The 223163-nt window shown below is 66.0% G+C and carries 228 protein-coding genes, 1 tRNA gene and 1 riboswitch (1 of these 230 running past the window's edge); of the genes, 102 read left to right on the plus strand and 127 right to left on the minus strand.

The window, feature by feature from the left end:
- Nucleotides 1-311: 311 nt before the first annotated feature.
- Nucleotides 312-488 carry a DUF2934 domain-containing protein gene (locus tag IEX88_RS17265; protein WP_188853064.1) on the minus strand — a complete coding sequence of 59 codons (177 nt, stop codon included), beginning with the start codon at nucleotides 486-488 and terminating at the stop codon, nucleotides 312-314.
- Between the two features lie 89 nt (nucleotides 489-577).
- Here IEX88_RS17265 and IEX88_RS17270 point away from each other — a divergent pair, with 89 nt between their 5' ends.
- Nucleotides 578-772 (plus strand): hypothetical protein, encoded by a 195-nt coding sequence (locus IEX88_RS17270; protein WP_188853066.1) that lies wholly within the window; start codon nucleotides 578-580, stop codon nucleotides 770-772.
- A 53-nt stretch (nucleotides 773-825) separates the two neighbouring features.
- On the opposite strand, the gene IEX88_RS17275 is transcribed toward IEX88_RS17270, so the two are convergent.
- On the minus strand, nucleotides 826-1368 hold the full coding sequence (locus IEX88_RS17275; RefSeq protein WP_188853068.1) for a DUF1003 domain-containing protein: 543 nt from the start codon (nucleotides 1366-1368) through the stop codon (nucleotides 826-828).
- 291 nt (nucleotides 1369-1659) lie between these two features.
- Between IEX88_RS17275 and IEX88_RS17280 the strand changes: the two genes are divergently transcribed.
- Nucleotides 1660-2409, plus strand: coding sequence for an ATP-dependent Clp protease proteolytic subunit (locus IEX88_RS17280; protein WP_188853070.1), 750 nt, complete (start codon nucleotides 1660-1662; stop codon nucleotides 2407-2409).
- A gap of 155 nt (nucleotides 2410-2564) precedes the next feature.
- Here IEX88_RS17280 and IEX88_RS17285 read toward each other — a convergent pair whose 3' ends face one another.
- Nucleotides 2565-3056 (minus strand): YciE/YciF ferroxidase family protein, encoded by a 492-nt coding sequence (locus IEX88_RS17285; RefSeq protein ID WP_188853072.1) that lies wholly within the window; start codon nucleotides 3054-3056, stop codon nucleotides 2565-2567.
- A gap of 272 nt (nucleotides 3057-3328) precedes the next feature.
- Nucleotides 3329-4165, minus strand: a complete 837-nt coding sequence (locus IEX88_RS17290; RefSeq protein WP_188853074.1) for an EAL domain-containing protein — start codon at nucleotides 4163-4165, stop codon at nucleotides 3329-3331.
- A gap of 434 nt (nucleotides 4166-4599) precedes the next feature.
- Here IEX88_RS17290 and IEX88_RS17295 point away from each other — a divergent pair, with 434 nt between their 5' ends.
- From IEX88_RS17295 to IEX88_RS17320, 6 genes are all read left to right on the plus strand, one after another.
- The gene (locus IEX88_RS17295) at nucleotides 4600-6585 is read left to right on the plus strand and encodes a TonB-dependent receptor domain-containing protein (RefSeq protein WP_244640287.1); all 1986 of its coding nucleotides are present in this window, start codon (nucleotides 4600-4602) and stop codon (nucleotides 6583-6585) included.
- 54 nt (nucleotides 6586-6639) lie between these two features.
- Nucleotides 6640-7575, plus strand: a complete 936-nt coding sequence (locus IEX88_RS17300) for a siderophore ABC transporter substrate-binding protein (RefSeq protein WP_188853076.1) — start codon at nucleotides 6640-6642, stop codon at nucleotides 7573-7575.
- Complete coding sequence (locus IEX88_RS17305; RefSeq protein ID WP_188853078.1) at nucleotides 7575-8636, plus strand: ABC transporter permease; 1062 nt, start codon at nucleotides 7575-7577, stop codon at nucleotides 8634-8636. The genes IEX88_RS17300 and IEX88_RS17305 overlap by 1 nt, the downstream gene beginning before the upstream one ends.
- Nucleotides 8626-9588, plus strand: a complete 963-nt coding sequence (locus tag IEX88_RS17310; protein WP_244640288.1) for an iron chelate uptake ABC transporter family permease subunit — start codon at nucleotides 8626-8628, stop codon at nucleotides 9586-9588. The genes IEX88_RS17305 and IEX88_RS17310 overlap by 11 nt, the downstream gene beginning before the upstream one ends.
- Nucleotides 9585-10349 carry an iron ABC transporter ATP-binding protein gene (locus IEX88_RS17315; protein WP_188853080.1) on the plus strand — a complete coding sequence of 255 codons (765 nt, stop codon included), beginning with the start codon at nucleotides 9585-9587 and terminating at the stop codon, nucleotides 10347-10349. Before IEX88_RS17310 ends, IEX88_RS17315 begins: the two co-directional genes overlap by 4 nt.
- Nucleotides 10350-11996: 1647 nt before the next feature.
- Nucleotides 11997-12200 carry a hypothetical protein gene (locus IEX88_RS17320; RefSeq protein WP_188853082.1) on the plus strand — a complete coding sequence of 68 codons (204 nt, stop codon included), beginning with the start codon at nucleotides 11997-11999 and terminating at the stop codon, nucleotides 12198-12200.
- A gap of 177 nt (nucleotides 12201-12377) precedes the next feature.
- Here the strand turns inward: IEX88_RS17320 and IEX88_RS17325 are convergent, their stop codons facing one another.
- On the minus strand, nucleotides 12378-13115 hold the full coding sequence (locus tag IEX88_RS17325) for a hypothetical protein (protein ID WP_188853084.1): 738 nt from the start codon (nucleotides 13113-13115) through the stop codon (nucleotides 12378-12380).
- A gap of 99 nt (nucleotides 13116-13214) precedes the next feature.
- On the opposite strand from IEX88_RS17325, the gene IEX88_RS17330 reads away from it, so the two are divergent.
- From IEX88_RS17330 to IEX88_RS17355, 6 genes are all read left to right on the plus strand, one after another.
- A complete protein-coding gene (locus tag IEX88_RS17330; RefSeq protein ID WP_188853086.1) occupies nucleotides 13215-13688 on the plus strand; it encodes a hypothetical protein in 474 nt (157 codons plus the stop codon).
- A gap of 71 nt (nucleotides 13689-13759) precedes the next feature.
- Nucleotides 13760-13906, plus strand: coding sequence for a hypothetical protein (locus IEX88_RS17335; protein WP_188853088.1), 147 nt, complete (start codon nucleotides 13760-13762; stop codon nucleotides 13904-13906).
- A 90-nt stretch (nucleotides 13907-13996) separates the two neighbouring features.
- Complete coding sequence (locus IEX88_RS17340; protein WP_188853089.1) at nucleotides 13997-14173, plus strand: hypothetical protein; 177 nt, start codon at nucleotides 13997-13999, stop codon at nucleotides 14171-14173.
- 117 nt (nucleotides 14174-14290) lie between these two features.
- On the plus strand, nucleotides 14291-14611 hold the full coding sequence (locus tag IEX88_RS17345) for a hypothetical protein (RefSeq protein WP_188853090.1): 321 nt from the start codon (nucleotides 14291-14293) through the stop codon (nucleotides 14609-14611).
- Entirely contained in the window at nucleotides 14608-14919 is a 312-nt protein-coding gene (locus tag IEX88_RS17350) for a hypothetical protein (protein WP_188853091.1), read from the plus strand. The genes IEX88_RS17345 and IEX88_RS17350 overlap by 4 nt, the downstream gene beginning before the upstream one ends.
- A 198-nt stretch (nucleotides 14920-15117) precedes the next feature.
- Nucleotides 15118-15312 carry a hypothetical protein gene (locus IEX88_RS17355; protein ID WP_188853092.1) on the plus strand — a complete coding sequence of 65 codons (195 nt, stop codon included), beginning with the start codon at nucleotides 15118-15120 and terminating at the stop codon, nucleotides 15310-15312.
- An 853-nt stretch (nucleotides 15313-16165) separates the two neighbouring features.
- Here the strand turns inward: IEX88_RS17355 and IEX88_RS17360 are convergent.
- From IEX88_RS17360 to IEX88_RS17370, 3 genes are all read right to left on the minus strand, one after another.
- Entirely contained in the window at nucleotides 16166-16642 is a 477-nt protein-coding gene (locus IEX88_RS17360; protein WP_188853093.1) for a MarR family winged helix-turn-helix transcriptional regulator, read from the minus strand.
- Between the two features lie 410 nt (nucleotides 16643-17052).
- Nucleotides 17053-17349 (minus strand): DUF6894 family protein, encoded by a 297-nt coding sequence (locus IEX88_RS17365; protein WP_188853094.1) that lies wholly within the window; start codon nucleotides 17347-17349, stop codon nucleotides 17053-17055.
- A gap of 134 nt (nucleotides 17350-17483) precedes the next feature.
- Nucleotides 17484-17765: an integration host factor subunit beta gene (locus IEX88_RS17370; protein WP_188853095.1), complete on the minus strand. Its 282-nt coding sequence runs from the start codon at nucleotides 17763-17765 to the stop codon at nucleotides 17484-17486.
- A 440-nt stretch (nucleotides 17766-18205) separates the two neighbouring features.
- On the opposite strand from IEX88_RS17370, the gene IEX88_RS17375 reads away from it, so the two are divergent.
- Both IEX88_RS17375 and IEX88_RS17380 read left to right on the plus strand, forming a co-directional pair.
- The gene (locus IEX88_RS17375) at nucleotides 18206-18532 is read left to right on the plus strand and encodes a BLUF domain-containing protein (RefSeq protein ID WP_188853096.1); all 327 of its coding nucleotides are present in this window, start codon (nucleotides 18206-18208) and stop codon (nucleotides 18530-18532) included.
- 819 nt (nucleotides 18533-19351) lie between these two features.
- On the plus strand, nucleotides 19352-19543 hold the full coding sequence (locus IEX88_RS17380; RefSeq protein WP_188853097.1) for a hypothetical protein: 192 nt from the start codon (nucleotides 19352-19354) through the stop codon (nucleotides 19541-19543).
- A gap of 332 nt (nucleotides 19544-19875) precedes the next feature.
- On the opposite strand, the gene IEX88_RS17385 is transcribed toward IEX88_RS17380, so the two are convergent.
- Entirely contained in the window at nucleotides 19876-22212 is a 2337-nt protein-coding gene (locus IEX88_RS17385) for a putative bifunctional diguanylate cyclase/phosphodiesterase (RefSeq protein WP_188853098.1), read from the minus strand.
- A gap of 24 nt (nucleotides 22213-22236) precedes the next feature.
- Nucleotides 22237-22764, minus strand: coding sequence for a putative pterin-binding protein (locus tag IEX88_RS17390; RefSeq protein ID WP_244640290.1), 528 nt, complete (start codon nucleotides 22762-22764; stop codon nucleotides 22237-22239).
- Between the two features lie 280 nt (nucleotides 22765-23044).
- On the opposite strand from IEX88_RS17390, the gene IEX88_RS17395 reads away from it, so the two are divergent.
- Nucleotides 23045-23230 carry a hypothetical protein gene (locus IEX88_RS17395; protein ID WP_188853099.1) on the plus strand — a complete coding sequence of 62 codons (186 nt, stop codon included), beginning with the start codon at nucleotides 23045-23047 and terminating at the stop codon, nucleotides 23228-23230.
- 42 nt (nucleotides 23231-23272) lie between these two features.
- On the opposite strand, the gene IEX88_RS17400 is transcribed toward IEX88_RS17395, so the two are convergent.
- From IEX88_RS17400 to IEX88_RS17410, 3 genes are read right to left on the minus strand one after another with little or no spacing between them, the layout of a single operon-like run.
- On the minus strand, nucleotides 23273-23503 hold the full coding sequence (locus tag IEX88_RS17400) for a helix-turn-helix domain-containing protein (RefSeq protein WP_188853100.1): 231 nt from the start codon (nucleotides 23501-23503) through the stop codon (nucleotides 23273-23275).
- On the minus strand, nucleotides 23500-23703 hold the full coding sequence (locus IEX88_RS17405) for a hypothetical protein (RefSeq protein ID WP_188853101.1): 204 nt from the start codon (nucleotides 23701-23703) through the stop codon (nucleotides 23500-23502). Before IEX88_RS17405 ends, IEX88_RS17400 begins: the two co-directional genes overlap by 4 nt.
- Nucleotides 23704-23721: 18 nt before the next feature.
- Complete coding sequence (locus IEX88_RS17410) at nucleotides 23722-24096, minus strand: response regulator (protein ID WP_188853102.1); 375 nt, start codon at nucleotides 24094-24096, stop codon at nucleotides 23722-23724.
- 288 nt (nucleotides 24097-24384) lie between these two features.
- On the opposite strand from IEX88_RS17410, the gene IEX88_RS17415 reads away from it, so the two are divergent.
- On the plus strand, nucleotides 24385-25113 hold the full coding sequence (locus tag IEX88_RS17415) for a Crp/Fnr family transcriptional regulator (protein WP_188853103.1): 729 nt from the start codon (nucleotides 24385-24387) through the stop codon (nucleotides 25111-25113).
- A 6-nt stretch (nucleotides 25114-25119) separates the two neighbouring features.
- Here IEX88_RS17415 and IEX88_RS17420 read toward each other — a convergent pair whose 3' ends face one another.
- Entirely contained in the window at nucleotides 25120-25350 is a 231-nt protein-coding gene (locus IEX88_RS17420; RefSeq protein WP_188853105.1) for a DUF6894 family protein, read from the minus strand.
- 235 nt (nucleotides 25351-25585) lie between these two features.
- Here IEX88_RS17420 and IEX88_RS17425 point away from each other — a divergent pair, with 235 nt between their 5' ends.
- Nucleotides 25586-25912, plus strand: coding sequence for a BLUF domain-containing protein (locus IEX88_RS17425; protein ID WP_188853107.1), 327 nt, complete (start codon nucleotides 25586-25588; stop codon nucleotides 25910-25912).
- A gap of 42 nt (nucleotides 25913-25954) precedes the next feature.
- Here the strand turns inward: IEX88_RS17425 and IEX88_RS17430 are convergent, their stop codons facing one another.
- The 3 genes from IEX88_RS17430 to IEX88_RS17440 form a co-directional block, all read right to left on the minus strand.
- Nucleotides 25955-26302: a hypothetical protein gene (locus IEX88_RS17430; RefSeq protein WP_188853109.1), complete on the minus strand. Its 348-nt coding sequence runs from the start codon at nucleotides 26300-26302 to the stop codon at nucleotides 25955-25957.
- A gap of 144 nt (nucleotides 26303-26446) precedes the next feature.
- Nucleotides 26447-26614, minus strand: a complete 168-nt coding sequence (locus IEX88_RS17435; RefSeq protein ID WP_188853111.1) for a hypothetical protein — start codon at nucleotides 26612-26614, stop codon at nucleotides 26447-26449.
- Between the two features lie 114 nt (nucleotides 26615-26728).
- Nucleotides 26729-26962 carry a hypothetical protein gene (locus tag IEX88_RS17440; protein ID WP_188853113.1) on the minus strand — a complete coding sequence of 78 codons (234 nt, stop codon included), beginning with the start codon at nucleotides 26960-26962 and terminating at the stop codon, nucleotides 26729-26731.
- A 408-nt stretch (nucleotides 26963-27370) separates the two neighbouring features.
- On the opposite strand from IEX88_RS17440, the gene IEX88_RS17445 reads away from it, so the two are divergent.
- The 11 genes from IEX88_RS17445 to IEX88_RS17495 all read left to right on the plus strand — a co-directional run bounded on the left by IEX88_RS17445 (nucleotide 27371) and on the right by IEX88_RS17495 (nucleotide 32350).
- Nucleotides 27371-27700, plus strand: a complete 330-nt coding sequence (locus IEX88_RS17445) for a hypothetical protein (RefSeq protein WP_188853115.1) — start codon at nucleotides 27371-27373, stop codon at nucleotides 27698-27700.
- A gap of 101 nt (nucleotides 27701-27801) precedes the next feature.
- The gene (locus tag IEX88_RS17450; protein WP_188853117.1) at nucleotides 27802-28008 is read left to right on the plus strand and encodes a hypothetical protein; all 207 of its coding nucleotides are present in this window, start codon (nucleotides 27802-27804) and stop codon (nucleotides 28006-28008) included.
- Nucleotides 28009-28082: 74 nt separating this feature from the next.
- A complete protein-coding gene (locus IEX88_RS17455; protein ID WP_188853119.1) occupies nucleotides 28083-28415 on the plus strand; it encodes a hypothetical protein in 333 nt (110 codons plus the stop codon).
- 2 nt (nucleotides 28416-28417) lie between these two features.
- A complete protein-coding gene (locus IEX88_RS17460; protein ID WP_188853121.1) occupies nucleotides 28418-28912 on the plus strand; it encodes a hypothetical protein in 495 nt (164 codons plus the stop codon).
- Nucleotides 28913-28943: 31 nt separating this feature from the next.
- On the plus strand, nucleotides 28944-29300 hold the full coding sequence (locus IEX88_RS17465) for a hypothetical protein (protein WP_188853123.1): 357 nt from the start codon (nucleotides 28944-28946) through the stop codon (nucleotides 29298-29300).
- Nucleotides 29297-29509, plus strand: a complete 213-nt coding sequence (locus tag IEX88_RS17470) for a hypothetical protein (protein WP_188853125.1) — start codon at nucleotides 29297-29299, stop codon at nucleotides 29507-29509. Before IEX88_RS17465 ends, IEX88_RS17470 begins: the two co-directional genes overlap by 4 nt.
- The gene (locus IEX88_RS17475; protein ID WP_188853126.1) at nucleotides 29506-29898 is read left to right on the plus strand and encodes a hypothetical protein; all 393 of its coding nucleotides are present in this window, start codon (nucleotides 29506-29508) and stop codon (nucleotides 29896-29898) included. Before IEX88_RS17470 ends, IEX88_RS17475 begins: the two co-directional genes overlap by 4 nt.
- A gap of 128 nt (nucleotides 29899-30026) precedes the next feature.
- Entirely contained in the window at nucleotides 30027-31334 is a 1308-nt protein-coding gene (locus tag IEX88_RS17480; RefSeq protein WP_188853127.1) for a hypothetical protein, read from the plus strand.
- On the plus strand, nucleotides 31331-31510 hold the full coding sequence (locus IEX88_RS17485; protein WP_188853128.1) for a hypothetical protein: 180 nt from the start codon (nucleotides 31331-31333) through the stop codon (nucleotides 31508-31510). The genes IEX88_RS17480 and IEX88_RS17485 overlap by 4 nt, the downstream gene beginning before the upstream one ends.
- Nucleotides 31507-32106, plus strand: a complete 600-nt coding sequence (locus IEX88_RS17490) for a DNA adenine methylase (protein ID WP_188853129.1) — start codon at nucleotides 31507-31509, stop codon at nucleotides 32104-32106. Before IEX88_RS17485 ends, IEX88_RS17490 begins: the two co-directional genes overlap by 4 nt.
- On the plus strand, nucleotides 32084-32350 hold the full coding sequence (locus IEX88_RS17495) for a DNA adenine methylase (protein ID WP_373289616.1): 267 nt from the start codon (nucleotides 32084-32086) through the stop codon (nucleotides 32348-32350). Before IEX88_RS17490 ends, IEX88_RS17495 begins: the two co-directional genes overlap by 23 nt.
- Here the strand turns inward: IEX88_RS17495 and IEX88_RS17500 are convergent, their stop codons facing one another.
- The 6 genes from IEX88_RS17500 to IEX88_RS17525 all read right to left on the minus strand — a co-directional run bounded on the left by IEX88_RS17500 (nucleotide 32351) and on the right by IEX88_RS17525 (nucleotide 38280).
- Entirely contained in the window at nucleotides 32351-32767 is a 417-nt protein-coding gene (locus IEX88_RS17500) for a hypothetical protein (protein WP_188853131.1), read from the minus strand. It lies immediately after the preceding gene.
- A gap of 84 nt (nucleotides 32768-32851) precedes the next feature.
- Nucleotides 32852-33247, minus strand: coding sequence for a hypothetical protein (locus IEX88_RS17505; RefSeq protein WP_188853132.1), 396 nt, complete (start codon nucleotides 33245-33247; stop codon nucleotides 32852-32854).
- 31 nt (nucleotides 33248-33278) lie between these two features.
- Complete coding sequence (locus tag IEX88_RS17510) at nucleotides 33279-34295, minus strand: metallophosphoesterase (RefSeq protein ID WP_188853134.1); 1017 nt, start codon at nucleotides 34293-34295, stop codon at nucleotides 33279-33281.
- A gap of 87 nt (nucleotides 34296-34382) precedes the next feature.
- A complete protein-coding gene (locus IEX88_RS17515) occupies nucleotides 34383-34574 on the minus strand; it encodes a hypothetical protein (protein WP_188853136.1) in 192 nt (63 codons plus the stop codon).
- On the minus strand, nucleotides 34571-36673 hold the full coding sequence (locus IEX88_RS17520) for an AAA family ATPase (RefSeq protein WP_188853138.1): 2103 nt from the start codon (nucleotides 36671-36673) through the stop codon (nucleotides 34571-34573). The genes IEX88_RS17515 and IEX88_RS17520 overlap by 4 nt, the downstream gene beginning before the upstream one ends.
- Nucleotides 36674-36840: 167 nt before the next feature.
- Nucleotides 36841-38280 carry a tyrosine-type recombinase/integrase gene (locus IEX88_RS17525; protein WP_188853140.1) on the minus strand — a complete coding sequence of 480 codons (1440 nt, stop codon included), beginning with the start codon at nucleotides 38278-38280 and terminating at the stop codon, nucleotides 36841-36843.
- Between the two features lie 340 nt (nucleotides 38281-38620).
- On the opposite strand from IEX88_RS17525, the gene IEX88_RS27305 reads away from it, so the two are divergent.
- Complete coding sequence (locus IEX88_RS27305) at nucleotides 38621-38824, plus strand: Lar family restriction alleviation protein (RefSeq protein WP_188853142.1); 204 nt, start codon at nucleotides 38621-38623, stop codon at nucleotides 38822-38824.
- Nucleotides 38825-38828: 4 nt separating this feature from the next.
- Nucleotides 38829-39050 carry a hypothetical protein gene (locus IEX88_RS17535; RefSeq protein ID WP_188853144.1) on the plus strand — a complete coding sequence of 74 codons (222 nt, stop codon included), beginning with the start codon at nucleotides 38829-38831 and terminating at the stop codon, nucleotides 39048-39050.
- Between the two features lie 140 nt (nucleotides 39051-39190).
- Here IEX88_RS17535 and IEX88_RS17540 read toward each other — a convergent pair whose 3' ends face one another.
- Nucleotides 39191-39553, minus strand: coding sequence for a hypothetical protein (locus IEX88_RS17540; protein ID WP_188853146.1), 363 nt, complete (start codon nucleotides 39551-39553; stop codon nucleotides 39191-39193).
- A gap of 949 nt (nucleotides 39554-40502) precedes the next feature.
- On the opposite strand from IEX88_RS17540, the gene IEX88_RS17545 reads away from it, so the two are divergent.
- The 3 genes from IEX88_RS17545 (at nucleotide 40503) to IEX88_RS17555 (ending at nucleotide 42313) form a co-directional block, all read left to right on the plus strand.
- Nucleotides 40503-40955 (plus strand): hypothetical protein, encoded by a 453-nt coding sequence (locus tag IEX88_RS17545; RefSeq protein WP_188853149.1) that lies wholly within the window; start codon nucleotides 40503-40505, stop codon nucleotides 40953-40955.
- Nucleotides 40956-41320: 365 nt separating this feature from the next.
- Nucleotides 41321-41584: a hypothetical protein gene (locus IEX88_RS17550; protein ID WP_188853151.1), complete on the plus strand. Its 264-nt coding sequence runs from the start codon at nucleotides 41321-41323 to the stop codon at nucleotides 41582-41584.
- A gap of 3 nt (nucleotides 41585-41587) precedes the next feature.
- A complete protein-coding gene (locus IEX88_RS17555) occupies nucleotides 41588-42313 on the plus strand; it encodes a DUF3800 domain-containing protein (RefSeq protein ID WP_188853154.1) in 726 nt (241 codons plus the stop codon).
- A gap of 209 nt (nucleotides 42314-42522) precedes the next feature.
- Here IEX88_RS17555 and IEX88_RS17560 read toward each other — a convergent pair whose 3' ends face one another.
- The 3 genes from IEX88_RS17560 to IEX88_RS17565 form a co-directional block, all read right to left on the minus strand.
- Nucleotides 42523-43077 carry a DUF4142 domain-containing protein gene (locus IEX88_RS17560; RefSeq protein WP_188853156.1) on the minus strand — a complete coding sequence of 185 codons (555 nt, stop codon included), beginning with the start codon at nucleotides 43075-43077 and terminating at the stop codon, nucleotides 42523-42525.
- Between the two features lie 193 nt (nucleotides 43078-43270).
- Entirely contained in the window at nucleotides 43271-43402 is a 132-nt protein-coding gene (locus IEX88_RS27075; RefSeq protein WP_274604625.1) for a hypothetical protein, read from the minus strand.
- 9 nt (nucleotides 43403-43411) lie between these two features.
- On the minus strand, nucleotides 43412-43603 hold the full coding sequence (locus tag IEX88_RS17565; RefSeq protein WP_188853158.1) for a DUF3606 domain-containing protein: 192 nt from the start codon (nucleotides 43601-43603) through the stop codon (nucleotides 43412-43414).
- A 263-nt stretch (nucleotides 43604-43866) separates the two neighbouring features.
- Here IEX88_RS17565 and IEX88_RS17570 point away from each other — a divergent pair, with 263 nt between their 5' ends.
- Entirely contained in the window at nucleotides 43867-45804 is a 1938-nt protein-coding gene (locus tag IEX88_RS17570; RefSeq protein ID WP_188853160.1) for a hybrid sensor histidine kinase/response regulator, read from the plus strand.
- Nucleotides 45805-47191: 1387 nt separating this feature from the next.
- Nucleotides 47192-47383: a hypothetical protein gene (locus tag IEX88_RS17575; protein WP_188853162.1), complete on the plus strand. Its 192-nt coding sequence runs from the start codon at nucleotides 47192-47194 to the stop codon at nucleotides 47381-47383.
- Nucleotides 47384-47663: 280 nt separating this feature from the next.
- Here the strand turns inward: IEX88_RS17575 and IEX88_RS17580 are convergent, their stop codons facing one another.
- A complete protein-coding gene (locus IEX88_RS17580; RefSeq protein WP_188853165.1) occupies nucleotides 47664-47858 on the minus strand; it encodes a hypothetical protein in 195 nt (64 codons plus the stop codon).
- A gap of 245 nt (nucleotides 47859-48103) precedes the next feature.
- On the opposite strand from IEX88_RS17580, the gene IEX88_RS17585 reads away from it, so the two are divergent.
- From IEX88_RS17585 to IEX88_RS17595, 3 genes are all read left to right on the plus strand, one after another.
- On the plus strand, nucleotides 48104-48388 hold the full coding sequence (locus IEX88_RS17585; RefSeq protein ID WP_188853167.1) for a DUF6894 family protein: 285 nt from the start codon (nucleotides 48104-48106) through the stop codon (nucleotides 48386-48388).
- A 383-nt stretch (nucleotides 48389-48771) separates the two neighbouring features.
- Nucleotides 48772-49032, plus strand: a complete 261-nt coding sequence (locus IEX88_RS17590; protein ID WP_188853169.1) for a DUF6894 family protein — start codon at nucleotides 48772-48774, stop codon at nucleotides 49030-49032.
- Between the two features lie 26 nt (nucleotides 49033-49058).
- On the plus strand, nucleotides 49059-49238 hold the full coding sequence (locus tag IEX88_RS17595; protein ID WP_188853171.1) for a hypothetical protein: 180 nt from the start codon (nucleotides 49059-49061) through the stop codon (nucleotides 49236-49238).
- Nucleotides 49239-49387: 149 nt separating this feature from the next.
- On the opposite strand, the gene IEX88_RS17600 is transcribed toward IEX88_RS17595, so the two are convergent.
- The 16 genes from IEX88_RS17600 to IEX88_RS17675 form a co-directional block, all read right to left on the minus strand.
- A complete protein-coding gene (locus tag IEX88_RS17600; RefSeq protein WP_188853173.1) occupies nucleotides 49388-49672 on the minus strand; it encodes an integration host factor subunit beta in 285 nt (94 codons plus the stop codon).
- Nucleotides 49673-49911: 239 nt separating this feature from the next.
- Complete coding sequence (locus IEX88_RS17605) at nucleotides 49912-50265, minus strand: hypothetical protein (protein WP_188853175.1); 354 nt, start codon at nucleotides 50263-50265, stop codon at nucleotides 49912-49914.
- Nucleotides 50266-50574: 309 nt separating this feature from the next.
- Nucleotides 50575-50856 carry a PepSY domain-containing protein gene (locus IEX88_RS17610; RefSeq protein WP_188853177.1) on the minus strand — a complete coding sequence of 94 codons (282 nt, stop codon included), beginning with the start codon at nucleotides 50854-50856 and terminating at the stop codon, nucleotides 50575-50577.
- 129 nt (nucleotides 50857-50985) lie between these two features.
- A complete protein-coding gene (locus tag IEX88_RS17615) occupies nucleotides 50986-51432 on the minus strand; it encodes a hypothetical protein (RefSeq protein WP_188853179.1) in 447 nt (148 codons plus the stop codon).
- Between the two features lie 8 nt (nucleotides 51433-51440).
- On the minus strand, nucleotides 51441-51929 hold the full coding sequence (locus IEX88_RS17620; protein ID WP_188853181.1) for a hypothetical protein: 489 nt from the start codon (nucleotides 51927-51929) through the stop codon (nucleotides 51441-51443).
- Nucleotide 51930: 1 nt separating this feature from the next.
- Entirely contained in the window at nucleotides 51931-52284 is a 354-nt protein-coding gene (locus IEX88_RS17625; RefSeq protein WP_188853183.1) for a hypothetical protein, read from the minus strand.
- Nucleotide 52285: 1 nt separating this feature from the next.
- Nucleotides 52286-53338: an N-acetylmuramidase domain-containing protein gene (locus IEX88_RS17630; RefSeq protein ID WP_188853185.1), complete on the minus strand. Its 1053-nt coding sequence runs from the start codon at nucleotides 53336-53338 to the stop codon at nucleotides 52286-52288.
- A 384-nt stretch (nucleotides 53339-53722) separates the two neighbouring features.
- Nucleotides 53723-54094 carry a hypothetical protein gene (locus IEX88_RS17635; RefSeq protein ID WP_188853187.1) on the minus strand — a complete coding sequence of 124 codons (372 nt, stop codon included), beginning with the start codon at nucleotides 54092-54094 and terminating at the stop codon, nucleotides 53723-53725.
- A complete protein-coding gene (locus IEX88_RS17640; protein WP_188853189.1) occupies nucleotides 54094-55197 on the minus strand; it encodes a hypothetical protein in 1104 nt (367 codons plus the stop codon). Before IEX88_RS17640 ends, IEX88_RS17635 begins: the two co-directional genes overlap by 1 nt.
- Nucleotides 55197-55562 carry a hypothetical protein gene (locus IEX88_RS17645; RefSeq protein ID WP_188853192.1) on the minus strand — a complete coding sequence of 122 codons (366 nt, stop codon included), beginning with the start codon at nucleotides 55560-55562 and terminating at the stop codon, nucleotides 55197-55199. The genes IEX88_RS17640 and IEX88_RS17645 overlap by 1 nt, the downstream gene beginning before the upstream one ends.
- On the minus strand, nucleotides 55559-55927 hold the full coding sequence (locus IEX88_RS17650; protein WP_188853194.1) for a hypothetical protein: 369 nt from the start codon (nucleotides 55925-55927) through the stop codon (nucleotides 55559-55561). Before IEX88_RS17650 ends, IEX88_RS17645 begins: the two co-directional genes overlap by 4 nt.
- Before the next feature lie 41 nt (nucleotides 55928-55968).
- Complete coding sequence (locus tag IEX88_RS17655; RefSeq protein WP_188853196.1) at nucleotides 55969-56328, minus strand: hypothetical protein; 360 nt, start codon at nucleotides 56326-56328, stop codon at nucleotides 55969-55971.
- Complete coding sequence (locus tag IEX88_RS17660; RefSeq protein WP_188853198.1) at nucleotides 56328-56735, minus strand: hypothetical protein; 408 nt, start codon at nucleotides 56733-56735, stop codon at nucleotides 56328-56330. The genes IEX88_RS17655 and IEX88_RS17660 overlap by 1 nt, the downstream gene beginning before the upstream one ends.
- A gap of 59 nt (nucleotides 56736-56794) precedes the next feature.
- On the minus strand, nucleotides 56795-57259 hold the full coding sequence (locus IEX88_RS17665) for a hypothetical protein (RefSeq protein ID WP_188853200.1): 465 nt from the start codon (nucleotides 57257-57259) through the stop codon (nucleotides 56795-56797).
- The gene (locus IEX88_RS17670) at nucleotides 57259-57957 is read right to left on the minus strand and encodes a hypothetical protein (protein ID WP_188853201.1); all 699 of its coding nucleotides are present in this window, start codon (nucleotides 57955-57957) and stop codon (nucleotides 57259-57261) included. Before IEX88_RS17670 ends, IEX88_RS17665 begins: the two co-directional genes overlap by 1 nt.
- A 126-nt stretch (nucleotides 57958-58083) precedes the next feature.
- Nucleotides 58084-58911, minus strand: coding sequence for an alpha/beta fold hydrolase (locus tag IEX88_RS17675; protein ID WP_244640342.1), 828 nt, complete (start codon nucleotides 58909-58911; stop codon nucleotides 58084-58086).
- Between the two features lie 399 nt (nucleotides 58912-59310).
- Here IEX88_RS17675 and IEX88_RS17680 point away from each other — a divergent pair, with 399 nt between their 5' ends.
- Nucleotides 59311-60297 (plus strand): GlxA family transcriptional regulator, encoded by a 987-nt coding sequence (locus IEX88_RS17680; protein WP_244640293.1) that lies wholly within the window; start codon nucleotides 59311-59313, stop codon nucleotides 60295-60297.
- A 106-nt stretch (nucleotides 60298-60403) separates the two neighbouring features.
- Here the strand turns inward: IEX88_RS17680 and IEX88_RS17685 are convergent, their stop codons facing one another.
- The 4 genes from IEX88_RS17685 to IEX88_RS17700 all read right to left on the minus strand — a co-directional run bounded on the left by IEX88_RS17685 (nucleotide 60404) and on the right by IEX88_RS17700 (nucleotide 64642).
- Nucleotides 60404-61210 (minus strand): GNAT family N-acetyltransferase, encoded by an 807-nt coding sequence (locus IEX88_RS17685; RefSeq protein WP_188853205.1) that lies wholly within the window; start codon nucleotides 61208-61210, stop codon nucleotides 60404-60406.
- Between the two features lie 136 nt (nucleotides 61211-61346).
- Complete coding sequence (locus IEX88_RS17690) at nucleotides 61347-62549, minus strand: acyl-CoA dehydrogenase family protein (RefSeq protein ID WP_188853207.1); 1203 nt, start codon at nucleotides 62547-62549, stop codon at nucleotides 61347-61349.
- Between the two features lie 226 nt (nucleotides 62550-62775).
- Nucleotides 62776-63561, minus strand: a complete 786-nt coding sequence (locus tag IEX88_RS17695) for a winged helix-turn-helix domain-containing protein (protein ID WP_244640295.1) — start codon at nucleotides 63559-63561, stop codon at nucleotides 62776-62778.
- 343 nt (nucleotides 63562-63904) lie between these two features.
- Nucleotides 63905-64642, minus strand: coding sequence for an AraC family transcriptional regulator (locus IEX88_RS17700; RefSeq protein ID WP_244640296.1), 738 nt, complete (start codon nucleotides 64640-64642; stop codon nucleotides 63905-63907).
- Nucleotides 64643-64789: 147 nt separating this feature from the next.
- On the opposite strand from IEX88_RS17700, the gene IEX88_RS17705 reads away from it, so the two are divergent.
- A complete protein-coding gene (locus IEX88_RS17705) occupies nucleotides 64790-65008 on the plus strand; it encodes a DUF1127 domain-containing protein (protein WP_188853210.1) in 219 nt (72 codons plus the stop codon).
- A gap of 1103 nt (nucleotides 65009-66111) precedes the next feature.
- Here IEX88_RS17705 and IEX88_RS17710 read toward each other — a convergent pair.
- Nucleotides 66112-67179, minus strand: a complete 1068-nt coding sequence (locus tag IEX88_RS17710; RefSeq protein WP_188853213.1) for an aldo/keto reductase — start codon at nucleotides 67177-67179, stop codon at nucleotides 66112-66114.
- 457 nt (nucleotides 67180-67636) lie between these two features.
- On the opposite strand from IEX88_RS17710, the gene IEX88_RS17715 reads away from it, so the two are divergent.
- On the plus strand, nucleotides 67637-68239 hold the full coding sequence (locus IEX88_RS17715) for a hypothetical protein (RefSeq protein ID WP_244640298.1): 603 nt from the start codon (nucleotides 67637-67639) through the stop codon (nucleotides 68237-68239).
- A gap of 980 nt (nucleotides 68240-69219) precedes the next feature.
- On the plus strand, nucleotides 69220-69609 hold the full coding sequence (locus IEX88_RS17720; protein ID WP_244640299.1) for a septal ring lytic transglycosylase RlpA family protein: 390 nt from the start codon (nucleotides 69220-69222) through the stop codon (nucleotides 69607-69609).
- Between the two features lie 469 nt (nucleotides 69610-70078).
- On the opposite strand, the gene IEX88_RS27080 is transcribed toward IEX88_RS17720, so the two are convergent.
- The 3 genes from IEX88_RS27080 to IEX88_RS17735 form a co-directional block, all read right to left on the minus strand.
- Nucleotides 70079-70939 carry a sensor domain-containing diguanylate cyclase gene (locus IEX88_RS27080; protein WP_188853222.1) on the minus strand — a complete coding sequence of 287 codons (861 nt, stop codon included), beginning with the start codon at nucleotides 70937-70939 and terminating at the stop codon, nucleotides 70079-70081.
- A 121-nt stretch (nucleotides 70940-71060) separates the two neighbouring features.
- Nucleotides 71061-71675, minus strand: a complete 615-nt coding sequence (locus IEX88_RS17730; RefSeq protein WP_188853224.1) for a hypothetical protein — start codon at nucleotides 71673-71675, stop codon at nucleotides 71061-71063.
- Between the two features lie 267 nt (nucleotides 71676-71942).
- Complete coding sequence (locus IEX88_RS17735; RefSeq protein ID WP_188853226.1) at nucleotides 71943-72668, minus strand: phosphatase PAP2 family protein; 726 nt, start codon at nucleotides 72666-72668, stop codon at nucleotides 71943-71945.
- A gap of 506 nt (nucleotides 72669-73174) precedes the next feature.
- On the opposite strand from IEX88_RS17735, the gene IEX88_RS17740 reads away from it, so the two are divergent.
- The 4 genes from IEX88_RS17740 to IEX88_RS17755 all read left to right on the plus strand — a co-directional run bounded on the left by IEX88_RS17740 (nucleotide 73175) and on the right by IEX88_RS17755 (nucleotide 77696).
- Nucleotides 73175-73852, plus strand: coding sequence for a response regulator transcription factor (locus IEX88_RS17740; RefSeq protein ID WP_188853228.1), 678 nt, complete (start codon nucleotides 73175-73177; stop codon nucleotides 73850-73852).
- Nucleotides 73849-75231 (plus strand): sensor histidine kinase, encoded by a 1383-nt coding sequence (locus tag IEX88_RS17745; RefSeq protein ID WP_188853230.1) that lies wholly within the window; start codon nucleotides 73849-73851, stop codon nucleotides 75229-75231. The genes IEX88_RS17740 and IEX88_RS17745 overlap by 4 nt, the downstream gene beginning before the upstream one ends.
- Before the next feature lie 354 nt (nucleotides 75232-75585).
- Nucleotides 75586-76602 carry a 4-hydroxythreonine-4-phosphate dehydrogenase PdxA gene (gene pdxA / locus IEX88_RS17750; protein ID WP_188853232.1) on the plus strand — a complete coding sequence of 339 codons (1017 nt, stop codon included), beginning with the start codon at nucleotides 75586-75588 and terminating at the stop codon, nucleotides 76600-76602.
- Entirely contained in the window at nucleotides 76599-77696 is a 1098-nt protein-coding gene (locus IEX88_RS17755) for a four-carbon acid sugar kinase family protein (protein ID WP_188853234.1), read from the plus strand. The genes pdxA and IEX88_RS17755 overlap by 4 nt, the downstream gene beginning before the upstream one ends.
- Before the next feature lie 184 nt (nucleotides 77697-77880).
- Here IEX88_RS17755 and IEX88_RS17760 read toward each other — a convergent pair whose 3' ends face one another.
- On the minus strand, nucleotides 77881-78546 hold the full coding sequence (locus IEX88_RS17760) for a GntR family transcriptional regulator (RefSeq protein ID WP_188853236.1): 666 nt from the start codon (nucleotides 78544-78546) through the stop codon (nucleotides 77881-77883).
- Between the two features lie 213 nt (nucleotides 78547-78759).
- Here IEX88_RS17760 and IEX88_RS17765 point away from each other — a divergent pair, with 213 nt between their 5' ends.
- Both IEX88_RS17765 and IEX88_RS17770 read left to right on the plus strand, forming a co-directional pair.
- Nucleotides 78760-79797: a phosphotransferase gene (locus tag IEX88_RS17765; RefSeq protein ID WP_188853238.1), complete on the plus strand. Its 1038-nt coding sequence runs from the start codon at nucleotides 78760-78762 to the stop codon at nucleotides 79795-79797.
- Between the two features lie 4 nt (nucleotides 79798-79801).
- Nucleotides 79802-81118, plus strand: a complete 1317-nt coding sequence (locus IEX88_RS17770; RefSeq protein ID WP_188853240.1) for an aspartate aminotransferase family protein — start codon at nucleotides 79802-79804, stop codon at nucleotides 81116-81118.
- A gap of 65 nt (nucleotides 81119-81183) precedes the next feature.
- Here IEX88_RS17770 and IEX88_RS17775 read toward each other — a convergent pair whose 3' ends face one another.
- The 12 genes from IEX88_RS17775 to IEX88_RS17830 all read right to left on the minus strand — a co-directional run bounded on the left by IEX88_RS17775 (nucleotide 81184) and on the right by IEX88_RS17830 (nucleotide 96877).
- On the minus strand, nucleotides 81184-83550 hold the full coding sequence (locus IEX88_RS17775) for a xanthine dehydrogenase family protein molybdopterin-binding subunit (RefSeq protein WP_188853242.1): 2367 nt from the start codon (nucleotides 83548-83550) through the stop codon (nucleotides 81184-81186).
- A gap of 10 nt (nucleotides 83551-83560) precedes the next feature.
- Entirely contained in the window at nucleotides 83561-84019 is a 459-nt protein-coding gene (locus IEX88_RS17780; protein WP_188853244.1) for a (2Fe-2S)-binding protein, read from the minus strand.
- A 14-nt stretch (nucleotides 84020-84033) separates the two neighbouring features.
- Complete coding sequence (locus tag IEX88_RS17785; protein WP_188853247.1) at nucleotides 84034-84885, minus strand: FAD binding domain-containing protein; 852 nt, start codon at nucleotides 84883-84885, stop codon at nucleotides 84034-84036.
- A gap of 71 nt (nucleotides 84886-84956) precedes the next feature.
- Nucleotides 84957-85964, minus strand: coding sequence for an ABC transporter permease (locus tag IEX88_RS17790; RefSeq protein ID WP_244640303.1), 1008 nt, complete (start codon nucleotides 85962-85964; stop codon nucleotides 84957-84959).
- Complete coding sequence (locus IEX88_RS17795; RefSeq protein WP_188853251.1) at nucleotides 85957-86970, minus strand: ABC transporter permease; 1014 nt, start codon at nucleotides 86968-86970, stop codon at nucleotides 85957-85959. Before IEX88_RS17795 ends, IEX88_RS17790 begins: the two co-directional genes overlap by 8 nt.
- A complete protein-coding gene (locus tag IEX88_RS17800; protein ID WP_188853253.1) occupies nucleotides 86967-88517 on the minus strand; it encodes a sugar ABC transporter ATP-binding protein in 1551 nt (516 codons plus the stop codon). The genes IEX88_RS17795 and IEX88_RS17800 overlap by 4 nt, the downstream gene beginning before the upstream one ends.
- A 32-nt stretch (nucleotides 88518-88549) precedes the next feature.
- Entirely contained in the window at nucleotides 88550-89632 is a 1083-nt protein-coding gene (torT, locus tag IEX88_RS17805) for a TMAO reductase system periplasmic protein TorT (RefSeq protein ID WP_188853255.1), read from the minus strand.
- A 70-nt stretch (nucleotides 89633-89702) separates the two neighbouring features.
- Nucleotides 89703-91664 carry a hydantoinase B/oxoprolinase family protein gene (locus IEX88_RS17810; RefSeq protein WP_188853257.1) on the minus strand — a complete coding sequence of 654 codons (1962 nt, stop codon included), beginning with the start codon at nucleotides 91662-91664 and terminating at the stop codon, nucleotides 89703-89705.
- 5 nt (nucleotides 91665-91669) lie between these two features.
- Nucleotides 91670-93694: a hydantoinase/oxoprolinase family protein gene (locus tag IEX88_RS17815; RefSeq protein ID WP_188853259.1), complete on the minus strand. Its 2025-nt coding sequence runs from the start codon at nucleotides 93692-93694 to the stop codon at nucleotides 91670-91672.
- A gap of 288 nt (nucleotides 93695-93982) precedes the next feature.
- A complete protein-coding gene (locus tag IEX88_RS17820; RefSeq protein WP_244640305.1) occupies nucleotides 93983-94954 on the minus strand; it encodes an AraC-like ligand-binding domain-containing protein in 972 nt (323 codons plus the stop codon).
- Between the two features lie 125 nt (nucleotides 94955-95079).
- Entirely contained in the window at nucleotides 95080-95802 is a 723-nt protein-coding gene (gene pxpA, locus IEX88_RS17825; RefSeq protein ID WP_188853261.1) for a 5-oxoprolinase subunit PxpA, read from the minus strand.
- A 91-nt stretch (nucleotides 95803-95893) separates the two neighbouring features.
- Complete coding sequence (locus IEX88_RS17830; RefSeq protein WP_188853263.1) at nucleotides 95894-96877, minus strand: LysR family transcriptional regulator; 984 nt, start codon at nucleotides 96875-96877, stop codon at nucleotides 95894-95896.
- 137 nt (nucleotides 96878-97014) lie between these two features.
- On the opposite strand from IEX88_RS17830, the gene IEX88_RS17835 reads away from it, so the two are divergent.
- The 8 genes from IEX88_RS17835 (at nucleotide 97015) to IEX88_RS17870 (ending at nucleotide 106309) form a co-directional block, all read left to right on the plus strand.
- Nucleotides 97015-97257 carry an acetyl-CoA carboxylase gene (locus IEX88_RS17835; protein ID WP_188853265.1) on the plus strand — a complete coding sequence of 81 codons (243 nt, stop codon included), beginning with the start codon at nucleotides 97015-97017 and terminating at the stop codon, nucleotides 97255-97257.
- Nucleotides 97257-98648 carry an acetyl-CoA carboxylase biotin carboxylase subunit gene (locus IEX88_RS17840; RefSeq protein ID WP_188853267.1) on the plus strand — a complete coding sequence of 464 codons (1392 nt, stop codon included), beginning with the start codon at nucleotides 97257-97259 and terminating at the stop codon, nucleotides 98646-98648. Before IEX88_RS17835 ends, IEX88_RS17840 begins: the two co-directional genes overlap by 1 nt.
- Entirely contained in the window at nucleotides 98645-99514 is an 870-nt protein-coding gene (locus IEX88_RS17845) for a 5-oxoprolinase subunit B family protein (RefSeq protein WP_188853269.1), read from the plus strand. The genes IEX88_RS17840 and IEX88_RS17845 overlap by 4 nt, the downstream gene beginning before the upstream one ends.
- Nucleotides 99507-100499 carry a 5-oxoprolinase subunit C family protein gene (locus IEX88_RS17850; RefSeq protein WP_188853271.1) on the plus strand — a complete coding sequence of 331 codons (993 nt, stop codon included), beginning with the start codon at nucleotides 99507-99509 and terminating at the stop codon, nucleotides 100497-100499. Before IEX88_RS17845 ends, IEX88_RS17850 begins: the two co-directional genes overlap by 8 nt.
- An 18-nt stretch (nucleotides 100500-100517) precedes the next feature.
- Nucleotides 100518-101243 carry a 5-oxoprolinase subunit PxpA gene (pxpA, locus tag IEX88_RS17855; RefSeq protein WP_188853273.1) on the plus strand — a complete coding sequence of 242 codons (726 nt, stop codon included), beginning with the start codon at nucleotides 100518-100520 and terminating at the stop codon, nucleotides 101241-101243.
- A 227-nt stretch (nucleotides 101244-101470) separates the two neighbouring features.
- Entirely contained in the window at nucleotides 101471-103987 is a 2517-nt protein-coding gene (locus IEX88_RS17860; RefSeq protein ID WP_188853275.1) for a hypothetical protein, read from the plus strand.
- Between the two features lie 254 nt (nucleotides 103988-104241).
- Nucleotides 104242-105000, plus strand: a complete 759-nt coding sequence (locus IEX88_RS17865; RefSeq protein WP_188853277.1) for an ABC transporter substrate-binding protein — start codon at nucleotides 104242-104244, stop codon at nucleotides 104998-105000.
- A 58-nt stretch (nucleotides 105001-105058) separates the two neighbouring features.
- Nucleotides 105059-106309 carry an NAD(P)/FAD-dependent oxidoreductase gene (locus tag IEX88_RS17870; RefSeq protein ID WP_244640307.1) on the plus strand — a complete coding sequence of 417 codons (1251 nt, stop codon included), beginning with the start codon at nucleotides 105059-105061 and terminating at the stop codon, nucleotides 106307-106309.
- 88 nt (nucleotides 106310-106397) lie between these two features.
- Here IEX88_RS17870 and IEX88_RS17875 read toward each other — a convergent pair whose 3' ends face one another.
- Nucleotides 106398-107744, minus strand: a complete 1347-nt coding sequence (locus tag IEX88_RS17875; RefSeq protein WP_188853282.1) for a UDP-glucose dehydrogenase family protein — start codon at nucleotides 107742-107744, stop codon at nucleotides 106398-106400.
- A gap of 420 nt (nucleotides 107745-108164) precedes the next feature.
- Here IEX88_RS17875 and IEX88_RS17880 point away from each other — a divergent pair, with 420 nt between their 5' ends.
- Nucleotides 108165-108674 (plus strand): YciE/YciF ferroxidase family protein, encoded by a 510-nt coding sequence (locus IEX88_RS17880; RefSeq protein ID WP_188853284.1) that lies wholly within the window; start codon nucleotides 108165-108167, stop codon nucleotides 108672-108674.
- Between the two features lie 86 nt (nucleotides 108675-108760).
- Here IEX88_RS17880 and IEX88_RS17885 read toward each other — a convergent pair whose 3' ends face one another.
- Nucleotides 108761-109201, minus strand: a complete 441-nt coding sequence (locus IEX88_RS17885) for a ferritin-like domain-containing protein (RefSeq protein WP_188853286.1) — start codon at nucleotides 109199-109201, stop codon at nucleotides 108761-108763.
- Between the two features lie 366 nt (nucleotides 109202-109567).
- Here IEX88_RS17885 and pcaF point away from each other — a divergent pair, with 366 nt between their 5' ends.
- Nucleotides 109568-110770 (plus strand): 3-oxoadipyl-CoA thiolase, encoded by a 1203-nt coding sequence (gene pcaF, locus IEX88_RS17890; RefSeq protein ID WP_188853289.1) that lies wholly within the window; start codon nucleotides 109568-109570, stop codon nucleotides 110768-110770.
- Between the two features lie 118 nt (nucleotides 110771-110888).
- Here pcaF and efp (IEX88_RS17895) read toward each other — a convergent pair whose 3' ends face one another.
- Nucleotides 110889-111455 carry an elongation factor P gene (efp, locus tag IEX88_RS17895; protein ID WP_188853291.1) on the minus strand — a complete coding sequence of 189 codons (567 nt, stop codon included), beginning with the start codon at nucleotides 111453-111455 and terminating at the stop codon, nucleotides 110889-110891.
- A gap of 118 nt (nucleotides 111456-111573) precedes the next feature.
- Here efp (IEX88_RS17895) and epmA point away from each other — a divergent pair, with 118 nt between their 5' ends.
- The 3 genes from epmA to IEX88_RS17910 all read left to right on the plus strand — a co-directional run bounded on the left by epmA (nucleotide 111574) and on the right by IEX88_RS17910 (nucleotide 115957).
- On the plus strand, nucleotides 111574-112653 hold the full coding sequence (gene epmA, locus IEX88_RS17900; protein WP_188853293.1) for an EF-P lysine aminoacylase EpmA: 1080 nt from the start codon (nucleotides 111574-111576) through the stop codon (nucleotides 112651-112653).
- Nucleotides 112650-113693: a lysine-2,3-aminomutase-like protein gene (locus tag IEX88_RS17905; RefSeq protein ID WP_188853296.1), complete on the plus strand. Its 1044-nt coding sequence runs from the start codon at nucleotides 112650-112652 to the stop codon at nucleotides 113691-113693. The genes epmA and IEX88_RS17905 overlap by 4 nt, the downstream gene beginning before the upstream one ends.
- Nucleotides 113694-113920: 227 nt before the next feature.
- On the plus strand, nucleotides 113921-115957 hold the full coding sequence (locus IEX88_RS17910; RefSeq protein WP_188853298.1) for a putative bifunctional diguanylate cyclase/phosphodiesterase: 2037 nt from the start codon (nucleotides 113921-113923) through the stop codon (nucleotides 115955-115957).
- 36 nt (nucleotides 115958-115993) lie between these two features.
- On the opposite strand, the gene IEX88_RS17915 is transcribed toward IEX88_RS17910, so the two are convergent.
- The 3 genes from IEX88_RS17915 to arsK all read right to left on the minus strand — a co-directional run bounded on the left by IEX88_RS17915 (nucleotide 115994) and on the right by arsK (nucleotide 119434).
- Nucleotides 115994-117292, minus strand: a complete 1299-nt coding sequence (locus tag IEX88_RS17915) for an arsenic transporter (protein ID WP_188853300.1) — start codon at nucleotides 117290-117292, stop codon at nucleotides 115994-115996.
- A gap of 318 nt (nucleotides 117293-117610) precedes the next feature.
- Complete coding sequence (gene arsC / locus IEX88_RS17920; RefSeq protein ID WP_188853302.1) at nucleotides 117611-118027, minus strand: arsenate reductase (glutaredoxin); 417 nt, start codon at nucleotides 118025-118027, stop codon at nucleotides 117611-117613.
- 174 nt (nucleotides 118028-118201) lie between these two features.
- Complete coding sequence (gene arsK, locus IEX88_RS17925) at nucleotides 118202-119434, minus strand: arsenite efflux MFS transporter ArsK (protein ID WP_188853304.1); 1233 nt, start codon at nucleotides 119432-119434, stop codon at nucleotides 118202-118204.
- Nucleotides 119435-119774: 340 nt separating this feature from the next.
- On the opposite strand from arsK, the gene IEX88_RS17930 reads away from it, so the two are divergent.
- The 6 genes from IEX88_RS17930 to IEX88_RS17955 all read left to right on the plus strand — a co-directional run bounded on the left by IEX88_RS17930 (nucleotide 119775) and on the right by IEX88_RS17955 (nucleotide 127421).
- Nucleotides 119775-120320, plus strand: a complete 546-nt coding sequence (locus IEX88_RS17930; RefSeq protein ID WP_188853307.1) for a sigma-70 family RNA polymerase sigma factor — start codon at nucleotides 119775-119777, stop codon at nucleotides 120318-120320.
- Nucleotides 120310-121077 (plus strand): anti-sigma factor, encoded by a 768-nt coding sequence (locus tag IEX88_RS17935; protein WP_308423855.1) that lies wholly within the window; start codon nucleotides 120310-120312, stop codon nucleotides 121075-121077. Before IEX88_RS17930 ends, IEX88_RS17935 begins: the two co-directional genes overlap by 11 nt.
- Nucleotides 121078-121143: 66 nt before the next feature.
- Nucleotides 121144-121866 (plus strand): Bax inhibitor-1/YccA family protein, encoded by a 723-nt coding sequence (locus IEX88_RS17940; RefSeq protein ID WP_188853311.1) that lies wholly within the window; start codon nucleotides 121144-121146, stop codon nucleotides 121864-121866.
- Between the two features lie 358 nt (nucleotides 121867-122224).
- The gene (locus IEX88_RS17945) at nucleotides 122225-124129 is read left to right on the plus strand and encodes a potassium transporter Kup (protein WP_188853313.1); all 1905 of its coding nucleotides are present in this window, start codon (nucleotides 122225-122227) and stop codon (nucleotides 124127-124129) included.
- Nucleotides 124126-124464 (plus strand): hypothetical protein, encoded by a 339-nt coding sequence (locus IEX88_RS17950; protein ID WP_188853315.1) that lies wholly within the window; start codon nucleotides 124126-124128, stop codon nucleotides 124462-124464. The genes IEX88_RS17945 and IEX88_RS17950 overlap by 4 nt, the downstream gene beginning before the upstream one ends.
- Before the next feature lie 341 nt (nucleotides 124465-124805).
- Nucleotides 124806-127421 (plus strand): HAD-IC family P-type ATPase, encoded by a 2616-nt coding sequence (locus tag IEX88_RS17955; RefSeq protein WP_188853317.1) that lies wholly within the window; start codon nucleotides 124806-124808, stop codon nucleotides 127419-127421.
- A gap of 75 nt (nucleotides 127422-127496) precedes the next feature.
- On the opposite strand, the gene IEX88_RS26885 is transcribed toward IEX88_RS17955, so the two are convergent.
- Nucleotides 127497-127826 (minus strand): Atu4866 domain-containing protein, encoded by a 330-nt coding sequence (locus IEX88_RS26885; protein WP_188853319.1) that lies wholly within the window; start codon nucleotides 127824-127826, stop codon nucleotides 127497-127499.
- A complete protein-coding gene (locus IEX88_RS17965; protein WP_188853320.1) occupies nucleotides 127826-128554 on the minus strand; it encodes an SDR family oxidoreductase in 729 nt (242 codons plus the stop codon). Before IEX88_RS17965 ends, IEX88_RS26885 begins: the two co-directional genes overlap by 1 nt.
- Before the next feature lie 139 nt (nucleotides 128555-128693).
- On the opposite strand from IEX88_RS17965, the gene IEX88_RS17970 reads away from it, so the two are divergent.
- On the plus strand, nucleotides 128694-129599 hold the full coding sequence (locus tag IEX88_RS17970) for a LysR family transcriptional regulator (RefSeq protein WP_188853322.1): 906 nt from the start codon (nucleotides 128694-128696) through the stop codon (nucleotides 129597-129599).
- Nucleotides 129600-129702: 103 nt separating this feature from the next.
- On the opposite strand, the gene IEX88_RS17975 is transcribed toward IEX88_RS17970, so the two are convergent.
- From IEX88_RS17975 to IEX88_RS17985, 3 genes are all read right to left on the minus strand, one after another.
- A tRNA-Gly gene (locus IEX88_RS17975) sits at nucleotides 129703-129777 on the minus strand.
- A 297-nt stretch (nucleotides 129778-130074) separates the two neighbouring features.
- Nucleotides 130075-130620: a GAF domain-containing protein gene (locus tag IEX88_RS17980; protein ID WP_188853324.1), complete on the minus strand. Its 546-nt coding sequence runs from the start codon at nucleotides 130618-130620 to the stop codon at nucleotides 130075-130077.
- A 525-nt stretch (nucleotides 130621-131145) separates the two neighbouring features.
- A complete protein-coding gene (locus tag IEX88_RS17985; protein WP_188853327.1) occupies nucleotides 131146-132237 on the minus strand; it encodes a 2'-deoxycytidine 5'-triphosphate deaminase in 1092 nt (363 codons plus the stop codon).
- 136 nt (nucleotides 132238-132373) lie between these two features.
- A riboswitch (SAM riboswitch) is annotated at nucleotides 132374-132451 on the plus strand.
- A gap of 89 nt (nucleotides 132452-132540) precedes the next feature.
- Here IEX88_RS17985 and IEX88_RS17990 point away from each other — a divergent pair.
- A complete protein-coding gene (locus IEX88_RS17990) occupies nucleotides 132541-133731 on the plus strand; it encodes an O-succinylhomoserine sulfhydrylase (RefSeq protein WP_188853329.1) in 1191 nt (396 codons plus the stop codon).
- Here IEX88_RS17990 and IEX88_RS17995 read toward each other — a convergent pair.
- Complete coding sequence (locus tag IEX88_RS17995) at nucleotides 133724-134329, minus strand: CDP-alcohol phosphatidyltransferase family protein (RefSeq protein ID WP_188853331.1); 606 nt, start codon at nucleotides 134327-134329, stop codon at nucleotides 133724-133726. The genes IEX88_RS17990 and IEX88_RS17995 overlap by 8 nt on opposite strands.
- Before the next feature lie 84 nt (nucleotides 134330-134413).
- Between IEX88_RS17995 and apaG the strand changes: the two genes are divergently transcribed.
- On the plus strand, nucleotides 134414-134842 hold the full coding sequence (gene apaG, locus IEX88_RS18000; protein ID WP_188853333.1) for a Co2+/Mg2+ efflux facilitator ApaG/CorD: 429 nt from the start codon (nucleotides 134414-134416) through the stop codon (nucleotides 134840-134842).
- A 9-nt stretch (nucleotides 134843-134851) separates the two neighbouring features.
- On the opposite strand, the gene IEX88_RS18005 is transcribed toward apaG, so the two are convergent.
- The 3 genes from IEX88_RS18005 to IEX88_RS18015 are packed head-to-tail and all read right to left on the minus strand — an operon-like array spanning nucleotide 134852 to nucleotide 138007.
- The gene (locus IEX88_RS18005; RefSeq protein ID WP_188853335.1) at nucleotides 134852-135880 is read right to left on the minus strand and encodes an Hsp33 family molecular chaperone; all 1029 of its coding nucleotides are present in this window, start codon (nucleotides 135878-135880) and stop codon (nucleotides 134852-134854) included.
- Nucleotides 135873-136802, minus strand: a complete 930-nt coding sequence (gene argF, locus IEX88_RS18010) for an ornithine carbamoyltransferase (RefSeq protein WP_188853337.1) — start codon at nucleotides 136800-136802, stop codon at nucleotides 135873-135875. Before argF ends, IEX88_RS18005 begins: the two co-directional genes overlap by 8 nt.
- Nucleotides 136799-138007: an aspartate aminotransferase family protein gene (locus tag IEX88_RS18015; RefSeq protein WP_188853339.1), complete on the minus strand. Its 1209-nt coding sequence runs from the start codon at nucleotides 138005-138007 to the stop codon at nucleotides 136799-136801. The genes argF and IEX88_RS18015 overlap by 4 nt, the downstream gene beginning before the upstream one ends.
- 468 nt (nucleotides 138008-138475) lie before the next feature.
- On the opposite strand from IEX88_RS18015, the gene IEX88_RS18020 reads away from it, so the two are divergent.
- Nucleotides 138476-139042, plus strand: coding sequence for a GcrA family cell cycle regulator (locus tag IEX88_RS18020; protein ID WP_188853341.1), 567 nt, complete (start codon nucleotides 138476-138478; stop codon nucleotides 139040-139042).
- A 131-nt stretch (nucleotides 139043-139173) separates the two neighbouring features.
- Here IEX88_RS18020 and IEX88_RS18025 read toward each other — a convergent pair whose 3' ends face one another.
- The 9 genes from IEX88_RS18025 to IEX88_RS18065 all read right to left on the minus strand — a co-directional run bounded on the left by IEX88_RS18025 (nucleotide 139174) and on the right by IEX88_RS18065 (nucleotide 148441).
- The gene (locus IEX88_RS18025; RefSeq protein ID WP_188853343.1) at nucleotides 139174-139416 is read right to left on the minus strand and encodes a hypothetical protein; all 243 of its coding nucleotides are present in this window, start codon (nucleotides 139414-139416) and stop codon (nucleotides 139174-139176) included.
- Between the two features lie 128 nt (nucleotides 139417-139544).
- A complete protein-coding gene (gene phoB / locus IEX88_RS18030) occupies nucleotides 139545-140303 on the minus strand; it encodes a phosphate regulon transcriptional regulator PhoB (protein WP_188853346.1) in 759 nt (252 codons plus the stop codon).
- Nucleotides 140304-140305: 2 nt separating this feature from the next.
- The gene (gene phoU, locus IEX88_RS18035) at nucleotides 140306-141049 is read right to left on the minus strand and encodes a phosphate signaling complex protein PhoU (protein WP_188853348.1); all 744 of its coding nucleotides are present in this window, start codon (nucleotides 141047-141049) and stop codon (nucleotides 140306-140308) included.
- A 97-nt stretch (nucleotides 141050-141146) separates the two neighbouring features.
- Nucleotides 141147-141956 (minus strand): phosphate ABC transporter ATP-binding protein PstB, encoded by an 810-nt coding sequence (gene pstB / locus IEX88_RS18040; RefSeq protein WP_188853350.1) that lies wholly within the window; start codon nucleotides 141954-141956, stop codon nucleotides 141147-141149.
- A 17-nt stretch (nucleotides 141957-141973) separates the two neighbouring features.
- Nucleotides 141974-143272: a phosphate ABC transporter permease PstA gene (gene pstA, locus IEX88_RS18045; RefSeq protein WP_188853352.1), complete on the minus strand. Its 1299-nt coding sequence runs from the start codon at nucleotides 143270-143272 to the stop codon at nucleotides 141974-141976.
- A complete protein-coding gene (pstC, locus tag IEX88_RS18050) occupies nucleotides 143265-144647 on the minus strand; it encodes a phosphate ABC transporter permease subunit PstC (protein WP_244640309.1) in 1383 nt (460 codons plus the stop codon). The genes pstA and pstC overlap by 8 nt, the downstream gene beginning before the upstream one ends.
- Nucleotides 144648-144719: 72 nt before the next feature.
- Nucleotides 144720-145757, minus strand: a complete 1038-nt coding sequence (locus IEX88_RS18055; protein WP_244640311.1) for a substrate-binding domain-containing protein — start codon at nucleotides 145755-145757, stop codon at nucleotides 144720-144722.
- A 173-nt stretch (nucleotides 145758-145930) separates the two neighbouring features.
- Complete coding sequence (locus IEX88_RS18060) at nucleotides 145931-147220, minus strand: ATP-binding protein (RefSeq protein WP_244640313.1); 1290 nt, start codon at nucleotides 147218-147220, stop codon at nucleotides 145931-145933.
- Nucleotides 147221-147334: 114 nt separating this feature from the next.
- Nucleotides 147335-148441, minus strand: coding sequence for a hypothetical protein (locus IEX88_RS18065; RefSeq protein WP_188853354.1), 1107 nt, complete (start codon nucleotides 148439-148441; stop codon nucleotides 147335-147337).
- 231 nt (nucleotides 148442-148672) lie between these two features.
- Between IEX88_RS18065 and IEX88_RS18070 the strand changes: the two genes are divergently transcribed.
- Genes IEX88_RS18070 through IEX88_RS18080 form a run of 3 tightly spaced genes read left to right on the plus strand, consistent with a single transcriptional unit; the run spans nucleotide 148673 to nucleotide 152149 of the window.
- On the plus strand, nucleotides 148673-150508 hold the full coding sequence (locus tag IEX88_RS18070) for a glycoside hydrolase family 15 protein (RefSeq protein WP_244640315.1): 1836 nt from the start codon (nucleotides 148673-148675) through the stop codon (nucleotides 150506-150508).
- A complete protein-coding gene (locus IEX88_RS18075; RefSeq protein ID WP_188853355.1) occupies nucleotides 150495-151304 on the plus strand; it encodes an SDR family oxidoreductase in 810 nt (269 codons plus the stop codon). The genes IEX88_RS18070 and IEX88_RS18075 overlap by 14 nt, the downstream gene beginning before the upstream one ends.
- Before the next feature lie 59 nt (nucleotides 151305-151363).
- Nucleotides 151364-152149 (plus strand): SDR family NAD(P)-dependent oxidoreductase, encoded by a 786-nt coding sequence (locus tag IEX88_RS18080; protein ID WP_188853357.1) that lies wholly within the window; start codon nucleotides 151364-151366, stop codon nucleotides 152147-152149.
- A gap of 94 nt (nucleotides 152150-152243) precedes the next feature.
- Here the strand turns inward: IEX88_RS18080 and IEX88_RS18085 are convergent, their stop codons facing one another.
- Together IEX88_RS18085 and IEX88_RS18090 are read right to left on the minus strand one after the other, a co-directional pair.
- Complete coding sequence (locus tag IEX88_RS18085; RefSeq protein ID WP_188853360.1) at nucleotides 152244-152948, minus strand: DUF1013 domain-containing protein; 705 nt, start codon at nucleotides 152946-152948, stop codon at nucleotides 152244-152246.
- A 235-nt stretch (nucleotides 152949-153183) separates the two neighbouring features.
- Nucleotides 153184-154191 (minus strand): NAD(P)H-quinone oxidoreductase, encoded by a 1008-nt coding sequence (locus IEX88_RS18090; protein ID WP_188853362.1) that lies wholly within the window; start codon nucleotides 154189-154191, stop codon nucleotides 153184-153186.
- A gap of 362 nt (nucleotides 154192-154553) precedes the next feature.
- On the opposite strand from IEX88_RS18090, the gene rcdA reads away from it, so the two are divergent.
- Complete coding sequence (rcdA, locus tag IEX88_RS18095) at nucleotides 154554-155078, plus strand: protease adaptor protein RcdA (RefSeq protein WP_188853363.1); 525 nt, start codon at nucleotides 154554-154556, stop codon at nucleotides 155076-155078.
- 86 nt (nucleotides 155079-155164) lie between these two features.
- On the opposite strand, the gene IEX88_RS18100 is transcribed toward rcdA, so the two are convergent.
- Nucleotides 155165-157111, minus strand: a complete 1947-nt coding sequence (locus IEX88_RS18100; protein WP_188853365.1) for an acetoacetate--CoA ligase — start codon at nucleotides 157109-157111, stop codon at nucleotides 155165-155167.
- A gap of 277 nt (nucleotides 157112-157388) precedes the next feature.
- Here IEX88_RS18100 and IEX88_RS18105 point away from each other — a divergent pair, with 277 nt between their 5' ends.
- Both IEX88_RS18105 and IEX88_RS18110 read left to right on the plus strand, forming a co-directional pair.
- On the plus strand, nucleotides 157389-159335 hold the full coding sequence (locus tag IEX88_RS18105; protein ID WP_188853367.1) for an AsmA family protein: 1947 nt from the start codon (nucleotides 157389-157391) through the stop codon (nucleotides 159333-159335).
- A gap of 70 nt (nucleotides 159336-159405) precedes the next feature.
- A complete protein-coding gene (locus IEX88_RS18110) occupies nucleotides 159406-160596 on the plus strand; it encodes a hypothetical protein (RefSeq protein WP_188853370.1) in 1191 nt (396 codons plus the stop codon).
- Nucleotides 160597-160639: 43 nt separating this feature from the next.
- Here the strand turns inward: IEX88_RS18110 and IEX88_RS18115 are convergent, their stop codons facing one another.
- The 8 genes from IEX88_RS18115 to IEX88_RS18150 form a co-directional block, all read right to left on the minus strand.
- Nucleotides 160640-161458, minus strand: coding sequence for an ABC transporter permease (locus IEX88_RS18115; RefSeq protein WP_188853372.1), 819 nt, complete (start codon nucleotides 161456-161458; stop codon nucleotides 160640-160642).
- The gene (locus IEX88_RS18120) at nucleotides 161455-162369 is read right to left on the minus strand and encodes an ABC transporter permease subunit (RefSeq protein ID WP_188853373.1); all 915 of its coding nucleotides are present in this window, start codon (nucleotides 162367-162369) and stop codon (nucleotides 161455-161457) included. Before IEX88_RS18120 ends, IEX88_RS18115 begins: the two co-directional genes overlap by 4 nt.
- Nucleotides 162370-162376: 7 nt before the next feature.
- Nucleotides 162377-163528, minus strand: a complete 1152-nt coding sequence (locus tag IEX88_RS18125) for an ABC transporter ATP-binding protein (protein WP_188853375.1) — start codon at nucleotides 163526-163528, stop codon at nucleotides 162377-162379.
- Between the two features lie 76 nt (nucleotides 163529-163604).
- Nucleotides 163605-164699, minus strand: coding sequence for a polyamine ABC transporter substrate-binding protein (locus IEX88_RS18130; RefSeq protein WP_188853377.1), 1095 nt, complete (start codon nucleotides 164697-164699; stop codon nucleotides 163605-163607).
- A gap of 134 nt (nucleotides 164700-164833) precedes the next feature.
- Entirely contained in the window at nucleotides 164834-165355 is a 522-nt protein-coding gene (locus tag IEX88_RS18135; protein ID WP_188853380.1) for a GNAT family N-acetyltransferase, read from the minus strand.
- Nucleotides 165356-165363: 8 nt separating this feature from the next.
- Complete coding sequence (locus IEX88_RS18140) at nucleotides 165364-166155, minus strand: aspartyl/asparaginyl beta-hydroxylase domain-containing protein (RefSeq protein WP_188853382.1); 792 nt, start codon at nucleotides 166153-166155, stop codon at nucleotides 165364-165366.
- A gap of 109 nt (nucleotides 166156-166264) precedes the next feature.
- Nucleotides 166265-167686 (minus strand): helix-turn-helix domain-containing protein, encoded by a 1422-nt coding sequence (locus tag IEX88_RS18145; protein ID WP_188853384.1) that lies wholly within the window; start codon nucleotides 167684-167686, stop codon nucleotides 166265-166267.
- Between the two features lie 34 nt (nucleotides 167687-167720).
- Nucleotides 167721-167861: a hypothetical protein gene (locus IEX88_RS18150; RefSeq protein ID WP_188853386.1), complete on the minus strand. Its 141-nt coding sequence runs from the start codon at nucleotides 167859-167861 to the stop codon at nucleotides 167721-167723.
- A gap of 363 nt (nucleotides 167862-168224) precedes the next feature.
- Between IEX88_RS18150 and aceA the strand changes: the two genes are divergently transcribed.
- The gene (aceA, locus tag IEX88_RS18155; RefSeq protein WP_188853388.1) at nucleotides 168225-169526 is read left to right on the plus strand and encodes an isocitrate lyase; all 1302 of its coding nucleotides are present in this window, start codon (nucleotides 168225-168227) and stop codon (nucleotides 169524-169526) included.
- 47 nt (nucleotides 169527-169573) lie between these two features.
- The gene (locus IEX88_RS18160; protein ID WP_188853390.1) at nucleotides 169574-169834 is read left to right on the plus strand and encodes an SMc00767 family acetate metabolism repressor; all 261 of its coding nucleotides are present in this window, start codon (nucleotides 169574-169576) and stop codon (nucleotides 169832-169834) included.
- Nucleotides 169835-170087: 253 nt separating this feature from the next.
- On the opposite strand, the gene IEX88_RS18165 is transcribed toward IEX88_RS18160, so the two are convergent.
- Both IEX88_RS18165 and IEX88_RS18170 read right to left on the minus strand, forming a co-directional pair.
- The gene (locus tag IEX88_RS18165; RefSeq protein WP_244640317.1) at nucleotides 170088-170288 is read right to left on the minus strand and encodes a BrnA antitoxin family protein; all 201 of its coding nucleotides are present in this window, start codon (nucleotides 170286-170288) and stop codon (nucleotides 170088-170090) included.
- Nucleotides 170285-170581, minus strand: coding sequence for a BrnT family toxin (locus tag IEX88_RS18170; protein WP_244640319.1), 297 nt, complete (start codon nucleotides 170579-170581; stop codon nucleotides 170285-170287). The genes IEX88_RS18165 and IEX88_RS18170 overlap by 4 nt, the downstream gene beginning before the upstream one ends.
- Nucleotides 170582-170847: 266 nt before the next feature.
- Between IEX88_RS18170 and IEX88_RS18175 the strand changes: the two genes are divergently transcribed.
- The 6 genes from IEX88_RS18175 (at nucleotide 170848) to IEX88_RS18200 (ending at nucleotide 180072) form a co-directional block, all read left to right on the plus strand.
- Complete coding sequence (locus IEX88_RS18175; protein ID WP_373289617.1) at nucleotides 170848-172260, plus strand: glutamine synthetase family protein; 1413 nt, start codon at nucleotides 170848-170850, stop codon at nucleotides 172258-172260.
- A complete protein-coding gene (locus IEX88_RS18180) occupies nucleotides 172260-173543 on the plus strand; it encodes an NAD(P)/FAD-dependent oxidoreductase (RefSeq protein ID WP_188853396.1) in 1284 nt (427 codons plus the stop codon). Before IEX88_RS18175 ends, IEX88_RS18180 begins: the two co-directional genes overlap by 1 nt.
- A gap of 152 nt (nucleotides 173544-173695) precedes the next feature.
- Nucleotides 173696-175174, plus strand: a complete 1479-nt coding sequence (gene zwf, locus IEX88_RS18185; protein WP_188853398.1) for a glucose-6-phosphate dehydrogenase — start codon at nucleotides 173696-173698, stop codon at nucleotides 175172-175174.
- 83 nt (nucleotides 175175-175257) lie between these two features.
- A complete protein-coding gene (pgl, locus tag IEX88_RS18190) occupies nucleotides 175258-175992 on the plus strand; it encodes a 6-phosphogluconolactonase (protein ID WP_188853400.1) in 735 nt (244 codons plus the stop codon).
- 69 nt (nucleotides 175993-176061) lie between these two features.
- Nucleotides 176062-177882 (plus strand): phosphogluconate dehydratase, encoded by a 1821-nt coding sequence (edd, locus tag IEX88_RS18195; protein WP_188853402.1) that lies wholly within the window; start codon nucleotides 176062-176064, stop codon nucleotides 177880-177882.
- A 219-nt stretch (nucleotides 177883-178101) separates the two neighbouring features.
- Nucleotides 178102-180072, plus strand: a complete 1971-nt coding sequence (locus IEX88_RS18200; protein ID WP_188853404.1) for a polysaccharide biosynthesis protein — start codon at nucleotides 178102-178104, stop codon at nucleotides 180070-180072.
- A gap of 125 nt (nucleotides 180073-180197) precedes the next feature.
- On the opposite strand, the gene rpmE is transcribed toward IEX88_RS18200, so the two are convergent.
- A complete protein-coding gene (rpmE, locus tag IEX88_RS18205; protein ID WP_188853406.1) occupies nucleotides 180198-180419 on the minus strand; it encodes a 50S ribosomal protein L31 in 222 nt (73 codons plus the stop codon).
- A gap of 241 nt (nucleotides 180420-180660) precedes the next feature.
- Here rpmE and IEX88_RS18210 point away from each other — a divergent pair, with 241 nt between their 5' ends.
- The gene (locus IEX88_RS18210) at nucleotides 180661-182463 is read left to right on the plus strand and encodes an ABC transporter transmembrane domain-containing protein (protein WP_244640321.1); all 1803 of its coding nucleotides are present in this window, start codon (nucleotides 180661-180663) and stop codon (nucleotides 182461-182463) included.
- A 34-nt stretch (nucleotides 182464-182497) separates the two neighbouring features.
- On the opposite strand, the gene IEX88_RS18215 is transcribed toward IEX88_RS18210, so the two are convergent.
- The 9 genes from IEX88_RS18215 to IEX88_RS18255 form a co-directional block, all read right to left on the minus strand.
- A complete protein-coding gene (locus IEX88_RS18215) occupies nucleotides 182498-182893 on the minus strand; it encodes a c-type cytochrome (protein ID WP_244640323.1) in 396 nt (131 codons plus the stop codon).
- Nucleotides 182890-184128, minus strand: coding sequence for a PQQ-dependent sugar dehydrogenase (locus tag IEX88_RS18220; protein ID WP_373289618.1), 1239 nt, complete (start codon nucleotides 184126-184128; stop codon nucleotides 182890-182892). Before IEX88_RS18220 ends, IEX88_RS18215 begins: the two co-directional genes overlap by 4 nt.
- Nucleotides 184129-184368: 240 nt before the next feature.
- Entirely contained in the window at nucleotides 184369-185400 is a 1032-nt protein-coding gene (locus IEX88_RS18225) for a peptidoglycan -binding protein (RefSeq protein ID WP_188853417.1), read from the minus strand.
- Between the two features lie 2 nt (nucleotides 185401-185402).
- A complete protein-coding gene (locus IEX88_RS18230) occupies nucleotides 185403-186449 on the minus strand; it encodes a MotA/TolQ/ExbB proton channel family protein (protein ID WP_188853419.1) in 1047 nt (348 codons plus the stop codon).
- A 151-nt stretch (nucleotides 186450-186600) separates the two neighbouring features.
- Complete coding sequence (locus tag IEX88_RS18235; protein ID WP_188853421.1) at nucleotides 186601-187245, minus strand: LysE family translocator; 645 nt, start codon at nucleotides 187243-187245, stop codon at nucleotides 186601-186603.
- A gap of 119 nt (nucleotides 187246-187364) precedes the next feature.
- Nucleotides 187365-188204 (minus strand): inositol monophosphatase family protein, encoded by an 840-nt coding sequence (locus tag IEX88_RS18240; protein ID WP_188853423.1) that lies wholly within the window; start codon nucleotides 188202-188204, stop codon nucleotides 187365-187367.
- A 141-nt stretch (nucleotides 188205-188345) separates the two neighbouring features.
- Nucleotides 188346-188909 carry an elongation factor P gene (efp, locus tag IEX88_RS18245; protein ID WP_188853425.1) on the minus strand — a complete coding sequence of 188 codons (564 nt, stop codon included), beginning with the start codon at nucleotides 188907-188909 and terminating at the stop codon, nucleotides 188346-188348.
- 96 nt (nucleotides 188910-189005) lie between these two features.
- The gene (locus tag IEX88_RS18250; protein ID WP_188853427.1) at nucleotides 189006-189995 is read right to left on the minus strand and encodes a tetratricopeptide repeat protein; all 990 of its coding nucleotides are present in this window, start codon (nucleotides 189993-189995) and stop codon (nucleotides 189006-189008) included.
- A complete protein-coding gene (locus tag IEX88_RS18255) occupies nucleotides 189992-190648 on the minus strand; it encodes a thiamine phosphate synthase (RefSeq protein ID WP_188853429.1) in 657 nt (218 codons plus the stop codon). The genes IEX88_RS18250 and IEX88_RS18255 overlap by 4 nt, the downstream gene beginning before the upstream one ends.
- Before the next feature lie 248 nt (nucleotides 190649-190896).
- Here IEX88_RS18255 and IEX88_RS18260 point away from each other — a divergent pair, with 248 nt between their 5' ends.
- Entirely contained in the window at nucleotides 190897-191655 is a 759-nt protein-coding gene (locus IEX88_RS18260) for a sulfite exporter TauE/SafE family protein (RefSeq protein ID WP_188853431.1), read from the plus strand.
- Between the two features lie 333 nt (nucleotides 191656-191988).
- Here IEX88_RS18260 and IEX88_RS18265 read toward each other — a convergent pair whose 3' ends face one another.
- A complete protein-coding gene (locus tag IEX88_RS18265; RefSeq protein ID WP_188853433.1) occupies nucleotides 191989-192156 on the minus strand; it encodes a YdcH family protein in 168 nt (55 codons plus the stop codon).
- Between the two features lie 213 nt (nucleotides 192157-192369).
- Between IEX88_RS18265 and IEX88_RS18270 the strand changes: the two genes are divergently transcribed.
- The 5 genes from IEX88_RS18270 (at nucleotide 192370) to IEX88_RS18290 (ending at nucleotide 195280) form a co-directional block, all read left to right on the plus strand.
- Nucleotides 192370-192573, plus strand: a complete 204-nt coding sequence (locus IEX88_RS18270; protein WP_188853434.1) for a YdcH family protein — start codon at nucleotides 192370-192372, stop codon at nucleotides 192571-192573.
- A 29-nt stretch (nucleotides 192574-192602) separates the two neighbouring features.
- Nucleotides 192603-193061: a 5-(carboxyamino)imidazole ribonucleotide mutase gene (gene purE, locus IEX88_RS18275; protein ID WP_188853620.1), complete on the plus strand. Its 459-nt coding sequence runs from the start codon at nucleotides 192603-192605 to the stop codon at nucleotides 193059-193061.
- A gap of 2 nt (nucleotides 193062-193063) precedes the next feature.
- Nucleotides 193064-194161, plus strand: a complete 1098-nt coding sequence (locus tag IEX88_RS18280) for a 5-(carboxyamino)imidazole ribonucleotide synthase (protein ID WP_188853435.1) — start codon at nucleotides 193064-193066, stop codon at nucleotides 194159-194161.
- A gap of 154 nt (nucleotides 194162-194315) precedes the next feature.
- Nucleotides 194316-194441: a type B 50S ribosomal protein L36 gene (ykgO, locus tag IEX88_RS18285; protein WP_183198925.1), complete on the plus strand. Its 126-nt coding sequence runs from the start codon at nucleotides 194316-194318 to the stop codon at nucleotides 194439-194441.
- Nucleotides 194442-194530: 89 nt separating this feature from the next.
- Entirely contained in the window at nucleotides 194531-195280 is a 750-nt protein-coding gene (locus IEX88_RS18290) for a tetratricopeptide repeat protein (protein ID WP_244640328.1), read from the plus strand.
- A 296-nt stretch (nucleotides 195281-195576) separates the two neighbouring features.
- Here IEX88_RS18290 and pyk read toward each other — a convergent pair whose 3' ends face one another.
- From pyk to IEX88_RS18325, 7 genes are all read right to left on the minus strand, one after another.
- On the minus strand, nucleotides 195577-197016 hold the full coding sequence (pyk, locus tag IEX88_RS18295) for a pyruvate kinase (protein ID WP_188853436.1): 1440 nt from the start codon (nucleotides 197014-197016) through the stop codon (nucleotides 195577-195579).
- Nucleotides 197013-197483, minus strand: coding sequence for a DUF1036 domain-containing protein (locus IEX88_RS18300; RefSeq protein WP_188853438.1), 471 nt, complete (start codon nucleotides 197481-197483; stop codon nucleotides 197013-197015). Before IEX88_RS18300 ends, pyk begins: the two co-directional genes overlap by 4 nt.
- 125 nt (nucleotides 197484-197608) lie before the next feature.
- On the minus strand, nucleotides 197609-198667 hold the full coding sequence (gene hemH, locus IEX88_RS18305; RefSeq protein WP_188853440.1) for a ferrochelatase: 1059 nt from the start codon (nucleotides 198665-198667) through the stop codon (nucleotides 197609-197611).
- 176 nt (nucleotides 198668-198843) lie between these two features.
- Entirely contained in the window at nucleotides 198844-199224 is a 381-nt protein-coding gene (locus IEX88_RS18310) for an Omp10 family outer membrane lipoprotein (protein ID WP_188853442.1), read from the minus strand.
- A gap of 193 nt (nucleotides 199225-199417) precedes the next feature.
- Nucleotides 199418-199876 carry a nuclear transport factor 2 family protein gene (locus IEX88_RS18315; protein WP_188853444.1) on the minus strand — a complete coding sequence of 153 codons (459 nt, stop codon included), beginning with the start codon at nucleotides 199874-199876 and terminating at the stop codon, nucleotides 199418-199420.
- A 115-nt stretch (nucleotides 199877-199991) separates the two neighbouring features.
- Nucleotides 199992-201437: a homospermidine synthase gene (locus IEX88_RS18320; RefSeq protein WP_188853446.1), complete on the minus strand. Its 1446-nt coding sequence runs from the start codon at nucleotides 201435-201437 to the stop codon at nucleotides 199992-199994.
- Between the two features lie 244 nt (nucleotides 201438-201681).
- Nucleotides 201682-203553, minus strand: a complete 1872-nt coding sequence (locus tag IEX88_RS18325; protein ID WP_188853448.1) for a M3 family oligoendopeptidase — start codon at nucleotides 203551-203553, stop codon at nucleotides 201682-201684.
- Nucleotides 203554-204167: 614 nt separating this feature from the next.
- Between IEX88_RS18325 and IEX88_RS18330 the strand changes: the two genes are divergently transcribed.
- Both IEX88_RS18330 and IEX88_RS18335 read left to right on the plus strand, forming a co-directional pair.
- Nucleotides 204168-205979: a peptidoglycan L,D-endopeptidase MepK gene (locus IEX88_RS18330; protein ID WP_188853450.1), complete on the plus strand. Its 1812-nt coding sequence runs from the start codon at nucleotides 204168-204170 to the stop codon at nucleotides 205977-205979.
- A 725-nt stretch (nucleotides 205980-206704) separates the two neighbouring features.
- Nucleotides 206705-207145 carry a Ros/MucR family transcriptional regulator gene (locus IEX88_RS18335; RefSeq protein WP_188853451.1) on the plus strand — a complete coding sequence of 147 codons (441 nt, stop codon included), beginning with the start codon at nucleotides 206705-206707 and terminating at the stop codon, nucleotides 207143-207145.
- A 461-nt stretch (nucleotides 207146-207606) separates the two neighbouring features.
- Here IEX88_RS18335 and IEX88_RS18340 read toward each other — a convergent pair whose 3' ends face one another.
- Nucleotides 207607-207867: a DUF2312 domain-containing protein gene (locus IEX88_RS18340; protein ID WP_188853453.1), complete on the minus strand. Its 261-nt coding sequence runs from the start codon at nucleotides 207865-207867 to the stop codon at nucleotides 207607-207609.
- Between the two features lie 222 nt (nucleotides 207868-208089).
- Nucleotides 208090-208392, minus strand: a complete 303-nt coding sequence (locus IEX88_RS18345; RefSeq protein WP_188853455.1) for a DUF1244 domain-containing protein — start codon at nucleotides 208390-208392, stop codon at nucleotides 208090-208092.
- A gap of 187 nt (nucleotides 208393-208579) precedes the next feature.
- Here IEX88_RS18345 and IEX88_RS18350 point away from each other — a divergent pair, with 187 nt between their 5' ends.
- The 4 genes from IEX88_RS18350 to IEX88_RS18365 all read left to right on the plus strand — a co-directional run bounded on the left by IEX88_RS18350 (nucleotide 208580) and on the right by IEX88_RS18365 (nucleotide 212981).
- A complete protein-coding gene (locus tag IEX88_RS18350; protein WP_188853458.1) occupies nucleotides 208580-209497 on the plus strand; it encodes a DMT family transporter in 918 nt (305 codons plus the stop codon).
- Between the two features lie 117 nt (nucleotides 209498-209614).
- The gene (locus IEX88_RS18355) at nucleotides 209615-210634 is read left to right on the plus strand and encodes an SPFH domain-containing protein (protein ID WP_188853460.1); all 1020 of its coding nucleotides are present in this window, start codon (nucleotides 209615-209617) and stop codon (nucleotides 210632-210634) included.
- Complete coding sequence (locus IEX88_RS18360) at nucleotides 210631-211104, plus strand: NfeD family protein (RefSeq protein ID WP_188853461.1); 474 nt, start codon at nucleotides 210631-210633, stop codon at nucleotides 211102-211104. Before IEX88_RS18355 ends, IEX88_RS18360 begins: the two co-directional genes overlap by 4 nt.
- A gap of 110 nt (nucleotides 211105-211214) precedes the next feature.
- Nucleotides 211215-212981, plus strand: a complete 1767-nt coding sequence (locus tag IEX88_RS18365; protein WP_188853463.1) for an outer membrane beta-barrel protein — start codon at nucleotides 211215-211217, stop codon at nucleotides 212979-212981.
- Between the two features lie 32 nt (nucleotides 212982-213013).
- On the opposite strand, the gene galU is transcribed toward IEX88_RS18365, so the two are convergent.
- Nucleotides 213014-213919 (minus strand): UTP--glucose-1-phosphate uridylyltransferase GalU, encoded by a 906-nt coding sequence (galU, locus tag IEX88_RS18370; RefSeq protein ID WP_188853465.1) that lies wholly within the window; start codon nucleotides 213917-213919, stop codon nucleotides 213014-213016.
- Nucleotides 213920-214271: 352 nt separating this feature from the next.
- Here galU and IEX88_RS18375 point away from each other — a divergent pair, with 352 nt between their 5' ends.
- Both IEX88_RS18375 and IEX88_RS18380 read left to right on the plus strand, forming a co-directional pair.
- On the plus strand, nucleotides 214272-215495 hold the full coding sequence (locus IEX88_RS18375) for a lytic murein transglycosylase (protein WP_188853467.1): 1224 nt from the start codon (nucleotides 214272-214274) through the stop codon (nucleotides 215493-215495).
- 5 nt (nucleotides 215496-215500) lie between these two features.
- Nucleotides 215501-217027 carry an SGNH/GDSL hydrolase family protein gene (locus tag IEX88_RS18380; protein WP_244640330.1) on the plus strand — a complete coding sequence of 509 codons (1527 nt, stop codon included), beginning with the start codon at nucleotides 215501-215503 and terminating at the stop codon, nucleotides 217025-217027.
- A gap of 118 nt (nucleotides 217028-217145) precedes the next feature.
- Here the strand turns inward: IEX88_RS18380 and IEX88_RS18385 are convergent, their stop codons facing one another.
- The 4 genes from IEX88_RS18385 to gltB all read right to left on the minus strand — a co-directional run.
- Complete coding sequence (locus IEX88_RS18385) at nucleotides 217146-218600, minus strand: glutamate synthase subunit beta (protein WP_188853626.1); 1455 nt, start codon at nucleotides 218598-218600, stop codon at nucleotides 217146-217148.
- Nucleotides 218601-218726: 126 nt separating this feature from the next.
- Complete coding sequence (locus IEX88_RS18390) at nucleotides 218727-219131, minus strand: type II toxin-antitoxin system VapC family toxin (RefSeq protein ID WP_188853469.1); 405 nt, start codon at nucleotides 219129-219131, stop codon at nucleotides 218727-218729.
- Nucleotides 219128-219382 (minus strand): antitoxin, encoded by a 255-nt coding sequence (locus IEX88_RS18395; RefSeq protein WP_188853471.1) that lies wholly within the window; start codon nucleotides 219380-219382, stop codon nucleotides 219128-219130. The genes IEX88_RS18390 and IEX88_RS18395 overlap by 4 nt, the downstream gene beginning before the upstream one ends.
- 80 nt (nucleotides 219383-219462) lie before the next feature.
- On the minus strand, nucleotides 219463-223163 hold the 3' portion of the coding sequence (gene gltB, locus IEX88_RS18400; protein WP_244640333.1) for a glutamate synthase large subunit. 1123 nt of this gene lie beyond the right edge of the window; 3701 of the gene's 4824 nt are visible here — the last part of the coding sequence; its start codon lies off the right edge, out of view; it ends in the stop codon at nucleotides 219463-219465.

Raw genomic sequence — 223163 nt, forward strand, 5'->3', positions numbered from 1 at the left:
GCCCTCTGCAAAAGAGAACAGCCTAACCACTGGCCGGATTTTACTCCGCCGCACTCGGCGTTATGCCGGCGCTCCTGTGGCCTGGTTTGTCACCGCCGTGCACAGACGGCATAGATCGGGTGGCTCAGCGGCCTGCCCACTACGAGCAGTCCGTAGGAGGCAGTATGCCGGACAACGACAATTACAGCGGGGAAGAACCCGGTGCGACGCGGATGGTAGGCGTCATAATCTGGGTTACGCTGATAGCTGTCTTGGTACCGTCTTCGCGCTCGAGATTTGGCCGTAACGGTGCAAGCAAACTTGTTCCGCCCTTATCGGCCCCCGCCCGCTGGCCTTCCGTCAGACGTGCGATGCTGCAGCTCCCGCTCGCCTTCAATTTCCTGAGAGGCCTGCGCCCAGAATTCGTGCTCTCGGCCTTGCGGGCGACCCGTCTGCTCCCACGGGTGGTATGCGCGGTCGCGAACTTTAGGCGTGTTATCAATCGTCATCGCCCACGCCCCAATTTTGCTGCAGTGCAGCGAGCTTTCCTAAGCTCCTAATGTTAAACATTGAATTAGCGCACCAAGGACGAGCCGCAATGTCGACTGTAAGCTGGAAAGACGTGACCTTCACCGAGACCGCGGGCCCCATCTGCCGCGGGGATGTGACTCTCGATATCACCGAGGACCATATCGCCCGGTGGAAAGAGGACCCGGATGGTCGCTACGCCGTGATGGCAGTGTCGGACTATGTTTCGCCCGTCGAGCTCGGCAAGTTCTACCCGAGCCTGTAACAGCCTGAGCTAGATGGCGGACAGGCATCAGGGATACGCGCCGGACATTACGCTTAGGCCGAACGCTGTTGCTCGGCCTCGCTCAGGACATCGAGAACAGCCTCGGGCGCCACATCGTTCATGGTTTCCTCCACTTCCTCATCCACGTCCGTGGTGATGCCGAGATGGTCTCGGATGGCGGCGACCATCTCGGTCAGCTTTGTCAGCTCATGTTCGGAAAGAAGGCTGATCTGAAGGTCGAGATCGGCTCGCTTATCCTGCGCCGCCGCCGTCTGGTTCTGGCTGATGAGAACGAAGGTCGACAGGAAGATAGCCTCTACGGACGCCGCCATCGCCAAGATGACGAAAGACGGGTCGAAAGGCGGAAGGATCGGCAGAATGCCGAGATTGATCAAAATCCAGGAGCCGTAGAGCACAAGGTGGAGGTACACGAAGCGCATGCTGCCGGTGAAGGAGGTAATTGCCCCCGCCACCTTCTCCTCCCGGCTTGCGGAAGCAGCTTCGTCCTCACGTCTTTTCTTCAGAACCGTAATGTTGCGCTGCAGAGACGCTGACAAGCCCTCTGGACCGGGCGGAGGAACAGTAGGTTCGGGCAAGGATCGCACTCCTCAGGCACGGGTCGCGGACCGGGTGTGATCTCGCTTACGCTAAAGCCGGAAGCATAGATAAAGTTTCACCGACTGATTTTGCTCATGTTGAACATTGGACGATCTCGTACCTTTCGCTGCACCATCTCCGATTTCAGGAACAGCAGCGACGCCGTTGTATTCAGTGCTGTACGAGCAACATAGAATGCAGTACGAAGCAATGCCCGAAATTGAAATCGACCTTCCTTCAACGGAAGCAGCAGCCAACGCTGTTCGCCAGTTGAATGGATCGGATGTTTGATGGACGATCACCTGGCGCCCGGAACTTTTGGCGAGGCGGCGTTGCCGAGCCACCAGTCGATGCTGGTCGAGCCGAACATCCGCATCTACGGCTCTATCAGCGACGCTACCGTCTGGTATGTCCTCGAGCGCATCGAGGAAATTCGTAAAAGCGATGCTCGCATTGTCCTGGAACTGACGACGCAGGGCGGCGACGCTGACGCGGCTTTGCGGATCGCTCTGGAGATCAAGCTCTTCCGACAGCTGTACCGGCGCGAGACGCACTTTATCGGGAAGACGAACGTCATGTCCGCCGGCATTACGATCATGGCCGCCTTCCCGCGATCGTGCCGCTCCATGACGGACGACACCCTCCTTCTCATCCATGAGCATCGAATGACTAAGACGATCCAGCTGGATGGGCCGATGGGCTCTAATCGCCAGATCCTGCAGGAGCAGCTCGCTCTCGTGGAGACTGCCATGCGGGTCGAGAAAAAGACGTTCGCGGAGCTTGCAGAGGGAAGCACGCTCTCTGCCGATGAGATCTTCGAGCGTGCAGTGGCCAATTTCTACCTGACTGCAGCCGAAGCCAAGGAACTCGGGCTGATCGCCTCGGTCATTCCATCTGTGCCGTCATCTGGTCAGGAGGTTTCCGTGAGTAGACAGCGCCAAGACCACTGGCAATTCCCCGAGGATTCCGGCGAGGACGAGGTCACTTACCTCGGCAACGTGAGATCGGTGCCGAGAACGGAAGGGCGGCCTCCGCTGTGAGGCAACCTCCGTCGCACTTCCCCGAGCACCTGACGGTTTTCGAGATCCACGAGTTCCGGCGGATGAGGACTGGCTTCCGCAGACGACAAGTCCTGATTGAGAGACGGCTCGTAGAGGCCTGGGCGCGGGCTCTGCCGCCCCCAGGCCTTCGTTTTTCAGTTGGTAGCTTCTGCGTTCACCGACGTCTCGGCGAGATCGGAGAGGATGTCGTCGGTATTCTCCTCCTCGATCAGCGTCTCCTTCAGGAGACCTGCTACATCCTCAAGGCCGAGTTGGACGGCCCAGGTGTAGAGCGTGCCGTATCTCGTGATCTCGTAGTGCTCCACCGCCTGGGCCGCCGCGATGATGCCAGCGTCGAGCGCAGCGGAGCCAGCGAACTCCTCCATAACTTCATCGCCCTCGCCGATGATGCCGAGGATCGCCTTGCACTCCACGCCTTCGGGCTTCGCATCGACGAGGCCAAAGACCTGCTCGAGGCGCTGGATCTGCCCGCTCGTCTCATCAAGATGTATGCCGAGGGCAGCCTTGAGGTCCGTCGATGTCGCGGCTTCCATCATCTTCGGCAACGCCTTCAGGATAGCTTTCTCCGCGAAGTACGTGTCCTTGAGCTGATGCAGGAAGAGGTCGCTGAGGGTCTTGTCTACCATGGTCGTTCCGTTCCGGTGCTGAGAGAGAGACTAAAATGGCGGGAGCGAGAGCATCTACGGGTTGATCTAGCTGCCATTCGCTGGTCGTCGAACACTGGAGACGTCCCGCAACGGGAAATGTTCCTGAAGGACCGTCAGGTTGCCATGGCCTCGTCTATCTGGGCCCAGTGCTTGTCGAACACCACCCGTGGGCAGGACCTCCCTGCACCGGAGCGACGGGTGCAGAAACGTCTTCGGACGAACCCTGAACTCCCTTTGGCCTGCCGCAAGATTTAGCCGGTCGCCGCCGCTACCGACAGGTAACTGAGTGACCCCAAACCGCCGCCGCGCCCGCACAGATCCGGCAACTGGCCTGCCCCGGACGGTCGTCCGAAGAGGAAGCCCTGCCCGATGTCGCAGCCCCGGGCGCGCAGATACTCGGCCTGCTGAAGCGTCTCCACGCCTTCCGCCACCGTGGTGATGCCAAGGCTGCGCGCCATCTGAAGCACGGCGTCCACGACTGCGGATCCCGAGCAGGCATCGCTTCCGATCGGGGACACGAAGGACCGGTCGATCTTCAAAACGTCGACGGGAAACTGCTGGAGGTGGGTGAGAGAGGCGTAGCCCGTGCCGAAGTCGTCCAGGGCGATCGTCACGCCTTCCCGAAGGGTCCCGAGCATGCGTACGATCCTCTCCGCATTGTGGCCGATGAAGACCGACTCTGTGACCTCGAGTTCGAAACGGCTCGGCAGGAGATCGGCCGCCGAAATGTAGCCCAGCATACGCTCGGCAAAGTCGCCCTGCCGAAAGTCGGGCGCCGAGGCATTGAAGGCAATCCGGCCGTAGGCCACTCCTTTGCTCTTCCAACGCGAGCAGTCGCGCATGATGCTCTCGAGCATACGATTGGTTATGCGTGTCGAGAGCTCAACATCCTCGAATGCTGCGGCGATGCTGCCGGGTGACTGAATCTCGCCCTCCGGCGAGCGCCAGCGCAGGAGCGCTTCGAAGCCGCCGACCTTCCCGGTCTTCAGGCAGAGTTTGGGCTGGTAGAAGGGAAGCACCCGGTCACCGTTGAGCGCCTGCCTCGCGTTAGAGAGCATCGCTCCCCGGATCACCGATGCCTGCCGCATGTCGGTTAACGCCGTGGGGACGCGGTCCGAGGTTTCAACGGGGCACCAGCGTCGACTTGAAGACGAGCTTAGCCCTGCACGAGCGGGTCTAGCCAATCGTAAGTCGTGTTGGACGTCGGGGATTTTCGCGGCGGCACTCACGCCAATGTGAAGTTGACACGCTTTGTCATGTTTCCTACGGCCGGGAGGCGGGGTTGTCGTGCAAGCGGAATCTCCTTTTCATTCCAGCGTTCTGAGGGGATCGTATGTCATCCAGACGAAGTGCATTAGACGCATCGCGAGCCCGCGTGGCTTTGGCAGCGGTTTCGATGATGGCCTTGATGGGTGGAAGCGCCATCGCTCAATCCGCAGCAACTGACGCGCCCCCCGTAGATGAGACCACTGCGGCAGGCTCCCCCTTCGACGAGACCGACGCCATCGTTCTTGATGAGGTCGTGTTGACCGCCGCTGGCTTCGAGCAAAGCGTCGCCGATGCTCCCGCGAGCGTTTCCGTCATCACCCGGGAGGATCTCGACCGGGGTCAGTTCCGCGACCTCACGGACGCGCTGCGCAATGTGCAGGGCGTTTCGGTGACGGGCGTCGCGCAGGAGAAGGACATCTCCATCCGCGGCCTGCCCGGTCAGTACACGCTGATCCTGGTCGACGGCGTGCGGCAGACCACGCGGGATTCCCGGCCGAACGGCTCCGCCGGATTCGAGCAGAGCTTCATCCCGCCGCTCAACGCCATCGAGCGCATCGAGGTGCTGCGCGGTCCGGCCTCGACGCTGTACGGCTCCGACGCCGTCGGCGGCGTCATCAACATCATCACCCGCGCCGTCGCAGCCTCGCCGACCGGATCGCTGACGCTGGAAGGCACCGCACAGGGTGACAGCCGCTTCGGCAATTCCGCGCAGGCGCAGTTCTACGCCGGCACGCCGCTGATATCCGACATGCTCGGCCTCCAGGTCTGGGGCCGGACCTACAAGCGGAGCGAGGACGAGATCGCATCGGGCAATGCCGCGGCAAAAGATGGCGACTTCACCGCTCGCCTGACCTTCGCTCCGTCCACTGACCACCGCTTCTTCCTAGAGGGCGGCATCAGCCGGCTGGAAAAGACGGTGAGTTCCGAGCACACCCAGGCGGAGGGCACGCTGGATCGTGTTACCGACAACGACCGGGACCATGTCCGGGCGAACTACGACGGGACGTTCGATTGGGGCACCGTGAACGCTTCGGTGCAGCGCGAATGGGGCGAGCGCACGAACTACAACGAAGACGCGCTCCGGGACCGCTTCATCGAGGATCTCCGTTCGCCCGAAGTCATCAACACCGTGGCCGACTTCAAGACGGTGGTGCCTTTCGACCTATGGGGCGGGCATACGCTCTCCACTGGCGCGCAGTATCTCGGTTCCAAGCTGATCGACCAGAACCCCGGTCGGCGCACCGGTGAGGACGAAGAGTTCGGCGTCGACCAGTACGCGCTGTTCGCCGAGGATGCCTGGGCGATCACCGAGACTTTCACGCTCACCGGCGGCGTCCGGATGGACTACCACGAGATCTACGAGCTGAACCTGTCGCCGCGGCTGTACGGCGTTTATCGGCCGACCGAGAACTGGACGGTGAAGGGCGGCGTCTCGACCGGCTTCCGTGCCCCGGACATCCGCTCCATTGCGCCCGACTACGCTTACACGACGGGTGGCGGGGGCTGCTATTACGGCCCTGCGTCGCAGCTCGGCAGTCGCAGCCCATGCGGCGTGATCGTCTCGAACGAGGAACTCGATCCGGAAACGTCGACCAATTTCGAGGCTGCCGTTCTTTACGACGACCTCGCCGGCTTCAAGGCAGGCGCCACGCTGTTCTACACCGACTTCCAGGACAAGATCGACAACGACCGCGTCCTCAACGCCGACGGCTCCTTCGCCCGCTGGGACCTCGATCCGAACTACACCCTGTTTCGCGTATTCAATATCGACTCGGCCGTCATTCGCGGCGCCGAACTGACCCTTGGTTTCGACCCGCTCGACAGCGTCTCACTGCTGGCCAGCTACACCTATACCGACTCCGAGCAGCAGAGCGGCGACTACGAAGGCTTCCCGCTGACGCGGACCCCGGAGCATGCCGCCAACGTTCGCGTGGACTGGCGCACCCCGGTCGAGGGACTCACCGCCTTCGCCGCGGGCTTCTACGAAGGCGAGCAGACCAATGCCGGCCTGCGGGTCGGCACGTCCGGATCTCCCGTCTACAACGATGCCGGTGCGGTCGTGGCCCGGCGCTACGACGGCTATTTCACCGCCGATCTCGGGGCAAGCTACGAGATCAGCGAGAACCTCAAGCTGAACGGTGCGGTCTACAACCTCTTCGACAAGGAGGTCATGCCGGACGACTACAACACCGTAGTGGAAGGCCGCCGCTTCTGGGCGAGCCTCAACGCCAGCTTCTAACCGTCCTGATCGTCCCGGGCATGTGAGCCCACGACAAATCCCCGAAGGATCCCCATGTCGACCCACCGCAACATACGAAACACGCTGTTTGCAGCGATCGCAGCCGTCTTCGCCGCCACCCCACTGCCCGCTTGGGCGCAGGCGGATGGCCCGATGTCCATTGCCCACGCCAAGGGCGACACGGACCTCGCGGCAAGGCCGGAGAAGGTGATCGTGTTCGATCTCGCTTCGCTGGATACGCTGTCGACGCTCGGTGTCGCCGTCGCCGGCGTACCCGCCGGACCAAAACCGCCGGTCCTGGCCAGGTATGCGGGCTCGGACTATGCCAAAGTGGGCTCCTTGTTCGAGCCCGACTATGAGGCTTTGAACGCCGCCGAACCCGACCTCGTCATCGTCGGTGGGCGCTCCGGCTCGAAATACGCCGAGGTCGCCAAGATGGCGCCGACGATCGACCTGACGGTCGATCCGAAGAACTATCTCGCCAGCATGAAACGCAATGCCGAGACACTGGGCCGGATTTTCGGGAAGCAGACCGAGGTCTCTGAACGGCTCGCCAAGCTCGATGCCTCGATCGCCGAGCTCAAAGGAAAATCGGCCAGTGCCGGGACCGGGTTGATCGTTCTGACCACCGGTGGCAAGATGAGTGCCTATGGACCGGGTTCCCGCTTCGGCATGTTGCATGACGAGTTCGGCGTGACGCCGGCGGTCGCCGATCTCACGCCGGGCAATCACGGCCAGTCCATCTCCTTCGAGTTTATCCAGAAGACCGATCCCGACTGGTTGTTCGTGCTCGACCGCGATGCTGCGATCGGACGCGAGGGCGAGGCAGCTTCGAAGTTGCTGGACAATGACCTGGTCGGGCAGACCAAGGCCTGGAAGAGCGGGCAGGTCGTGTATCTCGATGCTGCAAGCTGGTATCTCGTCGGCGGCGGTCTGACGACCATGCAGATGATCGTGGACCAGATCAGTGAAGCGCTGACCAAGGCCTGATGCCACTGCGCAAGACACAGCTCGCCCCTGTCATCGACCCGGAAAGGCCCGAGCCCCGTCCCGCCGGCCTTTCCGGGTCGAGCCGTTCTGCAACGCGCCGTTTTTGGCTTGGCGGCGGCTTTCTCTGCGTTCTCCTGCTGGGATTGGTCAGCCTTCTCATCGGCGTCTCCGACTTTTCGCCCGCGGCGCTCCTGTCCGGCGGTGACGCCGCGGCGTCGCTGCATCTCCTGCTCGTCAGCCGGTTGCCACGCACGCTCGCGCTGGTGCTGGCCGGAAGCGGCATGGCGATCGCCGGCCTCCTGATGCAGATGCTCGCCCGCAACCGCTTCGTCGAGCCATCCACCGCCGGCACGGTGGAGTCGGCAACGCTCGGCATCCTCGTGGTCAGCCTGCTCGCACCCGGCCTGCCGGTCATCGCCAAGATGCTGGTCGCCGCCCTTTTCGCGCTTGCCGGAACCGGGCTGTTCCTTGCCATCCTCCGACGGCTTCCGCACCGCTCGTCCCTCGTCGTGCCGCTGGTCGGTCTGATGCTGGGTGGCGTCATCAGTGCCGTGGTGAGTTTCTTCGCCTATCACTTCGACATGATGCAGTCGCTCGGCGCCTGGACGACGGGCGACTTCTCCGGCGTGCTCCGCGGCCGCTACGAGCTGTTGTGGATCGCCTTCGCGCTGACCGGCCTCGCCTATGTCGCCGCCGACCGCTTCACCGTCGCCGGCCTTGGCGAGGACTTTGCCACCAGTCTCGGCCTAAACTATCGCAAGGTGCTGGCGCTGGGTCTCGTCATCGTCGCCATGGTCACGGCCGTCGTGGTCGTCAGCGTCGGCAGCATTCCGTTCCTCGGGCTGATCGTGCCGAACGTCGTCAGCCTTATCATGGGCGACAATGTCAGGCGGTCGCTTCCCTTCGTCGCCCTTCTCGGCGCCGGCTTCGTTCTCGCCTGCGACATCCTCGGGCGGCTGGTGCGCTATCCCTACGAGATCCCGATCGGCACGGTGATGGGCATCATCGGCAGCGGCCTGTTCCTTTACCTCCTCCTGCGGAAACAGGCCCGTGCCGCCTAGGTCGCTGTCGCCGTCCCTGCGCATAACCCTGCTGGCCCTAGCCGGCCTCGTCGTCGTCGCCCTATTCATGACGATCGGCGCCAACGGGAGTTGGAGCTTCGTGCTGCCCTTTCGAGGCACCAAGGTGGCGGCCATGATCCTCGTCGGCACCGCCATCGCGGTCTCGACGCTCCTGTTCCAGACGGTGACCGCGAACCGCATCCTCACCCCGTCGATCATGGGGCTCGACCAGCTCTACGTCCTGATCCAGACCTGCCTCGTCTTTCTTGCCGGGGCGGCGGGCCTCACTCTCCTCGGACCGCGCTGGCTGTTCGTGCTCGAAATTGCGGCGATGGTCGGCTTCTCCCTCCTGCTCTTCCGCGCCCTGTTCTCGGGAAGCGTCCGCGACCTGCATCTTCTCGTCCTGGTCGGCATCGTCTTCGGCCTCCTGTTTCGCAGCCTGTCGGGTTTCCTGGCGCGGATCATCGATCCCAACGACTTCGTCGTCCTCCAGGACGCGCTCTTCGCCAATTTCAACAGCGTCGACCAGGAACTGCTGGCGATATCGGCCATCGCCGTCGGCCTCGTGCTCGTCCTGGTCTGGCGGATGCGGCACGTGCTCGACGTGCTGGCGCTCGGACGAGAGGCGACCATCAACCTCGGCGTCGAGCACCGCCGCATGGTGGCGCTCGTCCTCGTTCTCGTGGCGATCCTCGTATCGGTCTCGACGGCGCTGGTCGGACCGGTCACCTTCTTCGGCCTGCTGGTGGTCAGCATCGCCTACCAGATCACGGGGTCGGAGAAGCACCGTCACCTCTTGCCGGTGGCTTCGCTTCTGGGCGCCGTCACTCTCCTGGCCGGGCAACTTGTGCTGGAGCGGGTGTTCGCGCTCGGCACGGCGCTGGGCATCGTCATCGAGTTCGCCGGCGGGCTGATGTTCATCTGGCTGCTCTTGAAGGGGAAGGTCCGATGATCGCCATCGACAACGTCAGCAAGTACTACGGCGGCGCGCTGGTGGTGGATGGCGTCTCGCTGTCCCTGCCCGCGGGCGGCATCACGGCAATCATCGGACCGAACGGCGCTGGCAAGTCGACACTTCTGTCGATGGTGAGCCGCCTCCTGCCGATGGATGCCGGTCGCGTCCACGTCGACGGGCTCGACATCGCCACGACGCCGAACGGTGTATTGGCCAAGCGGCTGGCGATCCTGCGACAGGAGAACCACATCGCGGCGCGCCTGACGGTCCGCGATCTCGTCAGCTTCGGACGCTACCCGCACAGCAAGGGCCGGCCGACGCTGGAGGACAAGCGCCACATCGACGAGGCGATCTCCTATCTCAACCTTGGCACCCTCGAGCACCGCTTCCTCGACCAGTTGTCGGGCGGCCAGCGTCAACGGGCGCATGTCGCCATGGTTCTCGCCCAGGACACCGACTACGTGCTGCTCGACGAGCCCCTGGCGAGCCTCGACATGAAACATGCCGTGGAGATGATGCGCCTTCTCGAGCGGGCTGCCCGTGACTTCGGCAAGACCATTGTTCTCGTCCTGCACGACATCAATTTCGCGTCCTGCTATGCCACCCACATCGTCGCCATGCGGGCCGGTAAGGTTTGCAAGCAAGGCGACCCTGCCGAGATCATGCAGACGTCGGTTCTCTCGGAGATCTACGATCTGCCGATCGTGATCCACGAGATCGACAGCCGCCGCATCGCCGTGTTCTACCGTGTGCCGTAGGATGTGGAGAGGACAATGTGTTCTTCAGCCCGGCGTATCGGGCGACAGTACCGTGATCGAAGGAACCTCCGACGGTCTGGTCTGCTCGACGACCTGGAAGCCCGCGGCTTCGGCATCGTCGGCAGAGCTTTCCGGAGATCGGCAGCATGTGCCCATAGCTCGCCTGAAAGCCGACAGACCGCAATCCTGAAGAGTTTCGGGCGCCGCGAGGCGTACGAAAGTCGCGGAAGAACGAACCCGCGGGATGCCGGTCGGTGGTCTATGGGGTTTTCACCTGACGGCGATGCAGGAGCAAGGTGCGGTCTCCGCCGGCTGGCGCGCAATGCCGATCATGCCCGTGCCATTGGGAAGGCGGCGACGTCGTTGAGACGGGCGAGGACGCGGCGGGAGAACGCCGTCGGACGCATTCTCCCGTCACGGGGCCGCACGGGATTGCGCCCCGGAGCATATGGTCTCGGGCGGATGGGAGTGCCGTGCCATGCCGGGTCATGGCGAGCCCTCCCGGTTGGGCGATGATCGCGGCGGCGGTCCTCGCGGTTGCCGCCAGCGCAGGAAGATGCCGACGACGTTGTGGAGAAATGCTTCAGGCTGCGGCTCGCACGGATATCCGTTCATTTGTCGCTTTCGCGCAATACATCAGCTTGTCCGCGGCTACCATCAGTCGGTGCGGGATCGTGAGACCTGCGAACGTGGCAACGCCAATAGCAGCGCCAACGTATAGATCCAGATCGTCGATGCATACGCGCACGCAAACCTCGTCAGCCAATAATTGAAAACGTCAGACCGCATCTTCAGCGCGCTCCAGCGAGAAATCAAAGATGATCCCGAACTCGTCGCCGCCGGTTAAGTGGCATACGACAATTTGAAAAGACGAGAAAAGATGAAGGCCCACTTCCGTTGCGGGAAGTGAGCCTTCGAAACCACCCATTCGGCGGCGACACTGAACTCCGAGCCAAAGCTCATCGTCCGAGAAGCTAGACACGGGACAAGCCCAACCGTCTTCTCTCTCTTAGCCACCCGTGCGGCGGCGAACAAAGCGACTACTAGATCCCATCCCTGGATGTCAAAGCCTGATAGTAATTATAGTAAACGGGAAATAAAGACTGATCGACGCTTTCAGGTGATTACCCCCCCCGCATTGCGCAAAATTGCAGGCGCCTACCGTCTTAGGATTGTGTTGGGGACGCTGCCCCTTCTCACGACCGGACGGTATAGACGTTGGTGCGGATGTCCGCGTCGCCTTCACGTGTGCCATCTTCAGCTGGTGATGCATCACTTCGAGAGGATCTTGTCAGCATGCTCCGCGAGGCCATCAGAGGCGTCTTCCTCCAGCTACCTCTATCTTGCAGCCGATCGGTCCGCTGACGACGTGGAGGCAGCCCATGCCGAGTATCTCGTCACTTGGCACCTCGATTCCTTTCTATTACCGTCACGCCTTGGACTTTGGGATCCACGTCCCCGCGAGTGTGGTGCGGCCGAGCCGTAGCCGGAAGCTCTCAGCCCCAACCGGGGCACGAACTTAGTCATCGTCCTCATCGTTTCCCTCCCTCTGGTCCTGCGTCTCGGTGTCATCTCGATCATCGTCGTCACCACAGGCAGCAAGGCCAACGCTCGCTGCGCCGAGCGGACTACGCGACCGGGCTGACGATGCTGGCCGGTGAGGCCGAGAGGGTGCTGGCCGGCTGGGACGTGCTGCCGATTGACGATGTCCGGCTCTATTCCGGCAGCGGCGTTCAGGACGTCGACGACGAGTCCGAGGACGGCATTCACGTGGGCTTGGCGCTGGATTTCGAGATCCGTTTTTGCACCATCGAGGGCGACGCGACCGCCTTAATCGAACCCAATCACTGATCCAGTAGCAATTGGTGGAGTTCTGGATGTCGGCCTGACGGGCGACAGCGAAGTCGGGCTGGGTGCGAACTTGTCCGATCGGGCCACGGTGACGGTCAACGAGAAAGTCTATGCCGTCGCGAACAAGCCGTCCGCGTTCGCGTATGGCCAAGCGACGGACATCCCTGCCATCGCCGCCTAGTAGGAACGGAGCCAGGCCGCGAGCTTCTTCAGTCTCGCGGCCTCGGCTCTGCACCTCTCCGACGATAGCAGCCTTCCGGCGAATTCCTCCGCCAACACCTCGTCGACGTCCCTGCCCGTCTCGGCGCCGATCTTGCCGTAGTCCCGAGGATCGAGCAGAGGCTCCCCGGCCTTCTTGGCCGACTGCTCCGTACTTTCGATGCGCTCGTCGATCGACGTGAGCGTCGTGGCCGAAGCCGCGAAGGGGGCAGCTTCCGCCAGAATCTTCTCGAAATTCGGCGAGCCGCACAGCTCGAACAGGAACATCGGCGTTTCGATGCCGTCCCTGGAGCTTTCCTCTTCCTCGACCATTCCCGACAGCCAGCGTCGCCAGATGGTCTCGGCCCGATCGCTCTCGCCGGACGCATCGAGCAACATCGCGATGGCGCCCCAGCCATAGTGGCAGCCGGCTAGGATTGCTCCCTTGAACAGCCCGAGAGCTTGGGACTTGTCGCGATCGTCCGGAACTTCGGCGTCCTCGTCGATGCCGCTCGGCGGCGACCAGGTGTCGAACCCCATGACCAGAAGCGCCTCTCCAGAACCGAGCTCCGCGGCCTTCTCCAAAAACATCTTTCGTGCGGACGAACCGGAATCCTTCTCCAGCGCCCGCCGCACCAATTCTTCCGCACGTGTCTGAGGACCGGCATCGCTGATCTTCAGGCTCGCCAGAAGCGTTCTGTCGCTCTCGGAATCCATTTTTTCGGAAGCTTTCGGTCGAATGACGCCCGGGTGCCTCCTTTTCGGCGCCCGAGCTGAGGCAGCGTAACCGGAATTCCACTACTCCGGAAAGCCCCCATGTCCGACGACACCGCAAAGACCGCCCTCGACGCCTTGGTCGCATCCGCCGTCAACCCGAGCGAGCCCGTGACAATTGCCGGCGGCGAGATCCTGATCCGCGGAATCTCGATGATGCACTTCATCGCCGTCCTTCAGAAATTTCCGAACATCCGCAGCGTTCTGCTCTCCCTCATCGGCGCCGGCGACGACATCGACGAGGCGTCCACGGCCAGGCAGCTGATCGAAGCCCTGCTCGACACCGGCCCCGAAGCGATCTCTACCGTCGTTGCCGCCGGCATGGGCAAGGCCGGCGACAAGAACGTCGTGGCCGCCGTTCTTGAGTTGTCGGACGACGACCTGGTGCTGCTCCTGACGTCGGTCGTCGAGCTCACCATGCCGAGGGGCGTAGTCGATTTTTTCGACCGGTTCCGCGTTCTCGCGGAGAAGCTGGGGTTGAAGCCGGCAGCGGCGAAGACGGCCGAATCGGCCTGACCTGGGCGTCGTTCCAGGTCCTCTTCGTCAAGATCGCGGCCCGGCTCGTCGGCAAGGGACACGCCGGCGCGATGGAGATGACGCCGGGCCAGCTCGTCTTCCACGCGAAGCTCGTCGCGGAAGACGGGAACGCAGATTTCGCCGAGGCGGCCCTGGCTACGCGGTTCGGGCAACACGGGACGGACGCGGCGTGGCGCGATGTTCTGAAAGGGCAATGACTTCATTGGCACCATTGCGACCATCGACACGAAATTCGTGGTCAGCGGCATCGTCGAGGCGGATATCGCGATCAACGAGGAAAAAAACCCATGAGCGACGAGAACTGCAAGATCGCGACTCTCGAGGGCGAGGTCGCCCAGCTCCGCCGGATGATCGACGCCTCGTTGCGAAAAGAAGGGGTGACCAAGGAGCTGCTGGGTCGCCTCGTCGGCATCGTCGAGGTGCTCGAAATCAGGACCGCGGCGCTCGAAGGCGATGCATCCTGAAACGCCATTTCCGACCGCATCGGCGATCGGTGAGAGGAACACCATGGAAGCGTCTCTCACCGAGATCATTATTGCAATTACTGCGTTGGGGGGCTGTTCGGAGCGGCGCTCCGATACATGCTCGACCGCGTCTCCGGGAAGCAGGCCAACCTTGAGCGCAGGCAGGAGGACGACCGCACGCGTCTGGAAGCCGAGCGAGTCCGCCACGAACTGAAAGTCGATACCGAGCGGATCAGATGGGAACGCGTCATGCAGGACCAGCTGAGTGCGCTCCGGACCGAGGTGCGGAATCAGGATCAGCAGCTCGAGTACCTGAGGACGATCTCGGGGTACATGCGCCACATCGCCGCCCTCGAAGGCCTGATACGGGCGGCCGGCATCCAGATACCCGCGCTCGTCATCCCGACGCCGCCACCGCAGATCGGTCCGGCGTCGTGAGCCCGGTCACCGAGCACGCCCTCTACCGCTACCTCGAGCGGGTCCGCGGCGTGGACTTCACCGCTTGCCCCGAGTCCTGGAACGAGGCCCGATGCATCGGTTGGGCATGCGCGATGCTTCGCACGTCCGATGTCGAGGTTCGGCGGGAGATGCTGCCCGTGCGGTTGGAACGGTGGCTGGCGAGCGGGATCACGGCGATCAGGTCGGCGGATCGGACGCTGGTGGTCGAGCAGGGAGCGGTCGTGACAGTGCTGGGACGCGGGATGAAGAAGTCGGCGAGGGCGTTCGTGGCGGACGGAGGATGGTAGTACAGTGACCCGATAAAGCGATATCTCCCGCCTGCATTCCAAGCTGGACGAACTTCGCGACTGAGCGCACTATCTGGAATTGAGCGACGCCGAGATCGAGGCGCTGAACGACCTGGGCACGTGACGAAGCTACCGTGTCTAGCAAGTGCGCCTTTAAGATTTACCGGCGCCCGTTCATTAGGCGATCGAGGATCTGCCATGAGCATCACAGCACCAACGACTAAAAAGGTCTATCTCGATCGGGCAATCGAATGCCAAGTCGCGTTGGAGCCTGCGTTTGAGGATCTTGCCGAGCGCGCCGAGGTAGCCGGTTGGGGGCGCAGCGACGTTGCCTTTGCCTTGACCAATCTTGGCAGGCTCCATCTCCGGAAAGTTGTCGCGGCCATTCGATAGACTGGGCCGGCCATGCCCCGTGATCTCGTCACCGGCCACCTATCCATCAGCACCCTCGGCGATCTGCAGGATCTCGGCGACAAGTTGACGTTCTTCTGCACCCGCTGCGGCGGACCACTCGCTCTGAACCTGAACCGGGCGATCGAGCTCTGGGGTCGGGGTCGATGTTGTATCGACCAGCGATGGGAACTGAAATGCGCCGGGTGCAACAGCCGGGATATCGGCCTCGTCGTTAGCCCAGGGGACAAGGATCAGAAATGGACGTCCCATCTCCCAGAATAGCCGCCGGCCACCCCGGCCGCGCCCTGGAGTGCCAGCTCGTGCTCAGGCCTGCGTTTCAGGATTTCGTCCGCCAGGTAGAGGCAGGTGGGTGGACCGAGGGCGACATCGCAGACGCGTTGCTCAACCTCGCGCACGACCATCTGTTAGGCATCATCTCAGATCGGCGGACGTAGACGGTTTCCGATGCTGCGTGGGAAGTTTAGGTTGGTCACGATACGCCTAGCGGGCCACCATCTGGAATGTGGGCATGCCTCTTCGCTACCTCGACATCCAGCGACTGGATCAGGTCTACGAAAATGAGCGAGACATGATCGAATTTCATGCCGCTCTGGCCGCTTGGTGGAAGATATCCCCATCGAGATAGCGAGGGACCGGGTTCGAGCCGAAGCCGAGGCTGCCATTGCTACCGCGTTAGCGCAGGGAGAGGCTTGAAGCCAAGGCGACGAGAGCCGCCGTCGCCCGGCAAGGCGTCGATTGACCGCTCGCCTTTATGAGGCCAAACCGACGATCTGCCGACCGCCGCCGTATCGAGGAGCGATTTCCGCACCAGCGAATTGACGGAGATAACCCGTTATCGGCTGCGGAGAAGGTGCGCGTGCACGGCCTCGTTCAGGCGTTTGATCTGGATCATCATGATCGCAGCTTCCTCTTGCTGCTTCGGAGCTAGACGACGACCGACCTCGGCCCAGACCGTCCGGATCCTCGCCTGTGCGCGGACCCCTTCGGCGGTGATCCTCAGGAGGGTCTTCCGGTTATCCTTCGCGTCGGGAAGACGGACGACCAGACCTCTCTCCGCCAGACGGTCGACCATTTTCGAGACTGTCGACGGTCGAACATCCAATTCCATTGCCAGCTCCGAAACTGGGATGTCGGTTCCCGGAACGAGAACCATCATCATGTGATCCTGCCCGGCGTGGAAATCCGTTTCGACCAGCGCGATTCCGAACACGGCTCGGATGCGCTTCGACAAGATGACGAGATCTTCCGCAAGCTCCCCGAAATCGATGTCCGTCGCGGCCGGAGGATGAGCATCGAGCGACTTGGTCATCCGGCAATTCCAATGCTGGCGGCGACGAATAGATAGCCTGGAAATGTTAGCGACTGATCTCTTACGGCGATAGTGCGGCAGGGCACCACCGGAAGCCGTACCTAACCGGCGCCCTCGGCTGAGTTTCGTTGACGCTTTGCGATCTCCCTCTCTATCCGCCCGCCGGAAGCAGCTATGAGCATCACCTCCGCGAGGATCAGGACTTTCCAGAGCGTGATGGCGACCGGCGTGACCAGCGATCCCGGAAGTGTTCCGAGTTCCTACAGGAGCGGCGGCATTCCACCAGCATCGACGCCAGTTCGTCGTCGCGCACGTCCCTCAACGGGTCCGCGTCGGGAAAATCAACGGCAGGAGGAAGGTGCGGATGCGAGGTCATGGGACGGCTTTCGGAAAGCCACGAGAAAAATGGGCTAGCGGTTCGTTTCCGCTGCAACCTCTCGATCGGCATCTGGCGACGGTGATGACGCTGCCCGTTCGGCGGGTCTGAGCGTCGAGGAAAACGGCAGCCGGTCCAGTATGACGCCATGCTCGTCGGCGATCTCGATGGCCCAGTCGCTGATGTCCCATCCGCCCCGGACGGCGCCGGACATCATCTGTCGCGCCGCATCCACAGCCTCGCCGCGAGCATCTGCCAGGTTGGGATGCACGCTGCCCTCCGGATCCCGGACGGTCTCGTATGTTTGAATCAGATGAAGGAAGTAGCGCATCCACGATGACTACAGCGTCTGTTTGCCGCAGGCACCGTCAGGACCGTACGCTTCTGAGGGAAAACGTGCGTTCGGCTAATGATGATGCTTCGACGTCGTGATCCCTGTGCCAGGCGTAGGGTCGGGACCGCGTGTCATTCGCCGTTCAACCGGTCCCGCAGCCCTTTGCCCGCCCTGAAGGCCGGCACCCACTTTTCCTCGACATCGACCGTTTCGCCCGTCCGCGGGTTCCGGGCGGAATGCGCCGGGCGGTGCTTCACCGTGAATGCTCCGAAGCCGCGCAGCTCCACGCGGCCCCCCTCACTCAGCCCACCCACGATCTCGCCGAAGATCGCATCGACGATGATCTCGACGTCCCTCGCGTAGAGATGCAGGTTCCGGCTGGCGATGATCTGGACGAGTTCGGACTTGATCACAATTGGTCTCCGGTACCGGTGCCGCCTGTCGTCCGTCATCGTCCAGGTCGAACATGAAGACGATTTCCTCATCGGAGAAGCCGGCGTCCAACGCGACGAGGAGGTCGTCCGGACAGAAGCCTGGAAAACATGACCCGTAGTGATTGGCCGGAGGCATGCGACCTCCCAGGATGGAGCCGACATTCTGTCAGCAGCCAGCCTAGCTGCTAGCCGGCTACCCGTCCAGACCGCTCCTGCCCTCCCGTCCGCATCCTTGTTCGCGGGCCTATCAACGGCACGGGGCGCATTTCGTGGGGCGCCGGCACCGCGTCCTTGAAAAGGCTTCCGCCGTCGTGAACATGCATTAAGACTCGGGTATTGCGGTTTTCCGGAAATACCGAATTCGTGAGTCGTAGATGCGTTGCGCCCGCTGGCGACCGCCGACGCCAAGGAAGGAACCCGTGCCGATACGCATCGTCTATGCCTCGCAGGTATGCCCGTACGTCGGTCGGCAGGAAATGCATGCCATCGTGTCTTTGGCGGACGAAAGCAATCGTCGCGACGGCATCACCGGCGTTGTCGCATTCGACGAATTTCAAGTCATCCAGGTCCTGGAAGGACCGCGGGATGTCGTCGAGGCGCTCTACGATCGGATCCTGAAGGATGATCGCGACGAAGGTATCCTCACGCTGCAGAAACACGAGATCGAGACGGCGAGGTTTCCGGACTGGACCATGATCGAGCGCCCTATCGCCGACGTCCTGATGCTCATCAACGATTTGATCTAGTCGCGGCCAGACGTCGAGCATCCTGCCCTTCATCGCCGCAATCAGATCTGCGCGTTTACTTCGCCCTCGGCAGCCACTGGGCCATCCAGGTGCCGCAAGCCCTCTCCAGGAGCCGGCACCGCGTCCTCCGCAGCATTCCGAAGACGGTCAGCGATCTCGCTCTCGATGCGTAGGCCCGATGCCGCGACTAGCAGCACATCCGAGTGAAGCAGGGCCTTCCAGAGCGTAAGCGCGACGGGCGTGACGAGAGAGGCCCGAAAACCCTCGAGGTGCCGGCACCAGCTTCTGCACTCGTCGACCATGTCGGCGAGTTAGTCGTCGCGCACGGCCTTCAGTGCATTCGCATCCTGGAAGTCGACGGCAGCAGGAAGGTGCGGATGCAATGTCATTGAAGCGGCTTTCGGCTGTGCCGACATAGAATACAGCGGTGCGTTTTAATGTTCCGTTTCCGCTGCGACAATTCACGCCGCAGTCACCGACCGCCCGTCTGGCGGCGTGAACAGCAATCGCACCCGCCGCGACCCGCACCGCGGACACCGCATCCTCTCTGGCAGCATCGCGAGCGGCATCTGGCGCCCGCGTGTCCACACGTCGGCAGGTCGAGATCGTGCCGTTGGCGGCACTCGCGAGCGCTTTTGAGGCCCTCTCTCCGTCCCCATGCGCAGTGCACCGTCACCGCCCAACCAGCATCGAGCGCGGCTCCTATCGTCTCGACAGACATCTGTGAATCATCTCCTATTTTTCAGAACAAAATAGGAACAAAAGCTTCACGGCAAGACGCGGTCGTGAGACGACGAGGAAGGAATCGGGAGACGGACGATGGCACTCGCTAAAATGAAATCGACGGTGCAGGACGACGATCTGGACGGAGTGGTCGACGCCGCGATCCGTGCCGCCAGCGGGGACATGAGAGCTGCGATCCTCGGGCTGATCCGCGGACAGCACGAGATGCAAGCCGAGGCTGTTGCAGCGACGTCGGCGGGATACGTGCGGAGGCGGCTGCGGTCGTGACGGTCGAACTTCGGGTCGGGTTCGTCACCGATATCGACGAGCTGATGCGGCGGGCGCGGCGGCAGCGGATGACGGTCCGGAAGAAGGCCAGGTCAACTGGTCCGATCGAATCAATGACCGCTGCGTCTCCAGCGGGCCTTTTCGTAATTTGTCGGTGCCGGCTATCTGTTTCGTAGCGCGATCGTGAAAACTGCCACTGTCCGGAGCACCGCCATCGAATGCCTGTCGCTCTCCGCCGTCGCAACAAAGCTGCGGTCAACCTTGATGCGGTCGAGTGGGAAATCCCTCCGGGGAGGACGGCTAACCGTCCGTAGTAGAAATGGCTCGGCCGATCAGGCTGCCGCCTTGCCATTATCGGGGCGCGGCAGCTCAAAGACGAGGTCGGCGGCTGGTAGCGGGCGGGCGAAGTAGTAGCCCTGCACCTCGGTGCAACCCGCGGCCCGCAGATGCAGGAACTGCTCCTCGGTCTCCACGCCTTCTGCCGTCGTCGACATCGACAGGCTGGTGGCGAGACCGGTAATCAGCTGGATGATCGCCAGGCTGTCGAACCGGGTTGCCAGGTCGCGGACGAACGACTGGTCGATCTTGATCCTGTCGAAGGGAAAATTGCGGAGATAACTGAGCGAGGAATAGCCGGTGCCGAAGTCGTCCATGGCGATCCGCACGCCCAGGGCTCTCAACTCATGCAATGCCGCCAGGGTGCCCTCGTCGTCTTCCATCAGTACCGACTCGGTGATTTCGAGTTCGAGACGCACCGCCGGCAGCCCGGTGCTCTCCAGAACCTCGGTCACCGTCTGAACCAGCGTGCCGCTACGCAGCTGAACGGCGGAGAGGTTGACCGCAACCAGGATATTAGACGGCCATATCGTTGCCTGCGTGCATGCCCGCCGCAGGACCCACTCGCCAAGCGGCACGATTAGTCCGGTATCCTCGGCGATGGGAATGAACTCCGCCGGCGAGACCATGCCGCATTCCGGATGACGCCAGCGCATCAGCGCCTCGAAACCCACGATACGGCAGTGCTCGGCGTTCACCAGCGGCTGATAGAAGACGTCCATCTCGTCGTTCGCCAGCGCCTTGCGAAGATCGGCTTCGAGGGCTCGGCGCGCCTTCAACTGCTCGTCCATCTCCGGCTCGAAGAAACGGAAGGTGCCCTTTCCGTCTGCCTTGGCCTTGTAAAGCGCGAGGTCTGCCTGCTTTAGCAACTCGCCTGGGCTTGAAGCCCCGGTGACGGAATCGGCAATGCCGATGCTGAGGCCGACGACGATTTCCTGGCCGTCGATCACGAACGGACGGCTGATGGCCTCGATCAGAAGCGTGCAGAGTTCTCCGCAGTCTCGGACCGGAGCCGTGATCTGAACCAGGATGGCGAATTCGTCTCCGCCAATTCGCGCCAGCAAATCTTCATCGCCGACATGACGGTGAAGCCGTTCGGCGACTGCCTTCAGAAGCTCATCCCCGGTGTGATGACCGAGGCTGTCGTTGACGTCCTTGAAGCGGTCAAGATCGAGACACAACACCGCGACTGACCGCCCGTGCTGCCTACCGCGTCCCAACGCCTGCTCGAGGCGCTCGTGGAAGAGGGCGCGGTTGGCGAGATCGGTGAGCGAATCGAAATGCGCCATGTGCGCGATCTGGGATTCCGCCCTTTGCCGTTCGGTGACGTCTTCGTAAGTCGCGAGCCACCCGCCGTCGAGAAGTGCCACGTGCGTGATGGAGATAGACCTACCGTCGTTCTGTTCCAGCACGAAGCTGCCGTTGCGCTGCTCGCGTATCAACCGTTCCTGCTGCGAATAGACCTGCTTGAGGCCTGAGAGGCGGCGCCCCTCGCCCATTTCGAAGACAAACTCCGCCAAGGTGCGCCCGATCTGCGTCGATGCGTCCGGCAGGAAGAACAGCTCGCCGAAACGATGATTGCAGACGGTCAAATGGCCGGCGGCGTCGAACATGCACAGGCCCTGAGACATGTTGCTCAATGCCGCATCGAAGCTACGATTCTGCGCCTCCAGCGTACCGGAAGCCTGTTTCAGATCTTGCGCCATCCCACACAAGCTCGACTGAGCGCGACGAAGCAGGCGGTTCTGCAGTGCCAGCAGCGCGATCAGGGCGATGCCGCAGACGATCAGTCCCGCGGCGAGGCCGGAGAAGATGAAGTGTAGCCGCAGCAGTTCCTTCTGATCCTCAGCGACCCGCATTGCGCTCGACCGGTTCGCCCTCGATGCCAGAGCGGCGAGGTCGGAGTCCAGCGGCTCCAGGATCTCGATCATACGGATGACGGCGGCAGGGGTCTCAAGCTTGGCGATCAGAGGCTCGATGCCGGCGAGCGCGTCGCCGAGCTTGCGGATCGTTTCCCCGTTTCTGGGCTCCTCACGGATAAAAGCCGCGGCCTCGCCGGTCTTGAGCAGTTCCATACGGCTGTACAGGATGTCGAAGCGGAGCTGGACCTCCTCCTCGTCGGGTGGGCCCTCTTCGATGGCCGCACTTGCAATTCGCTGCTCCAGCCGCGTGTATTCCACGAGGGCCTGGCCGACCGACCAGCTCACGTCGTATCTCGCGACCTGCTGAAGCGATTTCTGTCTCTCGAAGGTTAGGACGGACAGATAGGCGGTCGCGAAGACGAAGCACCCGACGGTGATTCCAAGCAGGATCCGCAAGACTCTCAGAGACATGACCCGACGTCTCCGACCGCGGTTTTATTCGACGACGAGCTTGGCGAGCTGCCAGGCCGAACGATTGTAGTACGTCTGGCTCTGGAGTTGGCGGTCGCTGTCATAAGGGTAGACGATGAACAGCGGGCCCTTGTCGCGAACCGTCATGTATTCGCCGTCCCGCTTCAGCGCCAGAACGGCACCGTGTTCCGCGAAGTCGCTGAGCGGGATTTCGGTACTGTAGTCGTTCAGCGCCACCGCGGTCACCTTCTCACCATCGGCACCGACGCGTTTCATCAGCGCATCGAGCGAAATGCCTTCGAACGTCACGGGCGCATCATACCAGGGGGTTATCGTGGTGATCGCCACCGCCCCGAGAGACTCCAGCATAGCCCGGTCGAATTCCGCGGACCCGTCCTTGTTCGTCGCCGTGATAGCACCGGAGATCACCAGGATCGTCTTTCCAGCGGGAAGCGGGAGATCGTCCGCCAAAGCCGCCGTGCCGACGAAGATAAGGCAGGCGCCCACCAGCAGCGATGCAAGGGTCGTCGTCCTGTTAAGAAGGTGCAGCATGTGAACAGCCAGATTGAGTGGAGGCCATCCTTGCAAAGACAACTTAAAGCTTCGTTCTCACGCTAGGCGAAAATCTCGTGAATAATCAATGTCATTGAAGATCAGCATTCGCTACTAGCGCCGAAATAATGCCTGTGACATATGATCTGGATCCGTGCGAACACCCGCCTCAGGCGTGGCCGTCCTCCGCCGCTACGTTGGCCTTCCCGCCCAAGGCCGAGGTTTACGATTCCTATTCCGACTGTTCAACCTCGCCAACGCTGCTCGGATTCTGCAGGAGATGCTGTTTTATCAGGGCGGCGTCCTGGTGCCGAAGAAAACATATCGCGACGCCGGCATCTTCGACGTGAAGACGCGTGTGGTCGACGACACGGCGCGTATCCTGACCTACGCGACTGCCCACGGTACCAAGGAATTCACGAAGAAGCTTGGCAAGGCGCCCGAATTATTCGGTCGCCTGCACTGATACTTCAAGCCGCCGCGACCTGCGTTGCGGCGGCATTCAATCCTAGCCAGCAGTCACCACCCGTGGAAGCTCAAGCGCCGTCGCGATCGCCGATATCTCGTCGTCAGACGCGCTGCTTCCGCTTTCGATGACGATCAGCAGTGCAACCCCGATGCCGGTGCGCGCCGCCACGTACTGTATCGGCAGGCCGGAATGGTGACGGAAGGCCTTAGCTGCCGTGAAGCCGTCCGTGATCATCGCGACGACGGCTTCAAGGATCGATGCCGACTTCATGATGCGGACATCGATGCGGAACCGAGCCGCGCTCTGCGCAGACGCTCCGTCTTCTGAATACAGGTCTGCCGTTCGGACGTGACGATCTGCATGCCCGTACCGGGCGGATGGCGCTCGCCGTTATCCTGGAAGTATCCTTCAGCCGCCGGAAGCGTGGCGAGGTCGTAAAGCTTCGTCCATGTGCCTTTAGCTTTCATCATGTTTCACCAGCAGGTCGTTTAGGCGTCCCATCCCACGGACGACGCCACGGCATGGGCCAGGCGATCGGGATCGCAAGGCTTGTGGACGCATCGTCCCTTCGAAAAGGCATTGGCGATCTCCACATCGCGGCGACAGATCGACGAATGGACGACGAAAGGTATGCCGCGGGCATGAAGCGCGATGGCCAGTCCTTCGCATGATCCGTCACGAAGACGGACGTCCATGATGACGGCATCCGGCGTGTTGCTGGACAGCCATTCCAGCGCTTCGGAGCAGCGCGAGAATACCCCGGCGACGACCAGACCCGACCGGACCAGGTTGAATTCGAGGTCCATCGCGACAAGCGCCTCTTCCTCGAGGAGAAGGACGGCGACTGCCGGTACGTGATCCATCGGGCTCCTCCATGCCGCAATCCGACGACGCACTGAGGGTCCGAAAAGTGCTACCCCGCCATTACATATGTAAGTCTTGATGTCCTTTATGTTTCGCGGATAAAGTTCCTTTCGAGCCTTGCGGAGTTCAGTCGGATCTTTAAATGGCGATCTGCTGAAAGTTCAGTCGCCTCCTTACGGGAAATTGTCGTAGCGGGACTACGAGAGAGCCGAGAGCAATTCGTCCCTGGTCGTGAAGCGCTGCACCGACCGCTTTCGATGATTTCGACGCCGGAAGGAGTGCCTGCCATGGCCAATCCGTTCATTCGCAAGCTAGACGGGTTCGAAAAGATTCATGACGAGGACCGTGACTGGCTGATATCGATGACCCGGAACGTGGTCGAGGTGGAGGCCAACCGCGACCTGATCCGCGAGGGCGACAATCCAGAGATCGTGCATCTGGTGCTGGAGGGTCTTGCCGTGCGTTACAAGTCGACCTTGGAAGGACGACGGCACATATTCGCCTACATGATCCCGGGAGACTTCTGCGACCTGCACGTCGCGCTACTCCGCAGGATGGACCACAGCATCGCGACGGTCACGCCGTGCCGCGTGGTGAAGCTGCCTCCGGCAGTGATAATCGAGATGACCGAGCGGCGACCTTCCCTCGCCCGGGCGCTTTGGATGTGCTCCCTCGTCGACGAGGCGACGCTGCGCGAATGGCTGGTGAACATCGGGCAGCGATCGGCTTCCCAGCGCATCGCCCATCTTTTCTGCGAGCTTCACGTGCGGATGAAGGCGGTGGGGCTGACCACGGACGGGGGCTTCGAACTCCCGCTGACGCAGGAGGAAATCGCGGACACGATGGGCCTGTCGAACGTCCACGTGAACCGCAGTCTCAAGGAGTTGCGGTACGCGAATCTGGTCACGCTGAAGAACGAGATGATCGCGATACCGAACGTCGACGTCCTGAAGAGATACTCGAGCTTCGACCCGTCTTATCTTCATATCGAGCGGACAAGATCCGTCCGCATCTGAACGCGGCTACAGGCCGTGCCGATCGACGGAGAAATTAACGCTGAAGACGACGGTCCTTTCTTCGTCGCAGACGGTCATCCGCCATGCCTCGCCGTTCCACGACTGGCGCCCGGTGCTCAGCATCTGCCCGGCGGACCTGATCGCCTCCTCGCGGACGGCGTCCAGATCGGCGCACTCGATACCGTCCTCGTCGATATCCGCCTTGCCGTTCATGACGTGAAAGAAATATCGGGCCATCTAGGGCTTCCCCCTGAATATCGGCGGGAGCGCTGTCGGTCTCTCTGTCACGACTGGCCTGGAAGGTGCCGGTGATGGGCTCATAGACACGCAATATCGCGGGAGCGCCATAACATATCTCATAGGCCCGCTTAGTTATGTTTGGCCTGGCCGAAAATAATCATCGAGTTGACGGCCGTCAGAACCCGAGATGCGTTGTGCCCGCAGGCGACCGCTGACGCCAAGGAACGAACCCGTGCCTATTCGCATCGCCTATGCCTCACACGTCTGCCCGCACGTCGGTCGCCAGGAAATGGACGACGTCGTGACTTTTGCCGAGGAATTCAATCGTCGTAACGGCATTACCGGCGTTCTCGCGTTCGACGGATTTCAGGTCGTCCAGATCCTCGAAGGTCCGCGTGATGTCGTCGAGGCGCTATACGATCGGATCCTGAAAGATGATCGGCACGAAGGTATCGTCACGCTGCAGAACCATGAGATCGAGGTGGCCAGATTTCCCGACTGGAGCATGATCCAGCGCCCCATCGCCGACGTCCTTATGCTGGTCGAGGACCTGAAGTAGGAGCGGGTCAGCCGCCGAGCATCCTGCCCTTCATCGGCGCGATCATATCTGCGTGGTTACTTCACCCTCTGTAGCCCCCTGGCCATCCAGGTGCCGCGAGTCTTCGCCTGGAGCAGGCACCGCGTCCTCGGCAGCGTCCCGAAGACGGGCGGCGATCTCGGTCTCGATGCGCAGGCTCGCCGCCGCGACGAGCAGCACTTCGGTGTGTAGTAGGACTTTCCAGAGTGTAAGCGCGACAGGGGTGACGAGCGAAGCCCGGAACCGTTCCAGGTGCTGGCACCAACGTCGGCATTCCTCGAGCATCTCCGCAAGTTCGTCGTCGCGCACGTCCCTCAACGAATCCGCGTCAATGAAGTCGACGGCGGGAGGAAGGTGCGGATGCAGCGTCATCGAGAGGGCTTTCGGCTATGCCGACCCACAATGGCGCACTGAGCTTAACATTCCGTCTCCGCTGCGACGCTCGTCGCCCATTCTGCGACAGTTCACGCCGCCGCGACGAGTGTCCTCGGCTGAACTTCGGCGACGAACATGCCCCTATTCGCCGATCGACGGGTCCACCGGGAGTTCCAGCACCTCCGAAATGGTCCGGATCTCCCGGTCGCTCGGCGTCGAATCGCCCGCATCTTTCGGGATCCACGTCGCCAGTGCGAGCAGCTCGATGTCGTGTGTGACGTCTTCGGGGGTCTTGTGAGCGTCGCTCATTTCGTCGTCCTCCAGATCGATTGGTTTGGATGACGAATCCGTTTAGCTGGCGATTGTTCCTGGACGAATGGTCGCATCGCGCCAAGCTCGAGGAACTCGCGAGCGGATCGGCGTTCAGGCCTTGCGCGCCCGTTTCTTCTTCGGCGGCGCGTTCCGCAGAGCCTCGGCATCAACGGCGGCCTGAACGGCGTCACGCTCTTCCCGGGCAGCCCGTAGGCGCGCCGTCTTCGCTGCCGTCGCCTCTGCCTGGCTCGCGACGATAGCGGCGCTGGTGCCTTTCGCGGTGCGCTCAGCGACCGTGGCGGGGCTGTAGCGTGTCGGCTCCCCCGAGTTCTCGTCGTCCGTCATCGTGTCGATCCTGTAGTGGCGGATCTCGGGGATTCCCCCCGCAGATGCGACGTGTGCCCACCCGGCTGCAGCTGATCGATGATGTCTTGCCAAGCTTCAGCTGCGTCGAGGTGGCGTCGCCTCGCGTTCTCGAGCGAGCATGCCGCCGCGGCGAGCAGGCATTCTTCCCGCCTGTCGGCATAATGGCTCAAGGGAAGCTTCTGCATCGGACCGTCCTCCTGAATCCGATCTAGGGCGTCCTGACCGCATGTCGATCAGGCTGCGTCCGGTAGTCCCCGAAGCGGCTGCATTCCCGCCGCGTCCGCTGCACCCCAGAGCAAATATATTTATTGCCAATACATTTCTGATATGTATATTCAGGTCGTCGGGACCGCAATCTTGCGCTCCCAGCAGACCAGGATGCCACCCATGACCCGCTTCATCGTCGTCCAGACCTCTCGCGTCGCCCTCTTCGGCGCCTTCACCTGCTCCAGCGCCGCCAACATCGAAGCCGCCGCCATCGGCTCGCTCGACAATTCCGTCATCGAAGAGGGTGGCGCGCTCGAACTCGAAACCAGCGTCGGCAAGTCCGACATCGGCGACGCGCTCGTTGTCTACGAAGTCCCCGCTCACTTCCCGGAATACGACGAGACCGAAATCTGCGGCGACGACACCGGCAACGGCGGCATCTTCTCCGATTTCAAGGATTTTCGGCTCGTCGGCGTGCTCTCCGCCGCCGAGGACGCCGTCGCGGCCTGACGCCCTGCGGTTTCCCCTGCTCTTCACGGGCAGGGTTTTCCGGAGCGCATCTGCTGCCATCTTTCCCCGCCGCGGGCCCACCCGAAACAAGGATTCTCGAGATGACCTACCGCATCGACAAGCTGCTCATCGGCTCTGGCCCGAACCCCGAGCACCGCCATGTCTGCGTCGCGTCCTGGCACGACACCGAGGCCGAGGCGGTCGCGGCCTACAATGCCCTGGAGCACGCGGAGCTGTACGCACGTGTCGGCGACGGGGACTACGCGGAAGGCGCCTACCGCTTCAGCTACGAAATCGAAGAGGCCTGACGCACTGCGGTTTCCCCTGCCTCGTCGGCAGGGGTTTCCGGAGCGCATCGACGCCGGAACGGAGACGACCCCTTATGATCGACAGACCCCACCACCCAGCAGCCGACATCCAGCAGATGCTGGGCATGACCCAGCTCGAACTCGTCGACTACCTCACCGCTCGCGGCGTCAAGACTTCGCTCGGCGCGGTCCGGAGCTGGTCCCGCGGTTTCTACACCCCGCCCGAAGCCGTCTACGAAGAGCTTTGGTCGCTGTGGATCGCCGTCGAAGAGAACAATCGACTTCCGCCGGAGACGCCGGAAAGCGTTCGCGAAAGGCAGCGGTCGATCGAGGGAATGAGGATCTGGTACGCGGCGAGGCATCCCGAGCTGGACGAGATCCCCGACGATGCCGGCGAGGAGATCTAACGATGACACACATCCGCGTCACACGGACACCGAATGGTCGGACACTCATCGTCGGCTTCCACTACGACTCCCGTGCCGTCGATGCCATACGCGGGATCCCCGGCGCCCGCTGGTACAACAACGCCTGGCGCGTCTCCGCCCTCCACGCGGAGGCCGTCGAGGCGTGGCGCGCCGAGCACGAAGCACGGCTCGTCGAGACCGCGGCGAGGAATCTGGCCGTAAGACAGTCGGAGTCGGAGGCGCGACGGCTGGAGGACGAAGCGCGGCAAGTCGCGTCTGATGCCGTCTTGGACGTCAAGATCGCGCAGACGAAGGCCGACCGCATCCTGCGGACGCACGGCTTCGGCGCGGTCGGCACACGTGATGACATCGACCGCTACGTCGCCGAGCAGTTGAAGGACTTTCCTCTGGGTGGGTACGGAACGACGTTCGAGTTCGTCGATCTCGGCGACGGCATCATCCGCGCCACCGGCTCCCGCTATTCCCATTGCGACTGAACCAATGGGATCCCAGATGAGATACGATGGTATGACCGCCCTCACCCCCGCCGACTTCGACCGCATCTTCCACGACTTCACCACTCGCCCCAGGCACTCCCGCTCCCTCGACCGCGTCGCCGCCGACATCGCCGAGCTGACGGACTTCATCGCCGACCACGGTCGCGACCCCGTCTTCGCCTACGACGGCAAGATCGGCGAAAACGTCCTCGCCCTGCGGCTGCACGCCTACCTCTGCCGCCTTGCGGACCTCGACAATTTGCCCTCGCCGCCGAATCCGCTGGACACGCCATTCCGCCGGCGTCGGCGGGTCAAGATGGCCGCGCCGAAGATGGTCGAGCAGTGGGAAGCGTCGCAGGAATTCTGGTCTGAAGGAGCATCCTTATGACCCGCGTTTTCCCTCGCCTGACTCGCGAGCAACTGTCGAGCGTGAAGCTGCAGTGTCGCGTTGTCGACCTGCAAGACGAGATCGTCCGTTTGGAAGCGGAGAACGCGTGGCTCCGCTCGCAGTCGTCGTCCGGATACGCCCGCGGCACGATCAAACAGCCGCCGAGGGACTCTTGGACGGTAAAGCCAGAGACGGAGGACATGCTGTGATCCGCCTCGTCGTCAGCAACCCTGACCTCGTCCCGCCGCCGCCGATCTCGTCCGACACGCTCCGCAAGATGGCCCGGCTCCGGATCGAAAACGCCTACGTCCGCAAGCACATGTTCGACCGCACGATCGCGATCGAACCCGACAACTACGCGAACCTCACGATCTATCCGGAGAGTTCGACCAGCGGCCTCTGGATGATGTCGCAGTCGATCACCATCGACGGCTATCGCGATGCCGCTGACCACGCCAACGTCTACTCGAGCAAGCTGGCGGCGTTCGATCACGGCGTCGCTCGGATCCGCCGCGCATGTGCCGCCGCCGCACCCGAACATGCCGAAATCGCCGCCGAGATCCGGAAATGGGCCGAGACCCTGGAGATGCCGCTATGAGCCAATAAGCATCGAAGACGCAGCAGAGCACGACCGCTAGATCTGATCCCTGGCCATACGACGGCCCGATCGAGCGCTCCGACGGCACCCGTCCCTACAACGGGCATCTGTGGCCCAGCGACAAGTGGGTGGCCTACAACAGCGAGGATCGCAGGCATCGCAACGTGAATTACGACTACCGGATCGAGTTCGTCCATCTCGCAGACGGCAGATACAGCACCAGTGGAGCCCTTTACGACATCGAGGGGATGTTCCCGAATTCCAGCCGCAAGTGCTTGTTCGCGACCCGCGAAGAAGCCATCCGCGCCTCGGCCGGACGTGTCATGCGACACTTGCGGTATGCGCGGAAACAGACGGGCTGGCCCCACCGCATCTCGTCCGAGCAGGCCGAAGGCGTCCTCGCCTGGATCCGCCAGACGGTCGCACGCGAAGCCCCTCGGGTCCGCGCTGTTCCACCAGCCGTCGAGGAGCCCGTCGTGGTCGACATCCACGCCAAGATCTCGATCATGGAAGACCGCATCCTCCGGTGCCGGAAGGCTGTCGCCCGCGAGGAGAAGAAGGCGACGCCGGACGGGGGCTTCTGCGAACGCGGCAGGGCGGCGATCGCCGAGCTGTCTAAAGTCCTCGATATGAGGAAGGCATCGGCCGGGATCGTCGACGTCGTCCAGAAGAAAGCGCCTCGCAAGAAGAAGCCCTCGATCGGCTCCCTTCTCGCCGCCGCCGGTCTCGCTCTCGTCGACCGCTACACTGGCGATCACTACCTGGTCGAATGGGACGGCGAGATTCCGAACCCGTCGTCCGTCAACCGCAATCCGATGTCGTACGTTCCCGCCAGCGAGTGCGATGACGGCCGGGAACAGCTCTGGCTCGTCCACGAGTCCCTTGCCGAGCACCCCCAGGTCACGCTTGCCGAGGCAGCGCTCGGAAAGCGGCTCGAGGTGTGGACGCGGGGTTCGCTGGGCCGGCACCGGGCCACGAAGGCGAGCTGGCGCCACGCGATGGATCTCGCGGACGACGACCACTTCCAGGATCTGATCGACACGGCGCACCTGACGACACCGGCCGACATCGACAGCGCGGTCACGCTCCATCTGGACGGCTGGGATCATCGGAAGGGTCGCAAGCCGGCACTGTCGATCAAGAATGCGCGGCGGATCCTCGACGAGATCGGCGCCGGCTGCGAGATCCATTCTCGCTCGCGGGAGCTGATCTACGGAGATGGCCTGCAGGTCAGCCCGGGCATCGAATATTATCCCCGCAACAGGATCGGCGTCGCATGGATGGTCATCCACGGGCTCGAGGACGGGCTTCTTATCCGAGAGAGGGATGGCTTCATCGTGCTGTCTGCGGCTCTGGCGGAGGCAAGGGCGCCGATGTGGGACAGCAAGGGTAGGAAACCCGCTGAGATTCCAGTCCAGCCGGAGTCCTCACCATGACCCCGACCGAACTCGACCTGCAGCGCCGCCTCGACCGCGCCTACCTCGCTCTCTCCGCCGGCACCCGCGCATTCGCGTTCGGCACCGGCGCCGAGATGCAGGCATGGATCGCGACGTACGGAGACGTGCTCGACGATGCGGTCCGGCGGAAATCGGAAAGTAGAGCGGCGTCGTGACCCGTCTCGCCCCCCTCCACCGGCCGGCGGTCCGCTACTTCGGGGGCAAATGGCACCTGGCTCCGTGGATCGTCTCGGCGTTCCCCGCTCATCATACCTACGTCGAGGCCTTCGGTGGCGGCGCCAGCGTCCTGCTCCGGAAACCTCGTTCCGCTGTTGAGGTTCTCAACGATCTCGACAGCAACGTCGTCTCTCTTTACCGCGTCCTCGCCGATCCCGCCCTCTCGAAAGAGCTGGGTTTCCAGGCATGGCTGACGCCATACAGGAAGTCGGTCTTCAAGGATCTCAAACGGTTTCCCGACCCGCAAGACGACCTCGGCCGTGCTCTGCGCCTTGTCGTCCGCGGTGCGATGTCGATGTCGTCTTCGACAAGGTCCGGATACCGCGTTTCTCGATCGAGGGAACAACGCGTCAAGACACCGGCAGAGGACTGGTACAGCTATCGCCACTCGGTCCCCGGCTTCCATGCGCGCATGCGGGCAGTGACGATCACTAGCGAACCGGCTGTCGAAGTCATGCTACGACACGCTGCACTACGCAGATCCGCCGTATGTCCCGGCAACGCGGAAAGCGATCAGCCACGGCTACTCGCATGAGATGTCCGTTGCGGACCACATCCGGCTGCTCGAGGTCCTCAGGTCGCTCGTCGGGTACGTCGTCCTGTCCGGCTACGACTGCCCGCTCTACGACGACGCGCTCAAGGGAAGGACGCGATTGGACCGGGTATCGATTGACAACGGCGGCAATCGTCGTGTCGAGAGCATCTGGCTGAACCCGGCGGCAACGGAGGCGAGCATGTCTCCCGATATCCGCCAGTATGAGCTTTTCGGCGCCACCTGATTAATCGAAAGAAGCCACCCGCTTCCCGTCCTTGATGCATGCGACGGATCTACTTTCGACACAGGGAGCCGACGGCGGCTGCGCAGTCTGCCCCGCCGCGATTTCCTCCGCAGACAGCGTCGAAGCGATGGCCGGCCGACACGGCTTCAGACTGCTGCATTCGCCGGCTTGTGTCGTCCCTTCGAGATTCTGCGAGCCGCCGCTCCCGAGCATGATGATGGGCGATCCCCGCGATCCGCCGCCCGACCGGGAACTACTGCTCTTGGGCCGATAGGCTCGCGATTTGTAGGGCTTTGGGGAGTAAGTCGACGAATAAGACTTCGAGGGCTTGGATCCTCCGCCCCTGCGGCGTGCTTCCGCGTCCGGCACGGCCATCAGGAACACAAGGGTGGCCATCAGAGCGGTCTTAACGATCATCGACAATCTCCCAGAGTCCCGGAAGTCTATCTGAGATAGCCTCACGACCCGTTCATGGACCCGAGACGATTTTAGCCATTCGTGCTACTCGTCCCCGAAAGCCTCATAAATGGCTTTCGGCGCCACCCCCTCGCACGCCTGCCACGACGACGACCACGACACCCGCCCCGGCGCGAGGTCGAACAGTCCGAACGGCCGCCCCCGCACCTGACCGACAGCGATCCCCGACACGACGCCGGCCGGCCCCATCGCCGCCGATCCCAGCTCCGCAGTCGTCTTAAACGAACACACCGGCACCGCATCAAGCCTCGTCGGATCGCTCGCCGTCCACCGCACAGACCACCCCTTCCCCGCCGGCCGGATGTCCAGCTCGCAGACGAGCTGTCCGCACCCTGCACTGTAGTGGCCGGAATACCGGTCCTCTGCATGCGACGGCAGGGAAATGCAGGCGAGCAGAAGCGTGGCGAGGGCGATGCGCATGGCGGTTCTCCAGTTTGGCAGGCGGGTGCGGCTAGGCTTCGGCGTCCGGTGACTGCCCGAACGGCCACTGAAACGACGACGGTCTGTCGATGGCGACGTCGATGTCGGCGCCCGTGACGAGCGGACGCGTGTCGTCCGTGTCGATGATCAGGCGCGGGTCGAAATTTTTGACTTCGATCTCGGCACGCTGGCGACCCTTCTCGGCCAAACGATAGCCACGCGGATTACAAAGGATTCGCGTGTCGCCGACGGCGTAGTCCTGACGCTGGTGAATGTGGCCGTGGATCCAGAAATCCGGCGCGTGACGGCGGATCAGTGGCTCCAGATCGCTCGCGTAGCTGGCGTCGAGCGGCTCTGTCGCACGGCCACCGAGAAGCGATCGGCCGCTCGGCGCGTGATGCGTGATGACGACCGTTGGGCCGTCGAACGGCGTCGCCAGGAGGCTGTCGATGGTGTCGCGATGGCGGCGGTGCTCCTCGGCGAGCATCCATGGCAGCAGGCGGCGGCGGTAAGAGTCGGTGCGGATCATCTTCAGATCGTTCATGAAGCGCAGCGCCGTCGCATGGGCGGTGTAGGCGTCCGTGTAGATTTCGTAGTCCGTCCACAGCGTCGCGCCGATGAAGCGAGTGCCGGCGAGAATCAGCTCGTCGCCGTCAAGCAAATGGATGCCCTCCGGAAACGACAGACGATCGCGGAAACGACCAATCTCGGCGTCGAGCGACGATCGCCAGAAATCGTGGTTGCCGGCGACGAGAATGATCGGCAAGCCCGTGCGGAGATGTTGGCGGATCAGCCAGTGGGAGCCCATCCGTGAGAGGCGGCCGGCGATGTCGCCAGCGATGACGATCGCATCGGCGGCGAGATCCTCGGGGATCTCATACGTGCCGGAGGAGCCGCGGCTATAGTCGTCGTGAATGTCTGAAAGGATGTGAATGCGCATCAGGGGAGCTTTCCTCGCTCGCGACCCGCGGTTCGGCTTGTGCCAAGAGCGGGTGTGCCTTCTGTATAGCATGCGGATGTTGAGCAGACGGTGACGAAAATCCGTCAAATGCCTGCTGTCTCGGCGATTTCCGCGACCGCTCGTCGAGCCTTCTCAGCAGCCGAGCGGCGGCGGCGGCGATGTCCTCGCGCTCCGTCATGACGGCACCCCGCGATGACGCTCGACGACCATGCCGATCGCGGCGATGCCAAGGCGACGGCGTTCGTCGCCGTTCAAATACGACCAGACGGATATCGCCTGGTTCGCGATTTCGGCGGCGGAAATGCCCTCGTCGGCTTCGATAGCGTCGAGCCGAGCGCGGACGTCTGGGAGGAGAGCGATCATCATCGCCCTCCTCCCAAACCATGCTCGACCGCGAATGCCGCCAGCGCTGAACGACCGAGAACCCGTCGTTCGAGCGCGAGATCGGCGAGCTTCTCGACGATTGCACGGTGCTCTCCGATCAGACGAAGCGATCGCGAATACAGATCACGCAGTCGGCTCTCGACGGCTGCGCCATCGACTTGCTCGCTGTAGTAAAGACGCCCCCCGAGGCCCCACATGCCCGCAATATGGGTTGCCAGGTCGGTGGCTTGCTGCAGGTCGCCCATCGCGCCAGCCGATGGCTGGCCGAGAATGACCTCCTCCGCCGCCCTACCAGCCAGCCGAACCACGATATCGTCTTCGAGGTCTGCGAGGCGCCCCATCCCCGCTGGCGACTCCGATCGTACTCCGCCATGAGAACCGCCGGCGGATACGATCGACAGCATGTCGGGAATCCGGCCTTGAGACATCATAGCGACGGCATGGCCGGACTCATGCACTGCGACAAGGCGGCGATCGCGCTCCGGTCGCGTGTCCGGAGGGATCGCAATGGCGAGGAGATCGCCAGCGGTGACCGGGCGCTTCTCACGGCGCGCCCCTCGTCTAGCTTCGCGAGCGATCCGAGCGATATCCGCACCCGAAGCGGACCCAGCGAGCGCAGTCGCCGCCGGAGCCAGATCAGCCGAGGCGGCGTCTGGAAGATGGTGCAACATGATTCCGAGCAGCGCCTTTTCGTCCGGCAACCCGATCTCGAAACGCCGGTCTAGGCGTCCCGAACGGACCAGCGCCGGATCCAGCATATCTGGACTGTTGCATGCGGCAATGATGATGATGCCCTCGCGCCGACTTGTGCCGTCGACACACTCCAGAGCGGCGTTCGTGATCGCGGTCCACCAGCCATCGCCATCGCCCGAACCACCTCGGCGACGGATCGTGTCTGCTTCGTCGATGAAGATGATCGATGGGGCATTGACCGTCGCGCTTTCGAATACGGCACGCATGGCTTTGATGACGTAGCCGAGATGACCGTCTCCCGAAGATTGCCACTGAGCGTAACTCGTCGCAATGAACGGCAAGCCGCACGTTGCCGCCAAGGCGGAAGCGAACAGGGTCTTGCCGGTGCCGGGCGGACCGTGCAGGAGGCAGCCGCCATCGACATCCGACCATGGCAGATTGCCTGCCTGGTAATCTCGGACGTCCTCGGCGAGCTGATGACCCCAGGCCGCCGCAGCTCCGTAACCGTGCAGATTGGCAAGGGTCGGCGTCGTCGGGCGCAGGATCGCCGGCGTGTAGATGGACTTCGAGGTCGTCTTGGCCGCCTCGGCTTGCTTCTCGTTCGCCGCATCCCGCTTCGCAGCCTTCGCACGTGCAGCCGTCACCGCCGCGATCGTCCGCACGACATCGGAAGGGGCGCCCGCCCGGCCGCATACAGCGTCGAGAAGGTCGGGGTCAACATCCGACATCTTGATGCCGGCCGGCCATGCGGCGACGCCAGGCTCGTCGAACTCCCGTTCAATCGCGACGTCGAAGTGGCTGCGATCAATGCGCTTGATCTCGAGGAAAACGTCGCAGAAGGGCAGCAGCTCCTCTTCGAGTTGCTCCGGCTCCGAGTATATTGCGATGACGTGGCTCGACTTCGCGGCGCGCAGGACGCGGTCGATCGGCAACGTTGTTCGTCCGAGCTGGCGGTCGTGTTCCGGGACGATCGCGTCGCACTTCACGCCGAGACGGACGCAGTCGGCGACGATGCCGGCGACGATCGCCGAGAACGCCTTGGGCGCCTTTTCGGTCCAGCGCTTCGGCAGCTGCAGGACGACGACAAGGCTCGGCGGATCGCCGGCCAGGCGCTTCTCGATTGCGGTCAGATGCGGCTCAAGGGCGACCTCGAGCGACTGGTAGAGCGCGTATTCGGACGGTGTGAGACCAGTGACGAGGAATTCGGCGTCTGCACGACGCTGCGAGACGAGTTCCAGGATCGCGGCGGCGTCGTCGGCGGCGATGTCGCGGGACTCCTCTGCGATCATCTGGCCGTCGTCGTCGAATACGACTGAGACGTTTGGATCTGCTGCATCGGACTCGCGAAAAGCTCGCCGGCCGATGACTCGGATAGTGCGGTGGGACAAGGGATGGCTCCGGGCCACTACGCCCCCTGTGCGGCTATCGCCGGCGCGGGGGCTGTCGAAATCGTCGCCGAATGGCGGTTCGATCTCGATGACAGGAGGCTACGACGCCCGCAGTTGCTAAGTCGAGAATGTCCTATCGAAAATTGTCTAGATCTTACGGATTTTCCTCAGGCCTTCGTCGTCTTCTTGATCCGCTTCTGGCCAGTGTGTTCATACCAGACCTCGTCCGACATCGCTTTCGACCCGGTCAGATACTCCCGCCAGACGTCCAGCATTTCCCTCTTCCTCGGCAGGTCTCGATAGGAGTCGTAGTGCGCATCCATCGTCGATCGCGGCCCTTCGTTGTGGTCGAGGACCAGCGCCGGATCCGCCGCAAAGCCGAGGATACGCATGGTCGTAGTGAACGACCTACGGATGTCGTGAGGCGAGAAGCCGACGCCCGCGTCACGGAGCGCATGCGTCAGCGTCGAGGCAGCCATATGGGGCAAGGGATCGCCGGCTTTTCGCGGGCGGTCGGCGGGAAAGACGAAGCTGTCGTGGTTTCCGACCGCGACCTCGGGCGGCCACGGCAAGGCGTGGATCCTGGTGTCGCCCCGCTTCTCGGCCGTCTTCCGATGAACCGGGGGGATATGCCAAACTCCGTCACGAACGTCGGTCGGACTGGCGGAGACGACCGTGGCGCGGCGTTGAGCCGTCAGGCAGAGGAGGACGACGGCACGGCTCGCGTAGCCGAGTTCTCCCTCGATAGCCTTGGCGAACAATGCCGCGACGTCGGCCGGGTGCGGCCACCGAACGTTGGTTTTCGCGGTCGATCGATGCGCGGGCAGGTCGATCTGGAGCCTCCGGGTGACGCCCGACTTCCGGCGGATGTCCATGCGCTGGAGGTACGTCCAGAACGGACGCACCCGCCGACGCAAGCCTTCGGCCGCCTTCCCCTTCTGCTCGCGCTGGTAGCCGGCGAGAGCTTCCGACAGGTCCTCGTCCGTCAAGTCGCAGACGAACCGTCGCTCGAAACGCTTGAAGGCGCGGTGGTAGAGGGCTTTGCGATAGTCATCGACGGTCGCCGCCTTCAGCCCGTTCGGCCCGCCGATCTCCAGGAGATAGGCTTCCCTCGCCTCCGTCCACGTCCACGTCACCCGCTTCACCGGCGCCACTGCTTGCGGCGTCCTCGTCTGCCGCAGCCACTCGTCGTCCGGATCGAAGCCCTGCCGCACCAGATCGGCCGCCTTGTGCGCGATCGCCCGGGCATCGGCCAGCGGCAGTCCGTCGACCGTGCCGAGCACCAGGCGGCGCTTCTCGCGCTGGTCGGTCCACCGGAACACGAAGGTCGAGGACGAGACGTTCGAGCGCAGGACCAGACCGGGCGCCGACGTGTCCGCGATCTCGGCGCGACGGCCGCTACGGGCGTGCTTCTCGATTGACGAGACTGTCAGCTTCTCCGGCAATAACGTAATCCTTGGACGGGGGCAGCGCGGGGGCAACAGCCTCCGTACACGACAGGATAGGCAACGGGAATGAATATCTGCCCAGAGTCCTTGTTTTTCCAGGCCTTCCAGCGGGTTATGGTTAAGGATTTGATCGGATTTATTAAGAATTGAATGGTACAAGCAGCGGAATCATAATCCGCGTGTCGGGGGTTCAAGTCCCTCTCCCGCTACCACTTATTCCTCAATGATTTCAATTCCCTGTCCGATGCTGACGCTGTCAGAATCAGCTTTTTATGTCGCTTCATGTTGCGACTCAGTTCCTTTGATTTGCAGGGGTTTCGCGATACCCTCGGCTGGTCCACGCAACATGGATTGCAACATGAAGATTCAGCGATGCCGCCTTCAATTGGCTGGATTCGCAGGGGAGCCAGTAGCGTCAAAGGGGAACAACGAGGAGCAGACGCTGTTTAAGCACCGACAGCCCGTTGCCACTTCGCTCTCGCTGCCCAGGAGAAGCAAGATGGCCGAAAAGCCCGAAGCACTGCTGCCGTGCCCCTTCTGTGGCGGGGAGGCAAAGCACCGTAGCCGGCAAGCATGGCCGAAAACCCACTGGGTGCAGTGCCGATCCTGCAGGGCACGCGGACCTGACGGCTTGCTCGCGGCAAATGACGCAGAGCTAGGCTGGAACGCCCGCGCCTTCGTCCTTTCAAATTTGGAGGACTGAAGCCTTGAAGATCATCATCCAGAACATCAGCGAGTACGACGGCCTCGGAAGCCTGAGCAACTACGTCTTGCGTATCGACGATACGACGATCGCCTATTTTCAGCATGACCGGACAGCGGGGCTCGGCCAGTGCCTGCGCAGGGCAGCCGATGCCGCTGATGCCGCTGATGCCGCTGACGAGCATCAGGCATGGACCTTGAGGAAGATGCTCGAGAAGGGCGGCTGAGAGGACGGCGGGCGATTCGCTCGTGCCGATAGTCAAAGACGCAGGACGTGGAGCTTCGGAGTTGGTAGGCCGACCTGAGATGCCGCACGAGATTGCCGCATCAGATAAACCCAGCCACTTCTTGAGAAGCTAGCGTCCCCTCAATCCTCCACTTCGGGCCATCTGGCAATAACCCGCCCGCCCAAAGCCCGAATGCCTTTATTTGCTCGAGCCATGATCTGGAGGCGCCGCTTCTCGCCGAGCTTGCCTGACAGCCACGCATACTTCTCGAAAAAGGTGCCCGTTCCGGCGAGCCGGTCAAGTTCGCGCATGGTGATATGCTTCTCGCGGCATCGAGACAGCAAGAGATCCAGAATCCTTATGCCGGTACGCTTCAGTGGCGATCTTGTCCGCACAATGCCAATGCGGTTTGCCTTTGCTTTGATCTTCGAGAGGGGCTGACCGATCAACCCTTCTAGAGCCTGCAGTGGTGCGGACGGGTAATGTTCACGCAGAAGAGCCACGTTCCGATTGGTCCAAACATGTCGCTTCGACCTAATCCCCAGGCATAGGCATCGATGCCCTATTGCCCTCAGGCTTCGCCCAGGAAGCGTGAGAAGGAGTGCCTTGTAATTGGGGTAGAGTTCACGAAGGACGTTATCCTCGTCCTCCCGCCAAGGCTCACCCCTCATCCCAAACCACGTCTAGCGTACCGCCTATGACATGGATGCCTTTGGCGATCCGAGTGAAGGAAAAATACTGCTTCAACCGCCCCTGCTTCGTGCCAGGGCTATTCCAACCGCAATCTTTGAAATATGTACCGGAAACTACCATTTCGTCTAGGTCTACCATGGTGTAGCAAAGCTCTCGACACCGCCCCCGCAGAGAATCTAGCAATGCATTCCCAGTTGGTGTGTAAGTCTGCTGGGGGCGGCGAAGACCAAGCTTATCGGCTTTCGCGCGTATGCTATTCAGGGGCCTTCCGACAAGACTCTCTAGCTCTCTAAGATGCGCTACGGCGAAGTGCTTTCGTAGACGGGATACTTCTTCTCGCGTCCACATGCGCCTGCGCGCCTGTATCTTTAGTATCCTGGCCCGCCACCAAAGCGTTTTCCTGGATCTGTGAGGAAGGGCTAACTGAATTAGGTCATAATCGGGGAAATGTGCCTTGAGCAGCTCATCCTCTTCAGGCCTCCAGATCGCTCCGTTGGGCCCAAAACCTTCGCGCAACATTTTGCGCCGGGCAGCCTCCCCGCCGCGGATGCTGCCTATCTGTCGACGCGAGAATATCGGTTGCGACATCACCACCGCCCATGTTCGTGACCATCAGATGCAGTAGGATGCACGAGGTATGACCATGATGGCCATACCCGCTTGAATCGATGTAAGGTGGTGCGGGCTCGAAGCGCGACATCGTATCGAGAACCGGTTTTGGGGGATGCCCCACTGCCTCAGGCAACCAAAGGCTCTCTGATGGCTGACGCCACCTCTCGCAAGCCGTATGACTTCCAGTGGGGGGATCGCATTGACCACCCGAATTTTGGAATGGGTACCGTGATCGGCGAGCCTATCGCAGTTGCCGGAGCAGAGCCTTCTCCTCGATTTGGATCTGAGGACCGCGGTTGGCGGGTACCTGTGGAATGGGATGATCAGGGCCGAACCGCTGGCTCTGTCAGCAGTGACTCGATCAAGATGGTTGAGCGTCCCGACGCCAAGGGCGGCGCGTATTGGAACCACGAATTTCAACGGCTTCTTTCGCAGGCGATTTCCGCCCGGTCCCTGACCGACGTCTCTCTAAGGGCGGCGTTCCGGCATCTCCATGGTTCCCAGGTCGGAGATATAAGGGCGCTAATCGAAGCCGAGCAGCAGATACTTAATAAGGTGCTGCAGTTTTTGAACGTGGACGAGACCGGCAGTCATACCTAAGCGGTAACTGCTACATCTGCGCGAAGTAGCTCCCGGAGCAGCGGGCCACTCCAGCCAACGCTATAGAGGCAGGCTGTTGACGGCCGGTTGCATGAAGTGGTTCGATCTGGCCGCTGAAGCACCAGCGGGAGGCTCGTACCGATGACCGTCACGGCAACAAGTTTGGACTACCAGGCTCGGGCCGATGCAGCAGCCGCTGAGGCACGGATCGCAGCAACAAGCGGGGCACGAGAGCGTCAGGAGGTCGCGCGCGAAAATTGGCAGCGGCTGGCCGACCAAGCCCGTTGCCTTGAAGAAGGAAGGGCTCGCCGGAAACCGGAAGGTTCTCCCGACGGAGTCCGATCCGGTAGCGCCAGTTCTTCTCCATGAGCAAGCGGCGGCGGATGACTCCGGCCCCGCCCCTCTTCCGCCTCACGCCTGCGCAGATCCACGTCCTGATGCTCCTCGATGACGGGCCGGCAGAGGACTCGGTCGGGATGGAGCTCGATCAGTTCCGGGGCTGCCAGGTCGACGTTGCAGAGCGGCTCAAGGACAAAGGCCTGGTCGAGACGCAGTTCGGCTGGCGGTTTACGCTCTGGTTCAGACTGACGGCGAAAGGGCGGAACTTGCTGAGGACGGGTGTGCGGTGACGGATGTTTTCTGACTATATCGTCTATGCGGACGAAAGCGGCGACCACGGACTCGTAAATATCGATCCGGCTTTTCCAGTTTTCGCGTTGGCATTCTGTCTAGTGAAAATATCCGACTACGTTGATGACATAGTTCCCGAATTCCAGCGTTTCAAATTCGACGTGTTCGGGCACGACGCTATCGTCTTGCATGAGAATGATATTCGACGAAGCAAGGGACCGTTCGCAATTCTGCTGACGGACCCTGTTTTTAGAGCGGGATTTTACGAGAGATTAAACCGACTCATCATTGCCGCGCCGATTAAAATATTTGCGTCAGTGACCCATAAGGACCGGCTGGTGCAGCGATATACGCGCCCGTGGAGCCCCTACGAAATTAGCCTGTATTTTTGCATGGAGAAGCTCCTCGACAAGCTTTTGAATCTTGGACAACGCGGGAAGCGGATACATATTCTCTTTGAAAGTCGAGGCCCCAGAGAGGATGCCGAGCTTGAACTCGAATTTCGGCGGATCGCAGCTAACGCGACGCGGTGGGGCTACCGCACGCCAGACTTCTCACAGGTGGAATTCGAGCCGAAATTCGTCTCCAAAGCCGCAAATTCGACTGGCCTCCAGCTGGCTGATCTGACCGCCCGCCCGCTGGCACTCAGGTGCTTACGGCCATTGCAGGAAAATCGAACTTTTGAGATTTTGCGTCCGAAGCTCGGCCTTCTGAAGAGTTTCCCGTAGACAACAAAAAGGCCCCAGATCGCTCCAGAGCCCGTTTGTCGACCAGGTAATTCCCAATCCTTAACCCCAATTTGGGGATCACGGACGAAATGTCCAATCACGTTGCATGTCACGCATCATCTGGCCTCGCTTCGGCGGGGCCTTTTCGTTTCAGGCAAACGAAAGAGGGCGCCCTACGACGGCCTCTAATCGCTTTCAGGTCGCGAAGCTTAGTTGGCTGGCGCGGTCGTCGAATTACCGGTGCTGGTCGTGCTGGTGGCGCCGGTTGACCCGGTTGCCGCGTTGCCCCCACCGGTCAGCATCTGAACATGCTCCAGGTGCATCTTCAGCGTCGGCGTCGTCGCGACAGCATAGGCCTGCAGGTTCTCGTCGGTCCCAGCGGAGCTGTAGCCTTCGTGCAGCGCGACGGCCTCCTCATGGGCAGCAAGCTGCTGCTTCAGGTAGACCGCCACCTTATCGGAAGCTCCACTCAATTCGGTGATCATCGCCTGGTGCTTCGCGTCGACCGCCGTCGGAACCGTGAGGTTCGACTTCGAAGCTGCAGCCTTGAGATCTTCAGCAGCCTTGGTGTGGTCTGCGATCATCTGCTTGGCGAATGCCTGAACATCGGCGGGCGCGGCCGCGTCAGCAGCCACCATTTCGCTAGACTGGATCTCGTACATTCCACCCGCAGCCGCCTTGGCGACGAATTCCTGTGGCGCCGTCTGAGCCATCGCGGAACTCGCCATCAGAGAAAAGCCGGCAACCATCAATAGATTTCTCATAACCTGTCTCCCATGTGCCGCCCGTGCGGCTGTGGTGAGAGAAGGCCTGACGGTACGCGCCTGTTCCGAAAATGCTTCGGGTTCCGCCTAGCCGTTCGAACACAGCTTCGTCATTGCGCTGGCCCACCGCGACCAAGCGGTCACCTGCTTCGGCGGGACCTCTTAGGATCACGCTAAGCCGGCCAGCCCCATCTTAGTCGTCATCGCCCCCTTCTCTACTGTCCTCGATTTCGACGTCATCGCGATCATCGTTGTCACCGCATGCGGTGAGACCGACGCTCGCCGCGAAGGCGAGCGCAATCAGTGCGGAAAGGCGAAAAGTCATCTGGCTCTCCTAACCCTGGCTCTGCTTTGACGACGGACCGGTGCCCAGCTTGAAGTCCTGAGCGGCAGCGTCGACTGAGCCCCTATCGGTGCCGGCCTTCTCGATAATATGCTTGGCATCCTCAACAGAGATGTTGTGTTTCGCGGCCAGCTCCTGGACATCAAAGTCCTGAGTCTGCGGTATCTCATTATTGTCGCTCACGGCTGTCTCTCCAATCGTCGGTGATGGGGAACGCGCGACACCGCCAAAGGTGCCGGAAGTCGCAGCTTGCGCCAGGGGTCACGCGCACTTCAAAGGCGGCCATGAGTCGGCGGTATGCGGGCGCTGCGATCCGAGCGCCACGCCAACGTAGGTAGGAGACGTGTGACGGCAAGTCCTCAGAATATCCGATATGCCGAAGCAGCAGTGCGCATCAGGCCGTAAGCTCCCCTTCTCAACTAGTCTGGCTTCTGGCAAAAAGGGCTATGAGCGAAACAGAACATTCCGCCGGCAGTGGCAGCCGATTTGAGCTGTTGGTCCAGAGCGTCACCGACTACGCCATCTACATGCTCGATCCCACGGGAGTGGTCACGAGCTGGAATCCAGGGGCGCGGCGCTTCAAGGGATATGAGGCCGAAGAAATCATCGGCGAGCACTTCTCCCGCTTTTATACGCCGGAGGAACGTGATCATGTTCCGAAACTCGCGCTGGAAACTGCCGAACGTGAGGGGCGATTTGAGGCTGAGGGCTGGCGAGTTCGCAAAGACGGAACGCACTTCTGGGCCAATGTCGTCATCGATCCCATCCGGGACCACACGGGTCAGCTCGTGGGCTTTGCCAAGGTCACTCGTGACCTTACCGAGCGTAAAGCCGCAGACGAGGAGCTTCGCCGCAGCGAGGAACGGTTCAGGCTCCTTGTCCACAGTGTGACCGACTACGCGATCTACATGCTCGACCTTGAGGGTCGGGTCAGCAGCTGGAACGCCGGAGCAGAGCGCTTCAAAGGGTATACGGCCGACGAGATAACCGGCGAGCACTTTTCGCGCTTTTACTCGGACGAAGATCGGGCAGCGGGCATCCCGGCGATCGCCTTGCAGACAGCAGAACGTGAGGGGCGCTTTGAAGCCGAAGGTTGGAGGGTGCGCAAGAATGGCACTCGCTTCTGGGCCAATGTCGTCATCGATCCCATCAGAGCGCCTGACGGCAGACTTCTTGGCTTTGCGAAGATCACGCGCGATCTGACTGAGCGAAAGCAGTCACAGGAGGAGCTTGAAAGGACCAGGGAGGCGTTCTTTCAGGCGCAGAAGATGGAGGCGGTTGGCAAGCTCACCGGCGGCGTCGCCCACGACTTCAACAACCTTCTTGCGGTGGTGCTTGGTAGCCTGCACATAGCGCAGCGCCGAATGAAACAGGGTGTGGATGTCTCCGGCCTCATCGGTAGTGCAATCATGGCGGCGGAGCGAGGAGCCTCTCTAACACAGCGCATGCTCGCGTTTGCGCGCAAACAGGAGTTGGCGCTCGAAGCGGTGGATCTTTCCAATTTAGTGCGGGGTATGGCCGATCTCCTACAGCGCACGATCGGCGTCGGCGTGACGATCGACACGCGGTTTCCTCTTATTCTCCCGCCGGTGTACGCCGATGCCCGGCAGCTTGAGCTGGCTCTAGTGAATCTCGCCGTCAATGCGCGTGACGCGATGCCGAACGGGGGAACCATCACCATAGCGGCACAGGTGGACCACCTTGTCGTCGCACAGGATGGTCTGGAGCCAGGCACTTACGTCCGGCTTTCTGTGATCGATCAGGGCGAAGGGATGGACGAGCAGACCCTTGCTCAGGCGACCGAGCCCTTCTTCACCACGAAGGGTGTTGGCAAGGGAACAGGCTTGGGGCTTCCCATGGTTCAGGGCCTTGCGCATCAGTCGGGAGGCAAGTTCGTTTTGAAGAGCGTGAAGGGATCAGGCACGACGGCCGAGATCTGGATGCGTGTCTCGGGGAAAAGATCTGGCAATGTAGAAACTGACCCTATAGCCGCCGAACCGGATTCAGCGCCTGTAGCAACAGACCCTCTCGTAGTGCTGGCTGTTGATGACGACCCACTGGTCCTCGACAACACGGCAGCGATGCTGATGGAGCTTGGGCACGAAGTGCTCCAGGCGCATTCAGGCGCAGAGGCGCTCCTTATGCTAAGCCAGCACAGAGTCGACCTCATCATCACCGACTATGCCATGCCAGGAATGACCGGCGAACAACTAATCCAGCGTGTTCGAACTGATCAGCCATCGCTCCCGATCCTGATGGTGTCAGGTTACGCGAGCCTCCCTGAGGGTAGTGGTACTTCTGTGCCGAAGCTGGCCAAGCCCTTTATGGAGCGGGAGCTATCGCGGGCTATCGCGGAGGCGCTTGCCCTTAACAAAGCAGCATAGCAACCTAGCGCTTTTTACTGCGTATTCCTATGTTCCGCTCGTACGGTTGTCGTGAGAAAAGACCCGACTGGACTTTTCTGTAGTGTTTCAGACGCCACCTATCGGCTACAACGCGGCTCTTATTGGGCTGGCCGACCTGCATCAGCAACAAGCGGATTTAACTCGCTCGCGGCGGCTAGAGTGACGAGCATCAGCTTTCGGTGCGCTGTACGCAGCGCGAAATCAGGTGTTTTTCGCTCTGCTCTTCATCTGCGCTGCAGCCAGATCCAGCTGAACTAGCTTTTCCTTCAGAAAACCAGGCAGACTATGGACAGGGTGATATCCAGGGCGTGGAGTGGGAGTCACGAGGCGCCCCTCGCTCGGATCTTTGACCATGTCCGAAAGCTGGACGGTCCTATCGGTCATTGAAGCACCTTGCAGAACGAGTACCTAAAATTCCCCGCTTCAGTGCATAAGGGCCGATAAACAACATGGTTCCAATACTTAAAATCTTTGTGCCTAAGTGAGAGATGCCGGTTATCCGCGTGATGGCTGTGGAGCATCGTCCTCTTCCGCGTGCTTTCGCCAACATCCTTGGACGCAGCCACGGGTCGAGAAAGCGCGTGGAACCCTCAGCATTAGACATCGCTGTGTAAGCATGGAAGATCGCTGGCGGGTCCGCCGCGCTCTGTCCGTCATCAGAGCAAGGAAGCGTCAGCTCGCCTTCGCCAGCTGCATCGCGTTACGCTCGTGCTCGAGCCTCTTCTCGAACTCGGCCTTCTGATGCTTCCATCCCTCGACCCACTCCTTGAACGGAGCGGAACCTGGCGAATGCGGACAGCGATCCCGTTGGATTCCGCGGTTGAATGCCCGAACGCCTTCGATTTTCCGACTGCCGTCCATGATCCGAGCCCTCCAATGGTTGCTCGCTGATGGTGAGGGGGTGAACATGTGCGAACCTATCCACATGATACGGAACGAAAAAGTCGGCTATCAGGCTCGCCGATGGATAGCACAACGCTCAGTTCAGTCACAGAATTCTCGGGGCTAGCGCGATAGACGTCTTCTACCTCTCATGCTTCATCGCCGGCATGTCTAGCTTCCTGATACCGCTCATTTTCCTAGCCGTCCCCATCGGCATATCGTCGATCGCGTTCTTCTGCGCCTGGTTTATGGCGATCAGGGACACCCGTCGCTGGATCAATAAGGGAGTCCTGACCGGCCGGTGGCCGAGAGCCTACCAGCTACAACAGCGTCAACACGGGGACGGTGACGCCGAGTTATGATCGCGACGCCGACCGGCGAGAGAAGCGCGCACCGGAAGCCTTGCGACATTAAGTAGTTACGGGCAAAGTCTGCGTCGGTAAACTAACGCATTGCCGATGACTCGCCAGGATCAGCCCAACCTATGAAGGCCACACACATCACCCCAACCGATCTTCTCGCGGCGCTGGAAGCATTTTCAACGGACCGCGATTTGCAGACCCAAGGCAAGGCTATTCGTGTGCTGGTGACGGACATGCTGATCCAGCTGGGCTACCTTCCCCCGGCTCACGCCGAAGACCTCCCCCCGGGTGATGACGGCCTCGGGAACCGATGACATTGGGGCGGAAGCCCTGCGGCTTGGCGAGCTTCCGCACGGACCCGGATGGCCAGTGCTGGGCCACTTTGGTTCTTCGCCAGCAGGGACAGGGAAACGCCAAAACTGTGGAGGTGCCTTGCCCGAAAGGCGTTCTGAAAATGATGCCCCACATGCAGGAGGAGTGGGCACGCATGGAGGCGGAGAAGCGCGACCGCAGGGGCTGAGCCCTCGCCGACTTCCCCAGGGCGGCGGGCGGCGTCTTGGCCTGCGCCGGTTTCGTTCGTGTCCGGTAAATTGGCTAGGCGCCAACTCTCGTCAGAACCAGGTCGTCGCCCGGAGCCGTGAACACGATGCCATCGTCGGACGCCAGCGCCACCCCGGTTGAAAGAAACCACTCCGTTCGCTTCGGACCATCGACCTGATGAACGTCATAGCCCTTGCCGTCTGAGCCCTTGGCGAGAAACCGATTGGCTTCGTTGGTGTCGATTTCCATATCTTGATTTCCCGGTCGATTATGCTGACGATGACGGAGCTATAGCCGCAAGAACGTGGCATCGCTGCGACGGCACCGCATTGATGGACGTCTTTAGTCGATCTGCCAACGCATCCATCAGGTCAAGACGGCTACCGTGACGTTGCCCGCCCACTTACTTCGCTGCGGGACTGTTCGGTTCTGACGTTGTGCACTAGCCGCCGCGAGTGCAGCTTTCAGCTGGGACGCCTGCTGAAAGCCTCATCATGAGATACTTCTTCCACATCCGATATCACGACGCCGTCGTAGAAGATCCAGAGGGCAGTGAGCTCGATGGCATTGAGTCGGCTCGTCGAGAGGCTAAAGAAGCCGCTCACGAAATCATCGCAGACCGGATCAGAAAGGGCACGCGGCTGCACATCGACACGACTTTCGAGGTCCGGGACGAGAACGACAAAGTGGTTCTGATGCTGCCGTTCGCGTCGGTGCTTCTCGCGGCCTTACACTCACCGGCGCCGCGTGGGTTCAGCGAGACGAGCGAAAGAGCCTGAAACGCAGAAAGCCACCGGCTGGGTTTTGTACGGAAGCCGCCATTGGAAGCATCGCGGGGTGAGGACATGCCTCTTCGCTATCTTGAAGTTGCGCTACTGAGCCGCGTCTACGAGGACGAGCGCGAGATGGTTGAATTTCACGTTGCTCTGGCCGCTTGGGTTGAGGGTATTTCGATCGAGGCAGCAAGGGTCCGAGTTCGGGCTGAGGCTGAGGAGGCATATTTCGTGGCGCTAGCCGGCTCGGACGCGCAGAGCTTACCACAAAGAAGCCGCCGTCACCCGGTGAAGGGTGACGGCGGCTCAATTTCGCACACTTGATCATTGCCAGCTGGCTTCTCGGTGCCATTATCTCCAGGCTCGCTAACACGCCATATGGAGAGAAAATGGCGATCTACTTTTTCAATCTTCGGAATGGAAACTCACTGCTCACGGCCAGTGAGGGCCAGGAGTTCGAAAGCACTGCGGACGCGCAGCAGGGCGCCGAGGAGTATGCTCGCGAGATTTTTGCCGAGTTGGTGAGGGCGGGCAAGCAGGTTAACGGCCAGGTAATCGATATTCTCGACCCGCTAGGAACGACCGTTGGAATGGTACGCTTGATCGATCAGCCACACCTGCAGCCGGATGCCCCGCTCAAAGATGGGTGACTCACCTGACGCTAGGAGGAACTAGAATGTCGGATACGAAAGAGACCATCGGGGGACGCAGGCGCGTCGGGCCCGAAGACGAGGCTCGCGAAGACCAGATGGATAATCACAAACCTGGCCCTGCTGAGAAGGATGAAGACGAGCTGGGCATGTTTAACGAGGATGCTCACGGCATCGAGGAATCGAACGATCTCAGGACGCCGTAGATTATATCAATGCCGCGACGAAAGCCGCCACCCGGTGAAGAGCATCGCCATGATTGGCCGTGCGCTTCTGTCCAAGATGCGTGAGCTTGGCTTCGAACGATTCGTGGCGACGGCCTGTCCCGCGTTCGGCATCGTTTCGCGACCGCATGTCAGGCAGGCTTGTTCAGCCGGTCCCGGAGCCCCTTGCCGGGCCTGAAAAACGGCACCCACTTCTCCGCGATATTGATCGTTTCACCGGTCCGTGGATCTCGAGCTAAATGCGCCGGGCGGTGCTTCACCGAAAACGCACCGAAACCACGCAGCTCCGCCCGGCCGCCGTCACTCAGCACTCCAGTGATCTCATCAAAGATGGCATCGACGATGATTTCGACGTCCCTGGCAAAGAGATGCGCGTTGCGGCTGGCGATGATCTGGATAAGCTCGGACTTGATCACGGGTCGTCTCCAATAGCGGCGCTTGCTGCCCTCCGTTGTCGCTGTCCAAGGCGAACATGTAAATCACGTCTTCGTCCGAGAATCCGGCATCGAGCGCGACGAGGAGGTCGTCCGGATCGAAGCCGGGAAAACGGAAGTCGTCGTAGCCGATCCGAGACATGCGACCTCAGGAGCGCGAGAAACGGGATGTTCGTTTCCAGCCTAACCGATGGTCCCTTAAGTCGTCCAGATCCCAGCCGCTAGCCCGCCTCCGTCGTCTTGTCAGTCGCGAGAGAAACGAGCGGCTCCTTGAGAGCCGGCAGGGTTTCCCCGAGCGCCGGAACAGCATCCGCCGCCGCATTCCGAAGACGCTCAGCTATCTCGTTCTCAATGCGAAAAATGGACGCGGCGACGAGGAGGACTTCTTCGCACAGCATGACTTTCCAGAGCGTTTGGGCGACCGGAGTGACGAGCGAAGCTCGGAATATCTCGATGTGTTGGGACCAGCGACGGCATTCGTCGAGCATCTTGGTGAGGTCGCCGTCGCGCACGTCCAGTAAAGAGGCCGCGTCGGGAAAATCGACGGCGCAAGGAAGGTGCGGATGCTGGGTCATTGACGGCTTTCGACTATGCCGACCCAAAATGGTGCATTGAGCTTAACGTTCCGTCTCCGCTGCGACTCCCTTCTCAATTCATGCGACACTCAAGACGCCGCGATCGTCCTCTTGTCTGGCGCCAAAACAGCAACCGCACCGCAGCAACCCTAATCGCAGACACCGCATTCTCTCCGGCAATATAGGATCGGAAGACGCAGGCGGATATCGACGCCGCGCGCAAGGCCTGAAAACGAAGAAGGCCGCCGCCACCCGGTGATGGGCGGCGGCGGCTCAGGGTGATTGCTCAGCCCAGCCGAGCTTGGACTATTATTGTGCCGGCTTCGTCGACTCCACTTTGGGAACGATCGGCTCGCCAGTCCTCACGTCGTACTCGATGCGGACTTCAGCGCCATCTTTCATGTAAAAGACCACCTGGTACACCCCGTCAGAATAGTCGATCTGGTCGATGAACGCGAATTCCGGGCGCGCCTCTACCTTTCCGACGACTTCTGAAAGCCTGATGGCATCAACCGGCGGCGCTTCCGGCGCAACGGCAAGGGCGCTGGTTGTAAAAAGAAGGGACACAGCGAAAAGTATGGGCGTACGCATAGCGGGAAACTCCAATGCAGGGTGCCAGCAGAACAGTGCCTAAGCCTTTTCGTTCCGCCTGTGAAAGGTGCCGGATGCCGCACCGTTGTTAGTCGTAACGGTGGAAGAGGATTTGGTCCGACGGCGTAATCAGTCCTTGCGCATCGGGTCCATCTTCAGGCGCCGATTGAGCTCCTCGTTCTCCCGGCGCAGGCGCTCAGCGTCGAGCTCAGCAATCTCGGCTCGCCGCTCGAGCCGGCGCTCTTCGGCCTCCTCCTGATCCTCGATCCACTTCGCAGCGAGATCGCACAGCCGGTTCATCGCTTGCGTCTGCGCCTTGATCGCGTCCGTCTGATCCTTCTTGGCGACCGTGATCCCCGTGGCTGCCACCGCGGCGCCGGTCACCTCGCGGGTGAGCGAGCCGATCGCCTCCGCGTCAAAGAAGTCGGTCGCAACTTCCATAGTGGGGGGCGGCGCCCGTGGCCCTGGTTCCTGCGCCGGCTTCTTCAGGCCCAAGAACACGGCGATTGCGGCGAGCAGGGCAATGATGGCGTTGGCGACCTTGTCTACTTCCTGCGTCGAAATCCATTCCCACATCACCGATCTCAATCATGCTCGCGTCGCACATCGGACCATGCGCGGTAGGTGTTGACCAGTTCGATGATGACCGGGAGGGACCAAGCGACGACGCCGGACCAGGCACCCTCCGAGTTCACCGCAGCCATGAAAATGCCGAGGCTGAAGCGAGACCAGATCAGCACCCCGATCAGCGACGTCGCCGCGCGGATGTGCGGGGAGAATGCGAACCCCTCGAATGTGCCGTTGACCGTCAGCGCGAACAGACGAAGGACGCCGAGGAAGCCAAGGACGGTCGCCCACGTCGATTCCGACGCGTACTGCGCGAGGTAGACGAAGGAGGCGGACTTCGAGAACATTGCCGTGTCGACCTGGAGGACGATCCACATCCCAAAGGCCGGCCAGAGCATCAGCCACTCCGTCCAACGAAACGGCAGATGGTGGATGACCCCTCGGTAGATCCGGAGAATGACGACCTCGTCCGTGTCGCGCTTCACTCCATACTGGCCGCGGGTCATGTCACGGCCCTCCAGAGATCCGCGCCATCAGCGCGTCGAAGTCTGGCGAAGCCGGCGCCAGCTTCTCCTCGACCACGGCTTTCACCGCCGCGGCGCCGACGGACGGGCTCACCTGGGATTCGGACGAGTGTCCGGCAGCCGCGACAATGTCGTTGTCGATCTTGGCGATCAGCTCCTTCGCCGGCTGCGGCACCAGGTACTCGACCGCCTTGCCGATTGCGAAGGCCAGCCCGGCGGTGATCTCGATCGGGATGTCGGCGCCGGCATAGACGTTAAGAGCCTGGACGATCAGCCAGGCGATCACCATGGTCAGGCCGCCGGCCCATACCTTGCGGTCAGGAACCCACTTCGACATGTCAGGCCGCCTTTCTGCGAAGCAGCTCGGCCGCGCCGGCTGCGATCATGGTGAGGATCTGGTCTTCCGTGAATGCCGGCGCGGTGACTGGCGCGGCCGGCTTGTCGACCGGCACGGGCACTGGGGCGGGCTCAGACACCACAACCGCTTCCGGAACGGCGACCACGACGACAGGCGCCGTCTGCAGCGCGGCCGATAGGGCCGCCACCGTCTTGATCCCGGCCCAGCCATCGACCGCCAGGCCGCGCGACTTCTGAAACGCCCGCACCGCAGCCTCTGTCGCCGCGCCGAAGTCGCCGTCGAGCCTGCTGGCGTAGAACCCGACGTCACGCAGCTGCACCTGCAGTCCCTTCACCGCGTCGCCCTTGTCGCCGCGGCTGAGCGCCACCGGCGAGGCGTCGATCGCCGCGTTGTCGTTTGCGGCCGCCACCGCGTCCGCCGGCGACCAGGGCGTGTCCTTGATCTTCGACCACTTGGCGAAAGCCGTGGCGAGCTTCAGGTGATAGCGGTTCTTGGCGTAGCCGGGCCCGTTGTAGCCGCGGGCGAAGCCAGACCAGTCGTGCCGGCGGATGTCGTCGTCGAGCCCGGCCGCGATGATGAAGGCGACCATCGCCTCGAGGTGCGCCTCGGCATCGTCGAGGAAGGCAAGGACCATCGCCTGCGGTGAAGCGAAGCCGGCCATGGCGAAGTTCTCGCCGAGGATCTGGCCGAGCCCCCAAGACGACGCCTTCAGTGCCGCCGTCTCGTCGATCGCCATGGCCTGCAGTAGCCGCGGGTAGCTGTCGGCCGGGTATGGTTTCTCGCCCCACTTCGGATAGGCGAGCCCTGCCAAGACCGCCTTGTCTCGCGCGGCGACGGAGAGGTTACGGTAGAATACGTGCGGCTCAAACAGCATCTTCGGCCGCCCCTGGCGATCCCAAGCGCCACCGGACGCCTCGACATCGATGACGGCATGGATCTCGTCCTCGCCGACGCTGATACGCGCGCCGAGCTTCGGCAGGTCAATGTCGTCGAGTGGCTTCGCGGCTCCCTTGAAGCCTCGGAAGTCTGTCATGGGGGTGCCTCCTGTGGCAGACATGAAAAAGCCCGCTCAGAGCGGGCTGGACGAGAAAAGCGCAGCGAGCCCCGATGATCTCGGGAGGCTCACGCAAGCAGAGACGCGGATAAGGGCCGACCAGTGTGACGGCGTGCCCGCCTACAGCGCCCTGAAGCAGGTCCAAGGCGGCGGTATCCCGGACTACGCGGCTATCGCCGCCTCAGGCCTGCGACATCCGGAGAATACGCATGGTCAAGCCCGCCCCCGTAGCCCTCTGGCTCCGGTCCCTCGAAGGACAGACGGTGTTGGTGGTCGTTCTCTTCGGCACTCTGTGCGTCGGGTCGTTGGCTCTATTGGACCCGCGTTCTCTCCCCCTGTGACGGGGGCTGAGCACGGCCGCGGCTACAGCGTCGCGGCGAATGTCCAGAATTCGTCCAGCGCCGCATCGTCCCAGCCGTAGAGCGAGCCGATCAGCCCGGCGAGGTCATTGCCCCGCTCGTAGATCGTCGCCCCGCGGATCAGCATCTTGGCGCCGAACTGCGCCTCGCCCGGAAGCTGCTCGATCAGCGCCAGCATGGCGGCCGGGATGATGCCGGGGCCGACAGCGTCGAGCGCCTCGTCTTCGGTGATGTGACCGCGGATCGCCAGCGCCTGAAAGAACTGACGGTCAGAGACAGGGGGGAGCGGCGTTATGACGATCGGGTTTGGGACTTCCGGTCCTAGAAAATCGTCCGGCACTTCTTGCTCAATTCCATCCATATACACTGTAATCATCAGAAGCACTCCGCCATGATATTGGTTGAAGGCGTGAACGATGCACCTTCTGAAAGCTGCAGAATTGCATGAGTTGGAGCGCCGCCAGTTCTAGACCAGCCGTTGTACAACTCATACGATGATGCGCCACTTGTTGCGAAGCCCGCACTCCATGCCATCATCTTGGCGAGGCCCGACGAGAAAAAGTCTACCCGCGCATCGAAAGTAGAAAAAAGAACGGCATCGTTCGCCGCGACAAGGCATTTGAAGTAACTCTGAATTAGGTCTCCAGAGCCAGCTACTGCGCTCCCGACATGATAAAAACTTGCAGCACTGTAGTCTGTAGCGGCAGCTTTATACGTAGCACCGCCATCGTAACTCAGACGCATGAACCCGAATGCTGACAATACGGACGGCTTGGCAACGCCAGTAACACGAAGGCTTTTCGAACCTGCTGGGATAGGGATGATGACGCCGGAGACATTCGACGCCGGACTATACGGGAACCCAGAGCAAGGCTTCCATCCGAGGTTTTCCTGCGCGACCAGCGTAGCCCGAGCTTGGGCGGCGTTCGCTGCATTGAGGGCCAACTGCTCCATGAATGTGCTGACATTGACGCCGCCTACCAGCATCTTCCCCAGGAGGGTGTTATCGATAGCAAGGGTCAGTGCGGAACCAGTCCAGCCGATATTGGTCTTGTTCGCGAACTGCCCCGGCCCTCCGCCCTGCTGAATTGGAGTAAAGCCGATCGGAGCCGCGGCACCGAGCGTGTTGCGTGCGGCGGCTTGATCCGCATCATCGAGCAGCGACTGGATGAACGGGCTGACGCCTTGCAACTGCGCCACGAGCTGCGCCAGACGAGCATTCGCGGTTGTCGCGTCCGCAGCGCCGGATCGTCCGATCGAGATCGCGTAGGCGCCGGTCCCCGTGGCGCCGGCCCATGGGTAGGCGAGCGTCAACTGGGTCGCGCTGTCGACCGAGAGGATGGGGATCATCAGGCCAAGGCGCGAGAAATCACCGCCGTTTACGATGCCGATGTTCCATGCGGTACCAGTACCGGTGACGACGGCGCTTCCGGCCGTCACCGTCGCCGTGCCGTTGGTATAGGGAGGCTGCGCTGCCATTATAAAATCCTCTCGATGATGGCGTTGATGGCGAGCGGGGATGCCGCGGCGTCGATGTCGGCTTGTGCCGCCTGGCGCTGTGCCTCGATCGAGGCGATCTCGGCGGCGGCCTCGCTCGCCTTGGCCAACACCATCGCGGCGAGGTCGCTTTCAGCCAGTCCTCGCTGCTTGGCCTCGGCAGACAGAAGCGGCGATGTCGCAATCGCGCCAGCCAGCAGCCGCCCCGCCTCGGCCGCCTTGAGCGCGCGCACCGACGCGGCAGGCGACATCAAGGCCGCGATCCTTGGCAGGAGGAACGCATCCACCGCCGCCCTGCCCCGCGCCCGCTCAGCAGTCATGTCACGGCGCAGCGTGACGACGGTCATCGGGCCGACACCGTGGCTGACCATGGCAGGTAGGGCCATTGGTCGATGCGGATCTCGTAGTCCGCCGGCATGTCGCTGACGAGGTCGAGGCGGCCGTCGACGATGGTTTGCAGCGCGCCCTCGATCAGCACATCACAGGGCCGCGGCAGGCCAGTGATCGTCGCCAGCCGCTTGCCGTCAGCCTTGATTTCGGTGCGGGAAAGATGGATTTGCAGCGCCGGACGGAGCGCTATCTCGCCCGTCGCCGGCTCGACCCAGATGTCGGCGGCCGTCTTATCGGCCATCCAGGCGTCCGGCACCCGCGTGACGTTGAAGCCAAAGGACCGGACGCGATCGACATAGCTGTCGTCGACCGGCTCGTGCATCATGTTCTGCACGAAGCCCGTTTCGCTGTAGACGAGAAACATCAGAACTGCCTGTTCTTGAAGATGACATAGCGGATGCGGTTCATGAGCGCCGGCATGAACAGGAACAGGATGGTCTTCTCCTGATTCACGTAGGAGGTGATCGATGCCGCATCCTCGGCGGAGTACTCCGGCGACGTCGCATTGCGCATATAGATGAGCGGCATGTAGCCGGGCTCCGGCAGGGGTATCTGCGCCGTGTACGATGTCGACCCCGGCCGCGTGACGATGCCGGACACAGCCGGGATCAGCCCACCCGCCGCCTCGGAGAAGATCAGGTCGAACTCGCCGGCACTGAGGACATTGATGCCCGGCTTTGAGACACGGAACATGCCAGGAGCGATGCGGATTCGTTCGGCCATCAGCGGTCCGCCGGGATGTTGAGCACCGACACCCGGATGGCGACGCGCGAGAACGCCGGGTCGCTGTCTCGGACATAGGTGTAGAACAGCTCGACGCTGTCGCCGGCGGGCGCATACTGGACCGTGGCGAAGCGATAGGTGGTGACGCCCCCTTCGACGCCCACCACCGTCATCATGCAGATCGGCGGGAACGGCAGCGCCCGGGGAAAGACGAAGCGGGCGTAGCCTTCGGTGAAGTAGCGGGTCACGCCGGAATTGGCCGGAACGCCGGGATAGTTCGGCGGCGCGGTGGTCTGCCCGAACGTCCGGGTCTGCATCTCGACCGTCGCCTCGAACAGGATCTGCGCCAGCCTCACGTCCGTGGAAAACAGCAGCCGCGCGGCGGGGCTGGTGACATCCTGCCCCACGACCGATATCGACGCCCCGAAGCCCAGGCGTGATCTCGCGCCCATCTCGAGCCGGCGGGTCATACCGCATAGACCTGATAGGACCAGGCGCCGGGATAGCGGACGTACCGATCGGGCCCGGTCTCGGCGAGCGAGCGCACCCGCGTCAGGGCATTCAGCGCCGTGTCGACAACCCAATGGCGCGCGTCAAACAGCGGCCCGTGGACGAATTGGCTACGCGATCCCCAGCCGCCATTGTAGTAGGCGACACTGCGCGTGACGGCGTAGGTGGTCTGGACCAAATAGTCCCGCACCGCAAAGAAGGCGGGCAGGACAATGACGTGCTGCCCCGATGACAGGGTGCGGTCGGGATTGCCATCGTGGGGCGGCGCCGGGTCGAGGTAGTACCCGCTCGCCAGCAGTGTTCCCGTGAAGCCCCAGTCGCTATCGAAGATCTTGCCCTCGTCGGGCATGGAGGGGCTGGCATTGTTCCCCGCCTTCGACACCAGGACGCGGCCGGGCGTGATGAGCGTGCGAACGGCCATCAGCTGTTATCGCTCATGGAGATGTAGCCGCCGCCGTTGCCGTTGATGACCAGCTGGCCATTGGTCGACTGCAGGACGTTGAAGTAGGCGACGTTCAAGCGCACCACTCCGCCCGAAACGATCAGAGGCGCGACTGACGTGACCCCGTCAGTGACGATGAACCGGCTGGCGAGGTTGACGATCCGCCCTGTCCCGTCCTGCATCGCGTCCCAATAGGTCCCGGTTTCGACGAAGCCGGTGCCGGTCGAGGCGCGTGCGAGGATGGCAATGCGCGAACTCACCCCGCCGGGCGCAGCAACTGCCTGAAACCGGATCAGACCGGAAGCGAAGGCCCCGGCGACCTCTGCGCTCACGCCAAGGATGGCCTCGGCATTGGCCGAGGTCTGGCCATTGAGAGTGCTCACCTGACCGCTCAGCGACGAGATGGAAGTGGCCTGCCCTGCATTGACGCCTTCGACCCCATCGATCCGGGCGTTGGCTGTCGTGACCGCGGAGGAAGTGGACGACAGGCCGGACTCTGTCGCTGCTACGCGCGTCGTCAGCGCCTGCGTCGCTAAGGCATTGCCGGCGACCCCTGCCTCGACGCTCGCCAGCCTTGCCTCCGCCCCGCTGATCCGAGACGCCGCCGCCTCGTCTCGCGACACGGATGCGACATCGATCTGAAAGGTGCGAGCGTTGGCCAGGCGGATGGAGTTCATTGCGCCGGCGGTCCCGGCCGCAATGTCAGCCGCCAGCAGATCGAGGGAGGCGTGACCTCCAGCTTGTCGAGAGCGAAGCCAGCGCTCGACCTCTCTCCGGAACGGGGAGAGGTCGAGACATCGAGATCAGCTCCTGAAGAAAGCCAGCAGATCGGCGTTGATGGCGTCCGGATTGGTCGCAAACATGCCGTGCGGGAAGCCGGGATACGTCTTCAGGATGCCCTTTCTCAGCAGCTTGGACGACAGCAGCGCGGTATCGGCGATCGGGACGATCTGATCGTCCTCGCCATGCATCACCAGGACGGGGATCTCGATCTGCTTGAGATCCTCGGTAAAATCGGTTTCCGAGAACGTCTTGACGCAGTCATAGTGCGCCTTGAGGTCGCCCATCATCGCCTGACGCCACCAGTTGTCGACGATGCCCTGCGAGGTCTTCGCGCCCGGACGGTTGAAGCCGTAGAACGGGCCGGCGGCGAAATCGCGATAGAACTGCGCGTGGTTGGCGGCCAGACCGGCGCGGATGCCGTCGAACACCTCGATCGGCAAGCCGCCGGGGTTCTTCGCCGACTTCACCATCACCGGCGGGATCGCGCTCATCAGCACCGCTTTTGATACCAGGCCGTTTCCGCCATGCTTGGCCACGTAGCGCGTCACTTCGCCGCCGCCGGTGGAGTGGCCGACATGGATCGCATCCTTCAGGCCGAGATGCTTGACCAAGGCCGCGCAATCGTCGGCATAGGTGTCCATGTCGTTGTTGACAGGCGACGGGCTTGAACGACCGTGGCCGCGACGATCGTAAGCGATGACGCGAAAACCCTGCGACAGGAAGTACAGCATGGTACCGTCCCAGTCGTCGGCGCTCAGCGGCCAACCGTGGTGGAAGACGATCGGTTGACCTGTACCCCAGTCCTTGAAGAAGATTTCGGTGCCGTCCTTCACGGTGATCGTGTTCATGCCGCTCACTCCTTGCTTTTCTGTTGTTTTGGGTGCCGCCTTGGAATCCCTGGCCAAGCCCGGAAGGGCTATGGCCAGCCCGGCAGCAGCCGCCGAGCCGATGAGGATGTCCCGGCGCGTTGTGCCGCTCTGTTGCCGCTGGTTCTGAGTCATGTCCGTAGCTCCGAGACGAGGCCGATGCCTCTTGGATTAGGCGCGTGCTGCATCGCCGCAAACAGCCTTTTCAGACATAATTCGAGCCGAAACCGACAAAGACCGCTTATTGTCGACAACAGAAAGTATGCTGTATAAATAGCCATTTTTATTGATACCGATACGAAGATGACTAAGTTATATTTTCTATTTACAAATTTCATGCCGGCTGTATAGGTAGTATGTGCTGCTTATTACTTCAGGAAAGTGCGCAAGAAGATGTTGAAGCTCGAAAAGCCGCATGAAATCGGCCTCCTGATATATCCCGGCGTGCAGATGTCGGCGGTACACGGGCTGACGGACATGTTCCACTTTGCCGACAGGCTCGCCCGCGAACGTCTCGGCGCGACGGAGGCCGTTATCAGGCTCAGTCATCTCAGCCCCCGTGACAGCATCGAAGCGAGCCGGGTCTACGACACGGTGCCCGACGCCGGGGGATCCCCCAGCTTCATCATCATGGCCCCATCCATCAAGCGCCCCGGTGACGAAGGCTACGAGCCGAGCCTGGTCGACTGGTTGCGCGAACAGTATGCGCAGGGCACCAAACTCGCGTCTGTCTGTGGGGGCGCCTTCCTGATGGCGCAGACCGGCGTCCTGAAGGGCCGCGCCGTGACCACGCATTACACGCTCGTCAGCGATCTCGTGCGTCGCTTTCCCGGCATCTCGGTCGATCCGGATCGACTTTTCATCAACCACGGCGACGTCATGACGGCGGGCGGATTGATGTCCTGGACGGATCTCGGACTGCATATCATCGAGCGAACGCTCGGCCCCGTGGCGATGGCAGAGACGGCGCGGTTCATGGTGCTTGACCCGCCGGGGCGTGAGCAGGTGTTCTACAGCGTCTTTGCGCCCAGGCTTGCGCATGGGGACGACGCCATCCTCAAGGTTCAGGACCGACTGGCGAAGAATGGCCCGCGTGACGTTACCGTATCGGCGATGGCGTCGTGGTCTGGTCTTGAAGAGCGGACGTTCATGCGCCGCTTCATCAAGGCAACGGGCTTGAGGCCGAATGATTATTTCCAGCGATTCCGCATCGGAAGGGCGCGGGAGATGCTGTCGCTCAATCGCATTCCCGTCGAAAGGGTGGCATGGGCTGTTGGCTATGATGATCCGGCGTCGTTTCGCAAAGTCTTCCTCAAGCTGACGGGACTGACTCCCAGTGGATACCGCAAGCGCTTCGGGGTTGGTTAGCCCTCGGTCGCTCCGCGATAGACCCCACGGAATGGCGGGCAAACCCCCATGACCGCAAATCGTGATGGCTCTCATCAAATTGCCTCCCCCCAACCACACCTGGGGATTACTTGGTGATTTGGGCGTCGCCGAAAAGCTTGCGGTCGAGCGCCGCGATGACGACAAGCCCGTGATCGCCGAGGCCAAGCTTTCGGCAGAGACCCATGGAGACGAGATTGTCGCGCCGAACGCCGGTGTAGAAGCGATGGACCCCGAAACGCTCGGCGATCGACGTGAGCGCCAGCGCTCCAAGATGCACAGAGAAGCCACGTCCGCGCATGTCCTCCCGTGTCGCCAGCATGCCCCACCAGGCACTGTCACCGAAGGGGCTCTCTGGATGATGCCTGGCCACGGCTCCCGAGCACGAGATGCCGCGGCCCTGCGGATCCAGAAGCAGATACGCGACGCTGTTGCGCGTCAGACCGCGCAGAGCCATCCCTGCAGGCGGGAGAACGCCGCAGGACAGGGCGAGGTCGACGAACTGCCGGACTTCCTCGGCGGACGATTCCGGGCCGATCTCGCAGATGCGATACCCGTCTGGCAGCCGCGCCTTGGCAAGAATGTCGCGGCTGATGCCAACCGACGTCTCGGCCCCCATCAGGTGTTCCCAGCGATCGGTGCTGAAGCCTTCAGCGTTTAGAGCGGCGGTCACCTTGTCTTCGTCGGATGCCTTCACGAAGAAGGAAGCCGATCCGCCCTGTGCGACCACCAGCGCCTTGGAGAGGTCCACGACGGCAGGGCTTGCCCCGTCCAATGCCACACAGCGCCCCTCATACGCGAACCGGGAATCGTCCGAGACAAGCTGCCAGAGAGCGGCCGCTCTTCGCTGCATCTCTTGCTGCGCCTCGGATCCGAAAAAGATGTCGGTTGTCATTTCCAATCCCCACAATTGAGACCAGTTGCTGAGGAGCCGACGTGCTCGACAAGAACTGGAATTACAGATTTTCCGCGCGTCGCTTGAAACGAAAACCCGCGCAAAATGCCAGCAGGCGGCAGACGGCGGCTACCTGTCAAAGCTCCAGATAGGTCTGGCCGATGACGTCGTGCGTGGCGTCCGTGCTCGGCGGATGGAAGGGGCCGGAGCGAACGTCGCGATACAGCCGCTCCAGCTCGAATTTCTTCTGCAGCGAGGACGCGCCAACGATCTTCATGGCGAGATCGACGACATTCCGGGCACCATCGACAGCGTGCTGCTTGGCCGCCAGAAGCTTTGCCGGCCAGGCTGGGCCGTGATCGACACCCGCATCCCACTCCACCGCCACCCGCTCCAGCAGGGCCCAGATCGAGTCGAGCTGAATGGCGGCCTGAGCCACGGCCAACTGCGTGTGGGTGCTGTGGGCGTAGGTCTTGCCGCCGAGCGCGGGCGATACCCGATGTCGGGCATTGGCCACAGCAAGGTCGAAAGCGCGCTTGGCCATCCCGTAGTAAACGGCCGCGATCGGCGGGATTGCCGATGCGAAGATTGCGTCGGTGAACGGATCGGAGGGTAGCCCGGCAGGCAGGACGCGGACGATAAAGGGTGCCTTTGCCGTAACGCCCTCGAGGATGGTGTCGTCGCTGCGCGTCGCTCGCACGCCGAGCGTGTCCCACGTCTCGTTGATATGGAAGCCGGGGTCCTGCCTCGAGATGAAGGCGTGGACGATCTTCGGCCGCGCCGGATCGGAATCGTCCTGCGCGTGAAAGCCGAGCCAGTCCCAGGCCGGCGACAGCGATGTGAAGATCTTGCGTCCCGTGAAACGGTAGGATCCGTCCCCGAGCGGCTCGGCCTTCACGAGCGAGCCGGCAAGTCCGAGGTCGTTTCCGGGCTCTCCGTGACCGGCTGCGAACACCTTGCCGCGGCGAGCCTCCTCCAGAATCCAATCGGTGCTGTGATCGCCCCGCCGCCAGAGATGGGTAGCGGCGCCGATCCAGTAGAGGTGCATGTTGATCCCCAACGCGGTGGCCGGGGCGTGATAGGCGAGTGTCGCCTGCTCCCGAAGGATCTGCGGCAGGGACAGGCCCCGCCCGCCGAACTCGGTCGGCAGGTTGGCCATGAGATAGCCGGCGGCTTTCAGCTCCTTCAGATCCTCATGGAAAAAGGCGTTCTCCCGATCGTAGCCCGCGGCACGGCCCGCGATGCGGCCCAGCACAGCCGGCCCAAGGAGGGTGCCTTGCAGGACCTGCCCCGCAGAGGTGGAGGTCGGTGCCTTGATGGTGGCGGTCGCTTGATGCATCTGCATGCTCCTGGACGATGGACGCTGATGGCGGGAGGACTGCTCGTCGGCACGTCGCTGCTGAAGATCGTCCTGGGTGGGCTTTCGAATTCCAGACTTTGGAGGCGCTGGTCGCTTTTCCCGATGAGGCGGGGAAAGCTTGCCCGCATTGCTGGCGGGCTTCGCCGACCCTGCGGCTCGCGCTCGCCAAGCGACGCGGGCTCGAGGTGGCAGGTCGTGGAGCGGCCTAGATCAGGTGCACCTGCAGTGTGAACAGGTAGCCGACGCCGCGCTCGGTGGCGATCAGCACGGCGCCGGGCATATGAACGGCAAGCTTCCGGCGCAGGCGCATGACCACAACGTCGATGCTCCGGTCGAACACTTCCTCATCATGTATCCGGCTTGCGTGGATCAGCCGTTCGCGGCTTAGCACCTGTTGCGGAGCCTGCAGAAAAGCGGTGAGAAGATTGAACTCGCCGGTCGTAACCCTGACCGAGAGGCCGCTGGGGGCCAGCAGTCGGCGGCTTCGCATGTGCAGCTCCCAGCCGCCGAATTCGTAACGCAGAGAGTCGGGCCTCGGCCCTAAGGTCGCAGGCCGTTCGGCGCGGCGGATGTTGGCGCGGATTCGGGCCAGCAGTTCCCGCAGGCCGAAGGGTTTGGCGAGATAGTCGTCGGCGCCCAGTTCCAACAGCAAAACAGTGTCAGCCTCTTCGTCCAGATCGCCGGTAACGATGATGGGCGCCGCCGACCGGATACGGAGGTCCCGCAGCAGCCGGAGCGCAGGATCACCATCACGCTGGAGGCCGACGATGAAGAGATCGACATGGCGGGACGCAAGGAGGCGGTCCAGAGTGGCGGCATCGCTGGCGGGACTGACGTCGAACGCATGACTTGAGAGGTAGTCGCGCAGGAACTCGCGGCTGTGGCGGTCCTCGTCCACTAAAATGACATGCTTGCGCCGCGGCTCGACAAGCGCGCTGGGGACGGACCCTGTTCGCAATGGAATGCGAAAGACTTCATGGGACATCTGCATCGCAAATCATTCCGTTCCTGGGGCGACCGATCGTGCAGGCTCTTCGTCTGCAGCCGGTGTCCGATCGTCCATCAACCGTGGAGCATTTGTACGCGCTCACCTGCGGCGGGGCTTTTCCCTGGCTGCGGAGCTTTTGTCCTTCATTGCTGAACGCGTTCAACGACAAGTATGGGGCTGACAGCTTTGCCCGAGGCCTTTGAAAAGCGCGGCATTAGGTAGCAAAAGCCACCAAATGGACTTGGCGGAGGCCGCTCGGATATGGCTGACCTGGGATTGCGGACGGTCCTCTCATGGACAATTAGTCTGCAATAGCCGCCGACAGGATATGACTGCTGAGCTCGATCTATCGTTGCACGCGGTAGTCTGTTGGCGCGGCACCCAGGAGTCGCTTGAACATCGATGTGAACGAAGCCGGGTTCTCGTAGCCGAGATTGAGGGCGATGCTGGTCACGCTGTGGCCCTCGGCAAGTTGCGGAAGCGCCGACATGAGGCATGCCTTCTGCCGCCATTCGACGAAGCTGCATGCGGTTTCCTGCTTGAACAATCGCGTGAATGTCCGACGGCTCATCCCCAGTTCGTCGCTCCAAGCGCTAATCGTATCGTGGGGTGACGGTCTCTCGAGAAAGTCCCGGCACTTTCGGGCGAGGCGCGGGTGTCTTGGAAGCGGCAGCGAGAGAGGCAGAGGCGAAAGCTCCCGCAACTCATGAAGCAGCAGGTTCATCAGAGCGCCATCGCGGCCATCGCGGTCATACTCCGCGGGGATGCTGGGCGCCGCTATCAGAAGGCTGCGAAGCAGGTCCGAAACGCCCACGACTTCGCAGCGGTGGAACTGGCCGGGTAAAACCGCCTCGTCGATATACAGACTGCACATCGCGACCGGACCCAGCATTGTCACGGCATGCTCCGTACCCGCCGGAATCCATAAACCGCGCTGGGGTGGCATCATCCAGGAGCCATCGGGTGTGGAAACCAGGACGACGCCGGATGAGCCGTACAGGAATTGCGCGCGTCGATGGCGGTGTGGCGTAGCCTCATACCCATCGGGATAATCGATCCCAAGCACGAGAACGGGGCGATCCACGTCCCGATCTGAGGGGGAAATATCCGGATCGTGCCTTTGGCCCACTTGCATAATAATTCAGCCTACCAGCGGTGGCAGGCCACAGGCAATGGGCAGAGATCATGGTGCAGGGACGCCTCGACGTTCGTTGAACCGGCTGGGATCGCCATGACCCATACCACCCTCCGCGATAGCACCTCTCTTCCCTCGCAACGATCCTCTTTCCGTCGTGGGGCCGCGCACTCGTTCGTGCAACGGATGCTGCTCTGGATCGAGCGCTCGCGGCAGCGCGTCGTGCTTGCCGAGCTGGATGACGAGCGCCTCCGCGATCTGGGCCTCTGCCGAGGGGATGTCGCGCGCGAATGCGCGAAAAGGTTCTGGCAGTAGGTGGGCCACTGATTGTCAGTTGTCGATGAGCCGGATGTCTGCTGGCGATCGTTGGGGCAGTAGGCGGGCGGAGGCAGAGTTGGGTCGAGGCCTGCCGTTCGTTGGTGGCATTTGCTGCCTAAGCTACCTCGGAATTCTATGCTCGCTGCCGCTTTTGACTGGCTCAATCGATAATAGGCCGTATAGTGGGCGACAGTTCAATCGTATAATATAGCTATGTGACGGTCTTCGGCCGTTGGTTGATAGTCGCACTGATCAGCGTAGAGATCGAGCCACTTACCGGCCGTCCCACCGTTCGGAAAGCGATGTCGCTTGGCATTCTGCCACCGGATTGCCAAAAGGGTGCAGTCGGAAACTTCGAAGAGCTTGTTGGATATGATCCATGTCATGGCACTTAGCGCGAATACACCGAGAATTACACTAAATGCGAATTTGGCAGAATGGGTCATTCGTTTGCCGCCGCGCCTCGCTCCTCCTTGAGGACAGACTACCCGCTAGATAATCTTGTGCAAATCCGCGCGTGATTGGCTTGGCCGGTCAAGAGAACGCACTTGCACGCTTGGATGCCGCCAAGCGCTGACAGACCCTAGTCCTCGACGACAAATTTCACGCAGTCGCTCGGAGTCGCCAGCCGGAATCACAATCCGCGTGTCGGGGGTTCAAGTCCCTCTCCCGCTACCATTTAACTTTTCGAAATTATTCGAGAATAACGCCGCCATCACGATGCGCATGGTGGCGATTGTGCCCGATGCGTCCACTCGTGCCAGGTTCGTGTGCCACTGACCTTTTTGCGGGTATGCGCACAAGTGGCTTCGTTCGAGTCAGTAGGGGCGCGATTCGCCGCCTCACAACCCGCGTTCCGGCTTTGCCAAGTCAGTGAGGATAAAGACGCGATCGGGCCGAAAGCTGCCTCTCCACTTCCGGCGCTCCGACGAAGATAGCTGTCATTCCGCTCACGCCCTTCTGGACAATCCGAGAGCTACAACTCGAACCCTTGGCTGGGATGGGCGCGATGTTAACCCGGCGCTTACTTCCGGAGCGGCGCTCACCGCCCCGGATGCCAGCGTGCGATCAATCTCGACGGAACGAAGGCGCCATTGCCTTCACCTCAGCCCCATCGTCTCCCGATACCCCTCCAGATACTCCCGCTCGGCCTCGCTCACCCGGTCCATGCCGTTCATCGCCCGGTGCCAGAGCGGCACGATCGCCGGTGGCCTGCCGGCCTTCTCGATGCGCTTGGCCTGATCCTGCGAAAGCGTCAGCTCGATCGAGCCGAGATTGTCGCGCAGATGCGCTTCGCTGCGCGCGCCGAGGGCGATCGAGTGGACGCCAGGGCGCTCGCGCAGCCAGGCGAGCACCACCTGCGGTACGCTGCGGCCGACCTCGGCGGAGACCTCCTTGAGCACGTCGATCACCCGGTAGAGCCGCTCGGTGTCGACGATGTGCGGCTCCGGCCAGTCGTTGCCCTGGCGGGTGCCCGGCTGCGGGCCGTTCTTGCGGTCGATCTTGCCGGTGAGGAGCCCCTCGCCGAGCGGGCTCCAGACCTGCGTCGCGACGCCGAGATCACGGCCGGCCGGGATGATCTCGTATTCGGCCTCGCGGGCCTCGGGCGTGTAGTTGAGCTGGTGGGCGACCGGCGGCGTCGCGCCGAGCATCTTCGCCGTCAGCACGGTCTTGGCCACCTGCCAGCCGCCATAGTTGGAGACGCCCCAGGAGCGGATCTTGCCGGCGCGGATCAGGTCGTCCATCACCGCGACGGTCTCTTCCACCGGGGTGACGCCGTCCCACTGGTGGATCCAGTAGTGGTCGATCCAGTCGGTCTGAAGCCGCTTCAGGCTCTCGTCGATCTGGCCCAGGATGTGGGCGCGGGATGCGCCGGCCATGTTCGGCCCCTCGCCCATGGTGGTGCGAACTTTCGAGAAGATCAAAAGGTCGTTCCGCCGCCCCTTTACCGCCTCGCCGACGACCTTTTCGGAGTCGCCCTTCGAATAGATGTTGGCGGTGTCGATGGCGTTGACGCCGGCGTCGCGGGCGATGTCGATGAAGCGCTTGGCCTCCTCGACGCCGACATTGCCGGTCTTTTCGAAGCCGTGGGTGCCGCCGAAGGTGACGGTGCCGAGCACGAGGGGCGAGACCATCATGCCGGAATTGCCGAAGGGGGCGTATTTCATGTCGGACTCTTTCGCTGGATGTCGGTTCGGGTTGCGGATGCTTCGCTGCAGCTTTGCGGGCAACGCGAACGGCCGCCGCGGGTTCGATCCTTTCATCGCCTCAGTCCTGCCGCTCGCCCCGTGCCAGGACCGCGCGAGGTCCGGGAGGACAGGACCTGTGCGCCATCTGGACAGAAACGGGAACCGCAAGCAACGGGAGGTCGCCGGCTTCAGCTTGGCCTCCTTGGGGCACTTCCCGCCGACGCAATGTCTGCTGCATTCGGCCTTGGACAAGCGCTTTGCCGCACGAACTGAACCGGGCCATTTGAGGATGGCTCTTCACGGACATTCCACGTCTGGAACCCTCCGGCAGCGGATGTGTAGTCCTCCTGTAGAAAACGAGTTCCTCCAGGAGCGATGAGTGGCAAGACCCGGAAAGGCCAGGGATAGCGGTCCTCTGATTCCCGAGGGGACCAGCGTGCGCGAAGCGCAATGGCCTTTCCCTGTGGCCGCTGCGATGGGGTCGTCCGTTCGGTTCAAGGGCATCGACCGCGAGGTGCGGTTGCGCCTGCCGTTTCCGGTGCGAGCCTACCTGGCCTCCGATGCCGCGGTTTTCACGCTGCGCATGCCCGACGATCAGGAGGGTGCTTTCCAAGCTGCCTGCGAAACGATCGAGACCGTCCTCTCTGGCATCGACACCCTCCCGGTCTTACCCAGCGAGGCCGAGGAGATTCTGACGATCCTGCCACGCGAGCGGCTGAAGTGGACGAAGGACGGGCGCCTGCTCAGCGCCGGCACGAAGACCGTCAAGATGCGGGGCCGCGCAAAAGCGGTGACCTTCCACGTCCACGACCCGCGCCACATCGAGGACGTGCTCGATCGGGACATGCCCACCGCGTGGCGAGAAGCAGACGCCGCCGAGACGGCGGAGAACAGGCGCAAGGGTGCGGGAAAAGCAGCTCTGACAAGATCGGGGAAGAGCGGGCCGAAGCTGCCGACAGCCCGGCGATCAAAGCGGGATCCAGAGGCCGTGGACCTGGCGGGTTGGCGGGAGTTCGACGCAGAAGGATTTCTTCGGTGAGCTCCCAGCCTGCAAATTGGATTTGCGTCCACCTCCGCGTGTCTTGTGGCTATCCAACCTGGACTTCACCTCGCGCTCACTTGCGGCCGATCACGGTACTGGCCATGGCGTTCCTGTGCGATCGGCCATCTCCGCCATGTTTCTCCGCGATCAGCAGCCAGTAGCGGCCTATGCCTCTGATGGTTCTATCGAGTTTCTGTGATGAGAAAGTCCGGAACATCGACTTATCCGGTGTCCAAGAACTCGTGATGGACTGGCGGACGACGCCATTGGAACGCCCATGCAATAACGCGCTGGTGGAATGCCAGGGTTTTCATCGCGACGGCAGTCCCGTTGAGCAAACCTGGCGCACGTCCATCGACGGCTTTTCATGGCTGCCGCCGGGCGAAAGCACTGGGCCGCGAGATCTGTTCGAGCGCACCTATGATGCAGAGCGATATGATCTGAGCCGAACGCGCTGCCGCCGCGCGCATGCGGCCCTTCGCGAGGCACCGGAGGCAGTCTCCTCTTTTACCGACAGCGTGCGGCCCGATACCGGTCCCGTGCGGTTCCGCGTTAACAATGGTACCGCGCTCACGCTCACGGCCGTGCTCTTCTCCTGCAGGCAGGACGACACTATTCGCGTGACCTTCCTGACCAGCCGATGTCGCATTGAACTTCAAGCTGGAGCCCGACGGCACGATCGAGCTGATCAGCGAGCGCATGTGCACCGAAATCCGCAACTGCCTCGTCTGCTCGGTCGATGCTCACTGAAATTTCGCGCCTGGCGCAACGCAGGCGGCCTGTGTTCCGCACGGACATTAAGGCAGCGCGATCTGCGGCTGACACTCCCAGAACCCGGGCCCTTCACGCACGTTGTGCGGCGTTGAATTTGGTTCCGCGATCCAGAAATGACCTTATTCCGACCAGCTGCCATCCACATTGAGAACACGCGTCACGGTGATGAACGGCCTCCCTCAACAATGGAAGTGCCCCACCCGATGAAGCTACTGCCGATGTCCGCTGCCGCTCTTGCCCTCTGTCTCTCCACCTTTTCCGGCAGTGCCGTGACATCGGCTAACGCAGAACCCGCGACCGTCAGGACAATTTCCGGCCCCGCTTCCTGGTATGGCCCAGGCTTCCATGGCCGCAAGACGGCCAACGGGGAGCGGTTCAATCAGAACGCGCTGACCGCTGCGCACCGCACATTGCCCTTCGGCACCAAAGTGCGCGTGACGTGCAAAACATCCGGCAAGTCGGTGACCGTGCGCATCAACGATCGAGGACCGTTCCACGGCAACCGCGTGCTCGATCTCTCCCGCGGGGCGGCGAGTAAGATCGGGATCATCGGCTCGGGGGTCGGCAGGGTAAAAATCGAGGTCCTCGCCTGACGCGAGCCTTCGGCTTTCCGCGAGGCAATGCGGACTGCGGCGCAGGTAACGGCCTGCCGCCAGCGACCGCGCCAAAATCGCAAGGGTAGTGACTGTGTCAGGCCCCCTTTATCCGCAGACGCCGGACGGCAGATACTGTGTGGTTCGGGGGCGTCTGTGGCGGAAATCCAACCCCAGCCTCAGTGCCGAGACTCAAGGCACTCTCGTCAGCGAACTGATGGCGGCCCGTCGTGCAGTCCGCGATGGAAAAGGTGATCCGGCTGCGATCGCAGCGGCGCGCCGCCGCGTTGACGATGCAAAGGTGGCATTGGGGGAGCGCGGGCCGGTTTGGTGGCAAGACGGTGCACCGGACTACAATCGGCGCATGGCTTTGAACACGCCTTACGCGGACTGGTTTTCACGTCTGCCGTGAAGCGTCCGCCCTTTGCGTATCGAGCACCCTCCACCGTCGCGCCGTGACTGACCGTCATCACGCGGCCAAGGACTTTCTCACGGCTTTCCGTCGGTACATGTCCGCGTCGGCGATGTCGAAGAGTTCGCCAAACGAGATACCGCCGGTCCACATCGCTGACCCGATGCTGGCCCCGACCTGCACCCCGATGTCCGACATGCTGAGGGCGCGATCCACAAATCGTCTCAAGGCCTCCACCTTGCCGTTTAACTCGGTCTCGGTGGCGGCGGTGACGCGCATGGCAAATTCGTCTCCGCCAATACGAGCGACAGTCTCATTCTCGCGCGCCGTCAGTTTCAACAGAGAGGCGACATGCCGAAGAACGTCGTCGCCGCGGCGGTGTCCATATCGATCGTTGATCGGCTTGAAGCCATCCAGGTCGATAACGGCGATCCCAAACCCGCGCCTCGTGTAAACGGCCTCCGCCATGCAGTCCTCGATATCGAGCTCGAAGCGGGCGCGATTGGCCAGGCTGGTCAACGGGTCCTGGAACGCCTTCACAAGGAGATCGTCCTCGGTCTTTTTGCGTTCCGTAATTTCGACGGCAATACCAACCAGCTGCGTAACATCGCCAGATTGGGGATCGATTACCGGGGTGAGCGTGGTGCGCCACCATTGTGCTTTGCCAGGAATATCGAGCATTTCGTCATACGAATGCACCGCCCTCTTCCCGACGCACTCTGAGAAGCGCGCGGTCACATGAGCCACGACGGTTTTTGGAAGGCACTCCGTTAGCGGACGACCAACCACTTCGGCAGCGGTTTTGCCGATTGCCAGTTCCTCTGCGTGGTTGATCGCTGCAAGCCGAAACTCCCCCCGTGCGCTGACGTTGACGACAAAGGCCGGTACTCCGATCAGATTTATTTCAACACTGAGCATTTACGGCCTCCAAGGGGATTTACGGTGAGCGACACACCCTCAAGAGCTGGTTAACATTGCGTCTGCGACGGACAGGATTACGTAGCTGGGCAAGGATATCGACATCCATTGCGGCTGGATCTCACACCGACTGTTCGCCTGGAACAATGACGGCGGAGAACGTGCTTCGCCGGATTTGCTCCCCTTTGGACAGGACCAGGTCGACAGCCTCGGCAATGCTGATCTTCCGGTTGTTGAACCGGCGTTCCAAAGGCGTCTCTTTCGCAGCACCGAGTGACACCAACCTGACATGCCGCACGTTCGCCTCCTCGTAGCGCCTCAACGCGTGGAGCTGAGCCGCCCGGGCGGCGGTCAGCTCGACCAGGTCCTCGAGGCGACCCCGTGCGGCAGCGAGGTCTTTCACGACGAGCCCATCGTGGAAATCCCGGCCGACCACATATTTGGAGGGAAAGCCGAGCGCCCTGACTTGCTCCAGGGGGAGTGGCTCTCCCGATCGCACGAGGGCCTCGACGACCTGGTTGTAGCTCAGGCCATTTCGAAGGAACTGCGCCGCTCCTAAAGCGAAGCGCTCGATCAGGTCCTCCCGAAACATGCCGGAGCGACGAAACCGCTCTTCCAGATCCTCCACGGTCGGAAATGCGTCAGGAAGAGCTTGGACATCCTCTTTCGCGCGCATGCCTGTCATCGATCCGCGATTTTCAGGCGCTTGACCGAAGATCCACGAAAAGAGGCCCATGTCGTATCCACGATTGTCTGCGGCTGGCGTGCGCCCACTCTCGTCGGAAATTACACCAGTTGTGCGCGAGACGAAAAGATCGGGCGGATCTCGATCGTCCGCCTCCGAACCGGGGATCAGCGAAACCCGCCCTCCGCCTTCGGGCCCTTCGCAGGCGTCTCGAAACGATGCGCGTTCAGCATGCGAGACGCGCCCGCTGAGCGAGCGGTATGGTCGTGGTGCGTCGACGGGGATCGGCAGATCGGCCCGAACCCGCACGCGGCTTTGCTAGAGAGCGTTGCCGCCCGAGCGAAAAGAATAATCAGCGTCCGGCAGCAGACGATAGAGGATGGCAAAGACGAGCCCGCAGATCAGCCAGGCGAGGACGACGTCGGATAGGAAATGTCCGCCGAAGGCGATCCGGTTCAGCGACAACGCTCCGGCGTAGACGACAGTCGCGGCTGTTGCCGCCAGCCTGATGGGCGGAGGGGTGACGAGGGCTGCGGCGACGAGCCAGGCCGACGAGGAAGCCTCTCCGCTCACGAACGAACAGTTGCGATCGCACCCATCGCTGATGACCCAGACCAGTTGGTGGACGGCGTCCCCTCCAAAGACGTCCACATGGACGGGGCGGGGTCGGCCCCAGTGCGCCTTCAACAGGCCGTTCACGATCAGGCCGGGACCGAGCGCCAGTCCGGCCAGCAGCCAGACCGGCGTCCGCATCCGTGACCAGGCCAGGCCGCCATGGAGGGCATCCCAGAGCGTTCGGCCGAAGATCATCAAAATAACCCCGGCCAGGGCCCAGGGAGAACTTCCGCGAAGCCATTGCAGGTTCGAATCGCTGGACGAGACGAAGCCGTCGCCGGGGCTGAAGAACCAGCCGCTCACGATCAAATCGATCTCTGGAGCGAACCAGAAAACCATGCTGGTGAGCCAAATGGCGATGAGGAACGCGATAATCAGACGGTCCGATTTCGCGCTGGATGAAACGGCGTGGGATAGGGATGCGCTCATGGCCCGGCGCATGCGCTGGCCAGCTTGCAGAAAACTTGCAGATTTCGAACCCTGCCAAGGGTTCGACGAAGCCGTCGGAGTTGACCCGCGTCGGTGCTCGTCAGCTTGGCTCGCGCGTGGCGACCCCTCGCCGCCATCACGCCGGAGGGCTCATATTGCGACTGCTTTGAGAATTCCGGGTGGCGTCACCCGCCAGATCCGGCCCGCGGTCATCGGCATACTGCCGACGCCTGCTCGGTCGCCGCGTCCCTCCGCCGACCGCGCCGAGATCTCCGACGACAGCAGGCCGCGAACGCGCCTTGGACCGGAATCGAGAGATTGACCGCGCCAGCGCTGGGTGACAGGAAATTCGGAGGCCGGCGGCGCTCGAAAGGGCAAGCGACATCATTGCCTCCGGGCGACTTGATCTCGGAGCGCCCGGGCGACCTCGTCGGGATACGCACAGCCCCGTCGGCGGAGCGAGAGCTTCCTGTTGACCAGCCGACGTCAGTGTATGGAGAGGCGCGATGCGAATTCTGCTCGTCGAGAATGACCGCCTGCTTTCCGAGGCCCTGGGGCGACGGCTGAGCGAGGCGGGTCATGCGGTCGATGTGTTCGCGACCGTCGCGGACGGCGAGGCGGCTTGGAGACTGGCGCCCTACGACCTCTGCATCGTGGACGTCATGCTCGACGATGGCGATGGGCGGGCACTCGTCAGGTCCGCCCGTGCCGCCGGTCTTCGGACGCCGACCTTGATGCTCACCGCGCGGGACGAGATCGGGGACCGGGTCGCGGGATTGGACGCGGGGGCCGACGACTATCTCGTCAAGCCGTTTGCCACCGAAGAGCTTCTGGCACGGTTGAGGGCGCTGCGACGACGTTCCGCGGAAATCACGGCGGCCGAGTTGCGTCTCGGAAATCTTCTCTACGATCCTCACAGCACGAGCCTGACGGTGGCCGATCGAGACGTCAGGCTGACGGCTCAGGAATACGCCGCCCTCGACAAGCTGATCCGTGCCGGCGACCGCGTGACGCCGAAGCGGATGCTGGGCGAGCATCTCTATGCGCTGCACGAGGACTGGTCGGACAACGCGGTCGAGACCCTGATCCACCGGCTTCGCAAGAAGCTCTCGGATGCGGGGGCAACGGTCGAGCTCAAGGCGCTGCGGGGCCTCGGCTACATCCTGTGCGAGACCCGATCATGAGACGGGCCTATCGCCTCGATGTGAGGCTCGCGGTCGTCGTGACCCTGATGTCCGCGTTGACCCTCGTCGGTGCCGGGACGATCCTGTCCATGGAGTTCACGCGCGGCCAATTCGGGATAGAAGAGCGCGGGCTCTCCACTCAGGTCGAGGAATGGGCGGGATTGCTTCGGCGCGATCCTGGCGGCACGGTCGTGTTCGACCGCCCGGCCGAGCCAACACTAGAGGTTGACCCCCCTTATACCGGACTCCTGTCAGGCGCACGACCGGTCTACGGCTACACCGTCACGGATGCGACAGGGGCGGTGCTGGATCGCTCCGACGCCAATGCGCCCGCCGGACGCCCTGGACCAGCAGGCCCGGAACCCGTTATTTTGATCGGACCGACGCTCGAGGGTACCGGACCCGTCCTCATTGCCGAACTTTTCGTGCCGGAGTTCGGGGCATGGCTGCGGCTGGCCCGATCGCGTTCAGATGTCACCGCTTTGACCAACACTTTCTTTGCCCAGTCTCTCGAAGAGCTGGGCTGGGCGGCGCTGGCCATGCTGTTCGTCATGGTGATCACGGCCGTGAGCATCGTTCGCTTCAGTCTGCGAGGACTGCGGCGCGTGGCCGCGCAGGCCGAAAGGATCACCTTCGACAATCTGGGGCAGCAGCGACTTTCCGGCTCGTCGGCCCCTGCGGAGGTTCAGCCGTTGATTGCCGCCGTCAACCATGCCCTGGACAGCATCCGGACCGGTGCCGTCGCCCAACGCGACTTCTCCATCCATGCCGCCCACGAACTGAGGACGCCGCTGGCCGACCTCAAGCTGCGGCTGGAAAGCCTTGCCTCCGATCCCGACCGGGATGCGGCCATGCAGGACATCGATGCCATGGCCCGCCTCATCGAGCAGCTGCTGCACATCGCCCGGCTGGACGGCAGTACGGTCTTCTCCCTGCAATCGCTTTCCCTCGGCGAGACCGTGGCCCAAATCCTGAATGAGGCGGCCCCGCGGCTCGTGTCCGCCGGATGGTCGCTGGAGGCAGAGGGCCTGGACTTGCCTGTCCAAATCATCGGCGACGCGACGCTGATCGCCCTGATCCTGCGCAATCTCCTGGACAATGTCCGCAAGCACACCCCTGCCGGCAGCAGTGTTAAGGTCTCCCTTGCCGACGACGGAACGCTGCTGTTCACCGATACGGGTCCAGGACTGCCCGGCTTTCCCCGTTCGAGCTTTGCACGCTTCGTCCGGGGCAATGACGATGCGCGTTCCGGAAGCGGGCTCGGACTGTCGATCTGTGAAACGGCCATGCGGCGCATGAATGGCACCTTCAACCTGCAACCCGCAGGGAGCGGCGCAGCCTTTCGCATGACCTTCAGGTTGGACCAAGGTCCTGATTGAGGACGAACAGATCGAGCCGTCGGTCGCAAGGCCGCGAACGCCCAGACAACCTTCCGGCGCTATGAGTTTTTCCCAGCTCTTGCCGACAGCCGAATGCCCGATCGTCCAAGGCGTCATTCGAGTTGAGCGCGCGATTGTCGACGATTTCATAGACAACGAGGATTTTCTGACGCAATCAGGCTAGGGGCCTATTGTCGGAAAGGTCGACGGCGCGCCCTGACTGATGGCACCTCCGCTTCCGTCGAGGCCGGTCTGCCGCTGCCTTTCTGATCGTCACGGCGGGATCGGTGATCCCCGTCGGCGGCTCGCCGCTCGCGCGGGCCGCGCCACCATCCAGCTCTCGAGGACACGCCGATGACGCCGACCCTTGCCATCACCATCGGCGACCCCGCCGGCATCGGGCCGGAGATTGCCCTGAAGGCCGTCCGCGCCCTGCAGCCGCGCCTCGACGCCGGCGAATTCCGCCTGCGGCTGGTCGCCTGCCCCGCCATTCTGCAGCGCATCGGCGGCATGCTGGGGCTCGCCGTGCCCGAGCTGACGCCGGAGGACGACCCGCAGCCCGCCGTCGGCATCTGGGCGATCGGCGGCGACCCCGGTGCCGTGACCATCGGCGAGGTCTCCGCCGAAGGCGGCCGGCAGGCCTATGACGCCATCGCCGAGGCCGTGCGGCTGGCCATGGCCGGCAAGGCCGCGGCGATCGTCACCGCGCCGCTCGCCAAGGAATCGCTGCACATTGCCGGGCATCATTTCGCCGGCCACACCGAGCTCCTGGCCAAGCTGACCGGCGCGCGCGACAGCGTGATGATGCTGGCGCACGGCGATTTCCGCGTCAGCCACGTCACCACCCACATCGCGCTCGAAGACGTGCCGAAGCGCGCCACGCCCGAGCGCATGCGCCGGGTCCTCGACCTCACGCTGGCGGCGCTGCGCGATCTCGGCCTTGCCGATCCGCGGGTCGCCTTCGCCGCGCTCAACCCGCATGCCGGCGAGGGCGGCATTTTCGGCCGGCACGACATCGACCTCACCGCCCCCGTCGTCGCCGACTATGTTTCGCGCGGCGAAAAGGTCTACGGGCCGATCCCGGGCGATACCGTCTTCGTCAAGATGAAGGCCGGCAATTACGACTGCGTCATCGCCATGTACCACGACCAGGGGCACATTCCGGTCAAGCTGCTCGGCTTCCAGGTCGATCCGGCGACCGGCGCGTGGCTGGCGCTGAGCGGCGTCAACATCACGCTCGGCCTGCCGATCATCCGCACCTCGGTCGATCACGGCACCGCCTTCGACATCGCCGGCCAGGGCATCGCGCACGAGAGCAGCCTGATCGAGGCGATCGACTATGCCCTCACTCTGGCCCTGACGCGCCGGTGACGGCCGGCTCGGTCTTTGCGGCGACAGACGGGTTCTGCATCGTCGCCGACGATCTGACCGGCGCGCTCGATACGGCCGGCAGCCTCGCCTCGCCGTCGCAGCCGTTCGAGGTTCCGCTCGGCGACGCGCCGCCCCGTGGGACGCGCATCGCCCTCGACACCGACAGCCGCGACCTCGGCGAAGACGAAGCCGGGCAGCGCGTCGCCCGCGCGATCGAGGCTTTTGCCGGACGGGACGGCGCGCTCGTCTTCAAGAAGATCGACAGCGTCATGCGCGGCCACCCGGTCGCCGAAACCGTCGCGGCCCTTCGCGCCGGCCGGTTCGACCGGGTGCTCGTCGCGCCGGCGTTTCCGGCGCTCGGCCGGGTCACCCGCAACGGTCGCCAGTTCGTCCTCGGCACTGAGGGCGCGTGGGCGGTCGGGCCGTCCCTGCCGGAAGCGTTCGGCGCGCACGGACTGTCGGCGATCCGGCTCGGCGACGCCGATCGGCCTGGCGCCGTCTACGTCGTCGATGCCGAGGACGATGCCGAGCTGCACCGCGCCGCCCGGTCCATCGGCGCGCTGGGCGGGCGGACGCTCTATGTCGGCAGCGCCGGGCTCGCCCAGGCTCTCGCCGCGGGTGCCGCCGCGCCGATCGACGTGCCGCGCCTCGATCTGGCGATCTGCGGCACCGCCCACCCCGTGACCCTCGCGCAGGTGGAAAGCCTCGCGCGCCTCGCGATCGCCGTCGAGCCGATGACGGGCGGGCCCTTGCGACACGCCGGCTTTCCCCGTGTGCATATCGCGCCCGGTGGGGTGTTCGACGAAGGTGCGGCACGCCGCTTGATCGCGCAGTCACTGGCAGCGTTGACGCGCGAGGGTCCTGCGCCGCGGACGGCGCTCGTCACCGGCGGCTGGACCCTGCGCGCCCTCCTCCAAGCGGCCGACGCCGGCAGTCTCGTCTGCCTCGGCCTGTACCGGCCGGGAATTCCCGTCTCCCGGGTCGTCGGCGGCCGGTGGCATGACACGATGATCGTCTCGAAGTCCGGCGGGTTCGGCGAGGCCGGTCTTCTGCACGCGCTGTTTCAGCCGGCGCCGGAAGCGGGCGCCGCGTAGAGAGCGACGCGGAACCCCGGTTTCGAACGCAGGCGTCGCCCCGGCAATGACGGCCCGCGGGCGCATTGGGCACGGGCATCGGGCTCACCGTCGGCGCCAGGCGCCCCGAGACCACGTCGTGCCGCCTCATCGCCGAGGCGGTCTGCCTTGCCGCGGCCGCCGGTTCGCCGACCGCCGAGGCGGGCTAAGGGGTCTCCGCCAGAACGCCCGACGCGCCGAAGAAATGCGCAGCGGCGTTGATGTCGGCCTGGATCGCGGCATCGGCGGCGTCGCCATCGCCCGCCTCGATCGCCCTGACGATGTCGTAGTGATGCCGGATCATCGTCTCGCCGCCGAGTTCATAGACCGAGGCGATCAGCGGGCCCATTCTCAGCCACAGGCTCTGGATCATGCCCTGCAGCACCGGCATGCCCGCGGCCTCGGAAATCTGGAAGTGGAACTGACGGTTGAGGCGCACGGCCGCCGCGACGTCGCCGGCCGACCGCGCCGCCTCGTTCTCCGCCATGATCCGCTCCAGGACGAGAAGGCCCGGCCGGTCGCCGGCCTCGGCCGCCCGTCGCGCTGCCAGCCCCTCCAGCCGCAGCCGGATCAGCCGGACCTCGTCCAGCTGCCGGGCCGTCATGCGGGGAACGCGGATGTCCTTCGGGCCCCGCCATTCCAGCGCATGCGCCTCGACCAGGCGCAGGATGGCGTCGCGTACCGGCGTGACGCTGACGCCGAGCTGCTCGGACAACGTGCGGATGCGCAGCTTGTCGTCCGGCTTCAGCGTCCCCTCGCTTAAGGCCCGGGCGATCTGGGCATAGACGCCTTCGTAGAGGCTGCTGCGATCCATCGGCTGAAAGTCGTTCATCGCCCTCCGGCTCCTTTTTGGCGCGTCTTTGGCAGCCGGGCGCCCCATCCTCGCCGTCCGGCGCCGGATGGCGTGAGACGACGCCGGCATCCCCCCCAAACGTGGCCTGATCTTCGCATCTGGCCGATCTTGACGCATGATGCATCAGAAAGCTAGGTTGGTGCAGCGGCGTCGCTGGGCGTCGCTCCGATCTCCGACGTTCCGGGATTCTCGATGCCCCCAACCGCCACCGCCCCGGATATCCTCAACGCGCAGTGGGAGCCGTGCCCGATCCCCGAGGTCGAGGCGCTCGCTTTGGCGGTCTTCGGCAAGGCCGGCACCGCCAAGCGGCTGACGAGCGAGCGCGACGAGACCTTTCGTCTGTCGACGGCGGCGGGAAGCTTCACCCTGAAGATCGCCAATCCGGTGGAGGACGTGCGCGCTTTGGCCTTCCAGAGCGCTGTTTTCCTGCACCTGGCGAAGACGCAGCTGGCGGTTCCCGTGCCGCGCCTGGTGCCGACCCTCGGCGGCGAGGCCAGCCATGCCCTGGAAGTGCCGGGCGGCAGCCGCGTGGTGCGGCTCCTGACCTATCTCGACGGCGACTTGCTGGGCGCCACGCCGGCCGGCCCCAAGCTCTGCCACGATCTCGGCCAGGCGCTCGGAAGCCTGTCGGCAGGGCTTGCCGGCGCCACGGCGCGGCCGCCGGCGGGCAAGCTGCTCTGGGACCTTTCGCACTTCCACGAGCTCGCCGACCGGCTCGACTTCGTCGCCGCCGAGCGGCGGCCGCGGGTCCAGGCGGTGCTCGACGCCTTTTCGAGCCGCGTCCTGCCCATCCTTGCCGATCTCCCGGCGCAGGTGATCCACAACGATTTCAATCCCTACAACATCCTCATCGATCCGGATGTCCCCGACGCCGTCGTCGGCATCATCGACTTCGGCGACATGGTGTTCGGCCCGCGGGTGAACGACCTCGCGATCGCGGCGGCCTATCATGTCTGGAGCGAGGACTGGGCGGAAAAGCTGTCCGCCCTCTTGCGCGGCTTCGGTGCCGTCGTCCGGCTGACGCCGGCCGAGATCGAGGTCCTGCCGACGCTCGTCACCGCGCGGCTGGCGATGACCGTGATCATCACCGAATGGCGCGCCGCGCTGCGACCGGACGAGGCCCCCTACATCCTGCGCAATCACCGCTCCGCCTGGCTCGGGCTCGCGCGCCTTGCCGAGGCGTCCGACGCCGATCTCCGCCAGCTCATCCACGACAGTTGCAAGGTCTAGCCTCATGACCATGGTCAATGCTTTCGGCGCGGACGATTTTGCCCGCCTCAGCCCCGCCGAGCAGGCGCTCATCGCGCGGCGCGAGAAGGTGATGGGCCCGGCCTACCGGCTGTTCTACGAGCGGCCGATCCATTTCGTCCGGGGCGAAGGCGTGTTTCTGTTCGATCCGGACGGCAACGCTTTTCTCGACGCCTACAACAACGTCGCCTCGCTGGGTCACGGCCATCCCGCCGTCGTCGAGGCGATCACCCGGCAGACCGCCATCCTCAACACCCACACCCGCTATCTCCACGAGAACGTCATCGACTATGCCGAGCAGCTGACGGCGACCTTTCCGGCCTATCTCAGCCAGGCGATGCTGACCTGCACCGGCAGCGAGGCGAACGACCTCGCGGTCCGGGTGGCGCGCTCGGTCACCGGCGGCACCGGCATCATCGTCAGCAGCCTCGCCTATCACGGCGTGACCGCGACAGTGGCCGAGTTCTCCCCCTCGCTCGGCGAATCGGTCAATCTCGGGCCGCATGTGCGCACGGTCGCACCGCCCGATCCCTACCGCGAGACACCGGAAGAGGCGCGCGATCGTTTCGGTCGCGACGTCCAGACGGCGATCGACGATCTCCGGCGGCACGGCATCAAGCCGGCGCTGCTGATCGTCGACACGATCTTTTCCAGCGACGGCGTCGTTCCCGAGCCCAAAGGCTTTCTCCAACCGGCGGTCGAGGCGATCCGCCGGACCGGCGGGCTGTTCGTGGCCGACGAGGTACAGCCGGGCTTCGGCCGCACCGGCGACACGATGTGGGGTTTCGAGCGTCACGGCGTCGAGCCGGATATGGTCACGCTCGGCAAGCCGATGGGCAACGGCTATCCCATGGCCGGCCTCGTGGTGAAGCCGGAGGTGACGGCCGAGTTCGGCCGCCGCAGCCGCTACTTCAACACCTTTGGCGGCAACCCGATCGCCGCGGCGGCGGGGCTCGCCGTGCTGAAGGTCCTGGCTGAGGAGCGGCTGCAGGACAATGCCCAGGATGTCGGCGCCTATCTCCGCGCCGGGATTTCCACGCTCGCCGGAGAGTTTTCCTGCATCGGCGACGTCCGCGGCGCCGGCCTGTTCATCGGCGTCGAAATGGTGAGCGACACCCAGGCGAAGACGCCGGACGCCGCGATCACGACGCGCCTCGTCAACGGCCTGCGCGAACGGCGGGTGCTGATCAGCGCCTCCGGCCCGCACGCCAACGTCCTGAAGATCCGCCCGCCCATGGTGTTTTCGCGCGGAAATGTCGACACGCTGATCGAGGCGATGCGGGACACGCTTCAGTCACTGTGAGCGACGGGCACCGCGGCGCGAGTCCCATGCCCTCCCCGCTTCGGCAGCCCCTCCGCCCTCCCGCCTCAGTCCGGCCGCCCGTGCGGGCGCAGCAGATTGTCCGCCCAGCGCGGTGCGATGTGGGGGAAAGCGAGCGCCGGCTTGCGGCCGAGGAGCATCGCCAGGACGCGCGGCGGCGTCAGCGGCAGTTCCTCGACGCGCTGGCCGGTGGCGTTCGCCACGGCGCAGGCGATCGTCGCCCCGACATTGAGGATTGGCACCTCCCCTGCCCCCTTGGTGCCGAGCGGCCCCATCGAGGGCGCGCCCTCGTAGAGATCGATCGCGACCCTCACCACGTCCTCGGCGAGCGGCAGGCGGTAGGTCTCGAAGCCCGACTGGCAGATCCGGCCGCCGGCATCGATCGAGGCCTCCTCGTGCAGGGCGTAGCCGAGGCCCTGCACCACGCCGCCCTGGATCTGGCCATGGATGGCGCTCGGATTCAGCGCCCGGCCGACATCCTGGACGACCCGGTAGGCCAGCACCTCGACATGGCCGGTCTCGGGATCGACGGCGACGTCGACGTCGTGCACGGCGAAGACCGGAATATCGAGCGCCTCGATGAAATGCCCGGCGGCGCAACCGGCCATGGCCGGCGTGCCGCGCCCGGTGAAGGCGCCGGTGCCGGCGACGGGTCCATACTTGGCCTGCGCCCGCGCCGCGACCTCGGCGATCGGGTAGCCGAACCCGTTCTCCCCGGCGATCTCGATGCGGCCGTCCGCCATCACGAGATCCTCCGGGTCGGCCTCCAGCATCTCGCCCGCCACTTTCAGAAGCTTCTCCCGCACCTCTCCCGCCGCCGAAAGGCTGGCGGCGCCGAGCGAGACCGTCGTGCGGCCGCCGCCGACGCCGACGTCGAAGCCGGCGGCATCGGTATCGGCGGTGCGCACGATCACCTGGTCGGGCCGAAGGCCCAGCGCGCCGGCGACGATCTGCGGCAACGCCTGCATCATCGAGCCCGAGCCGATCTCGACGCCGGAGGTGACCAGCGTCGCGCTGCCGTCGGCATTCATGTTGACGGTAGCGGCGGACGGGCCGGTGAAGACGAACCAGGTGCCGACGGTCGTCGCATGGCCGTGGAGACGCCCGTCGTCCGGCACCGCGACCGGAGTGTCGCCACGCAGAACCTGCATCCGCTCCAGCATCGGGCGCAGCACCTCGGCCTCGAAGACCTGACCGGTGGCGCCGAGGTCGCCGTCGCCCAAAACGTTGCGGCGGCGGAATTCCAGCGGGTCCATGCCGATCGCGGCCGAGATCTCGTCCGTGTGCCGCTCCAGCGCAAACGTGTTGTAGACGCCGTTGCAGGCGCGGAAGGCGCCGTTCGGCGGCGAATGCGTGTAGACGGCGCGCGAAACGAGCCGGGCCGCGCCGAGCCGATAATTTCCGCCGAGCGTATGGGCGGTCATGGTGGTGAGAAAAATCTGCTCGCCGCCATAAGCGCCGCAGTCCATCAGCACCACCGCCTCCCGCCCGGCGATCTCGCCGTCCGCCGTCACCGCCGAGCGGATGAGGATGTCGGCGTTCTCGCGAAACAGGCAGGTCAGCATCTCCTCCTGCCGCGTGTTGACGAGGCGCACCGGCCGCCGCGCCTTGCGGGCAAGGAGAGCAGCGAAGGGCTCCATCGCCCAGTCGAACTTCAGGCCGAAGGCACCGCCGACGGCGGGAACGGTCACCCGCACGTCCGAGGCCGGAACGCCGAGGAGCCGCGCCGTGGTGTTGCGGACCGTCCAGGGCACCTGGGTCGACGTCTCGATGTGGAAGCGCCCGTCCTCGAAGCTCGCGAGCACCGCCCGCGGCTCAAAGGAGACATGGTTCTGCCGCCCGACGCGAAACGCGCTCTCGACCACGGTGACGTCGTCGCGCGCGAAGGCTGCATCGACGTCACCGCGCACCGAGCTCGCCTCCCAGGCGATATTGCCGCCATGCGCGCCGCCCTCGAAAAGCACGTCGTAGTCCGCCCAGTCCGGGTGGACGAGCGGCGCGCCCGGGGCCAGCGCCGCTTCCATGTCGACGACGGCGGGGAGCGGCGCGATCTTGACCGTGATCGCCGCCATCGCAGCCTCGGCCTCGGCCAGCGTCTCGGCGGCAATGGCGGCGAGCGGTTCGCCGTCGTAGCGCACCAGGACTCGTGCAAACAGCGGGTGGTCGGCGATGCCGATGCCCGCCTGTCCCGGCGCATCCGCAGCCGTGACGATCGCCCGGACGCCCGGCATCGCCCCGGCCTTCGCGGTATCGAGGCTGAGGATGCGGCCGGAGGGAACCGCGGCGCGCAGCACGACGGCGTGCAGCATGCCGGCGCTCTTGCGGTCGATGGTGTAGCGCGTGAGGCCCATCAGCTTGTCCCGGGCATCGCGCCGGCGGAAATCCATGACGGTGGCGTCGGGCGAGGCGTCCATCGCGTGCTCCTTATCGACCGGCGGCGACGGACAGGGCGGCATCGACGATGCGCTCATAGCCCGTGCAGCGACAGATGTTGCCGGCGAGTGCCGCGCGCACCGCCGCGCGGCTCGGCTGCTCGGTCCGTGCGAGAAAATCCGTCAGCGCAACGACCATGCCGGGAAAGCACATGCCGCACTGGACCGCGTCGTGCGCCGCAAAGGCGGCCTGCAGCGGCGAGGGAACGCCGCCGGCGGACAGGCCCTCGACGGTGACGATGGTCGTTCCCTCGGCGAGCCCGGCGGGCGTCAGGCAGGAGAGGGTCGGCGCGCCGTCGACAAGCACCAGGCAGGCGCCGCAGAAACCCTCGCGGCAGACGGGCTTGGCGCCGGTGAGGTGGAACTCGTCGCGCAGCACGTCGACGAGCGGCACCATCGCCGCGGCGGTGGAAATGCGCTTCTCGCCGTTGATCGTCATCTTGATCGGCATGCGAACTCCTCCGGTCAGGCGGCGGCGGTGGAAAGCGACGCGGCGGCGCGCCGCACCAGCGCCGGCAGGACGCTGACGCGGTACCAGCCGGGCGCCTCGACGCCGTCGCGGCCGGTGAAGTCAGCACCGTGCGTCTCGGCGAGCCGCGCCAGGGTGCCCGGGTCGAGCGCCTGGCCGACCAGCGCGGTCTCGAGCGAGGTCCAGCGGCGGGCGACCGTTTCGACCGAGCCGACGGCGACGCGGGCGATCGTGATCCGCCCCGCCGCATCGAGCGTGATGGCGAGGCTCACAATGGCGACGGGATAGTCGCCGGCCTTGCGCAGCGGCAGGCGGGCATGCGCCGAGCGCACCCCGGAGCGCTTCAGGAGGATCTTGGTCAGCAGCCGCCCCGGGCCGAGATCGGCGCGACGGCTGAGGAAGGCCTCGATCCCCATCCGCTCCTCGCCGCCGCGGCCGGCGATCTCCACCACGGCGTCCAGCGCCAGCAGCGCGGGGACGAGGTCGGCCGCGGCAAAGTCATGCGCCGAAAGATTGCCGCCGACCGTCGCCATGCCGCGCACCGCCGGGTTGGCGGTTGAGCCGGCAGCCGTCGCCAGCGCTTCGAGGCCGGGCACGCCGGCAAGAGCCTGCGCCAGCGCCGCGTGGGTGGCGCCGGCGCCGATCGCGACGCTCGTGTCGCCGACCGCGATCGTCTTCAGCGCCGATATCTCCGACAGGGCGACATAGGCGGGCTTGAACGCCGCGCTGCGCAAGGGCGCGCGCATGATCCAGGTGCCGCCCGCCAGCGGCGCGCCGTCAGGTCCACGCTCGGCCAGCGCGTCGACGGCGGCGGCGAGCGTCGGGGCGCGGTAGATCTCGGGCGTCATGGCGGCAACCTCCGGTCTGTCTGGCGCGGCCTCCGGGATGTCCGCCGCGCCTTGCGGGTGGTTCAGGCTCTTCAGCGCGTCTTCAGGCGGGCCCGGTCGAGGACGACGCCGACGATGACGATGGCGCCGAGCACGACCATCTGCACGTAGCCGTCGATGCGCGTCAGGTTCATGCCGTTGGACAGGACGGTGATGAACAGCGCGCCGAGCACCGCCGTGCCGACGCCGCCGCGCCCGCCGGCCAGGCTGGTACCGCCGACGACGGCCGCGGCGATCGCCTGCAGCGACAGCGAGCCGCCGAGATTGGGCTCGCCCGAACCGGTGCGGGCCGTCAGCATCAGGGCGCCCAGCGCGGCGAGCGAGGAGCAGAGGACATAGGCGGAGACGAGGACGCGCTTTACCGGGATGCCGGCCACCGCCGCCGCGCGCGGATTGGTGCCGACGATGTAGAGCGATCGGCCGAATACCGTGCGTGTCAGGGTGAAATGCAGGATCAGGCCGGCGACGACGGCGATGACGATCGCCGCCGGGACGCCGAAAACCTCGCCGCGGTAGAGCAGCGTCGAGAACAGGTCCGGCATGCCCTGCACGGGCTTGCCGGCCGACAGCGTCGTCGCGATGCCGATGGCGATGTTGTAGCTGCCGAGCGTGGCGACGAAGGGGCTGACGCCGAGCAGCGCGATCACCACGCCGTTGAACAGGCCCGTGGCGGCACCGAGGCCAATGCCCGCGACGAGGCCGATGAGCAGCACGGTGACGGGATCACTGCCACCGCCGACGGCCGCCGTCATCGCCACCGCCGCGCCGACGCTGACCATCGACACGGCGGGGCCGAGCGAAAGGTCGAAGCCGCGGGTGATGATCACCACCGCCTGCGCCATGGCGAAGAGCGCGATGTAGCTCGTCTGCTGGGCGATGTTGAGAAGGTTGGCGGCGGAGAGGACGCGGCTGTCGGCCAAAGCGAAAGCGAGGAACAGGACGACGAGGGCGATCGGCAGGGCCCATTGCCAGAGCTGTTCGCGGACGGAGGCGTCGGCGCCGGTTTCGGCGAGCGCCACGGGGGGAGCCAGATCAGACACGCGCCTTCCTCCTACGGCTGAGTTCCTCGGCCGCCACCGCCGCCACCATGATGACGCCGAGGAAGACCGGCTGCAGCCGCGAGTCGATCTGCAGAAGGTTGAGGGCATTGCTCAGTATGGTCAGGAACAGCGCGCTGACCGTGACGATCTCGATCCGGCCGATGCCGCCGCGCAGGCTGACGCCACCGATCACCGCTGCCGCGATAGACTGCAGCATCATCCGGTCGCCGCCGAAACTCGCCTGGCCGGAGCCGACCTGGGCGGTGAGAAGGATGCCGGTCGCCGCCGCCAGCACGCCGGACAGGACATAGGTGCCGACGAGGTGGCGGTTGACCGACACGCCGGAAATCGTCGCCGCCTCGGCATTGCCGCCGATGGCGAAGACGTAGCGCCCGAACAGCGTCCGCCGCTGCACGAAGATCATCACCAGCACGACCGCGATGGCGACGTAGATCGCCGTCGGCAGGCCGAGGAACTGGGCGCGGCCGAATTGCTTCACGAAGCTTTCCGGCATGCCGTAGACCGGGATGCCGCTGGTGATCATCAGGCCGACGCCGGCCGCCGCCGACATGGTGCCGAGCGTCACCACGAAGCCGGAAACCTTCAGCTTGGCGACGCAGATGCCGTTCACCAGCCCGACCGCTAGGCCCGAGCCGAGGCCGGCGAGCACGCCGCAGGCGATGATCGCCGCGTCGTTGCCGGGAAAGACGAGCGCGGCCATGCCCATCACCTTGGCGGTGACGACGCTCGCCAGCGCGATCACCGCGCCGACCGAGAGGTCGAAGCCGCCGGCGATGATGACGATCGCCTGGCCGCAGGCGACGATGGTGAGCAGGGACGCGTTGCGCAGGATGTTGATGATGTTGATCGGGCCGTAGAACTGCGGCGAGACGAGCGACATCCCGATGACGACGGCGATGAGGAGGACGGGCAGGAAGCCGAGCCGGATCGGAAAACCGGATCGCGCCGGGGCGCCCGGGTGGCGGGTGGCGTCGGCGGCGCTCATGCGGCGGCCTCGGCCAGATGGTCCTTGAAGAAGCTCGACAAGACGTTCTGCTCGGTCTTGGCCTCCCCCTCAAGCTCGGCGGCGATACGGCCGTGATGCATGACATAGAGGCGGTTCGACAAGGCCAGCACCTCCGGGAGTTCGGACGAGACGACGATCACCGCTGCGCCCGCCTCGACCAGCCGCTTCATGAATTCGTAGACCTCGACCTTGGCGCCGACGTCGATGCCGACGCTCGGCTCGTCGAACAGGAAGATCGTGAGGTCGCGCGTCAGCGCCCTTCCCAGCATCACCTTCTGCCGGTTGCCGCCGGACAGGTTGCCGACGGCCCGCTCGATGTTGGGCGGGCGGAGATTCAGCTGTTCCATGATCGGGTTGATCAACAGTCTCTCGGCGCCCTGGCGCAGCACGCCGAAGGTGACGAAGCGCTTGAGGTCGAGCGCCGTCATCGAGGCGTTCTCGCGGATCGGTCGCGACAGCGCGAGCCCTTCGGCGACGCGGTTGGCCGGGAAATAGGCGACGCCCTGGCGCAGGCTGGCGCGCGGCTCGGCTGCCTCGTAGGGCAGGCCATTCAGGCGGACGGTGCCGCCGGTCACCTTTTCGAGCCCGTAGATGGCGCGCACCAGTTCCGACTTGCCGCAACCGACCAGCCCGGCGATCCCGGTGATCTCGCCGGCGCGGGCGTAGAAATTCACATCCGAGACGATCCCGCCGGCGACCGAGAGGTTCTCGACATCCACGGCCACCTTGCCGGGCGCGTGAGGGATCGTCGGAAAGAGCACGTCGATCTTGCGGCCGGTCATCAGCTCGACCAGTTCCCCGTCGGTGACGGTGGCGGCGTCCAACGTGCGGATATGGCGGCCGTCGCGCAGCACGGTGACGCGGTCGGCCAGCGCCCGGATCTCGCGCATGCGATGCGAGACGTAGATGATGCCGACCCCTTGTGCCTTCAGCTTGGCGATCAGCTCGAACAGCCGGCCGGTCTCGCGCTCGGTCAGCGAGGCGGTGGGCTCGTCGAGGATCAGAAGGCGGGCTTTGCCGAGCAGGGCCTTGGCGATTTCGGCCATCTGCTGGTGCGCCCGCGACAGGTCGTCGACGCGGGCGGCGGGATCGAGGTCGAAGCCGAGCTCGTCGATCAGCGCCCGCGCCCGCTTGCGCATGTCGCCGGCGCGCAGCACGCTGCCGGTGGAGAGTTCTCGGCCGAGGAAGAGGTTCTGCTCGACGGTCATGGTCGGCACCAGCGAGAATTCCTGGAAGACCGGGCTGATGCCGATGGCGCGGGCGCGCTGCGGCGTCAGGTGGCGGATCTCCTCGTCGCCGAAGCGGAACGTGCCGCCATCGGGCGGGAAGGTGCCGGCGATGACGTTGATCAGCGTCGACTTTCCCGCCCCGTTCTCGCCGAAGAGGACATGGAGCTCGCCGGCACGCACGTCGAGATCGACCCGGTCGAGGGCGAGGACGCCCGTGAACCGCTTCGAGATGCCCGCCAGGTGGAGCAGCGGCTCCGTCTCCTGGCGGGGCGTTCCGACTTCGCCGGTCTGCCCCATGTCGTCTCCTTCGCTTGTGGTTGCGTCGGGGCCTACTTGGCCTTGACGGTATAGACCGGCGTCCAGTCGCCGGGTGCCAGGATCAGGTCCATCTTCAGGTTCGGCACCGTGGTCTTGTCGACCACCGCCGCGACCGGCTGGACGAGGCTCATCACCGGCTTCTTCTCGAGCAGCCGCACCGCCTGATCGATGGCGATGGCGCCCTCGCCGACCGGATATTGCGTGGCGAAAGCCAGGATGTCACCGCGGTTCAGCGCGTCGAGCATGGCCTGGTTCTCGTAGGACGACATGATCTTGATATCGGTGCGGCCGGCTTCCGCCACGGCGCCGATCGCCGCTTCCGCCGTCGGGGCCGAACCCCAGATCACGTTCATGTCCGGATGCGCCTGCAGCGCGTCCTGGATGAGCTGCAGCTGCACGGCGACGCCGCTGTCGCCGAACTTCTCGTCGAGGATGGTGACGTCCGGATTCTTGGAGACGGCCGTCTTGAAGCCCTCGTTGAAGGATTCCGCCCAGCCCGAGCCGGCCGGGCCGGGAAAGGTCACGACATTGGCCTTCTCGCCGGCCGGCAGCTGCGCCAAAAGGCCCTCGCCCGTCACCGCGCCCATGGCGACGAAGTCGACGGCGTTGGCGGCCGGCGTCGCATTGGCCGGGATCGGGTTGGTGACGCCGACGACCGGAATGTTCTTGGCCGCCGCTTCCTTGAACTTCTGTTCGAGGCCGGCGCCGGAGATCGCGCCGACGATGATGGCGTCCGATCCGCTGGCGAGGCAGTCGTCGAACTGCGACAGCTGCTTGGGCAGGTTCTCGTAACCGCCGGCCTCGTAGAGCGTCATGTTGACGTTCATCGCCTCGGCCTGCTTGACGACGCCATAGGCGACCGCGACCCAGAAGCTGTCCTTCATGTGCGGGAAAAGGACGCAGAGATTGTACGGCTTCTCCGCCTTTTCCAGCGGCGTGTACTCGGCGTCGACGGGCGTGCCCGAGGACGAGTCGTAGATCTTCATCGGCCACCAGGCAGCGTCGGCGGCAAGGCTCGGCGACACGGCGCCGGCGACGAGGCCGAGGCAGGTGGCGGCGCCGAGGCTGTGGCGGAGGCGAGAGCGAAGAGACATGGCTTCAATCCTTCTTGCTTGAGGGGGAAAGCGGACGAGGGCCCCGTCCGACGGCACTGCTTCGCGCTGCCTAGACGGCAGCCCAGTTGGCGACGGATCGCCGCTCGAAGGTCTCGCGGAACTGCCGCGTGGATTCAGGCAGGAGCTCGCCCGTCCCCCAGTCGAGGATCACCGCGTGCTGGCGGATCGCATCGAGGGCATCGATCTCGCCGCTGCGGAACTTTGCCGCGACGCCTTCCGGATCGGTGCGGGCCCAGTCGACGCGTTTTCGGCGGACCTCGGCGCGCAGGGTCTCGGTCGCCGCGGCGTCGAGCGCATAATCGCAGAGCTCGGCGTCGATGGCGCGGATGACGACGCCATAATCCTTGGCGGCGCGCTCGACCGAGACGTAGTCGTCGATCACGTCTTCGAGGACATGCGAGGGGTCGCGGTCGAGCGGATCGCCAAAACCGCCGCCGCCGGCCGTCGGCCGGGAGAACACGTCGCCCTCGCCGATCCTGACGTCGGAGAAGATGGTGCCGAGCCTTTCGGTGTGATCGGCGCCGGCCCGCTTCAGCGTCAGGCCGTGCGGGCTGGAGGGCAGCCCGCCCTCGATCCCCCAGACGATCGCGCATTCGCGGTCGCAGATGTAGGAGATCACCGTGTCCTCGGCGGCCAGCATCAGCGAGGTCTTGCGCACGCCGACGCCGCCGCGCCATTTGCCGGGGCCGGCCGAGTCCTGCAGGATCTCGCATTCGGTGGTGAGGATCGGGTTGGCCCGCTCCTGCCCCTCTACCGGCTGCGCCATCATGCCGGTGCCGAAGCAGGCGGTGGTGACGTTGGCGCCGTCCTTGCCGTTGCGCCCACCCCAGCCGCCAGGCAGCCAGTCGTAGAACATGAAGATCGGCTTGTCGTCGGAGCGTGCATCGCGGCCGCCGGTCAGGAGATATTCGAGGTTGAAGGCGCAGGCGAGCGCCCGCTCCGGCATCAGCTGCGACCACATCTCGTAGATCGAGTTCATGATCTTCTCGAACGGCATCAGGAAACCGGTCACCGCCACCGGCCATTTCGCGTCGACGATCGAGCCTTCCGGCGCGATGATCTCGAAGGCGCGGTAGAAGCCGGAATTCAGCGGCAGGTCGGGGAAGAAGGTCTTCATGCCCGCGGCGACGGCCGAGAAGGTGGTGCCGAAGGCGGAGTTGTAGATCGTGCCGATCACCGGATGGCTGCCGGTGAAATCGTAGATCGCCTTGTCGCCCTTGATCGTCATCTTGATGCGGATCGGGATCATGCCCTCGCCGCCCGACGGGTCGCGGTCGATGAAGTCGACCGTCTCCCACTCGCCGTCCGGCAGCGCCTGGATGCGCTGGCGCACGGCGCGCTCGACATAGTCCTGCACCTCGGAAAGGCCGGTCTCGACCGTGTTGCGGCCATACTTGCCGACGAGGCGCAGGATCTCGCGCTCGCAGACGGCCGTCGCCTCGGCCTGGGACTGGATGTCGCCGATGATCGAGGCGGGATCGCGGGTGTTGGAGGCGATGAGGTTGGCGACGTCCTTGCGGAAGACGCCCTTGTCGAAGAGGCGCACCGGCGTGATGCGCAGGCCCTCGCGGAACATGTCCTTGGCCGAGACGTCGAAGGAGCCGGGCACGCTGCCGCCGACATCCGACCAGTGGCCGTTCGACTGGGAAAAGGCGATGATCTTGCCTTCCGAGAAGATCGGCCGGACGAGGCGCACGTCGGAGAAATGCGTGCCGCCGGCATAGGGATCGTTGATGGCGAAGACGTCGCCCTCGTGCATGTCGCCCTCGAAGGCGCGCATCACGTCCTTGCAGGTGAAGTGCAGCGTGCCGACGTGGACGGCGATGTCCTGGTTGCCCTGGGCGGCGCATTCGCCGTTGGCGTCGTGCAGGCCGCTGGAGAAGTCGTGGTTGTAGATCACGAAGGAATAGCAGGTCCGCAGGATCTGCTCGCCCATCTGGTCGACGCTGGTGATGAAGGAATTCTTCAGGACCTCGAAGGTCACGGGATCGAGAGTCTGTTCGCTCGCCATCGCTGTCAGCCCTTCACGCGGATGAGGATGTTCAGATATTGGTCGACCTCGGCGGTGGCGCCGGGCGGAACGACCACGGTGCTGTCGACCTGTTCGACGATCGCGGGTCCCGGAAAGACGAAGCCGCAGCGCAGGTCGTCGCGCTGGTAGACCGGGGTGTCGTGCGACTGGTTGTCGAACCAGACGGCGCGTCGCGAGACCGGATCGGGGCTGACGCCCGTCGGCGCGTGCACCGCGAGCTCCGCCTTCGGCACCACGCCGATCGCCTTGACGTTGACGCGGAAGAAGCTGACCGGCGCGTCGTCACGGCGGAAATTGTATTCGCGATGGTGCTCGCGGTGGAAGTCGGCGACGAGGCCGGCGATCGAGGTGATCGGGCTCGGCGTCGACACGGCGAGCGAGCGCCACTGGCCGCGATACATCATGTCGATGGTGCGCTGCAGCACGATGTCGCCCTCGGCCACGCCCTCGTGGATCAGCCGGTCCAGCGCCTCGCGCTCGATGCGGGCGAACTGCGCCTCGATGGCGACCGGGTCCGCGGCCTCGGCATCGACCATGCAGTTCTCGGAAAAGTCGTGCTGCATGTCGACGAGCAGGCAGCCGAGCGCCGAGGTGACGCCGGGGTTCGGCGGCACGATCACCACCGGGATCGCCAGCTCGCGGGCGACGTCGACGCCGTGCAGGGCTCCGGCCCCGCCGAAGGCGACGAGGGCGAAATCGCGCGGGTCGTAGCCGCGGCTGATCGAGATCAGCCGCACCGCGTCGGACATGTTGGCATTGGCGACGCGCAGGATGGCGTCGGCGGCGTCCTCGGCGGAGAGGTCGAAGGGTTTCGCCACGCCCTCCTCCACCGCGGTGCGCGCCAGGACCGGGTCGAGCGTGACCTTACCGCCGGCCAGACTCGTGCCGAGACGGCCGAGCGTGACATTGGCGTCGGTGTTGGTCGGCTGCGGGTTGCCGTTGCCGTAGCAGGCGGGACCGGGAAAGGCGCCGGCCGATTGCGGGCCGTTGCGCAGCGAGCCGGCATCGTCCGTCCAGGCCAGCGAGCCGCCGCCGGCGCCGATGGTCAGCACCTCGATCGAGGAGAAACGGATGGGGTAGCCGAACTCGATGTACCAGTCCTTGGTCACCCGTGACTGGCCCTCATAGGCGAGCGAGACGTCGGTCGACGTACCGCCCATGTCGAGGCCGATCGAGTTGGGATAGCCGCAGAGGCCCGCAATGTGGCGGCTGGCGATGGCGCCGGCGGCGATGCCCGAGCCCGCGAGCCGCGCGGCGAAATCCTTGACGCTCGCCGGCGTCATCACGCCGCCGCCGGTGTGGAGCAGCAGGAGGTCGCGGCTGTAGCCCTCGGCGGCGAGACGGTCGCCGAGCCGCGTGGTGTAGCTGACGACCACCGGGCTCAGGGCGGCGTTGACGACGGTGGTCGAGAAGCGCTCGTGCTCGAAAATCTCGGGCAGCACCTGCGAGGAGATCGAGACCGGCACGTCCGGCATCGCTTCCAGCAGGATTTCGCGCATGCGGCGCTCGTTCTCGCCGTTGAGATAGGCGTTCATGAAGCAGACGGCGATCGCCGCGACGCCGCGCTTCTTCAGGATGCGGGCGACGTCGCGCGCCTTGTCCTCGTCGAGCGCCTCGACGACCCGGCCCGCGCTGTCGATGCGTTCGGGCACGGTCAGCCGGTCGCGGCGCGGGATGTAGGGTTTGACGACGTCCTTGTAGACGTCCCAGAGGTCTTCCTTGTTGGCGCGGCGGATCTCGATCACGTCGCGAAAGCCTTCCGTCGACACCATGGCGGTGCGCGGCAGGCGGCGGGTGATCAGCGCATTCGTCGCCACCGTGGTGCCGTGCGAAAACAGCGCGACCTTGGAGAGGTCGATGCCGGCCTTGGCGACGCCGCCCATGATCCCGTCGATCGGATCGGGCGTGGAGGAGGTCTTCTCGATCCGGATGAGACCGGTGTCCTCGTCCATGATGCAGATGTCGGTGAAAGTGCCGCCGACATCGACGGCTACGCGGAGATTCTGCATGGCTGAGCGTTTTTCCCTTTCCGGTGGTCCGGAGCGCGGGGTCCGCCACCGACCTCGGCACGGCGGACATTCCGTCCGGTGCCTGGCGGCGGCGGGCCGATGCCCGCGCTGTCGGGATGGATTAAACGGGCTTTTCCGCCACTTCTCTTGATCCTCAGCGCATCAATCTTTGTTCGAGACTGCAAACTGGCACAAATTTTGGGCCGCGGCGCGATCTGCCCGTTTCCCGACCATGCACTGCAACATGGGGGCGGCACCGTCTTGTGCAGTGCGCGCCCGACGTCCCGTTCAGGTGCGGGCGAGGCTCGCCGCACGCGCGGCGGCGCGGACCTCGCTCGGCGTGCAGCCGAAGCGCGCGCGGTAGCTGCGGCTGAACTGCGCCTGATCGCCGAATCCCCAGTCATAGGCGATTTCGGCGATCGCCTTGCGGCAATGCGGGTCCTTCAGCGCCGCGTCGCACATCAGGAGTCGCCGGTTGCGGACATGCGCCGAGACCGTCGTGCCCTCCGCCTCGAACAGCTGGTGGAGATAGCGCAGCGAAATGCCGCAGTCGTCGGCGATGGTCTGGGGCGCCAGATGCGGATCGTGCAGACGCGTGCCGATGAAGTGCTCGGCCCGGTGCAGATGGGCGTTGCGCACCGAGGACGAGCGGCCGGCCAAAACCCTCTGGTCGGCCTCGATCGCCATGGCCAGGAGGTCGACGAGATGGCGCCCCATCTGCGCGCGCTCCGCCTCCTCCATCTCGTCGAGCCGCGGCGCCGTCAGGCGCAGCATGTCGACGAACAGCGCCCCGACGGAGCGGCTGGCGTCGAACTGCAGCGTCGCCAGGCGCTCCGGCCGGGCGATGCGGGCGCGCAGCACGTCGCTCGGGATCTTCAGCACCCAGAGCGCGGCGCGCTCGCGGTGGCTGAACTCATAGGGCAGATGGCTGCGCTCGATCAGGAACTGGCCGGGACGACACAGCACCTCCTGGCCATCCTGGGCGAAGCGGATTTCCGCCACCTCCGGCACGGTGATCAGAAAGCTCTCCTCCCGCTCGTTCAGGAGGTGGCGTTCGTGGCGCCGGTAGAGCAGGCCGTCGCAGCGGTTGCGCGAGACCGCGATCGAGCCGAGCGTCCAGGCGTCGAGCGTGCCGTCGAACTCGTCGACCGACTGGAAGCGCAGGTCGAGCGGGAAATAGGTCTGCGAGACGGCCTCCTGCCAAAACGCCTTGCTGCCGCCCTTGGGACTGCTGCCGGTCGAGAAGGTGGCTCGCATCATCCGCAACTCCTATCCCCGTGAACGGCCCTGCGGGCGGGACACCCTCAGGCGACCTTTTTATACGAGGGTCGGGCCCTCGCCTCCCTCCGCGCGACGCATCAGCCAAACGCTTCCCACGGCTTGGGTCAACCAAACCACGGGCGCAGGGCCGAGTGGACGGCGCGCGCCAGTTGATCGGCCCCCGGCGTATCGGAATGGATGCAGACCGTGTCGGCGCGCATCGGCAGGTCGCCGCCCTCGATATTGGTCGCCAGGCCCTCGTTCATCACCCGGACGGCCCGGCGCGCCGCTTCCGCCGCGTCCTTGGCCTCGTGCTCGCGGGTGATGATCAGCCGCCCCTCGGCGTCATAGTCGAGGTCGGCATAGTACTCGGCGACGAAGGGAATGGCGCGCCGGGTGTAGACCGTTTCCTGCAGCGTGCCGGCCATGCCGAGCAGCGGCACGCCAAAAATCTCCGCGGCATCGGCGATGGCCTCCGCCACGTCCTCGTGGCGGGTGGCGGCGCCGTAGAGCGCGCCATGCGGCTTGATGTGGTTCAGCTTCATGCCGGCCTCATCGAGAAAGGCCTTCAGCGCGCCGACCTGGTAGACGATGCAGGCCGAGAGCTCGTCCCGGCCCATCTTCATCTCGCGCCGGCCGAAACCCTGCAGGTCGGGGAAGGACGGATGCGCCCCGACGGCGACGCCGTGCTCGCCGGCGAGCTTCACCGTGGCGCGCATGATCGACGGGTCGGAGGCATGGAAGCCGCAGGCGACGTTGGCGATGTGGATATGCGGCATGATGCCGGCATCGTCGCCGCAGCGATAGAGGCTGAACCCCTCGCCCATGTCGCAGTTGATGGTGACCATGCCGCACTCCCTTCGCCGGTCGCGGCCTCGCTGGGCCGACCCGCTGTTCGGACCAAACGTGGATAACGGCGGGGTCTCCCGTCAAATCGTATTAAACGGACGGCGACATCTGAAAAACCGATGGCTTGCGAGCCGGTCCTGCGCCCTCGCCCGCGGCACCCGCGCGACCGGCGCCGACGCCCGTGACGGCAAAGCGCAGGAAGTTGCGGAAGGCCTCGGTGGCGCTGCCGAGCTCCGCCTCCCGACTCCAGGCGAGGCCGACATCCATGCTCGGCACCTCGTCCTCGATGATGCGGGTCTCGATGCGCTGGCCCTCCAGCGACCACGGCCGGTAGATCAGCTCCGACAGCACGGTGATCCCCATTCCGCCGGCCACCATCGAGCGCACGGCCTCTACCGAGGAGGTGCGGAAGATGGTGCGCGGCTCGAGATCGGCGGCGCTCCAATAGCGCATCGCCGTGTGCTTGGCCTCGTCGACCGTCAGCATCACATACGGATGCTGCGCGATGTCGGCGAGCCGCACGCGCTCGGCCGAGGTCAGGGGATGGCCGGGCGCGAGCCAGAGGCGGCGCGGCGACCGCGTGAGAATTTCGCTGGCGATCCGGGCCTCGTCGCGCAGATTGGAGACCAGCAGCACCGCAATGTCGAGCACGCCGTCGGCGAGCGCCTGCTCCAGCACGTCGCGCGGCGCCTCGAACAGCTCGATGGTGACGCCCGGAAAATTCGCCTGGAAGCGCATCTGGTGGCGCGGCAGGAAATAGCCGGCGACGGTGTAGGTGACGCCGACGCGGACCTTGCCGGTGATGGCGTCGCCCGAGACATGCGGACTGTGCACCGCCTCGGCGACCGCCGCCAGGATGTGCCGCCCCTGCGACAGGAAGCGGCTGCCTTCCAGCGTGACGGTGACGCCGGACGGCGTGCGCTCGAGCAGACGGGTGCCGAGCAGCGCCTCCAGCTGCTGGATGGCGGCGGTGACCGCCGACTGCGAAACGTTCAGCGCCACCGCCGCCTGCCCGATCCGCCCGGCTTCCGCGGCGGCGACAAAATAGCGGATCTGCTTGAGCGAAACGGACATGGCGCGTCTCCGAGGCAAGGGTCTGACCCCAACCATATCGGATTTTCCGATGGCCCCAATTTTAAATTGCGATTTTACCGCCTGCCCGAGTTTTGCAAGTCTCTCAGAAATTCCGACGCAATCAGGATCTGGCCAGCATGACCGTCAAGACCATCCAGGCCCCGCTTCCGGGCACCTTCTACCGCTCGGCCTCGCCCGGCGAGCCCGTGTTCAAGGCCGAGGGCGACGCCGTCGCGGTCGGCGACACGATCGGGCTGATCGAGGTGATGAAGTCCTTCACCCCGGTCGTGGCCGAGGAGGCCGGGACGCTCACGGCCTTCCATGTCGACAATGAAGACGCGGTGATGGCCGGCCAGCCGCTCTACGACCTCGACGCCTGATGGCGATCTCCAAGGTCTTCGTCGCCAATCGCGGCGAGATCGCCGTCCGCATCATCCGCGCCGCCCGCGAGCTCGGCCTTGCTACCGTCCAGGCGGTGAGCGCGGCGGACGGGGCGATGCTGGCGGCGCGGCTCGCCGACGAGACCATGCCGGTCGGCCCGGCGCATGCGACGAAATCCTATCTGAACAAGGCCGTGATGGTGCAGGCCGCGATCGACAGCGGCTGCGACGCAGTGCATCCCGGCTACGGCTTCCTGTCGGAGAATGCCGAGTTTGCCGAGATGGTCGAGGCCGCCGGCCTCGTCTTCATCGGCCCGCGGCCGGAGACCATCCGCAAGATGGGCGACAAGGCCCGCGCCCGGCAGGAGGCGATGGAGGCCGGCGTGCCGACGGTGCCGGGCAGCGACGGCGTGGTCGAGAGCGTCGAGGCGGCGGTCCTTGCCGCCCGCGACATCGGCTATCCTCTCATGATCAAGGCCTCGGCCGGCGGTGGCGGGCGCGGCATCCGCGTCGCCCGCGACGAGACCGAGCTGGCCGTGCTGATCCCGCAGGCGAGCGGCGAGGCGAAGGCCGCCTTCGGCGACGGCGGCCTCTATCTCGAGCGCTTCATCGCCAAAGCGCGGCATGTCGAGGTGCAGATCCTCGGCGACGGCACAAACGCCATCCACCTGTTCGAGCGCGAATGCTCGCTGCAGCGCCGCCGCCAGAAGGTCTGGGAGGAGGCGCCCGCCGCGTGCCTGCGCCCCGACCAGCGCGAGGCGCTGTGCACCTCGGCCGTGCGCCTTGCCGAACGGGTGGGCTATCGCGGTGCCGGAACGCTCGAATATCTCTTCGACGAGACCACCGGCGAGTTCTTCTTCATCGAAATGAACACCCGCATCCAGGTCGAGCATCCCGTCACCGAGATGATCACCGGCATCGATCTCGTGCGCTGGATGATCCGCATCGCGGGTGGCGAGGCGCTGACGATCCGGCAGGAGGACGTCGAGTTGCGGGGCCATGCCGTGGAGGCGCGTATCTGCGCCGAGGATCCGGCGCTGGATTTCCGCCCGGCCCCCGGCACCGTCACGGCGCTGGAAATTCCCGGCGGCATGGGCGTGCGCTTCGATACGATGCTCTATGCCGGCTACGCTGTGCCGCCCTTCTACGATTCCCTCCTCGGCAAGCTCGTCGTCCATGACGAGACGCGCGATGCCGCCATCACCCGCATGGCGCGGGCCCTCGGCGAACTGACGGTCGAGGGCCTGCCGACCACGACGCCGCTGCATCTGGCGCTGGCGGCCGACCCGGACGTGCGGGCCGGGAATTTCCACACCCGCTGGCTGGAGGAGTGGCTCACCGCCCATCCTCTCGGCTCCCCGACACCCTCCGAAGCGGAAACCAGCCGATGACGACACGCTATTCCTACGGCGGCGACGAGCACATCTTCGTCGAGGTGGACGAGGAAATGTCGCTCGAGGCCTTCTTCAAGAGCCTCTCGATGACCAATGCCGTGCGCGACAGCGGCATTGCCGGCATCACCGAGATCTGCCCGGCCAACGCCTCGTTCCAGATCAAGTTCGATCCCGACGTGATCGCGCCGGACGCGCTGATGGAGAAGCTCAAGGGCTTCGAGGCGGCGGCGGAGAGCTCGGACAAGACGATCGAGACGCGGATCATCGAGATCCCCGTCCTCTACAACGATCCCTGGACGCACGAGACCCTGATGCGCTTTCGCGAGCGACACCAGGACCCGGACTCGACCGACCTCGAATACGGCGCGCGGATCAACGGCTATGACAGCGTCGAGGCCTTCATATCAGCCCATGCCGGCGCGCCCTGGTTCGTCTCCATGGTCGGCTTCGTCGCCGGCCTGCCCTTCATCTACCAGCTGGTCGAGCGCGCAAAGCAGATCGAGGTGCCAAAGTACCTGCGTCCCCGCACCGACACGCCCAAGCTCACGGTTGGCCATGGCGGCTGCTTCGGCTGCATCTATTCGGTGCGCGGTGCTGGCGGTTACCAGATGTTCGGGGTGACGCCGATGCCGATCTACGATCCGAAAGGCGAGATCAGCTATCTCAGGGAACTGATGATCTTTCGCCCCGGCGACATCATCAAGTTCAAGCCGATCGACCGCGCCGCCTACGACGCGGCCGTGGAAGCCGTAGAGGCCGGTCGCTTCGAGCCGAGGATCGTCCCCGTCAGCTTCTCCCTCGACGCCTTCACCGCCGATCCCGAAGGCACCAACGCCAAGCTTCTGGAGGCCCTCGATGGCTGAGGTTCGCCTGTTCGACGTCGTCAAGCCGGGCCTGGCCACCACGGTGCAGGACCTCGGCCGCCCCGGCTACTACCATCTCGGCCTGCCGATCTCCGGCGCGATGGACCGTTTTGCGCTGATCGCCGCCAACCGGCTGGTCGGCAACGAAGACGGCGCCGCCGGGCTGGAGGCGGTGTTCCTCGGCCCGGAGCTGCGCTTTTCCTGCGACGCGCTCGTCTCCGTCACAGGCGCCGACATGCCGCCGAAGGTCGACGGCGTCGAGCAGCCCGGCTGGACGGCGTTCAAGGTCGCGGCGGGCCAGGTTCTGTCCTTCGGCTTCCTCAAGAGCGGCGCGCGCGCGACCATCGCCATCGCCGGCGGCATCGACGTGCCGGCGGTGCTGGGATCACGCTCGACCTATGCGCTCGGCACGCTCGGCGGCTTCGAGGGCCGCGCCTTGAAGGCGGGCGACCAGGTGAAGATCGGCGAATCGACGGGACAGGGTCGCGAAGGCACGAGCGTTGCCGCCGACATCCGCCGCCCGGTCAGCGCCACCGGCACCAGTGTGCGCGTCCTGCCCGGCCTCTACTGGCACCGCCTCACCGAGGGGGCGCAGGCGACCTTCTTCGAGGACAGCTGGAAGGTTGCGCCCGAGGCCGACCGCATCGGCTATCGTTTTCGCGGCGGGCAGAAGCTCGACTTCGTGCCGCGCGAGCAGCCTTTCGGGGCGGGCTCGGATCCCTCCAACATCGTCGACAGCTGCTATCCCTACGGCTCCATCCAGGTGCCGGGCGGCACCGAGCCGATCATCCTCCACCGCGACGCCGTCTCCGGCGGCGGCTATTTCATGCTGGGCACGGTGATCTCGGCCGACATGGACCTGATCGGCCAGCTGCAGCCGCACCAGAGCGTGCGCTTCGAGAAGGTCACGATGGAACAGGCGCTGGCCGCCCGACGGGCCGAGAAGGAACGGCTCGGCCGTCTCGGCGCGGCGCTGGCAACCTGAGCGGGAGGCAAGCGCGCCATGGCCGGGGTGACGATCAACTGCGACATGGGCGAGGGTTTCGGCCTCTACGGTTTCGGCGACGACGAGACGGTGATGCCCTACGTCACCCATGCCAACATCGCCTGCGGCTTCCACGCGGGCGATCCCGCCGTGATGCGGGCGACGGTCCGGGCCGCGAAGCGCCAGGGCATCGCCATCGGCGCGCATCCCGGCCTGCCCGACCGCCAGGGTTTCGGCCGGCGCGCGATGACCCTTTCGCGCGAGGAGGTTTCCGCCCTCGTCCTCTACCAGACCGGCGCGCTGAAGGGCTTTGCCGCGGCGGAAGGCGTTCTGCTGTCGCACATCAAGCCGCATGGCGCGCTGTTCGGCATGGCGCAGCGCGAGGAGCCGGTGGCCGAGGGCATCGCCGATGCCGCTGAGACGCTCGGCCTGCCGGTCATCGCTTTTTCCGACTGCGCGATGTCCGAGGTGTTCACGCGGCGCGGCATCGCCTTTTCCTGCGAGTTCTACGCCGACCTCGACTATGACGACGAGGGCCGGCAGATCATCAGCCGCGCGCATGCGGCGGTGGCGCCCGAGGAAGCGGCGGCCAAGGTCCGGCGGGTCGTCACCGAAGGCCTCACCGCCTCGGTCAACGGCCGCGACGTCGCCGTCAGCGCCCAGTCGATCTGCGTCCACAGCGACACGCCCGGCGCCCTCGGCGTCGCCCGTGCCGTGCACGAAGCGCTTCGCGACTTCCTCTGACCGGCGGCGCTCGACGGCACCGCGCCGCGTCGGGAGCCGGTTCAGACGGGCGCTCATCCTGCGCGCCTTCCATCTGTGCGCACGGCTCCAGACCCAGATTTTAGTCAAATAAGACGACAATACAATTATACGCTAATATTAGCATATTACTTTAGACGACCGTGAGAAGATTGCTCCATCCCCTGTACTGAGGGCGCCCCCGGGCGTCGGCGTGCACAGAGCCTGGGATGTCCATAACAGCCTTGCCCGGCAACGGGTCGTCCGTGTTCCTTTCGCTGCGGGAGATCGACCGGCAGATCGCGGCGTCCCGGACGCAGCTGGCGACTGGGTTGCGCCTGGAGTCGCTGTCCGACAATCCGGCGGTCCGGCGGCTGGCGGCCGAGCAGGCCTCGCAAGCGGCTGCGCTCGCCGTCCTCAGGGCCGATCTCGATCGCGCCCAGGCGCTGACCGCCATCGGCGCTTCCGCCCTCGGCGGGACGAGCGCCCTCCTGCAGTCGGTCCGCTCCCTCCTCGCTGCGGCCAAGGCGCCGGGCGCCGATCTCAGTGCCGTCCAGCTCGTGCTCGGCGCCCGGCTCGAGGCCTTGCGCAGCACGGCGCAATCCGCCCAGCTCTTCGGCCGCAACCTTCTGACGGGGGCGGACGGCCGGCTCGCCTTCACGGCGTCGAGCACGCTCGACATCCACCGCTACGCGATCGAATTCGACAAGAGCCAAACCGTCCTTTTCGGCGATGGCATCACGCGCGGGATCCTGGAGGCCCCCCTCGACCTTTCGGCGCTCTTCGCTCCGCCGGTTAACGCGACGGACGGACTGGCCGGGCCGGCGATCGGCACGCCGGGCGTCGATGCCATTGCCGTCCCGGTGACGGGCCTCTTTGGCGCGAACACCGATGTCGTCCTCGGCATCGCGGCAAAGGCGGCGCAGGCAGCCACCTTCCGCCTCGGCCAGATCGATCCCGCCGCCTTCGGCAGCGGCGACCGGCTTCAGTTGCAGGTGACCGTCGACGGAATAGCGAGGGGCGTCACCCTGCAGCTTCCCTCGGTGGCCGATCAGGCCACGCTTCCCACCGCCCTGCAGGCGGCCCTCGACACGCAGTTCGGCGCGAACAGGGTCGTGGTGTCGGCCGCCTCGGACGGCGCGATCACGCTGCAGACCGTGAGCGTCGGATCGGACGCCTCCCTGTCGGTCGGCAGCGTCGCCGTGCTGGACGGCAACGGCACGGTGACCGGCACCGGCGGGCTGGCGTCCCAGGCCGCCTACAGCACGGCCCAGGCCACGATCGGCGGGCAGCTGCGGACCTATGACGGACTCGGGAGCTTCAGCGCGCTCAATGTCGACCGCACCGACCGGCTGCGGCTGCGGATCGACGCGCTCGTCGGCGGCCAGACGGGCACGGTGACGATCGACGTCGCGCTGGCGACCGTCACCGATGCGGCCTCCCTCGCGGCCGCCATCAACACGGTCATCGCCGCCGATCCCTTCTACAGCGCCTATGCCGGCGCCGCCGTCGTCGCGGGCGAAGTCGCGGTCTATCTCAAGACGAACGGCAGCATCCGGGTGTCCTCCCTCTCCGGTCTCGACGGCAATGGCGTCGCCCTCGCGGATCCCAAGCTGCAGACCGGCTCTGCCAGCGGGATCGCGGCCGTCAGCGCCCGGGCTGCGGCGATCTCGACGGGATCCGACTTCGCGGGGCCCGTAACGTTGGCACCCGGGATGTCTCTCGAGTTCGATCTCGCCCGCAACGGTGCCGTGACGACGGTCAGCGTCACGCAGGCGGACGTCGACGCCGCCCTGGCCTCCGATCCCGGCTACACGATGGCCAGCGGCACGATCGGCGATGTCGACGCCTTTGCCCGCGTCATCTCCGAGGCGCTTCGGCGCACGGGCATCAGCGACGTCGCGGTGGCGGCGACGGGACAGAGGCTGAGACTGACCGCGACGGGGACGCCCGGCGATGGCGACAGCCTGGGCCTCGGCAATGTCGCCTCGACGGGCGCCCCGGTCAGCGCCGCCACGCTGATCACCGGCACCGACTTCGCCGCGCCGCTGATACTCCAGGCGACGCAGTCCCTCTCCTTCGACCTCACGGTCGACGGGACGACGACACGGGTGACCCTGGACCGCGATACGATCGACAGCGTTCTCGGCGGCGATCCCGGGCATGTCGCAGGGACGATCGGGGATGCCGAGGCCTTTGCCCGCGTCGTCCAGCAGGCCCTGACCGATGCCGGGATTCTCGACGTCGATGTTGGCGCCCTCGGCAACCGGCTGCAGTTCACGCAGCGCACGCCCGGCGCCGGCGCCTTGATGATCTCGGGCGTGGCGTTTCGTTCCGATCCCGTCAGCGTCACTCTTCTTACGCTGGATCTCGGCAGTCCCGCCTTTGCCGCCGCCGATCGCAGCCACCTCCTCGCCCAGCTCGATTCCATCATGGCAAGCCTCGACGCGATGGCCGGCGACGTTTCCGCGGCGCAGGACTACGTCGCCTTCGTGGGCTCCCAGCTGGCCATCCACGCAGACTTCACCACCACGATCGAGACGATCTATCGCGCGACCCGTGGCGCGCTGGTTTCCGTCGACATGGACGACGAGACGGCGCGCCTGAAGGCCCTGGAGCTCCGACGCGGCCTGCTCCAGCAGTCCATCGCGATGGTCAACCAGTCGAGACAGAACGTCCTTCTTCTGTTCGAAGGGCTGCCCACGTCGGCCATCACCGACATTCTGATGAACCACGGCGATCCATAGCGCCTGCCTGTCGCGAATGTCTTTCGCGACAGGCCCCCCTTCGTCACCGCTCGTCCGCCCGGCATGCCGCATCCGGCCGCCTTTCTCGCCGGCGCGGCAGACCGGGCAGCGTCCGGCGGCTTGCCAATCCGCGGCAGATGCCGCAGCTTCCCTGCACCCGCGCCCGCCTCATTCGCTGTGGGGGCGGTTCACTCGGCACGGCACCGCGACGGCCCTCGTCACGCCCGGCATGCAACTTCCCGGAGACTCAACCCATGAAGCCATTCCTGGTCGCTACCGTCGTCGCGCTCCTCGGTCTTTCGCCCCTGGCCTCCGCCCAGGAGTCCGTCATCCGGATCGCCACCGAGGGCGCCTATCCCCCCTTCAACTACATGCAGCCCGACGGCTCCATTGCCGGCCTCGACGTCGACATCGCGAACGCCCTTTGCGCAGAGATGAAGGCCGAGTGCACCATCGTGGCGCAGGACTGGGACGGCATGATCCCGGCGCTGATGGCCAACAAGTTCGACGCCGTGATCGCCTCGATGAGCATCACCGAGGAGCGCAAGCTGCAGGTCGACTTCTCCGACAAGTACTACACGACGCCGCTCGCCGTCGTCGTGCCGAAGGACAGCGCGCTCAAGGGCGTCGGCGTCGAGGATATGAAGGGCAAGACCGTCGGGGCGCAGGCCGCGACCACCCAGGCGAACTATGCCGACGACGTCTATGCCAAGGGCGGCGCCGAAGTGAAGATGTATCCGACCCAGGACGAGGCGGCGGCCGACCTGCAGAACGGCCGCGTCGACGCGCTGATTTCCGACAAGTTCGTCGTCGTCGACTGGCTGAACAAGGCCGGCAAGGACTGCTGCCGCCTGCTCGGCGACGTGCCGGGGACGGAGACCGAGGCCGGCATCGCCATCCGCAAGGGCGACGATGCCCTGCGCGAGCGCTTCAACGGGGCAATCAAGGCGATCGTCGCAGACGGCACCTATGGCAAGATCGTCGCCAAATACTTCCCGTTCGACATCTACTGATGGCCGCCCGCCGGCCGGATACGGCACAGGGACGCCTTCCGGCGGCAGGGAACAGCGCGTGAAGGCCGATGTCATCGTGCTCGGCGCCGGCATTGTCGGCGTCTCCACCGCGCTGCACCTGCAGGCGCTGGGGCGCAGCGTCGCGCTCGTCGACCGCGGCCCGCCCGGCGGCGGGACGAGCTATGGCAATGCCGGCCTGATCGAACGCTCGAGCGTGGTCCCCTATGCCTTTCCCCGCAGCCTGGCGACGGTCCTGCGCTATGCGCTGAACCGGTCGTCGGACGTGCGCTACGACCTGCGCGATCTGCTGCATGTCGCGCCCTTTCTCTTCCGCTACTGGCGCCAGTCCTCGCCGGGCAATCTCGCTATCGCCACCCGGGCGATGCTGCCGCTGATCGAAGCGAGCGTCGCCGAGCACGACGCGTTGATCGCGGCGGCCGGCGCCGACGACCTCGTGCGCGCCGACGGCTGGATCGCCGCCTTCAAGTCGCCGCACCGGTTCGACGCGGCCGTCGCCGAGGCGGCGGGGCTTTCGCCCTACGGCCTCAGGACGGCAATTCTCGATCCCGCCGCCTTCGCCGCTCTCGAACCCTCCGTGCGGACGGGAAGCGGCGGCGTCTGCGGCGCCATCCACTGGCTCGACCCGAAGACGGTCACCGACCCCGGCGAACTGACCCGGCGCTACGTCCGGCTTTTCGAACAGCGCGGCGGGAGGGTCCTCCTCGGCGACGCGGCCAGCCTCTCCGGTGCGGCACCGCGCTGGTCGGTGACGACCGAGACGGGCGAGATCGCGGCTCCCGACGTCGTCGTCGCACTCGGACCGCAATCGGCGCTCCTCTTTCGACGGTTCGGTTACCCGATCCCGCTCGGCATCAAGCGCGGCTATCACCGGCACTACGCGCTGCCCGGAGGCGTATCGCTCCGCCATGCCATGGTCGACGAGGAGGCCGGCTATGTCCTGGCGCCGATGCGGCAGGGCGTGCGGTTGACCACGGGGATCGAATTCGCCCATCCCGACCGTCCCGCCGATACAAGGCAGCTCGCCCGGGCCGAGCGCCTGGCGCGGCGTCTCCTGCCGCTCGGCGAGCCGGTCGAGGCGACGCCCTGGCTCGGCCGCCGGCCCTGCCTGCCGGACATGCGCCCGGTGATCGGCGCCGCGCACCGCCATGCCGGGCTGTGGTTCAACTTCGGCCACGCCCATCACGGTCTGACGATCGGCCCGGCCAGCGGCCGCCTGCTGGCCGAACTCGTCACCGGCCAAGCGCCCTTCGTCGACCCGGCGCCCTATCGGAGCGACCGCTTCCGATAGCGGAATCGGCGCTCCCCGGCCCTTTTCACCGGCGCCGTGCACGCGGAGAGCTCGGCACCAGCCGGCACTCCGGGGAGGACGAACCGCGTCAGGCTTGGCGCGCGCCGGCGACCTGCCGGCCGATCGACACATATTCGATCCCGTAACGCGCCACGACGGCCGGATCATAGAGATTGCGGCCGTCGAAGATCAGCGGCGAGGTCAGCGTCTCGCGGATCGTGTCGAAGGACGGGGCGCGGAAATTCTTCCACTCGGTGGCGATCAGCAGCGCATCGGCGCCCCGCAGCGCTGCCTCCTTGGTACCGCACAACAGAAGGTCGTCGCGCTGGCCGTAGATCTCCTGGCACTGGCTCATCGCCTCGGGATCGAAGGCCTGCACGCTGGCGCCGGCGGCCCAGAGCGCCTCCATGATGACCCGCGAGGAGGCCTCGCGCATGTCGTCGGTATTGGCCTTGAAGGCGAGGCCCCACAGGGCGAAGCGCTTGCCGGCGAGATTGCCGCCGAAGTGGCGCTGCACCTTGTCGAACAGGACCGACTTCTGCGCCCGGTTGCGCGCGTCGACGGCATGCAGCATCAGCGGGGTGTAGCCGACGGTCTCGGCCGCATGGATCATCGCCGAGACGTCCTTCGGGAAGCAGGAGCCGCCGTAGCCGATGCCGGGGTAGATGAAGTGGTAGCCGATGCGCGGATCGCTGCCGATGCCCTGGCGCACCTGCTCGATGTCGGCATCCATCAGCTCGGCGAGATTGGCCATCTCGTTCATGAAGCTGATGCGCGAGGCGAGCATGCAGTTGGCGGCGTATTTGGTGAACTCGGCGCTGCGCAGCGCCATCACGATCATCTTCTCGTGGTTGCGGTTGAACGGCGCGTAGAGCTCGCGCATCAGCGCGATCGCCTCGGGGTCGCTGGAGCCGACGATGATGCGGTCGGGCTTCAGGCAGTCCGCAACTGCCGAGCCCTCCTTCAGGAATTCCGGATTGGACACGATCCGCACGACGAGGTCCGACTGGCCACGGGCCTCCAGAACCTCTGCGATGGCCTCGGCGATCCTGTCGCCGGTGCCGACCGGCACCGTGCTCTTCGTCACCACCGTCTTCGGCTCGTCCATCAGGCGTCCGATCGTCTCGGCCACCGCGACGACGTATTTCATATCAGCCGAACCGTCCTCGCCGGGCGGCGTGCCGACGGCGATGATCTGGATCGCGGCGAAGGCGACCGCCTCCTCGGCATTGGTCGTGAAGGTCAGCCGGCCCTCGGCATGGTTTTCGCGCACCAGCGCCTCCAGCCCCGGCTCGAAGATCGGCACGATCCCTTGGCGGAGGTTTTCCACCTTTGCCGCATCGACATCGACGCAGAGAACATCATGGCCGGCCTCGGCCAGGGCTGCTGCCTGCACCAGGCCGACATAGCCAATTCCAAAGACGGTTACGCGCAAAACACAACACCCACTCGATCCGGGACGACGACGTCCGTGATGGCATAAGACGAAAGGACAGGCGGCCGTCCCAGGCGGCAGTCTATCAGACGCTTGCCGCGGGTCCCTTAGTTTTCTGTTGGGCCCCCAGCGATCCCTTGCGCGGGAGCCGGTCGGCGTGGCGCGGCTTGGGCGGCCGCGACGGACAGGTCTCCAGCGGCCGGCGCCACCGAGCGTGAGCCAGTCGGCCGGGTGGGTGACGAACGCTGCGGCTGCGAATGGCAGAGCCCTGCCCGGTGAGGACGGCAAGGGCTCTGCTCCGCCCGAAATGCATAGGAAGGCAAGGGAAGTCGCCCTCCGCGGGGCGGAACCGGGAGCCCGGCCGGAGGCTTCTGCGAGTCTACCGGCCGCGTCCTGCGGCAACGGACAACGGAGATTTCCATGGCCAAGGAAAAGACCCTCGAAGACGCCTTCCACGAGACCCTGAAAGACGTCTACTACGCCGAGAAAGCCTCGGTGAAGGCGCTGAAGAAGTCGGCCAAGGCGGCCAAGGCCCCGGCCCTGAAGGAGGCCTTCACGGCCCACGCCGAGGAGTCGGCCAACCAGGTGGAGCGCCTCACCCAGGTGTTCGAACTGATCGGCAAGCCTCCGCGTGGCAAGACCTGCGAGGCCATGGTCGGCCTTACGAACGAGATGGAAGAGGATCTCGAGGATTTTGGCGAGACCGAGGCGGCCGACGACGTCCTCATCGGCTGCGCCCAGGCCATCGAGCACTACGAGATCGCCCGCTACGGCCTCCTGAAGTCCTGGGCGACCAAGCTCGGCTACGACGAGGCGGTGAGCCTCCTCGACGCTACGCTGCAGGAGGAGAAGAAGACCGACGAGCTGCTGACGCAGATCGCCGACCAGTCCATGGCGAAGGGCAAGGGCGGCAAGTCGAAGGCGGCTTGATCGTCTGTAACTAAGTCAGAAAGGCCCGCCGCGACACTCGCGGCGGGCCTTTTTCATGCGACCGGAACATTCAGCGCCCGGAGGCGTCAGGCGTTCGCGTCCATCCAGGCCTTGTGGCGGCTCTCGTCCTCATAGGCCTTGCGGAAGTAGGCCTGCGCGTCGGCCGGAGCCGCTGCGTTCTTCGCCGCGTGATCATAGGCCATCTTGGTCTCGATCTCGTTGGTCGACATGGCCTTCAGGATGGCGCCGTCGCCGATGATCGAGGCCAAGGCGACCTTGCCCGTGGTGAGATATTCCTTGAGGTCGCCCTCCGTAGGCGCCTGCACGCCGAGCTGTCCCGCCATCCGGGTCAGTTCGACCACGTGGCGATCGTGGTCGCTCTTGAACTCGGCGATCTTCGCCTTCGAAGTCTCGTTCTCGAGCTTGGCGATCGTGCTCTCATAGGCCGCGATGGCGTCATGTTCGAGGATGAGCAGGTTCTGGACCAGCTTCTCGAAAGTGGTTTCAGTTCCGACTGTCGTGACCATGAAAATCTCCTGTTGGTTGAAACCGATGAATGTTCGGTGGGAGGATCGGTTTCAGGAAACTTCCTTAGGCCCCTCATCCCGGATCGCCCGTCGATGCCTGCGGCGCCGTCTGTCGGTCGCGGAGCCCGGCCAGAGAGCGACCTTGCCGTGAGGGGCTTTGCCCTCGGCGCCGCTCCGCCGGACCTCGCCAGGCGGAGACTGGTTCGCCAGCCCGCACCATCCTTTTTTCCAATTGCCAGCCGCCGGCGGCGTTTTGTGCTAGGCGAAACCTGCCGGGCAGGAGCCCGGTGTGCATGGCAGGCGGCAACCGGCGCGAAGCCGGCGCCGCGGGCGGCATCATCGGTCTCGTCGCCGCGGAGGATTGAGTTGAGCGAAGCCTTCATCTGCGCCTATCGGCGCACTCCCATCGGCCGCTTCGGCGGTGTCCTGTCCTCGGTGCGTCCGGACGATCTCGGTGCGGTGCCCCTGATGGCGCTGGTCGCCGAACAGATCGGCGTCGACTGGGAAGCCGTCGACGACGTGATCTTCGGCAATGCCAACCAGGCCGGCGAGGACAACCGCAACGTGGCACGGATGAGCCTGCTCCTGGCCGGGCTGCCGGTCAGCGTGCCCGGCACCACCATCAACCGGCTCTGCGGCTCGGGCATGGACGCGGTGATATCAGCGGCGCGGGCGATCAAGGCCGGCGAGGCGGAGCTCCTGATCGCCGGCGGCACCGAATCGATGAGCCGGGCCCCCTTCGTCATGCCCAAGGCCGAGACGGCCTTCTCCCGCCATGCCGAGATCCACGACACCACCATCGGCTGGCGCTTCGTCAATCCGCTGCTGAAGGCGCAATACGGCATCGATTCCATGCCGGAGACCGGCGAGAACGTGGCGCAGGAATTCGGCATCGACCGCGCCGCGCAGGACGCCTTCGCCGTCCGCAGCCAGGAACGGGCCGTCGCGGCGCAACAGAACGGACGCCTCGGCCGCGAGATCGTCGCCGTCACCGTCGCGCAGAAGAAGGGCGACCCCCTCGTCGTCGACCGCGACGAGCACCCGCGCGCCGGCACCACGCTCGACTCCCTCGCCCGCCTGAAACCGCTGAGCGCCAACGGCACCGTCACCGCCGGCAATGCCTCGGGCATCAACGACGGCGCCGCGGCGCTGCTGATCGCCTCGGAAGCGGCGATGCGCAGATACGGCCTGACGCCGCTGGCGCGCATTCTCGGCGGCGCGACCGCGGGCGTGCCGCCGCGGATCATGGGCATGGGCCCGGCCCCGGCGACGCGCAAGCTCTGCGCCCGGCTGGGCCTCGCACCGCGGGATTTCGGCGTGATCGAGCTGAACGAGGCCTTTGCCAGCCAGGGCATCGCCGTCCTGCGCGATCTCGGCATCGCGGAGGACGCGGCGCATGTGAACCCGAATGGCGGCGCCATCGCGCTCGGCCATCCGCTCGGCATGTCGGGGGCGCGCATCGTCGGCACCGCGGCGCTCGAGCTCAGCCTCACCGGCCGGCAACGCGCTTTGGCCACCATGTGCATCGGCGTCGGCCAGGGCATCGCCATCGCGCTGGAGCGCGTCTGACCCAGCCGGGTTCGCCGAAAACACGGAACCGGCGTAGTGCCGGACATGAAAACGGGGAGCCCTGCCCCCCGTTTCCGATCAGTGTCTGAAGCCCGCCCGCCCGAAGCGGACGCGGCTCTCAGTCCTTGGCGCGCTCGACATAGGAGCCGTCGGCCGTCAGCACGACGATGCGCGTGCCCACCGCGATGTGCGGCGGAACCTGGGTGCGCAGGCCGTTGGAGAGCACCGCCGGCTTGTAGGAGGCGGAGGCCGTCTGGCCCTTGGTTACCGGCTCGGTCTCCATCACCTCGAAGGTGGCGCGCTGCGGCAGTTCCAGCGAGATCGCGACGCCGTCGTAGATCGACACGGCGACGGTCATGTTCTCGATGAGATAGGGCGCGGCGTCGCCGACGACGCTTTCCGGCACCAGCACCTGGTCGAAGGTCTCGGGGTTCATGAAGTGAAAACCCTCGCCGTCGGCGTAGAGAAACGTGTGGTCGCTCTCGTCGACGAAGGCGCGCTCGACCGTCTCGGTCGTGCGGTAGCGCTCGGACACCTTCACGCCGTCGGAGATGCGGCGCATGTCCAGCTGCGTGACGGAATTGCCCTTGCCAGGATGGATGTTCTCGGCAATGAGGATGACGTAGAGCTTGCCATCCTGGTCGACGACATTGCCTTTGCGGAGCGAACTGGCGATCACCTTCAAGGGTGTTTTCCTCATCTGAGCGGTTGGTTGGGCTGGCCCCGAAAGAGCCTTGCGCTAGCGCCTAGCGCATCTCGGCCGCAATCGCCAGTCGCCTTTCCCCTTTTCGAACAGGGCCGCCATGCCTGACGCCTCCCCCTGGTGGACCCCCGACGTCCACGCCGACCGCCGGCCGCGCCTCATGATGCGCAACGCGATTGCCGCCGAAACACGCGCCTGGTTCGGCGCCCGCGATTTCGTCGAGGTGACCACCGGCGCGCTGCAGGTCTCGCCCGGCAACGAGGCGCATCTCATGGCTTTTTCGACGGAACTCGTCGGGGAAGATGGTTCTCGCTCGACGCTCTACCTCCACACCTCGCCGGAATTCGCCTGCAAGAAGCTCCTCGCCGCCGGCGAGAGAAAACTGTTCAGCCTTGGCCCCGTCTACCGCAATGGCGAGCGCAGCCGGCTGCACCATCCCGAATTCACCATGCTGGAATGGTACCGCGTCGGCGAGACCTATGAGGCGCTGATGGAAGACGCCGCCGCCCTCATCGCGCTCGCCGCCGAGCGGGCCGGCGCAAAACGCTTCCGGTTTCGTGGGCGCGAGGCCGATCCGTTTGCCGAACCCGAGCGCATCACCGTCGCCGAAGCCTTTTCGCGCCATGCCGGCATCGACCTCCTCGCCACCGTGGAAGCCTCCGGCGCGACCGACCGCGACGGCCTCGCCGCCGCCATGACGGCGTCCGGCCTGCGCGTCGACGCCGGCGACAGCTGGGGCGATCTCGTCAGCCGGGCGCTGGTGGAAAGGGTCGAGCCGCAGCTCGGCGACGGCCGCCCGACCATTTTGATGGAATATCCCATCCCCGAGGCGGCGCTGGCCCGCCCGAGCCCCGGAAATCCGAAAGTCGCCGAGCGCTTCGAGATCTACTGCTGCGGCGTCGAGCTCGCCAATGCTTTTGGCGAACTCACCGACGCCGCCGTGCAGCGCCGCCGTTTCGAGGCCGAGATGGACGAGCGGGCGCGGATCTATGGCGAGCGCTACCCGCTCGACGAGGATTTTCTGGCGGCCCTGGCCGTGATGCCGGAAGCCTCTGGCATCGCGCTCGGCTTCGACCGGCTGGCCATGCTCGCCGTCGGCGCGGAGAAGATCGACGACGTGATCTGGGCGCCGATGCCCGCGCCCGCCCGGCCGGCGGCGCCGCCGGCCGCAAAGCCATGACCCGTCCCCTGCGCACCTCCGCCGCCCTCGTCGAGGCCGGCCTCGTGCCGCCGGAAAAACTGGCGGCGCTGGAGCGCGTCGCCGAGCGCTATGCCCTCTCGATCACGCCGGATATGGCCGCGCTGATCGAGGCCGAGGACGACGGCATCGGCCGCCAGTTCCTGCCGCGCGAGGAGGAACTCGTGTCCGCCCCCGGCGACCTCGCCGACCCGATCGGCGACGACGCGCATGCGCCGGTGCCGGGCATCGTCCACCGCTATCCCGACCGCGTGCTGCTGAAGCCGCTGCATGTCTGCCCGGTCTACTGCCGCTTCTGCTTTCGCCGCGAAGTGGTCGGGCCGGACGGCCTCGGCACCCTCTCCGACGCCGAGCTGGAACAGGCGCTCGCCTACATCGCCGCACATGAGGAGATCTGGGAAGTGGTCGTCACCGGCGGCGATCCCTTCGTCCTCTCCCCTCGCCGCCTCGCCGCCATCGCCGGGGCCCTCGCCGCTATTCCTCATGTGAAGGTGCTGCGCCTCCACACCCGCGTCCCCGTCGTCGAGCCCGCCCGCGTCGACGCCGCCCTCGTCGACGCGCTGAAAACCTTCGGCGGCGCCGTCTTCGTCGCCCTCCATGCCAACCACCCGCGCGAGTTCACGCCGGACGCTTGCGCTGCCATCGCCCGCCTCGTCGACGCCGGCATCCCGCTCGTCAGCCAGACCGTCCTCCTCAAAGGCGTCAACGACGACGCGGACACCCTCACCGCCCTGATGCGCGCCTTCGTCGAGAACCGCATCAAGCCCTACTATCTCCACCACGGCGACCTCGCGCCGGGCACCGCGCATTTCCGCACCACGATTGGCGAGGGCCAGGCGCTGATGCGGAACCTGCGCGGGACGATTTCGGGCCTGTGCCAGCCGACCTATGTGCTGGATATCCCGGGCGGACACGGCAAGGTGCCGGTGGGACCGGGGTATTTGCAGGAAACGGACGAGTCATGGGTGGTGACGGATCCGCAGGGCGCAGCACACGACTACCCTCCGGCCACGCAGGACTGACGCCGCGCCGCCACCGGTTCGCAGACAATCCCGCCCGCCCCTCTCGCGGCGAGACATGGCCCCACGCCAGTCAGCAGGCACGCCACCTCGCCCTTCACTTTTACGCGATGAAGCGGCAAACTTTGCTGTCGTATTTCAAGTTGTTGAAATTATAGGACCTCCTCGTCTGCGGATTTTTAAGGATCGTTGAGTAGTAGAGTCGATGGCTCAACGGAACCGTCCTGCAAATGCGCGTCTTTACCTGCCTCGCCTTCGAGCACAATCTCTGGTTCGTCCTACTGGCAGCTTTGATGTGTACGCTGGGATCGGTCGTCACCATCAACTTGGTTCGCCGCGCTGCGTCGACGACAGGACTGCCGCGCAACGGATGGTTGTTCCTGACGGCCGTCTCGGCCGGCTCGTCGATCTGGTCGACGCACTTCATCGCGATGCTGGGCTACGAAATTCCGGTCAGCGTTTCCATCAACCCGGTGCTGACCCTCGCCTCGGCCCTGATCGCCATCTTCGGGGCCGGGATCGGCTTTGCCGTGGCGTCGATCGGCAGGTCGCGGACCACCAACATCGTCGGCGGCGGGATCATCGGCCTGTCGGTGTCGGCCATGCACTATACCGGCATGTTCGGCTACCGCGTGCTGGGCATCGTCACCTGGGATTCCGGCTATATCGTCGCCTCGCTGGCGCTGGCCTGCCTGTTCTCGATCGCCGCCATGGACGCGATCCATCGCTGGTCGGCCGGCCTGTGGGCGCAGGCGTCGACCGGCTTGCTGATCCTGGCCATCGTCAGCCTGCATTTCACCGGCATGGCCGCGTTCCAGGTCGAGCCCATCCTGATCCATGAGTCCGGCCTCTCTTCCGATGCGCTCTACGCGCTCGCCATGGCGGTGCTGATCGTCGGGCTGATCATCCTGGGAACGGGCATTTCGAGCTATCTGATCGACGACCGCAACCGCGCGGACTCGACCGAAAAACTGCGTCTGATGGCTTTCCAGGATCCCCTGACCGGTCTGGCCAATCGCCGCGCCCTGCAGGACCGGATGAACACGCTTCTGTCGACCAGCAAGCCGTTTTCGATGCTCCTCCTCGACCTCGACCACTTCAAGAGCGTCAACGATTCCTACGGCCATGCCGCCGGCGACCAACTTCTCGTCCAGGCGACCCGCCGCCTGTGCGGTCTTCTCGGCGAGGATAGCTATGCCGCCCGCATCGGCGGGGACGAACTGGCGGTCCTCGTCACCGGCACGAAAGACAAGGGCTGGAACATCGCGCAGGCGGCCGTGCAGATCCTCATCCAGCCCTATCTGATCGATGGGCTGAGCGTCGAGGTCGGCTGCAGCATCGGTCTCAGCGCCTTTCCGGAGGCGGGCAACCATGAGGAGATCATGCGCCAGGCCGATATCGCGCTCTATGAGGCCAAGCGCCTCGGCCGCGGCCGGGCCTTTCCCTACGAGCCGGGCATGCTGGAAGCCGTCGAGGCCCGTTATGCGCTCGAGAGCGATCTCAAGGCGGCCATCCTGCACAGCCAGTTCTATCTGGCCTACCAGCCCCTGGTCGACCTGGCCTCCAAGCAGCCGATCGGCTTCGAGGCGCTCATCCGCTGGGAGCATCCGACGCGCGGACTCGTCTCGCCCGCGGATTTCATTCCCCTGGCGGAGGAGTGCGGCTGCATCGTCGAGATCGGCCAGTGGGTCCTCCTGGAGGCCTGCCGCGAGGCGATGACGTGGGAGGATCACCTGCATGTCGCCGTGAACGTCTCGGCCGTCCAGTTCAAGACGGCCGCCTTCCTCAGCCATGTCACGCAGGCGCTGGCGGAGAGCGGCCTGCCGGCTCACCGTCTGGAGATCGAGCTCACCGAGACGGCCATGGTCACCGACGGGCCCCGCGTCGCCCTGGCGCTGTCGGCGCTTCGGATGCTCGGCGTCAAAATCTCGATGGACGATTTCGGCACCGGCTACTCCTCCCTCGCGCATCTGCGCGACCTGCCGCTCGACCGGATCAAGATCGACCGGTCCTTCGTGTCCGCCGCCGCCTCGGACCCCAACTCCATGGCGGTCCTCGAGGCCATCACGCAGCTCGGGCGGACGATGAACATCCCGACGCTGGCGGAAGGCGTGGAAACCGACGAGCAGGTGGCGATGCTGCAAGCGCTGGGCTGCGACGCGGTCCAGGGGTTTCTCTTCGGCCGCCCCGCCCGGTCGGAGCACGCTCATGGCATCGACAAGAAATGGCGCGGCGAGGCCGGGAAACAGCACCGTTTCCGAGCTTAGGAACGGCGAGAGGGTCCGCCGCTGACCGCGCCCCCCTCAAATCATCGGCAGCCACACCGCCAGCGCCACCAGCGTCGCGAGCAGAACCGGCGGCGTGATCACCAAGCCGACCTTCATGTACTGCCCCCAGGTGATCGTCTGGCCCTTGCCGGCCAGGACGTGCAGCCAGAGGAGCGTGGCGAGGCTGCCGATGGGGGTGAATTTGGGGCCGAGGTCGTTGCCGATGACGTTGGCGTAGACCATCAGTTCCTGCGTCAGCGGCGCGAGGTCGGCCCGGTCGATGGCCAGCGCCCCGACGAGGGTGGCGGGCAGGTTGTTCATCACCGAGGCGAGGACGGCGATGACGAAGCCGGTGCCGACGGTGGCGACCATGTTGCCTTGGCGCGCGAGCCAGGTGAGGACGCCGGCGGCGATGTCGGTGAGGCCGGCATTTCCGAGGCCGTAGACGACGAGATACATGCCGATCGAGAACAGCACGATCTGCCATGGCGCGGCGCGCAGGACCTTTACTACGGGGATGACCGGCGTTCCCCCGCCGAACCAGCGGCCGGCGATGGCGACGAGGACGAGCGCGGCGGCGCCCGTGACGAAGGCGATGGGCACGGCGAACTGCGCGGTCACGAAATAGGCGACGAGGAGCACCGCCAGGAGCGGAAAGGCGGCGCGGAAGACGGAGGTGTCGCGGATCGCGGCGCGCGGTTCCTCCAGATCGTCGACCCGGTAGGCCTCGGGAATGTCGCGGCGGTAGTAGAGCCAGAGGACGAGGAGCGTCGCCAGGAGCGAAACGACATTCACCGGCACCATCACGGCGGCATAGCGGTCGAAGGAAATGGCGAAGTAGTTCGCGGTGACGATGTTGACGAGGTTGGAGATCACCAGCGGCAGGCTGGTGGAATCGGCGACGAAGCCGCAGGCAACGATGAAGGCGAGCGCCGCGCGCGGCGGGAAGTCGAGGCGGAGGAGGATGGCGAGGACGATCGGCGTCAAGAGCAGCGCCGCGCCGTCATTGGCGAACAGCGCCGAGATCGCGGCGCCGAGGAGGATGATCAGCGGAAACAGGCGATGTCCCCTTCCCCCGCCCCAGCGCGCCACGTGCAGCGCCGCCCAGGCAAAGAAGCCGGCCTCGTCGAGGATCAGCGAGATGACGATCAGCCCGACGAAGGTGAAGGTCGCGTCCCAGACGATGTGCCAGACGATCCCGACATCGGCCGGCTGCACCACGCCGAGGACGAGCGCGACGGCCGCGCCGCCGAGGGCCGACCAGCCGATGCCGAGCCCCCGAGGCTGCCAGATGACGAGAACGAGGGTGGCGCAAAAGATCGCGAAGGCGAGCATCGGCAGTCCGGAATTTTGGAGGAAGGGCGGGCGGGCCCTGCCTTAGCCGTTTCCTTCGCAGCGCAACAGCCATCGGCGGCGCGGCGGCCAGGTCACCCAGGCATCCCAAGGCTCGGCAGCCGAACGTTCGGCACCTTCTTCTAGCTGCCACAGGGCAACCCCTCGCCCGCTACTGGCCCGGAAGCCAGCCCCTCAGCGGTCGCCGCCGGATGCCGAATGCGCGAGCCGGCCGGCACGGCCGCCCGCGCTGCTGTCGTCGACCGCTGCTCGGGACAGGGGGGCTCGACGATCACGAGACCGCGGCCGCCGGGCCGCGGCTCAGGCGGTCGCGCCGCTGGCCGCGACGACCTCGCCGTCCTCCTTGGTGAAGGCACCGATGGCGGGATTGTCGAGGATCTCCAGCACCTTCTCCGAGGGGCGGCAGAGGCGCACGCCCTTCTCCGTGATGACGATCGGCCGGTCGATGAGGATGGGGTGGCGGATCATCTCGTCGAGCAGTTCCTCGTCGCCGATCGCCGGGTCGTCGAGACCGAGTTCGGCATAGGGCGTGCCCTTCTTGCGCAGGATGTCGCGCGGCGTGAGGCCCATCACGTCGAGAAGCTCGATCAGCGTCTCGCGCGAGGGCGGCGTCTTCAGATATTCGATGATCTCCGGCTCCTCGCCGGACTGGCGGATCATCGCCAACGTGTTGCGCGAGGTGCCGCATTCCGGGTTGTGGTAGATCGTGACGGTCATGGGTGTTCCTGTTGGCGACGGTAAGGGCCGCTTTCATGTGGCGCCGCAGCACGGCCGATCAAGCGGCGCCGACCGCATCGCACCGGCGGATGACAGGCGCATGTCCGTGCCGCCCCCTCGCGGGCGAAGACGCTCAGGAAATGCGCCGTGTCCGAAAGCCGCGCGCAGCGATGCTCAGGACGGGCGGCCCTTCGCCCGGTGCCACAGCCGGGCGACGGCGAGGAAGACGAAGAAACCGCTGGCGCCGATGCCTGCCATGACGACCAGGGCCGATCCCGGGCCGAAGACGGCGATCAGCGTCGACAGGACGACGGGCGCGGCGGCCGAACTCACCAGCTGCACCTGCGAGATCCGGCCGAGCCGCGCGCCGTAGCCGGCCGTGCCGAACAGCGCCAGCGGCAGCGTGCCGCGCACGACGCTGGTGAGGCCCGAGCCGAAGCCGAGAAGGACGGCGAAGGCGGCGGCGCCTGAGAAGGCCGGCGCCGTCGCGGCCAGCACCAGCGTGGCGACCGGCAGCAGCGCGCAGGCGACCAGCGTCGCCTCGATCGGATGGCGGCCGGAGCCACCAGCGAGGTTGGCGAAGCGGACGAGCACCTGCGCCGGCCCGAACAGCGCCGCCACGGTGACGCTGGCCGCCCCGATCCCGAGCGAGACCAGGATCGGGACCATCTGCGTCGAGATCGCCGAAAACAGGAATCCGCTCAGCGCGAAGCCGATGACGACGAGCCAGAGCGCAGCCTTCTGGAGATCGGGCGGCAGCACCCGGTCGTCGAAGCGCACCCGCGCCGCCACGTCCGGCACGGCATCGGCTTTGGGCACCCGCGCCAGCCGGCGCAGGACGAGATGGATCGGCATGGCGACGAAGAGATTGAGCCCGGCATAGAGGACCAGGATCCATCGCCAGTCCATCCGCTGCAAGAGGCCATCGGTCAAAGGCCAGAACAGGGTGGAGGCGAAGCCGGCGATCAGCGTCAGGTGGACGATGCGGCGCGGCGCCTCCCGGCCCTGATTCTGGGCGAGATAGGCGAAGGCGGCATTGTATTCGACGAAGGGCGAGCAGAGCCCGAGCGCCACGACGCCCGCGACGAAGAAGAGCCCCGTCGGCGCCCAGGCCACCAGGAGCAGCGCGGCGGCGGCGGCGACCGATCCGACGGCCATCACGCCGCTGGCGCCGCGGCGGTCGACGCAGCGGCCGGCGAAGGGCGCGACGAGACCGCCGGCCAACAGCGAGGCGGACAGCGCCGCGAAGATCCAAGGCAGCGGCCAGTCGAACGCCCGCGCCATTTCCGGCGCGAGGATGGCATAGGCATAGTACAGCGTGCCGTAGCCGACGATCTGGCTGAGCCCGAGCAGCCACACGGCGGCGGGCCCGAAGGTCAGCGCCCGGAGGGCGATCGGTGATCTCATCCCTGTCACGTCCAGATCAGCGGAGAATCGCGGCGAAGCTGCCGGCAGGGCCCCGGCAGGGGCGGCCCGGCCCTTGCAGCATTCGGCGAGGGGAAAGGCAATGCGTCCGCGCCCGGAAAGGCAGTCTCCCTGACGAATCCGCGCCGTCGACGGCCGCAGAGGCACGGGGCCGCGGCAAGGCGGCATTCGGTGCCGCACGAAGACGTTCCGGGCACCAGCACGGGATCGCCGAATCGCCCGGCGATATCGGCCCGCTCGCCGCGCCGGGCGGGGTCGCCCTGGGCGCGAAAAAATTCCGGCACCGGGTGGATGGAAAGCGCGCGGGCTCCGTATATGCGGCATGAAGGATCGACGCCCCGACATCGACGTGCTCGCCGAACTGCCCGGCATGCGGCGATACGCGCTGGCGCTGACGCGCAATCCGGCGGATGCCGAGGATCTCGTCCACGACACGCTGGTGCGGGCGCTCGAGCGCAACGGGCAGTATCGGTCGGGCAGCAGTCTTCGCGCATGGCTCCTCGCCATCCTGCACAACCGCTTCGTCGACGGCTTGCGCTCGCGACGGTCCGAGAAGGTGCGCGATACCGAGTTTGGGCAGGCGATCGCGCCCGCCGTGCCGCCCGCCCAGGAAGCGGCGCTGATGCTGGACGACACGCGGCGGGCTTTCGCCGCCCTGCCCGACGACCAGCGCGCGGCGCTGCATCTCGTGGCGGTCGAGGGACTGCCCTACGAGGAGGCCGCGGCCGCGCTCGGCATTCCCGTCGGCACCCTCGTCTCGCGGATCTCGCGGGCCCGGGCCCGGCTTCGGGCCGCCGAGGAGCCGCAGGCGGGCTCGAACGTCATCCCTCTCAAGACGGTCAAAGGAGTCGATGGCCATGGTTCGTGAGCCGATTTCCGAGACGGATCTCGTCGTCTATGTCGACGGCCAGTTGGCGCCCGAGCGGCGCATCGCGATCGAGACCGCGCTGGCGCTCGACCCGGCTGCAGCCGCGCGCGTGATGGCGGATCTGCGCGATCGCGACATCCTGCGGCTCGCGGCCGGCGCGGAGACGCTGCACCGGCCAGAGACGGGGGAAGCCGCGCGCCGCCTGCAAAGCACGCTCCGGCTCCGGCGGTTGGGCACGTCGCTGAGGCGGGTGGCGGCCGTCGGTCTCCTCCTGTCCTTCGGCTGGGCGGCGAACGAGGTGGCGGGACCGATCGGCGTGCGCGAGAGCGTCGCCTCCTCCCTGCCCCCGGCCTTCGTCGGCGATGCGCTGATGGCGCACCGGACGAGCGAGATCCGCGCCGGCATGGCGTCGCAGCCCGGCGTCAAGCGGCTCGACCCGGCCGAGATCCTGGCCGCGACGGCGATCACCATGCCGGTGCTGCCGGCGCGCTGGACGATCGACGACGTGCAGGTCTTCCCCTCGCCTTTCGGCCCGAGCGTCGAGACGGCGATCCAGACCACGGAATTCGGGCGGCTGTCGCTGTTTGCGGTTCGCCCCGGCACCTTCGACGTGATCGCGCCGACGATCACGGGCGAAACCGATGTCGTCGCCGCCTACTGGCAGATCGGCGACGTCGCCTACGCGCTGGTCACCCAATCGGCGGAGCGCGGCGCCCTCGCTGAGGCCGCCGACCGGCTGGCCGCGACGCTTCACTGAGACCGGCAAACCCGTCGGCCTCAGCCCTGCCTCACCCCACCACCCCACCCCCAAGGAGTTGAGTTCATGAACATTCCCGCTTCCGGCTGGCGCACCGGCGCCGACCGCAACGCCCAGGCCGGCGCCCTCTTCGACGAGGGCCTGCGCCAGCACATGCTGCGCGTCTACAACTACATGGGCCTCGGCCTCGTGCTCACCGGCCTTGTCGCCTACATCGTCGGCAACACGCCGGCGCTCTACGTGCCGATCTTCTCCTCGCCGCTGAAGTGGGTGGTGATGCTGGCGCCGCTCGCCTTCGTGCTGGTGTTCTCGTTCAAGATCCAGACCATGTCGGCCGCCACCGCCCAGGCCGCCTTCTGGGGCTTCTGCGCGGTGATGGGCCTGTCGATGGCCTCCATCTTTCTCGTCTTCACCGGCGCCAGCATCGCCAACACCTTCTTCATCGCCGCCTCGATGTTCGGCGCGACCAGCCTCTACGGCTACACGACGAAGCGTGACCTGACCCAGATGGGGTCCTTCCTCATCATGGGCCTCATCGGCGTCGTCATCGCCTCGGTCGCCAACATCTTCATCGGCTCCTCGGCGCTGCAGTTCGCCGTCTCGGTCATCGGCATCATCGTCTTCGTCGGCCTGACCGCCTGGGACACCCAGAACATCAAGGAACAGTATGCCGAGCACTTCTCGGACGAGTCGCGCCAGAAGATGGCCGTGTTCGGGGCCTTCTCGCTGTTCCTGAACTTCGTCAACATCTTCCAGCTGCTGCTCAACTTCACCGGCGAGCGCGAATAGCAGCCACGGGAGACCGTCGTCGCCGGTGGCGTGCCCCCTGGGCACGGCCATCGGCGACCCGTTCGCCGACAGGCGAGACCGCTGCGGCGGAACCTGCGGCCGATGGGCCACAGGTGGAGGCCGCCGATTGTGACGGTCGCGGCTTTGACGACTTCGGCGACGAGGTCTGCTAGATCCGCGCCTGACAAGGCACGGGCAGCCAGTGTACATTGCCCGTGCCTGTCCCCTGACGCGCCCGTGCCGTCGATCCAGAGACCAACCCGATGGCAGAAATTTTCCCGTCGATCCCGGCCGCAGCGCTCGGTCCCATCGGATCGTCGCGGGTGGGGCATGTTCCTGCTCCTCTTGGCCTGGCGGCATGAACAGCGTCGAGGCGACCGACGCCGCGGCGGGAGGCGACGACGACTCGCAGCATCCGCCGCGAAGCCTTCCCGTTCTGATCCTCGGCAGCGTCGGCATCGTCTATGGCGACATCGGCACCAGCCCGCTCTACGCGATGAAGGAATCGCTCCTGCACGCAGGCGCCTCGCCGAGCGCGCCGGAGATCATCGGCATCGTCTCGCTGCTGGTCTGGTCGCTGATCGTGGTCGTGACGCTGAAATACGTCGTCCTGATCCTGCGCGCCGACAACCAGGGCGAAGGCGGCGCGCTGGCGCTGATGGCGCTGACGCAGCGCGCGCTGGCGCGGCGCAGCACGCTCGTCCTTGTGCTCGGCACGCTCGGCGCCGCCCTCTTCTACGGCGATGCGATCCTGACGCCGGCCATTTCCGTCCTCTCGGCCGTCGAAGGCCTGAAGGTCACCTCGCCCGGGCTCGAGGCCTATGTCGTCCCGATCTCGCTCGCTCTGATCGTCGGGCTCTACGCCGTGCAGTCCTTCGGCACGTCGAAGGTGGCGGGCTTCTTCGGCCCGATCATGTCGACCTGGTTTCTCGTCCTCGGCCTCATCGGCCTCGTCCACCTCGTTGCCAATCCAGCCATCCTGACGGCCCTCAATCCGATCAACGGCCTCTGGTTCATGACCAGCCACGGCATCGTCGGCTTCACCGTGCTCGGCTCCGTATTCCTGGCGGTCACCGGGGCGGAGGCGCTCTATGCCGATCTCGGGCATTTCGGCAAGAAGCCGATCCGCTTCGCCTGGCTCTTCATCGTCGCGCCCTGCCTCATCCTCAACTATCTCGGCCAAGGCGCCTTCGCGCTTTCCGATCCCGCCGCGATCGAGAACCTGTTCTTCCTCTCGGCGCCCGAATGGGCCCGGCTGCCGCTCGTCTTCCTGGCCACCGCGGCGACGATCATCGCCGGCCAGGCGGTGATCACGGGGGCCTTCTCGCTGACCCAGCAGGCGATCCAGCTCGGCCTTCTGCCGCGCCTCGAAATCGAGCACACCTCGGCCACCGAGCGCGGGCAGATCTACCTGCCGACGATCAACTGGCTGATGCTCGCCGGCGTCGTCGCCCTCGTTTTGTCCTTCGGCAGCTCCTCGGCGCTGGCTGCCGCCTACGGCATCGCCGTGACGGGAACCATGGTGGTGACCAGCCTGATGGCGATCGTCGTCTTCGCCTATGGCTGGAAATGGGGAATCGGCCTCGCCCTCCTCGTCGTCCTGCCGTTCCTCGCCATCGACATGGCCTTCCTCGCCGCCAACGCGCTGAAGATCGTCGACGGCGGCTGGCTGCCGCTGGTGATCGCGGCCATCATCATGGGCCTCATGGGCATCTGGATGCGCGGAACGCGCCTCGCCACCCGCAAGGCGACGGAGAGCAGCGAGAAGCTGACCGACTTCACGCGGATGATGGAGCGCTCGTCGGTGACGCGGGTGCCGGGCACGGCGATCTTCCTGACCTCGACGCCGGAGATCGTGCCGGACGCGCTGCGCCACAACCTCAAGCACAACCATGTCCTGCACGAGAGCAATGTCGTCCTGACCGTGCGCACCACGACCGCGCCCTTCGTGCCCGAGGCGCGCCGCGCGTCGCTCGAGCGGATCGACAAGAACTTCTGGTCGCTGGAACTGCGCTACGGCTTCCTCGAGGAGCCCAATATCCTGAAAGCCCTCATCCAGGTGCGCGGCGGGCTGAAATTCGACATCATGTCGACGACCTTCTTCGTCGGACGCCGGTCGATCAAGGCCGGGCGCACGCGGCTGATGCCGCGCTGGCAGCGGAGCCTATTCATCAAGATGGCGCGGCATTCCTACGACGCGATCGACTATTTTCAGATTCCGGCGAACCGCGTCGTGGAGCTGGGGACACGGGTCAACCTGTGACGGTGCAGCCCGCCCCCGAAAAGCGCTTCCCGAGCCGCTGGATCCGGCATGCGCGGGACGCCTGGCACGGACGGGTCCCGCTCGCCCGACTGTGCCTCGTCGACATGCTCATCTGGGGCACGATCGTCAATCTGACGACGTCCGGCGTCTCGCTCGCGTTGCTGGCGACCGGCGCACCGGTCCCTCTGGTGCTTCTCGTCTGGGTCGCCTGCTGGCCGCTGAACGCCTTCCTCTGCCTCAGCGTCTGGCGCACGGCAGCAGTGCGGCCGGGGCCGTTTTCGAGCCTTGCTGGCCCTTTCGCCACGCTGTGGGCCCTGGCGATCTCCGCCGTCTGAGGCAAGGCGCGCGCCCCGCACGGCCCGCCGGACATCCGCTCGCCCTCTTCACCCGTTCGCGCGGCGAGCCTTCCCACGAAAGCCGAGAAGAGACCTTTGCACGGCGCCGGTTTGACCGAGGTCAAACCCGGCGAAGCCTATTCCGCTAGGCTGCCGCCACCTGCCGAGCCGCCACGACACCCTTTTCACGCGATCCCCGCCCTTCCGTCTCCGCGCCGCCGATCGTCCGACGTCTCCCGCGAACCGGGATCCGTGCAAGATGCGCGGGAAGCGGACACCGCGCCGCCAGCGCGCCCTCCGACCACCGCGACCCGGCTCCCGCCAGAACCAAGGACCGATCGATGCCCCCTGCGCACAGCCAATCCGTCGAGACCTGTCTCGCCGCCCTCGGCACCGGGCCCGACGGGCTGACCGCCGGCGAGGCGGCGCGCCGGCTGGCCCAGCATGGCGCCAACCGCTTGCCGGAGGCCCGGCGGCGCGGACCGGTCCGCCGCTTCCTGGCTCAGTTCCAGAACGTGCTGATCTTCGTCCTCATCGGCGCCGCACTCGTCACCGGCGCGCTCCAGCACTGGGTCGACACCGGCGTCATCGTCGCGGTCGTCCTCGCCAACGCCATCATCGGCTTCATCCAGGAGGGCAAAGCCGAGGCGGCGCTGGCCGCGATCCGCGGGATGCTCGCGCCGCACGCGGCAGTGCTGCGCGATGGCCATCGCGTTTCGGTCGATGGCGCCGAGCTCGTGCCGGGCGACATCGTCCTGCTGGAGGCCGGCGACAAGGTTCCGGCGGATCTGCGGGTGGTGCAAGCGCATGGGCTGGCGGCCGAGGAAGCCATGCTGACGGGCGAATCCGTCCCGGTCGACAAGACGGCCGATCCGGTCGCGGAAGACGCCGCCCTCGGCGACCGGCGCTCCATGCTCTGGTCGGGCACGCTCCTGACCCAGGGCACCGCGCGCGGCCTGGTGGTCGCGACCGGCGCCGCGACCGAGATCGGCCGCATCGGCACGCTGCTGGCGGGAGTGGAGCAGCTCCAGACGCCGCTGCTGGCGCAGATGGATCATTTTGCGCGCTGGCTGTCCTTCCTGATCCTCCTGGCGGCCGCGCTCCTCCTCGCCTACGGCACTTACGTCGCGCACTACGACTTCGCCGACCTGTTCATGGTCGTCGTCGGCGTCGCCGTGGCGGCGATCCCCGAGGGCCTGCCAGCGGTCATGACCATTTCGCTCGCCATCGGCGTCAAGGCCATGGCGCGCCGCAACGCCATCGTCCGGCGCCTGCCGGCCATCGAGGCGATCGGCTCGGTCTCGGTGATCTGCACCGACAAGACCGGGACGCTGACCCGTAACGAAATGGTCGTCGCCGTGGCCGAGACACCGGAGGGCGTGTTCGAGATCGCCGGCGAGGGCTACGCCCCCGAAGGCCGGATCACGCCGCCGGGAAACCTCGACGCCCTCGCCCGCGCGGCGGCGCTGTGCAACGACGCGCAACTGCGGCAGACCGGCGGTCACTGGACCGTCGAGGGCGACCCGATGGAGGGCGCCCTGCTCGCTTTCGCCGGCAAGGCACGCCCGCAAGCGAGGCCGGACACACGCCGGCTGGACGCCATCCCCTTCGACAGCCGCCACCGCTACATGGCCGTCCTGACCGAGGGGCCGGAGGGCCGCATGATCGCAGTCAAGGGCGCGCCCGAAAGGGTCTTGCGCATGTGCTGCGACATTGATCTGAAACGCTGGCACGACAGGGCCGAGGCCCTGGCGCGCCGGGGCCTGCGCGTGCTGGCGCTGGCGGAGCGAGCGCAGGCCGGCGACCGGATCGATGCCGCGACCCTCGAAGGCGGGCTTGTCCTCCTCGGCCTCGTCGGCCTGTTCGACCCGCCGCGCCCCGAGGCGATCGCGGCGGTGGCCGAGTGCCGGGCGGCCGGCATCAGAGTGAAGATGATCACCGGCGACCATGCCGGCACGGCCGCGGCCATCGCCGCGAAGGTGGGCCTTGCCCATCCGGACCGGGTGCTGACCGGCGCCGACCTCGACAGGCTCGACGACGCGCAGCTGGCGCTGGAGGTCGGCAGCGTCGACGTCTTCGCCCGCACCAGCCCGGAGCACAAGCTGCGGCTGGTGACGGCGCTTCAGGCGAACGGGCTGACGGTGGCGATGACCGGCGACGGGGTGAACGACGCCCCCTCGCTGAAGCGCGCCGATGTCGGCATCGCGATGGGGCGGAAGGGCTCGGAGGCCGCCAAGGAGGCCGCTGATCTCGTGCTCGCCGACGACAATTTTGCCTCCATCGCCGCGGCCGTGCGCGAGGGGCGAACGGTCTTCGACAATCTGAAGAAGGTCATCAGTTGGACCCTGCCGACGAATGCCGGCGAATCCCTGGTCGTGGTGCTGGCGCTGCTGGCCGGCCATGCTCTGCCGATCACCGCCGTCCAGATCCTGTGGATCAACCTGATCACCGCCATCACCCTCGGGCTTGCCCTCGCCTTCGAGCCGACCGAGGCGGGAACCATGGCGCGCCCTCCCCGGCCACGCGGCGCGCCGATCCTGACGGGCTCACTGGTCTGGCACGTCGCGCTGGTGGCGATCCTGTTCCTGGCGGCGGTATCGGGCATCTTCTCCTACGCGACCGACAGGGGCTACCCGATCGAACTGGCCCGGACCATGGCGATGAATACCCTGGTGGTGCTGGAGATCTTCCACCTCTTCTTCGTGCGCAACATCCACGGGACATCGCTGACCTTCGCCGCCGTGCGCGGCACGCGGGTCGTCTGGATCGTGGTCGTCACCATCACCACGGCGCAGCTCGCGGTGACTTACCTCGCCCCCTTGCAGGCGATCTTCGGCACAAGGGCCGTGCCGCTCCTCGACGGGCTTCTGATCCTCGGCGTGGGCGTCGCCTTCTTCGCCGTGATCGAGATCGAGAAGCAGATCAGGCTGGGCCTCGTCGGACAGGATCGATCCTGAGCCTTCGCGGCTCCGGGCCAGGGCGTTTGCCCGGAGCCGCCGCCTGCTTGGCCTTTCCCGGTCCTGGCGCGACGCTCAGCGCCGGCGGCGCAGGATCATGCCGCCGTGATGCAGGGTGTCGGCATCGACGAAGTCGCCGTCCGCGGTGAAGCCGGTATCGTCCCAGTACTCGATATGGCTGCCGGTCACCGCGTAGCGCCCGCGATAGGCGCTTTCGCGGCTGCCGCGCGCCTCGTCGTAACGCCCGTTCGGCAGGAGTTCGTGGCGCACTTGCCCGTCCTCGGTCACCCAGAGACCGACATAGGGATGGGCGGACGCGGCGGCGGGGCCGGTCGTCTCCTGCGCTGGGGCGAGGGTCGCGAGAGCCGTCGCGAGAAGAAAGCCGCCGCCGATCGCCGCGCGCATCAGCCGACGGTCCGGGTGGGGCGGACGACGATCTCGTTGACGTCGACATCCTCCGGCTGTTCGAGCGCATAGCGCACGGCGCGGCCGATCGCATCCGGCCGCAGGGCGACGCTGCGATAGCTCTTCATCAGCGCGGCCGTATCGGCATCGGTGATGGTGTTCGCCAATTCGCTCTCGACGACGCCGGGATGGATGCAGGTCACGCGCAGATCGCTCCGCTCCTGGCGCAGACCGTCCGAGATCGCGCGCACGGCGAATTTCGTGGCGCAGTAGACGGCGGCCGTCGGCGAGACGGCGAGCGCGCCGATCGAGGCGATGTTGACGATGTGGCCCGAGCCGCGCGCCGTCATCTCCGGCAGCACCGCGGCGATGCCGTGGAGAACGCCGCGGATGTTGACGTCGATCATGAGGTCCCATTCGTCGACCTTGAGGGACGCCAGGGGCGACAGCGGCATGACGCCGGCATTGTTGACGATCGCGTCGATCCGGCCGAAGGCGGCGCGGCCGGCCTCGGCAAAGGCAGCGACGTCCGCCCGGTCCGTCACATCAAGGCGGCGGGTCTCGACCGTGGCACCGCTGCGGCGAAGCTCGGCGGCCAGCGCCTCCAGACGGTCGGTGCGGCGCGCGCCGAGGAGCAGCGTGGCGCCGGCCGCCGCGAGTTCGCGAGCGATGCCCTCGCCGATCCCGCTCGATGCGCCGGTGATGAGAACGACCTTGTCCAGTGCCATGGGATGTCCCTTTCCTGATGGGTTTCTGCAAGACCGTCGACGCGGTTGGCCCGGCCCGACGGTTGCGACACATCTAGAGACGCGTCATTGTCCGCAGAAGCCGTCGCCTCCTTCACAGCTTGGAAAGCTGAGCTAACCAATGCGTGCCGATCTCAACGCCCTCGCCGTCTTCGCCGTGGTGGCCGAAGAGCGCAGCTTCCAGGCCGCGGCCAACCGTCTCGGCGTCACGCGGTCGGCCGTCAGCCAGTCGCTGCGGCGCCTGGAAGAGACGCTCGGCGTCGCTCTTGTCAGACGGACGACACGCAGCATGAGCCTCACCGAGGCGGGCGAGCGGCTCCGCCTCGACATCGCGCCCGCCCTCGCCGGCGTGACGGCGGCGCTGGAGACGGCACGGCATCCGGGATCGACGGTGCGCGGACGGCTGCGGCTCGCCGTCTCCTCGATCGCGGAGACCGTCCTGTCCGGCCCGCTTCTCGCCAGCTTTGCCGACACCCATCCGCAGGTGCAGGTCGACGTGCTCGTCACCGACGAGGAGTTCGACATCGTGGCGGAGGGTTTTGACGCGGGCGTGAGGCTCGGCGAGGTGATCGAGCAGGACATGGTGGCCATCCCGGTTTCGGGCGACCAGCGCCAGCTCGCCGTCTGCGCCCCGCGTTATCTCGAGCGAGCCGGAACCGCTCCGGCGCACCCGCGCGAGCTGGCGGCGCACCGCTGCATCGGCTGGCGGCCGGCGCCCCGGGCGGAGCCCTATCGCTGGGAGTTCACAGAGGCCGGCCGCGACTTCGCGGTCGCCGTCGAGCCGGCCATCACCACCAACGACATGGCCCTGATGATGCGCCTCGCCCTCTGCGGCGCCGGCATCACCTTCGGCATGGAGGAGACGTTTCGGCGGCACCTCGACAGCGGGGAACTCGTGCCCCTGCTCGAAGGCTTCTGCCCGCCCTTCCCCGGCTTCTACGCCTATTACCCGAGCCGCCGGCACATGGAGCCAAAGCTTCGGGCCTTCGTCGACCATATCCGCAAGGAGCGGCCAGGCCGCAGCTGAGGAACCGGAGCGACGCCGATCCGGCGTGCAGGCGTCGAAACAGGAGGGAGATTGTGGGCGATCGCCCCATGGGGGGCGCGAGGGCCGATCGAGGGTAGGATCTTGGAGCGGGCGATGGGGATCGAACCCACGACATCCAGCTTGGGAAGCTGGCGTTCTACCGCTGAACTACGCCCGCGCTCGAGTAAAAGTCTTAGAGAATGTGGGGTTTCAGCGCAAGGGTTTCGGTGAGACCGCCCCCTTTTCCGGGACGGCAGCGCGCTGTGGCATCAGGCGTCGGACGTCTGTCTGTCGGACGTCAACCTGCCCGTGCTGAGGACGCCCGTTCTCGTGGATGCTTCGCCTCCGACATGAGACCCCGGTCGACACCGCTCGGCGATGAGGTCAGCCATCACGCGGCCAGGACACCGGCGGCTGATGACGCGGCGGCCAGACGCGCCGTCTGCCCACGCTGTCCCGATCTCCCTTTGGCATCCTATCCCGCGGCTGCGGAGCCACCGGCCTTGGCTGCGTCGATGATCTCCTGGGACTTCATGCGCAGGATCACCATGCGGGCGAGCTTTGTCAGCGTGAGCTTCTCATGGTCAGAAAGACCCGGCCGCGGCTTCCGGTCGATGATGCAGAGCGTTCCAACCGGCTGACGTGCAAATCCGATCAGCGGGGCGCCCGCGTAAAACCGAATGAAGGGCGAGCCCGTGACCAGCGGGTTCTCGGCGAAACGCGGGTCCTTCCTGGCGTCGGGAACCACGAACACGTCGTTTCGCTGGGTGATCGCATGGCTGCAGAAGGAGACCTCCCGGCTTGTCTCGCAGATGTCCAGGCCGACGCGAGCCTTGAACACCTGCTTGTCCCGTCCGACCAGCGAGACGAGCGCGATGGGAACGTTGAAGAGATGCGCGGTGAAGTCGACCATCACGTCGAGCGCCTGCTCCGGCGGCGTGTTGATGATCGACATCGAGGCAAGAGCCTCCAAGCGCGCTTGCTCGTCGAAGGGTATGGGATGAAGGGCGCCGTGGGTCATGAAATCCCTCGTGTCAGTGTCCCGCCGAATACCGTTCTGCGGCCTTATCGTTCCGGCCTCGCTGCCATTTCCCCTGCACGCTGCTTGCCATCGTCAACGAGCGGTTAGGACCATCGGACAAAGTGAGTCATCCATCGCTTTTGGCATCGCGTGGCAGCTCTCTTGTCATGGCATCGCAGACGGCGCCGCGTGGCGGTTGCGCGCGGACCGGCGGTGGAAACCTCGCCCAACGCCTTCTTCGTCATCCGAACATCGCGGCGGCCTGCCGTTCGCCCCTGACTCACGGCCGCCTCCAAGCCGGCATCCAGATCCCGGCCCCGTCGCGCAATGTGCGGGGCAGAGCGAAGAAGCGCCTCTCACGGCACCAGAACAGAGACCGAATTCCAGAAGGTTCTGAAGCTGGGGGGCGGGCTTTGGGCCGCTGAACTTCGCCCCGCTTCGAGCGATTGCTCAGAGAAGGCGCGTGCGGGGCCAGTTCGCCTGATGGGCTCGCTGCAGGAAGCACCGCCCGCATCGCCGCTCGGCTCAGACGAAGTGCTTCGACAGCTTCAGCCCCTGCGCCTGGTAGTTCGACGACAGGTCGAGGCCGTAGAGCCGGTCGGGGAGGCCCGCCATGTGCTCGTAGACGAGGCGGCCGACGATCTGGCCGTGTTCGAGGATGAAGGGCACCTCGTGGCTGCGCACTTCGAGCACCGCGCGGCTACCGGTGCCGCCGGCGCCGGAATGGCCGAAACCGGGGTCGAAGAAGCCGGCATAGTGGACGCGGAACTCGCCGACGAGCGGATCGAAGGGCGTCATCTCCGCGGCATAGGCCGGCGGGACGTGGACGGCCTCGCCGGAGACGAGGATATAGAACTCGTCCGGATCGAGCACGAGTTCGCCCGTGCCGGTGCGGTGGATCGGCTCCCAGAATTCGGCGACGCCGTAGGCGCCACGCCGGTCGACGTCGACGACGCCGGTGTGGCGCTTGCCGCGATAGCCGACGAGGCCGTCTTCATTGCCGAGGAGATCGATCGACAGCGCGATGCCGCCATGGGCGATGTTCGGCTGGGCCGCGGCGACAAGGCATTCGCGTGCATGGAGGTCGGCGAGTTCCGCTTCGCCGAGCAGCGCGCCGCCGGAGCGGAAGCGGATCTGGCTGAGGCGCGAGCCGGGCCGGACGACGATCGGAAAAGTGCGTGGCGAGATCTCGATGTAGAGCGGGCCGGTATAGCCCTCCGGGATCTTGTCGAACTCCTGACCGCCGTCGACAATGACGCGGGTGAAGATGTCGAGCCGCCCGGTCGAGGATTTCGGGTTGGCGGCCGCCGTCATGCCGGCCGGAAGTGCGAGCCGTTCCATCAAGGGCACGATGTAGACGCAGCCGGTCTCCAGCACCGTGCCGGGCGTCAGGTCGATCTCGTGCAGCGAAAAGCGCTGCAGCTTTTCCGCCACCGTGCGGCCGAGGCCGGGCAGAAAGCTGGCGCGGACGCGATAGGCGGTCGAGCCGAGGCGAAGGTCGAGGCTCGCCGGCTGGATCTGGTCGGCGTCGCGCGGCCGGTCGGCAGCGATCGCGCCGGTCTCGAACAGCGACGCGATGTCACGGTCCGGCAGGATTCCGCCTGGGTTTCGGCTCACTCGGCCCGTTCCTTCTCTTAATAGCGCGCTTTTTCGCGTGCGCGAGCCTTAGCAGAGGGAATTGGCAGAGGGAATTGGCCTGAGCCGACTGTTCGTGGAGAGAATTGACCTCCGGCCACCGCGGGATTATCGTGGCGGCAGAATTCGTGGTGATTTGGCCGGCCGGCTTGCAGCCACGTTAAACAACTCGCTAAAGGGCCGACCCAGGACGCCATTGCTCCAGGACCGGCTGTGCGGCGACGCTCGAGCCGGTCTTTTTTATGGGCCGATCCCGCCGGGCGGGACGGCGGAAAGCGGGATAGCATGTTGAAGAAGAACGAGCGGACGCTGCGGCCGGCCACGGCCATGGTCCATGGCGGCACGGTCCGCTCCGGTTTCGGTGAGACCTCGGAAGCGCTGTTCCTGACGCAGGGCTTCGTCTATGCGAGCGCGGAAGCCGCCGAGGCGCGCTTTAAGGGCGAGGAGCCCGGCTTCATCTATTCGCGCTACGGCAATCCGACGACGCGCATGTTCGAGGAGCGGATGATGGCGCTGGAAGGCGCCGAGGACGCCCGCGCCACCGCCTCCGGCATGGCCGCCGTCGCCGCCGCGCTGCAGTGCCAGGTGCAGGCCGGCGACCACATCGTCTCCTCGCGCGCGCTGTTCGGCTCCTGTCGCTATGTCGTCGAGACCATGCTCGGCCGCGCCGGCGTCACCTCGACCTTCGTCGACGGCCGCGACCTTGCCGCCTGGCGCGCCGCGGTGCGGCCGGAGACGAAGGTCTTCTTCATGGAGACGCCGACCAATCCGACACTGGAGATCGTCGACATCGCCGCCGTCGCCGAGATCGCGCACGAAGTCGGCGCCGTGGTCGTCGTCGACAACGTGTTTGCCACGCCCATGCAGCAGAAGCCGCTGGAGCTCGGCGCCGACGTCGTCGTCTATTCCGCCACCAAACACATCGATGGCCAGGGCCGGTGCCTCGGCGGCGTCATCCTCTCCAGCAAGGAGTGGATCGACAAGAACCTGCACGAATATTTCCGCCATACCGGTCCGTCGCTGTCGCCCTTCAACGCCTGGACGCTCCTGAAGGGCCTGGAGACACTGCCGCTGCGCGTCGCCTGCCAGACGAAGAGCGCCGGCACCGTCGCCGATCATCTCGCCCTTTCGCCCCTCGTCTCGAAGGTGCTCTATCCCGGCCGCGCCGACCATCCGGATGCCGCTGTGATCGCCAAGCAGATGACCGGCGGCTCGACCCTCGTCGCCTTCGAGCTCGCCGGCGGCAAGGAAGCGGCGTTCCGCTTCTCCAACGCGCTCGAGATCGTCAAGATCTCCAACAATCTCGGCGACGCGAAAAGCCTCATCACCCATCCCGCGACGACGACCCACAAGAACCTCACGCCGGAAGTCCGCGCCGAGCTCGGCATTTCCGACGGCTTGCTGCGCCTGTCGCTGGGGCTGGAAGACATCGACGACCTCCTGGAGGACATCGACGCCGCCCTCGCCGCTATCTGAAGACGCGGATCGCCAGCGCAATGCGGGCCGCGCAGGTGACGAAGCAGAGCGCGGCAAAACCGTAGGCGAGGACGCCGAACCAGGCGGGCACGAGGCAGGCGAGAACGAAGACGAGAAGCGTCTCGCCCGCCTCGGCAAGACCGGTGGTGAAGTAGAGTGATTTCGGCCCGCGCGCCGTGGTGACGAGCCTGCGCTTTTCCGCCATCAGCGCAAAGGCGAGAAAACTGGCGCCATTGGCGTAGAAGCTCATCAGGAGCACGGCCGCCGGCAGCGCGTTGGCGGCGGGATCGGCCAGGGCGAAGCCGAGCGGGATGGCGCCGTAGAAGATGAAGTCGAGCACGATGTCGAGATAGCCGCCGAGATCGGTCGGCCGCGTCTGCCGCGCCAGCGCGCCGTCGAGTCCGTCGGCGAGGCGCGAGACGAGGATCAGGCCGAGGCCGAGGCCATAGACCTCCAGTGCGATCGCCAGCGCCGCGCCGAGCCCGAGGATGAAGCCGGTCGCGGTCACCGCATCGGCGCCGAAACCCGCGCGGTGCAGGCGTCGCGCCAGGGCGTCGAGCGCCGGATCGAGGCGCGCCTTCAGGCGTCCGTCGAACATGCCATCCTCCCCTCCCCGCCATCCCGGCCAGCGCCGTCCCACGGCTCGGATTGACCGGGGCCCGCGTGTTGGCGATAACGGCGCATGAACATCGATCCCCACCCGCCAGAGCCCGAAGGCGACTATACGGCGACGACACGCCATATCACCGTTTCGGTGACGCCGGTCTATCTCGAGCATCAATCGATGCCGGAGGCCGGGCGCTGGGTCTTTGCCTACAAGGTGGCGATCGAGAACGGCAGCCGCGAGACGGTGCAGCTGAAATCCCGCTACTGGCACATCACCGATGCCAACGGGCATGTCGAAGAAATCCGGGGACCGGGCGTCGTCGGCGAGGAACCGATCCTCTCGCCCGGCGACAGTTTCAGCTACACCTCGGGCTGCCCGCTGCCGACGCCGTCCGGCATCATGCGCGGTCACTACGTGATGGAGACCGCCGGCGGCCGCCTGTTCGAGGTCGCCATCCCCGCCTTCTCGCTGGACGCGCCGGCGGAGAAGCGGCTGCTCAACTGAGGGTCAGCCTCAGTCCTTGGTGAACTCGTCCGGCGAGAACACGTAGCTCTCGCTGCAGAACTCGCAGGTGACCTCGATCTTGCCGTCCTCGACGCTTTCGGCGATCTCGGTGGCTGAGAAATTCGACAGCACCGCCTTGATCCGCTCGCGCGAGCAGCTGCAATCGTCGTCGACGCGGGTCGGGGGAAAGACGCGCACGCCGCGCTCGTGGAACAGGCGGAACAGCAGCCGCTCGACGCCGACTTCCGGGTCGGCGAGCTCGGAATCGTGCACGGTCTCGACCAGCGCCTTGACCTCGGTCCAGGCATCGTCCGGCTCGAAATCGAGCGTATCCTCGGCGCCTTCCGGCACGTCGCCGCCCGGCAGGTCGGGCAGGCGCATGCGCTCGGAGGCCTCGGGCAGGAACTGCGCGATCAGGCCGCCAGCGCGCCAGGACTCGCGAAAGCCGCTTTCGCCGCGCCGCGCCATGCGGGCGACGGCGAGACGGATGGTCGTCGGGATCTGCTCGGACTGGCGGAAATAGCCTTCGGCCACCTTCTCAAGCGTCTCGCCCTCCAGGGCGACGATGCCCTGGTAGCGCTGGCTGTGGCCGCCCTGGTCGACGGTCAGCGCCATCGTGCCGTTGCCGAGCAGCGTCTCGGGGTCGGTCTCCCCTGCCGCCTCCGCTGCGGCGACGCGCTCGGCGTCGAAGCGGGCATAGGCGCGCACGCTGGACGGCGTGGTGAAGTCGACGACGAGGAGATCGACCGGCCCGTCCGTCTGCGTCTGGGCGATGAATTTTCCGTCGAACTTCAGCGAGGTGCCCAACAGCACGCAGAGCACGATCATCTCGGCGAGCAGCCGCGAGACCGGCTCGGGATAATCGTGGCGGCCGAGAATATCGTCGAGCATGGCGCCGAGCTGGACGGCGCGGCCGCGCGCATCGAGGTTCTCGACCGAGAACGGCACGACCGTGTCGTCGCCGGCAAAGCCGAACTCGCCGAGATGGCGGCCGAGGCCGCCGGCCTCGCCGCTCACGTCACCTTCTGAATCAGCCATGCAGACCGGCCTCGCCAAAGCACCAGGCCAGGATCGACTTCTGCGCGTGCAGCCGGTTCTCCGCCTCGTCGAAGACGACCGACTGCGGGCCGTCGATGACGCCGTCGGTGACTTCCTCGCCGCGGTGGGCGGGCAGGCAGTGCATGAAGATCGCGTCCGGGGCGGCATGCGCCATCAGCCGCTCGTTCACCTGGAAGGGCGCGAAGACATTGTGGCCGCGGGCGAAATCCTCGCGGCCCATCGACACCCAGGTGTCGGTGACGACGCAATCGGCGCCGGTGACCGCCTCGACCGGATCGAAGGTGGTCAGGATCTGGCCGCCTTCGCCGCGGGCCCGGGCGATGCGCCCGGCATCGGGCTCCGACCCCTGGGGGGTCGCGATGCGCAGGGCGAAACCGAAACGGCTCGACGCCTCGATCAGCGAGTTCAGCACATTGTTGCCGTCGCCGCTCCAGGCAAAGGTCTTGCCGGCGACGGGGCCGCATTTCTCTTCATAGGTCATGACGTCGGCCATGATCTGGCAGGGATGGGTGTCGTCGGTCAGGCCGTTGATGACCGGCACCGTGGCATTCTCGGCCATTTCGAGAAGACGGTCGTGCGAGGTGGTGCGGATCATGATGGCGTCGACATAGCGCGACAGGACGCGCGCCGTGTCGGCGATCGTCTCGGAGCGGCCGAGCTGCATTTCAGTGCCGGAGAGGAACAGCGTCTCGCCGCCGAGCTGGCGCATCGCCACGTCGAAGGAGACGCGCGTGCGGGTCGAGGGCTTGTCGAAGATCATCGCCAGCACCCGGCCCTGCAGCGGCCTGGGGCCTCCGCGGCCGAGGCCCTTGCGCGCGGCGGCATCTTCCAGGATGGCGCGCAGCGAGTCTGCCGGCATCTCGGCGATGTCGATGAAGTGCTTCGGTGGGTTCGCGCTCACGCCGATTTCCTCGCCGATGCGAGCGACAGGGCGGACACCGCGCGCTCGATGCGATCGATCGCCTCGCGCACTTCCTCGGCGGAAATGACGAGGGGCGGCAGCAGGCGAACGACATTGTCGCCGGCCGGCACGGCGAGGACGCCGTGGGCGCGCAACTCGCCCAGAAGCTGGGTGTTCAGGACCTTGGCCTTGATGCCGAGCAAAAGGCCCTCGCCGCGGATCTCCTCGACGACATCGGGATAGCGGTCGACGAGCGAGGCGAGCGACTGCTTGAAGCGCAGCGACATGTCGCGGACATGCTCGAGAAAACCATCCGCGAGGACGACGTCTAGCACGGCATTGCCGACCGCCATGGCGAGCGGGTTGCCGCCATAGGTGGTGCCGTGCGTGCCCGCCGTCATGCCGCGCGCCGCCTCTTCGGTCGCGAGGCACACGCCAAGCGGAAAGCCGCCGCCGATGCCCTTGGCGACCGCCATGATGTCGGGCGCGGCGCCCGACTGTTCGTAGGCGAAGAAGGTGCCGGTGCGCCCGACGCCGGTCTGCACCTCGTCGTAGATGAGGAGGATTCCCTCGGCGTCGCAGAGCTCGCGCAGACCGCGCAGGCACTGCGGCGGCACGGAGCGGATGCCGCCCTCGCCCTGGATCGGCTCGATCACGATCGCCGCCGTCTCCGGGCCGATCGCTTCCCTCAAGGCTGCATGGTCGCCGAAGGGCACCTGGTCGAAGCCGTCGACCTTGGGACCGAAACCTTCCAGATATTTCGCCTGGCCGCCGGCGGCGATGGTCGCCAGCGTGCGGCCGTGGAAGGCGCCGGTGAAGCTCATGATGCGGAAGCGCTCGGGATGGCCGCCGACATAGTGATAGCGCCGCGCCGTCTTGAAGGCGCATTCCAGCGCCTCGGCGCCCGAATTGGTGAAGAAGGCCCGGTCGGCAAAAGTCGCCGCGGTCAGCCGGGCGCCCAGACGCTCCTGCCCCGGAATCTCGTAGAGATTGGAGGTGTGCCAGAGCTTTGCCGCCTGGTCCTGCAGCGTGGCGACGAGGTGCGGGTGGGCATGGCCGAGCGAATTGACGGCGATGCCGGCACCGAGATCGAGGAAGCGCTCTCCCTCCTCCGTCACCAGCCAGACGCCCTCGCCTCGCTCGAAACGCAGGGGCGCGCGGGCGTAGGTCGGAAACAGGTGCGAAGCGGCGACATCGTTCGGCATGGCAGGAACTCGCTGTTGCCCGAGGGCGGTATCCGATGGCTCGAGGTGGCTTCCGGGTGGCCCGAAAATGCTGAAAGCCTGCCGCTGGGGCAGGCTTCGATCGGAGGGTCGAGGGTGCATTGCGTGGCCTTGAGCTATACCACGCGTCCCGGCGCGCTTGTCAATCGATACGGCAGGCAGGGCTTTCGTCCCGCCGACCGAGGCCCCCAAGCCGCCGCGGTGTACATTCACCGTCCGCTTTCAACATCGCTCTTGCATTTTGGGCAGCAGTATCTGGGGAAAAGCGAAAATTCGATTCCGCACCCTCGCCGCGACTCTTGTCACGGAGTCACGCGATAGGGTAAATTTCTCTCAGATACTAGATTTCGTGCGGCAGCCCCTAATCTAACAATATATGTTGTATCCCTTCCCGAACGCAGCGTCGGGACCGAAGAGGGATTCTGCCGCGGCACAGGATAGGAGCTTGTCATGGGCTGGACGGACGAAAGAGTCGATCTTCTGATCAAGCTCTGGAGCGAAGGACTGAGCGCAAGCCAGATCGCCGGACAATTGGGTGGCGTGACCCGCAACGCCGTCATCGGCAAGGTTCACCGCCTGAAGCTCGAGGGCCGGGCCAAGGCCCACGTCTCCGCGCAGGAGCAGGCGCAGCCGAAGGTCGCCGTTGCCGCCGAGGTGGAGACGGTCGTCGAGATGGAAATGCCGGCGCGGATCGTCGCCATGCAGTCCGCCCCGCGCATCATGCGCTCGGTCGGCGGCGGTGGCGGCTCGCACGGCGCGACCGCGCTGAAGATGGAAGAAGAGATGGACGCCGTGGCAGAGCAGCCGCGGCCGCTGGTGTCGGCGGAAGTCGTGCCGATCTCGCGCAATCTGACGCTCGTGCAGCTGAACGAGCGGACCTGCAAATGGCCGCTCGGCGACCCGCTTTCGCCGGATTTCCGCTTCTGCGGCAACCACTCGAACGACGCCTCGCCCTACTGCCTCTACCACGCCAAGATCGCCTTCCAGCCGGTCTCCGAGCGCCGCCGCGTCCGATAGAGACGTCAGATGGCCCGTCCGACGCGGACGGGCCCGGCCTGCCCCGCGCGTGGCCGCCGAAGCGCCGCCGCCCCTTCCGGGCCTGCAGCGCATCGCACACCCGAATTGTTCCGCTGATTGCCCTGCCGGCACTATGGCCGCGTGAGCGGTCCAAGCTGTTCGTGAATCCGGGACATGCAACTGTCCAACCTGTCGATCTTCGTGCTCAGCGACAAGGATGACGCGACGAGTTTTCGCAGCTCGGCGTTTTGCCTGCCTTGTTCAGCACAAAATTCATTCTGACCGGCCATAACAATGACCGTGAGTGTCGCGATGACAGCCGAGGCCGCCAAATGGAGGCCACCAAGGCCTGCCGCCAGTTTATCGTCACCCATGCGGGCGCTCCCTGAGCCGAAAACCCAGCAGACACCTTATCCATGCAAAGGCCACGCCCGCTAGACCGGTGTCGGTGGCGATCCGCGGGTTCGTCCGCCGCGTGGCCCCGAGCGAGCCCGGGCGAGCACTACTCCACCAGGCTGTCGCGCGCGCTGGCGAGCGACGCCGCGCCCGGCCGAGCGGCCTTGCTGCTGGCCGAAAAATTCTCGTCGAGGGCGTAGCCGGCGCCGCGGACGGTGCGGATCGGGTCGCGCTGGCGGCCGCGGTTGATCGCCTTGCGCAGGCGGCCGACATGCACGTCGACCGTGCGCTCGTCGACATAGATGTCGCGTCCCCAGACGCCATCGAGCAGCTGCTCGCGCGAGAACACGCGGCCCGGCGACTGCATGAAGAATTCGAGCAGCTTGAACTCGGTCGGTCCGAGCTTCACCTCGCGGCCGAGGCGGCGCACGCGGTGGGTCTCGCGGTCGAGATCGATGTCGCCAGCATTGAGAAGGGTCGAGATCTTTTCCGGGCGTACGCGGCGCAGCATGGCGCGCACCCGCGCCATCAGCTCTGGCGTCGAGAAGGGCTTGACGACATAGTCGTCGGCCCCGACCGACAGGCCCCTCACCCGCTCGGATTCCTCACCGCGGGCGGTCAGCATGATGATCGGCAGGCGTTCGGTCTCCGGCCGCGTGCGCAGCCGCCGACAGAGCTCGACGCCGGAAAGGCCGGGCAGCATCCAGTCGAGGATCAGGAGGTCGGGGACGATTTCCTTCAGGCGGATGTCGGCCTCGTCGCCGCGCATGATGGTGTCGACGATGTAGCCTTCGGCTTCCAGATTGTAGCGCAACAGGACGGAGAGCGCCTCCTCGTCCTCGACGACGGCGATCCGCGCGTTCATGGCTATTCCCCTGCGCCGGCGGGCGCCGCGCCGCTGCCGGGCACCGCGACGGTCATTGACGCGGTGGTATCGTTCTTTGGCCGGTCGCTCGCCATCTGCTGCCCGGTCTTGATGTAGTAGATCGTCTCAGCGATGTTGGTGGCGTGGTCGCCGATGCGCTCGATGTTCTTGGCGCTGAACAGGAGATGGGTGCAGGCGCTGATGTTGCGCGGATCTTCCATCATGTAGGTCAGGAGCTCGCGGAAGATCGACGTGTACATCGCGTCGATCTCCTCATCGGCATCCCGAACCGCCTGGGCCCGAAGGTGGTCCCGCTCGACATAGGCGTCGAGGACCTCCTTCAGCTGCTCGATCGCCAGTTCCGACAGGTGCTCGATGCCGCGCACCAGCTTGATCGGCTGCTGGTGCTCGTGCACGGCGATCACCCGCTTGGCGATGTTCTTGCCGAGATCGCCGATGCGCTCCAGATCGTTGGAAATGCGGATGGCGCCGACGATCTCGCGCAGGTCCTGCGCCATCGGCTGGCGCTTGGCGATGGTCATGATGGCGCGCTCGTCGAGTTCGCGCTGGGCGGCGTCGAGCAGCACGTCGTCGGCGACGACGGACTGCGCCAGGCCCCAGTCGCTGTTGATCAGCGCCGAGACGGAACGCTCGACCATGCGCTCGGCCTGACCTCCCATTTCGGAGATCCGGCGAACGATGAACTTCAGTTCGTCGTCGTAGGATGAGACGATATGTTCGTCCATGAGAGGTCTCCTGGGTCTCTGAGGTGCCCGCAGCGCGCGTGGCGTGCCTGCGGTCCCGTGTCTGGTGGATCGACGCGCCGGCGGGGCGCCCGGGCGCTCAGCCGAAGCGGCCGGTGATGTAGTCCTGGGTGCGCTTGTCGTCCGGGTTCTGGAACATCTTCTCGGTCGGTCCGACCTCGGCGATGTTGCCGAGGTGGAACATGGCCGTGACCTGGCTGACGCGCGCCGCCTGCTGCATCGAATGGGTGACGATGACGATGGTGTAGTTCTGCTTCAACTCGTCGATCAGTTCCTCGACCTTGGCGGTAGCGATCGGGTCGAGGGCCGAGCAGGGCTCGTCCATCAGGATTACCTCGGGCGACACGGCGATGGCGCGCGCGATGCACAGGCGCTGCTGCTGGCCGCCGGAAAGTCCCGTGCCCGCCTCGTCGAGCCGGTCCTTGACCTCTTCGTAGAGGCCGGCGCGGCGAAGGCTGGTGATGACGATCTCTTCGAGATCCGACTTCGACTTGGCCAGGCCATGGATGCGCGGGCCGTAGGAGACGTTCTCGAAGATCGACTTCGGGAACGGGTTGGGCTTCTGGAACACCATGCCGACCCGGGCGCGCAGTTCGACGACGTCGATCGAGGGATCGTAGATGTCGTCGCCGTCCAGGGTGATGTTGCCGGTGACCTTGGCCGAGGACACCGTATCGTTCATCCGGTTGAGGCAGCGCAGGAAGGTCGACTTGCCACAGCCGGACGGGCCGATGAGGGCCGTGACCTGGTTCTCCATGACGTCGAGGCTCACGCCGAACAGCGCTTGCTTGGCACCATAATGGACGGAAACGTTCTCGCCCTTCATCTTCACAGGACGGTTCGTATTCACGGCAGGACCCTTGTTGAGCGTCGCTTGAAAATTTTCCATCATGTTCGGTCCACCGGTTACCAGCGCCGCTCGAAGCGACGGCGAAGAATGATTGCGATGATGTTCATGAAGGAGAGAACGACGAGGAGCACGCAGATCGCGGCGCTCGTCCTGGCGACAAAACCACGTTCCGGGCTGTCGAACCAGATGAAGATCTGCGTCGGCAGCGTCGTCGATGCTTCCAGCAGCGAGTCGGGCGCCGAGGTGATGAAGGCGTTCATGCCGATGAGAAGCAGCGGGGCCGTCTCGCCGAGCGCCTGCGCCAGACCGATGATGATGCCGGTCATGATGCCCGGGAGCGCCAGCGGCAGGACATGATGGCCGATCACCTGCATCTCCGAGGCGCCGATGCCCCGGGCCGCCTCGCGGATGGAGGGCGGCACCGCCTTCAGGGCGTTGCGGGTGGTGATGATGATCGTCGGCAGCGTCATGATGGCCAGGACGAGGCCGCCGACGAGCGGGGCCGATCGCGGCATGCCGAAGAAGCCGAGGAACAGGGCAAGGCCCAGCAGACCGAAGACGATCGAGGGCACCGCGGCCAGATTGTTCACGTTGATCTCGATGAAATCGGTGAACTTGTTCTTCGGCGCGTATTCCTCGAGGTAGACGGCGGCACCGACGCCGATCGGAACGCTGACGCAAAGGCAGACGAGGAGGAGGTAGAAGGTTCCGACCAGACCACCCCTCAGGCCGGCCAGCTCGGGAAAGCGGCTGTCGGCATTGTTGATGAGACCCCAGTCGACGACCGACCGCACCCGGTCCTGCTGCCGCAGTTCCTCGAAACGCGCGATCTGGTTGTCGTTCAGGGGCCGGCGGTTTTCCGGCATGTCGGCGGAGATGATCCCCTCATAGAGCTGCTCGTAGGCATCCGACACCGGAACCCAGATCGGCACCACCGATCCTGGCGCTGCATCCGTGGCCGCCATGACGTCGCGGACCCAGAACTGCGCGCCGTTGCTGAGCATCGAGGTCAGGCGGCGCAATTCGGCGCGGTTGCGCTCGGCGGCCGGAAACAGCGCGGCGACGGCCCCGTCGACCACCGTCCGGTAATTGGAGGCCGGCACGTCCGGACCCGCCTCGGGCACGGTGATGTCGAGCAGGATCTGCGTCTGCGTCCAGGCCGGCAGCGAAGTGGTGATGACGGACGACACGAGAATGCCGAGCATGGCCAGGGCGAAGACGATCGCGGCGATGCCGTAGGCCTTCAGTCGCGTCTGCCGGCTCTTGCGTCCGGCCAGTCCCGCCCGGATGCGGGACCGGGTCGTCTCGCGCGCGGTCGGGGTGGCGAGTTGGTCGGTCAAACGAAGGTCAGTCATACTGTTCCCGATACTTCTTGACGATCTGGATGGCCACGAGGTTGAGGAGAAGCGTCGCGAGGAACAGTGTCAGGCCGAGACCGAAAGCGGCGAGCGTCTTCGGATTGTCGAACTCGGTGTCCCCGGTCAGGAGCGCCACGATCTGCACGGTCACGGTCGTGACGCCGTCGAGCGGGTTGGCGGTGAGGTTGGCGGTCAGTCCCGCGGCCATGACGACGATCATCGTCTCGCCGATGGCGCGCGTGGTGGCGAGGATGACGCCGCCGACGATGCCGGGAAGCGCTGCCGGCAGCAGCACGCGGGTGATCGTCTCGGCCTTGTTGGCGCCCAGGCCGAGCGAGCCGTCGCGCAGCGCCTGCGGCACCGCCGTGATGGCGTCGTCGGAGAGCGAGGAGATGAAGGGGATCAGCATCACCCCCATCACGAGCCCGGGCACGATGGCGGCCGTCGGCGACATGTCGATCCCGACGGAGGCCGCCCATTCCCGCAGGAGCGGGGAGATGACCAGCACCGCGAAGAAGCCGTAGACGATGGTCGGAATGCCGGCGAGCAGCTCGATCAGCGGCTTGACCACGTTGCGCACCTGGGGAGAGGCGAACTCGGCCATGTAGATCGCCGCGAAGAGCCCGACGGGCAGCGCCACGAACAGCGCCGTCAGGGCGATGGTCAATGTGCCGAGGAAGACCGGAATGGCGCCGAAGGCACCGGTCGAGCCGACCTGATCGGCGCGGATCGCGATCTGCGGATCCCATTTCGTCCCGAAGAAAAATTCGAGCGGCGATACCCGCGAGAAGAACTGGAGCCCCTCGAACAGCAGGGACAGGAGAATGCCGAGCGTGGCGAAGATCGACAGCGTCGCGCAGAAGATGAGAAGACCGCGCATGATCATCTCGGACAGGTTGCGCGCCCGGAAACGGACGGCGATCCGGGAGATCAGGAAGGCGACAATCGCTGCGGCGACGACGACGACGACGACCGGAAGGGCCCAGCGCGAAAACGCCGCCGCCTCGTTCAGGCGTTCGGCCGCGACGAGCACGGCGGGGTCGGGCGTGCCGAAGGTCGCGCCGGAAGCGGCCTGCTGAACCTGGCTGACAAGCAGGCTGACCTGGGCGGGAAGCGCGCCATCCAGCATCGTGGAGGGCAGAGCGGCGACGATGACGCTCTTGAGGACCGACTGCTCCAGGAAGAGCCAGAGAAAGATGATGATGTAGGACGGCACGAGGATCGCCAGGGCGACGAGGTAGCCGTGATAGCTCGGGAGAGAGTGCATCTTCGTGCCGAGGACCGGGGCGAGCGCCTTGGCCTTCGACGTGGCGACGAGGTAGCCCACGACCGCGAGGATCAACGGGATCAGAAGGGTCAGCGACAAGCTCACATGCGGTCTCCCACGAAATCCCGTCGGCCGCGAGGCGACCGACGGGACGTTGAACGATGAAGAGACTTCGGCTTAGGAGGCCGGCGCCGTCATCGCGGTCGAGTTGGTGACGGCGTCGCGAACCTTCGCGGCTTCCTCTTCGCTCAGCGGAACGAGACCACGCTCCTCGAGATAGCCGCCGGTGCCCATGGCGCCTTCGCTGACGTATTCCGTCAGGAACTCGTTCAGGCCCGGGATGGCCGTGCGGTGGTCGTTCTTGACGTAGATGAACAGCGGGCGCGAAACGCCGTAATCGCCGGACTTCACGGTCTCTTCGCTCGGCGAGACGCCGCCGATGGCAGCACCCTTCAGCTTGTCCTGGTTCTCGAACAGGAAGGAGTAGCCGAAGATGCCGAAGGCCTTGGGATCGGCAGCGAGGCGCTGGACGATCAGGTTGTCGTTCTCGCCGGCTTCGACGAACTTGCCGTCGGTGCGCATGCGATCGCAGACTTCCTTGTTGCGATCCTTGTCGAGCGCCTTGATGGCCGGGAATTCCTTGCAGCCGGCCTGCATGACGAGCTCGACCCAGGCGTCGCGCGTGCCGGAGGTCGGCGGCGGGCCGTAGACGAGGATCGGCTCGGCGGGCAGCGAGGCGTCGATCTCGTTCCAGGTGTTGTAGGGGTTGGCGACGACCTTGCCGTCGACTTCGACTTCAGCGGCGAGCGCCTGGAAGAGCTGGGCCTTGGTGACGCTGAGGTCCGGGCCGCCCTGGGCGTTCGACAGCGACAGCGCGTCGTAGCCGAGGAGGATTTCGGTGACGTTGGTGACGCCGTTCTTGGCGCAGAGGTCGAACTCGGACTTCTTCATGGCGCGCGAGGCACCGGTGATGTCCGGGGTCTGGGCGCCGACGCCGCCGCAGAAGATCTGCATGCCGCCGCCGGTACCGGTCGACTCGACGACAGGCGCCTTGAAGGTGCCGGCATTGGCGAACTGCTCGGCCACGGCCTGGGTGTACGGGAAGACGGTCGACGAGCCGACGATCTGGATGTTGTCGCGGCTCTGAGCCTGGGCCTGGCCCACGAGCGCAAGGGCGGTGCCGAGCGCGAGGCCAGCGAGGGTGCGAATGGTCACGGGGGTTTCTCCTTGAGGAGTTTCGTGGATCGAACCGGAAAGGCGCGCCGTCTCGAAGCCGGCTGTGGTTCACGAGGTGGTGTAGCGGCTGTGCAAGACCTCTCTATGACAGTTCGATTGCAGTTTTGTGACGGTATAATTGATTGAAATTATTGGGTTCGCGAATCGCGGAGTCAGTGGACGTCCTTGACCGGAAAGCGTGCTGTGAAGGTCGAGCCCTGCCCCACCACGGAGTGCACGAGAAGCCGCGCGCGGTGGCGCACCAGGATGTTGCGGACGATCGACAGGCCGAGCCCGGTGCCCCGCCGGGCCCGCGATCCGCCGCTTTCGACCCGGTAGAATCGCTCCGTCAGGCGCGGCACGTGCTCGGCCGCGATGCCCGGTCCGAAATCGGTGACGGAGGCCTCGATGACGCTGCCGTCGCGGCCGCGGACCCGCTTCAGCGCCATCACCACGCGCTTGCCGCTCTCGCCGTACTTGCAGGCGTTCTCGACTAGATTGGAGAAGACCTGGACGAGTTCGTCGCGGTCGCCGGCGACGACATGCGCCCCGGCCTCGGCCTCGATCTCGATCGCCAACGCGCTCTCGGCGGCCAGTGGCGCCAGGGTTTCCTGCACTTCCGCAAAGACCTCGGCGAGGTCGACCCGGCCCTCGACCGCAACGTGGCGCTTCATTTCGATGCGCGACAGCGACAGGAGGTCGTCGATCAGCCGCGACATGCGCGCCGCCTGGTCGCGCATGATGTCGAGAAAGCGGGCCCTTGCGACGGCATCGTCGCGCGCCGCGCCCTGCAGCGTCTCGATGAAGCCGATCAGGGAGGCGAGCGGGGTGCGCAGTTCGTGGCTGGCATTGGCGACGAAATCGGTACGCATGCGCTCGATCCGGCGCTCGGCGGTGCGGTCGCGGAACAGCAGCAGGAAGAAGGACGGACGCTCGCCCTGTGGGGCCGGGATGGGCAGGATGTCGACGGACCAGAATCGGTCGGAGGCCCGGCCCTCGACGAAATCGGCATTGCCGGCCTTCTGTTCGCCGACGCAGGTTTCGATGGCCGCGAGGAGTTCGGGCGAGCGAAAGCGCAGCGAGATCGCGTCCCCCAGCGTCATGTTGCCGAAGGCGCGCTCCGAAACGCCGTTGCGGTAGCGCAGCAGCAGCGCGCGATCGAGGAGGAAGGCCGGCTCCAGCATGGCCTCGACCACCGCCTTGGTACCGGCGTCCGGCCACAGCGGCGACTGCCGGCGGCGCAGGTCGTCGCCGGCGCGCAGCCGCCGGCTGCTGCGTCGCGGCAGCAGGCAGAGCGCCATCATCAGCGCGAAGCCGCCGATCGCGGGCTGCCACGCCTCCGGATACATAGCGACCGTGAGGCCGAAGCCGGCGAGGCCGGCGAGGGCTGCCCGCCTCAGCGAGGTCGTCCGGCGCGGGCCGGCCGCATCGTCGGCCGGGGTCTGAGATTCACCTGTCGTCAAGCATACACCGGCTCGGCAGTCTGGCCGCCGATCGCTCCGGCGCAAAGCGAGCGGGAACGGGAGGCCGGCGGTTGGAAACGGCCGAGCATGACACGGCTTTGCTTCGATGGCATGTCAGCCCTCGAGAACCGTCTGCAGCCGGATGGAATAGAGGTCGAGATCGACGGCGGGCGCTGCCAGCGTCGGATCGATCGCGAGGGCGCCCGCCGCGTCGGCGCCCGCCGGCACGGCCATGTCGAAGACGAAAGTGTCGCGCGCCTGCGACGTCTGGAAGCGCTGGCGGGCGCAGACCGTCTCGCCCGCAAAGAGGCAGCGGATGGCGAATTCGCGGTTCGCGCCGTCGGACGACCCCGCCACCACCTCCACGCGCACGTTTCGGCCCTGGATCTCGCGGACCACGCCGGGCCCGATGGCGACGTTGATCTCGCCGCCGACGGCCGCCGGCGCAAACCGCACCGCCGGCTCTTCTCGGACGGTAACGCTGTCGACCGTGCCGCCGGACGGGGTGGCGATGGCGTCGAGCTGCTTGCCGTCGAAGATGCTGATCCATTCGGCCGAGGCGGCCCCCGCCGCCGTGTTGCCGGCGGTGTTCTCCTGCGTCCCGAGCGGGGTGACGATCGCGCCATAGAGCCAATAGATGCCGACCAGCAGCGCGAGAAGGACCGCGCTGGCCGCCAGACCGAAAGCGCGGCGACGCCGGGAGGGCTTCGGCTTGGCGCGCCATTGCTCGTCCGCCCTGGACAAGACGGTGGCGTCCTGGCCGGCGCGCAGACCGTCAGCCGGCCCGTCGGCGATCGATTCTCCCGGGGTGGCGGAATCCGCCGCGAGGTCGTCCTGCCCGCCGGCCCAGGAAGGCGGGAGAGCCGTGTCGTCGCGCGCCAGCGAGCCTTCGCTTTCCGCGACGAAGCGTTCTTCCTCTTCCCTGTGATTGACCGCCGCGCCCGGCAAGGAGGGAGTTGCAGCGTTCGAACGGTCGATCGCTTCGGTGGCGCCCTCTTCTCCAGCGACGCCGAAGGCGACGAAATAGTCCGCCTCGATCCGGTTGATCGTCTCGGCGAGGCGAACGCGCCGCGCATGCGCCGCGTCCTCGTCGATCGGATTGGCCTGCAGGAGACGCTCGAGCGCGCGCTCGGACGCCGTATAGATCGAGTCGCGAAACTGCGGATCGCTCGCATCGCCCGCGTCGAGCGCGCGTCTCAGGCTCTTCTCCATCGCGCTCACGGTGATCTCCAATGACAGTCGACAACAAAGTTACCGTATATGCGCCGCAAACGTAAACAATCGAGACAAAGCCGAGACATTGATCCCCAGGCGTGGCAATGGCCGGCATGGCGCGGCGGCTTCATCGTCAGTCATGCTGATCAATTCTCGTGCCGAAAAACCCGCGGCAGCCGGCGCTTTACTTTTTGGGCGGAAAGGCGATCTGGGGTCGACATTCCCCAGGAGATTGCCTTGGCCGAACCCTTGCTGCCCATCCCCCATGCCATCGCCGATCACGGCATCATCGGCGACATGCGCACCATCGCGCTCGTCGCCACGGACGGCACGATCGACTTCTTCTGCCACCCCGACCTCGATTCGCCGAGCGTGTTCGCCGGACTGCTCGACCCACAGCGGGGCGGGCATTTCCGCTTAGGGGTCGCCGACCCCACGATGAAGAACCGGCAGATCTACCTGCCCGACACCAACATCCTGATGACCCGTTTTCTCGGACTGGAGGGAATCGGCGAGGTATCCGACTTCATGCCGCTGGATGGCTCCGGACGGATCGTCCGCCGCGCCAAGGCGATCGTCGGCGCGGTCAAGTTCACCCTCAGCCTCGCACCGCGCCCCGACTACGGGCGGCTGAAGCCGGTGCTGGAAGCGATCGACGGCGGCTTTTCCGTCCGTTGGGAGGGCGGCGCCCTCTATTGCTACACGAAGATGGCCGTCCGCCTCGACGGTGACGTCGCAGAGGCGGAGATCGTGCTGCAGGAGGGAGAAATCTGCCACGTCGTCCTCTGCCCCGGGCGCAAGGACACGCCGGTGGTCGACGACGCCTATGTGCAGAAGGCCTTCCTCGATACCCGCGGCTTCTGGCACGGTTGGGTCGCATCGGGCCATTATCCCAAGAACTGGCGCGGGCTCGTCGTTCGCTCGGCCCTGACGCTCAAACTCCTGACGTCGCGGCAGCACGGCTCGATCGCCGCCGCCGCGACCTTCGGCCTGCCGGAGGTCTTCGGCGGCGAGCGAAACTGGGACTACCGCTTCTGCTGGGTGCGCGATTCCGCCTTCACCCTCTACGCCTTTTCCCGGCTCGGCTATTTCGAGGAGGCGGAGGCCTTCATCCATTTCCTCATGAAGCAGATCTCTGAGGACGAAGAGCCCGGACTGCAGATCATGTACGGCATGGACGGCACGAGGGAACTGCCGGAGACGACGCTGGATTCTCTCGCGGGCTTCGGCGGCGCCAAGCCGGTGCGCATCGGCAACGCCGCCTACAAGCAGCGCCAGATGGACATTTTTGGCGAGTTCATGGACGCCCTCTACATCTCCACCAAGGCGCGGGGCAAGCCGTCCTACGGTCTGTGGAAGAAGATCGTGCGGATCGTCGAATGGCTTTGCGACAACTGGCGCCTGCCCGATCACGGCATCTGGGAGAGCCGCGGGGAGCCGCAGGAATTCCTGTCCGGACGGCTGATGAGCTGGGTCGCGCTCGACCGGGCGATGCGGATCGCCGAGAAGCAGTCGCTGCCGGCCGACATCGTGCGCTGGCGGACCGAGCGCGACCGCATCCAGATCTCCATTCTCGACGAGTTCTGGAACCCCGAGGTCGGCGCCTTCACCCAGGTCAAGGGCGGCAAGGGGCTCGATGCCGTCGTCTTGCTGATGCCGCTGGTCAAGTTCATCAACCCGCGCGATCCGATGTGGACGTCGACGCTGGCGGCGGTGCGCCAGCACCTCGTCAAGGACTGCCTGGTCAGGCGCTATATCAACGATGCGGAAAACGGCGACGGGCTCGATGGCGAGGAAGGTGCCTTCACCATCTGCTCCTTCTGGTATGTCGAGGCGCTGGCGCGCACCGGCCACGTCTCGGAAGCGCGGTTCCTGTTCGAGAAGCTGCACAGCTACGCCAATCACCTCGGGCTCTATTCCGAGGAATTGTCCTCGGCCGGCGAGCATCTCGGCAATTTTCCGCAGGCCCTCACACATTTGTCGCTGATCTCGGCAGCCATCTGGCTCGACGGCGCGTTGACCGGGGGTAAGTCCGAGATACCGATGATGGAAGATCCCGATGGCATCTTTTGAACGCAACAGTCTCGCCGGCCAGACGGCCCTCGTCACCGGCGCCTCCTCCGGGATCGGCCAGGCCACGGCGATCGAACTGGCGCGGGCCGGCGCCAACGTCGTGGTCAACTTCCGCAGTTCAGATGAAGGGGCCGACGAGACGGTTCGGGCTATTGCCGCCCTCGGGCAAAAGGCCATCGCCGTTCAGGCCGACGTGTCGCGGGAAGCCGATATCCTCGCTCTGTTCGACGAGGCTGAGCGGCAGCTCGGGCCGATCGACATCGTCGTCTCCAATGCCGGGCTGCAGAAGGATGCGGCGATCGGCGAGATGACGCTCGACGACTGGAACGCGGTGATCTCGGTCAACCTCACCGGCGGCTTCCTGATCGGGCGCGAGGCGATCCGGCGCTTCCGCGCCAAGGGGCTGCGGCCGGAAATCAGCCCGGCGCTCGGCAAGCTGATCTTCGACTCTTCCGTCCACCAGCTCATTCCCTGGGCCTTCCACGCCAACTATGCGGCATCGAAGGGCGGGCTGAAGCTCCTGATGGAAACGCTGGCGCAGGAAGTCGCGGCGGAGAAGATCCGGATCAATGCCGTCGCCCCGGGCGCCATCGCCACCGCGATCAACGCCGAGGAACGGGAGTCCGGCGAGGACGACATGCTGAAGCTCATCCCCTATGGCCGGATCGGCGAACCCGCCGATGTCGGCCGCGTCGTCGCCTTCCTCGCCTCGGACGCCGCCGACTACATCACCGGCCAGACGATCTTCGTCGACGGCGGCATGACGCTGCAGCCCGCCTTCAAGGGCAATGGCTGATTTTCTCGGCTCCCTCTGATAAGGCCTCCGGCATCAACAGGCGGCACGAGGATATGAGCATGAGACTGAGCGGCAAGGTGGCAATCGTCACGGGCGGCGCCAAGGGAATCGGCAGGGCGATCGCCGAGCGCTATCTGGCCGAGGGTGCGAGCGTGATGATCGCCGATATCGACGCGGCAGCGGGCGAAAAGGCCGTCGAGGACCTGGCCGAGGTCGGGACGGTCGCCTTCACAGCCACCGACGTCTCCGATGCGGCGGCCGTCGCGCGGCTCGTTGCCGCCTGCGAGGAACGCTTTTCCCGGATCGATATCCTCGTCAACAATGCCGGCATCGTCCACAAGGCCGATTTCCTGGAGCTCGACGAGGCCGACTTCGACCGCGTGCTGAGGGTCAACCTGAAAGGCGCCTTCCTCTGCGGCCAGGCGGTCGCCCGGCACATGGTCGAATCCGTCAAGCGCGGCGGGACGCCCGGCACGATCGTCAACATGTCCTCGGTGAACGCCGTCTTCGCCCTGCCCGACCAGGTCGGCTACTCCGTCTCCAAGGGCGGCGTTAACCAGCTGACCAAGACCATGGCCCTGTCGCTCGCGCCCTTCGGCATCCGCGTCAACGCCATCGGCCCCGGCTCGATCATGACCGATCTCCTGGCCGCGGTCGCCAGCGACAAGGGCGCCGAGGCGCGCATCCTGTCGCGCACGCCGCTCGGGCGCATCGGCGATCCCAGCGAGATCGCCTCCGTCGCGACCTTCCTCGCCTCGGACGATGCGAGCTATGTCACCGGCCAGACCATCTATGCCGATGGCGGCCGCCTCGGCTTGAACTACACCGTGCCCGTCAAGGCGTAGACCGACCGGCGGCGTGCTTCGCACACGGAAAAGGCCGACCGCTTGCGCGGCCGGCCTTTTTCATTGAGCGCCAGGCGGTGACCCGAAGGTCGGCTCAGCGCTGCTCGTCTTCGTCGGCGTCGACGTCGGCCTGGCTGCGCTTCATGGCGGTCAGCTTGGCGAAGACAGCTGCGGCATCGAGCTCGCCGTCCTCGGAATCGGCACGACCGCGGTAGTTCTGCGTCTGCGCAGCCGAGAGCAGGCGCTCCTCCTCGGCGACTTCCTCTAGCCGCGGCATGCCGCGCGAGGCCTTCTCGATCTCCATGTCGAGATCGATCTGCGAGCAGAGGCCGAGCGTCACCGGGTCCATCGGCTGCAGGTTGGCCGAGTTCCAGTGCGAGCGCTCGCGAATCTGCTGGATGGTGTTCTTGGTGGTCCCGACCAGCCGCGAGATCTGCGGATCCTTCAGCTCCGGATGGTTGCGCACCAGCCAGAGGATGGCGTTCGGGCGGTCGTGGCGCTTGGAGACCGGCGTGTAGCGCGGGCCCTTGCGCTTGGCTTCGGGCACGCGGACCTTGGGGAGCGACAGCTTCAGCCGATATTTTTCGTCCGCCTCGCCGCGCGAAATCTCCTCTCGCGTCAGCTGGCCGGTCATGATCGGGTCCATGCCCTTGATCCCCTGCGCCGATTCGCCATCGGCGATCGCCTTGATCTCGAGCGGATGCAGGGTGCAGAAATCGCCGACCTGCTCGAACGAGAGGGACGTGTTGTCGACGAGCCAGACGGCCGTCGCCTTGGGCATCAAAAGTTGTTGGGCCATGAAGACAGTCCTCCGAGTCGCCTCCCCCGCTTGCGCGGGAACAGGCTGTGGATCGCACCACAAATTCTGGAAATCGACCTCTTTATAAGGGCTCCGCCGACTAACCGCAAGGAAATCGCGGCGGCTGCCGGGATTTGGCATCCGGCAGCCTAAACCAGGGTGCGAAATAGCGCAGCAGGCTCGTCGTCGACCGTCGACGCAAAGCGCCGGCCGCGCCGACGCCCCTGCCCCAGACTCAGCCGGCGAAATGGCGTGTCGTCAGGACAATCTTGCCGATGTGGTCGACATCCATGTGCCGGTGCGCTTCCGCGGCATCCTCCAGCCGGTAGGTCGTGTCGATCAGTGGAAGGACGCGCCCGTCGGTGAGAAGCGGCCAGACCTTCTCCTCCAGCTCGCGGGCGACCGACGCCTTGAAGGCGACGGTGCGGGCGCGCAGGGTCGAGCCGGTCAGCGTCAGCCGCTTGATCATGATCGGCTGCAGGTCGAGTTCCACCTTCTGGCCGCGGAGGAAGGCGATCTGAACGATGCGCCCGTCCTCAGCGGCAATCTTCAGATTGCGCGCGGTGTAGTCGCCGCCGACCATGTCGAGGATGACGTCGATCCCCTTGCCGCCGGTGGCGGCCTCGATCGCAGCGACGAAATCCTCCTGGCGATAGTCGATCGCGTGCCTGGCGCCGAGCTTCAGCGCGGCGGCGCACTTGTCCGGGCTGCCGACGGTGACGAAGACCTCGGCGCCGAAACGATGGGCGAGCTGGATGGCCGTGGTGCCGATGCCCGAGGTGCCGCCGTGGACGAGAAACCGCTCGCCGGCGACGAGGCCGCCGCGCTGGAAGACGTTGTGCCAGACGGTGAAGAAGGTCTCCGGCACGGCTGCCGCCTCCACGAGGCCGAGACCGGTCGGCACGGGCAGCGCGTTGTCCTCCGCCACGACGGCATATTCGGCATAGCCGCCGCCCGGCAGCAGGGCCATCACCTCGTCGCCGAGGGCAAAGCGTCCGGCGCCCTCGCCCAGCGCCGCCACGCGGCCGGCGACCTCCAATCCCGGCCAGTCTGGCGCGCCCTTCGGCGGGGGATAGGCGCCCATGCGCTGCAGGATGTCGGGCCGGTTGACGCCGGCAGCGTGCACCTCGATCAGGATTTCGCCGGGACCGGGCCGCGGAACCGGCCGGTCCTCCGGCACCAGCACCTCGGGTCCTCCGAACCCCTTTAGGACAATCGCCGTCATCGTTGCGGGCAAGGCCATGGTCGATCCTTCGTCTGTTCGGCCCCCTGATATAGGCGAGCCGCCGGGAATGACATCCGCGTTTACCCGCCATTAAGGATGATGGGTGTCTAATGGGGACATCCAGATTTCTGGTTAGGCCGGATGGCTCGCCATCCTGTCGGACGCCTCCCTGTTTAACTTCAGAGCCGCCTTGCCGCGGCTCTTTTTTTTGCGTTCCACTCAGGTTTGAGGCCGAACCAAACTGCTTAACCCGCGTTAACCAATCCAGCGAACACGGCTTGCCAATCGCCATCGCGGCGATCAGTTTCCGAAGACGGTCGCCTCCGGTTTTTGCCGATTCTTGGTGCCTATCCCAGAACTTACAGCGCGGTGATCCGTCCATGACCACGAACAGCTTCGGCCATGCCGGCGACGACCGCACTATCCGGCTGGCCGAACACATGGCGTTTTCACGCTCTTTCCAGCCGCTGTTCAACGAGGGCATGACGCTCGTCGACGAGACTGCGGTGTATCTCGACGGCGACGGTCGGGTCGACTGCAAGACCCTGTCGCGTCCCGCTGCCACGCTCTATGCCGCCGAATCCATGCGCCTGACGACGCGTCTGATGCAGGTGGCCTCCTGGCTCCTGCTGCAGCGCGCCGCCAACCAGGGCGACATGACGCGCGCCCAGGTCGAGATCGAGAAGGTCAAGGTCCGCCTGGAGGGCGTCGGCTCCGGACGGGACACGCCGATGTTCCACGAACTGCCGGAGGTCTTCCGCTCGCTGGTCGATCGCGCCCTGAAGCTCGAGCGGCGCATCGCCATGCTCGATCGCGAGATCTATGGCGCCTATCCCTCCTCGGACGAGATCGCCAATCCGGTCGGCGAGCAGCTCAACCTTCTGCGCACCGCCTTCCAGGCCTGAGCGCCGCCACCGCCGGCGAAGCGGCCCGTCACCCGCGGTCTTTGCCGCCACGGTGACCGGCCGTCAGGCTGGACGTGGCGCCGGTCTCACGTCCTCAATTCCACCCGATCGGCGAAGAGCGCCAGCGCCGCCGGATTGGCCAGCGCCTCCATGTTCTTCACCGGCCTTCCGTGCACCACCTCGCGCACCGCCAGTTCGACGATCTTGCCCGACTTGGTGCGCGGGATGTCGGCGACCGCCAGCACATGCGCGGGCACATGGCGCGGTGACGCGCCCCTGCGGATCGCCGTCTTAATCGCCTTGACCAAGGTCTCGTCCAGCTCGACTCCCGCCTTCGGCCGGATGAACAGGACCACGCGCACGTCGCCCTCCCATTCCTGACCGATGCAGATCGCCTCCATCACCTCGTCCATCTGCTCGACGATGTTGTAGATTTCGGCGGTGCCGATCCTGACCCCTTGCGGGTTCAGCGTGGCGTCCGAGCGGCCGTGGATGACGATGCCGTGGTGCTCGGTCCATTCGGCGAAATCGCCATGGCACCAGATGCCGGGGAAGCGCTCGAAATAGGCCGCGCGGTAGCGCTCGCCGGTCGGATCGTTCCAGAAGCCGATGGGCATGGCCGGAAAGGCCCTGGTGCAGACGAGATCGCCTTTCTCGCCGACCACGGGCCTGCCGTCGTCGTCCCAGACATCGACGGCCATGCCGAGGCCGGCGCCCTGGATCTCGCCCTCGTAGACCGGCAGCCAGGGAATGCCGAGGACGAAGCAGGAGAGAATGTCGGTGCCGCCCGAGATCGAGGCGAGATGCACGTCCTTCTTGATGCCGGCATAGACGAAGTCGAAGCTTTCCGGCGACAGCGGCGAGCCGGTCGACGCGATCACCCGGACGCTGGACAGGTCGTGCGTGTCAATCGGCCTCAGGCCCTCCTTGCGCACGGCATCGATGAACTTTGCCGAGGTGCCGAGAAACGTCGCCCGCTCCGCCGCCATGTAGTCGAAGATAACGTTGCCGTCGGGATGGAAGGGCGAGCCGTCGTAGAGGAGAAGGGTCGCGCCGGTCGCCAGCCCCGCGACCAGCCAGTTCCACATCATCCAGCCGCAGGTGGTGAAGTAGAAGACGCGGTCGCCCGGGCCGTTGCCGCAATGCAGGCGGTGCTCCTTCAACTGCTGGATCAGCGTGCCGCCGGCGGAGTGGACGATGCATTTCGGCACGCCCGTCGTGCCGGAGGAGAAGACGATGTAGAGCGGGTGGGCGAAGGGCAACCGCTCGAAGACGATGTCCGCGGCGGCAAAGGGCGCGATGAAGCTCTCCAGCGTGACCGCGCCGGGCAGGCCCGCGGCGACGCTCTCGGCCGCGCCCGTGTAGTCGACGACGATCGTCTTCAGGGGTTTAAGGGCCGCGACGATCGGGATAAGCTTCTCGGCGATCGCGATCGTCTTGCCGGCGTAGTAGTAGCCGTCGCAGACGATCAGGAGCTTGGGCTCGATCTGGCCAAAACGGTCGAGCACCCCGCGCTCGCCGAAATCGGGCGAGCAGGAGGACCAGACCGCGCCGATTGAGGTTGCCGCCAGCATCAGCGCCACCGCCTCCGGCAGGTTCGGCAGCATCGCCGCGACCCGGTCGCCGGCCACCACGCCCTCGGCGCGCATCGCCTGCGCGAGACGCGACACGAGCGCCCGCAGGGCCTCGTGCGACAGGCGCTTGGCCACCTTGTCCTCGCCGCGGAAGACCAGGGCATCGCCGGTCGCACCCGGTCGCAACAGGTTCTCCGCGAAGTTCAGCGAGGCGTCGGGGAAGAAGCGGGCCGACACCATGTCGCTCCCCGGCACGAAGATCCGCTCCCCCTTCGTGCCGATCACGCCGCCGAAATCCCAGACCTCAGACCAAAATTCGTCCGGCCGGTCGACCGACCAGGCGTGCAGCGCCAGGTAGCCTGCGGCTCGGCCGCCCCGGCCCGCTTTCTCCGCGAAGTCCGTCAGCGGATGCAGCGCAAGCCCAGCCTCGTCGGGTGTCCAAAGGAGTTTGGCAGTCATCGGCAGGTCTCCAGCAGCTGTCCGCTCCGGTGGTGACATGAGACCCTTGCCGCCCGCAACTGTTAACGCCGGCAGAAGCCAAGGGAGCCGAACCGCTGACGCTTTGCACCCTTGCCGAAGTCACGCTAGAAACAGGCCCGACGGCAGGCCTATGGCAGTGGCCGGCGCCCGCAGGATCGGCGGGACCGTTGACGGCCGATGCCCTGCGCCGTGATCCTGTCGAGCGTCATGCCGCGGGATCGCCCGGTCCATCCCGGGCTGCGTGAGAGGAGATGGAGTGACGCGCATCGAACGGAAGGAAGCCTCGGCACGATCGCCGCGCCATTGGGGACTGCGACACTGGTCCGGCCTGACCGCGATCGTCGTCGCCCTTCTGGCCATGTCGATCGTGGCCTTCGCCGTGCTTTCCGGCGTGACCCTCCAGACCGGCGCCGCACGGTCCGACATCGAGCGGCAACTGGCCGACCTGATCGGCCTGCCGATCAGCGTTGCCGGATCGTCCTCGCTCAGCCTTCTGCCGAAGACGCAGATCCGCATCGACCACATCCGCATCGGCGTGCCGGGAAACGGCGGGCCTCCGCCGTTGACCGTCGAGGCCGTCGTCGCCGATCTCGACCTGTTCGATGCGCTGCTCGGGCGGACGTCGATCGAGAAGCTGACCGTCATTCGCCCGGAAGTCTATTCGATAGCCCGGTTCGTGACCGCGTCGACCGGCGAGGACGGCGAGGCGGAGAGACAGGGCGGGGCGACGGCCAAGACCGGGCGCCGTGGCCGACCGGGCGAGGTTTTCCCCTCGCCGTCCGCGCCGGCGCAAGCGTCCGGCCATCCCGCCTATCGGGAGATCTCGCACTACTTTGCCGCCTTCCTGACGCGCCTCGGCGATCTGCGCCGCGTCGACGTGCGGGACGGCGTCTTCCGCATGGCGCCCGGCGCGGGCGCGCGCCGGATCACCGGTGCCAATTTCACCATCGCCTGGCCGTCGCCGGACTCGGCGGCCCGGATGTCGGGCTCCTATGTGTGGAACGGCGAGCCGACCGAGGTCGACCTCAAGCTTGCCGCACCGCTCGAATTCCTTCGGGGCGGGCCCAGCGCCATCGACTTCAGCTTGAGCGCGCCGCCGCTCGACGTCGCCTTTTCCGGCAGCGGCTCGACCCGGGGCCGCAGCGGTTTCAACGGCGCCCTGAAGGTCTCCACGCCGTCGCTGACGCGGTCCGTCCGCTGGCTCGGCGATCCCCAGGCGACGATGCCCGACCTCGGCGCCATGGCGATCGACGCGACGCTGGAAAGCACGGGGCAGAAGCTCAAGCTCGACGACGCCACCGTTACCATCGTCGGCTATTCCGGCAGGGGTGCCATGGAGATGCTGATGGCGCCGGGTGCCGTGCCGGCGGTCAGCGGCACCCTCGCCTTCGACCGGTTGGACCTGACCGGCTTCGCCCAGGCGCTGGCGCCGCTGCCGCGCAATGTCCTCGATTTCCAGCAGCGCATCGCGACGAGCTATTTCGACCAGCTGGATCTCGACCTGCGAATTTCGGCCGGCGAAGGCGCCATCGGCAGCGTGCCGATCACGGATCTGGCGGCGACGGTCAAGTTCAAGGACGGCGTCGCCATGTTCGACGTCGGCGACGCCAGCATGCTGGGCGGCCAGGGCCAGGCGCGGATCGCCATCGACAGCCGCGTCCGCTCGCCGACCGCCAAGGGCTCGGCCAGCGTCACCGGCATCGACACGGCGCGACTTCTGGCGGCGGTCGGCGTCGATGCCGTTGGCGTCTCCGGCCCGTCCGACCTTTATGCCGAGCTCGGCATGCCGGTGACGGACTGGTCCGACATCGCCCGGCGCCTGCATCTCAGCCTGGAGATCGTGGCGCGCGGCGGGACGCTCAGCGGCTTCGACCCCGAGGTCTTCCTCGCGCCGGGGACGAAGCCCTTCGCACTGGCCACCGAGGCCTCGACGATTCCCTTCGAGACCCTGCGGGCAAGACTCACCAGCAATGGGCCGGGCGTCACGATCGAGGCCCTGAGCCTGATCGGCACCGCCGGCCGGTTCGAGGCCGCCGGCGCGGTCTCCACCGCGACCAGCGAGATCGACCTCTCCGGCGCCTTCACCCCGCGTCCGGGAACAAACCGCCCCGCCCTAGGGAATTCTCAACCGGTGAGCTTCAGAATGACGGGCGAATGGCCGCGGCCGACGGTGACGACAGGCCCCCCTGTCGCGCCGATGTGATGGCCTGAGCCACCGATCCCTCGGGATCGCGCCCGTCGCACCGAATCAATCCCAGCAGCGAGATGTCCCCATGTCCGTTTTCGCCGCGCCGAACGCTGTCCTCGTCCTCATCGCCCTCGTCCTCAGCGCGATGCCGGCGTCCGCCACCGAGCCCGGCGGCTCGGTGGTGCGGATCGGACCGTCCCGTCCCGCCGACACCGGCGCGAACACGCCTGGCAACCGGGAGACCGTCAGGAGCGCGGCGGACGCGGCGCCGAAGGACTGCGTCGGCGACTATCTCGCCGCGCTGAAGCGGATCCGGCAGACCGAGTTCGCCGCCTTGTCGAGCAAGCCGGACGCGGTGTCGGGCGGCGACCTCTCGCTCCCCGGCACGCTCGTCTTCGCACCGAAGCCGGCGCCCCGCAGCCGGGTCGAGATGGCGGCGCTGTCCACCGCCGCCGCGCTCGCCAAGGGCCGCGGGCAGCCGATGCCCAGCGCCGACGCGCGCTGGGTCGCCGAACGGCTGCGGTCCGACCTGTCGGACTATCTCGGGCAGAAGCCGACGCCCTATCTGTGCGGCGGCGTGCCCCAGTATATCGAGACTTTGCGCAAGTTCGCCGCGCGCGCCGGCACCGACCCGCAGCGACTGAAGTCCCTCGTGGAGGCGCAGGAGACCGCGACGCGACGCTCCGTCGAAGCGGCCTTCGCCGCGATGAAGCCGGTGGCGACGCCGCGCTTTGCGCCGGCCGACCGTCCCAACGAGGCAAGCGACAGCGTGCCCACCAGCGCCCTCGACACCGCGCCGACCGGCGCCATATCGGGCCTGCGCCCCTCGGCCGGCCTTTCGCGGGCCGAGACGACCGGCACGACCCCGCCCGCCGCGGAACTCCCCGGCGATCCCGATCTTCCGCCGCTGAAGCCTTTGCCGCCGCGATCGCTGGCGACGCCCGCCGATCGCGCCGGCGCCATCGACGATCTCCTGACTGAGACGCGCCGCGCCGGCTTCCTCGCCGCCGCACCGACCGACGACGGTGCCGCCCCGCCCGCCGGCGAGCCCGTGCTGCAGCGTCTCTTCGTCGCCCGTGCCGCGCTGCGCGCCGATCCGAGGGCGGCCGGCGAGGAGAGCCTTCGCCCGCTGCTCGCCGCCTTCGCCGACATCGAGGCGCTGGACTATCTCCAGCGCGCCGCCGGCCAGAAGGGCGATCCCCAGGCCCGCGCGGTCGCGGCCACCTTCGATGCGATTCTTTCGGCGCAGAAGACGGAATGCACCTGCGGCGGCTGACGGGCCGCGGCGCGGATCGCGGGCGCGCTGACGCAGAAGCGCGTCAGCCGCCGGCGGCGAGCCGCTCGTCGCGGGCGCGGCGCACGACGTCGCGCTTGGTGAGAATGCCCGAGATGATCACGCCGACCGAGACGACGGCGATCAGAATGGTGCAGATCGCGTTGATCTCCGGCGTCACACCGAGCCGCACCTGGCTGTAGATGCGCATCGGCAGCGTCGTCGCGCCCGGGCCCGTGGCAAAGCTCGAGATCACGAGATCGTCGAGCGACAGGGTGAAGGCGAGCATCCAGCCGGCGGCCACCGCCGTCCAGATCACCGGCAGGGTGATGAGAAAAAAGGTCTTGCCCGGCGGGCAGCCGAGATCCTGCGCCGCCTCCTCCAGCGATCGATCGACGGCGACGAGGCGCGACTGCACCACCACGGCGACGAAGCAGGTGGTGAAGGTGATGTGGGCGATGGTCAGCGTCCAGAAGCCGCGGTTGAAGTCGATGGCGACGAACAGCAGCAGCAGCGACAGGCCGGTGATCACCTCGGGCATGACCAGCGGCGCGTAGACGAGGCCGGAGAACAGCATCCGCCCGCGAAACCGCGTGAAGCGCACCAGTGCCATGGCGGCGAGCGTTCCCAGCACCGTGGCGCAGGTCGCCGAGAGCAGCGCGACGCGGATCGTCACCCAGGCCGAGTCCAGCATCTGCGTGTTGCGCAGGAGCTCGCCGTACCATTTCGTCGAGAAGCCGCCCCAGACCGTGACGAGTTGCGAGGCGTTGAAGGAATAGAGGACGAGCAGGCCGATCGGCACGTAGAGAAAGGCGAAGCCGAGGACGAGGCAGGCGATGTTGAACGAGGTCCAGGTCCGCCTCATGCCGGCGCCCTCGCCTGCATGCGCTGGAACAGCACGATGGGAATGACCAGCACCATCAGGAGAACCACCGCCACCGCCGAGGCCACCGGCCAGTCGCGGTTGGAGAAGAACTCGTCCCACAGCGTCTTGCCGATCATCAGCGTGCCGGAGCCGCCGAGGAGATCGGGGATGACGAACTCGCCGACCGCCGGGATGAAGACCAGGAAGACGCCGGCCAAGACGCCCGGCAGCGACAGCGGCACGGTGATCGCCCAAAACGCCTTCACCGGCGGGCAGCCGAGATCGTTCGCCGCCTCGATCAGGCGGCCGTCCATGCGCTCAAGGCTGGCGTAGATCGGCAGCACCATGAAGGGCAGGTAGGAATAGACGATGCCGATATGGATCGCGATCTCGGTGTTGAGGATCGACAGCGGCGTCGAGATCACCCCCGTCCAGAGCAGAAACTGGTTCAAGAGGCCTTCGTTCTTCAGGATGCCGATCCAGGCGTAGACGCGGATCAGAAAGCTCGTCCAGAACGGCAGGATGGTCAGCATCAGGAGGATCGGGCGGACGGAGTCCGGCGCCTTGGCCATGCCATAGGCGAAGGGATAGGCGACGATCAGCGTCAGCGCCGTCGAGATCGCGGCGATGCGCAGGCTCGAGAGATATGAATTGAGATACAGCGGATCGTCGAAGATCCAGACGTAGTTCGCGAAGTCGAGCTTCTGCAGGTTGGCCCAAAAGCCCGAAATCGAGTCCAGCGCGAAGGACGGGACATAGGGCGGCATCGCGATCGCCGTCTCGGACAGCGAGATCTTCAGGACGATCAGGAACGGCGCCAGGAAGAACAGGACGAGCCAGAGATAGGGCACGCCGACGACAATCGTCTTGTAGAGGCGGGAGACGGGGCTGGCGGACGGGGTGGCGGCCATGGTGCCCTCAGCTCGTCAGGACGATGCCGGCGTCCGGCGCGAAGGTCAGCCAGACGTCGTCGTCCCAGGTCAGCGGCTCGGCGGCGCTGCGCAGGGCGTTGATCGTCGTCGCGCGGACGATGTCGCCGGAGGCGAGCTTGACGTTGAACTGCGTCACGTCGCCGAAATAGGCGATGTCCCAGATCTGTCCGCGCAGGGCGTTGATCGACGGATCGGCGGGCGCCTGTCGGGTGATCTTCACCTTTTCCGGGCGGATGGCGAAGGAGGCCGGCGTGCCGGGCTGCAGATCGGCACTGGCCTCGGCCTCGACGATCGTGCCGGCGGCGGCGAGCCGCAGGAGGCCGTTGCGCCGGCCCTCGACGGTGCCGTCGAGGAGGCTGACATGGCCGATGAAGTCGGCGACGTAGCGGTTCGACGGCGCCTCGTAGATCACCGCCGGCGGCGCGACCTGGGCGATCCTGCCCTCGCGCATCAGGGCGATGCGGTCGGCCATGACCATGGCCTCCTCCTGGTCGTGGGTGACGACGATGAAGGTGAGGCCGAGATCCTGCTGCAGGTCCATCAGCTCGAACTGCGTCTCCTCGCGCAGCTTCTTGTCGAGCGCGCCGAGTGGCTCATCGAGGAGAAGGACTTTTGGGCGCTTGGCGAGCGAACGGGCCAGTGCCACGCGCTGCTGCTGGCCGCCGGAAAGCTGCTGCGGCTTGCGCTTGGCAAAGGGCGTCAGCTTGACGAGCTTCAGCATCTCGGCGACGCGGTCGGAGATCTCCGATTTCGCCATGCCGTCCTGCTTCAGGCCGAAGGCGATGTTCTTCTCCACCGTCATGTGCGGGAAGAGCGCATAGGACTGGAACATCATGTTCAGCGGCCGCTGGTGCGGCGGGATGCCGACCAGGCTCTTGCCGTCGAGGCGGATGTCGCCGGAGGTCGGCGTCTCGAAGCCGGCGAGCATGCGCAACAGGGTCGACTTGCCGCAGCCGGAAGGGCCGAGCAGAGCGAAGAACTCGCGGGTGTAAATGTGGAGCGTCAGGTCGTTGACGGCGGTGAAGTCGCCAAAACGCTTGGTGACGCCGTCCACCTCGATCAGCGGCTTCTGGGCCGGATCGTTCCAGGGGTCGAAACTGCGGCGGATATTGCCGAGGGACTTCGTCGTCACTGCCATGGGGCGCGCCGCATCCTGCCGGGAGCATCGAAAGCCCGGCCGCTCCATGCGGCCGGGAGAGGTTCGTCCGGCGCGATTACTGGCCGGTCTTGACGGTGGTGAAGGCGCGCGTCACCAGCCGCTGCGTCTTCGCGTCGTAAGGCTGCTTGGTGTAGAGCTTGGCGAGCGTCGCCTCGTCCGGGTAGATCGCCTTGTCGTCGAGGATCTCCTTGGAGATCATCGACTGCGACGCCTTGTTGCCGTTGGCATAGCTGACGTAGTCGGTCGCCTTGGCGATGACTTCCGGGCGCATCATGTAGTTGATGAAGGTCAGCGCGTTGTCGACATGCGGCGCATCGGCGGGGATGGCCATCTGGTCGAACCACATCAGCGCCCCCTCCTTCGGGATGCGGTAGCTGATCTCGACGCCCTGGCCGGCTTCGGCGGCGCGCGCCTTGGCCTGGAAGATGTCGCCGGAATAGCCGACCGCGACGCAGATATCGCCATTGGCCAGGCCGTTGATGTATTCCGACGAATGGAATTTGCGCACATAGGGCCGCACGGAGACGAGCAGGTCACGCGCCTTGTCGATGTCCTCGGTGCTGGTCGAATTCGGGTCGAGCCCGAGATAGTTGAGGGCCGCCGGCATCAGCTCGTTGCCGGTGTCCAGCATGTCGATGCCGCAGGCGGCGAGCTTCTCGGCATTCTTCGGATCGAAGACCAGCGCCCAGGAATCGGTCGGTGCGTTCGGCAGGGCCTCGGCGACCTTCTTGTCGTTGATGCCGACGCCGGTCGTGCCCCACATGTAGGTGACCGAGAAGGCGTTCCCGGGATCGTAGACGGCGACGCGCTTCTGCACCTCGTCCCACATGTTGCCGATATTGGTGAGCTTGGCCGGATCGAGCTTCTGGAAGACGCCGGCCGAGATTTGCCGCGCCAGGAACTCGGCCGAGGGCACGACGACATCGTAGCCGGTTCCGCCGGCGAGCAGCTTGGTCTCCAGGATCTCGTTGGAATCATAGGTGTCGTAGACGACCTCGATGCCGGTCTCGGCGGTGAAGTCCTTGAGGATCGAATCGTCGATATAGTCGGACCAGTTGTAGACCCGAACGACCTTTTCCTGCGCGGAGGCCGAGACGGTGGCGGCGATGATGACGGCGGCGGCGGTGGCCGCGACAAGACGGGACTTCATCAAAGGTCGACCTCTTTTGATCGTTGGAAGATGCGATCGGCATGCCCGGCTTTCCGCGTCCGGACGCTGAAGAGCCTTACTATTCAGCATCCGCCGCCGCCTGCCTAGTCCCTTCGCAGTGCGAAGTGGCGGGATCAGCCGGCAGATACAGGATTTTGCCTACTCATGTAACGGGCATCGGCGCCATAGGGCGCGAGGCGGCCGGGCGGCATGCTAGCGGTCACGTCGACGAAGCCGAATCGCGCCCAGAAGGGGGTCGTGCCGTAGACGGAGATGAGCGCCGTGGCGGGGTAGGCCGCCGCGACGGCGAGCAGCCGCGCCACCCCCACGGCCGCCTGCCCCATTCCGCGCTGCTCGGGCGCCAGGGCGACGTCGTGGATGTAATAGCTGTCGACGTCCGGGCGCAGGCTGCCGAGCAGCCGATCGAGATGCGGCGGGTCACCCCATTTCGCCGGGTGCGAGACGCCGTAGCCGGCGATCGCGCCGCCCGCGACGAGGACGAGGCAACCCGCGGGAAAAACGGCGAGCCGGTCCGCGAACACCTCCCGCCGCTCGACGAGGCCGGGATGGAGGCGGTCGGACAGGGCCTTCACCGCGTCGAGATCGGACGCCAGCATCGGCCGCCAGCCGTCCGGGCCGGTCAAGGCAGGAGACATGGCGCGACCTAGCGGTGCTTCTGGCCGGCGCCGTAGAAGATCTTCTCCCACGCCTTGTGCGCCTTGTAGCCCTCACGGATGAAGGGCGTGAACATGGCAAGGTTCAGCACGGCCTTGTTGGTGAGGTTGGCCGGAAAGTTCAGCGGCTTCTCGAAATCGACGAAGAGAACCACGCGCACGCTGTCAGAGTGGTTCCAGGCCTCGTGCTCGTAGGCGTCGTCGAAGATCAGCGCCTCACCTTCCTTCCAGTGGCAGACTTCCTTGTCGACGCGGATGCCGATCTTGTCCGGCTGGTCGGGCACGACGAGGCCGAGATGGAAACGCAGGACGCCGTTATAGGGGCCGCGGTGCGGCGGCAGGTGCTTGCCGGGCTCGAAGATCGAGAACATCGCCGACTTCATGCCGGGGATCTTCTGCAGGATGCGCCAGGTCTCCGGGCACTGCGCGATCGCGGTCTCCGACGTGATGCCGTAGCCGCAGAGGAAGAAGGTCTTCCAATTCTGGTCCGACGAGATCGAGCGGACCTCCGAGGAGATCTCATGGAAGGCCGGCAGCTCGCCCTTGCGCACCAGGATCTTGTCGAGCTCGGCGCGGATCAGGTGCCATTCGGCCTCGACCTCGCGGGCCCAGGGAAAGTCGTCGGTGGGATAGACGGCGGGATTGCCGACAGCCGAGTGCTTGAGGTTCAGCTTCTCGGCGCCGTCCACCATCTTCTGCACGGCCTTGGCGACGAAACCCTCGCGCGTCATCGTATCCTGCAGGCCCTCTGTCTTGGCCTTCTGCTCCACGCGCTGGTCCATGTCCTGCCGTATCCCTTGCCGGTCCACCGGAAGCCGTCTGGCCTCCCGTGATCTTTCGCATCACACAATGGCGCTGAAATAGCGACGTCCGGCCCAACAGGCAAACGCGCTACTGGAAATCGAAGGCGCCGAGTCCCGTGACCATCTCGTCGAGGCCGAGCGGGCGGGTCAGCGGCGGTTCGGCCCGGGCAAGGCAGGCCTGGCGCTCGCAGAGCCGGCAGGCCGGGCCGATCCCGATCGCCGCCGGCAGCTCGCCAAGGCCCCGGCCGTAGACGGTCTCTCCGGCAAAGGCGATGTCGCAGCCGAGCAGCAGCGCCGTGCGCCGCGGCCTTTCGGCATAGCCGGCGTTCAACCCTTCGAGCGTGCGCGCAACGGTCAGGTACCGCTCGCCGCCCGGCATCTCCACGACGTCGACGAGAACGCGGCCGGGCTGCGAGAAGGCATCGTGCAGCGACAATTTGGGGCAGGCGCCGCCAAAACGCTGCTGCGGGAAGCCGCGCGCCCCGGCGCGGCGAAAGCGGTTGCCGGCGTGGTCGACCTCCAGCATGAAGAAGGGCACGCCCGGCGCGCTCTGGCGCTGCAGCGTGGTGAGCCGGTTGGCCGCCTGCTCGAACGAGACCTGGAAGCGGCCGGACAAAACGTCGATGTCGTAGGCGGCGCGCAGCGCGGCGGCCTGGAAGGGCGCATAAGGCATCATCAGAGCGAGGGCGGCATAGCGCACCAGCTCGTAGCGGGCGAGCCGCACCGCCTCGGCGCTGGCGAAGGTGAAGGTCGCGTTCTCCGCCTCGATCACCGGCGCGAAGGCGAGAAGCGCCACTTCCATCGCCACCTCGCGCAGCCGGTCGGCGGGGCCGAGGCGCTCCGACAGGAACAGCCGGCGCGAATGGCGGTCGAAGCGGCGGCGCCAGTTCGGCATGGTGTCGACCGGCAGGACGCGCACGGAGACCTCGTGCTCGCGCCGCAGCCAGAGCTTCAGCGCCCCCATCAGGTCCTCGCCCGGGGCGAGCGTCTGGTGAAAGGCTTCCGCCGCCGTCTCGAGCGCAGCAAAATGGTTCGGCCGGTTCTCGAAGACGTCGCGCACCTCGTCGATCGGCATGCGGGCGCCGGCCAGACGCGTGCCGCGCCCCTCCCCGGCCAGCATCCCGGAGAGGTCGCTGAGGCGCTCATGCTGTTCGCGATAGGCGCGGTAGAGTTTCGCGATGCCCGAGGCGACATTGGGCGCCGTGCCGGATATCTCGACGAGCTCCTGCTCGCCCGGCAGTTCGCCCGCCAGCAGCGGATCGGCGAAGACGGCGCGCAGGCTCGCCACCTGCCCGTCGCGGTCACCGCCCTGCAGCGCCGAGAGGTCGGCATCATAGGTCTGCGACAGCTTCAGGATCAGCTGCACCGTCAGCGGCCGCTGGTTGCGCTCGACGAGGTTGAGGTAGGAGGGCGAGATGCCGAGCGCCTCGGCCATCGCCGTCTGCGTCAACCCCAGACCAGTGCGGATGCGCCGGATATGCGGGCCTGCGAAGATCTTGTTCTCGGCCATCAGCGTGGTGGCCGCGCCGAGGCGCAGGCGGCGCCTAGCGGGAGACCTTCGCCTCGCTGCCGAAACGCTTGCGGAAGGCCGGACCCGGTCCGCGCATGTAATGCTCTTCCGGCCGATAGCCGGAGCCGAAAGCCGCGGTCACGGCCTTGACGATACGAAGCACTGCCCCTGACATGCCCACTCACTCCACGCGCACGCCGGCCGTCTGCCGGGTCGAAACACCAGCATCGCTCAAATGTGTTGAAATTCATTCTCCACCCTCTGAATTTCGGCTTCGATCCCAGTGCGTTGACGATAAATCCCGGCGCGTGACCGGGCTGCCACACCCTCCCGTCCGGCCCCCGCCTCACCCGACCACTATGACAGGGTTTGACAGAGTGACAATTGCGATTGTCACAAACCCCCACAGGCCGACCCGAAACCCTGTCGTCTCCGGTAAGTTCGACTTCTTTTGCTGTTCGTTGTCCGGTTATGTCGGCGGCGAGGAGCGGGCGACATCGTTGTCACCGCCCCCGGCCATTCGGAGGAGACGATTGCCATGACCGATTTTTACAGCCTGGTTCCCAGCGCCCCTGCCGGCCGCTTCGACAACGTGACCCGCGCCTATTCGGCGGCGGACGTGGTGCGGCTGCGCGGCTCGGTGCAGATCCGGCACACGCTGGCGGAGAACGGTGCCAACCGGCTGTGGAAGCTCCTGCACGAGGAGGACTTCGTCAATTCGCTCGGCGCCATGACCGGCAACCAGGCGATGCAGCAGGTCCGTGCCGGGCTGAAGGCGATCTACCTTTCGGGCTGGCAGGTCGCCGCCGATTCCAACACCGCCGGCGCCATGTATCCCGACCAGTCGCTCTACCCGGCCAATGCCGCGCCGGAGCTTTGCCGCCGCATCAACCGCACCCTGCAGCGCGCCGACCAGATAGAGCAGGCGGAAGGCCAGCACTCCGTCGAGACCTGGTTCGCACCGATCGTCGCCGATGCCGAGGCCGGCTTCGGCGGGCCGCTGAACGCCTTCGAGATCATGAAGGCCTTCATCGAGGCGGGCGCCGCCGGCGTCCATTACGAGGACCAGCTGGCGTCGGAGAAGAAGTGCGGCCATCTCGGCGGCAAGGTGCTGATCCCGACCCAGGCGCATATCCGCAACCTCACCGCCGCGCGCCTCGCCGCCGACGTGATGGGCGTGCCGTCGCTCGTCATCGCCCGCACCGATGCCGAAGCGGCCAAGCTGCTGACCTCCGACATCGACGAGCGCGACCAGCCCTTCGTCGACCACGACGCCGGCCGCACGGCGGAAGGCTTCTTCCACATCCGCAACGGCCTCGAGCCCTGCATCGCCCGCGCCATCGCCTATGCGCCCTATGCCGACCTCATCTGGTGCGAGACCTCCAAGCCCGACCTCGACCAGGCACGCCGCTTCGCCGAGGCGGTGAAAAAGGAGCATCCGGAGCAGATGCTCGCCTACAACTGCTCGCCTTCGTTCAACTGGCGAAAACACCTCGACGAGGCGACGATCGCCAAGTTCCAGCGCGAACTCGGCGCCATGGGCTACAAGTTCCAGTTCATCACGCTCGCCGGCTTCCACCAGCTGAACTTCGGCATGTTCGAGCTGGCCCGCGGCTACAAGGACCGGCAGATGTCGGCCTATTCCGAGCTGCAGCAGGCGGAGTTCGACGCCGAGGCCGTCGGCTACACCGCCACGAAGCACCAGCGCGAGGTCGGCACGGGCTATTTCGACGCGGTGTCGATGGCGATTTCCGGCGGCACCTCGTCGACGACCGCCATGGGCGAATCCACCGAGAGCGCGCAGTTCCGCTCCAAGCCCACGCTGCAGGCGGCCGAATAGGCCCCGGTCGACGCCCCGCACCAACAAGAAAATCGAGGAGAGAAACGATGAGCGCGATTTCGCTGGAAACCAACCGCCCCCGCACCCGCGTCAAGGAACGCGCCGAGGAGCAGTCCTCGGCCATGGACGAGGCGCAGCAGACCGCCATCCGCATGCTCGCCAACGACCTGCACCGGCTGAACCAGTCGGTGATGAAGGCGGTCGAGGCCGGCGTCTCGGTCGAGCTCGTGCGTTCGGCCCGGCACCATTCCGGTAACGGCAACTGGGGCGACCTCTTGATCCCGGTGATCGTCAAGACCGCGGGCTGATCAGTTCTGGTCTGGCGAGTCTTCCAAAGGAGACGGGCCCTCCGAGGTGGGGGGCACGCCTCGCCGGATCAGCCTTCCGCCGTTGTAGAGATCGGCGCGCTGGAACATCTCGTCCGTCCATTCAGGCGCGTCGTCCGGGTCCACCCACGCACCTTCGGTATCGCTTGGATCTACCTTCATTGCCGTACCTCAGAGCGCAACACAAAATGTTCACCAGTCTCAGCGTCCCACATGAGACGTGAAGCGAAAGAGCTTATTTCTGCGTGATCGCCCGCTTCAGCGTCTCGTCGATCCGGGTCTGCCAGCCCGGCCCGCCGGCCTTGAAATGATCCAGCACTTCCGGGCTCAGCCGCAGGGTCACCTGTCGTTTCGGCTCAGCCAGAGGCGGGCGGCCGCGTCGGATCAGTACCTCGCCGTGATAGAGATCGGCACGGTCGAAATACGCGTCCGTCAATTCGGGCGCGTCGTCGGGATCAATCCAGGCGTTTTCGCCAGCGCTTTTCTTCCTTGGCATGACAGTACCTCATCGAAATGATGTGCTGGGTTTTCTTCCCCAAGGGTCCAGACGATCACGACCATTCGCCCATCGAGATATCCTGCGGAGATCATACGGCTCTCGCCATAGTCGAAGCGATCGTCGGGTGCCGACGTATGAGTGCTTTTAAAGACCTCCGCCGCGCGGCGAAAATCGAGCCCGCGCTCGCGCAGGGCCCTTTCATGCTTCGCCGGGTCGAAGCTGATTTTCATGATTTAATGTAACTACGTTAAATCGGGGCGTCAATCGGCGGCCAACGCCGGGAGGCGCACTTTGTCCGAACGTCTTTCCCGTCCCGTTCCGAGCGTCTATGCTGGCCGGCAATCGAGCACCCCCGAAAGATTGCATGGCAGACCGTCCTAGACATGTGAGACCCGAGTTGACGTCGCGGCCGAAAATCAAGCGCGAGAAACCCAAACGCGGATCGAGCGACGGCTCTGCGGCTTCCAGCCAGCAGCAGTCTTCCGTCAAGCGGGACATCGGCCGCTTCCGGCTGAGCGAAGAGCCGCGCCCGACCTTTCTCGATTCCACCCGCGGCGTGCAGTCGATGGCCGAGGCGGCGCAGTGGCTCGCCATCCGCGGCATCGACGATCTGGAATGCATCACGCCGGATCTGGCGGGTGTCGCCCGCGGCAAGATGATGCCGGCCAAGAAATTCACCGGCAACACCTCGCTGGCGCTGCCCTCGGCGTTGTTCATGCACACGATTTCCGGCGAGTACCCGGAAGAGACCGGCGAGTTCCGCTATTCGCCGAACGACGGCGACCTGAAGCTGGTGCCCGACCTCTCGACCCTGTCGCTGGTGCCCTGGGAGAGCGACCCGACGGCGCAGATCATCTGCGATCTCGTCGACACCACCGGCGCGGCCGTCGGCTACACCCCGCGCAACGTCTTGAAGCGGGTGCTGGCGCTCTACGAGAACCGGGGCTGGCAGCCGATCGTGGCGCCCGAGATCGAGTTCTACCTCGTTTCCAAGAATGTCGACCCCGACTATCCGCTGACGCCGCCGACCGGGCGCTCCGGCCGGCAGATCCAGAGCGGCCAGGCCTATTCGATCGGCGGCGTGAACGAGTTCGACGAGCTGATCGACGACATCTACCATTTCTCCGAGGCGCAGGGTCTGGAGATCGACACGCTGATCCACGAGGACGGCGCCGCACAGCTCGAGATAAACCTGCGCCACGGCAACCCGATCGAACTCGCCGACCAGGTCTTCATGTTCAAGCGCACCATCCGCGAGGCGGCGCTGAAGCACGGCATCTACGCCACCTTCATGGCCAAGCCCATCCAGGGCCAGCCCGGCTCGGCCATGCACATCCACCAGTCGGTGATCGACCAGCGCAGCGGCCAGAACATCTTTTCCGAGGCCGACGGCACGCCGTCGAAGCTCTTCTACAACTTCATCGGCGGCATGCAGCGCTACGTGCCGGCGGCGCTGATCATGATGGCCCCTTACGTGAACTCCTACCGGCGGCTGACCTACGGCATGTCGGCGCCGACGAACAATGCCTGGGGCTACGACAACCGCACCACGGCGTTCCGCGTGCCGACCTCGGACGCCTCCGGCCGCCGGGTCGAGAACCGCCTGCCCTCCTCCGACGCCAATCCTTATCTCGCGCTCGCCGCCTCGCTCGCCTGCGGCTACCTCGGCATGGCCGAGGGCCTGGAGCCGGATCAGCCGACCGACAAGACGGTGAACGAGGACGGCGTCATCTCGCTGCCGCGCGGCCTGCTCGAGGCGGTCGCCGCCTTCGAGGCCGAGCCCGCCTTCCACGATGTTTTTTCGCGCGATTTCGTCGGCACCTATGCCGGCATCAAGCGCGGCGAGTTCGAGACCTTCATGCAGGTGATCAGCCCCTGGGAACGCGAATTCCTGCTGTTGAGCGTCTGATGGCGGACTACCAGTCGCCGATTTCGCCGGGCCGCTCCTGGTACGAGGACTCCGTCGCCGAAAGGCCCCGCTATCCCGCGCTGGAGGGCGACCTCAAGGTCGACGTGCTGGTCGTCGGCGGCGGCTTTACCGGTCTGTCGGCCGCCGCGCATCTCGCCGCGCGCGGCGTCAGCGTCGCGGTGCTCGAGGCTCACCGCTTCGGCGACGGCGCCTCCGGGCGCAATGGCGGCCAGCTGAACACCGGCCATCGCCTGTGGACCGCCGATCTCGAGCCGACCTACGGCTTCGAGCGCACCAAGGCGCTGTTCGACCTTGCCGAGGAGGCCAAGGCCCATCTCCTCGAATTCTCCCGCGTGCACGCCATCGACATCGACTATGCCGAAGGCCAGCTCTCCGTGGCGCACCGGCAAAGGCTGGTGAAGGACTATGCCGACAACGCCGAGGATCTCGCCACCCGCTACGGCTACCCGCATATCGCCCTGATGGACCGGGCGGAGACGCAGGAGCGGCTCGGCTCGACGGCCTATTTCGGCGGCACGCGCGACGCCGGCACCGGTCACATCCATCCCCTGAAGCTTCTCGTCGGCACCGCGCGCGTCGCCGCAGAGGCCGGCGCGCAGCTGTTCGAAGAGACCCCGGTGGTCTCGCTCACCGGCGTCGGCGGGGTCCTCGCGACGACGGCGCGAGGCAGAATCCGCGCCGACCGGGCGCTGATCGCCACCAATGCCCATGGCGGCGACCTTAACCGCGAGGCGGCGCGCCACATCATGCCGATCCGCTCCTTCATCGGCGCCACCGCGCCGCTGAAGGAGCCGGAACGCGTCCTGCCAGGCAACGAGGCCGTCGACGATTCGCGCTTCGTCGTGCGCTACTTCCGCAAATCGCGCGACGGGCGGCTCCTGTTCGGCGGGCGCGAGGCCTACACGTCGGCGGCGGGCGACATCTCGCATCACATCCGCCGGCAGATCGCCGACGTCTACGCGCACCTGAAGGACGTCGAGATCACCCATGCCTGGGGTGGCTCGGTCGGCATCACCATGGTGCGCATGCCCTATGTCAGGATCGTCGAGCCCGGCATCACCGCCATCGGCGGCTTTTCCGGCCATGGCGTGATGCTGTCGAATTTTACCGGCCGGCTCTATGCCGACCGCGTCACCGGCAACCGCGACCGGCTGGCCGAGTTCGAGGCGCTGAAGATTCCCGCCTTTCCCGGCGGCACCGCGCTGCGGCAGCCGCTGCTCTTCCTCGCCATGACCTGGTACTCGCTGCGGGACCGGCTGTGAGGCCGGCGCCCGCCACGCGAGTTTGGCGCGAGGCTTGCCTCGCATAAGGGTCACACTCCCGGGTCACACGACCACTGGAGTTTTTCAATCGATTAGACTAATCGGTCCCCGTTAGCGAACCCGCAGCGCAGCAGCCGCTGGGAAAGGCCTCGATGTCCAGCCAGATCATTCCGGTCGACATTTTTGACTACATCGTCTTCGGCGGCAATGGCGACCTCGCCGAGCGCAAGCTCCTGCCAGCGCTCTACCATCGCGACCATGATGGCCAGATCCCGGCCGAATCGCGGATCATCGGCGCCTCGCGCACCTTCATCTCGGACGAGGACTACCGCGCCTTCGCCAAGGCCGCGATCGAGGCGCATGTGAAGCCGGAGAACCAGAGCCAGGTCTCGGTCGACCGCTTCCTCTCCCGCCTGCACTACCGCGAGGTCGATGCCCGCTCCGACACAGGTTGGGACAATCTCAAGGGCCTGCTCGACGAAGTCGGCACCGACCGCATCCGCGCCTTCTATTTGGCCGTCGGCCCTTCGCTGTTCTCCGACCTCGCCAACAAGATCGCCGAAAAGGGTCTTGCCAACGATCAGACCCGGCTCGTGGTGGAAAAGCCGGTCGGACGGGACCTCGCCTCCGCCCGCGTGCTCAACGATACGATCGGCCGGCATTTCCGCGAGGAGCAGGTCTTTCGCATCGATCACTATCTCGGCAAGGAGACGGTGCAGAACCTGATGGCGCTGCGCTTTGCCAACATGCTGTACGAGCCGGTCTGGAAGTCGGGCTATATCGACCACGTGCAGATCACGGTGGCCGAGGAAGTCGGCTTGGAGGGGCGGACGAGCTATTACGACAAGGCCGGCGCGCTGCGCGACATGGTGCAGAACCACATGCTGCAGCTGCTCTGCCTCGTCGCCCTGGAGCCGCCCTCGGCGATGAATGCCGACGCCCTGCGCGACGAGAAGCTCAAGGTGCTTCGCGCCCTCAGGCCGATCAACTCCCACAATGTCGAGCAGCGCACGGTGCGCGGTCAGTACAAGGCGGGCGCCTCCGGTGGCGCGGCGGTGAAGAGCTACATCGACGATCTGAACGACGGCGAAAGCGACACCGAGACCTTCGTCGCGCTGAAGGTCGAGATCGAGAACTGGCGCTGGGCCGGCGTGCCCTTCTATCTCAGGACCGGCAAGCGCCTGTCGCAGCGCATGTCGGAGATCGTCGTCACCTTTCGGCCGATCCCGCACTCGATCTTCGACGCCAGTGCCGGCAATGTGCAGCAGAACCAGCTGGTGATGCGGCTGCAGCCGGACGAGGGCGTCAAGCAGTGGCTGATGATCAAGGATCCGGGTCCCGGCGGCATGCGGCTGCGCCATGTGCCGCTCGACATGAGTTTCGCCGCGTCCTTCCAGACGCGCAATCCCGACGCCTACGAGCGCCTGCTGATGGACGTCATCCGCGGCAACCAGACGCTGTTCATGCGCCGCGACGAGGTCGAGGCGGCCTGGGAATGGGTCGACCCGATCCTGAACGCCTGGGAAGACAAAGGACTGAAGCCGCAGAGCTACACCGCCGGCACCTGGGGCCCGTCCTCCTCGATCGCCCTGATCGAGCGCGACGGCCGCACCTGGCACGAGCCGGAATAGGCCGTCCGGCAACGGCCGGCAGACAGCGATCCGGCGGGAGGCCGCCGGGTCCCGTACCGATCTGAACCCGAGAGGAAAGCGCCGTGCTGCATCGCTACGAGTCGAGAGAAGCTCTGGCCGAGGCCCTGGCGACCGGCGTCGCCGCGGTCCTGGCCGGCGGCATCGCCACCAACGGCTCGGCCAGTCTCGCCGTCTCCGGCGGCTCGACGCCCGAGCTCTTTCTGCAGAAACTCTCCGCCGCCGATCTCGACTGGAGCGCGGTGACGGTGACGCTGGTGGACGAGCGCTGGGTGCCGGAGGATCATCCCCGCTCCAATGCCGGCTTCCTGCGCCGCCATCTCCTGCGCGGACCGGCCGCCGTGGCGCATTTCGAGCCGCTCTACGTGCCGGCCGAAACGCCGGATGAAGTCGAGGAAACGCTGTGCGCCCGTCTCGGCGGACTGGGGCGGCCGTTCGACGTCGTCGTCCTCGGCATGGGCACGGACGGCCATACCGCCTCCTTCTTCCCCGGCGGCGACACGCTCGGCACCGCCATCGACCCCGCCAATCCGCGATCCGTCGCCATCATGCGCGCGCCGGGCGCCGGCGAGCCGAGGGTGACGCTCACTTTGTCGCGCCTCGTGGATGCCCGCCTCCTTGTGCTCCATATCGAGGGAGCGGAGAAGCTCGGCGTGCTCGATGCGGCGAAGCTGCCGGGATCGGCTTTCGACCTGCCGATCCGGGCCGTGCTGCAGGCACCCCGTGAACGTCCACTGGAAATCTTCTGGGCCCCCCTGGCGGGCGAACAGCCGTCTACCGCCGCCGCCGACAGGACCTGAGCCTTCGACCGACGTGGCGCGGCCCTGCTCCCGACGAGGCCCGTCCCTCTACCGACAAAGGACAACCCGATGACCGTAGACCGCCGCATCGACGAGATCACCGACCGGATCCGGGAACGCTCGCGCCCGACCCGGGACCTCTATCTCAGCCGCATCCGCGCCAAGGGCGCGGCCGGGCCGAAACGCTCGACGCTCTCCTGCGGCAATCTCGCGCACGGCTTCGCCGCCTGCGGGCCGACCGACAAGGAACGCCTCTCCGGGACGGTATCGCCCAATCTCGGCATCATCACCGCCTACAATGACATGCTCTCGGCGCATCAGCCCTTCGAGCGCTATCCCGAACTCGTCCGCGAGGCGGCGCGCGAGGTCGGTGGCACCGCGCAGGTCGCCGGCGGCGTGCCGGCGATGTGCGACGGCGTCACGCAGGGCCAGGCCGGCATGGAGCTGAGCCTGTTCTCGCGCGACGTCATCGCCATGTCGGCGGCCGTCGGTCTCAGCCACGACATGTTCGATTCCGTCGTCTATCTCGGCGTCTGCGACAAGATCGTGCCGGGCCTTGTCATCGCCGCCCTCACCTTCGGCCACCTGCCGGCGATCTTCGTGCCGGCGGGGCCGATGACCACGGGCCTGCCGAACGACGAGAAGGCGCGCATCCGCCAGCTCTATGCGGAAGGCAAGGTCGGCCGGCCGGAACTCCTGGAATCCGAGTCGAAATCCTATCACGGCCCGGGCACCTGCACCTTCTACGGCACCGCCAACTCCAACCAGATGCTGATGGAGATCATGGGCCTGCACACGCCGGGCTCCTCCTTCATCAACCCGAACACGCCGCTGCGCGACGCTCTGACGAAAGAGGCGACGAAGCGCGCCTTGGCGATCACGGCGCTCGGCAACGAATACACGCCGGCCGGCATCGTCGTCGACGAGCGCGCCGTGGTGAACGGCGTCGTCGGCCTGCACGCCACCGGCGGCTCGACCAATCACACGCTGCATCTCCTGGCGATGGCGGCGGCCGCCGGCATCAAGCTGACCTGGCAGGACATTTCGGACCTCTCGGACGCGACGCCGCTGCTCGCCCGCGTCTATCCCAACGGCTTGGCCGACGTGAACCATTTCAACGCCGCCGGCGGCATGGGCTTTCTCATCCGCGAACTCCTCGACCGCGGCCTCCTGCACGACGACGTGCGCACCGCCTGGGGCGCGGGCCTCCGGCCCTATGCGATCGAGGCGAAGCTCGGCGCCGACGGGCAGTCGGTCGTGCGCCAGCCGGCGCCTGTGGAGAGCGGCGACCCGAAGGTGCTGACGACGGGCGACAAGCCCTTCTCCGCCAATGGCGGCCTGCGCATGCTGGAGGGCAATATCGGTCACGCCGTGATCAAGGTGTCCGCGGTCAAGCCGGAACGCCGCCTGGTGGAGGCGCCGGCCAAGATCTTTCACACGCAAGGAGAGCTCTCGGCCGCCTTCCAGGCCGGCACGCTGACCGGCGACTTCATCGCCGTGGTGCGTTTCCAGGGACCGCAGTCCAACGGCATGCCCGAGCTGCACAACCTCACGCCCTTCCTCGGCATCCTCCTCGACCGCGGCCAGAAGGTCGCCCTCGTCACCGACGGGCGCATGTCGGGCGCCTCCGGCAAGGTGCCGGCGGCGATCCACGTGACGCCGGAGGCCAAGGCTGGCGGCATGATCGGCAAGATCCGCGAGGGCGACATGATCCGCCTCGACGGCGACGCGGGCACGCTGGAGCTGCTCGTCGACCCGGCCGAGCTCGCCACCCGCCAGACCGCCGAAGTCGATCTCAGCGGCAACGAGTTCGGCATCGGCCGCGAACTGTTCGCGCCGTTCCGGCTGGCTGTCGGCGCCGCGAATGCGGGAGCCAGCGTCTTCGGCTGAAGACGGACCGCCGGCAATCGAAGGCTCTTCCCGGCAACAGGCCGGATGGCCCCGGGCCGCAGGGGCCGGCAGGGAGCATCGGCCGGCTGCGACCGGCGCGGCGCCGGCCGGGCGGCGGCCAGCCCTTTCTCCCGCATCTTACCTCTGACGGGGGATGGTGCTATTGGGATCAGGCTGCCGGACCTGTCCGGCGCCTCGACACGGTACCGCGGGGAGCTCATGCTCAATTCATTGTTGCGGCTTCTGGCCCGCCTGCCCGGCACGTCGCTGCGCTCGCTGGGCGTCGTCCACGACGTGGTCGCCGTGGCCCTGTCCTTCACGCTGGCGCTCGGCCTTGCCTGGGGCATCCAGCCGCTGCTGACCATGTGGCAGCTCTGGGCCATGATTGCCGCCTTCACCTGCCTCAGCGCGGCTCTGTTTCCGCTGTTCTCGCTCAATCGCGGCGCCTGGCGCTACGCCTCGCTGCTCGACGTCCTGTCGATCGTCAAGGCGGTCACGATCGTCTGCCTGATCTTCCTGCTCGGCCATTTCCTGATGTTCCGCGGCGCCTACCTGCCGCGCACGACCATGGTAATGGCCTGGTTCGTGATGATCGTGGCGCTCGGCGGACCGCGCCTCGCCTATCGGCTGTTCAAGGAAAAGGGCCCGAAGCCCGTCGCCGATCGCGACCCGGCGAAGGCGGGCCCCTATGACAACGTCCTCCTGTTCGGCTTCAACGATCAGGCCGATCTGTTCATCCGCAACCAGCGGCGCGGCCACATGCAAAACCGGATCGTCGGCATCATCGACGAGAAGCCCAAAAACCGTCGGCGGCAGCTGCACGGAACGAAGGTTCTCGGGACGCTGCAAGATCTCGGCGCCGTCGTCGACCGGGCCGCGCTGACGGCGATGCCGATCACCCAGATCATCGTGACGGCGGCGGATTCGTCGGCCGCCGACCTGGCCATGGTGGTCGAACGGGCAGCGCCCCTCCGGATTTCGGTCAAGCGCCTGCCCAACATCACCCAGACCGGCGCGATCGAGGCGTCGGGCCCGATCGAGCCGCTGCCGCTGTCCCTCGCCGACCTTCTCGGTCGCACCGAGGTCAATCTCGACATCCGGGACGTCGCCAAGCTGATCAACGATCGCTGCGTCCTGGTCACCGGCGCCGGCGGATCGATCGGCAGCGAACTGGTCCGGCAGATCGCGCAGTTCGCGCCCCGCACCCTCGTCCTCATCGACAACAGCGAGTTCAATCTCTACTCGATCACCCGCCAGATGGCCGAGACCGTGCCGTCGATCGCCACCATCTCGCGGATCGTCGACGTCCGCCAGAACGATCGGCTGCGCCAGGTGTTCGAAGCCCACCGGCCCGACGTCATCTTCCACGCCGCGGCACTGAAGCACGTGCCGATCGTCGAAGAGAACCCGCTCGAAGGCATCGAGACCAACCTGCTCGGCACCCGCAACGTCGCCGATGCCGCCCTCCACGTCGGTGCCATCGCCATGGTCATGGTCTCGACCGACAAGGCCGTCAGCCCGACCAACATCATGGGCGCGACCAAGCGGGCGGCCGAAGCCTATTGCCAGTCGCTCGACTTGGCGCATTCCGGCACGCGCTTCCTGACGGTGCGCTTCGGCAATGTCCTGGGATCGACCGGGTCCGTCGTGCCGCTGTTTCAGGCGCAGATCGCCCGCGGCGGCCCGCTGACGGTCACCCATCCCAATATCACCCGCTATTTCATGACCATTCCGGAAGCCTCGCGGCTGATTCTGCACGCGGCCGGCTACGGTGTCTCGGAGCACTCGGCGGAGGGGCAGGTCTTCGTCCTCGACATGGGCCAGCCGATCCGCATCACCCACCTCGCGGAGCGGCTGATCCAGCTGGCCGGCCTGCAGCCGCATGTCGACATCAAGATCGAGTATATCGGCCTGCGCAAGGGCGAGAAGCTCTATGAGGAGCTGTTCAGCCCCGGCGAGGCTGTGGAGGACACCGGGCGGGCGGGCCTGCTGGTGGCCAAGACCCGCGTCAGCGATCCCGCCCTCCTGCGCCGCAACCTCGACGCCATCACCCTGGCGACGGCGAACGGCGATGCGGCCCGCGCGGTCGAGTTGTTGCGCCACATCGTTCCGGAATACAGCCGCCCGCTGCGCGACACGCTCGCTGCGGCCCCCCTGCAGATCGTCGCGCCCGACCGGCCCGAGCGCTGAACACCGGACGGGGCCGCCACGACCTCCCGCCCTGTCGCCGGGGGTCGGCCGCGTCGCGATTCCCGCAGCCATGAAAAAGCCCGACGAAACGCCGGGCTTTTTCATTCGATCCTGGTGTGCGGCTATTAGATGCCGAGGCCTTCGTACCGCTTCTTGAAGCGGGACACGCGGCCGCCGCGGTCCATCAGCTGCTGATTGCCGCCGGTCCAGGCCGGGTGGCTGGTCGGGTCGATGTCGAGGTTCATCCGGTCGCCCTCCTTGCCCCAGGTCGAGCGGGTCATGTACTCGGTACCGTTGGTCATCACGATCGTGATCGCGTGATATTCGGGATGAATCTTCTCTCTCATCGGTCTTCCGTCCTGTTGCCCGTGCGCGTCCGGCGTTGAATTTCTGTCCTGGCGGCCGCCCCTGCGGGTGTGACAAAAGTGGCCAGAAACCGCGCGATCGCTTTCAAATTCGATGCTGGCCCTATACATCAGGCCCCAGCAGGGCACAAGGGCCAGCGGTTTTTCCACGCCGTGCGGGAGTCTCACAACGCGACCGGCGCTCGTCGCGGCCGCGCCTCTGCCGGAATGCCAGGAGACGCATGTGACTGACCTATCCAGGCCTTCGGGCGACCCGAAACGGCGCGCCAACCTGCAGCCCCTCGCCCATCTCCTGCCCTATCTCTCCCGGCAGAAAGCCCGTGTCGCCGGCGCCCTCTTCTTCCTGGCGCTCGCCGCCATCACCACGCTGTCGCTGCCGCTGGCGGTGCGCCGCGTCATCGACCGCGGCTTCAACAACGCCGACACGGCCTTCATCGACACCTATTTCGCCATGCTGATGGTGCTGGCCGCCATCCTCGCCGTCGCCAGCGCCGGCCGTTACTATTTCGTCATCACCCTCGGCGAGCGGGTCGTGGCCGACCTGCGCAAGGACGTGTTCAGCCATGTCATGCGCCTGTCGCCCGGCTTCTACGACCGCACGCAGTCTGGCGAGATCGTCTCGCGGCTGACCGCCGACACCACGCAGATCAAGTCCGTGGTCGGTGCCACCGCCTCCGTCGCCCTGCGCAACATCATCCTGTTCGTCGGCGCGGTGACGATGATGGCGGTGACGAGCCCGAGCCTCTCGTCGATCGTCATCGGGGCGATTCCCCTCATCGTCATTCCCCTCGTCGCCTTCGGCCGTTCCGTGCGCCGCCGCTCGCGCCTGGCGCAGGACACGCTGGCCGAAGCCAGCGCCTATGCCGGCGAGGCGATCGGCGCCGTGCGCACGGTGCAGGCCTTCACCAGCGAAGGTCGCACCGCCAGCCGCTTCGCCAGCGCCGTCGACAGTGCCTTCGAGGCCGCGCGCGCCTCGGTGGTGGCCCGCTCCTTCCTGACGGCGCTCGCCATCTTCCTGATCTTCGCCTCGATCGTCGCGGTGCTCTGGGTCGGCGCGCAGCGCGTCATCGACGGCACGATGACCGGCGGCACGCTCGGCCAGTTCCTCCTCTACTCGGTGTTCGCCGCCGGCTCGCTCGGCTCGCTCTCGGAAGTCTGGGGCGAGATCGCGCAGGCCTCGGGCGCGGCCGAGCGGCTCGGCGAACTCCTGGCGGAAAAGTCCGCGGTGGCGTCGCCCGCGTCACCCGTGCCTCTGCCGCTTCCGGCCCGCGGCGCCGTCCGCTTCGAGAACGTCACCTTCGCCTATCCGACCCAGACCCAGCGCTCGACCGTGCACAACCTCTCCTTCGACATCCGGCCCGGCGAGACCGTGGCGATCGTCGGCCCCTCCGGCGCCGGCAAGTCGACGATCTTTTCGCTGCTGGAGCGCTTCTACGACCCGACCGAAGGGCGCATCCTCGTCGACGGCGTCGACATCGCGGCGGTCGGGCTGGAGGATCTGCGCGGGCGCATGGCCCTCGTGCCGCAGGACCTCACCGTCTTCGCCGCCTCGGTCGCCGACAACATCGCCTTCGGACAGGCCTCGGCCGACAAGGAGGCGATCCGCCTGGCGGCACGAGACGCGCTGGCGGAGGACTTCATCGGGCAATTGTCGGAGGGTTTCGAGAGCCAGATCGGCGAGCGGGGCGTCACCCTGTCGGGCGGCCAGCGCCAGCGCATCGCCATCGCCCGCGCCATCCTGCGCGACGCGCCGATCCTCCTCCTCGACGAGGCGACCTCGGCGCTCGACGCGGAAAGCGAAGAGCTGGTGCAGAAAGCGCTGGACCGCCTAATGGTCGGGCGCACCACGCTCGTCATCGCGCACCGTCTGGCGACCGTCCTGAAGGCCGACCGGATCCTCGTCATCGACGGCGGCCGCATCGTCGAAGAAGGCACGCACCGCTCGCTGAGCGCGCAGGACGGTCTCTACGCCCGGCTGGCCCGCCTGCAGTTCGAGACCGGCAACCTGTTGCGCGCGGCGGAATAGAACCGCCTCCCTCCGCCGGACAGATTCTCGCCGCTCACGGCGGCAGCGTCGCCGTCACCCGGATCGCGGCGAACCAGGCGGCGAGATTGGCGATGTCGGCGTCGCTCAGCCCTGCGGCAATGACCGACATCTGCGGATGCTGCCGCGCGCCGGAACGGTAGGCCTTCAGCTGCGCGACGAGGTAGAAGGCGCTGGTGCCGGCCAGATTCGGCGCGTCCGGCGCCGTGGCGATGCCGTCGGCGCCGTGGCAGGCGGTGCAGATCCCCGCCTTCTCCCGTCCTGCGGCCAGATCGGCCGCCTGCGCCGCGGAGACGCAGGGCGCCAGCAGGGCCGCCCCGCCGAGCGCCGCCCCGATCAGTATCCTCGCGGCGGCGCCCCGGCCGGCACCGCCACGGCCTCCCCTGGAGCCGCGGCGGACCGATCGCGTCATGGCCCGTAGGAGATGCGGTAGACCGCACCGGCCAGATCGTCGGAGACGAGCAGCGAGCCATCCTGCATCATCTCGACATCGACGGGTCGGCCGACATAGGTGCCGTCCGACGCCAGCCAGCCTTCGGCGAAGACCTGGCTCTCGCCGGCCGTGCCGTCCTCGTTCACCGGGGTGAACATCACCCGCGCGCCGACCGGCTGCGTGCGGTTCCAGGAGCCGTGCTGGGCCGAGAAGATGCCGCCGCGATATTTCGCCGGAAAGCTCGAGCCGGTGTAGAAATCCATGCCCAGATCGGCGGCATGGGCGGGCATTTCGCGCTGGGGCATGACGGCGTCCGCCGGCGGCTCGGAATCCTTGTACTCGGCCGTGCGCACGCTGCCGCCGCCATACCAGGGAAAGCCGAAATTCTCGCCCGGCTTGGTGGCGCGGTTGAGTTCGCCGGGCGGGATCTCGTCGCCCATGCCGTCGACCTGATTGTCCGTGAACCAGAGATCGCCGTTCGCCGGATTGAACTGCATGCCGACCGAATTGCGCACGCCGGTGGCGAAGACCTCGCGATTCTTGCCGTCGCGGTCCATGCGGATGATGCCGCCGATGCCCGTCTCCCGGTAGAGATCGAGCTTGTCGGCCGGCGGCACGTTGTGGGGCTGGCCGAGCGAAATGTAGAGCTTGTCGTCGGAGCCGATGCGGCAGACGCGGGCCGTGTGGTTGAAGGACACTTCGGATTCCGGGATCAGCTCGCCGGCCGGAACGACGATGCCGGCGGCCACGTCGGGGCTCTCGTAGAAGAACTCCGCCGCGGGGAAGACCAGCACCCGGTTCTGCTCGGCGATGAACAGGAACCCGTCCTTGGAGAAACAGACCCCGTTCGGAATGGTAAACTCGATCGAGGGGGCAAAGCGCTTGACCTCGTCGGCGACGCGATTGCGGTCGCGGTCGGTCAGCACCCAGACGTCCTGCTTCCGGGTGCCGACGAAGGTCGCAACGCCCTGCGGCCCGAAGGCGATATGGCGGGCGTCCGGCACCACCGCATAGAGGGCGATCTGAAAGCCGGTCGGCAGCTTGATCGCCTCGAGATTCTTCCTCAGCTGGTCGGCATAGTCGCCGCCCTGGTCGACGGTGCGGAACGCCATCGAGGTTCCCGTCGACTGCATGCCCTGCAGTTTCTCCAGATTGTCCTGGGATCGGGCGGTTCCGCAGGCCGCCAGGGCGATGAGCGTCATCGCCGCGGTCATACCGATGCTGCGCTTCGTACCGGTGCTTCGCTTCTGGCTGATGCTGTGCTTCTGGCTGATGCCGTGCTTTTGGCTGATGCTGGGCGTCATGACGAGTCCCTCCCTCGCGCCGTTTCGGCGTCGTTCGCGTCCCGCATTTCGCGGTGACGCTGGGGAAGGTTTGCACTCGGCTCGGGAGCTGTCAACGCGGCCCCTCGCGAGAGGACCGTACGGGACGACAACCCGGGCGCGAGGGCGCCGTCAGCGTTCCGTGAGCTTCAGCTCGATCCGGCGGTTGCGATCGCGCGCTTCCGGCGTGTCGGCGGTGTCGATCGGCTGGTACTCGCCGAAGCCGGCGGCGGCGAGCCGGTTGGCGGGGGCGCCCTGGCTGACCAGGTATTTCACCACCGAGGCGGCGCGGCTGCTGGAGAGCTGCCAGTTGTCGGAAAAGCGGCCGGTGCCGCTCAGCGGAATATTGTCGGTGTGGCCGTCGACGCGGATGATCCAGTTGATGTCGGACGGTATCTCGCGGGCGAGTTCGACTATGGCCGCGGCGAGCTTGGCCATCTCGGCCTCGCCGGCCGCCTGCAGCACGTCGGAGCCGGACGGGAAGAGAACCTCGGACTGGAAGACAAAGCGATCGCCGACGATGCGGATGTTCTCGCGGTCGGACAGGATCTCGCGCAGCCGGCCGAAGAAGTCCGAGCGGTAGCGCGACAGCTCCTGCACGCGCTGCGCCAGAGCGACGTTCAGACGGCTGCCGAGATCGGCGATGCGCGTCTGGCTTTCCTTGTCGCGGTTCTCGGAGGCGTCGAGCGCGGACTCCAGGGCGCCGATCTGCTGGCGCAGCGCCGTGAGCTGCTGGTTGAGCAACTCGACCTGCGCGGCGGCCCGTTGCGACACCTGCTGCTGCTCCGACAGCGCCGATTCGAGGCCGCCGACCTTGGAATTGGCTTCGGCCGCCGCCCCGCCGCCGGCGTCCAGCGCCTGCTGCAGGCGCGAGCGGTCGCTCTCGGCCGACTGCAGCGAGGCCTGCAGGCTGGCGATCTGGTCCTGGAAGTCCTGGCCGGTGGTGCGCTCGAGCGACAACAGCTGCGTCAGCTCGTTGATCTGCGAGTTCAGCCGATCGAGCACCGTGTCGCGGCCGGAGAGTTCCCGCCCCAGAAGGAACTGCGCCATCACGAACACCGTCAGCAGGAACATGATGGCGAGGAGCAGCGTCGACAGCGCGTCGACGAAGCCCGGCCAGTAGTCGACCGTGCGCTGCGTCCGGCGGGTCCGCGACAGCGCCATGTCTACTTCCCGTCCCGGCCGGTGCCGATCGACTTCGACAGCCGGTCGAGCACGCCGCGCAGTTCGCGCTGCTCGCCGGCCTGGGTTTCGACGAAGTCGCGCAGCATCTGCTGCTCGGAGCGCATGTGCTGGACGAGGCCCTGGATGCTCTCGGCGAGACTCGCCATCGCCGCCGTCGTGCGCGGGCTCGCAGCCTGGTCCTGCACCAGCTTGTTCAGCCGGTCGGACAAGAGCCGGATCTCCTCGCCGCCCGAACCGATCGGGGTGGCACCGGCAGACGGCGGCAGCAGCATGTCGGCGCCGACATCGGTGACCGAGGACAGCCAGTTCTCGAACTCGGTGTAGAAACGGTTCTGCGCCCGGCCGATCTGCAGGTCGAGGAAGCCGAGAACCAGCGAGCCGGACAGGCCGAAGAGCGAGGACGAGAAGGCCGTGCCCATGCCCTGCAGCGGCGCGGCAAGGCCCGCCTTCAGAGAATCGAGGATGCTCGCCGCGTCGCCGCTGCCGGGGTCGAGCGTCTGGATGGTGTTGCCGATCGAGCCGATGGTGCCGAGCAGGCCCCAGAACGTGCCGAGCAGGCCGAGAAAGACGAGGAGGCCGATGAGATAGCGGGCGATGTCGCGCGTCTCGTCGAGCCGCGTGGCGACGGAATCCAGCACCGCGGTCATCGACTGAGTGGACAGCGCCAGTTGGCGGCGGCGGCCGATCAGGGCCCGCATCGGCGCCAGCAGCACGGGCGCGCGCATGGTCTCGAACTCGCTGGAGCCGTCGCGATAGGCGTTCACCCAGCGCACTTCGCGCGCCAGCCGGATGATCTGCATCAGCGCGAGCAGGATGCCGATGACGAGAACGCCGAGAATCAGGCCGTTCAGTCCGGGATTGGTGACGAAGGCGGCCTGCACCTGGCGCGACAGGATGGCCGCGACGAAGCCGACGAGCGCCAGGAACACCAGCATCGACCAGAGGAACACCATCGGGCTGGCGAGGTTCTCGGAGCCAAAACCCTCGGCCTGCCGCGCGTTATCCTTGGGAGAACTGAAGACCTGCATGACGCTCCGCATTTCCGCACCAGGCGCCTGGCGCCTTTTGCGGCACGCTAGCTTACAATGCCGCCCATGCAAACGCCGGAGTTCGCAGCCGCACGCCTGTTCGGGGTTTTATGCGTCCAATATCCGCCGCGTCGCGGTGTCTGACGCCGGGTCAGCCCGGGCGAAGGGTCGCCAGCTTGGCGCCGAAACCCAGAAAGACGACGCCGGTTACGCCCTTCAGCCAGCGCTGGAAGACCGGGCTTTTCGACGCGCCGGCGAGGCGCGCGAAGAGGAGGATCATCGTGCCGAACCAGACAAGGTTCAACAAGGCATGGACCGTCACGAGCGCGAAGGCGGAGCTGAGCGACGGCGTGCCGTCCGCGGCATGATGCATGAACTGCGGGAAGACGGCGAGGTAGAACATCGACACCTTCGGATTGAGCATGTTGGTGAGAAAGCCCTCGGCAACGGCGCGCGGCAGCCGCCGCGATCGGACGGATGCCGGCACCGGGGCGGCAACGCTCTCGCCGCGCCAGGCGGCGATCAAAGCCTTCACGCCGATCCAGCAGAGATAGGCGGCTCCCAGCATCTTCACGACGAAGAAGGCCTCCGCCGACCGCGCGACGATCAGGGAGATGCCGAAGATCGCCAGCGCGCCATGGACATAGAAGGCGGCGGCGAAGCCCGCGATGTTGGCGAAGCCGGCGAGCGATCCGGAAACCGGGACGGTCTTGGCGATCAGCACGCTGTTGGGGCCGGGCGAGACGATCATCAGCGCAGCGATGGAGGCGAAGGACAGGATTTCGGCGAGGGTCATCGGCGGGTGCTCACCAGGAACGCTGCCGCAAGGCTATCGCCAGGCGCCCGCGTGCGGAAGCGCCCCGCGCGCAAATCTTGCGCTGCCGACCGGTGCGCCGCCCCGGCGCGGCCGGGGTGTCAGGCCGCGTCGGTCGGCGCGGGCTTCGGGATACGGGCGCTGTAGGCGGTGTCGGCGATCTTCAGCTGGGCGATCAGCGCCTTGTGCATGTACTCGTTGCCGCAGGCGACCTCGCCCGAGACATGGTCGAACTTCGCCCCGTCGATGCCGGTGACGAAGCCGCCGGCCTCGCGGATGAGGATCGCGCCGGCGGCGACGTCCCAGGGCGACAGGCCGCGCTCCCAGAAGCCGTCGAAGCGCCCGGCGGCGACGTAAGCGAGGTCGAGCGAGGCGGCGCCCATTCGGCGGATGCCGGCGGTCTCGGCCATCATGTGGCGCATCTCGTAGAGGAAGCGGGCGTGGTCGCCCTTGCCGAGGAAGGGCGCGCCGGCGCCGATCAGCGCTTCGGGCAGCTTCTGGCGGGCCGCGACGCGGATGCGGCGATCATTGAGGAAGGCGCCGCCGCCCTTCTCGGCCGAATAGAGCTCGTCGCTGGCCGGGTTGAAGACGACGCCGGCAACGATCTCGCCGTCGCGCTCGAGCGCGATCGAGACCGCGAACATCGGAATGCCGTGCAGGAAATTGGTGGTGCCGTCGAGCGGATCGACGATCCAGCGGTGCTGGCTGTCCTTGCCCTCGATCGCGCCGCGCTCCTCCATGAGGAAGCCCCAGTCCGGTCGCACGCGCGACAGTTCCTGGAAGACGATCTCCTCGGCCTTGCGGTCGGCATTGGAGACGAAGTCCGCCGGGCCCTTCATCGAGACCTGGAGGTTCTGAACCTCGCCGAAATCGCGCGTCAGCGAGCGGCCCGCCTTCATCGCAGTCTGCGTCATCACGTTGAGAAGCGGCGAACGGGCCATGCTGGTACCTTCAAATCTTCAGGGGCGGCACCGCGTCGCGGCCTGCCCGGGCAAATCCAGAAAGGCGGCACCGCGTGGCGGGCCGCCTCTAAGCGTCACCTTCAAGGACATGGCGCCGCAAGCCGCGACGCCCCGCGCGCCTCAGTCGGCGCGGCGGACGTAGGTGATCTCGTTGGTGTCGACGACGATCTTCTCGCCGGCATCGATGAACGGCGGGACCATCACGCGGATGCCGTTTTCCATCACCGCCGGCTTGTAGGAAGAGCTGGCCGACTGGCCTTTGACCACCGGGTCGGCCTCGGTGATCAGGAGCGTCACCTGGTCGGGCAGCGCGATGCCGATGGCACGCTCCTCGTGCATCTTCACCGTGACCTTCATGCCGTCCTGCAGGAAGGCAGCGCGGTCGCCGACGAAATCCTTCTGCAGCTCGAGCTGCTCGTAGCTCTCGGTGTCCATGAAGACGAGGGAGTCGCCCTCGGCATAGAGGAAGGTGAAGTCCTTCATCTCCAGGCGGATGCGCTCGACCGTCTCGGCGGCGCGGAAACGCTCGTTCAGCTTGGTGCCGTCGATGAGGTTCTTCAGCTCGACCTGGTTGAAGGCGCCGCCCTTGCCGGGCTTCACATGCGCGGTCCTGACGGCGGCCCAGAGGCCGCCGGCATGCTCGACCACGTCGCCGGGACGGATTTCGTTGCCGTTGATCTTCATCGTTTCACTCGAATGATGGCGGCCCGTGGGGCCTTGCCGGCTGAAGACCATAAAAACGGGGGGCGTTCAAGTCCGGCCGCCGCCCCCCGCCGGCCGTCAGCTCGCCCGGAACCGGTTGGCGGCGTCCAGCGCATTGCGCTGCATCGCCTCGTCGAGACCGCGGAAGAAAGCGTCGAGCGCGGCGTCGGTGTTGTTGGCGCGCTTGGCCAGCACCGACCATTTCGCCGCCTCCGCCTGGTCCGCCGCCACGCCGATGCCGTCCTTGTAGAGATGGGCGACGCGGTTCATCGCGATCGGATTGCCGCCCGCGGCGGCGCGGCGCAGCCATCTGGCCCCCTCGGCGGGATCGGCGGGCCCGCCCTTGCCGTTGATCAGCCAGATGCCGAGCTCGATCTGGGCGGTGTCCTGGCCGTTCACCGCGGCGGCCACGAGCCAGCGCCGCGCGGTGACGAGATCCGGCGCGGCAATGCCGCGGCCATAGGCGTAGATCTGCGACATGGCGTACTGCGCATCGGCGACGCCGCCCTGGGCGGCCTTCTCGAAATAGGGCCGGGCGGCGACGAAGCCGGAGGTCGGCGAGGCCTGGATGAGCATCTGGCCGTAATTGTACTGCGCGAGCGGAATGCCCGCATCCGCCGCCGCCTTCATCAGGTCCTGCGCCTTGGCGAGGTCCTGCGGCACGCTCTTGCCGTCAAGCAGAAGCAGCGCGAAGCGGAACTGGCCCTCGGCGCTCCCGGCCTTGGCCGCGGCCTCGTACCAGCGCGCCGCCGTCTTCTCGTCGCGCCGCACGCCGAGGCCGCGCGAGTAAATTTCGCCGAGAAGCGTCTGCGCCGCGGGGTCGCCGAGATTGGCCAGGGGCTCGGCGAGATTCTTCGCCGTGAGGTAGAGACCGCGCTGGTAGGCGCCATAAGCGAGATCGGTCCCGCCGGCCGGCGGCGGCACCGCCGCCTCGGCCGCAGGCGCGGCGGCCTGTGCCGGGCTCGCGGGAGCCTCAGCCGCGTCCTGCGCCACCGCGACGCCGCCGCGCGGCAGGGCGGCGCCCGCCAAGAGCAGTACGAGGCCAAGGGCAAGGCGCGCCGATGTCATGCCGCGACGCTTTCGGCGACGGCGTCGATGATCGCATTGGCCCGCACGACCATGGCTGCCGCCGTCTCGGGATCGGCCAGCACCGCCGCCGAGAGGGCGACGAACTCGGCCCCGGTCTCGGCGGCCTGCCGCGTCGATTCGATGGCGCGGCCGCCCATCACGATGCAGGGGATCTCGACGATCTCGGCCCACCATTCCGCCATTTCGAGATCGGCGGCATCGGCCGTGTCCTCGGTGTCGCCACCGAAGCGGCCGAAGAAGAGATAGTCCGGCATGCGCTCGCCGGCTTCCAGCGCCTCGTGGCGCAGGGTGAAGCCGGAGGCGCCGACGATCAATTTGGGCGAGAAGCGTCCCATGGTCTCGGTCAGCGTCTCGATGTCGCCGCCCGAGACATGCAGCCCGTCGGCCCGGACACGGCCGGCGCAGCGGGTGTCGTCGGCGATGATGGCGGCGGCGCCGTAGTCCTGGATCATCGGCACCAGATATTCCGCGAAGGCCTGGAAGGCATCGGGGCTGCGTCCCGCCGCCTCGAGGATGACGGAGGCGACGTCGCCGGCGCCGAGCGCCGCGCGCAGGGCCTCCGCGCCGGCCTCCCCGTCGGGCAGCGGCGTGGTCACGAGGACGAGACGGGGACGGATGAAATCAGCGCGCATGAACATGACCGGTCGGATAGGAGTTTTCGAGGCGAGGCCCGCCCGGACCTATGCCCGGCCGCCGCACCGACCGGCATCATAGGCCGGAAGCCCCTGCCGGTGCAAAGCCGGCGATGCCGCAACGGCGCAGGGCGAGGCCCGGCCGTCGTCCACGTCCGCCGCGAGCCGGCGTTGCCGTCCCCCGCCGGAGAGGCTATCGCCTTGCGACGGCTCGTGATGCCGCCCTCCCGCCCTCCCCGGTCCTGCCCATGATCTCCGATCCCAGCTTCTATCTCCTGGCCGTGCCGGCGGTCATCCTGGTGGGGCTGGCCAAGGGCGGCTTCGGCGGCTCGATCTCGATGATCGGCGTGCCGCTGATGGCGCTGGCCATCTCGCCGGTGGCGGCGGCCGGGATCATGCTGCCGATCCTCATCGTCATGGACGTCGTCGGGCTCCTCGCCTGGCGCGGGACCTTCGACAAAGCGGTGCTGCGGCTGATCCTGCCGGCCTCGATCCTCGGCGTCGCCCTCGGCTATTTCACCGCGGCACTGGTGCCGATCGACGGCATCAAGCTCCTGATCGGCCTGTTGTGCCTCGCTTTCGGCCTGCACTGGTTCGTCTTCGCCCGCCACCAGGCCGAGGCCAGGGCCCCCGGGCGCCTCAGAGGCATCTTCTGGGGCGTGGTCTCCGGCTTCACCAGCTTCACCACCCATGCCGGCGGCCCGCCCTTCCAGGTCTATGTCATGCCGCTGCGGCTGGAACCGGCCGTCTATGCCGGCACCACGGTGATCTTCTTTGCCGTGACGAATGCCGTGAAGCTCGTGCCCTATTTCCTACTCGGCCAGTTCTCCGCCGCCAATCTCACGACCTCGGCGATCCTGCTGCCGCTGGCGCCGCTGGCGACGATGGCCGGCGTCTGGCTGGTCCGACGGACGAACCGCGAGCGCTTCTACCTCATCACCTATGCGCTGCTGATCCCCGTCGGGCTGAAGCTGGTCTACGACGCGCTCCTGTCCCTGTCGGCATAGCCGCCTCGACGACCATCACGATGGCGTGTGCAGGGGCGACGATCGGTCGAAAGGGAAAAGGCGCGAAGGCGTCCGGGGTCCGCGCGTCGCCGATGCCGCCATAGCGGCTGGAAGAATGAAGGGGGCGGAGGGGGAGAGAACGGTGCCCGGCATCGGGCGGGTCGGCGTTATCGGCTCGTCCCGGAAATTCATCGTCGGGACCGGTGCCGCGCCGGAAACAGGCTGTCGGCGGAGTCGAATGCGGGGTGCGGGGTGCGGGGTGGGGGTGCGGGGTGCGGGATATCAACCCCGGGCGCGGCCGATGCCGCGTCCGGGCTGCGAAAACGCTGGGGGTCAGCTGTTTCGCAAGCGCTCCAACTCGTCTTTCAGTTGCAACTTTCGCCGCTTCAGTTCGCGAATCTGTGCGTCATCCATCGCGGGCTTGGTCTTCGCCGCGGCGATTTCGCTTTCGAGGGCAGAATGTCGGTTTTCCAACGTCGCAATATGCACGTCCAATGACATAGTCGCTCCTTTCGATTCGCTCGGTTCTCGGGCCGTCCTCCTCGCGGACACGCGTCCCGAAGCACCGATTCTGTCACAAAACATTCGCAGTGTCGAACCGGCGCAAGCTTCCTGTTTCGCAAAAGCCTGCGGGCTGTTAATCGAACGTCGAGCGAAATGCGTGGATTGTCTGGACCGGCGCGGAACGGGTCAGAAGTACCGAGAGGACGGGCTATGGGGGATCAGGAACAGGCGGCATTGCGGCTGCAGGCGTCGCGTTTGCGGCAGGAGCACGCCGATTTCGACGCGGCCATCAACGCCATGGAGCTCCTCGGCTGCGACCGGCTGCAGATCCAGCGGATGAAGAAGAAGAAGCTCGCCGTGAAGGACCGCCTGCAGGACGTCGAGGACCAGATCATCCCGGACATCAGCGCGTGACGGCGCCAAGGCACGACGTCGCCGTGATCATGGGCAGCCAGTCCGACTGGCCGACGATGAAGCATGCCGCCGACACGCTGGAGGCGCTCGGCATCACGTTTGTCACCCGCATCGTCTCGGCCCACCGCACGCCGGAGCGGATGTTCGACTTCGCCCGGAACGCGCGGGACGACGGCTTCAAGATCATCATCGCCGGCGCCGGCGGCGCGGCGCACCTGCCCGGCATGACCGCCGCGCTGACGCCCCTGCCGGTGTTCGGCGTGCCGATCGAGTCCAAGGCCCTGTCGGGGAAGGACAGTCTCCTCTCCATCGTCCAGATGCCCGCCGGCATTCCCGTCGGCACGCTCGCCATCGGCCGCTCCGGCGCGATCAACGCGGCGCTCCTGGCCGCCAGCGTGCTCGCGCTCGGCGACGCGGCTTTGGCCGGTCGGCTGGACGATTGGCGGGCGGCCCAGTCCGCCGCGGTGGCCGACGAACCGGAGCTTTGACGATGCACGAAAAATTGACGCTGGGCGCCACCATCGGCATCGTCGGCGGCGGTCAACTCGGGCGCATGCTCGCCTTCGCCGCCGCGCGCCTCGGCTTTCGCACCATCATCCTCGATCCCGATGCGGCGTGCTGCGCCGCCCAGGCGGCGAACGCGGTGATCGTCGGCGCCTATGACGACGTCGACGCGCTCAAGCAGCTCGCGGCCGGCTCGGCCGTCGTGACCTACGAATTCGAGAACGTGCCGGTCGGGCCGATGCGCGCCCTCGCCGGCACCGTGCCGGTGTTTCCGCCCGTCAACGCGCTCGAGATCGCGCAGGACCGCGTCGTCGAGAAGGCCTTTCTCAATGGCATCGGCGTGCCGACGGCGGAATGGCGCGCCATCGACGACACCCAGGAACTCGACCATGCGATGCAAGAGTTCGACACCGACTGCATCCTGAAGACGCGCCGGTTCGGCTATGACGGCAAGGGCCAGGCCTCGATCCGCCGGAAGAGCCCGCATGGCGAGCTCTATGAGAGCCTCGGCGGCGTTCCGGCGATCCTGGAGCGCAAGGTGCCCTTCGACTTCGAACTCTCCGTCATCGCCGCCCGCGGCCAGGACGGCACCATCACCGCCTACGACCCGGCGGAGAACGTGCATTCGATGGGTATCCTCAAGAGCTCGACCGTGCCCGGCCGCATCACGCCCGAGACGGCTGAGGCTGCCAAGGCCATCGCCGCGACGATCCTGGAACGGCTCGGCTATGTCGGCGTGATCGGCGTCGAGTTCTTCGTCACCGGCGAGGCGTTGGTCGTCAACGAGATCGCGCCGCGCGTCCACAATTCCGGCCACTGGACGGAAGGCGCCTGCCTGATCTCGCAGTTCGAGCAGCATATCCGCGCCATCGCCGGCCTGCCTCTCGGCACGACCGAGCGGCACTTCGATGCCGTGATGGAGAATCTCGTGGGCAGCGAGGTGAACGCCGCCCTCGCGCTCGCAGCCGAGCCGAATGTCCTCCTGCATCTCTACGGCAAGGGCGAAGCGCGGCCGGGGCGCAAGATGGGCCATCTCACCCGAATTCACCCGCGGGACGACGGAAATCGCGTGAAAGAGGGCTGAGCCGCCCCCTGCGGGGCCCGGTCGTCGTTGACAATTCGGTGACACGCGGCTACTCCCCGCAGCAACAACGGCGCGCTGGCAGCAGCGCGCTTTTCATTGAGCGGCCTGACGGGGAAACCCGGTCGCTTCCCGCACACCGACCGACGGTAAGACGATGAAGATCAAGAACTCGCTGAAGTCCCTGAAGGGTCGCCACCGCGCCAACCGCCTGGTTCGTCGCAAGGGTCGCGTCTACATCATCAACAAGGTCGCGCCGCGCTACAAGGCCCGCCAGGGCTAAGCCTTCCGGGCGCCCTGGCGACACGGAGCCCTACGCGATCTCGAAAATTTGCCTTTGACGGCGCGCTGCGGGAGGCTAGCTTCTTCCGCATGCGCGCTTTTCTTTGTGTTCCGCTTCTCTTCCTGACCTTCGTGGCCGCCGCCGACGACGATCTCGATCCGATGATCACCGGCGAGCCGCCCTCGGCAGCACCGTCGCCGGAGCTGCCGCCGCAGGCCTCCCCGCCCGCCTCGGCCGTTCCGCCCGCTGAGGCCGCGCCCGCCGCTCCTGTCGCGCCGCCTGCCCCGGGTGCGTCGTCCGCTGCGGCAGCGCCGTCCGAATCGGCCCGGCCCCTGACGGATCGCGATACGACCAGCAAGGCCGACCGTCTCGACGCGCTGTTTGCGGAACTGAAGCGTGCGCCCTCCACCGAGGCCGCGGAGCAGACGGTGGACAAGATCCAGGCCGAATGGGCCGAGAGCGGCAGCGCCACCGTCGACCTCATGCTCCTCTGGGCCAGTCAGGCGATTTCAGGCCAGCGCAATGCGGCCGCCTTCGACTTTCTCGACCAGGCAATTCTCCTGAAGCCCGATTTCGCCGAAGCCTGGAACCGGCGCGCCACGCTGAACTACGTCGCCGACGACTATGGCAAGTCGCTCGCCGACATCGAGCGGACTCTGCAGCTCGAGCCCCGACATTTCGGCGCGCTGATGGGCCTTGGCGCCATCCTGGAGGCTACCGACCGCAAGACGCAGGCGATGGAAGCCTATCTCCGCGTGCTCGAGATCTCGCCGACCCTCAAGGCCGCGCAGGATGCCGTCGGCCGCCTGTCGGAGGAGATGACTGGTCAGCGCATCTGAGCGCAGGCCGTCCCCGCTTTATGCGGGCGAAAGCTACCCTTTGCAGAAACCGATAACTGGGAGTGGCAGGTGTGCTGCCCTTACCGGCGCGGCGGCGGCCGGCGGGCAACGCCGGCGCCCGGCGCGCTGCGGGAGAGAGCGTCGGAGGAGTCACAGGCCTGCGCTTCCCCCGCTGGTGACCGGCCCCGCCGATGACCGGCCCCGCTGGTGACCGGCCCTGCGGCCAAAGCGGCGGGGCTCGGTGGTTCTCCAGGCGACCTTGCCGGACGGTTTCCCGTCCGGCGCAGGATCGTCGGTCAGACGGCCGACAGGCCGTCCGAGCCGATATGGGCGATGCGCAGCATGTTGGTCGAGCCGGGAATGCGCAGGGGCACGCCGGCGGTGATGATCACCCGCTCGCCGGCGCGGGCATAGCCCTCTTCGACGGCGATGCGGCAGGCGGTGTCGATCATCGCGTCGAGGTCGTAGGCGTCCTCGGTGACGACGCAGTGCAGCCCCCAGCACAGCGACAGGCGGCGCGCGGTCGACAAAACAGGCGAGAGCGCCAGGATCGGCGTCATCGGCCGTTCGCGGGCGGTTCTGAGGCCCGTCGTGCCGGTCGCGGTATAGGTGACGATGACCGCGACGTTCAGCGTCTCCGCCATCTGGCGGGCCGCCAGCGACACCGCATCGGCACCGGTCGCCTCCGGCTCGGAGCGCTGCGCCAGGATGATGCCGGAATAGAGCGGATCCTGCTCGATCTGCTCGGCGATGCGGTTCATCGTCGCCACGGCCTCGACCGGATAGTTGCCCGCCGCCGATTCGGCCGAGAGCATGATGGCGTCGGCGCCCTCGTAGACGGCGACCGAGACGTCCGAGACTTCGGCGCGCGTCGGCACCGGCGCGGTGATCATCGATTCCAGCATCTGGGTGGCGACGACCACCGGCTTGCCGGCCTTGCGGGCGGCACGGGTGATGCGCTTCTGGATCGAGGGCACCATTTCCAGCGGCAACTCGACGCCGAGATCGCCGCGGGCGACCATGATCGCATCGGACAGTTCGATGATTTCGTCGAGCCGCTCCACGGCCTGCGGCTTTTCGATCTTCGACATCAGGGCGACGCGGCCGCGCGAGATCTTGCGGGCCTCGGCAAGATCCTCGGGGCGCTGGATGAAGGACAGCGCGACCCAGTCGACATCGCCGACCGCCAGCACCGCGTCCAGATCCTTGCGATCCTTCTCGGTCAGCGCGCCGCTCGACAGCAGCGTGTCGGGCAGGCTGACGCCCTTGCGGTTGGAGATCTTGTCGCCGGCGACGACCTGGCAACGGATGTGCTTGCTGTCGGTCTCGAGCACCAGGAGTTGCAGGCGTCCGTCGTCGATGAGAAGGCGGTGGCCGGCCTGGACGGCTTCGAGGATCTCGGGATGCGGCAGGAAGACGCGCGTCTCGTCGCCTTCTTCCGGATTGTCGTCGAGCGTGAAGTCCTGGCCGAGCGCCAGTGTCACGGCGCCGTCCTTGAACTTGCCGACGCGCAGTTTCGGCCCCTGCAGATCGGCGAGGATGCCGATGGGACGGCCGACCGCCAGCTCGACAGAGCGGATGCGGCGCACCAGCTCGCGCATGGTGTCGTGGTCGGTGTGGCTCATATTGATGCGGAAGACGTCGGCGCCTGCCTCGTGCAGCTTGCGGATCATCGCCTCTTCGGAAGAGGCGGGCCCAAGGGTCGCGAGAATCTTTACCCGGCGATTGCGTCTCATGGCGTTGCTGTGCCCCCGCGTGGCGCTTCGGTCAGCTGGACCATCCAGCTCCCCTGCTCGCCCGTGTCATACTCTCGGAAGCCCATCTTTTGATAGCCGCGCGCGAAACAATCCTTCACGTCGGTGATCTTGAACTCGTTTTCGGCGATGCACAGGTTCACCGTGCCGGCCCAGCGACCCTTGCCCTCGGCATCCTCGGCGTAGAGGTAATAATAGCGCGAGGACAGGGTGCCCTCGATGATCACCTTGCAGGAGGCCGCCGGGATCCGCCACCAGCCTTCGGTCGTCCAGCCCGCCTCGGCGCGGTAGCCGATCGCCACGCCCACCAGTTCCTGCGTGCCGTTGCAGACGCGGAAATCGGCTTTGGCCTCGCTGGCCGCCAGCGGCGACAGCAGCGCCAGGGCCGCCAGGGCCGGCGCCGCGAGCCGCGTCGATGGGCGCACGAGTTTCAGAAGTCGGCTGAACATGAACGATCCTTGCATGGCGAAAAGCTGAGCGGGCGAAGGGTTTCCCATCGGCGGATTCTCAGCATGACACCCGGCCCTGTCAACGATGTGACCCCAGGCATCATCAACTTGGCGGATAAGGCCGGTTATCCGACCCAGCCGAGCAGCTCGCGCCGGACCATGGCCTCGATCACGTCCATGCCCTCCTCGCTGTCGTTGAGACAGGGAATGTGGCTGAACTTCTCGCCGCCGTTGTGCAGAAAAATCTCGCCCGCCTCCACCGCGATCTCCTCCAGCGTCTCCAGGCAGTCGGAAACGAAGCCGGGATTGAGGATGGCGATGCGCTTGATGCCTTCCTTGGCCAGCGCCTCGACCGTCTTGTCGGTGTAGGGCTGCAGCCACTCCTCCGGGCCGAAGCGCGACTGGAAGGTCGTCATCAGCCGGCCCTTGGCCCAGCCCAGCCGCTCTTCGAGCAGGCGCGAGGTCTTCTGGCAGTGGCAGTGATAGGGGTCGCCCTTGCGGAAATAGCTCTGCGGGATGCCGTGATAGGTGGTGATCACGCGCTCGGGCTCGAAGTCGAGGCTGGCCAGGTGCTTTTCGATCGAGCGGGCGAGGGCGTCGATGTAGACGGGATCGTCGTGATAGGCCGGGACCGTGCGCACCGCCGGCATCCAGCGCTTGGTCATCATGTGCTCGAAGAACTTGTCGTTCACCGTGGCGGTCGTCGAGGCCGAATACTGCGGATACAGCGGGAAGACGAGAATGCGCTCGCAGCCCTCGGCCATCAGCGCATCGGTGCGCTCGGCGATCGAGGGCTGGCCGTAGCGCATCGCCCAGTCGACGACGACGGTGGTGTTGCCGGCCATGCGCACGGCCAGTTTCTCGCCCTGCGCGCGCGTGAAAGTGCGCAGGGGCGACTCGTTGCGCTCCTCGTTCCAGATCGAGGCATAGGCCTTGCCCGACTTGGTCGGCCTCGTGTTGAGGACGATGCCATAGAGGATCGGATACCAGAGCAGGCGCGGCCACTCTATGACCCGCTTGTCGGAGAGGAACTCCTTCAGGTAGCGCCGCATCGGCGCATAGGTCGTCCCGTCCGGCGTGCCGAGATTGACGAGGAGCACCCCGACCTTCTTCGGCAGGACCACGGGGTGGCCCAGGGGAAGCGGGCCGATGGAGCGTCCCGAGGCGGGCGTGAGAGCGTTCATTCGCGTGATATCCTGGTCGTGCCGTGCCGAGGCGGCCGCGTCGGCGGTAGAGAATCGGCGCCACCCTAACGGTGCCCGGTCGCAAACGGTACGCGACCGAACCTCGCACGTTGCGGACGCGTCAAACGTTCGCGGCCCGCTCGAGCGGACCGGCGAGCCGTTCGGTCTGCTCGGCGTCAGACCCGACGCGTGAACTCGAAGCGGCTGCCATTCGACGAGGCACAGGCGAGCCGATTAGGCTCCACCTGATTGCAGTTCGCCGCCACCCGCGTGCCCCGCAGTTTCGACGTATAGTCGATGGTCACCTGCCCCGGTCCGATCGACTGGTAGCTGCCCGAGGCCAGGAGAGCCCCGGTCCCCGCCTCGGTCGAGGTGAAATTGCCGCCGGAGAAATTGGCATTGTAGGCCACCGGTCCGCCGACCGAGGCCCAGCTGCCTTCGACGCCTTGCGGCTGGGCCGGCGCGGGAGCGAGGCTGGCGCTGCGGTTTGCCTGCGACTGGCAGGCGCCGAGCACGAGGATAGCGGAGAGCAAGGCAAGGGAGGAAAGGCGACGCATCGGGAAACTCCGCACGGGACAATGAAAGGGATCTGCCGAAGCGGGGCGGCTTTTTCAGGTCGCCATCCCCGCTCCCGTTGTCTGGTTCTGCATGACCTGGAAAGCCGGAGCATGGCTTGCGTGGTCATGCGCTAAACGATCGCCGGCCGTCGTCGCCGTCCACCCGGCCGAGACGACTCGCCCGGCGGCGCGGTCAGGCGGCGGGCTCCTGGTGCGTCGCCGGAATCACGGAATGGATCGAGCCGATCGTCTCGATCGATCGGATCTTCAGGTCGCTGTTGAAGACGAACCAGTACATGGTCGTCCCGGTCACCAGCGATCCGTTGCGCTCGTCCCGCCGGGTCCAGTTGCAGAGGCAGGCCGCCTGCTCGTCCTCGACGACGACGCCGCGCTCTTCGTAGGAAATATAGTTGGCGCGCTTCAGCATCTCGCCGAGGAAGGCCTTGGCCTCTTCCTCGCCGGTCAGCTTGAACTCGCCCTCCATGCGGCTGAACCAAGGAGCGTCGATGATTCCGGCATTGCTGCGGTTGGAGAATACCGCGCTCGGCGCCAGAAGGCGCGCAATAGAGCCCACCGTGCCGGACATCACGGCATCCATGACGTCCCTCACCATTTCGCGCTTGGCATCTGCCTCGTCATGGATGTCCATCATCCATGGTCCCTCCGGGCCAAAATCCAGCCGTGCCAACTATAATAAGGCATTGGCCGGGCTTGACCAGTCACGGCCGCTCGCAAGTTGCTGGTTACGAACATTTTTATTCTGGAAATCATCGCACCAGAATGTTCTTGAACTGCCAGGGATCGCTTTCATCGAGATGCTCGGGAAACAGTCCGGGACGGTCCGTCAGCGGCGTCCAGTCGGTATAGTAGCCCTTGACCGGGCCGAGATAGGGCCGCTGGATTTCGAGGCAGCGGCGATAGTCCATCTCGTCGGCCTCGACGATGCCAGCCTCCGGGTTTTCCAGCGCCCAGACCATGCCGGCCAGAACCGCCGAGGTGACCTGCATTCCGGTGGCGTTCTGGTAAGGCGCGAGCTTGCGCGCCTCCGCCAGGGACAGCTGCGAGCCATACCAATAGGCGTTCTTGGCGTGGCCGAAGAGGAGGACGCCCAGTTCGTCGATGCCGTCGACCAGCTCGGCCTCGGAGAGGATGTGCTGCTCCGGCTGGATCCGCCCGGCCGCGCCGAACAGTTCGTGCAGCGACAGCACCGCGTCGTTGCAGGGGTGGTATGCATAGTGGCATGTCGGGCGATAGGTGACGTCGTCGTGCTTGTCGCGGACGGTGAAATAGTCCGAGATCGAGATCGCCTCGTTGTGGGTGACGAGGAAGCCGTATTGCGGCCCGGGCGTCGGGCACCAGCTGCGCACGCGCGTGTTGCCGCCGGGCTGCTCGAGGAAGATGCCGGCGCCAGGTCCCTTCTTGTGGGTCTTGGCGTTCTTCGGCATCCACTTTTCGTGCGTGCCCCAGCCGAGCTCGGCCGGCTGCATGCCTTCCGAGATCAGGCCCTCGACCGACCAGGTATTCCAGAACATGTTGATCGGCTTCGGCCGCTTGGCGCGCTGGGTGTCGCGCTCGGCGATGTGGATGCCCTTGACGCCGACCTTCTTCATCAGCTTCGCCCAGCCCTCGCGGTCGCCATAGGCCGGCTCCTCGAACTCGGTGCCGATCTCGGTGGCCAGATCCACGAGCGCCTGCTTGACGAACCAGGACACCATGCCGGGATTGGCGCCGCAGCAGGAGACGGCGGTGGTGCCGCCGGGATGCTTGCGCTGCTCCTTCTTCAACGTCTCGCGCAGCGCGTAATTGGTCCGCTCGGCATTGGAGATGGTGTCGTCGAAATAGAAGCCGAGCCAGGGCTCGATGACCGTGTCGATGTAGAGCACGCCGAGCTCTCGGCAGAGCCGCATCAGGTCGAGCGATCCGGTGTCGATCGACAGGTTGACGCAGAATCCCTGGCCCTCTCCCGCGGTCAGAAGCGGCGTCAGGATCTCCTCGTAGTTCTTGCGCGTCAGCTTTTGGTGCAGGAAGGCGATGCCGCGGTCGTCGAGCAGCTTGCGATCGTCGTCGCGCGGATCGATGACGGTGAAGCGCGACGGATCGTGGTGAAAATGCCGCTCGATCAGCGGCAGGGTTCCGCGGCCGATCGACCCGAAGCCGATCATGACGATCGGACCGGTGATGCTACCGTGGATCGGATGTTTATCGGTCGCCATGGCGGCCATTCCCTTCGAAAAGCGGCGCGGCCGTCAAGGTCGCACCGTATCTGGTTGCCAGCGGCTAGAGCATATCGCCATCAAATGAAAGACTCGCTGCATCTGGCAACCATATAAGCCCGGCGGTCACTTTTGCTATCGCCGGCTTTGCTCTGCGGAAATTTTCGACAGGCTGCCGACATCGCGAGCAGCCGCCGTTCCACTATCGCAAGGCGCGAACTTGCGAGAAAGTCAGTGAGATTTATCAGGCGGCCCCGATCGTCCTGCCCTCCGCGTCCATGCCCTCCAGCTCGTCGATGAAGCCGGAAATGACCGCCAGGCCCTTCGACCAGAAGGAGGGATCGGAGGCGTCGAGACCGAAAGGCGCGAGCAGCTCGGAGTGATGCTTCGTGCCGCCGGCCCTCAGCATGGCGAAGTACTTCTCCTGAAAGCCTTCCTCGGAGTTCTGGTAGACCGCGTAGAGCGAGTTCACCAGGCAATCGCCGAAGGCGTAGGCATAGACGTAGAACGGCGAGTGGATGAAGTGCGGGACATAGGTCCAGTAGGTCTCGTAGCCGGCATCGAGATTGATCGAGGGCCCGAGACTCTCCTTCTGCACGGAGACCCAGATCTCGCCGATCCGCTCTGACGTCAGCTCGCCCCGGCGCCGCTCCTGGTGCAGTTCGCGCTCGAAACGGTAGAAGGCGATCTGGCGAACGACGGTGTTGATCATGTCCTCGACCTTCGAGGCGAGAAGCGTCTTGCGCTCCAGCGGCGTGCGCGCGGCGTCGAGCAGCGAGCGGAAGGTCAGCATCTCGCCGAAGACCGAGGCGGTCTCGGCGAGGGTCAGCGGCGTCGGCGCCATCAGCGCGCCCTGGGGGCCGGCCAGGACCTGGTGCACACCATGGCCGAGTTCGTGGGCCAACGTCATCACGTCGCGCGGCTTGCCCATGTAGTTGAGGAGCACGTACGGGTGCGCCGACGGCACGGTCGGATGGGCAAAGGCACCGGGCGACTTGCCGGGCCGGGTCGCGGCATCGATCCAGTTCCGATCGAAGAATTTCGCAGCGATGGCGGCCATGTCAGGCGAGAAACCGGCATAGGCCGACAGCACCGTTTCGCGCGCGTCGCTCCAGGCGATGTCGCGGCGCGCGCCGTCCGGCAGCGGGGCGTTGCGGTCCCAGAATTCGAGCCGGTCGAGGCCGAGCCAGCGCGCCTTCAGCGCGTAGTAGCGGTGCGAGATGGCGGGGTAGCTGGCGACGACGGCGCTTTCCAGCGCATCCACCACGGCCGGCTCCACCCGGTTGGCCAGATGCCGGCTCTCGGCGACATCCTTGAAGCCGCGCCAACGGTCGGAAATCTCCTTGTCCTTGGCCAGCGTGTTGGTGATCAGCGTGAAGATCCTCAGATTCTCGCCGAACACCTTCGCCAGGGCCATCGCAGCCGCCTTGCGGCGCTCGCGGTTCTCGTCCTGCAGGAGGTTCAGCGTCTCCTCCAGCGCCAGATCGTCGCCATCGACATCGAAGCGCAGCGCCGTCATCGTCTCGTCGAACAGCCGGTTCCAGGCGCCATGGCCGGTCACCGACTTGTCGTGGAAGAGCTCCTCGACCCGGTCCTCCAGCTGGTAGGGCTTGTCCTTGCGCAGGTCGACGATCCACGGGCGGTAGTGCGCCAGCGCCGGATGGGCGGCCATCGCCGCATCGAGGGCCGCGTCCGGCACCCGGTTCATCTCCAGCGGAAAGAACAAGAGTTTGGAGGAGATGTCGGTGATCTCGGACTGGATGTCACCGTAGAACTTGGCCCTTGCCGGATCGGACGTGTCGCCGGAATAGACGAGGCCGGCATAGGAGATCAGCCGGCCGAGGATCTCCTCCAGCGCTTCGAGTTCGTGCAGCGCCATGGCGATACCGCCGCCGCCGGGGCGGTCGGCCTCCTCGGCGAGGATCCCCCGCCAGCGCGCCTGGAAGGCCGTCGCCATGGTCGCGCCGCGCGCCAGGTCCGCCGCGATCTCCGGCGCATCCATGCCGGCATAGAGGTCGTCGAGGTTCCATTCTGGCAGGACGCCCGCGCCGGTCGAGGCGGTCGAGGCCCCCATCGTCGGGGCGGCATGAAGGGGTCTGGCGAAGATCTCGGTCATCGGACATGTCCTGTGGGGATCGGCGGAGGGCGACATCACGGGACAGGCTGGCGCCCGTCCGATGCTGCATCTAGGTGTCCGGCCGGCCCCTGTCGACCCGGCCGATCAACGCGCCGCCCTGCCCGTGCAGAGGACAGGCCGGCCATGCCCCGGTCGATCGTCTCCGGACCGACCATCCCTGCTTTCGCGCTCCCTCGCGCCGCGACCCTGCCCGGCGCCGCCGCTTAGGGACCCGCGACCGGTCCGAATCTGTCCGCGCGCGCCGGCGACTTGTCGCGTGACCGGCGGTACAGTTCCCCGCCCGGAACAGCTCGCAGCGCCCGCGATAAGCATATCGGTAGGCGAGCCCGGCAGAATATGGCAGTGTCGAGGCAGGTTCGCCCGACGCAGGACAGGAGAGATCCGAACCTTATGCCAGGCCGACGATACTTTGCCCGACGTCATATCTGGTTAACCCTTTTCTTTTGAATTTCGTGTCAGATGGGTTAAGCGTCATCTTAGCGCCGCAGTCTCGGCGGAGGAAAAGACCGCTGATTATCCTGCGGGACGGGCGTCGCCCCGGGGGATACCCGATCGATGTGGACTTACGAGGGGACGAGTTTCGGATGTGGGGAATGACCGACGTTGTCGGCCGCGCGGTGTTTCGCGTAGCCTCGACCGCCGCCCTGTGCGCGCTCGTCCTGGGCGCCGGTTCGGTGTCGACCCGGGCTGAGACCCGGACGTTGAAATTCTACAATCTGCACACGAAGGAAAAGGCGTCGATCGTCTACAAGACGAACGGCCGCTACAGCGCCGACGGCCTGAAGAAGATCAACTGGTTCCTTCGCGACTGGCGCAAGGCCAAGCCCACGACGATGGACACGCGCCTCCTCGACCTGATCTGGGAAGCCTACCGCCAGTCCGGCTCGCGCGACTACATCAACGTCATCTGCGGCTATCGCTCGCCGGCGACCAACAACATGCTGCGGTCGCGCTCCTCGGGCGTCGCCAAGGAAAGCCAGCACACGGCCGGCCGCGCCCTCGACTTTTTCATTCCCGACGTGCCGCTGAAGAAAATGCGCGAGATCGGCCTGAAGATGCAGGTCGGCGGCGTCGGCTACTATCCGCGCTCCGGCTCTCCCTTCGTCCACTTCGACGTCGGCAATGCCCGCCACTGGCCGCGCATGAGCCGCAAGGAACTCGTCGCCGTCTTCCCCAAGGGCAATACCGTGCACGTTCCGTCCGACGGCAAGCCGTTGCCGGGCTACGAGCAGGCGCTGGCTTCCTATAAGGCCCGCAAGGGATCGAGCGCCATCCAGGTCGCCAATGCCAGCGCTTCTAGCCGCAGCAGCGGCGGCGGCAAGACGCTGTTTGCCGCGCTCTTCGGCGGCGGTGCCGACGAGGAAGACGATGTCGCCGATGCGGAGACCGCGCCGGCCGCCCGCGCCGCTGCAGCGCCGGCACAGCGCCCGGCGGCAGCAGTGCCCGCCCGGACGATCAAGCCCGTCCCGGCTGCCGAGGTGGCGGTTGCCGCCATGGTCCCGAGCACCCGCCCCAATCTCCTGGCCGCCGGCGTTCCGCTGCCGATCCGCGACACGTTCGACACCAGCGTCCCGACCCCGCCCGCCCAGATCGGCGACGCCGCGCCGACCGAGGCCCCAGCTACCGAAGTCGCCAGCCTCGACCTGTCGCGCATTCCGCTGCCGCATGCAGCGCCCGGCCGCTCGGCCGTTCTCGCGCCGACAGCGAACGCCGCACCCGACGAAATCTCTTCGCTGGTCGCCCAGCTGGAAGACGTGCCGATGGCGCGCGACTCCGTCGCCGGCGCGCCGTCGCAGCTCGCCTATGCCGTCCCCATGCCCCGCCAGCGGCCGGCATTCGACAGCGTTCTGCGCGAGAACGGGACGGCGGTCGCCGCGGTCCCGGCAGCCGCTCCGCTCCCCAGCGAGGCGGTGAGGGTCGCCAATGTCGAGGCCGTCAAGCGGATCGTCGATGCGCCCGCCACCCAGCCGACTGCCGTGACGGCGGCGGCGGTTCCGGCCCCGGCGGCGAAGAGCACGTCCAAGCCTGCAGCGCCGCTGCTGCTCGCCGCCTTCGAGGCCCCGAAGCCGTCGCGCAGCGTCGCGGCCATCGCCAAGCTGGATGCGCCCGCCGGTAAGACCGGCCGCCTCTCCCGCACCGCTGCCGCTGGCCAGAAGCAGCCGCAGCCGGCCCCGACCGTGGTGCAGGCAGCGATCCAGTCGCGCATCGAACTGGCGTCCCTCGTCTCGGACCCGGCCGAGCGCGCTGCAGCCGCCGTGGCGCAGAAGCCCAATGCCGACGTGCTGGTCCGCGACGTTCCGACCTCCGTCTTCACCGCGGGCTTCACCGCCAAGCCGCTGGCCGAGGTCCGCAACCACTTCGCCGGCTCCGCCGTGAACTTCCTGCCGGTGGCGAAGTTTCGCTGAGATCCATCGCCCCGGCCGATCGGACGGGGCGCGCTGGCACCGGTGAAACAGGTCTGCCGCGAGGCGCCTGAGGCAGGCCGCGAGTTATGCCCGGTCTTCATGGCCCGCCGCCGGCCCCGGTCGCCGGCACAAGGCGCGCCGGCCCGTTAGCCGGCGACCGCCTCAAAAATCTTCAATCTACTGCCTTTTTCATTGCCCTTTGTGCAGGTCTCTTCGCGCCGCGGCGAAGGCGCGGCAGCGCTTATTTCCCGCGCGCCATCCCGTGGGTCCGACTGAGGATGCGGCCCACCAACCCCAACTCCGGCGCGGACAACAGGCCATGCGGTCGCGGCTGCGAATCACGCCTGGATTTGTTCGCTACCTACTACTTCCGGCTGCCTGCCAAAGGATTGCCGCCGTTGCCCGTGACAATCTGAACAAAATTTAAGGCTGAAGATTCCGGCTGATCATGGCAACGCTGCTCCCTCGATGAGAAAAATTCCTTTGCACGCTGTCACTTCGTCGATCTGTTTCAATCTGTATCGGTGGAAGTCGCCTGCGACGATCTTGTCACTGCCTGATTGCGCCTTGACATTAAGTAACGCAGTATCAATACAAGACTAACGCTAGCGTGCCTGCGACGAGTGAGTTCTGCGATTTGACGGAGTTCTCGCAACCACCGTCAAGCGGCCAGCAACCGGGGCCTGTCTCCCCGCAACAAATCGACCACACGATTGGGTGAAGCTATGGATGAGATCGAGACCATCGAGAATACCGAGATCCTGATGGAACTGACGGCGGAAGTCGTCGCAGCCTATGTCAGCAACAATTCCCTGCCGGTGACCGACCTGCCCGGCCTGATCGCCGATGTGTACGGCGCGCTCGGCAGCACCAAGACGAAGGTCGTCGAGGCCGAGGTGGAAAAGCCGAAGCCCGCAGTGCCCGTGAAGAAATCGGTCACCGACGACTACATCATCTGCCTCGAAGACGGCAAGAAGTTCAAATCGCTGAAGCGGCACCTGATGACGCACTATTCCCTGTCGCCCGAGGAGTACCGGGAGAAGTGGGATCTGGCGAGCGACTATCCGATGGTGGCACCAAACTATGCCGCAGCGCGCTCGCGCCTCGCCAAGCAGATGGGCCTGGGACACAAGCGCCGCAGGGCCGCCGGCCGCGCCGCCGCCTGAGATCATGCCCGGCCGGGTCCCCCGGCCGACGTCCCTGTTGCTGCCGAGGGCGGTGCTGCCACGACCGGCAGGTGACGCGGGTAAGGCCTTTCGCCCGCCGCCAGCCGGACCGCGTGCCGGCAGCGCTTGAGGCTTCGTCGGCACGGGCGGCAACGGCCGCTGCCGGTGCGCACGACCCTGCCCGGCCACAGCGCACGGATCTGAGTTTTGAGTTTGACGAAAAAAGCCCGCGGAAGGGTCCGCGGGCTTTTCACACCGGTGATTTCATTCAGACGAGACAGCGGCGCCAGGCGTCTCCCGGAGCACCGGGAGAGAGAGTACCGAATTCCGTTCCCGTCCGGCGCTACCGCCGAGGCTCGCTTTGCGGGCGAGGGTGAGCAGTTGCCGCCTACGCCCGGCCGCCGGCCGAGGCGCGCCCGACGCCCGACAGGACCCTCGGCCGACGGCCGGGGCCGGTCCGTTCAGACCATGCCGAGGGCCTGCATGTAGAGCTCGAGGATGGCGTCCATCTCCTGCCGCTCGTTCTGGTCCTGCTTGCGGATCGAGACGATCTTGCGGAGCACCTTCACGTCGTAGCCGCGGGACTTGGCCTCGCCGTAGACATCCTTGACGTCGTCGCTGATCGTCTTCTTTTCCTCTTCGAGGCGCTCGATCCGCTCGATGAAGGCGCGCAGCTCGTCGGCGGCGACGTTGGTCTCGGCGGCCGCTTGGGTCTCGCTCATCGGGTCTTCCTTCTAAGCCTTGTCGCGGCAGGAGGACGCCCGCGACCGCCTGTTTCGACTGCTGGAATTGCTCGGCAGCCGTCGGCTGCCCCTGATCGGGGGCCGCGCCACGGCGTCCGGAGGACACCGAGTCGACGGCTCGAACGCGCCACCTAGCAGAAAGCGGCCGCCGTTTGAATGCGTCGGCGCCCGCCATCCACTGCCGCGGCACGCCTGCCGGCACTATTCCTTGTGGGCGCGCGCCGCAAAGGCGGCTGCATCGGCGGCACTCGCTTCGCGCTGGTAGAGCGCGCGCCACTCGTCATAGGGCATGCCGTAGACGATCTCGCGGGCTTCGTCCTTGCCGATCGGCGTGCCGGCCGCGGCCGCGGCCTCGCTGTACCAGTTGGACAGGCAGTTGCGGCAGAAGCCGGCGAGGTTCATCAGATCGATGTTCTGCACGTCGGTGCGCGCGCGCAGATGATCGCGCAGCCGCCGGAAGGCGGCGGCCTCGAGCGCGATTCGGGCCTCGTTGTCGTCAGCCATGGCAGCCGTCTCCTCATTGGATCCTGGTCCCGTCATATCAGGCCAATCCCGCCGCGTTTCAAGCAATCGCGCTAAGACCTGCGCCTGGCCGGCCCGGCGCACCGCTTCGGCTTGACATCGGGGCCGCCCCTCCGCCTATCGGGCCGTACGTCGCCGCGCCCGTCCCCAAAGCCCCCGTGAGCCTGCCATGTCCCTCCGCTCCCCTGCTCCGCCCACCGCGGTTGTCGGCCTCTCCGTCGCCGCGGCCCTCGCGCTGCTCGTGCTCGGCGCCATGGCGATGGCGATCTCCCCGGTCTTCGTGCGCCAGTCCGAGGTCGGCTCCTTTGCCAGCGCTTTCTGGCGCGTCGCCTTGGCGCTGCCGCTTCTCCTCGCCTGGGCCCTTGCCACCCGGGGCTCGGCCACCGAGCCGCTGTGGGCGGGCCTGCGGCGGCCGGCGATTCTCCTCTCCGGCCTGTTCTTTTCCGGCGACCTGATCTTCTGGCACCTCGCCATCGCCCACACGACGATCGCCAGCGCCACCTTCCTCGCCTGCCTCGCCCCGCTGTGGGTGGCGCTGCTGTCGCGTTTCACCATCGGCGAGGCGGTGACGCGGCGCACGATGATCGGCCTTGGCATCTGCGTGCCGGGTGCCGGCCTGCTGATCCTGCATTCGGCGGGCGACGGATCCGGGCAATGGCTCGGCGATCTCTATGGCGTCCTCACCTCGTTCTTTTTCGGGCTCTACTTCCTGACCGTGCGCAGCGCGCGAAAGGATCTCGGCGCCGGGGCGACAACGTTCCTGTCGACCCTCATCACCACCGTCATCCTGTTCGCCGCCGCCGCCATCGCGGCAGAAGGCTTTCTGCCGCCGACCGCTTCCGGCGCCTATAATCTCCTGGCGCTCGGGCTCGTCAGCCATGCCGGCGGACAGGGGCTTTTGACCGTGGCCCTCGGCGTGCTCTCGGCCTCCTTCTCCTCCCTCGTCATCTTCGTCGAAGCCGTCGCCGCGGGGCTGTTCGGCTGGCTCTTCGCCGGCGAAGCGCTGGTGCCGCTGCAACTGGCCGGCGGGGCCCTGATCCTGTTCGGCGTCTGGGTCGCCCGGCCGAGGGCCGCGCCCGTCGCCTGACCGGCCCGGCAATCGGGCCGCGCATCTTGCGCCCGCGGCATCGCGCGTGCACCTAAGAAGACGGAAATTCACGGCACGGGAGAGACACATGGCCTGTTCGGCATCGGGATCTTCGTCATGACCGGCCTCGGCATTCTCGTCATCGCCCTCCTGGTCTTCGGCCTCATCACCCTCTTCGCCATGGTGAAGACGGTGCCGCAGGGCTATGCCTGGACCGTGGAAAGCTTTGGTCGCTACACGCGGACGCTGACGCCCGGCCTCAACATCATCATTCCCTTCGTCGAACGGATCGGCCGCAAGCTCAACATGATGGAGCAGGTGCTCGACATCCCGACGCAGGAGGTGATCACCCGCGACAACGCCTCGGTCGCCGCGGACGGCGTCGCCTTCTACCAGGTGCTCGACGCCCCCGCCGCCGCCTACGAGGTGAGCGGGCTGGAAAACGCCATCCTCAACCTGGTGATGACCAATCTGCGCTCGGTCATGGGCTCGATGGACCTCGACGATCTCCTGTCGAACCGCGACGCGATCTCGGAGAAAATCCTGCGCGTCGCCGACCAGGCGGCCAATTCCTGGGGCATCAAGATCACAAGGATCGAGATCAAGGACATCAACCCGCCGCGCGACCTCGTCGATTCCATGGCCCGGCAGATGAAGGCCGAGCGCGAGAAGCGCGCCGAGGTGCTGGAGGCGGAGGGCCAGCGCAACGCCAAGATCCTGCGCGCCGAGGGCGACAAGCAGGCGCAGATCCTGCAGGCCGAAGGCCTGCGCGAGGCCGCCTTCCGCGAGGCCGAGGCGCGCGAGCGCCTGGCCGAGGCCGAGGCGACGGCGACCCGCGTCGTTTCCGAGGCGATCGCCGCCGGCAATGTCCAGGCGCTGAACTACTTCGTGGCGCAGAAATACACCGAGGCTCTCGGCAAGCTCGCTTCGGCCAACAACCAGCGCGTCATCCTGATGCCGCTGGAGGCCGCCTCGCTGATCGGCTCGATCGGCGGCATCGCGGAACTGGCGCGCGCCTCCTTCCCCGACACGGCCGCGCCGACCGCCGCGTCGCGGGCGCGCGTTCCCAGCACCGCCGCCCCGGCCGGCGGCGGTTTCGTCGTGCCGCCCCGGCCGGGAGGGAGCCAGGACGAATGAGCGCCTTCCTTGCCGACCTCGCACCCTATTCCTGGTGGATCGCGGGTCTCGTCCTGCTCGTCCTCGAGATCGTCCTTCCCGGCGTCTACCTGCTTTTTCCGGGGCTCGCCGCGCTGATCGTCGGCACCAATGTCCTGATCCTCGGCGACAGCCTCGGCTGGCAGCAGCAGGTCGTCGCCTTCGTCATCCTCTCGATCGTCGCGGTGCTGATCGGCCGCCGCTGGTACGGCGCCAAGACCGCCTCCTCCGCGCCCCTCGCCTCTTCCAGCAGGGCCGACCGGCTGGTCGGCAAGACCGCCACTCTGTCGGACGCGATCGTCGGCAACCGCGGCAAGGTCGCGGTCGACGACAGCTGGTGGATCGTTGAGGGGCCGGACCTGCCCCGGCATGCCCGTGTCAGGATCGTCGCCGCCAACGGCGCCATCCTCACCGTCGAGCCGGCAGAGCCGGCCGGCACGCATCAGGGCTGACCATCGGCAATGGCTTTGCGCGGCTTCGGCAGGCTTGCGTAAGGTTGGGTTAACCATGCTCGTTTACCAATCGGCAACATGTCTGCAGCCTGCAAACAGCCGGTGGGGCCGTGATCGACCGATATAGCGAAGCATTGCGGCGGACGAGCCGGCTGGGACTGGTCGCGCTGGCGGTCAGCGGCACGCTGCCCTGCGAGATCGCGCTGGCGCAGAGCGCGCTCACGCCGCCGACGCTGCGGGGCTCGGACCTTCGGCCCGCCGGCGGCAGCGAGACGCTCTCGGATGGCAGCCTGCGCGAGCTGGACGCGGAGGCGGCACCGGGCGGCGCCGCGGCGCCGGACTACGAGCCCTTCAGCCGCGGTTCGGAGGACCTCGCCGACCGCCCCGACGACCCCGATGTCCCGGCGGACGGGGATCCGCTCGCCCCCGCGGCACCGCCACGGCCGAAGTTCAGCCTGTTCGATCCAGCTGAGGAGAGCAATCCGGTGCTGAACAGCGCCGCCCCGCGCGCTCAAGCCAATGCCGCGGAGAACGCCCGCGCCGGGTCCGCGTCGGCCAGACGCGAAGATGCCGAGACCGATCGCAATGGCCGGCCCCTCGATCCTCTCCTGGCCGCCCGCAACCGCGGTCTGCCCGGCGCGGACCTCGCGCAGGCATCGACGGCCGCGCGCTCCTCGCGGGGGGACAGCATTCTCGGCCGGCAGAATCTCGCGATCACCCCGCTGCGCGGCACCATTCCCATCGCCGAGGACGATCCCTTCGCCCCGGTCGGCATAAGGGCCGGCAGTTTCGTGCTCTATTCGACGCTGGAACAGGGGATCGGCGCCTCGAGCAATCTCTCCCGCAGCGCCGGCGGGGAGAGCGGGATGTTCAGCGAAACGATCGCTTCGGCACGGCTTCTGTCCGACTGGTCCGAGGACGAGGCCGAGCTGAATGCCCTGGCCTCCTATCGCCGCAATTTTTCCGGGGAACTGGAATCGGAGCCCAATCTCTCGCTCGACGGGCGCTACAGGCTCGACATCGACCGGCTGACCACCGCGACCCTGCGCGGCGCCATCGCCTATCGCCAGGAAGACCCGATCGACCTCGATGCGGGCGATTCGGTCAGCGAGCGGCCTGATATCCTCACCTATTCCGCCGGCGCCAATCTCGAACGCCAGTTCGGCCGCACCACGGCCAGCCTCGACGCCTCGGCCATCCGGCAGACCAAGACGCAGGCGGTGCGGGCCGACGGGAGCAGCGACCTCGACGAAAGCTATACGACGCTGACCACGGCCTTGCGGGCCGGCTACGAAATCTCGCCGGCGATGCAACCCTTCGTCGAAGGCGGGCTCGGCTACCGCATCTTCGACGAGGACACGACGCCCGACGGCATGGACCGCAATTCGACGATCCCCTCGCTCCGGGCGGGCCTCACCTTCGATCTCGGTGAAAAATTCCTGGGCGAAATTGCCACCGGCTATGCCTGGAACCTGCCGGCAGACGATGGCCTGCCGAACAGCGGCTCGCCCACCTTCGACGGACGGCTGGCCTGGTCGCCGCAGCGTGGCACGGACGTCGTCCTCACCGCCTCGACCAGCTTCGATCCCGACACCGACGGATCGGGCACCTCGACCCTCTACGAGAGTGCCATCGCCTTACGGCACCGGCTGACGCACCGCACCGACCTCACCTCGACGCTGTCGGCCGCCTACCGCGACAGTGAGATCGAGACCGAGGTGGAGACCAGCTACGCCGCAGAGGCCGGCTTCACCTACTGGCTGAACCGCACGCTTGCCTTCACCGGCCTCGTGCGTCACGAGCAGTTGGACAGTCGCCAGGACGGCGACGACTTCACCGCCGATTCGGTTCGCATCGGCCTGCGCCTGCAGCGCTGACCCGGAACGACCCGGGGCAGCGCCGTCTGCGACTACTCCGCCGCTTTGCGCCGGCCGGCCGGCTCGACGGTGTCGAGCAGATTCTGCAGATTGCCCATGACCTTGTCGCGGATGTCCTGGCGCCACAGGGCGAAGGCGACATTGGCCTCGATGAAGCCCTCCTTGGAGCCGCAGTCGAAGGTCCGGCCCGTGAAGTGATAGCCAAAGAACTCCTGCTGCTGCGCCAGCTTGAGCATGCCGTCGGTGAGCTGGATCTCGTTGCCGGCGCCCTTTTCCTGCGTTGCCAGAATGTCGAAGATTTCCGGCTGCAGGATGTATCGGCCGGAGATGTAGAAGTTCGACGGCGCCTCGGCCGGTGCCGGCTTCTCCACCATGCCATCGACGCGAAAGCCGGTGCCGATATCCTCGCCGCGGCCGACGATGCCGTATTTGTTGGTCTCGGCCGGCTCGCACTGCTCGACCGAGATGACATTGCCGCCGGTCTGCTCGTAGAGCTCGACCATCCTGGCGAGGCACCCGCGCTCGGCCTGCATGATCATGTCCGGCAGGAGCAAAGCGAAGGGCTCGGCCCCGACCAGTTCCCGTGCGCACCAGACGGCATGGCCGAGACCGAGCGGCGCCTGCTGGCGGGTGAAGCTCGAGGTTCCCGGCCGCGGCTGCAGCGCGTCGAGCAGATCGAGCTCGGCCTGCTTGCCGCGCTCGGTCAGGGTGCCGACGAGTTCGACCTGGATGTCGAAATAGTCCTCGATGACGCCCTTGTTGCGCCCGGTGACGAAAATCAGGTGCTCGATCCCGGCCTGGCGAGCCTCGTCGACGACGTACTGGATCACCGGACGGTCGACGACCGTCAGCATCTCCTTGGGGATCGACTTCGTCGCTGGCAGAAAGCGGGTACCGAGCCCCGCCACGGGAAACACGGCCTTGCGGATCTTACGCATTTACGAAACTCCTACGCCCCAGGGGCGGTGACGACATGATCAACCCGGCGACAGCGGCATCAAACCGGCAATAGCGGCGGAGCGGGACACCGCTCGGGTGGCCCGGGCGTGCCGCGCTTTCGCCCTGAAATAGCGGCAGACTGGCAAAGGACAAACTGCACCGGCATCCAGCAGGCGATTTCGTGGTAAAGACCCTCTTAACGACCTGCCCGTATGATGGGATCTCGGCCCGAGCCCATCGCCGCGAGGCAGTCGGCAGCCGTTCTCATGCGCAAGGTGGCGCCCCTCTCCGCGACGAATTTTCGGCGGGCGGGGCAGAGCCTGACACGCACGTTCGATCACGGAGCTTATCATGACCGCAACGACCAAGATGCCCCTTTCCCGTCTCGCCGGAATTGCGCTCGCCGCCGTGCTTGTCCTCGGCCATGTCCCGTCGGCCTCCGCCGATGCCGGCTTCCGCCGCTGGATCAGCGATTTCGAGGCGACCGCCGTGAAGGCGGGCGTCAGCAGGCAGGTCTACCGCGCCGCCTTCGCAGGCGTCGACGAGCCCGATCCGGTGGTGATCGAGAAGGCCCGCTTCCAGCCGGAATTCCGCGACACGGTCTGGGACTATCTCGACAACCGCGTGAACGAGGAGGCCGTCGCCGAGGGCCAGGCCCAGCGGGCGCGCCTGGCCCCCTGGCTCGACCGGATCGAGAAGCGCTTTGGCGTCGACCGTGACATCCTCCTGGCGATCTGGTCGATGGAAACCAACTACGGCAAGATCCTGGCGCGCGAAGACGTGGTGAAGCCGCTGCCGCGCTCGCTGGCGACGCTCGCCTATCTCGACAAGCGGCGGGCGAAGTTCGCGCGGTCGCAGCTGATCGCGGCGCTGAAGATCGTCCAGCGGGGCGACGTGTCGATGAAGGGGCTCACCGGCTCCTGGGCCGGCGCGATGGGCCACACCCAGTTCATTCCGACGAGCTATCTCGCCTATGCCGCCGACATGGACGGCAACGGTCATGCCGACATCTGGACGAGCGAGCCGGATGCGCTCGCCACCGCCGCCAATCTCCTGCGCAAGAACGGCTGGCAGACCGGCAAGACCTGGGGCTATGAAGTCGTCGCGCCGGCGAAGCTCTCCAGCATCAAGGGTTCGAAGACCATCGCCGAATGGACCAAGCTGGGCGTGCGCCGCGCCACCGGTCGCGACTTTCCGTCGGGCTCCGAGCGCGCCAACCTGATGATGCCGGCCGGCCCCGGCGGCCCCGCCTTCCTGATGACCAAGAACTTCTTCGTCATCAAGGCCTACAACAATGCCGACAAATACGCCCTGGCCGTCGGCCATCTCGGCGACCAGATCGGCGGCTACGGCCCGCTGGTCAACGACTGGCCGCGGGGCTACACCCCGCTGTCGATGGTCGAGCGGGCGGAACTGCAGCAGCATCTCAGCCGTCACGGCCTCTATGACGGCAAGATCGACGGCAAGATCGGCTCGGGCTCGAAGGGCGCGATCATGTCCTACCAGCGGCAGGTCGGCGTCGATGCCGACGGCAACGCCTCCAGGGCGCTGCTCGACATCATGCGCAGGAAATAACCGGAATGACCGAGGGCCGCGAGAGGATGTCCGGGCAGCGCGCCACCCGTGTGGCGGCGCGGCTGCTCCTCGCCTTCGCGGTCCTGATCTCCGGACTGCTGCCGTCCACCGGCGCCGTCCAGGCGCAGGAGCGGCCTCGCAGCATCCTCGACATGCTCTTCGGCGGCCCTTCGGTCCGCCAGCGTGAGCGCGCCGAACCACCGCCGCGCCGCGTCATCCGCCGCGCGCCGGCGCCGCGGCGGCAAAAGCCGGTCAGTGCCCGCAAATCCGGAAAGGCCGGCAAGGCTTCGTCGCGCGCCACCGCAACTGCCGCCACCGGCGCCGCCGCTGCCGCCGCCGCTGCCGTGGTCGCCAAGCGGGACACCGCCCGGCCTATCCTCGTGATCGGCGATTTTCTCGGCGGATCGCTCGCCGCCGGCCTCGAAGCGGCGATCGCCGACCGCCCCGATCTCAAGATCGTCGATGCCAGCCGCGGCTCCTCGGGTCTCGTGCGCGAGGACCACTACGACTGGCCGAGCTCGATCCCGGCTTTGCTCGACAAGGAAAAGCCGGCCTTGGTCGTGGTCATGCTGGGCTCCAACGATCGCCAGACGATGGAGACCGGCAGCCTGTCGCTGTCTGTGCGCTCGGCGGAATGGACGGCGGAATACCAGCGCCGGGCCACGGCCCTCGCCGCCGCCGTCGGCGCCAAAACGGTTCCGCTGCTGTGGGTCGGCATGCCCGCCTTCCGGCAGAGCGCCATGACCGCCGACATGACCGCGCTGAACGAGATCTACCGCCAGGCGGCGACCAGCGTCGGCGGCGAGTTCGTCGACATCTGGGACGGGTTCGTCGATGCCGACGGGGCCTTCACCTATTCGGGGCCGGACACCGCCGGCCAGCAGGCGCGGCTGCGCAACGAGGACGGCATCACCATGACGACGGCCGGCCGGGACAAACTGGCCTTCTTCGCCGAGAATCCGATCCTGCGGATTCTGGGCGCCGATGGCGCCATCGCGGCGACGTCGGAAACGCCGTCGAAGCCGATGCCGGTGGCCAATCCCGCCACCGCTACCTCGGCGCCGCTGCTGGCCCTGACCGACCCGGCGCTCGGCGGCGGGGACAGCCTTCTCGGCGGCGCCCCGGCGGCCCGCAAGGCCCCGGTCGCCTCGCCCCGCGACAGGCTGGTGACCGCAGGCCTGCCGGGCGTCAAGACGCCCGGTCGTGCCGACGCCTTCGCGTGGAATCCGAAGAGCCCGGCGGTGGCGCCGAGCACTCCGGCCGCTCCGCTGGATACGGCCGACCCCGTGGTGGTCCGCGGCTCCGTCGACATCAATGCGCTGGCCGGCCCGCGGCAGCCGCCACCACCGATGCCGACGCTCGCCGACGCGATCATCGAGGACTGGTCGAAGTCCCAAGCCGGTCCGCAGGGCAAGCCAACCTCCCCTCTGCCGGCGGCGGACGGGACGGGCAAGTCGGTGCCAGCGACGGCCGGCAACCCGGCGGTCGGTGGCCCGCCGGGAAACCTGCCGGTCGGCGGGCCGCTGCGGTAGCCGCGTCAGCCGCTACGAAGTCCGTCTTCGAAGGACCCTCGCGCCCGCGCCTCGCCACTTTCCTCGTGCACGCGCTTTGCCATCTCCCCAAACGGAGAGCGGCCCGTCGGACCTCCGCTCAGCGCGGCAGGGTGGTGACGCCCATCAGGTCAAGATCGATCGCCCGCGCCGCTTGGCGACCCTCGCGGATCGCCCAGACCACCAGCGACTGGCCGCGGCGAACGTCGCCGGCGACGTAGAGCTTGTCCATCGAGGTGCGGTAGCTGGTGTCGTCGGCGGCCACCGCGACATTGCCGCGACGATCGGTGGTGGTGGCGAGGCTCGCGCCCACCTCCGCCATCAAGCCCTTTTCCATCGGACCGGCGAAGCCGATGGCGATGAAGGCTAGATCGGCCTTGATCACGAACTCGCTGCCCGGGATCGGCTTGCGCGCCGCGTCGACCTCGGCGCACTTCACGCCGGTCAGGTGCCCGTCCTCGCCGGTGAATTCGAGCGTCGCCACCTGGAACTCGCGGATGGCGCCTTCGGCCTGGCTGGAGGAGGTGCGCATCTTCGTCGCCCAATAGGGCCAGACCTCGAGCTTGTTCTCGGTCTTCGGCGGCTGCGGCCGGATGTCGAGCTGCGTGACCTTGACCGCGCCCTGGCGGAAGGCGGTGCCGACGCAGTCCGACGCGGTATCGCCGCCGCCGACGACGACGACATGCTTGCCGCCGGCCCAGATCTCCTGCGAACTCCAGCCGACGCTGTCGATCTTCTCGCCGCCGACGCGGCGGTTCTGCTGCACGAGATAGGGCATGGCGTCGTAGACGCCCGACAGGCTGCCATGCGGGATGCCGGCATCGCGCGGCCGCTCGGCGCCGCCGCAGTAGAGCACCGCGTCATGCGCGCCGAGGATCTCGGCGAGCGGCGTCGTGCCGCCCACCTCGACGCCGCAGTGGAAGGTGACGCCCTCCCCCTTCATCTGCTCGACGCGCTTGTCGATCCAGTGCTTCTCCATCTTGAAGTCGGGAATGCCGTAGCGCAGCAGGCCGCCCGGGCGCGACTCGCGCTCGTAGACATGCACGTCGTGACCGGCGCGGCCGAGCTGCTGGGCGGCGGCGAGGCCCGCCGGCCCGGAACCGATGACCGCGACCTTCTTGCCGGACTTCGTCGTCGGCGGCTGCGGCCGGATGAGGCCGAGCTTGTAGGCCTTGTCGGCGATCGCCTGCTCGACGGTCTTGATCGCGACCGGCGTGTCCTCGAGGTTCAGCGTGCAGGCTTCCTCGCAGGGAGCGGGGCAGATGCGGCCGGTGAATTCCGGGAAATTGTTGGTCGAGTGGAGGTTGCGGATCGCGCCCTCCCAGTCGTTGGAATAGACGAGGTCGTTCCAGTCGGGGATCTGGTTGTGGATCGGGCAGCCGGTCGGGCCGTGGCAGAAGGGAATGCCGCAATCCATGCAGCGCGCCGCCTGCTTGCCGACTTCCTCGTCGGACATCGGCAGCGTGAATTCGCGGAAATGCCGGATTCGATCGGAGGCCGGCTGGTATTTCTGCGTCTGCCGGTCGATCTCGAGAAAACCCGTCACCTTGCCCATGTTCATCCCACTCTCTGTTCGTCGACCCACGGGCTTTTCCCCTGCAGGCGCGCATGTCTTCCGGCCGCATCCGCCCCTGCCGCGGCGCAGCACAGAATACGGCTTTTTGTGCTTGTTAGAAGAGCTCTAGTGCCGCAACCAGTTTTCGATTGGAAGGTCTGGCACGCGGCTAAACTCGCGAATGTTGTCTGTCACCAGCGTCGCACCCAGAGCCAGTGCGTGCGCCGCGATGAAGAGGTCGTTTGCGCCGATCTGCCGACCTTTTGCCTCGAGCCGCGCGCGAATGATACCGTAGTGCAGATCAGCCGGCTGCTCGAAAGCCATCACCGGGATACGCCTGCGGATCTCTTCAATGCGCCGTTCCAAGGTCCTGTCCGCTTTCTTGCCAGCGCCATATTCCAGCTCCGCGCTGACGACGATACTCATGCAGATATTGTCCTCTCCAACCAGTCTCACGCGCTCGGCCACCGGACCCGCCGGTCGTCGCAGAAGATCAGACACGGCATTGGTGTCGAGCAGGAAGAGTGTCACAGCTTGACGTCTCTCAACGGCGGCAGGTCGTCGTCCGTGATCTCCGGTAGCGCTTCCTCATCGTCTAGCGGCTCCAGCGTCGCCAACCAGTCCAAAAGACCCGTCGGCGCCGTTGGCTGGATGATGATGGCGCCATCCTTTTCCTGCCGGATCGTCACCTCATCCCCTTCCAAGACGAACTCGGTTGGAATGCGGACGGCGCGGCTGCCATTGTCCATGAAAACCTTGGCTGTTGTTTCCTTGGTTTGCATCGCGACCTCCTCAAAATCTGAGGCGAAACATAGGACTTCCGGGCCGGAGGCGACAAGACGCCGCCTCCGGTCCCGTTCGGCTACTCCGCCGCGATGCCCATCCGCGCCCGCTCCATCTCCTGAAGGGCACGGCGGTACTCGACCGGCATGACCTTCACGAATTTCGGCCGGAACGTCTCCCACTCGTCGAGCATGCGCTTGGCGCGCCCCGAACCGGTATAGTGGTGGTGGTTCAGGATCAGCTGGTAGAGCCGCTCGTCGTCGTGGCCGGTCATGTCGGAGGAGACGTTGACGCGGCCCATGTGCTGCAGGTCGCCGCCATGGTGGTGCAGCTTTTCCAGGAGGTCGTCCTCCTCCGGCACCGGCTCGAGTTCGACCATGGCCATGTTGCAGCGCTCGGCGAAATTGCCGTCCTCGTCGAAGACATAGGCGATGCCGCCGGACATGCCGGCCGCGAAGTTGCGCCCGGTATGGCCGAGAATGACGACGACGCCGCCGGTCATGTATTCGCAGCCGTGGTCGCCGACGCCCTCGACCACCGCGATGGCGCCCGAATTGCGCACGGCGAAGCGCTCGCCGGCGACGCCGCGGAAGTAGCATTCGCCGGAGATCGCGCCGTACAGCACGGTGTTGCCGAGAATGATCGACTCCTCCGGCACGATGCGGGTGTTCTCGCGCGGGCGCACGACGATGCGGCCGCCCGACAGGCCCTTGCCGACATAGTCGTTGCCGTCGCCGACGAGGTCGAAGGAGATGCCGCGGGCGAGGAAGGCCCCAAAGCTCTGGCCGGCGGTGCCGGTGAGCTTCACGCTGATCGTGTCGTCCGGCAGACCCTTCAGCCCGAAACGCTTGGCGACTTCGCCCGACAGCATGGCGCCGGCCGAGCGGTCGACATTGGTAATGTCGGTCTCGATCGTCACCTTCTGGCGCGAGTCCAGCGCCGGCATCGCCTCGGCGATGAGCTTGCGGTCGAGCACGTCGTCAATCGGGTGCTTCTGGCGCTCGGTCCAGCGGATCGCCTCGTTCTCAGCCTCGGGCTTGTGGAAGATGTTGGAGAAGTCGAGCCCCTTGGCCTTCCAGTGTTCGATCAGCGCTTGCGTGCCCAGGCGGTCGGACTGGCCGATCAGCTCGGACAGGTGCCGGACGCCCATCGCGGCCATCAGCATGCGAACCTCTTCCGCGACGTAGAAGAAGAAGTTGATGACGTGCTCGGGCTGGCCCTTGAAGCGCTTGCGCAGGACCGGGTCCTGCGTCGCGACGCCGACGGGGCAGGTGTTGAGGTGGCACTTGCGCATCATGATGCAGCCGGCCGCGATCAGCGGCGCGGTCGAGAAGCCGAACTCGTCGGCGCCGAGCAGCGCGCCGATGATGACGTCGCGGCCGGTCTTCAGGCCGCCGTCGACCTGCAGGCAGACTCTGGAGCGCAGGCCGTTCATGACCAGCGTCTGCTGCGTCTCGGCCAGGCCCATCTCCCAGGGGGAGCCGGCATGCTTGATCGAGGTCAGCGGCGAGGCGCCGGTGCCGCCGTCATAGCCGGCGACGATGATGTGGTCGGCGCGCGCCTTGGCGACGCCCGCCGCAACCGTGCCGACGCCGACTTCCGACACCAGCTTGACCGAGATGTCGGCTTCCGGGTTGACGTTCTTCAGGTCGTAGATGAGCTGCGCCAGGTCCTCGATGGAATAGATATCGTGGTGCGGCGGCGGCGAGATCAGGCCGACGCCGGGCGTGGAGAAACGCGTCTTGGCGATGGTCGCGTCGACCTTGTGGCCAGGCAGCTGCCCGCCCTCGCCGGGCTTGGCGCCCTGGCTGACCTTGATCTGCAGCATGTCGGCATTGACGAGATATTCCGTCGTCACGCCGAAGCGGCCGGACGCCACCTGCTTGATCGCCGACCGCTCCGGGTTGGGCGAGCCGTCGGGCAGCTTCTGGAAGCGATCGGGCTCCTCGCCGCCCTCGCCGGTGTTCGACTTGCCGCCGATCCTGTTCATGGCGACGGCGAGCGTCGTGTGTGCCTCGCGCGAGATCGAGCCAAAACTCATCGCGCCGGTGCAGAAGCGCTTGACGATGTCGGCGGCCGGCTCGACCTCGTCGAGCGGCACCGGCGAGAGGCCAACCTCCTCGGCCATGCGGATGGTGAAAAGGCCGCGGATCGCCGAGGCATCAACAGCGCTTTCGTCGACGAGCTTGGAATATTCCTGGAATTTTTCCCAGGAATTGCCGCGCACTGCGTGCTGCAGCGTCGCCACGGCGTCGGGCGACCACATGTGCGCCTCGCCGCGCATGCGGTAGACATATTCGCCGCCGACGGCGAGCGAGCGGGCGAGCACCGGATCCTCGGAGAAGGCGAGGAGATGGCGCTCGGCAGTCTCGCGGGCGACTTCCTCGAGGCCGACGCCTTCGATCGTCGTCGCCGTGCCGGTGAAGTAGCGGGCGACGAAGTCCGACTTCAGGCCGACGGCGTCAAAAATCTGCGCGCCGCAATAGGACTGGTAGGTCGAGATGCCCATCTTCGACATGACCTTCAAGAGGCCCTTGCCGACCGACTTGATATAGCGCGTGACGAGCTCCGACGGATCGACCTCCGGCGGAAACTCCTTGCGGCGGTGCATGTCGAGCAGGGTGTCGAAGGCGAGATAGGGGTTGATCGCCTCCGCGCCATAGCCGGCGAGGCAGGCGAAGTGATGCACCTCGCGCGGCTCGCCGGATTCGACGACGAGGCCGGAGGCGGTGCGCAGGCCCTTGCGGATCAGGTGGTGGTGCACGGCGGCGCAGGCGAGCAGCGCCGGGATCGGGATGCGATCGGGCCCGACCTGCCGGTCCGACAGGACGATGATGTTGTAGCCGCCGACGACGGCCGCCTCGGCCCGCTCGCACAAGCGGTCGAGCGCCCCGGCCATGCCCGCCGCGCCCTGCTCGGCGGGATAGGTGGTGTCGATCGTCTTGGTGTCGAAACGGTCCTCGGTGTGGCCGATGGTGCGGATCTTTTCCAGATCGCCATTGGTCAGGATCGGCTGGCGCACCTCCAGCCGCTTGCGGCGGGAGGAGCCCTCGAGGTCGAAGATGTTCGGCCGCGGCCCGATGAAGGAGACGAGGCTCATCACCAGCTCCTCGCGGATCGGGTCGATCGCCGGGTTCGTCACCTGCGCAAAGTTCTGCTTGAAGTAGGTGTAGAGCATCTTCGAGTGCGACGACATCGCCGAGATCGGCGTGTCCGTGCCCATCGAACCGATCGCCTCCTGGCCCGTGGTGGCCATCGGCGCCATCAGCGTGCGCGTGTCCTCGATCGAATAGCCAAAAGCCTGCTGGCGGTCGAGCAGCGACACGTCGGCGCGCGAGGCGCGGGGCGCCACGGGCTTCAGGTCTTCCAGGATCAGCTGGGTGTGGCGCAGCCATTCCTTGTAGGGATGGCCGGTGGCGACCTCGCGCTTGATCTCCTCGTCGGAGACGATGCGGCCCTTCTCCAGATCGATCAGGAGCATGCGGCCCGGCTGCAGCCGCCACTTCTTGACGATCCGCTCCTCCGGGATCTCCAGCGTGCCGGCTTCCGAAGCCATGATGATGAGATCGTCGTCGGTGACGACGTAGCGCGCCGGACGCAGGCCGTTGCGGTCGAGCGTCGCGCCGATCTGGCGACCGTCGGTGAAGGCGACCGCCGCCGGCCCGTCCCAGGGCTCCATCAGCGCCGCGTGATACTCGTAGAAGGCCTTCTGCTCGGACGGCATCTGCTTGTTCCCCGACCAGGCCTCGGGGATCAGCATCATCATCGCATGCGCCAAGG

The organism is Aureimonas glaciei (assembly GCF_014643375.1).
GTDB classification, from domain to species: domain Bacteria; phylum Pseudomonadota; class Alphaproteobacteria; order Rhizobiales; family Rhizobiaceae; genus Plantimonas; species Plantimonas glaciei.

Coding starts and splice junctions, on each gene's coding strand:
- IEX88_RS18355 (WP_188853460.1), top strand. CDS start 209,615: ATGACCGGCCTCGGCATTCTCGTCATCGCCCTCCTGGTCTTCGGCCTC.
- IEX88_RS27075 (WP_274604625.1), bottom strand. CDS start 43,402: ATGACTTTTCGCCTTTCCGCACTGATTGCGCTCGCCTTCGCGGCGAGC.
- IEX88_RS17970 (WP_188853322.1), top strand. CDS start 128,694: ATGCGTGCCGATCTCAACGCCCTCGCCGTCTTCGCCGTGGTGGCCGAA.
- IEX88_RS17580 (WP_188853165.1), bottom strand. CDS start 47,858: ATGGAAATCGACACCAACGAAGCCAATCGGTTTCTCGCCAAGGGCTCA.
- IEX88_RS17930 (WP_188853307.1), top strand. CDS start 119,775: ATGAAGGATCGACGCCCCGACATCGACGTGCTCGCCGAACTGCCCGGC.
- IEX88_RS17830 (WP_188853263.1), bottom strand. CDS start 96,877: ATGTCCGTTTCGCTCAAGCAGATCCGCTATTTTGTCGCCGCCGCGGAA.
- aceA (WP_188853388.1), top strand. CDS start 168,225: ATGACCGATTTTTACAGCCTGGTTCCCAGCGCCCCTGCCGGCCGCTTC.
- IEX88_RS17445 (WP_188853115.1), top strand. CDS start 27,371: ATGACCCGCTTCATCGTCGTCCAGACCTCTCGCGTCGCCCTCTTCGGC.
- IEX88_RS17670 (WP_188853201.1), bottom strand. CDS start 57,957: ATGAACTCCATCCGCCTGGCCAACGCTCGCACCTTTCAGATCGATGTC.
- IEX88_RS17340 (WP_188853089.1), top strand. CDS start 13,997: ATGAGCGACGAGAACTGCAAGATCGCGACTCTCGAGGGCGAGGTCGCC.
- IEX88_RS17850 (WP_188853271.1), top strand. CDS start 99,507: ATGGCTGAGGTTCGCCTGTTCGACGTCGTCAAGCCGGGCCTGGCCACC.
- IEX88_RS17860 (WP_188853275.1), top strand. CDS start 101,471: ATGTCCATAACAGCCTTGCCCGGCAACGGGTCGTCCGTGTTCCTTTCG.
- IEX88_RS17720 (WP_244640299.1), top strand. CDS start 69,220: ATGAAGCTACTGCCGATGTCCGCTGCCGCTCTTGCCCTCTGTCTCTCC.
- IEX88_RS18340 (WP_188853453.1), bottom strand. CDS start 207,867: ATGAGCGAGACCCAAGCGGCCGCCGAGACCAACGTCGCCGCCGACGAG.
- IEX88_RS17325 (WP_188853084.1), bottom strand. CDS start 13,115: ATGGATTCCGAGAGCGACAGAACGCTTCTGGCGAGCCTGAAGATCAGC.
- IEX88_RS26885 (WP_188853319.1), bottom strand. CDS start 127,826: ATGCGCGCGGCGATCGGCGGCGGCTTTCTTCTCGCGACGGCTCTCGCG.
- IEX88_RS17390 (WP_244640290.1), bottom strand. CDS start 22,764: ATGCTGCACCTTCTTAACAGGACGACGACCCTTGCATCGCTGCTGGTG.
- IEX88_RS17455 (WP_188853119.1), top strand. CDS start 28,083: ATGATCGACAGACCCCACCACCCAGCAGCCGACATCCAGCAGATGCTG.
- IEX88_RS18310 (WP_188853442.1), bottom strand. CDS start 199,224: ATGCGTCGCCTTTCCTCCCTTGCCTTGCTCTCCGCTATCCTCGTGCTC.
- IEX88_RS17655 (WP_188853196.1), bottom strand. CDS start 56,328: ATGGCCGAACGAATCCGCATCGCTCCTGGCATGTTCCGTGTCTCAAAG.
- purE (WP_188853620.1), top strand. CDS start 192,603: ATGGGCAGCCAGTCCGACTGGCCGACGATGAAGCATGCCGCCGACACG.
- rpmE (WP_188853406.1), bottom strand. CDS start 180,419: ATGAGAGAGAAGATTCATCCCGAATATCACGCGATCACGATCGTGATG.
- IEX88_RS17645 (WP_188853192.1), bottom strand. CDS start 55,562: ATGACCGTCGTCACGCTGCGCCGTGACATGACTGCTGAGCGGGCGCGG.
- IEX88_RS17730 (WP_188853224.1), bottom strand. CDS start 71,675: ATGGGCCTCTTTTCGTGGATCTTCGGTCAAGCGCCTGAAAATCGCGGA.
- IEX88_RS17845 (WP_188853269.1), top strand. CDS start 98,645: ATGACGACACGCTATTCCTACGGCGGCGACGAGCACATCTTCGTCGAG.
- apaG (WP_188853333.1), top strand. CDS start 134,414: ATGAACATCGATCCCCACCCGCCAGAGCCCGAAGGCGACTATACGGCG.
- IEX88_RS17620 (WP_188853181.1), bottom strand. CDS start 51,929: ATGACCCGCGGCCAGTATGGAGTGAAGCGCGACACGGACGAGGTCGTC.
- IEX88_RS18150 (WP_188853386.1), bottom strand. CDS start 167,861: ATGTCAGGGGCAGTGCTTCGTATCGTCAAGGCCGTGACCGCGGCTTTC.
- IEX88_RS18130 (WP_188853377.1), bottom strand. CDS start 164,699: ATGAAGTCCCGTCTTGTCGCGGCCACCGCCGCCGCCGTCATCATCGCC.
- IEX88_RS18345 (WP_188853455.1), bottom strand. CDS start 208,392: ATGGCTGACGACAACGAGGCCCGAATCGCGCTCGAGGCCGCCGCCTTC.
- IEX88_RS17840 (WP_188853267.1), top strand. CDS start 97,257: ATGGCGATCTCCAAGGTCTTCGTCGCCAATCGCGGCGAGATCGCCGTC.
- torT (WP_188853255.1), bottom strand. CDS start 89,632: ATGTCTCTTCGCTCTCGCCTCCGCCACAGCCTCGGCGCCGCCACCTGC.
- IEX88_RS18200 (WP_188853404.1), top strand. CDS start 178,102: ATGCTCAATTCATTGTTGCGGCTTCTGGCCCGCCTGCCCGGCACGTCG.
- IEX88_RS17570 (WP_188853160.1), top strand. CDS start 43,867: ATGAGCGAAACAGAACATTCCGCCGGCAGTGGCAGCCGATTTGAGCTG.
- IEX88_RS27080 (WP_188853222.1), bottom strand. CDS start 70,939: ATGCTCAGTGTTGAAATAAATCTGATCGGAGTACCGGCCTTTGTCGTC.
- IEX88_RS17910 (WP_188853298.1), top strand. CDS start 113,921: ATGCGCGTCTTTACCTGCCTCGCCTTCGAGCACAATCTCTGGTTCGTC.
- IEX88_RS17965 (WP_188853320.1), bottom strand. CDS start 128,554: ATGGCACTGGACAAGGTCGTTCTCATCACCGGCGCATCGAGCGGGATC.
- IEX88_RS17410 (WP_188853102.1), bottom strand. CDS start 24,096: ATGGATCACGTACCGGCAGTCGCCGTCCTTCTCCTCGAGGAAGAGGCG.
- IEX88_RS17385 (WP_188853098.1), bottom strand. CDS start 22,212: ATGTCTCTGAGAGTCTTGCGGATCCTGCTTGGAATCACCGTCGGGTGC.
- IEX88_RS17465 (WP_188853123.1), top strand. CDS start 28,944: ATGACCGCCCTCACCCCCGCCGACTTCGACCGCATCTTCCACGACTTC.
- IEX88_RS17550 (WP_188853151.1), top strand. CDS start 41,321: ATGAGCAAGCGGCGGCGGATGACTCCGGCCCCGCCCCTCTTCCGCCTC.
- pstA (WP_188853352.1), bottom strand. CDS start 143,272: ATGACTGACCTTCGTTTGACCGACCAACTCGCCACCCCGACCGCGCGC.
- IEX88_RS17450 (WP_188853117.1), top strand. CDS start 27,802: ATGACCTACCGCATCGACAAGCTGCTCATCGGCTCTGGCCCGAACCCC.
- IEX88_RS17955 (WP_188853317.1), top strand. CDS start 124,806: ATGCCCCCTGCGCACAGCCAATCCGTCGAGACCTGTCTCGCCGCCCTC.
- IEX88_RS17675 (WP_244640342.1), bottom strand. CDS start 58,911: ATGAACACGATCACCGTGAAGGACGGCACCGAAATCTTCTTCAAGGAC.
- IEX88_RS17880 (WP_188853284.1), top strand. CDS start 108,165: ATGGCCAAGGAAAAGACCCTCGAAGACGCCTTCCACGAGACCCTGAAA.
- IEX88_RS18115 (WP_188853372.1), bottom strand. CDS start 161,458: ATGAGGCGGACCTGGACCTCGTTCAACATCGCCTGCCTCGTCCTCGGC.
- IEX88_RS18135 (WP_188853380.1), bottom strand. CDS start 165,355: ATGTCTCCTGCCTTGACCGGCCCGGACGGCTGGCGGCCGATGCTGGCG.
- IEX88_RS18215 (WP_244640323.1), bottom strand. CDS start 182,893: ATGACGCGATCGGTCCGCCGCGGCTCCAGGGGAGGCCGTGGCGGTGCC.
- IEX88_RS17835 (WP_188853265.1), top strand. CDS start 97,015: ATGACCGTCAAGACCATCCAGGCCCCGCTTCCGGGCACCTTCTACCGC.
- IEX88_RS17555 (WP_188853154.1), top strand. CDS start 41,588: ATGTTTTCTGACTATATCGTCTATGCGGACGAAAGCGGCGACCACGGA.
- IEX88_RS18260 (WP_188853431.1), top strand. CDS start 190,897: ATGATCTCCGATCCCAGCTTCTATCTCCTGGCCGTGCCGGCGGTCATC.
- IEX88_RS17665 (WP_188853200.1), bottom strand. CDS start 57,259: ATGGCCGTTCGCACGCTCATCACGCCCGGCCGCGTCCTGGTGTCGAAG.
- IEX88_RS17395 (WP_188853099.1), top strand. CDS start 23,045: ATGCTGTTTTATCAGGGCGGCGTCCTGGTGCCGAAGAAAACATATCGC.
- IEX88_RS17915 (WP_188853300.1), bottom strand. CDS start 117,292: ATGCTCGCCTTCGCGATCTTTTGCGCCACCCTCGTTCTCGTCATCTGG.
- IEX88_RS17285 (WP_188853072.1), bottom strand. CDS start 3,056: ATGGTAGACAAGACCCTCAGCGACCTCTTCCTGCATCAGCTCAAGGAC.
- IEX88_RS17585 (WP_188853167.1), top strand. CDS start 48,104: ATGAGATACTTCTTCCACATCCGATATCACGACGCCGTCGTAGAAGAT.
- IEX88_RS17740 (WP_188853228.1), top strand. CDS start 73,175: ATGCGAATTCTGCTCGTCGAGAATGACCGCCTGCTTTCCGAGGCCCTG.
- IEX88_RS18300 (WP_188853438.1), bottom strand. CDS start 197,483: ATGTTCAGCCGACTTCTGAAACTCGTGCGCCCATCGACGCGGCTCGCG.
- IEX88_RS17945 (WP_188853313.1), top strand. CDS start 122,225: ATGAACAGCGTCGAGGCGACCGACGCCGCGGCGGGAGGCGACGACGAC.
- IEX88_RS17640 (WP_188853189.1), bottom strand. CDS start 55,197: ATGGCAGCGCAGCCTCCCTATACCAACGGCACGGCGACGGTGACGGCC.
- IEX88_RS27305 (WP_188853142.1), top strand. CDS start 38,621: ATGGCCGAAAAGCCCGAAGCACTGCTGCCGTGCCCCTTCTGTGGCGGG.
- IEX88_RS18025 (WP_188853343.1), bottom strand. CDS start 139,416: ATGGGTGACGATAAACTGGCGGCAGGCCTTGGTGGCCTCCATTTGGCG.
- IEX88_RS18080 (WP_188853357.1), top strand. CDS start 151,364: ATGAGACTGAGCGGCAAGGTGGCAATCGTCACGGGCGGCGCCAAGGGA.
- IEX88_RS17360 (WP_188853093.1), bottom strand. CDS start 16,642: ATGACCAAGTCGCTCGATGCTCATCCTCCGGCCGCGACGGACATCGAT.
- IEX88_RS18020 (WP_188853341.1), top strand. CDS start 138,476: ATGGGCTGGACGGACGAAAGAGTCGATCTTCTGATCAAGCTCTGGAGC.
- IEX88_RS17770 (WP_188853240.1), top strand. CDS start 79,802: ATGACCATGGTCAATGCTTTCGGCGCGGACGATTTTGCCCGCCTCAGC.
- IEX88_RS18120 (WP_188853373.1), bottom strand. CDS start 162,369: ATGGCCGCCACCCCGTCCGCCAGCCCCGTCTCCCGCCTCTACAAGACG.
- IEX88_RS18180 (WP_188853396.1), top strand. CDS start 172,260: ATGGCGGACTACCAGTCGCCGATTTCGCCGGGCCGCTCCTGGTACGAG.
- IEX88_RS18250 (WP_188853427.1), bottom strand. CDS start 189,995: ATGACATCGGCGCGCCTTGCCCTTGGCCTCGTACTGCTCTTGGCGGGC.
- IEX88_RS18290 (WP_244640328.1), top strand. CDS start 194,531: ATGCGCGCTTTTCTTTGTGTTCCGCTTCTCTTCCTGACCTTCGTGGCC.
- pdxA (WP_188853232.1), top strand. CDS start 75,586: ATGACGCCGACCCTTGCCATCACCATCGGCGACCCCGCCGGCATCGGG.
- IEX88_RS18110 (WP_188853370.1), top strand. CDS start 159,406: ATGTCCGTTTTCGCCGCGCCGAACGCTGTCCTCGTCCTCATCGCCCTC.
- IEX88_RS17345 (WP_188853090.1), top strand. CDS start 14,291: ATGCTCGACCGCGTCTCCGGGAAGCAGGCCAACCTTGAGCGCAGGCAG.
- IEX88_RS17355 (WP_188853092.1), top strand. CDS start 15,118: ATGAGCATCACAGCACCAACGACTAAAAAGGTCTATCTCGATCGGGCA.
- IEX88_RS18075 (WP_188853355.1), top strand. CDS start 150,495: ATGGCATCTTTTGAACGCAACAGTCTCGCCGGCCAGACGGCCCTCGTC.
- IEX88_RS17905 (WP_188853296.1), top strand. CDS start 112,650: ATGACCCGTCCCCTGCGCACCTCCGCCGCCCTCGTCGAGGCCGGCCTC.
- IEX88_RS18230 (WP_188853419.1), bottom strand. CDS start 186,449: ATGCAGGTCTTCAGTTCTCCCAAGGATAACGCGCGGCAGGCCGAGGGT.
- IEX88_RS18240 (WP_188853423.1), bottom strand. CDS start 188,204: ATGGCCCGTTCGCCGCTTCTCAACGTGATGACGCAGACTGCGATGAAG.
- IEX88_RS18385 (WP_188853626.1), bottom strand. CDS start 218,600: ATGGGCAAGGTGACGGGTTTTCTCGAGATCGACCGGCAGACGCAGAAA.
- IEX88_RS18145 (WP_188853384.1), bottom strand. CDS start 167,686: ATGGCCGAGAACAAGATCTTCGCAGGCCCGCATATCCGGCGCATCCGC.
- IEX88_RS17440 (WP_188853113.1), bottom strand. CDS start 26,962: ATGACGGACGACGAGAACTCGGGGGAGCCGACACGCTACAGCCCCGCC.
- IEX88_RS18100 (WP_188853365.1), bottom strand. CDS start 157,111: ATGACTGCCAAACTCCTTTGGACACCCGACGAGGCTGGGCTTGCGCTG.
- IEX88_RS17705 (WP_188853210.1), top strand. CDS start 64,790: ATGACCCATACCACCCTCCGCGATAGCACCTCTCTTCCCTCGCAACGA.
- IEX88_RS17265 (WP_188853064.1), bottom strand. CDS start 488: ATGACGATTGATAACACGCCTAAAGTTCGCGACCGCGCATACCACCCG.
- IEX88_RS18225 (WP_188853417.1), bottom strand. CDS start 185,400: ATGGCGCTGTCGCGGACCCGCCGGACGCAGCGCACGGTCGACTACTGG.
- IEX88_RS17990 (WP_188853329.1), top strand. CDS start 132,541: ATGTTGAAGAAGAACGAGCGGACGCTGCGGCCGGCCACGGCCATGGTC.
- IEX88_RS17485 (WP_188853128.1), top strand. CDS start 31,331: ATGACCCCGACCGAACTCGACCTGCAGCGCCGCCTCGACCGCGCCTAC.
- hemH (WP_188853440.1), bottom strand. CDS start 198,667: ATGAACGCTCTCACGCCCGCCTCGGGACGCTCCATCGGCCCGCTTCCC.
- phoU (WP_188853348.1), bottom strand. CDS start 141,049: ATGGACGAACATATCGTCTCATCCTACGACGACGAACTGAAGTTCATC.
- IEX88_RS18085 (WP_188853360.1), bottom strand. CDS start 152,948: ATGGCCCAACAACTTTTGATGCCCAAGGCGACGGCCGTCTGGCTCGTC.
- IEX88_RS17810 (WP_188853257.1), bottom strand. CDS start 91,664: ATGGCGAGCGAACAGACTCTCGATCCCGTGACCTTCGAGGTCCTGAAG.
- IEX88_RS17505 (WP_188853132.1), bottom strand. CDS start 33,247: ATGCGCATCGCCCTCGCCACGCTTCTGCTCGCCTGCATTTCCCTGCCG.
- IEX88_RS17500 (WP_188853131.1), bottom strand. CDS start 32,767: ATGATCGTTAAGACCGCTCTGATGGCCACCCTTGTGTTCCTGATGGCC.
- IEX88_RS17785 (WP_188853247.1), bottom strand. CDS start 84,885: ATGACGCCCGAGATCTACCGCGCCCCGACGCTCGCCGCCGCCGTCGAC.
- edd (WP_188853402.1), top strand. CDS start 176,062: ATGACCGTAGACCGCCGCATCGACGAGATCACCGACCGGATCCGGGAA.
- arsK (WP_188853304.1), bottom strand. CDS start 119,434: ATGAGATCACCGATCGCCCTCCGGGCGCTGACCTTCGGGCCCGCCGCC.
- IEX88_RS17430 (WP_188853109.1), bottom strand. CDS start 26,302: ATGACGCTGCATCCGCACCTTCCTCCCGCCGTCGACTTCATTGACGCG.
- IEX88_RS17765 (WP_188853238.1), top strand. CDS start 78,760: ATGCCCCCAACCGCCACCGCCCCGGATATCCTCAACGCGCAGTGGGAG.
- IEX88_RS18270 (WP_188853434.1), top strand. CDS start 192,370: ATGGGGGATCAGGAACAGGCGGCATTGCGGCTGCAGGCGTCGCGTTTG.
- IEX88_RS18160 (WP_188853390.1), top strand. CDS start 169,574: ATGAGCGCGATTTCGCTGGAAACCAACCGCCCCCGCACCCGCGTCAAG.
- IEX88_RS17865 (WP_188853277.1), top strand. CDS start 104,242: ATGAAGCCATTCCTGGTCGCTACCGTCGTCGCGCTCCTCGGTCTTTCG.
- IEX88_RS18125 (WP_188853375.1), bottom strand. CDS start 163,528: ATGGCAGTGACGACGAAGTCCCTCGGCAATATCCGCCGCAGTTTCGAC.
- IEX88_RS17815 (WP_188853259.1), bottom strand. CDS start 93,694: ATGCAGAATCTCCGCGTAGCCGTCGATGTCGGCGGCACTTTCACCGAC.
- IEX88_RS18315 (WP_188853444.1), bottom strand. CDS start 199,876: ATGATGGACATCCATGACGAGGCAGATGCCAAGCGCGAAATGGTGAGG.
- galU (WP_188853465.1), bottom strand. CDS start 213,919: ATGCGTAAGATCCGCAAGGCCGTGTTTCCCGTGGCGGGGCTCGGTACC.
- IEX88_RS17650 (WP_188853194.1), bottom strand. CDS start 55,927: ATGCACGAGCCGGTCGACGACAGCTATGTCGATCGCGTCCGGTCCTTT.
- IEX88_RS17560 (WP_188853156.1), bottom strand. CDS start 43,077: ATGAGAAATCTATTGATGGTTGCCGGCTTTTCTCTGATGGCGAGTTCC.
- IEX88_RS17380 (WP_188853097.1), top strand. CDS start 19,352: ATGGCACTCGCTAAAATGAAATCGACGGTGCAGGACGACGATCTGGAC.
- IEX88_RS17625 (WP_188853183.1), bottom strand. CDS start 52,284: ATGTCGAAGTGGGTTCCTGACCGCAAGGTATGGGCCGGCGGCCTGACC.
- IEX88_RS18090 (WP_188853362.1), bottom strand. CDS start 154,191: ATGGCCTTGCCCGCAACGATGACGGCGATTGTCCTAAAGGGGTTCGGA.
- ykgO (WP_183198925.1), top strand. CDS start 194,316: ATGAAGATCAAGAACTCGCTGAAGTCCCTGAAGGGTCGCCACCGCGCC.
- IEX88_RS17735 (WP_188853226.1), bottom strand. CDS start 72,668: ATGAGCGCATCCCTATCCCACGCCGTTTCATCCAGCGCGAAATCGGAC.
- IEX88_RS18375 (WP_188853467.1), top strand. CDS start 214,272: ATGACCGCAACGACCAAGATGCCCCTTTCCCGTCTCGCCGGAATTGCG.
- IEX88_RS17365 (WP_188853094.1), bottom strand. CDS start 17,349: ATGCGCTACTTCCTTCATCTGATTCAAACATACGAGACCGTCCGGGAT.
- IEX88_RS18265 (WP_188853433.1), bottom strand. CDS start 192,156: ATGTCATTGGACGTGCATATTGCGACGTTGGAAAACCGACATTCTGCC.
- IEX88_RS18320 (WP_188853446.1), bottom strand. CDS start 201,437: ATGGCGACCGATAAACATCCGATCCACGGTAGCATCACCGGTCCGATC.
- IEX88_RS17290 (WP_188853074.1), bottom strand. CDS start 4,165: ATGCGGCAGGCATCGGTGATCCGGGGAGCGATGCTCTCTAACGCGAGG.
- IEX88_RS17305 (WP_188853078.1), top strand. CDS start 7,575: ATGCCACTGCGCAAGACACAGCTCGCCCCTGTCATCGACCCGGAAAGG.
- IEX88_RS18015 (WP_188853339.1), bottom strand. CDS start 138,007: ATGCCGAACGATGTCGCCGCTTCGCACCTGTTTCCGACCTACGCCCGC.
- IEX88_RS17695 (WP_244640295.1), bottom strand. CDS start 63,561: ATGCAGATGTCCCATGAAGTCTTTCGCATTCCATTGCGAACAGGGTCC.
- IEX88_RS17780 (WP_188853244.1), bottom strand. CDS start 84,019: ATGCCGATCAAGATGACGATCAACGGCGAGAAGCGCATTTCCACCGCC.
- IEX88_RS17405 (WP_188853101.1), bottom strand. CDS start 23,703: ATGATGAAAGCTAAAGGCACATGGACGAAGCTTTACGACCTCGCCACG.
- IEX88_RS17460 (WP_188853121.1), top strand. CDS start 28,418: ATGACACACATCCGCGTCACACGGACACCGAATGGTCGGACACTCATC.
- IEX88_RS17575 (WP_188853162.1), top strand. CDS start 47,192: ATGAAGGCCACACACATCACCCCAACCGATCTTCTCGCGGCGCTGGAA.
- IEX88_RS17995 (WP_188853331.1), bottom strand. CDS start 134,329: ATGTTCGACGGACGCCTGAAGGCGCGCCTCGATCCGGCGCTCGACGCC.
- IEX88_RS17795 (WP_188853251.1), bottom strand. CDS start 86,970: ATGAGCGCCGCCGACGCCACCCGCCACCCGGGCGCCCCGGCGCGATCC.
- IEX88_RS18280 (WP_188853435.1), top strand. CDS start 193,064: ATGCACGAAAAATTGACGCTGGGCGCCACCATCGGCATCGTCGGCGGC.
- IEX88_RS17545 (WP_188853149.1), top strand. CDS start 40,503: ATGGCTGACGCCACCTCTCGCAAGCCGTATGACTTCCAGTGGGGGGAT.
- IEX88_RS17590 (WP_188853169.1), top strand. CDS start 48,772: ATGGCGATCTACTTTTTCAATCTTCGGAATGGAAACTCACTGCTCACG.
- IEX88_RS17605 (WP_188853175.1), bottom strand. CDS start 50,265: ATGACCCAGCATCCGCACCTTCCTTGCGCCGTCGATTTTCCCGACGCG.
- IEX88_RS17415 (WP_188853103.1), top strand. CDS start 24,385: ATGGCCAATCCGTTCATTCGCAAGCTAGACGGGTTCGAAAAGATTCAT.
- zwf (WP_188853398.1), top strand. CDS start 173,696: ATGTCCAGCCAGATCATTCCGGTCGACATTTTTGACTACATCGTCTTC.
- IEX88_RS17470 (WP_188853125.1), top strand. CDS start 29,297: ATGACCCGCGTTTTCCCTCGCCTGACTCGCGAGCAACTGTCGAGCGTG.
- pxpA (WP_188853273.1), top strand. CDS start 100,518: ATGGCCGGGGTGACGATCAACTGCGACATGGGCGAGGGTTTCGGCCTC.
- IEX88_RS17635 (WP_188853187.1), bottom strand. CDS start 54,094: ATGATTACAGTGTATATGGATGGAATTGAGCAAGAAGTGCCGGACGAT.
- IEX88_RS17940 (WP_188853311.1), top strand. CDS start 121,144: ATGAACATTCCCGCTTCCGGCTGGCGCACCGGCGCCGACCGCAACGCC.
- IEX88_RS18235 (WP_188853421.1), bottom strand. CDS start 187,245: ATGACCCTCGCCGAAATCCTGTCCTTCGCCTCCATCGCTGCGCTGATG.
- IEX88_RS17775 (WP_188853242.1), bottom strand. CDS start 83,550: ATGGACGCCTCGCCCGACGCCACCGTCATGGATTTCCGCCGGCGCGAT.
- IEX88_RS18140 (WP_188853382.1), bottom strand. CDS start 166,155: ATGGACCAGCGCGTGGAGCAGAAGGCCAAGACAGAGGGCCTGCAGGAT.
- IEX88_RS17745 (WP_188853230.1), top strand. CDS start 73,849: ATGAGACGGGCCTATCGCCTCGATGTGAGGCTCGCGGTCGTCGTGACC.
- IEX88_RS17980 (WP_188853324.1), bottom strand. CDS start 130,620: ATGACCCACGGCGCCCTTCATCCCATACCCTTCGACGAGCAAGCGCGC.
- IEX88_RS17330 (WP_188853086.1), top strand. CDS start 13,215: ATGTCCGACGACACCGCAAAGACCGCCCTCGACGCCTTGGTCGCATCC.
- IEX88_RS18220 (WP_373289618.1), bottom strand. CDS start 184,128: ATGACCGCGGCGATGACGCTCATCGCCCTGGCGGCCTGCGGAACCGCC.
- pxpA (WP_188853261.1), bottom strand. CDS start 95,802: ATGGTCACCATCAACTGCGACATGGGCGAGGGGTTCAGCCTCTATCGC.
- IEX88_RS17315 (WP_188853080.1), top strand. CDS start 9,585: ATGATCGCCATCGACAACGTCAGCAAGTACTACGGCGGCGCGCTGGTG.
- IEX88_RS18005 (WP_188853335.1), bottom strand. CDS start 135,880: ATGGCTGATTCAGAAGGTGACGTGAGCGGCGAGGCCGGCGGCCTCGGC.
- IEX88_RS17335 (WP_188853088.1), top strand. CDS start 13,760: ATGGAGATGACGCCGGGCCAGCTCGTCTTCCACGCGAAGCTCGTCGCG.
- IEX88_RS17610 (WP_188853177.1), bottom strand. CDS start 50,856: ATGCGTACGCCCATACTTTTCGCTGTGTCCCTTCTTTTTACAACCAGC.
- IEX88_RS18170 (WP_244640319.1), bottom strand. CDS start 170,581: ATGAAAATCAGCTTCGACCCGGCGAAGCATGAAAGGGCCCTGCGCGAG.
- epmA (WP_188853293.1), top strand. CDS start 111,574: ATGCCTGACGCCTCCCCCTGGTGGACCCCCGACGTCCACGCCGACCGC.
- IEX88_RS17515 (WP_188853136.1), bottom strand. CDS start 34,574: ATGATGATCGCTCTCCTCCCAGACGTCCGCGCTCGGCTCGACGCTATC.
- phoB (WP_188853346.1), bottom strand. CDS start 140,303: ATGAACGCGCGGATCGCCGTCGTCGAGGACGAGGAGGCGCTCTCCGTC.
- IEX88_RS17760 (WP_188853236.1), bottom strand. CDS start 78,546: ATGAACGACTTTCAGCCGATGGATCGCAGCAGCCTCTACGAAGGCGTC.
- IEX88_RS17935 (WP_308423855.1), top strand. CDS start 120,310: ATGGTTCGTGAGCCGATTTCCGAGACGGATCTCGTCGTCTATGTCGAC.
- IEX88_RS18325 (WP_188853448.1), bottom strand. CDS start 203,553: ATGACCGAGATCTTCGCCAGACCCCTTCATGCCGCCCCGACGATGGGG.
- IEX88_RS17710 (WP_188853213.1), bottom strand. CDS start 67,179: ATGAAATACGCCCCCTTCGGCAATTCCGGCATGATGGTCTCGCCCCTC.
- pyk (WP_188853436.1), bottom strand. CDS start 197,016: ATGAGACGCAATCGCCGGGTAAAGATTCTCGCGACCCTTGGGCCCGCC.
- IEX88_RS17320 (WP_188853082.1), top strand. CDS start 11,997: ATGCTGGCCGGTGAGGCCGAGAGGGTGCTGGCCGGCTGGGACGTGCTG.
- IEX88_RS18335 (WP_188853451.1), top strand. CDS start 206,705: ATGGATGAGATCGAGACCATCGAGAATACCGAGATCCTGATGGAACTG.
- IEX88_RS18350 (WP_188853458.1), top strand. CDS start 208,580: ATGTCCCTCCGCTCCCCTGCTCCGCCCACCGCGGTTGTCGGCCTCTCC.
- IEX88_RS18380 (WP_244640330.1), top strand. CDS start 215,501: ATGACCGAGGGCCGCGAGAGGATGTCCGGGCAGCGCGCCACCCGTGTG.
- arsC (WP_188853302.1), bottom strand. CDS start 118,027: ATGACCGTCACGATCTACCACAACCCGGAATGCGGCACCTCGCGCAAC.
- IEX88_RS17685 (WP_188853205.1), bottom strand. CDS start 61,210: ATGACAACCGACATCTTTTTCGGATCCGAGGCGCAGCAAGAGATGCAG.
- rcdA (WP_188853363.1), top strand. CDS start 154,554: ATGACCACGAACAGCTTCGGCCATGCCGGCGACGACCGCACTATCCGG.
- efp (WP_188853425.1), bottom strand. CDS start 188,909: ATGAAGATCAACGGCAACGAAATCCGTCCCGGCGACGTGGTCGAGCAT.
- IEX88_RS18255 (WP_188853429.1), bottom strand. CDS start 190,648: ATGCGCGCTGATTTCATCCGTCCCCGTCTCGTCCTCGTGACCACGCCG.
- IEX88_RS17300 (WP_188853076.1), top strand. CDS start 6,640: ATGTCGACCCACCGCAACATACGAAACACGCTGTTTGCAGCGATCGCA.
- IEX88_RS17280 (WP_188853070.1), top strand. CDS start 1,660: ATGGACGATCACCTGGCGCCCGGAACTTTTGGCGAGGCGGCGTTGCCG.
- IEX88_RS18330 (WP_188853450.1), top strand. CDS start 204,168: ATGACCGACGTTGTCGGCCGCGCGGTGTTTCGCGTAGCCTCGACCGCC.
- IEX88_RS17885 (WP_188853286.1), bottom strand. CDS start 109,201: ATGGTCACGACAGTCGGAACTGAAACCACTTTCGAGAAGCTGGTCCAG.
- IEX88_RS17690 (WP_188853207.1), bottom strand. CDS start 62,549: ATGCATCAAGCGACCGCCACCATCAAGGCACCGACCTCCACCTCTGCG.
- IEX88_RS17420 (WP_188853105.1), bottom strand. CDS start 25,350: ATGGCCCGATATTTCTTTCACGTCATGAACGGCAAGGCGGATATCGAC.
- IEX88_RS17800 (WP_188853253.1), bottom strand. CDS start 88,517: ATGGGGCAGACCGGCGAAGTCGGAACGCCCCGCCAGGAGACGGAGCCG.
- IEX88_RS17820 (WP_244640305.1), bottom strand. CDS start 94,954: ATGATGCGAGCCACCTTCTCGACCGGCAGCAGTCCCAAGGGCGGCAGC.
- IEX88_RS17630 (WP_188853185.1), bottom strand. CDS start 53,338: ATGACAGACTTCCGAGGCTTCAAGGGAGCCGCGAAGCCACTCGACGAC.
- IEX88_RS18360 (WP_188853461.1), top strand. CDS start 210,631: ATGAGCGCCTTCCTTGCCGACCTCGCACCCTATTCCTGGTGGATCGCG.
- IEX88_RS17595 (WP_188853171.1), top strand. CDS start 49,059: ATGTCGGATACGAAAGAGACCATCGGGGGACGCAGGCGCGTCGGGCCC.
- IEX88_RS18395 (WP_188853471.1), bottom strand. CDS start 219,382: ATGCAAACCAAGGAAACAACAGCCAAGGTTTTCATGGACAATGGCAGC.
- IEX88_RS17435 (WP_188853111.1), bottom strand. CDS start 26,614: ATGAGCGACGCTCACAAGACCCCCGAAGACGTCACACACGACATCGAG.
- pstB (WP_188853350.1), bottom strand. CDS start 141,956: ATGGAAAATTTTCAAGCGACGCTCAACAAGGGTCCTGCCGTGAATACG.
- IEX88_RS17400 (WP_188853100.1), bottom strand. CDS start 23,503: ATGAAGTCGGCATCGATCCTTGAAGCCGTCGTCGCGATGATCACGGAC.
- IEX88_RS17270 (WP_188853066.1), top strand. CDS start 578: ATGTCGACTGTAAGCTGGAAAGACGTGACCTTCACCGAGACCGCGGGC.
- IEX88_RS17615 (WP_188853179.1), bottom strand. CDS start 51,432: ATGTGGGAATGGATTTCGACGCAGGAAGTAGACAAGGTCGCCAACGCC.